The sequence below is a fragment of the Epilithonimonas pallida genome, from assembly GCF_900182975.1.
Classification (GTDB): domain Bacteria; phylum Bacteroidota; class Bacteroidia; order Flavobacteriales; family Weeksellaceae; genus Epilithonimonas; species Epilithonimonas pallida.
The window spans coordinates 57,672-244,306 of record NZ_FXUO01000006.1 but is presented as its reverse complement, the minus strand read 5'-3'; the positions used below and the strand labels follow the sequence as shown (position 1 = coordinate 244,306).

Below are 186,635 nucleotides of genomic sequence, written 5' to 3'. Positions count from 1 at the left end.
GCTTTAGAGTACTGTCCGTTTTTCCCGTTGAATCTTACCACTTCATCACGGAAAGGACGGATCATCTGTGAGTGACAAGCGTTACATCCTTCTCTGATATAGATGTCTCTACCTTCCAATTCCAATGGAGAATAAGGCTTAACCGCGGAAATCGTAGGAACGTTGTCTTTTACAAAGATCGTAGGAAATATTTCCAACGCTCCACCAATGGCTAATGCAATAAACGCGAATATTGAAAAATACAATGGTGTTCTTTCTAACCAGAGATGAAATGATTCTCCGTTTTTCCTTGTTTTATTGGTATTGGTCAATGCTGGAGCCTCAACGGAAACTTCTTTTTGGAATGAGCCATTTCGGGCGGTTGCTATGGTATTGATTACCATGAGAATCGATCCTGTGAAATAAAGTAGCCCACCAACAAATCTCATTTTGAAATAAGGAAGAATTGCCGTTACGGTATCCAGCCAGTTTTTATAAACCAAAGTCCCATCCGGATTGAACTGTTTCCACATCAACCCTTGTGTGAATCCTGAGATGTACATAGGAACGGCGTAGAAAATAATTCCCAATGTTCCCAACCAGAAATGCCAGTTAGCTAATTTCACAGACCAAAGTTTGGTTCTCCACATGATTGGAACGAGATAATAGATCATTCCAAATGCCATGAATCCGTTCCATCCAAGTGCACCGATATGTACGTGACCAATTACCCAATCGGTATAGTGTCCAACTTTGTTTAATGTCTTTGTAGCCAGAAGTGGTCCTTCGAAAGTTGCCATACCATAACAAGTTACAGCTACTACGAAGAATTTAAGAACCGGATTTTCTCTTACTTTATCCCAAGCTCCTCTCAGTGTAAGAAGTCCGTTCAGCATACCTCCCCAAGATGGTGCGATCAGCATAATAGAGAAACCTGTTCCTACTGCTTGTGCCCATGCCGGTAGTGCCGTGTATTGTAAATGGTGAGGTCCTGCCCAGATATAAACAAAGATTAATGACCAGAAGTGGATAATTGATAACTTGTATGAGAAAACTGGTCTGTCGGCTGCTTTTGGTACGAAGTAGTACATCATCCCAAGAACCGGGGTTGTTAAAAAGAATGCTACGGCATTGTGACCGTACCACCATTGCACTAAAGCATCTTTAACACCCGCATAGGCAGAATATGATTTCCATCCTGTGAAAGATAATGGAACTTCTAAGTTATTGAATATATGTAGCATTGCAACCGCAACCCAAGTTCCGATGTAGAACCAGATTGCCACATATAAGTGTCTTACTCTTCTTACGGCGATAGTCCCAAACATATTGATACCGAAAATGACCCACACTACAGTGATCAGGATATCAATCGGCCACTCATGCTCTGCGTATTCTTTGGAAGTATTAATACCTAAAAGAAAGGTAATAACAACAGATAGGATCATCAGCTGCCATCCCCAAAAATGAATCCAGGACAATGTATCACTCCACATCCTGGTTTTGAGAAGTCGTTGCAGAGAGTAGTAAATACCTGCAAAAATTGAATTGCCAACAAAGGCAAAGATTACAGCGCTGGTGTGGAGCATTCTGATTCTTCCAAATCCCAAGGCTCCTTGCGTGCTGATAAGACCTTGTATATTTCCACTGCTTAGACTCTGGATAGTTGTGTCATCTGTCCCAAATAAGAACTCTGGCAACTCCGGATAGAATAGCATCAGCGCAGCGGTAATTCCTAAAAGAAAGCCAATAAGCCCGAATATTACGGTAGCATACAGAAATGCTCTGACAATATTATTGTCGTAATAAAATTTTTGTGTTTCCATATTCATATTTTAAGGAGGGAATCCATTTTTTTTCAAAGCTTTTCTGCCCAAAAAATGAATATCATCCTCAGGATTATATGTTTTCACAAAGGTATTTTGTAGTTTTGTGTATGACTAGTAGGTTTACCTCTAAACTATACTAAAAACTACTAAAACAAAAAGCTATGAAATTGTGCGGTGAAAATATCAGAAAAATTAGAAGGGAAAAGGATTTGACACAGGAGTATATGGCATTTGAGATGGGAATTTCCCAAAAATCCTATTCGGATATCGAGAATTCTAAGGTCAGGATCAATTTTGAAATTTTACAAAAAATATCTGCAATTCTGGATATTAGACCTTCGGATGTTTGCAGCATTTCGGATCAATGTGGTAGAAATGATTATGAACAGAAATACAATGACCTGCTCCAGTTCTTAAAAAAAAATAATATATCTGTACCAAAAGAACTTTAATAGTGTATATTATTGCCAATCTTATTAAGACAAATGAGGGATTGTTAAAAAGATTTAAGTGTTTTAATCTAAAATTATTATGATTTAAAATAAAAAAGGAGCTTATTTGAGCTCCTTTATTTTATTCTTCGTCTTCGTCGTCGTATTTTGCAAGTTCTTCATCACACCATTTGAAAGCTTCTTCAACAACTTTCGTAGCTTCGTTAGCTACAGTTTCTTCATCGTCTCCTTCCAAGTCATCCAACCACTCAACATCCTCTTCTTCTACATTAAGGATAAAACGCGGATACTCTGTGTGTACTACAAAAAGATCTTCTGGAAATTCAGAATTGTCTGCTAATAAAAACTTAGGTAATTTCATAATATAAAATTTTAAAATAAATCAGAGTATTTGTGACTCTCACTCCATTTTTCAAAGATAGAAAAATTCCCGGAACAAATTATTGATAATTATTTTTTTTGATATTGATTTTCTTTTCCACTTTATATCTTGTCAGGACATCTTTTTTAAGAGTATCTGAAGCCTTGGCTGTGATATAAATCCTTGGATTAACCGTACTGATAAGTTCGGCAGTTTGCCCGTCATTATCAAATTGATCCTTTACATAGAATTTTAATTCTTTGTCTATGAGTTTTTCACTCGTCAGAAACTGTGTGATAGATTTTCTGTTGTCGAGATAATTGCCCTTTGATAACCATGTAAAAACAAATCCTGTCAGTAAGCTCAGAAAAGCAATACTGTAAGTTGCGTCATCAAAAAATAAAAATATTCTCCTCAAAAAAACAATCCAAATTCCTATAGAAAAAGGAGCCAGTAATCGGTAATCTATGGCGTTAACCGAATATACGTACTGAACAAAATAGGATAAAATAATTGTTACTGATGAAATAATCAGAATGAATTTCTCTGTCTCGGAAATTTTGGCTCTGATAAAAAGAAAAACCATAATCATTATTGTGATTGCGCCAATTCCGTAGATACCGTAATTGATAATTCCACCATTGGGATCTGCGATATGAATAAAAGGATTAAATGTTGTCGTTAATCCCTGGAATAGTTCCAATAACAATTGTGGAGTAGATTTTAAACCGATTTCCAAAAAGATATTGACATAATCTTTATTAAAATAATCGATAAAAATTATTTTGTAAAGTCCGTAAAATCCTATTCCCAAAAAACCGGAAATGGCGAAGGATTTCCAGTAATGTTTCCCGATTTTCATCACACCGAAAATCAAACTTCCTACACAAAAAAACAAGGCACTGTAACGGATATTAAGAAGTATGATCAGCAAGAGACTTAGATATAAAATACCTTTCACCTGGCTTATTCGGTTCTTAATGATTTGGCGTGCTGTGTAAAAAAAAAGGATCACAAAAGGTAATGTCAGGGCTTCGCTCATGGTGTAAGAATAGATGCTTACAAAACTGAACAAGGCAGAGGTAATCAATAATTCTTTAAAGAAAAATCTTTTTTTGTAAGCAAAGATCAGGATAAAAGTGTAAGCAAGAATCCCGATCAGTTTGCTGCTCCAGAATTCGTCCAATCCGAAAAAAGTAAAGAATTTTATGAATAAAGAATATCCTAACGGTGCAGTTGTATTATCTATGACAGGAAACATATCTGCTTGCCGCATGTATCTGATAGAATCCGGATTTACACGTCCTTTTTCGTTTAAAAGAAACCTCAGGATGATCATTACATAGGTTGTAATGATCAAAAAAACCTGAAGGATTTTTTCATATTTTGAATTGAGTTTTATCGAAATCATGGTTAAAAATAAAAAAACTTTGTCAAAAAACGATTTGACAAAGTTAAATATCGTAATTTAAATCTATGATTAAATGTTAATTAGATTGATTTCGAAAACATTTTCGAAACTTTTTCTGCTTTCTTACTTTCAGAATAATCGTAAAAACCTTCGCCGGATTTCACACCTTTTTTGCCTGCCATTACCATATTGACTAATAAAGGATTCGGGGCATATTTAGGGTTTTTAAAGCCGTCATACATGACATTTAAGATAGCTAAACAAACATCAAGACCAATAAAATCTGCTAATTGCAAAGGTCCCATTGGATGTGCCATCCCCAGTTTCATTACCGTATCTATTTCTTCAACACCGGCAACACCGTTGTAAAGCGTTTCAATGGCTTCGTTGATCATCGGCATCAGGATTCTGTTCGCAACAAATCCCGGATAATCATTCACTTCTACAGGAACTTTTTCCAGTTGTTTTGACATTTCGAAAATCGTATCAAAAGTTTCCTTAGAAGTAGAGTAACCTTTGATGATTTCTACCAGTTTCATAATCGGGACAGGATTCATAAAGTGCATGCCGATCACCTTTTCCGGACGTTTGGTTGCAGCTGCGATTTGCGTTATGGAAATGGATGAAGTATTAGTTGCCAGAATGCAATTTTCAGGAGCTAATTCATCAATCTGAGCAAAGATTTTCAATTTCAGATCAAGATTTTCTGTCGCTGCTTCTACAATAAGATCAGCATTGGGAGCAGCATCTTTAAGATCCGTGAATGTTGTAATGTTGCTCAGGGTTTGATTTTTTTGCTCCTCCGTTAGATTTCCTTTCGCAATAATGCGATCAAGATTGGTGGTAATTGTTTTCAGTGCTTTATCAAGATTCTCTTGCTTTACATCAACAAGATTAACGGTAAATCCGCTTTGAGCAAAAGTATGAGCGATGCCGTTCCCCATAGTTCCGGCGCCTATTACAACAATGTTTTTCATTATATGTTTCTAAGATTATTATTTAATTTAAATTTTTTGATCCGGCTGTAAATATATCATATTTTCAGAATCCTGAAATTAACCTTTCTGTATCAACCTCATAATCTCCAAAGCCACCTTCAAAGCTTCGGTTCCGTCTTCCAAAGAAACTTCTACTGGAACATCATTTTCAATGGCGTTCGCAAAGCTTTCCAATTCATCAAGAATCGCATTGTTGGGTTGAATATTTGGATATTCGAAAAGGATCTGGTTTTTCTCGCCTTCCGCATTTTCGATAATCATATCAAAGTCGGACGGATTTTCCGGCGCCGGTTTCATTCGGATAACTTCTGCTTTTTTCTCCAGAAAATCCACGGAAACATAAGCATCTTGCTGGAAAAATCTCGATTTTCGCATTGCTTTCATCGATATTCTGGACGTTGTGAGATTCGCTACACAACCATTTTCAAACTCGATTCTGGCGTTACAAATGTCAGGCGTTTTGCTCACAACAGAAACACCGCTGGCGTGGATTTGTTTCACTTTTGACTTAACCAAACTCAGTAAAATATCCAGGTCGTGAATCATCAAATCCAAAACCACAGAAACATCCGTTCCTCTAGGATTGAATTCCGCCAATCTGTGAATCTCAATAAACATTGGATTCTGAATGTAATCTTTCGCACCAATGAAAGCCGGATTATATCGTTCTACGTGACCAACCTGCGCTTTGATTCCAAACTCTCTGCATTTGTAAAGAATTTCTTCCGCTTGTTGAAGTGTTTGTGTTACAGGTTTTTCTATGAAAAAGTGGATGCCTTTTTCAATCGCTTTTACAGCATAATCGTAGTGATAAACTGTAGGCGTTACAATATCCAGCATCTCGATTTTGTTCAGCAAATCCTCGAAACTTTCAAAATATTTATAACCTAATTCGGCTTCCAGTTTTCTTCCGTTTTCTACATCCTTATCATGGAAACCAACCAGTTCATATTTCTCAGATTGATTCAGTAATCTCAAATGGATTTTCCCGAGATGTCCTGCGCCTACAAGTCCTGCTTTTATCATAGCTTATTTTTCTTAAGGAGGTAAATTTAAGAATTATCACAAATCCAAATAAAAAAAGACCCGGAATTTTTTACGATTCTGAGTCTTGTCATTTAATAATATTTATTTGGGCAGCTTAATCCGCCTTCCGCTCCCAATCTTTTTTGCAGAAATTTTCCACACTCAATAGGGCTTTTGCACAAGCAAAAAAGGATTTCCGCTCAAGTCGGGCTGCGGATTCTACTTAAAAACAAGATTTGTCACACACACAACGTTTGTCATTCTGAAAGAATCTATACAATTTTCACGGATGAAATACTACTTTAAATTCCACCACTTCATTATTTGATTCACAAAAATTTCTGAATCAAACTCATTGCTAAAAAGACCATAAGTAGAAATTAATTCTGATTGCAAAATTCTGTCAATTTTTTCGGCATCTGCGTTTTTATAAAGTTGGCTCAAAATTTTATTGTTAAGCGAATCAAATTCATCATCTGGACTTCCAGAAATCAAATTCCAAGAATTGATAATTTTTCTTAATTGCGAAAAATATTCATCGTAAATCCTTTTCAAATCTTTTTTATCCACGAAACAAAATTTATTTACAAAACAACAATTTCACCTTTCTCAGAACTTTCCTTCGCTGCTTCAATCACTTTCATCGTATGGAAAGCTTGTTTTGCAGTCACAGGAACTTTTTTGTCATTGACGATAGCATTATAAAGGTCATCATAAAAATCCAGATAGTTGCCTTGGAAAGTAGGGAAATTGACAACTCTGTCATTATAAACCAGAAGTCCTGTTTTGTCTTCAGGTTCTGTTCCCCAATTCTCACGATTCGGGACTTTGCCTAATTTCAGTTCATCTTCCTGGACATCTGCTCTGTGTTTCAGGAAGCTTCCTTTCTTACCGTGCAGAACAAATGCAGGCGTCATTTCTTTAACAAAAAAACTCGATTTCAACCTGACACGTTTATCAGAATAATAAAGAAGGATATCAAAGTAATCATCAATCTGTGTATTCTCTCGTATTTTTCTGATATCAGCAAAAACTTTCTCAGGATTTCCAAATAATGTCAAAGCCTGATCAATCACGTGCGAACCCAGATCCATCAAAATACTTGCGCCGGGATTACCGTTTTCTTTCCACGCTTTCGGGCTCAATTCGGGATTGTATCTTTCAAACCGGATTTCTGCTTCGACGATTTCTCCGAGATAATCCTCTTCCAAAACTTTTTTCACGGTTCGGAAATCGCTGTCATATCGGCGGTTTTGATAAACACAAAGTTTCAGATTCTTTTCTTTAGCCAATTTGTGTAATTCTTCCGCTTCTTGGGAAGTTGTCGTAAAAGCTTTTTCCACCAAAGCGTGTTTGCCGGCTTCCAAAACTTTCTTTGTGAATTCGAAATGTGTGTCAATTGGAGTATTGACAACAACTAATTCCACATCACTTTCTAAAACTTCTTCAAGAGAATTAAAGCTTTTAACATTGGGATAATCGGTTTGTATATTTTTTTTGCTTCGTTCGTAGGCTCCAATCAGTTCGAAACCATCATTAACCTCAAGAAACGGTGCATGGAACAACTTCCCCGAACCACCATAAGCCAACAAAGCTGTCTTTATCTGTCTCATAAATTTTTAAATAATTTTGATGATGCAATTTAACTAAATAAAAATTCAAGCCACAAAGCCTGCGACTTGAATCTATTTTAATTATTTCTGGAAATCTAAAATTTAGAATCTCTAATTTAAAATTATAATTGTTATCCCATAATATGAAATCCACCATCCACGTGACGGATTTCTCCAGTAATTCTGGTTTCTTTTCGGAAAAGATGAACAATCTCATGCGCCAAATCTTCCGGAGAGGCGTTGCCTAAAGGACTGATTCTGTTTGCTCTTTCTACATCTTCCACTTTTAGCGTTGCGTTTCCGGCCTTGCTTCCCATATAAGGTGAGAATCTAATCGCATTGGCACGGATTCCGTATTTTTTTCCCAATTCATAGGCCATTTCAATCGTCAATCTTTCAAGAGCTGCTTTTGCAATACTCATATTGATGTATGGAAAAAAAGAAACTTTCTCCGCCGCAATATAACTTAGCGAAACAATCGAAGCACCGTTTTGCAAAACACCATTAGATAATAACGAATGACAAAGTGTCACCAGCGAAAATGCCGACACATTCATCGTATCATTGAATTCCTCTGCAGTCACTTCCAGCATTGGTTTTACAGACTTATTTCTAATGGTTTTGTCCATTGCGATGGCGTGAAGAAAACCGTTCAGTTCGATATTTCTTGTTTTCAAATCATCAGCGAAATGACTTAAACTTTCTGGCAAAGTCACATCGAGTGGCGCGGTGTAAACATCATTTCCCAATACTTTTTTACAGGCATTTTCGAAATCTTCATAATTTTTATTGAGAAAGGATTCTGCTTTTTCGGATAGATTTTTGTGAAATGAGGTCACGCCTAATCCAGTACAAACAACTTTGCCGTTGTTCTTCAAGATTTTTTCGGCGGTTTTCATTGCAAGAGAATTTTCATCTGCAATTCCGGTAATTAAAAAAGTTTGATTATCTAACATTTTTGAGACTTAATAGATTATAGACGAATAGATTATAGATTATAATCTGATCTAGATTTATTTTACTAATCAATTATCAATTATCAATTATCAATTATCAATTATCAATTATCAATTATCAATTATCAATTATCAATTATACCTTGTAAAGTGCAGTTCCCCAAGTCCAGCCTGAGCCAACGGCTGCGAAAAGTAATATATTTCCGGTTTGGATTTTTCCGCTTTTGTAAGTTTCGTCAAGGACAATTGGAATTGTTCCACCGGAAGTGTTGGCGTATTTATCCATATTTGTCATCACTTTTTCGAATGGGATATTGGTTTTTCTCGCTGTTTCTTGTAAAATTCGGATACTCGGTTGATGCGGAATGACCCAATCGACGCTGTCAGAAGTAAGTCGGTTGGCTTCCAGGATTTCGTTGATTGTTTCCGGTAAAACTCTGGTTGCTGTTTCGAAAACTTCTTTTCCATTCATTTGAAAATAGTGAAGTCTTTGTTTCAACGTTTCTTCCGAAGCCGGCATTTCTGAACCGCCAGCCGGAATGTTAAAATGGTATTTCCCTGTGCCGTCTGCATGCAGTTTGAAATCGAAAAAGCCTTTATCTTCGGTTGTAGAGGATAACAAAATGGCACCAGCGCCATCACCAAAGAAAACCGAATCTTTTCTTTCCCAGTCGGTAATCGTTGAAAAAGTATCAGCACCAATCACCAACACATTTTTATACATTCCTGTTTCGATGAACTGGCAACCAATAGCAATGCCGTAAAGTCCACCTGAACAAACTGCCGAAATGTCAAAAGCAACGGCTTGTGGTGCTTTCATTTTTTCCTGTACAAAACATGCTGTTGAAGGTGCTTGTCTGTCCGGAGTTGAGGTTGCAACAATAATCAGGTCAATGTCTTTTGGAGTGACATCTGTGTTTTCCAAAGCTTTCAATCCGGCTTTGTATGCCAAATCACTGGTCACTTCGCCTTGGGCAATTCTGCGTTCCCGGATTCCAAGATTTTTAAAAATCCATTCGTCAGACGAACCTACTTTCTCGAAAAAATCATTCTTTAAAATTTTTGGCGGAACATACGAACCGGTTCCTTTGATATAAGCGCGGGTTTTCTGCATAACATCCATTCTTTCATTGGTTAATTGAAAATATATTTGAATTTTTAATAAAAAAACAATCAAAGCTATAAACTTTATTTTATATATGAGGTAATATTTTGATAATTTTTTAATTTTATGATTCCTGTTTGGAATTTTAAATTTTACTTCGGAAATTGCAGAAGATTTATTAAAGAACTAAAACTAATAATGAGAGATACTTACGTTCACAAAGGCAAAAGGAAACAATTAATAGATTATCTGCATCAGAAAATCGGGATTACGGATTCTTTTGTTCTTGCTGCGATGAACGAAGTACCGAGACATCTTTTCATAGAAAGTGTTTTTGAAGATTTTGCGTACGAAGACCGCGCCTTCCCGATTGCTGCGAAACAAACGATTTCTCATCCTTCAACTGTTGCCGAACAAACCGAATTATTGGAAGTGAATGAAGGTGAAAAAGTATTGGAAATTGGTACAGGCTGTGGTTATCAGACAGCGGTTTTGATTCAAATGAAGGCTTTGGTTTACACGGTTGAGCGTCAAAAGGATTTGTATAATTTTTCTACTAAGATTCTTAGAGAATTGAATCTAAGGCCAAAGTTCCAGAGTTTTGGAGATGGATTTGAGGGTTTGCCGACATTTGCACCTTTTGATAAAGTATTGGTAACGTGTGGTGCAGAAATTCTTCCAACGGAGTTATTAAAACAACTAAAAGTCGGAGGGAAAATGGTGATTCCATTAGGGAAAACGGACGAACAGATTCTTTACAGATTTACTAAAATTTCGGAGACTCAATTTGAAAAAGAAGAATTCGGGGTTTATAAATTTGTTCCGATGCTTCAAAATAAATCACACTAATGAAAGTTTATGCAAGCAAAAGAGATTGGATTTATGGTTCTTTATTTTTAGGAATCAGCCTGCTTGTTGTTTGGATTGTAATTACATCTTATTTTGATACGCCGTTTTCAGCATGGCTGGTGATGTTATTTTTTTTATTACTCATCAATTCGGTTTTATTAATTAGTTTTTTCTTTATTAAAATCAGGATTGACGGTGAAGAATTAGTTGTGAATGTCGTCTTCGATATTTTCAGAGTCAGTATATTTAAAATTACAAAAATCCGAATCGGGGAAACAATGTGGAGCGGCTTCAACAAATGTGGAACTTCTGTAGGCGGTTTGATTATCTTTTCAAAATATAAAAATGACCTTTACATTACGCCGGAAAATCAGGATGAATTTCTAAGGGAATTATTGGAAATCAATCGTCATATTGTGATAGAGGATTTAAAAAAAAATAATTAGTTCTATTAATAAATACTTTTAAACACAAAGGCTCAAAGTTTTCACAAGGTTCACTATGGTTGTATTCTTGTGAATGGTTGGTGACTTTGTGTTTTAATTCAAAATAATTATGAATACAAGACAGGAAAAAATGGAAGCTTTCGGAAGGCTTCTCGATATAATGGATGACTTGCGGGAAAAATGTCCTTGGGATCAGAAACAAACATTTGAAACGTTGCGCCATCTGACTCTAGAAGAGACCTACGAACTGTCTGATGCGCTTCTGAATGAGGATTTGCAGGAAATCAAAAAGGAGTTGGGCGATGTGTTGCTGCATTTGGTTTTTTATGCGAAAATCGGTTCTGAAAAGGAGAGTTTCGATATCGCTGATGTGATTAATTCTCTAAATGAAAAATTGATTTTCCGTCATCCACATATTTACGGTGATACAGTTGCAGACGATGAAGAAACAGTAAAACAAAACTGGGAAAAACTGAAGTTGAAAGAGGGGAATAAGTCAATTTTATCAGGTGTTCCGAAAGGTTTGCCACCGATTATCAAAGCTTACAGAATCCAGGATAAAGTAAAAGGCATTGGCTTCGAATTTGATTCTGCTGACGATGCCTGGGCAAAAGTGCGGGAGGAATTGCAGGAGTTTCATCAGGAAACTGACAAGGATAAAAAGGAAGTGGAGTTGGGCGATGTGTTTTTCTCGTTGATCAATTACGCAAGAATCTCTGGACTGAATGCCGATACGGCTTTGGAAAAAACGAATTCTAAATTCATTTCGAGATTCCAGAAAATGGAGGAGTTGGCTGTGTCCAAAAATCTTAACCTAGCTGAACTTAATCTAGTAGAAATGGATGAACTTTGGGAAGAGGCTAAGGTTTCTGAAAAATAAATCTTATCTGTTGAAATTTATAATCTCGCAGATTTGGCAAATTGACCAGATTTTTTATCTATATTAAATCTGCGAAATCAGCTTAATCTGCGAGATTTTTTAATCGATTATTCCGCGTCAATCAAAACTGCTAACTGAACACAATTTTCTGTAGAACGATTACTCCAAGCGTGATTGGTCCCGGTTTGTATAACAATGTCTCCAGCCTGTAAAAGTGTTTCGTCTGTATCGGTAATCAGATAAATTTCACCGGACAGAATAATGATATAATCCAGACTTTTAGTTTGATGCATCAGCGGGTGAGGTTGTCCAGCAGTTGTCTCGATTCCTAACTGTTCATCGGGCGGAATCTGAACATAACGAAAATAAGTTCCGTTTTTGATAACCGTCGGAATGGCTGAATTTTCTACCGGTTTTTCCTGTTCAAAACTGGCTGGCATTTTACTGGTCTGCCAAACATCGGAGATGATTAATCCTTGAAAATGCTTGGAAACATTGGTTATTATTTCGTCTTTCTCTATGTAAGATTTCCCGTCTTTGGTTCCGGTTATGATTCGTCTTGGGATTGCTTTGATTTTGCTCATTTATTCTTGGTTCAGCATTATTAATTTTTTGCCCTGCGTTTGATTGTTTTTCAGTGTTTGCTGAGCTTGTTCCGCTGTTTTTGCAGAAAGTCCACCAACGATTTTTACGGGTAATGATTGAAGAATCTTACCGTCGATGAGTTCTCTAATTTGATTAAGTGAGTTTCTGAAATAATCATATTGCTTCTCCCTTGCATAAATGAAATTTGAAATGTTAAGAATCGTTGCACCAATTCCGAAGAGTAAATCATTGGCTTTTGGTGTGATGAAATGTGTGATGTTGATGTAGATTCCATTAGCTTTCAGAACTTCGGCAGAGATTTCTGAGAATTGATGCCCAACAGCATCGATAACGATATCAAATTTTTGATTATTATTAATTTCTAAAATACTCTCAGCTAAATTCTCTTGCTTATAATTAATGATTTGATTTGCATTAATTCCAATCTCTATCAATTGCTGAATACTTTCTTCGTTTCCCGCAGTGACAATTATTTTTTTGTTGAATTTGCCCAATAAGATTCTAAGAATAAAATTTCCAACTCCGCCGGAAGCACCAGTTATCAAAATATTTTCTATTTGATTCCAATCAACTCGATTAAAAATCTGAAAAGCCGTGATTCCGATTGATGGTAAACTTGCGGCTTGTTCGAAGTTGGTTACATTTGGTTTTTTAGCAACAATTGCTTCGGGCAAAATGATTTGTTCAGCATATGTGCCGTTGCTGCCCATACTTCCGCAAACGAAGAATACTTCGTCTCCGGGTTTGAATTCAGTTACGTCTTCTCCTGTTTCGATAACAATTCCTGAGCCCTCTCTTCCTAAGATTGGGGAAAAAAGATATTGTCGCTCGTGTTCATTTTCACGCATTTGATAATCGATGGGATTAAATCCCGAAGCAATGATTTTGACTTTTACTTCATTATGGAGAATTGGTCTTAATTCAATCGATTTATCTTTGAGTACATTATTTTCATTAAGGATAATCGCTTTCATCTTCATTTAATTTCTACAAAACTATAAGGAAAATACTTTAAATTTGTTACTAGTTAACAATAGGTAACTACTTACTTTGATGAAACCGGAATGAAAATAATAGAGAACAATATTGAAAGAGAAACAACTTGTGCAGAAGAACTTCGGGCGATGCGAGATTCCTTGGAAATTCTTGGAGGAAAATGGAAACTGATGATTTTAAGATATCTTAATAACCGACAATATCAGGATATTCATTTCAAAAAAATGGAACGGGAAATCGACGGAATCTCTGCAAAAATGTTGAGCAAACAACTTAAAGAGCTGGAAACTAATCTTCTCATTACAAGAACCGTAAAAGATGAAAATCAGCTAATGGTTTTCTATGCAATTACTGATTATGGAAAAAGCGTAACGCCACTTACGGAAAATCTTGTGGAATGGGGGCTCAAACACAGAAAAAAAATCATCGAAGGCTGATTGGTTTTAGAAGTTAAAAATAAATTCTATCATTGTATTTAATTTGTATATTTGATTTAATTAAATTTTAAAACACATCAAACTATGAAAGGTAAAGGTTGTATTGTATTAATCGTCATAGTAGCGTTAATCGCTATTGTAGGTTTTTGGGCAGTCGGTGTCAGAAACGGATTTGTAGGTCAGGAACAAAACGTGAATGCCAAATGGTCCAACGTGGAAACGGTTTATCAGAAAAGAGCTAACCTGATTCCCAACCTGGAAAGAACCGTTAAATCTTATGCAAAATTTGAACAGGAAACTTTGACAAAGGTTGTTGAGGCAAGGTCAAAAGCGACTTCTATCAACATAGATCCGACTAATATGACGGAAGCAGATATGGCGAAATTCCAAGCTGCACAAGGCGAGTTGAGCGGTGCGCTTAGCAGATTGATGGCTGTTGTAGAAAGCTATCCAAACCTGAAAGCAGACCAGCAGTACATCAACTTCCAAAGAGAATATACAGCGATAGAAAACAGCATCCGTTCAGAAACTGTTTACTATAATGATGCTGCGAAGGAATACAACACCAATATCAAAACGTTTCCAAATAACGTGATTGCCAACTTCTCCAACTTCAAAGAAAAACCATATTTTAAAGCTGAAGCCGGCGCAGAAAAAGCACCAAGTGTATTTTCAGAATAATGAATCATTTTCTTACAGATACAGAGATGGCTTCCCTTGTAGAGGCCATCAAAATAGCTGAAGACCACTCTTCGGGTGAGATTCGTGTGCATATCGATTCTACGGCTGAAGATGATTTTGCCAAAAAAGCGTTTGCAATTTTCCGTTCGTTGGAGATGCATCTGACCAAGGAAAGAAACGGCGTTTTGTTTTATGTTAATTTTGAACAGCATTATCTCACAATTATTGGAGACGAAGGTATTCACAAAAAGGTAAAACAGCAGTTTTGGGATCAATTGCATGACGAAATAACTTCTGAATTTGCAAAAGAAAATTATTATAAAGGTCTGAAAGATGCGATTCTGAAAACAGGACTCGAACTGAAAAAATATTTCCCGATTTCGGGGGAAAATATCAATGAATTACCGAATGATATCAGCTTCTCTTAAACGATATATTTTAGCATTATTTCTGATTTTTGGAGTATTTTCCAAAGCTCAGCTGGTGCCGGAAAAACCAAAGGTTCTGTATCCGGTTTATGATAAAGCCGGATTGTTGTCGGAATCTGAAAAGGATGCGCTGAACCAAAAACTCATCAAATTCTCCGATTCTACTTCCACAGAAATCGAGGTTATTATTCTTCCGACAACCAGTGGCGAAGATGTGAATTATCTCGCAACAATGTATGGTGAAAAATGGGGAATCGGACAAAAAGGCGTTGATAATGGTGTGGTTTTTCTGATTGCGACAGAAGACAGAACTATGTCGATCCAGCAAGGTCGAGCTGTTGAACAATATTTGACGGCATCGGTAGCAGGACAGATTCTGGATTACCTCGTAACGCCTGCTTTCAAAAAAGGAGAGTTCTATAATGGGATTGACCGTGGAACTTCTGCAATTATGGAAGCGGTTCAGGGGAAGTTCAAACCTATTGTCAAGAAACATCAGAATGAAAACGGAATCAGTCTTGGCTCAATTATCATTATTATTGTGGTGATAATTATTTTATTCAGTATTATTAATGGCAATAACGGAAAAGGAGGAAACTATGATGACGATGATGTGATTCTGTCAAGACGCGGAAGCCGAAGATACCGAGGTGGATTTTTTCCGTTTCCGGGCAGCTTTGGCGGTGGCGGATTTGGAGGCGGAAGTAGTGGCGGCGGATTTGGCGGCTTCGGCGGCGGTGGAAGTTTTGGCGGTGGCGGTGCTTCTGGCGGATGGTAATTGAGAAATTAATATATATAATAAAACCCGGATCTTTTTCGGGTTTTTTCTTTGTTTTGATTCTATTTCTAATAAAAAATAATTTGGGCAGTTAATTATTCTCCATTTCGTAATGGACTAGATCTTGATATAAAAGCAAAAAATCACTATATTTACGAAAATCGAGATTTCTTTGAAAAAAACATTGGTTCTATTTGCGCATCCTTACTTTGAACATTCTACCACTAATGTTAGATTGTTAGAGTGTTATGAAGGTATGGATAATGTGACGTTCAGAGACTTGTACGAAGATTATCCCGATTTTCACATTCAGCCTTTCCGGGAGCGCAAACGGATTGTTGATTATGAAAGGATCATTTTTCATTTTCCTATCATCTGGTTTGGTTTGCCGCCATTATTAAAACTTTGGATAGATGAGGTTTTTGATATGCGCTGGATTTCCGAGAATGAAACCAATATACTTGCCGGAAAAGATGCGATCATTATTACAAGTGTTGGTGGAAGAGAAAATAATTATACGCAAGAAGGAAAATATGGAACGGAAGTGGAAGAGCTGCTTTCCGGGCTCAAAGTATCCTTACATGTCAATAATATCGATCTCAAAAAAATACAGATCATTTATAACGCTGATAATCTTGACGACACGGAACTGGATCTGTTATGTGAAGAATTATCCGAAATACTAAAAATAGAATAGATGCAAGGTTCCATTGCAATGACAATCCTGATTTTTCTTGGAGCGGCCATTATTATGGTTCCGTTAGGGAAAAAGCTGGGCTTGAGTTCTGTCATTGGATACATTCTTGGTGGTATTTTGATTGGTCCGTTCTGTCTGCAACTGACAGGAAGAGATGCGGAAGATATTATGCACGCATCGGAATTGGGTGTGATCATGCTGCTGTTTTTAGTAGGTCTGGAATTGGAACCTCAGAAACTCTGGCAAATCCGAAAAAGAATTCTGGGATTGGGTCTCAGCCAGATGCTGTTAAGTATCGCAGGTATCTTCATTGTGTTTTACATTGCAGGATTCGGGTTGAAAAAAGCACTCATTATTTCGCTCTGTTTTGCGATGTCGTCCACTGCTATTGTTTTGCAGACTTTGAAAGAGAAAAACCTTTTCCGCACCGTCAGCGGAGAATCTTCCTTTTCTATTTTATTATTTCAGGATATTGCCGTTATTCCGATTCTTGCATTATTACCTTTCTTGTCCAAGTCTCAGAAAGCTTTGTCTCAAGCTGAACATGAAAAAATACTGTTGCAATATTTACCCGAATGGTTACAGCCTTTTACAGTTATTTTAGGTGTTTTGGCATTAATACTTTTAGGAAAGTATATTTTTACTCCGTTCCTGAGATTTGTATCAAAGTCAGGATTGAATGAATTACTGACAGCAGCTTCCTTATTTTTAGTGATCGGCGTTTCAGAACTGATGATTTCTGTTGGATTAAGTCCTGCTTTAGGTGCTTTCATTGCAGGTGTAATGTTAGCTAACAGTGAGTTTCGCCACGAGCTGGAAAGCGACATTGACCCTTTCAAAGGATTATTGTTGGCCGTATTTTTCGTAAGCGTTGGTGCCACCATTAATTTCGATATTATTGCTTCGAAGCCATTTTTTATTTTTTCTGCGGCATTCATTGTTTTGGCTATCAAAGCTGTTGTTCTTTTTGGGATTGGGAAATATTATAAGATGAATAACGAGCAGAGTTTCTTCCTGGCGTTTGCACTGTCACAAGTCGGGGAATTTGCTTTTGTTCTGGTCAATTTTGCAGCAAGTTTATATCTTATAGACTATCAGGCGAATTCGGAATTGATGGCGATTGTTGCGATAACGATGTGTATATCGCCGTTACTTTTGATTTTCAAAGAGAAAGTTCTGGACAAACATTTCATACAACAGAAAAATGAAGAAAACGTTGAGCTGGGGATTATCAAACAACGTAAAATCATTATTGTAGGATTCGGATTTTTTGGAAGTACGGTAGGTCGTCTTCTGAAAGCCAATGGCATCCGTTCTACGGTTTTGGATAACGATCCGGACAGAGTAGCATTATTGAGGTCAAACGGCTTCAATGTATATTATGGTGATGCAACAAAACCTGCATTGTTGCGGGCTGCCGGAATCGAAGATGCTGAACTTCTGGTAATTTGTCTGGATGATCCGGAGAAAAATAAGTTTTTGGTAGATTATGCCAAGGAAAATTTTCCTGAACTCAAAATTTTTGTAAGAGCCAAAAACCGTTTGGATGCCTACGATTTCATTAATAAGAATGTCAATTATATTTATCGTGAAACACTTGGAACGGCTGTCGATATGGCAGTTGATATCCTTCAGGAAAATGGAATGAGGAAATATACGGCCAGAAGAATGGGTAAGCGTTTTATGTTGATAGACAAAGCAATGACAAGACGTTTAGCGAAAGAAAAGGACAAAGATATGATTACCTTCACCCTCCGCGAATCCCTTGAACGTGAAGCTGAATTATTGGCTTTAGACAGTATTTCCTTCGAAGAAAATCATTGGAGTGGCGATGACGATGATGAGGATAAATAAATTTGGTCCGCTTTATCTATGCTCTGTTTCTAATGTCGGTCCGTTGCTCCCAAAGAGTCGATTCAAGTTGGCTGTAAGCAATTCTATTTTAAAAATTATAAGGTAAAAGACTCTTGTTCTCTTAGTTTTCATTACTTTTATTCCCCGAAATATTTTATTAATGAAGAAAATAACAACGACTTTATTCATCACATTTATTGTATTGGGAGCAGGAAATATGATGATCAATGCTCAGAAGAAAAAAACTTCTGCAACTACAGAACAATCTATGAAAAATAATCCTTTTCTTTCAAAAAGTCCGTTGCAATATCAGGCGCCGGAATTCGATAAAATAAAAGATTCCCATTTCAAACCTGCTTTTGATTTTGGACTGAAGCAACATTCTGCAGAAATTGATAAAATTGCTAATAATCCTGAAAAACCGACATTTGAAAATACAATCGTGGCAATGGAAAAAAGCGGCGAAGTTCTGAACAGGGCGACCATCGTTTTTTATAATCTGACAAGTTCCAATACCAATCCGACTTTGCAAAAACTGGAAGAGGAATACGCACCAATTTTTGCTTCGCACAGTGATAAAATATATCTGAATGACAAGCTTTACCAAAGAGTAAAATCGATTTCCGATGCCGGGCTGGATGCAGAATCCAAAAGATTACTTCAGTACTACAAACAAAATTTTGAGATTGCAGGAGCTGCACTTTCTGCGCAGCAAAAAGAACAGTTGAAGCAAGTCAATCAACAATTAGCAAAACTTGAAACCTTATTTTCTAACAAATTGTTAGATGCGAGAAAACAAGGAGGGTTACTGATATCTGATATTAATGAATTAGACGGACTTTCGCCGGACGAAATTGCTGCGGCTGCGGCTGATGCAAAACTTGCAGGACAGGAAGGTAAATATCTTTTGGCGCTTCAGAATACAACACAACAGCCGTTGCTCCAGAATCTTAAAAACAGAACAACCAGAGAAAAACTATTCAAAGCTTCCTGGTTGAGAGCGGAAAAAGGTGATAAAAATGATACCAGAGAGACCATCCAGGAATTGGTAAAATTACGTTTGAAAAAAGCCCAGATTCTTGGTAAAAAAAGCTTTGCCGAATGGAGATTACAGGACCAAATGGCAAAAAAGCCGGAAGCTGCAATGAATCTGATGAAACAGATTGCTCAGCCAGCGGTAGAAACAGCGAAGAGAGAAGAATCTGAAATCCAGGAATTGATTAAGTTTCAAGGAGGTAATTTCAATGTAGAACCTTGGGATTGGAATTTCTATTCGGAGCAGGTTAGAAAAGCGAAATATGATCTTGATGAGAATCAGATCAAGCCTTATTTCGAAGTGACTACTGTTCTGGAAAAAGGTGTTTTCTTTGCTGCTGAAAAATTCTACGGCATTACTTTCAAAAAGAGAACAGATCTTCCGGTTTATCATCCGGATGTGGTTGCTTATGAAGTTTTTGACAAAGACGGAAAATCTTTGGCAATCTATTATCTGGATTTCTTTACACGCGATTCCAAAAGTGGAGGAGCATGGATGAACAACTTTGTGAACCAGTCTTATCTTTTAGGAACCAAACCGGTCATTGTGAATGTTTACAATTTCCAGAAGCCGGCCGCGGGAAAACCTTCATTGATTTCTTTCGATGACGTAACAACTGTTTTTCATGAGTTTGGACACTCTATTCATGGGATTTTCGCAAGCCAGAAATATCCTTCGATTTCAGGAACGGCAACACCAAGGGATTTTGTAGAATTTCCTTCGCAGATCAACGAGCATTTTGCTTTGGAACCGGAAGTTCTGAAAAATTATGCTGTTCATTACGAAACCAAACAGCCGATTCCACAAGAGTTGGTAGAAAAAATTAAAAAAGCATCGAAATTCAACCAAGGTTACGCAACTACGGAACTTGTTTCTGCCGCTATGAATGATATGATGTGGCATTCTGTTACAGATGACAAGCAAGTGATTCCTGTTTTGGATTTTGAGAAAAAAGCGTTAGCAGACAACGGATTTACAGTTGCTGCAGTTCCGCCGAGATATCATGCGCCTTACTTTGCGCACATCTGGGGAGGTGGCTATTCATCGGGTTATTATGCTTATTTGTGGTCCGAGACTTTGGATAACGACGCTTGGGAATGGATCAAGTCTAATGGCGGAATGACGAGAGAGAATGGTGATCGTTTCAGAAAATATATTCTTTCTGTGGGTAATTCTGTGGATCTTAATCAGGCTTTCCGGGATTTTGCAGGTCACGATCCGGATATCAAACCGCTTCTTAGAAACAGAGGTTTTATCAAATAACTTGTAAAAACGCCTTCAATCTGAAGGCGTTTGTTTGTTAAAAAAATACCTTCTGCAATTACGATGAACAGGACGATTGCAGATTTCATAAAAACGTCAAGACCTTTTACCTAAAACCTCCTGTCGTTCTGTCCAAAACCTCCCGTCGTTTTCATCAAAAGGTCTCGACGTTTTTGGTAAGACATCGAGACCTTTTTGGTTAAAATTCACCAATTTCCAGTTTTGTACTTAATGCGATTCTGTTCCAGGAATTGATAATTACAATGGCCATGATGATCTCGGCAATTTGTTTTTCCGAAAAGACAGATTTTGCTTTTTGGTAAGTATCGTCACTAAGACCGTTTTGACTGATCAATGTGATTTCTTCGGTCATTTTAAGCGCCACTTTTTCCTCTTCTGTGAAGAATTTGTCTGCTTCGTGCCAGGCGCTTACTAGGAATATTCTTTCAGCCGTTTCGCCATATTTGATAGCGTCTTTGGTGTGCATATCCAGACAGTAGGCACATCCGTTGATTTGTGAAGCGCGGATCTTAATGAGTTCTTTGATTGTTTTTGAAATCTCTGACTGGGCCAGATAACTTTCCAGTCCCAGCATTGCTTTGTAAGCCTGAGGGGCTGTTTTGCTGATGTTGATACGTTTTTCCATTGTTTTGATTGTTTTAATTTGTTGATACAAAGTTGGGGAATCGATAATGGGAAAAACTTAAACTGGTTTAAGAAAATATTTTCTCACAGATTTTATAGATTGAGCGGATTTTATTAATCTGCAAAATATGTTTAATCTGTGAGAGATCAATTTTACGAAATAGTCTTTTTTCTAATCTCACTCAGATATTCCGGAGTGAAACCGAGGAAAGAAGCAATCAGATATTGTGGAACACGTTGTACAAAAGCCGGATATTGTTTAATTAATGAGAAATAGAAATCTTCTTTGGAGTAAGTGAAAATATATTTCACTCTCCTTTGATTGGCTGCGAAAGCTCTTTGGTAAATAATCCTGAAATACTTTTCCATTATCGGGAAATCATTAAGAAGCTTTTCCTGAGACTCGCTGGAGATGGTCAGAACTTCAGATTTCTCAACCGTTTGAATGCTAAAATCAGCTGGTGTTTTGCGTTCAAAAGAAAAGTTATCTGTCATCCACCAGGTTTCCAGTGCGAAATCTGTGGTTTGTTCCGTCCCTTTTTCATTGATGAAAAACTTTCTGAGAAGACCTTTGAGGACAAAATAATTGGATTTGCAGATTTGTCCTTCCTCTAATAGAATTTCTTTTTTAGCAAACGATTTGATTTCAAAATAATCCATGATCAACGCAAAATCCTCATCCGTGATCTGGACGAATTTATCAAGATGAGATTTGAAGATTTGGCACATTGATTATTGATTTGACTGTAAATTTAAACAAAAAAGCAAAATGCCAATTGACATTTTGCTTTGTATATCCGGAAGGTTCTACATCCTTTCTAATATTTCTTTTTTCTTGGTCTCGTAATCTTCTAAAGATATTAAATCATTGTCCAGAAAAGCCTTTAGTTTCATCAATGTTTCCATTGGGTCTTCTGCTGTTACTTCTGGTTTTACCTCTTGTGGCTTTTGTGGTTCTTCAGGTTTTTCGTTTTGTGTATTGACCGTAATTCCTCCGGCTGTGGCTCTTTTCTCCTCCAGTTCTTTTTGTCGGCGGTATTCTATCATTTCTTCCTCTTTGCCTTGAGCGTATTGATACAGCTTTCTGGCCTGAGATTTAGGAATATAATCTATTGTTTCTATGAATCCTGTGATAGCAGTCATTGTAAAAGTGGAACCCAAGATAGCCTCACTGATATGACTCTCAGCAACATCTTTCCAAAGGTAATCTTTGAAATCAGTCACCAGACCGAACGACTTGGAGCGGAAAAATAGGATTCTTTTATTGGTAAGAACGATAGAATCCGGAGATATATTAATGGCTGGCTTGTTTTGAACTGCAATATATTCCACCGATTCACCATTGGTAAGCAGGTCATTGACTTTTTCTGATATTTTCTCGACGGCTTTCGGATCTTGGTCTTCGTTCAGGAATTTCTTTATATCGTTGATCATTGTTCAGTTTTTTAACTAATGTGAAATTACAAAAAACAAAATGAAAATAGATCAAACTTATTAATTAATGAAAATAAAAAAGCAAAACCCATCCAGGTCTTGCTTTATAAATTAATGTTGTGAAATTTATTTCTGCTTCAATTGTTTCAAGATTTCTTCACCCACACTTTTTGCAGATTGTGGATTTTGGCCCGTAATTAATCTTTCGTCTGCAACAACGTGATTTTGCCAAAGCCCAGACTTTTCGAAGATTGCTCCGCGTTCTTTCAGCTTATCTTCCAAAAGAAAAGGAACTACATTTTCCAGTTTCACGGCAGTTTCCTCTTCATTGGTGAAAGCATTTACTTTTTTACCTTCAACCAGATATTTTCCATTTGATAATTTGAGGTTTACAAGAGCGGAAGGTCCGTGGCAAACTGCACTTACAATGCCGTTGTTTTCATAGATTTTTCTTGCAATATTCTGTAATTCTGTATTGTCCGGAAAATCCCACATTGTTCCGTGTCCGCCGGCGTAGAAGATTGCAGCATATTTTGACGGGTCAATGTCGGAAGGCTTCATTGTGTTTTCAATTTTTGTACGGTACTCTTTGTTCCCCCAGAATTCTTTATTGACAGCATCTTCCAGATTAAGTCCGTCTACCGGTGCTTTTCCTCCTTTTGGGCTTACAAAATCGATATCATAGCCGGCTGAATGCAAAACTTCCCAAGGATGGGAAACTTCTCCAAGATAATAACCGGTTGGTTCGTTTGTACTGCCTTTTTTGTTGTGACTGGTTACCACGAATAAGATTTTTTTGCTCATAACTTTGTTAGATTTTTTGTTCTGTGCATTTGCAATATTCAACATCGAAACAAATGCAAATAGAACAGAAAAGATTAAAACTTTGCTTTTCATTATCACAATTTTAAAATTTGATACTGCAAAATTCTACAAAATCGAGACCGAAAGAAAGGATGTAAATCAAGGTTTTTCTGTGATATAGGTCACATTTATTTTGACAATCTGCTGAGTGTCTCTCTGGATACGCCAAGGTAAGAAGCGATAAGAGACTTTGGAACACGTTGGAAAGAGAAGGGTAGTTGCTGAGCATCTGCTCATAACGTTCTTTTGCGCTGTGAGTCAAGAGTGAAAGGATTCTTTGCTGAAGCGCAATGTAACCAGAATTGGATTTCTTTCTGAAAAAATGTTCAATCTTATGAAGCTCGGCACAGATTTTTTCACGGTTTTCCAACGAAATAGAAAGTACTTCGACATCTTCTATACAATCAATATTCAAGGTTGAATTAGTTTGATTGAAATAAGCCTGGAAATCTGTGATCCACCAGTTTTCCCAAGCAAACTGAAGAATGTGTTCTTTGCCATCATCAGGATTGGCGTGATAAGCTTTCAATAAACCGGAAACTACAAAGTGGTCGTTCCTGACAATGTCGCCTTGCTGAACCAGAAACTGATGTTTCTTAAATTTTTTGACAGAAAAATGAGACAGCAAATAATCGAATTCTTTATCCGTAATCGGTGTGATTTCTTCGATATGTTTTCTTAGTTTGTCGCTCATTTTTTAATTTCTTTGTCGAAGATAAGAATTAAAAACAGGTTTATAAAAAATCCATTCATTTCGAATGGATTAAATATTTTAAAATTAATTCTCTAATTGACTCCCAAGATATTCCCATTCCTGCAAAGTCAGATCTAGTTCTTCTTTTATTTTATTGTAATTTTCCAAAACTTCTTCCGAAGGATTTTCTTTAGCAAAAGATGCTTCGAATTCTTCGATTTTCAGTTCCAGTTCAGAGATTTTTTCTTCTACTTTTTTAATTTTATTCTGGATGTTTTTTTGCTCTTTGCTGACAATGGTTGTGGATTGATTGTCAGTTGCTGGTTTTGATTCTTGAACCTTAGCTTTTGGAGCTTCAACCTCTTCTTTATGGAGTTTTGACCGTTCCGCAGAGATTTCCCTTATGCTTTCTTTTTGTCTGTATTCCAGATATTCATCAATGTTTCCAAGGAATTCTTTCATCTTTCCATCACGGAATTCAAAGATTTTATCAGACAAACCTTGCAGAAATTCACGGTCGTGAGAAATCACGATTAATGTTCCTTCATATTTCTGAAGTGCTAATTTGATAATCTCCTTTGACTGGATATCCAAGTGGTTCGTAGGCTCATCCATAATCAATGTGTTGAACGGACGAAGCAACAATTTACAAAGCGCCAGACGGTTTCTCTCACCTCCGGAAAGAACTTTGGTTTTCTTAGTCACATCTTCACCTTGAAACAAGAAAGAACCTAAAAGGTCACGCACACGTGGTCTGGTTTCTTCCGTCGCAGAATCTTCTGCTTCCTGCAAAACGGTTTTCTCAGGCGTCAAAACTTCTTCCTGATTCTGTGCAAAATAACCGATGCTCACATTGTGACCAAGATTCCATTCTCCGGTATAATCTTTAATATCGCCGGCAAGAATCTTTGCCAACGTGGTTTTTCCCTGCCCATTTTGTCCCAAAAGAGAGATTCTGTCGCCACGTTCTATAAAGAAATCAACATTGTCAAAAATTTGCTTATCACCATAAGCTTTTCCCAGATTTTTAGCTTCGAAAATTACTTTCCCTGGTGTTACAGACGGTTGAAAACGGATATTGAATTTAGAAACATCTTCATTATCAATCTCGATTCTCTCTATTTTATCCAGTTTTTTGATTAATGATTGGGCAAAAGAAGCCTTGGTTGCACTCGCACGGAACTTGTTGATGTTGTCTTCCATCTGTTTGATTTCCGCATCCTGGTTTTTCTTGGCTTGTGCCAGCTTTTCTCGGCGTTCTTTTCTCAGTTCCAGATATTTGGAGTAGTTGGCTTTGTAGTCATCGATTTTTTTATTATTAACATCAAAAGTTCTGTTGCATATCGAAGTCATAAACTGTTTATCGTGACTTACCAAGACAATCGAACCTGGATAATCTTTCAGGAAATTCTCCAACCAAATGATAGATTCCATATCTAGATGGTTGGTTGGCTCATCCAGAAGCATGAGGTCGTTTTTCTGAAGAAGTAGTTTTGCCAGCTCAATTCTCATTCTCCAACCTCCGGAAAACTCATCAGTGATTTTTTGAAAATCGTCTGCTTTGAAACCCAAACCAAACAGCACTTTCTCCACATCGCCTTCAAGATTGTAGGCATCGTGATTCATTAATAGGTCATTCAGTTCCGTCATTCTGACAATCAGATCAGAATAAGCGTCACTTTCGTAATCGGTTCTGATAGCTAACTGGTGATTGACATCTTCCAGCTCATTTTTCATCGCATTGATCTGTTCATAAGCCTGCATTGTCTCATCCCAAACAGTTCTTCCTTTTACAAAATCAAGATCTTGCTTTAAGAAACCAATCGTGATATTGCCTTCTGGAACTACCGTGCCTTCATAAAAATTGATTTCTCCGGAAAGGATTTTAAGAAGTGTGGATTTTCCGGCTCCATTCTTACCAACCAACCCAATCTTGTCATCTTTTTTGATGGTAAAATTGACGTCCCGGAAAAGATAATTTCCTGCGTGATGTAATCCTAATCCTTGTGCCGATATCATTGTAGTATATGTTTAAATTTCAATTGGCAAAAGTAGGGTTTAATTGAAGATGAATCAAGAGAAAAGAATAAAGTGAGAAGACTCTGAAAATTGAGACTAAAAGTCTTTTGAAGTACTAAGTTTCTCGCAGCCCGACTTATCTCTGATTCTTTATTTATTTTTATTTGAATCGATGAACCGCTTCGCTAGGTTTGAGCGGAAATCCTTTTGACGCAACGCAGTGGAGTAAAAAGATTGGAAGTCCTTCGACAGGCTCAGGATAAACTACAAGCGGATAAAGCTGTCAAATAAGTATTAATGTAAGATTTCGAGAGCCTCAATCTGACAAAGAAATGTTAATTATTGTCATTAAAGAAGCAAAAACTTATCTTTGCAAAAATTTTTATAAAATGAGTAAGCCGATTTCGGAATTTATAGAAAAGTACTATTTGCACTTCAATGCAGCTGCGTTGGTAGATGCTTCCAAAGGTTATGTTGCTCACCTGAAAGATGGCGGCAAAATGATGGTAACATTGGCTGGAGCGATGTCAACTGCTGAACTTGGGAAAATTTTTGCCGAGATGATTCGTCAGGATAAAGTAGATTTTATTTCTTGTACAGGAGCCAACCTGGAAGAAGACCTTATGAATCTTGTTGCACATTCGCATTATGAAAGAGTTCCTCATTACCGAGACCTGACGCCGCAGGAAGAATGGGCGCTTCTAGAAAGAGGACTGAACAGGGTTACTGATACTTGTATCCCGGAAGAAGAGGCTTTCAGAAGATTGCAGAAACACATCTATGAAATCTGGAAAGATGCTGATAATAAAGGCCAAAGATATTTCCCACACGAGTATATGTACAAAATGATTCTTTCTGGTGTTCTTGAGCAGTATTATGAGATCCCGAGAGAAAACTCATGGATGATTGCTGCGGCTGAGAAGAATTTGCCAATCGTAGTTCCGGGATGGGAAGACTCTACAATGGGTAATATTTTTGCATCCTATTGTATCAAGGGCGATTTGAAATTCTCTACAATGAAATCTGGAATTGAGTATATGGCTTATCTTGCTGACTGGTACACAAAAAATTCAGATGGAAAAGGGGTTGGGTTCTTTCAAATTGGGGGAGGAATTGCCGGAGATTTTCCAATCTGTGTGGTGCCGATGCTTTATCAGGATATGGAAATGCACGATATTCCTTTCTGGAGTTATTTCTGTCAGATTTCTGATTCTACAACTTCTTATGGATCATATTCCGGTGCAGTTCCGAATGAAAAAATCACTTGGGGGAAACTGGATATCACAACACCAAAATTCATTGTTGAAAGTGATGCTACCATCTGTGCACCTTTGATGTTCAGCTATATTCTGGAGAATTCTTAATTATAAGTCATAAAAAATAAAAAAAGCGTTCAATTCTGAACGCTTTTTTTAAATTCGAATATTAATCAAGAGAGTTAAGCAATACAATATACCTGTAAGCAAAAATCGCTTTCTGGATTTTTGTCAGTTTCGTAGGATCTTTTTTGCTGTATTTTGGTAAAATACGTTTGTTGACACCATTTAGAAATCTGAAAAATGCTTTTTTCATATTACTTATTTTATTTGAATAAGTTACAATTTCTGCGCCGTAATTTGAAGTTGATAATTTATCACAGCATCATTACATTTTCTATTGCCGCTACCTTTTTATAGATGCTGATAACCTGGTCAGCATCCAATACAAAGCAATTGATGGATACAGAAGTATATTTTCCATTGGAACTTTCTCTGTTGGCCAAAGTATATTTGAGATTGTCAAAAACTCTTAGAATTTCTGTGATTTTTTCCGAATCACTTGTAATTATGAATTTGAAAAGATATTCTTCTGGGAAATTATGCTGTTGTTCTAACTTTTCTTTAAGAGACTTATAAAAATCTTCTGGATTTGCATGGTTGCTTTCTATAATATTTGCCATTATTCTATTTTATAATAAATTAAAATCTCCGAAAAAAATTCGGAGATCAAAGTTACTATATTTATTTATCTTTTATGATGGATTTTCAGCGGTTGCTGTCTGAGGAAGAGAAACTTCGTCTGGAGCAGCTTCTAACGCTTTGTCCAAAGTGAATAATGATTCATCAGTTGCTTGGTCACCGCCTGCAATTTTAAGCTTATCAATCAGTTCTAAAGCTAATTTTTCTTCTTCAATCTGTTCTTTTACAAACCATTGCATAAAATTCCATGTTGCCCAATCTTTTTCCTGGAAAGCGAGATCCACAATATTATAAATTGCTGTGGTATTATCAACCTCGTGCTGAAAAACCTTATTAAAGCAGTCGGTTAAATTTTGTGGATTTTCCGGGGGAGCAGGAATGGCTTCGACTTTTGCTTCACCGCCTCTGTCCAATATGTATCTCATAAATTTGATCATATGATTTCTTTCTTCCTGAGAATGTCTGTATAGGAAATTGGCAATTCCGCCGTAACCTTTGACGTCAGCCCAGCACCCATAAGAAAGAAAGATTTGTGAAGCATGCGCTTCTTTGGTCATTTGTTTAATTAATGCAGTTTGCATCTGATTAGATAGTCTGTTGGTATTCATAAAACTTTGTATTAGTTATTATTATGTTAAATGTAAGCAATGATTAATTACTCATTTCGAAGCAATAAGAATTGATATTTCTAAAAAAATCAAATATTGAGCCAAAAAAAGGGGATATTTTTTGTGGTGTTTAAATAGATATAATTCCTTTATTTAATTTTATTTATCTGATTTTCAGAAATTTATATGTATTTTAGTAAATATTAACATTGTGTTAATAAAAATATTTATATTCGGAGAATAAGAAAATAATACATAAGAATATTATGAGAAAAAATTATGTTAAATTACCATTGTTGATCGCTGCTTTGTACTTTGGCGGTGATTTGCATGCACAATCCACACAGGATACTACTGCTAAAGAAAACAAAATTGAGGAAGTAGTTGTGATTGGATATGGGACACAGAAAAAAGTTGATTTAACCAGTGCAATTACAACAGTTAAAGCTGCTGATATTGTCAAGACACCTTCTGGTCAGGCAACCCAGTCTCTTCAAGGAAAAGTAGCGGGTGTACAGATTGTCGTAAATGGGTCACCTGGAGAAGCTCCAAAGATGAATATTAGGGGTATACATTCTTTGCAAGGTGATAATCAACCTTTATATGTAGTAGACGGACTTTTTGTAAACAACATTGAATTTTTAAACCCTAATGACATACAGGATTTTACAATTCTTAAAGATGCCTCTGCTTCAGCTATTTATGGAGTTTTAGCGGCAAATGGTGTTGTTGTCATTACTACAAAAGGAGGTAGCTACAACAGAAAGCCAAAATTAACTTATGATACGTATTACGGTGCTCAATACGCTAATAATGTTACAAAGATGGCTAATACTGAGCAGTTTACCAATTTTGCTTTAGAGTCTGGGTCTCAATTTGAAATTGATGCTATAGCTAACTCAATAGCAAGATATGGTAGAAGCAGAACAAATCCAAATCTTCCTAACGTTAATACGGACTGGTATAAAGAAGCTCTGAGAATTGCCCCAATAATGAGCCATAGTCTCTCGGTAGATGGAGGATCTGAAAAAGTAGCTTATTCATTGGGAGGGAATTATTTTTCTCAGGATGGTATTCTTGATATGAAGAATAGCTATCAGAGGTTTAATATCAGAGCAAAAATTGATGCCAAGGCGACAAACTGGCTAAATGTTGGTGCTGTTATTAATTACACTCGTGGAGAAAAGTATGATGATGAAGCATCTGCCTGGTCACAAATTTATTATGCAGTTCCTGTAATGCCTGTTTACGATCCTTTATTTACAAGCGCAACTGTAAAACCATATGCAGATGCTCAGATTTTAGGTTACAGAGGTCATGATAATCCGTTTGCATTGATGGATAATGTAAATAAGAAAGGGACTCAAAAATCAACCAATTTTAATGCTTACGCAGAAGTTAGTTTGCTCCCAAAAGAATTGGTTTTTAAAACAACACTTTCTTACAATAACAGATCAATAGATGAGCGGTTAATGGAATTGCCATATTTTGTAAATAGTGAGAAAGGTTTCCAAAGAACATTAGCAAATTCTACTATTACTCGTAATAATGCAAGTTATGAAGATTACATCTTAGATAATACACTTACTTGGACAAAATCTTTTGGGGAACACGATATTACTGCTATGGCAGGAACTTCTTTTGCTGACCAGTCATATAGATATCTAACAATGAAAGGTAATTTCTTTGAAGGAAGTTTATTTTCTAGAGATAATGAAAGTACTTGGTATATTAATAATACTGCTGATGCTGGAAGGATTACTTCAGAAGGAGCACCTTACCGCTTCTACAGAACATCCTATTTTGGTAGATTATCTTACAAGTTTAAAGATCGATATATTGTTTATGGAACACTTAGAAACGAAGGTTCTAATAAATTTCCTAACCAAAAAACGATCAACCTTCCTGCTGTTGGTTTAGGCTGGGTTGTTTCAGAAGAATCTTTTTTGAAGAATGCAAGTTGGCTTAACATGTTGAAGTTACGTGCAGGTTGGGGTAGATTAGCTAATGATGCTATAAATAATAATAGACCAAGTACTGCATTTGCTGTCAATTCTGTTTTTGCAGATACTTTTGTACCTGCATTCCAATTTACAACTTACCAGGATGATGTTAGAAGAGAATATACTGAGGAAACAAATGTAGGTTTATCTTCTGAATTTTTAAATAGACGTCTTACTTTAGAAGCTGATTATTTTATAAAAGATACTAAAAGTCTAGTTATCCCTGTGCAGCCTAAGATAGGTAGTGAAGTAAGCTATAAAAATGTCGGAACTATGAGAAATAAAGGGTATGAAATATCTGCTGGCTGGAGAGATAAAATTGGCGAGGATTGGGGATACAGTATCAATGGGAATTTCAGCCAAGTGAAAAATGAGATTACTGATTTATATAATCAAGCGTTTATTGCACGTGGGTCAGGTGATTTTCCTCAACGATTAGTTGTAGGTCAGCCAATTGATGTTTTTTATGGATATATATTGGATGGTGTTTATCAGAATCAAGCTGAAGTCAACGCAGATCCGACGGCTGTTTATGCTAATACAAATCAAGGAGCCGGAACTGTTAAACCAGGCTACTTTAAATATAAAGATTTGAATGGTGATGGTAAAATAGATGACAGTGACAGAACATATTTAGGAGCACCTGTGCCAACTTATTATTATGGTGGATCAGTTGCGGTAAATTATAAAAATTGGGATCTTTCTGTTGCATTCTATGGACAAGGAGGTAATGTGATTCTTAATAGAGCACGTACAGAAGTTATTAGAACTACAGGTAGAAATATTGATGCGGATTTTGCTATCAACCGTTGGCATGGCGAAGGAACTACCAATGAATATGTTTCTTCAGAAGGTTATCGTGCAAGCTGGAATAACCAAAAGCTATCCAGCTTCTGGCTACAAAAAGGAGATTTTTTCAGAGTTCAAAATATCCAGTTAGGATATACTTTAAAAGCTAATGATATCCCTGAAATGAGATTTACGATTACAGCTGACAGACCTTTTATGTGGACTAGAAGTAAAAATCTAATGAATCCTGAAGTTAATAATGACGGTGTTAACTTGGATATTTATCCAACACCGTCTGTAGTGTCTGTAGGTTACAGCATAAAATTTTAACAAATAAAATTTAACAAAATGAAAAAATTAATATATATAAAAGCAATTATGCTTGTTAGTATTGTAGGTTTGACAAGTTGTGATAATAAGTTAGATGAACCTATGGAACTGGACGCTGGTAATAGCTATGATTATACTAGTGCTGAAGGTGCTAAAGGAGCTGTTATGGGAGCTTATGCAACTTTATCGGGTAAAAAAGCATCTGATAATAGCGATACAGGATTGGGATGGGAGCAGATTCCATTGATTTCTGTTCGGGGAGATGATGTTAATGCGGGTGGAAAAGGTGATCAGGCTCCATTTACAGATACAGATAACTATTCCTACGATCGTAGCTATTGGATGTATAATTCGTTATGGGAAATCTGGTATCAGAGAATAGTACAGGTTACAGCACAAATGAATGAGTTAGAAAAATTCAGAGCAGGTGGTGTAAATTCTCAATTAATTGATCAGTATTTGTCAGAATGTAAGACATTAAGAGCTTTCTATACTCTGGAAATTTCGAGAGTGTGGGGTAAAGTGATAGTTATGGAAGAACTTGATCAAAGTAAATTGACTTTAAGATCTAAAGATGATGTTATGTCATGGGTTTCTTCTCAAATGGATCAGTCAATTCCAAATCTTCCTGATATGAGACCTAATCAACGAACTGATATCCGAGGTGGTGTTACAAAATATACTGCTTTGGCTGTTAAAGCTATGGCAAATCTGGAATTAAAAAATTATCAGGGCGTGGCGGATGCTGCGGGACAAATTATTAATTCCGGTAAATTTACGCTTGTTGACGACTATTATAATTTATTCAAAATTCCTGGAAAATTGGCTGATGAGAATTTACTAGAAATTCAATATTCAGATTTTGGAGTAGCAACCGGAAATAATGTAAAACATCTCTGGGATTTTTATGGACCTACAAGTTGGACGCCTGCAGTGACCGGAGCGAATGCTGGTTGGGGATTCTACGAGCCAAGTTTGAAGTATATTAAATTTATGCTTAGCCGTAATGAACAAAAAAGATTAGTTACATCTGTTTTATTTACACCAGATGGTATTGCAAAAATCAAAGAAGATCCGGCTTTTTCAACATTACCTTCTTGGGTATCTAATGTTACACCAGATAATGATGTGATAAACAATTCTGCAAGAGCTTTATTCTTTAGTGGTAAACATTACTTACCTTCAAAACAATTAATCCCGGGTAGAAATGATTATGGGTCTAATAAAAATTATATCATTACACGTTATTCCGAGGTACTATTAATGTATGCAGAAGCTGTAGCAAGAGGCGCTAATCCAACAGCGGGTTCTGCTGTTGCAGCGGTTAATACTGTAAGAAGAAGAGCTGGGCTAGGTGAATTAGCTTCAGTTACAGCTGATCAGGTAATGGATGAAAAGTATGCAGAGCTTGGTATGGAATGGGGGATCCGTTACTTTGATATGGTAAGATTAGGTAATACTGCAGCTTTAAGTTACGACGGCAGAACCTTCACTATGGACAAACAATTTTTACCTTATCCATTAGCTCAGATAGAAAAAATTCAATCTTTAGAGTAATTTTTAATTAATAGAATAACGAAATGAAAAATATAATAAAATTAACTTTTGCTGCTTTTGCATTGTTAACAATATCAACAGCTTGTTCGGATGGATATATTGATGATATTACTGAAGTTGCTCCTGGAGAAGATAAAACAGCTCCTACATCAAGTATTGTAAGTCCTTCAAGTGATTTAGCCTTCCCTGCAACATCTACTTCAAATGATTTTACTTTTAACTTTAAAGTAACAGATGATATAGAAATTGGCAAAGTAGTAATTTCATTGGATGGAAATGTAGTTAATACTTATACAAATTTTCTTGATTATCGCATTTTTAATGGTTCTTATTTTTATAAAGGTTTAAGTTTAGGAACACATATTTTTAAAGTTGATGCGACCGATTTAACTGGTAAGACAGCAACAAGTTCATTTACCTTTAATGTAACAAAATATAGTCCTGTCTTAACTAGTGAAACAGTATATGTTCCATTTAATTCGGGGAATGATTTTAAAGATCTTATAAATCTCACACAAGCAACTGTTACAGGAGCACCGACTACTACCCCAGGTAAAAAAGGGACTGCTTATAAAGGTGTTGCGGATGCATATATATCTTATCCTATTTCAGGATTATTTGGCTCTAATAACAAAGAATTAAGCCTGTCATTTTGGTATAAAACAGATGCTTCACAGGAAAGAGCTGGAATGGTAGTGGTAGGCAATCCAACTGCTTATGCTACAGGTTTTGATAATAGTAGAAAGTATGGATTTAGATTATTTAAAGAACAAAATACAGGACTTAAAATAAATGTGGGTATAGGAAATGGAGAATTTTGGGGGGATTTAGTAAAATTACCTACTGGTGGCGATTGGGTTTTTGTAACTGTAACAATTGATTCTACGACAGTGAAATTTTATTATAATGGAACAGTTGTATATACAGGCACATTACCTAGTCCAATAGATTTTAGTGGTTGTAGTATGATGGATGTTGCATCTGGAGGAGCTACATTTGGAGATTGGGAACACAAGTCTGATACAGGCTTATATGACGAGTTCAAAGTTTATAATAAAGCTTTGACAACGGATGAAGTTATTAAAGAAATGCAGTAGACAATACTTTCATTATTAACGTAAGTAATAAAAGAACACTTTATGACTCGTTCATAAAGTGTTTTTCATAAAAAATAAAATCAATGTTTAAAAAGGATTTTTTTAAAATTACAGTTTTATCTTCTGTTCTTTTTTTATCATACAATTGTTCCAACTCCAGTGATTGGGATCCGAATGATACATTAGTTAATAACCCGCAAGAACCAGCAACTGTTTACACAGATGACCAAATTATAGAAATGACCCAAAAAGGTGCTTTGAAGTATTTTTGGGATTTTGCGCAAACCAATTCTAAGCTTGCCAGAGAAAGATATCATACAGATGATCCTAATAACGATGCCAATACGGTTACAACTGGAGGTTCAGGCTTTGGGTTGATGACAATTTTAGTAGGGATCAAGAATGGTTATGTCTCGCAGGCTGATGCCGTTTCGAGATTAACAACCGCTCTTGATTTCCTCAAAACTGCAAATCGCTTTCACGGAGCTTGGCCACATTGGATCAATGGTAATTCAGGTAATGTAATTCCTTTTGGTGAAAAAGATAATGGAGGTGATCTTGTAGAGACAGCTTTTTTAGCTCAGGGATTAATTTGTGTAAGAGAATATTTTAAGAATTCTACAAATTCTGCTGAATTGGCATTGGCACAGAAAGCAGATGAACTATGGAAAGGAATCGAATGGAATTGGTACACCAAAGGTGAAAATGCATTATACTGGCATTGGTCTCCAAATTATGATTTCCAAATAAATATGAAATTGCAAGGTTTTGACGAAACGCTGATTACATATGTTTTGGCAGCGGCTTCCCCCAATTATTCTATTAATAAATCTGTTTATCAAAATGGCTGGGCAAGGAATGGTGCTATCAAAACTTCGGGTTCACAGTTTGGAATTCCTTTGATTGTAAATCATAACGGAGCATCGGGAACGGTTGGACCGATGTTTTGGTCACATTATTCATTTTTGGGATTAGATCCAAGAGGACTAACAGACGACTACGTCAATTATGGTGATGCAACATCCAATCATGCGAAGATTATGTATCAATATTGTTTGGCAAACCCAAAAGGTTATCAGGGTTATAATGCTAAAAGCTGGGGTCTTACTGCAAGTTATTCCCGAAATGCAGATGGGACAACAGGTTATTCGGCACATCAGCCTAATAATGATTTAGGAATTATTTCTCCGACTGCAGCTATTTCTGATATGCCATATACACCTACAGAAAGTATGAATTTCCTAAGATTCCTCTACAATGAAAACTATTCAAAATACATAGGAGTTGCAGGCCCTTATGATGCTTACTCGGTTCAGTATAATTGGGTGACACCTAGGTATTTAGCGATTGATCAGGGAACTATTGCTCCTATGATTGAGAATCACAAAAACCAATTCTTATGGAATCTTTTTATGAATGCGCCGGATGTAAGGCAAGGCTTAATTAAACTGGGATTCCACTCATCATTCCATGGATTTTAAATTACAAAAAAATTATAATGAAAAATAAAATATCATTATCAATCCTGTCATTAGCGGTACTGCTATCATGTAAAAACTCTCAGTTAACAAATACTACTGCCGATACAAAATCAGTTTCAGTAAAATTAACTGATAATCAGTTAATGGACAAAGTTCAAAGTGATGCGCTCAAATATTTTTGGGACTTTGCTGAACCCAATTCACTCTTAGGAAGAGAACGTTACCACGAAGACAACATCTATCCGGACAATGACAAACATGTAGTTACAACAGGCGGATCCGGATTTGGGTTAATGACGATTCTGGTTGGTGTTGACAGGAAATACATTCCACGCAGGGAAGCCGTTAAGAGGTTGACTCACATTGCAGATTTTCTGGAAAAAGCAGACCGTTTTCATGGCGCCTGGTCGCATTGGATCAATGGTGAAACCGGGAAAGTTGTCCCTTTCGGAAAAAAGGATAACGGCGGAGATCTTGTTGAAACGGCATTTTTGGTTCAGGGAATGATTTGCGTCCGCGAATATTTCAAAAACGGAAACGAGGAGGAAAAAGCTTTAGCGGCAAAAATGGACAAATTGTGGAAAGGTGTAGAATGGAATTGGTATACAAAAGGCGGTCAAAAAGTATTGTATTGGCACTGGTCGCCCAGCTATGGTTGGGAAATGAACTTTCCTTTAGAGGGTTATAACGAATGTCTGATTACCTACGTTTTAGCTGCATCTTCACCCGATTATTCGATTGATTATGATACCTACAACAAAGGCTGGACTCGCAACGGGACTTACACAACCGATCGTACAAAATATGGGCTTCCCTTGTATGTAAAGCACAATTATGCAGAAGAATTCGGCGGACCATTATTCTGGTCTCAATATTCTTATTTAGGCCTTGATCCAAGAGGTCTTTCGGATAAATATGTGAAAAGCTATTGGGATCTCAACCGTAATCATGTCTTGATAGATTATAAATATTGCCTGGAGAACCCTTACAAATACAAAGGCTATTCAGAAAAATATTGGGGACTTACCGCAAGTTATACAAGAAACAAAGACGGTTCGGTTGGATATGCTGCGCATCAGCCGATGAAAGAAGATTTTGGAGTGATCACGCCGACTGCTGCTCTTAGCTCAATGCCTTACACACCAAAAGAATCTATGGCATTTTTGAAGTTCTTGTACGAGGAGAAACCAAATTTCATTGGACAAGCCGGACCTTACGATGCCACTTCAGTTAATTTTAATGACTGGACGACGCCGCGTTACCTCGCAATTGATCAGGGAACAATTGCGCCAATGATTGAGAATTATCGTTCCGGATTATTATGGAATCTGTTTATGAATGCGCCGGAAATCAGAAACGGACTCAAAAAAATAGGATTTAAATCTACGGAGCATAAAATTCAATAGATTTAATTTATTATCTTTGGATCAGAACTCATTGTTTCATTTTGACTCAATGGGTTTTTAAAGGAGCTTATACCTGCTTTCCACTATATCTTTTTTGTTTTATCACAAATTGTAGTTTTTAACAACAAACAACAAAAACAAAAAAGGATGCCGTTGCAATCAGGGCTAGGGCGTTGGTCGGGATAACAAGATTTTGTAAAATATGAACATTAGGTATATTTGAAGAAAGGTATATCAATACAAAAGAAATCAAATGGCTTTAAAACTTAAATATCTCCCAATTCTTTTATTAGTAATTAATCCATTAGTAAAAGCGCAGGAAATCAAATCGGAGTTTAATAGTGAGGTTAAAATCCAGAAGAAACTATCATACATTCTGGACTTACCTCAAAATATAAAAACAAAAATTCCATTAGTAGTATTTCTTCATGGTTCAGGAGAAAGAGGAAATAACCTGGAAATAGTAAAAGCACACAGCCCATTTACTTATAAAAATCTTATAAAGGAACCAGTTGCTATTCTGGCACCTCAATGTCCGGAAAATACATGGTGGGATACGGATGCGGTTTATTTCCTTATCAGAGAGATTTCGGAAAAATACAAAATCGATAAAGAAAGAATTTATCTCACAGGATTATCAATGGGTGGTTGGGGAACTCTGAAGTTGGCAGGTGAGCACCCTGAAATGTTTGCAGCAGTTGCAGCAGTTTGCGCACCAACAGACAGAGTAATGCTTGCTAATATTCATCAATACAAAGATCTGAATATCAAATTGTATCATGGCGGAATGGATGATGTAGTTCTTCCTGAGAATGCATTTAATTTCTATCAGAAATTACACCCAATCAATCCAAAAGCAGAGTTGATTATTTTCCCAAATGATAATCATAACTCCTGGGATTCTACCTATTCTGATCCTAAACTTTGGGATTGGATGTTATCATTAAAAAAATAAACGTTAAAGAAAATAAATATATATAAATGAAAAAGTTTATAATCCTAGCTGCGTTGGCATTATCGCCCTATTTTTTAGCGCAGGACATTGTAACCAAGCCCGCTCAGTCTTTCCAGTCGGCACAATATCAGTCTAAGAAAAAAGCATTCATAGACAATTTGATTGCCAAGATGACTTTGGACGAAAAAATCGGACAGTTGAATTTACCTTCATCCGGAGATTTTACAACAGGACAAGCTCAGAGTTCTGATATAGGAAAGAAAATAGAACAAGGTTTAGTTGGCGGATTATTTAACATCAAAGGTGTTGATAAGATTCGTGATGTACAAAAAGTAGCTGTAGAAAAAAGCCGTTTGAAAATTCCAATGATTTTCGGGATGGATGTGATCCATGGTTACGAGACTACTTTTCCGATTCCATTAGGATTGGCAGCGTCTTGGGATATGAATCTTATACAGAGATCAGCTCAGATCGCGGCTCAGGAAGCTACAGCAGATGGGATCAACTGGACATTTTCGCCGATGGTAGATATTTCAAGAGAGCCAAGATGGGGAAGAGTTGCGGAAGGTTCCGGTGAAGATCCTTACCTGGGAAGTGAAATTGCAAAAGCAATGGTTTACGGGTATCAAGGGAATGACTTATCAAAAAATAATACGATGCTGGCTTGCGTGAAGCATTTCGCACTTTACGGCGCTCCGGAAGGCGGACGTGATTATAATACAGTTGATATGAGCCACGTTCAAATGTATAACACCTATTTCCCACCATATAAAGCGGCTGTGGATGCGGGAGCAGGTTCTGTAATGGCGTCTTTCAATGAGGTTGACGGGATTCCTGCAACAGGTAACAAATGGCTGATGACGGATGTTCTTAGAAAACAGTGGAATTTCAAGGGCTTTGTCGTGACTGATTATACAGGTATCAACGAAATGACAGATCACGGCATGGGAGATCTTCAACAGGTTTCAGCATTAGCAATGAATGCCGGAATTGATATGGATATGGTTGGCGAAGGATTCTTGAAAACACTTAAACAATCCATCTCGGAAGGAAAAGTGTCTGAGCAAACGGTGACAGATGCTGCAAGAAGAATCCTTGAAGCCAAATATGATCTTGGACTTTTCGATGATCCTTATAAATATACAGATTCTAAAAGAGCTCAGAAAGAAGTTTTCAGCCCAAAACATTTAGAAGCAGCAAAAACGATTGCATCTAATTCTATGGTTTTGATGAAAAATGACAAACAGGTTCTTCCACTTAAAAAATCAGGAACAGTGGCCGTTATCGGACCATTGGCAGATAACGCGATGAATATGACAGGAACCTGGAGTGTTGCTGCAAAACATGCCAATTCTATTTCATTATTGCGAGGTTTGAAGGAAACAGTTGGCAAAGATGTGAATTTTATTTTTGCAAAAGGAAGTAACGTTTACGAATCCGAAATGATGGAACAGCGTGCCGCTATGTTTAATAAAACAACAGACAGGGATAATCGTCCTGCTGATCAAATCAGAAAAGAAGCTGTAGATGTTGCAAGCAAAGCAGATGTGATTGTTTTAGCGATAGGTGAAAGTGCCGAGATGAGCGGTGAGTCAAGTTCAAGAACAGATATTACAATTCCGGAAACTCAAAGAGAATTATTGAGAGAACTTAAGAAAACTGGTAAGCCAATTGTTTTGGTTCTGTTTACAGGTCGTCCTTTGGTTCTGACGGAAGAATCTCAATTGGCTGATGCAATCCTGAACGTATGGTTCCCGGGAAGTATGGCTGGCTATGCAGTTTCTGATGTTCTTTACGGAAAAGTTAATCCTTCCGGAAAATTACCGATGACTTTCCCAAGAAGTGTAGGTCAGGTTCCAATATATTATAACGCGAAGAATACAGGTCGCCCTTTAAGTACAGAAAATACTGACAAATGTAATTTCGAAAAATTCCGTTCCAATTATCTGGATGAGTGCAACACACCGCTTTATCCTTTTGGGTATGGATTAAGTTATACTAATTTCGGTTATTCTGATGTTTCTGTAACTAACGCTAAACCTTCTGGCAATACTAGCATCGAAGCTAATGTGACTTTAACAAATAACGGGAAATATGATGGAGCAGAAGTAGTTCAGCTTTATGTCAGGGATTTGGTTGGAAGCAATACAAGACCCGTTAAGGAATTAAAAGGTTTCCAAAAAGTCTATCTGAAAGCTGGCGAAAGTAAAAAAGTAACATTCAAAATTTCTCCAGAAGATTTGAAGTTTTATAATAATCAATTGAAATACGATTGGGAAGCTGGAGATTTCGATATCATGATCGGAACCGACTCTCACAATGTTAAAACAACGAGAATCAATTGGTCTAAATAATTAAAAACCGCTTCGAAAAGAGGCGGTTTTTATTTTTATTATTCTTTGATGAATTTCTTGGAAATCCACTTTTGATTATCTTTTTTCAGATTCAGCAGATAGGTTCCTTGCTGCAATTTAGAAACATCAATGCTGTTATCAGTATCAGACATTTGAACCTGATGAACAATTCGTCCTGTTAAATCCAGAATTTCTGCAGAGATATTTTTTTCATTCACATTTTGAAGATAGATTTTCTCTTTTGCAGGATTAGGCGTGATTAAAATATTAGCTTGATTAATATCAGAAACGGCAAGATTATTAGTTTTGATTTTATAAATGGTATTGCCTGCTGCTACGTAAAGTTGTTTCTGATTGTCCTCACCGAAAGTTGTAAAATTCGCTGAAAAACTCGGACTCCAAACCATCGTATTCGAAGTATCCAAAACACCTATTTGAGCTGAACAGTAATCTGCAAAAACATATTTTCCTACGAGATCTGTATAAAGGTTACCTCTGTAGAGATAACCGCCCGTGATAGAGCATTTTCCTCCGGAATGATCGTATTGAGCAACCGGAAAAGTCATTGTAGAAGCGTTGGCACATCCTGTGGTATTATAAGGGGTGTTTCCTTCGTAGCATCTCCAGCCGTAGTTGATTCCTGGTGTTGCTGCAGATACTTTATTGATTTCTTCGATGTCACCTTGTCCGACATCAGCAATCCAAACCTGATTGGTAGTTCTGTCAAAAGAGAATTTCCATGCATTCCTAAGGCCGTAAGCCCAAATTTCGTCAGCGCCGTCAATTCCCACGAAGGGATTATCTGACGGAATATTATAAGCATTATCCGAGTTGACATCAATTCTCAGCATTTTCCCTAAAAGCGAATTTTTATTTTGAGCATTATTATTCGGATCGCCACCGCTTCCGCCATCGCCGGTAGATATCCACAAGTAACCATCTGCTCCAAAATGAATACTACCGCCATTATGATTAGTAAAAGGCTTAGGGATCGTTAAAAGAATTTTTTCCGATGAAACATCTGCTGTATTAGGATTTGACGAGTTTGCTGTGAATCTGGAAACTCTGATTGATCCTTGCAAATTATTATAATAAACAAAAAAATATCGATTGGTTAAAAACTGAGGATGAAATGCCAGTCCCAGTAATCCTCTTTCACCTCCAAAAGTGATGAGGTTGGAAATATTCAGAAAGTTATCCGGAGCAATAGTTCCGTTTTCATTCACAATCTTGATAGTGCCGGATTGCTGGACAACAAATAATCTATTGTCAGATGTTGGCGATGCAACAATCTCTACAGGATTAGAAATCCCGGAAACAAAGTTCTCCAGGCTAATGGTCTGAGCCGATAAACAGGCTGCTAAGAATAAGCCGATCCAAAGTAAAAGTTTTCCCATAACTTATTATTTTATAATTAATTATAGCCTTACCAAATTATATGCCTGTTGAGTGATTCTATTATTAATTTTCATAAAAAAATCTGATTTTCTTTCATTTTTCGAATAGATAAAGCCGATTTGTTATTTTAAAAATTTAGTAAATACATATTTCTCATTTTCAAATTCCTATTTCCGTTATAAATCATTATATTTGCCGACTAAAATTATATATATCGTAAGAAAATGCAAGGAAAAGGACTCGTTACACTAGTTGCCATCGTTCTTGGACTGATTTGTCTCAATGAGCTTTTGCCTTCTTTCTATGCCAATAAAATAGAAAAGGAAGCTAGAGCTATTGCAGGTGATAATCAGGTAAAATACCAAGCCGAACTCGACAGACTTTCGAAAGACACGCTTAATCTTGGTTTTACAAAACTGAATTATACGTCTGCAAAGCAAAAAGAAATGAAGTTGGGGTTGGACCTAAAAGGTGGTATCAACGTATTATTGGAGATCAACCAGAGAGATTTGGTAAATGATCTTAGTAATTATTCTACAAACGCTACTTTGATAGAAGCGCTTAACAGAACAGATCAGGCTCAGAAAAACTCGAGTAAGCAATATATCGAAGATTTTTTTACCCAGTTCGAAGCTGTTAACAAAGAGAAAGGTACGAATCTAAAGCTTGCTGATCCGGAAATTTTTGGAAACACCAATCTTTCTGAGATTAAATTCAATACACCTGACGATCAGGTAAAAAACATTGTAAGAAGAAAAATCGATGCGTCTGTAGGAACGGCTTATGAAGTTCTTAGAACCCGTATCGACAAAATGGGTGTTACTCAGCCAAACGTTCAGAGAGTTCCTGGAACCGGAAGAATCCTGGTAGAGATGCCAGGTATCAAAGATATCGACAGGGTTAAAAAAATGTTGGCGACTTCTGCTAAACTTCAGTTTTGGGAAGTACAGATGGGGCAGGAAGTTTTACCATATTTCTCAGAACTTAACCAATTGGTAAAAGTTAAAGGAGATTCAATAGGTGTTGCTAAAACAACAAATTTGACAAATCTTATCCAGTTAAACTCAACGCCTGGTAATGCTGTTGCTAATGTAAAATTATCGGATACAGCAGTTGTTAATAAAATCCTTAATAGTGCAATTGCTACAAAAGCTCGCCCGGTAAACTTAAAGTATACTCAGTTTATGTGGGGATACAAGCCAGAGAATAATACTTCTAACAGTCTTGTATTATACGCTATCCGTGGGAATATCAATCAAAAGGCTCCGGTTGACGGTGCTGTAGAATCTGCAAATATCAACTATGACCAGCTGGGACGTATTGTTGTAGATATGCAAATGGATTCTCAGGGTGCTCGTGATTGGAAAGCAATGACGGAGAAAAACAAAGGAAAAGTTGTGGCTGTAACGCTGGATAACAGAGTTTATACTGCACCAATGGTAAATGAGGTCATTCCTAATGGAAGAACGCAGATTTCCGGAAATTTTACTCAGGAAGAAGCTAAAGATTTGGTTGATGTTTTAGGCGCAGGTAAATTGCCTGCAGGTGCTAAAATTGTTCAGGCTGATGTTGTAGGACCTTCATTGGGAGCTGAATCTATCAATGACGGGATAATGTCATTCCTTATTGCATTTGCGGTAATTATTGTTTACATCATTTTCTATTATGGTGGAGCAGGGGTTTACGCAGTTATTGCAATGATTGTTAATTTATTCTACATCTTCGGGATCATGGATTCTGTAGATGCAACATTGACGCTTCCGGGTATTGCAGGTATTGTATTGTCTATGGCAATGGCAGTAGATGCAAACGTAATTATATATGAAAGAACAAAAGAAGAATTATTCCGAGGGAAAAGTATTCTTGAAGCATATAAAGATGGTTTCAAACATGCGATTTCTGCGATTATTGACGGTCACGTTACGACTTTTATTACAGCATTAATTCTTTACATCTTCGGAACAGGTCCAATCAAAGGATTTGCGGTAACATTGATGATCGGTCTTGTTATGACATTATTCACATCTGTATTATTGTCAAGAGTGATGATTTTCAATAGATTGAATAAAGGTAAATCATTATCTGTTTGGACTGCTCCAACCAAAAATCTTTTCAGAAATACCTGGATCGATTTCATTGGAAAAAGAAAATGGTCTTATATTGTATCTGCAATTTTAATGGTGATTTCAATTGCTTCAATTGCAATCAACGGCTTCAAATACGGAATCGATTTTACAGGTGGGCGTAACTATGTTGTAAGATTTGAAAAACCGGTTGACGCTAGTAAAATTGAAGAAAATATTGCTAAGCTGATGAAAACTGCAGACGGTAAAAACGAATCTGTGGAAGCCAAAACTTTTGGTAATTCTTCTCAATTAAAAATAACGACAGATTATCTGATTGATGACGAATCTCTTGCGGCTGACCAAACTGTTGAGCAAAAAATCTATGAAGGTCTTAAACAAGATTTGCCGGCAGGTATGAGTTTGGCAGATTTCAAAGCAGCAGATAAAGGCCATGCAGGAATAGTATCTTCTACAAAAGTAGGACCTACAGTTGCGGACGATATCACAACACACGGTATCTTGGCAGTTATCGCTTCATTGATTGGTATTTTCATCTATATCTTGGTAAGATTTGATAAGTGGCAGTTCTCTCTTGGAGCGGTTGCCGGTCTATTCCACGATACAGTGGTGATCTTGGGTGTTTACTCATTATTTTACAAAGTAATGCCTTTCAATATGGAGATTAACCAGGATTTTATCGCAGCAATTCTTACGGTGATTGGTTATTCGATTAACGATACGGTAATCATCTTTGACAGGATCAGAGAATACCTGCGTGAGAAAAAAGCATTGACACTGGCTGGATTATTTGATGACTCTATTTCCAGTACAATTGGTAGAACATTCAACACATCATTCACAACGATTTTGGTAATCCTGGCGATTTTCATCTTCGGTGGAGATAACCTTAGAGGATTTATGTTCTGCTTATTGTTAGGTATTGGATTCGGTACATACTCATCTATTTTTATTGCATCAGCTACGGCTTATGACTTCCTGAGAGGAAGGAAAAAAGAAGATAAGGTTACAGGAAAATCTTCTACCGATGTAGAATTAGTGAAGTAATTCCTTACGATACTTAATAAAAAAGCTCTCAAGTAATTGGGAGCTTTTTTATTTGAAACATTTTCTAAATTTGGGCACCTTTTCCACGCTCCGCTCCCGCTTTTTTGCTAGTCATACTTCCTCACAAAAAGAGCTCCACTCAGCTCGGGTGCGCTTTGCAGGTCATAACATTGGTTGCCAAATTTAAATATTTGTCAATAAAAAAATCAATTTTTCAAATCTTCAAAGTAGCAAATCAAAAAAATATTATCTTCGCAACTTATGAAACAGAATCAAAAATCAGCAGCAATAGGTTTTATATTTATCACACTTTTGATAGATATCACAGGTTGGGGCATCATCATTCCCGTGGTACCGAAACTGATAGAAGAACTGATCCACGCAGATATCAGCGAAGCAGCTAAATATGGTGGCTGGCTGAGTTTTGCTTATGCTTTCATACAGTTTATATTCTCACCATTGGTCGGAAATCTAAGTGACAGATTCGGAAGAAGGCCAATTATCTTATTATCGCTTTTCGGATTTTCCATAGATTATATTTTTTTAGCATTATCGCCTACTATCTGGTGGCTTTTTGTTGGGAGAATCATTGCCGGAATTACAGGAGCCAGTGTTACTACAGCCAGTGCTTATATTGCGGATATCTCTACGGATAAAGATCGTGCAAAAAATTTCGGATTAATAGGAGCCGCTTTTGGGCTGGGATTTATTATTGGTCCTGTCTTAGGTGGTGTGTTGGGGCATTATGGTTCCAGAGTTCCGTTTTATGCGGCGGCAGCTTTATGTATGCTCAACTTTCTTTATGGTTATTTTATTTTACCGGAAAGTTTGTCTAAAGAAAATCGCAGAGAGTTTGACTGGAAACGTGCCAATCCTATTGGGTCATTAAAGCTGCTTAGAAAACATCCGGAGATTTCGGGATTAGTGATTTCCTTGATTTTGATTTACATTGGTGGACATGCTGTACAAAGTAACTGGAGTTTCTATACCATGTACAGATTCAACTGGGATGAAAGAATGGTAGGTATCTCTTTGGGCGTTGTAGGACTAATGGTTGGGTTGGTTCAGGGATTGTTGATAAGGTGGATTAATCCGAAAATCGGTGACCGTAAGAGCATCTACTATGGCCTGTTATTATACTCATTCGGAATGCTCCTATATGCATTTGCGACGCAAGGTTGGATGATGTTACTGTTCACTATCCCATACTGTTTAGGTGGAATCTGTGGACCAGCATTACAATCCATTATTACCAAAAATATCCCGTCCAATGAGCAGGGTGAATTGCAAGGCGCTTTGACGAGTCTTATGAGTGCAACGTCTATAATCGGTCCTCCAATGATGACCAATTTATTTTATTATTTCACTCACAAAGAGGCACCTTTCTTATTTCCCGGAGCACCTTTTTTTCTTGCCTTTTTATTATTTATGGTAAGCATCTTTTTTGTTTATATCAACTTCAACAGAAAGAAAAAATAAATTTATTTAGGGAAATTATTAAGGATAGTTTTACTTTTTATATTCTAAAATCAAAAGAAATAATAATTTCTAAGCTATTTTTAAGTAAAAATTAATAAAATTCTCTCTATCAATTCTATAAATGTTTCTTAATTTTGTCAAATGGAATTGAGTATTGGAGAAATGCTGATGATTGCTCTGGCAATTGTCGTTCTGTTCGGACCGGATAAATTACCCGAGATCGCAAGAGGTCTTGGCGAAGGAGTTCGTAAAATGCGTGGGGCAGTGGATGATATCAAAACCGAAATAATGAAGGAAGCGGACAATCCTGTTTCCGAAATCAAAAAAGAGATCGAAAAGGTGAAACAATCTGCGCAGGAATTCAATCCCTTGGCAGACAAAAAAACGGAGGCTTTTCTTAAAGAAGAGACACCCAAAATCGACCTTTCGGAGGACGATTCTCACGAAGGTCCTGTAAGCAGATAATATGAACTGGCTCATTGAAAAGGATCAGGAATTATTATTATTCCTGAATAGACTAGGAGACTCTGCTTTCGATCCTTTTTGGCTTCTGATGACAAGCAAATGGTTCTGGATACCGTTTTATGCTATATTGCTTTATCTTCTTTACAAAAGTTTTCCGTTAAAAAAATTAATTTTTGTCATTATACTCATCGCAATTGGAATTACAATTTCCGATCAGCTGGCTGGTATTTTCAAATACGGTGTTGGCAGGCTAAGACCCTGTCATAATGATCTGTTAATGGCAAAGATGCGGTTGGTAACCTGCGGAGGACAATTCGGATTCTACTCCTCACATTCTTCAAATTCTTTTTTTCTGGTCAGTTTTTTATCGATTCTGATTGGTGAAAAATATAGAATACTTCCTTATATCTTACTTTTCTGGGCACTTTTGGTTTCATATAGCAGGATCTATTTAGGAGTTCATTTTCCTTTAGATGTTGTATATGGAGCGGCTGTTGGATTTTTTTTAGGGGGTGTTTTTGCCAATCTTGCAAAAAAAATTATCGCAAAAAAGTGAATTATTTTTTTAGGAGCTTAATCCCGCTATCCACTATATCTTTTTATTTTTTTTTGCTAAAAAAATAAAAAGGATGCCGTTACTATCGGGGCTAGTTAGCAATTCGGAAGCCCTTTGAAAGTTTAAACCTAACAACAATCAACAACTGTTATAAGATAAAAACTCAATTTTAATCATTATGATAAGGTTTTCCCTGCAAAATAGTTGCAGCCCGATAAATCTGTTCCACGAAAAACAGCCGAATCATCTGATGTGTAAAAGTCATTTTTGACAGAGATACTTTTTCATTAGCACGCTGATAGATCTCCTCAGAAAAACCATAAGCTCCGCCAATAAGTATGTTTACCTTTTTTACTGAATTTCCAAGCCAGAAATCAATTTTTCCGGCAAACTCACGGCTGGTAAATTGTTTTCCTTTTTCATCCAGCAGAATGACCAGATCAGAAGAGTCTATTTGGTTCTGAAACAGCTTGGCTTCTTCTTTTTTCAGTTGATCAGGATTCAGGTTTCTGGCGTTTTTCACATCCGGAATTTCCAGAAGTTCAAAGTTCCAGTGTTTTGGAATTCTTGGCAGGTAATAGCTGATAAGAGAAACAATTTCTTTATCATCCGTTTTCCCGATGCAGATCAAATTAATACGCATTTAGTATATTTGTGAGGCAAAGATAAATGAATGGCAAAAAAAATACGACGTTTTTTCCTCAAAATCCAAAACTTTTTCGACGGAATTCATATTCCGGTTTTAGGAATTTCTCTGTGGAAAATGTTCGGGATTTATAGCAATGCGATTTTCAAAAATCCATTAGGACGGCAGGCTGCTAGTATTTCATGGAATTTTTTTCTCAGCCTTTTTCCGATGATTCTGTTTCTCTTGTCGGTTTTGCCTTATATGCCGCATTATGATAAACTTCAGTTTTATATTTTCGAAGTTCTTATGCCAAGAATTTTCCCTTCGCATATGCAAAGTGATGTGACAAACTATATCCAGGGTAATATTATTCCTAACATGAAGTCGATAAGTAATTTAACAATCTTATTGTCTTTTGTATTTGCTACTAACGGTTGTTTTACGCTGATTAACGGATTCAACAGGAATACAGAGTTACAGAGAGGCTTTGTGAAAGAATATGCTTTGGCAATGCTTGTAACAATCAGCTTTCTGACATTGGTTTTTCTTTCTATTTTCGGGATCTATTACAGCGAAGTTGTTCTGAAGCTTTTTACACCAACATATGATATCAGCTGGTTTACTAAAAACATGACCAAAATTATCGGTTTCATATCGTTTCCATTGTTTTATTTTATTTTGCTGACACTTTTTTACTGGGTGGGCTGTCTCAAAATTACAAGACTAAGAGAAGCTTATCCGGGCGCTGTTCTTACAACGGTTTTATTTGTTCTACTGACCTACTTTTTCGCTATTTATGTGGCTAATATTGCAAGATACAATGTCCTGTACGGTTCCATTGGTTCCATTATTTTGGTAATGGTTTGGGTCAATGTAAACGTGTTTCTGGTATTGATGGGTAATGAACTGAACCTGGCGATCAAAAAAGTTAAATTGGAGAAATTGGTTCGTGAAGAAATGAATTCTACAGAAATGATTGAATACTAATTTTTCTTCATTTTTAAAATCAAATAACCGGTAAGCCCGGACAAAACAGACGCAAATAGAATACTGATTTTAGAGAGATTCTGGATTGCGGTCTCATTTGGGAAAGCTAAAAGTGATACAAAAATCGACATTGTGAAACCGATTCCGGCCAGGAATCCAACGCCGATCATTTCTTTCCAGGCAGATAAAGCAGGCATTTTTCCCCATTTCAATTTTATAGCTAAAAAGGAAAACAAATTGATGCCTAAAACTTTTCCTGCAAATAATCCGAAGATAATTCCCAAACTCAATGGGCTGATAAAATGACTGAATATTCCGGACTGAAAAGTAATATTAGTATTTGCCAAAGCGAATACTGGCATGATTAAAAAGCTGACAGGAATGTGAAGTTTTTGTTCTAATTTTTCTAATGGCGAAATCTCGGTTGTAGAAACATTGGTAGGAATTGTAAAAGCTAGGATAACGCCCGCAATTGTTGCATGAATTCCGGAATGATGCATAAAATACCATAGAAATAATCCCGGAATAATATAAAAGAGGATCTTTGTAATCCCAATTCTATTGAGAATAATTAATAAAGCAGTTATTCCGCCGCAAATTCCCAAAGAAATCCAATCTATCGAGTCCGTATAGAACAATGCAATAACGATAATTGCCCCCAGATCATCAACAATTGCCAGAGCACTCAGGAAGATTTTCAAAGAATTAGGAACACTCTTTCCAAGCAGAGAAATAATAGCAAGCGAAAACGCGATATCAGTCGCCATTGGAATTGCCCAGCCATTTTTATAACCGGTATTATGATTGAATGCTACATAAATCAAAGCCGGAATCAGCATCCCTCCAACAGCTGCGAAAATCGGAAGGCTTGCTTTTCTGATATCAGACAATTCGCCTTCGAGTAATTCCCGTTTGATTTCCAGACCAACCAAAAGGAAGAAAATGGCCATTAGTCCGTCATTGATCCAAACGGAAACCGAATAATCCAAATGAAATACTTCTGTTCCTATTTTTGAATCCAGAAGATTTTGAAATGCTTCTGCTGGTGACGTGTTAGCAATAATTAATGATACTATCACACAGACGATCAATAATACACCGGAACTTTTGCTGCTATGGAAAAATTGCTGAAAATACTTTGATAAAACCATTACATTCTCTTCACTTTAGAAACGCCATTAATTGCCTTCAGCTGCTTGAATGTTTCCTCAAGCTGACTTCTGTTTTTAACTTCAAGATTGATGTTTCCTGTAAAAATGCCGTCGTTGGAAGCAATGCTCATACTCTTCATGTCCATATTCATATTGTTACTGATAACTGCCGTGATGTCGTTGATCATTCCCATTCTGTCAAGACCTTCGATCTCGATTTTGATTCTGTTTTTGAAACTTTCAGCATTGACCCATTTGGCCTGCAGAACACGATAATCATAATTAGCTCTCAGGTTGATTGCGTTGGGGCAGTTGTCGTTATGAACTTTGATGCCGTCAGAAATCGTAATAAATCCGAAAATCTTATCACCAGGAATTACGGTGCAGCATTTAGCAAAACTATAATTCAGTTTTTCTTCATCTTTTCCGAAAACAATCATATCCAAATTGGAGTCGACTTTTTCGACATATTCCTCTTTGTTGGATGATTTTCGGAAACGGTTGAAAATATTGCTGAGAATACTTTTTTTGTCAGAATATCTTTTGATATCACCAATATCAAATGTTCCGTTCTGAAATCCTAGAAATAGATCCTGGGAAGTTTTCAGATTCAGGAATTTTTGCAAACCATTGATTTCGTCATCATTGAAATTCAATTTGGCGTGGCGCATTTTTCTTTGCAGAATTTCCTTCCCTTCTGCTGTATGCTGATTTTTTTCCGAATTAAGGATATTCTTAATTTTAGATTTGGCTTTGGAAGTGACTACAAACTCCAGCCAGTCAGCTTTTGGTTTTTGGTTCTGTGACGAAAGAATATCAATCTGATCACCATTCTGAAGCACATAACTGATCGGAACCAATTTTCCATTGATTTTCGCACCCAAACATTTCATTCCAAGATCTGTATGCACAGAGAATGCAAAATCCAATGCAGTTGCGCCGGTTGGTAATATTTTGATTTCACCTTTTGGCGTGAAGACAAAAACTTCTTTGGAGTAGAGATTCAGTTTGATATTATCAAGAAGTTCTGATGTAGAGAGGTTTTGCTGTTGTTCCAAAACTTCCCGTATCTCTGTAACCCAGTTTTCAAATCGCTGATCGTCACTGTTTTTGCGGTAACCTTCTTTGTATTTATAATGGGCAGCAACACCTTTTTCTGCGATGTCATCCATCCTTTCCGACCGAATCTGAACTTCGATCCATTTTTTATCAGGACCCATTACAGTAAGGTGCAAACTTTCGTAGCCAGTAGATCTCGGTTGAGAAATCCAGTCGCGCATTCGGGAAGGATTACTTTGATAAAGGTCGGTGACGATAGAATAGATTTTCCAGGCAAGGAATTTCTCGTTTCTCGGATCAGATTTATAAATGATTCTGATGGCGTAATTATCAAAAACTTCCTCAAAGGTCACATTCTGTTTCTGCATTTTACGATAAATGGAACTGATGGCTTTCGCACGGCCTTTTATGGTAAAATTGAGTCCTTCTTCTTTCAGTTGTTCAGAAACTTCTTTGGTAAATTCCTCAACATATTTTTCGCGGCCTTCTTTGGCGATTTCCAATTTACCAACAATCTCATTATAGATATCAGGATTGTTATATTTCAATGAGAGGTCTTCCAGCTCAGATTTGATATTATAAAGTCCAAATCTGTGAGCCAAAGGAGCATAGATGTAAGCGGTTTCTGCAGCAATTTTTTTCTGCTTCACAGGATGCATACTTTCCAGCGTTCTCATGTTATGCAGGCGGTCTGCGATCTTGATGAGAATTACCCGGAAATCTTCAGAAAGTGTCAGCAATAATTTTCTGTAATTTTCAGACTGAACCGATATGTTCTGCTGGTTCATCACAGAGATTTTTGTCAAACCGTTAACGATATCCGCAATATTTTTCCCGAAGATTTTTTTAAGATCTTCATACGTGTATTCGGAATCTTCTATCACGTCGTGGAGTAGTGCGCAGGCAATGCTGGTTGCGCCTAAACCAATCTCGTTGGCCACAATTTTTGCAACCTCTATCGGATGGTAGATGTATGGTTCTCCAGTTTTTCTGCGTTGATCTTTGTGAGCATCCAGAGCAATATCAAAAGCCTTTCTGATAAGCTTGTTCTGCTCCTCATCCAAAGTACGGTATGTGTTGGAAATAAGGTCTTTATATCTCGCAAGGATTTCCTTGTTTTCTTTCTCTAAATCGTAAATCATATAAAATGTAAACTCACAAACGAATATAAGAAATTTAATACAGATTATCAAGCTATCTTTGTGCCAGATTTTTCTAATAAGCTGATATTTGAAAATGGAAAATTACTGGCTTTTATTCCGGAAAGTTTGCAGCGTTTTGATGCCGCTTTACATTCTTTTTTTGCTTTATCTGATGTTTTTCGGATTTGGCAGAAGCCAGTATGATATTAATATTGTAAGGATGATTCCTATGTTTTCAACAGCTGGTTTTGTTGAGCAGACGATTCTTTGGAAAACAATTATCATTAATATCTTCGGTAATATCCTGATGTTTGTTCCGTTTGGGTTTTTAGGAATTATATTTCCGAAACTTAATGATTTCAAAAACCTGATTATTCATTTTCTTTCAGCAATTACCATTGTGGAAAGCCTTCAGTATTTCACAAGACTGGGCATTTTCGATATTGATGATATTATTCTGAATACAATTGGTATGGCAACAGGATTCTGGATATATCAATGGTTGAACAGAAGGTTTATTGGTAAGGATTCTTAGTATGAACTTCCATCCATCTTGCCGGATCTTTGATATTATTCCAACCAAATTTTTTATAAAGTTCGTGCGCATCAGCAGTTAAAAGAATCCACCTTCTCAAACCTTGTAATTCCGGATGATTCATAATGTTTTCCAATAATAATTTTGACAGACCAAGTCCACGATAGTCATTCAAAATAAAAACATCGCCCAAATAAGCAATTGTCGTAAAATCTGTAATCACTTTTGCAAATCCAACCTGCTTGTCTTTGTAAAACACACCGAAACAGAAAGCATTGGCAACCGATTTTTCGACAATATCTCTCGGAATTCCTTTTGCCCAATAAGATTCTTCTGACAGATATTGATGAATTATATCAATATCCATTTTGGATTTGTCGGTAGAGATATAAAAGACTTGTTGGTTATACATTGTTATGAATTTAATTCTTTGGCTCTGTTTTCTGCGGCTAAAATTCCGTTTTTGAGAATAGATTTCAATTGATTTTCTTCGAAAGTTTTAAGGGCGGCTTCTGTTGTTCCGCCTTTTGAAGCGACATCTTTTATGAGTTCTTCCAAAGATTTATCAGAATTATTAATAAGATGATAAGCGCCCAGCATTGTCTGCTTGACGAATAATTTCGAAAGGTTTTCATCGATTCCCATTTCCGTTCCGGCTTTTATCATTGCATCGATGATGTAATAGAAATAAGCTGGCCCGCTTCCGGAAAGAGCTGTTACGCCATTCAGAAGACTTTCGTCTTCCAGATAAACAGAACGTCCTGTGGAGTTTAATAATCGTTCAACGTTCATCAATTCGGAGAAAGAAATGCCTTCTGCAGCAGTATAACCTGTGATTCCCATTCCGAGAAGAGTGGGCGAATTGGGCATTGCTCTTACAACGGATTGATGGTTGAGCAGTTTCTGGATTTTTTCAATCGAGATCCCTGCCAATATTGATAAAACCATTGATTTTTCGGGTATATTGAAAGATAAATTTTCTGCGACATAACTAAAATCCTGAGGTTTCACAGCAATAATAATCAAGTCTGCTTCTAGATTTTCAACTTCATCAAAAGACGAAATTTCAGAATTCGGAAAAATCGATTTTATTTTCTCCTTTTTATTTTGATTTCTTGTAATCAGATGCAGGTTCTGAGGTTTTATCAGTTCATATTTCAAAAATGATCTGGAAAATGATAAACCCATATTTCCTGCTCCTAAGACTGCAATTTTCATTGGTGTTTTTTAGGTTTTAAATTTTAACAATTCCCGTCGATTTCGCAAGAATCGCCTTCGTTGATGATATTGATTTTTGAATTATTTTCAGAAAACTCTGTCCAGCTTTTTTCCAGGACTTCCGAAAACAAATCCGTTGGTTGTGCTCCGGAAACACCATATTTTTCATTGAAAACAAAAAACGGAACACCTCTTATTCCCATAGAATTGGCTACGGAAATATCTTGATTAACCAGGTTTGCTAAATGGGGAGATTCAACAGCTTTTTGGATTTCCTCTTCAGTGAAGCCTAGTTTTTCTCCAATTTCACAAAGAACAGCAACATCGTCAATATCTTTTCCTGAAATGAAATAAGCTTCGAAAAGCAATTCTTCCATTTCATTTGCTTTTCCTTTTTCTTTGGCAAATTGAACCAGCATTTGACTTTTGAAAGAGTTGGAAACTTTCACTTCATCAAAATTAAAATCAATGCCGGCATTTTTTCCTGTTTGGATCAGATTCTCGTGCATCTGCATTATTTGAGGCATCGGAAAACCTTTGATTTCGGAAAGATATTCGTAATGATTTTTGGACAGATCCGTTTTCATATTCGGATCCAGTTGAAACGAATGCCAATTGACTTCAACCTGATCATTCTGAACAAACTTCCGAAGGGCTTTTTCAAAATTCTTTTTTCCAATAAAACAAAACGGACAACGCGTATCGCTCCAGATATCTACTTTCATTTTTTCTTATTTTAAATATTTTTCAGAATCATAAATACCATCAATTATCAACCAGAAACCTTCAACTAAATAATATTGACTTCCCGTTCCAATTCAATTCCAAATTTCTCTTTTACTGAATCAATAATCATCGTGGAAAAATCAAAAATCTCTTGTCCGGTTGCATTTCCTGTTGCATTGATAATAACCAAAGCCTGTAGTTGGTTGGAAGCTACATTTCCGATTTTTTTGCCTTTCCAACCGGCTTGTTCTATTAGCCAGCCTGCAGGGACTTTCACAAAATCACCATTCGGATAGCCAGGGATATTTTCGAATTTTTGTTTTAAATTTTCGAATTGTGAAGCAGAAATTGTTGGGTTTTTAAAGAAACTTCCTGCATTTCCAATGACTTTTGGGTCAGGTAATTTGCTTTGTCTGATATTAATTACAGCTTTGGAAACATCCTGAATCGTTGGGTTACTGATTCCCATTTTTGTAAGTTCCGACTGGATTGCACCATATTCCACATCAATTTTGTGGTCTTTTCTGGTCAATCGGAAAGTTACTTCCAAAATGACGTATTTCCCTTTTCCTTCCTGTTTGAAAATCGAATCTCTGTAACCGAATTGACATTGTCCAGAGTTTAAGGTTTCTAATTCCAAAGTTTCAAGATTCAAGACTTTACAACTTTCAAAAACATCTTTGATTTCGGTTCCGTAAGCGCCAATATTCTGCATCGGCGATGTTCCCACATTTCCTGGAATTAAGGACAGATTTTCCAGCCCGCCATAATTCTTATCTAAACAATACATCACGAACTGATGCCAGTTTTCCCCAGCTTTTGCAGTCACCAAAACCTGATTGTCATCAATGATTTTTTCAGTAATGCCTTTCAGATTAAGCCTGATGACTAGTCCGTCAAAGTCCTTTGTGAGAAGAATGTTGCTTCCACCGCCTAAGAAAAGATTCGAGAGTTTTTTAGCTTTTGAGAATTTGATTATTTCAATTAATTCCTCGGCAGAATTAACTTCTGAAAAATATCGGGCTGAAACCTCAACTCCGAATGTGTTGTATGGTTTTAAAGAAACGTTTTCTTGGATTGACATTAATATTTTTTAAGAAGATTTTCGAGATTATTTTTAAGGGTTTCGATTTGTTTATAACCTTCGGAACCTTCTGAGACGTTGATTAATTCATACTCTTTATCAGTTGTTGTGATTCGGAAAATGTCATCCGGACCATCATAATGGCCGCGTGCTTTTCCGCTTTTAGTTTTTTCCAAAAGAGAAATGTTGATGTCTGCAACGATTTTGTCCCAATCTTTTTGATTGATTTTCTTTTTGAAGACAGGGTAATCTTCAAATCTTCCACCGGTTTTATTCGATTCCAGGGAATCTTTGGTTGCATTGATGAAAGAGCGGCCGCCTCTTCCGGCTGTGTGCGTGTACGAAACTGATGTTATATTTGTTTTCTGTGCAGAAGTTTTGCAATTGATCAGAAGCATTGCAAGGACAGAAAGTATAAACCCGATTTTTAATATTTTCATCATGATTAATTTTAAGATTGATGTAAATTTAATGATAAAACCACATAGAAATTTTAATTTTTAAGAGATTTTAAAACTATTTTTTCTATGTGGCTTTGACGAAGAATTTGGAATTGAAATTAATTCAAACCAAACTCAGCTCTGTATTTTTCAATTGCATCTTTCAGAAGCTCAACACTTCTTTTAAGGTCTTCCTGCTTCAGGACATAAGCGATTCTTACCTGCTTTTTACCCAATTCCGGATTGCTGTAAAATCCTCCCATTGGCGCAACCATAACGGTCTCGTTGTTGTTGGAATAGCTTTCCAGAAGCCACTGAGCGAATTTGTCAGAATCATCAACCGGTAATTCTACACCACAATAGAAAGCACCTTTTGGTTTTGGACAAATCACGCCGGGAATTTCATTCAACAGTTCTACCAAAAGATTTCTTCGGCTGGTGTATTCTTCCCTTACTTTGGCAATATATTCCGCATCATTTTTGTGAGCAGCAGTGGCTGCAATCTGGCCTAAAAGAACAGGGCTCAATCTGGCCTGTGCAAAAAGAATGGCAGCATCGTGGATTTTCTTGGAACGGGTGATCATACAACCGATTCTCGCTCCACACATCGAATATCTTTTTGATTCGGAATCAATAACGATGACGTTTTCCGCAACTTCCGGGAATTCTAACATCGAGATCTGTTTTTCGCCGTCGTAAACATATTCCCTGTAAACCTCGTCCGAAATAATCACGATGTCGTGTTTCTTTGCAATCTCGGCCAGCTTTTGAAGTTCATCTCTTGAATAGAGGTAACCAGTCGGATTTCCGGGGTTACAAACGACAATGGCTCTGGTCTTATCCGTGATTTTTTTCTCAAATTCTTCAATTGAAGGCAAAGCAAATCCTGTATCAATAGTAGAAGGAACTGCTACAACGTTAATATTGAAAGTTCCGGCGAATCCATTATAATTCGCATAATAAGGTTCTGGAATAATGATCTCGTCTCCGTCATCGCAAAGCGTGGAAATTGCAAAATTCAAAGCTTCCGAACCACCGTTGGTTACAATAAAGTTATCAGGTGTTAGATCTGTAAATCCTAAAGAATGATAATAGTCGGTCAAAGCTTTTCTGTACTCGATATTACCTTCTGATAAGGCATATTCCAAAACTTTGAGGTCGATATTCTTTATAGCATTCAAAGCAGTTTCCGGTGTTTCGATATCCGGCTGACCAATGTTAAGATGATAAACTTTGATTCCTTTCTGTTTAGCTGCAGTGGCAAAAGGGACTAATTTTCTAACGGGAGATGCAGGCATATGCTGCGCTCTTTGCGATATTTTCGGCATTGTTTCTTGACTTTGGAGTACAAAAATAAGCTTTAATTTTTCAACAAAAAAAATTAGTACTTTTGATTTGAAATTAATTCTCCGATGCAGATTTTTGTTGATACCATAGAAGAATATATTTCTCAGATTCCTGAGGAAAGACGAAATGCTTTTAGAAAGTTGTTGGAAACTGTTGGCAGTAATCTTCCAAAGGGTTTTCAGCAGACGATGCAGTACGGAATGGCCACCTGGTGTGTTCCTTTGGAAACTTATCCTGCAGGTTATCATTGTGCGAAAAATACACCGCTTCCTTTCATCAGTGTGGCTTCTCAAAAGAATTTTGTAGCGTTTTATCATATGGGCATTTATGCGGATCCAAAACTTTTGGATTGGTTTGGAGGGGAGTTTCCAAAACATTCCAAAAAGAAATTGGATATGGGCAAATCCTGTATCCGTTTCAAAAAGATGGAAGATATTCCATTCGAATTAATGGGCGAGTTGTGTTCGAAAATCACTGTGGATCAATGGATTGAATCTTATGAGAAAAATTTCAAAAAGTAATTTACTTTGCTGTATTTTTGCGCTGTTCTTTTTAACAAGCTGCAAAACTTACAATACTTCGATTTTGGAAAACGGTGATTTACTTTTTGTTCCTGCTGCGGATTCCGGGTTATCCGGAGCGATTAACAATGTTACTCAGACAGAAAAGAAAACATCGTATGATCACATCGGGATTGTGAAAAAAGAAGAACATCATCTGTATGTGCTTCACGCAGCGCCAAAAGGTGGTTCACAAAAACAAAGGCTCAGTCATTTCATAAAAGAACAAACCAAATCCGGACAAGCTATCGACGTGTATCGCTTGAAATCGGCATTCAAATCATCCATTCCGGCTTCAATTTCCAAAGCGGAATCTTTGGTTGGAAAGCCCTATAATTTCAATTATATTTTGGACGATAACTCTTTTTATTGCTCAGATTTTGTAGAAAGAGCATTCCGGGATAATCAGATCTTCCAATTGGAACCAATGACCTTCGTTGACCCTAAAACAGGAAAGACCAATGCTTTCTGGGAAAAGTTTTATCACGACAAGAACCTAAAAGTTCCTGAAGGTGAACCTGGATGTAATCCCAATGGTCTTGCTGCATCCAACAAAGTTTACAAAGTAGGAGAGTTGAAATAATTTTTTAAATTTAATTCATACTTATTTGGTGGGAATTAAATAATTTCTATATTTGCAATAGATTTAGAATTAAATGATAAGCATATTCTCTCATATCATGATGTGCAATCCCAAATAGACATTTGGTAGGAGAGAATGTGTGAAAGCTCTGCCTTACCGGTAGAGCTTTATTATTTAAAATTTGAAATTATATGGATAAGACCAACAAATATTATACGGATGAGAACGTGGTGAGATTAACTGCGTTTCTGGTGATCGTGATCATCGCTGTATCCTTATTTTTCAAATGGTCTTTTCTGGTTTTGCTTTTAGTTTTTGATTTTGTATTGAGAGCTTTAGGATTATCGATTTCTCCTTTAGCTCTTTTTTCAAAATTTATTTTAAAAATACTGAATATCAAGCGTAAACCGATTTTTGCAGCACCAAAGAGATTTGCAGCAACATTAGGAACGGTTTTCACATTGCTGATTTTCCTATTGACAATTAACGGTTTTTATGACGCAGCTCTCGCATTAGGAGTTGTACTGATGATATTGGCCGGCCTGGAGAGCTTTTTCAAGATCTGTGTCGGCTGTTACATCTATCAGGTTGTCGTTGTTCCGATCCAAAATAAAATTAAATAATCCACCAAAAATATTACTATGATTTACAAACAAGAAACTACAAATAACGCTTTTTTCGCAACGCCGAAAAAAGAGATCATTCTGGAAATAGAGCTGAATGGGAAGATAAGATTTGATATTCTACTTTATACAATTTACAACCATTATAACATCAGTTACAAAATTGTGAATGCACACATCGAATATCTGAATGGGAATAATTTCGGGAATGTTAAACTCTTGTTGAAAATCACTCAGGAAGAAATAATTAAGATTGAAAACTATCTGGCGCAATACAAATTGTTGAGCAGCAAGATCGATGTTCTGCAAAAAAAGGAAGCTTCATAAAAGCTTCCTTTTTTATTTTTATAATAATTAATTGAATTATTATTAATCAATTCTTCTGATATCAGCACCAATTGCTCTTAGTCTTTCGTCGATGTTTTCATAACCACGATCGATTTGTTCGATGTTTTGGATGACCGATTTTCCTTCAGCAGAAAGTGCAGCGATCAATAGCGCATTTCCGGCTCTGATATCCGGCGAAACCATTGTTGTTCCTCTCAAAGGCGTTTCTTGATTCATTCCAATTACAGTTGCCCTGTGCGGATCACAAAGGATAATTTGAGCACCCATATCGATCAGTTTATCAACGAAGAACAACCTGCTTTCGAACATTTTCTGATGAATCAAAACAGAACCTTTTGCCTGCGTTGCAACGACCAGAATAATAGATAGCAAATCCGGAGTGAATCCCGGCCAAGGCGCGTCGGAAACAGTTAAGATAGACCCATCGATAAATTTTTGAACTTTATAATTTTCCTGAGAAGGGATGTAGATATCATCACCTCTTTGTTCCAATTCGATTCCTAATTTTCTGAATGTATTTGGAATAACGCCAAGCTGATTCCAATTAACATTTTTAATGGTGATCTCGGATTTTGTCATTGCTGCCAATCCAATCCAGGAACCGATTTCCACCATATCCGGCAGCATTGTATGTTCAGTTCCGTGTAGCTTATCCACACCTTCAATAGTTAAAAGATTGGAACCGATGCCGGTAATATTAGCACCCATTCTGTTCAGCATTTTACATAATTGCTGTAAGTAAGGTTCGCAGGCAGCATTGTAGATTCTGGTTTTTCCTTTTGCTAAAACAGCAGCCATTACAATATTCGCAGTTCCTGTAACAGAGGCTTCTTCTAGTAGAATGAATTTTCCGTTAAGTTCTTTAGCAGTTAAAGAGTAGAAAGCTTCTTCCTCATCATAAGAAAACTCTGCGCCCAATTCCACAAAACCTTGGAAATGCGTATCCAGACGTCTTCTTCCGATTTTATCTCCACCAGGTGTTGGCAAATAGGCTTCACCAAATCTCGCCAACATTGGACCAAGGATCATCACAGAACCTCTCAGTTTTGCGCCGTCTTTTTTGAATTCTTTAGATTTGATATAATCAAAATTAACTTCGTCAGCTTTGAAAGTATAATCGCCTTTTCCATTTTTGGTTACTTTCACGTTGAAATCCTGAAGAATCTCGATCAGTTTATTAACATCTTTGATGTCAGGAATATTGGTGATTCTCACTTCGTCCTCAGTCAAGAGAACAGCACAAAGAATTTGCAAAGCTTCATTCTTCGCACCTTGAGGCGTAATTTCTCCGCTCAATCTTTTTCCACCTCTTATTTCGAAAGCTCCGCTCATTATCTTCTTTTATTTTTATGGTTTTGGAAGTTATTTTTCCTTTTATTATTGTTATTATTTTGGTTTCTGTTATTTTGATTTCTGTTGTTGTTTCTGTTAGTGGCGTAATAGATTTTGCTCTTGTCCAGCGTATCCAGCCCTGTAAGATCCAGTCTGTTCTCTGATAACTCTTTCAAATGACGGAAAATGACATCATCCTGCACATGCTCTTTGTTATAGACATTATAGGATTTTTTCATATTGTTGGCAATCACCTGGATCAGAGCGTCTTTTTCATCGCCTTCTTCCAGGGCAATCGCTTTTTCAATCAATTGTAAAATGCTTTTTCCGTAAAATTTATAATCGTTATCCAAAGAAGGATAATCCATTTTTCTTGGTTTGGTGATCAGATCTTCAGCCGATACAATCGGATATGGTGAATCTACATCCAGGTCGTGGTTAGCAAGAATGAATAAGTGATCCCAAAGTTTGTGTTTGTAATTTTCTTCATCACGCAAATGAGGATTTCTTTGTCCCATAAACTCAACAATTGCAAGCGCCATTTCATTTCTTTCTTCTTTGGTCTGTAGCGTTTTACAATGTTCTACGAGCTGTTGTATATTGCGCCCATACTCGGGCATTAGTAACTGTGTTCTGTCGGTATTATATTCCATAATATTGCAAATATAAAAATATAAAATCAGAAAAGATTTTATTTTCAGATTTTACCAAAAACAAAAAAAGATTTGGGCGTATCCCTTTGTTTTTCCTGCACCAATTCCGAAGCTAAAAAACAAGCGGGTCGTGCTTTCCACTATATCTTTTTCTGCCAAGCTTTTCCCAAATTTAGAAAAAGGATGTCGTTGCAATCACTTACGCGTTTTCAATTCAGGAATTTTTTTTGTTGTTCAGCACTTGGTAAAAAACACTGATTAGCTGCCAGCTTTTTCCGGTTTCGGGAAATCAAACTGTAAAACTGATTGCCTATAAAGTCCGGGATTATTTTTCCAATCGTAGACAAAGAGTAGATTCCACCAATCTCAGTTGCGATTTTTAAAATGGCCTTATATTTTGTAAGATAAAAACTCTGCGGTTTCCAAAGATAAAGTGTGTCGAAAATCTGGTTCGGAAGATTTCTTTCGTTTAAAAATTTTTGTCCAAACTCAGATTGAAGAGAAGCAAATAGAAATTTATCATTTTTATCCTTTTCCAGAATCCATTGTACCCAATGATTGCAAAATCCGCATTCTCCGTCATAGAAAACAATATATTTATCTTTAAAACTGGCTGAGACTTCTGTTGTCATAACGGGTTGGTTTCTGTTTCTTTCTGTATTTTCCTAAAGTATTGCGCCAATTCTTTTCTTTGTGCATCGGTCAATTTTGCATTAGAATGCCCCAGCAGATAACTTTCCAGAGGCATTTTGCTTTGTTCCACATTTTCGGCAGCCTCTTCCAGTTTGTGCGCTTGTCTTTTCGGTTCATACGTTGCAAAAGTTGAAAAATTAAGCTCTTTTCTGCCTTCATCGATATGATTTTTCAGTAGCCATGCAACAGGCTGGATGTTACTGTAAAATGGATATTTAGTTTCATTGGAATGACAGTCGTAACAAGAGTTTCGAATCATTTTTGCAATCGGTTCGGGTGTGTTTTTGATTTTCAAAAAGTCCATTCCTTCATTGGTTGCAGGATTGGTTTTATCAATCGGAAAAAACTGAATCATAATAAAAGCTGCTAAAAGGACAATTAATATTTTTTTCATAGTTTGATTTTCAATAAAATTACAAAAAGCTTTCCAAAATACTTTGTAGTTTGAGAAATCATTATTCATTTAAATTCAGGACTTTGCAACTTCAAGCTCTAACCTTGTTTCTAAATTCGTATCTTTGCAAAAATTTTGGGCTCTTAAAGTAAGAGTAACCCATTAATAATCTTATTATTAAACAAATTTATGTCAAACATTGTCGCTATCGTTGGGCGCCCTAACGTAGGAAAATCCACATTATTTAACCGATTATTAGAAAGAAGAGAAGCTATTGTTGATTCTACAGCCGGCGTTACTCGTGACCGTCATTACGGAAAATCCGATTGGAATGGTGTGGACTTCACAGTAATCGACACAGGCGGTTATGATGTCGGAACAGACGATATCTTCGAGCAGGAGATTCGTAAACAGGTACAGTTGGCGGTGGACGAAGCAACTTCTATCATTTTTATGGTGAATGTGGAAGAAGGTCTTACCGATACAGATCAGGAAATCTTCGAATTATTAAGAAAATCCAACAAGCCGGTTTATTTGGTGGTAAACAAAGTAGATTCTTCCAAAGAAGAATTGCCGGCCACCGAGTTTTACCAGTTAGGTGTTGAAAAATATTTTACATTGTCTTCTGCAACGGGTTCCGGAACCGGAGAATTACTAGATCAGGTTGTCAGCGATTTCCCGACGACAGATTACAAGGATCCGTTCGAAGGATTGCCAAAAATCACGATCGCAGGTCGTCCGAATGTTGGAAAATCGACATTGACAAACGCTTTGTTGGATGTTGAGAGAAACATCGTTACCGATATTGCCGGGACAACAAGAGACAGTATTCAGACTTTATATAACAAATTCGGGCACGAGTTTGTGTTGGTGGATACAGCCGGAATGAGAAGAAAATCTAAGGTAAACGAAGATTTGGAATTTTATTCCGTGATGCGTTCCATTCGTTCTATCGAATATTCCGATGTTGTGATCATTATGGTAGATGCAACTTTGGGTTGGGAATCTCAGGATATGAACATTTTCGGATTGGCTCAAAAGAACAGAAAAGGTATCGTTATTTTGGTGAACAAATGGGATTTGGTTGAAAAAGAAACTAACACAATGCGTGATTTCGAAGCGGCTATCAAACATAAAATCGGTCAGTTCAATGATGTTCCAATTTTATTCGTTTCTGCTTTGACAAAACAAAGAATTCTGAAAGCAGTTGAGGTTGCAATGCAGGTTTATGAAGACCGTAAGAAAAAAATCAAAACTTCTAAATTGAACGAAGTGATGCTTCCTATTTTTGAAGGAACACCGCCACCGGCAATCAAAGGGAAATATATCAAAATCAAATATTGTGTGCAGCTACCAACACCATCGCCACAATTCGTATTTTTCTGTAATCTTCCGCAATATGTGAAAGAGCCATACAAACGTTTTACCGAAAATCAGCTTAGGAAAGAGTTTGGTTTTACCGGTGTTCCAATCGAAGTTTATTTCAGACAAAAATAATTTTCAACCCTTTCAGAGCTTAGGTTCTGAAAGGGTTTTTTTATTAATTTTAAATATTTATTAAAAATCGCAATAACTAATGCTTACAATATTATCAGATCAATTTTCACTTGTTAATTCCTGGATCAACGACCTTAGAAATATCGAAGTTCAAAATGACCGAATGAAATTCCGTAGAAATATGGAAAGAATCGGAGAAATTGCAGCTTTCGAAATCAGTAAAACACTCGATCAGAAAGAAATCGAAATCACAACGCCTCTTGATACAATCAGAGTTAAAGAAATCCAAACACAACCTGTTATCACAACTATTCTTAGAGCCGGAGTTCCTTTGTTTCAAGGGATTTTGAATTATTTTGATAAAGCGGATTGCGGATTTGTTGCAGCTTACAGGAAACATGATGCTAACGATTATTTCTCTATCAAACAAGATTATCTGACTTGTCCGAAATTAGACGGTCGTCCGCTTATTGTAGCAGATCCGATGCTTGCAACCGGCGCATCTCTGATTGAAGCGATTAAAGATTTGTTGACCAACGGAAAACCGACTTCCATTCATATTGTTGCAGCCATCGCAAGCAGACAAGGAGTTGAGACGATTCAGAATGCTTATCCGGATGCGAAAGTTTGGGTTGGCGCTTTGGATGAAAGTCTGACTTCAAAAGGTTATATTACACCAGGTTTAGGTGATGCAGGCGATTTGTCTTACGGCGGAAAACTTCAAAGATAATTATGAGTTACTAGTTATGAATTATGAATGATTTGAAAAACTCATAACTTATAATTCATAACTAATCATACGTCCATCGCCATTACCAAAATACTGATTTTTACATTCTTGGAATTATTGAGAATTTCCCACGCGATATTCGATATTGTGTTTCCTGTGGTGTAAACATCATCGATCAAAAGAATATGCTTATCATTGATATTTTCAGTCAATTGGTAAGCATTTTTTGTTTTCAGTCTTTCGGTTTGATTTTTCTTAGCTTGTGCACGGGAATGTTTTGTCCTTTTTAATAAAGTATGATTGACAGGAATCTGATAATGCTTCGACAATTCGTTTCCGAATAGATGAAGCTGATTATAACCACGTTGTTTCAGTTTTTTATAATGAAGCGGAACTGTTACGAGCAAATCTGGTTTGTTATCCCTAAAATTAATTCTTTCAGTGATCCATTTGGCCAAGACTTTTCCGATTTTTTCCCGATGATTATATTTAAGCTGATGAATGATTCTTTGTGCCAGACTTTCTTTTTCATAAAATAGAAGCGAGTAGGCGTTTTCTACGGGGATTTGTAATGATGCTTTGTCCATCAGGGAATTATTTCCGAAATAATTATGATTTGAAAAGTTGATTTTGTCCAAGCATAATTCGCAAACCACATCCTGCTTATCAATCAACTGATTGCAGTCCAGGCAACGATTCGGGAAAAAAAAATCAAAAATCACTGTTCTAAATTAATGATTTTCTGATTTTCTCAATCGATTTTTTCATATCAAGGTTGAATTGTTCCTTTTCCAGTCTTACAGGCTGCGCTTGTCTTACTTCGCAATTCAAAATACTGCAGCTTTCGCAGGTCACACCAACTTCAATGGTTTTCAAAGATGCGGATTTGGCGAAATTGATTTTTTTGAATGTTTGATTATTGAGCAATATTCCCAGGCAATAACTTCTGTTGCTTCCGTCAGAAAAAGGATTTTTTTGTGAAGTGGAAATTACAAGATAACTCACGCCCTGATCTTTATAGTGTGAAATCTGCGCGTCAGTCATTGTTTCGTTTTCCTTGAGATGATGCAGGTTTTTCACAGCAATCCATCGTCTGCAGTAATGTTCGTTGGTTGCATTGGAATGTGGTGCCTGCTGATGATTGAGATGGAGTTCTTTCAAAATCTGGATTTTGTCAGAATCATCTTTTTTTACAAAACATAAGTAAAACAAATCTTTGATTCCAAATTCTGAGGTCAGAACATTGGTTAATCTGTAATAAAATGTTTCCGGCGAATCTGTAAAATGGTTGATTAATGCTTCGAAATGCTGGGATTTCCATTGTTTTTCGTCAAAGAAATCGGAGGTTTTTTCAATCAGTTCTTTTTTCGAAATTAAAAAACATCCTGCAAAATAAGAAGCGTAAAAATTATTGAGAATTTCTTCAAAACTTCCAAAGTCCAGCCAAGAATAAGTATTGGGTCTTGGATTCAGTTTCAAAACATTGAAGCCAATTTCTTTTGCAAGGATAAAGATTTTTTGATTAAAGTCCAATCGATCATTCAAAAGCAATAATTTTTTTTCCGGAATATAAAGTGAACGAAGTTGATTCAAAGCATAATCGTCCGAAAAATCCTTTGACTGGATGTTGTAACCGAATTTCTCTTTCAGAAGGCTTTCAAGAATTTCGATTTTGAGGTTTTTATTGAGCTCCAGTTGATTTTCATTTGCAAACTGAATCGCTTTTTCCTCAACTTCGGGAAAATAGTTATCATATAATTCCTGAAAAGAACGCATCACGGCAAAATAAAACCGCTCTTTTCCTAAGTTGTAATTCTGAGAAATCTCGATTAATGCATTAATAAATGCCGTTACTTTTTTCGGTGCATCGCTGATGATACTGATGAGGTTATTCTTGTTGATTCCGAATAAATCCAATGGGATTTCCTTGAAAAAATCAGATTGCAGAACATCATTGATTGGTGTCAGACTTTTGTCCAGCTTGGTGGAAACCAAATCATCAAAAGTACAATTCAGAGCTTCCGAAAGCTGAATGATTTTGTCATGCTTCGGATACTTTTTCCCATTTTCTATTTCATTGAGATAGGATTTGGAAAGACCTGTTTTGGTTGCAAGGTCTTGTAGGGACCAGTTTTTTTTCTGTCTTTGTTGTTTCAGTTTTAGTCCGAAAACCACGCGTATATAGTCACTCTCTGCAATCATAGAATCAAAGATAAATATTAAAGCGATTATCCGCATAATAATTTTTATTAAAAATTAGCGAACGTTCGCTAATTGTGAAAATCTTTTTATATATTTGTTCAACCAAATCACAAAATATTTTAATTATGGAAACGATGAGCCAACTAAAAATTTTTCCGGATTCCAGATTCCAAGAGGTTTTTACTGATGAATTAATGGATTTTTTAATTAAACTTCATAAGAATTTTAATCACACAAGAATTGAACTCTTGGAAGAAAGAAAAAAAACACAATTGAAATTTGATTCGGGTGAGTTGTCATCTTTTCCATCAGAAACAATCCATATCCGAAACGGAGAATGGACGTGCTCAGAGATTCCTGAAGATCTTTTAGACAGGAGAGTGGAAATCACAGGTCCGGTTGACAGGAAAATGATTGTCAATGCACTTAATTCCGGAGCTAATGCTTTTATGGCAGATTTTGAAGACAGCAATTCTCCGACTTGGGAAAACTGTATCCAGGGACAGATTAATCTGACAGATGCCATCAATAGAAATATCGATTTTACTAATGAGCAAGGCAAATCTTACCAACTGAATAATGAGATTGCAACATTGATTGTACGTCCGCGAGGTTTGCATCTATCAGAAAAAAATATTGAAATTGAGGGCGAAAACACATCGGGTTCTTTGATAGATTTTGGGATTTATTTTTTTAGAAATGCTAGAGCTTTAATTGAAAAAGGAACAGCGCCTTATTTTTATCTTCCAAAATTAGAACATTACAAAGAAGCTCGTTGGTGGAATGATGTTTTCATTTTTGCTCAGAATTACCTGGAAATTCCGCAGGGGACAATCAAAGCAACTGTTCTGATTGAAACAATCACCGCTTCTTTCCAGCTGGACGAGATTCTTTTCGAGCTGAAGAACCACAGTTCCGGGCTTAACTGCGGACGCTGGGATTATATATTTTCTTATATCAAGAAATTCAGGAATCAAGCTCAGTTTTTAGTTCCGGATAGAGACCAAGTTACGATGACTTCACCTTTTATGAGTGCTTATTCCAAAAGAGTGATTGAGGTTTGCCACAAAAGGAATGTCCACGCAATGGGCGGAATGGCAGCGCAGATTCCTGTAAAAAATGATGATGAAGCTAATGAATTGGCTTTCGAGAAAGTAAGAAATGATAAAGAACGGGAAGTCCGGAATGGTCACGACGGAACCTGGGTTGCGCATCCGGCTTTGGTTTCTGTGGCGAAGGAGATTTTTGACCAATATATGCCGAGAAAAAATCAGATTGATAAAAAGTTTGACCACAAAATAAAAGAATCCGAATTGCTCGAAGTTCCTGCCGGAACAATTACTGAAAATGGCGTTAGAAAAAATATCAACATCGGAATTCTTTATATCGAATCCTGGTTGATGGGGGTTGGTGCAGCAGCTCTTTATGATCTAATGGAAGATGCCGCAACCGCGGAGATTTCCAGAACTCAGATCTGGCAATGGCTGCATCATAATGCTGTTCTTGAAGATGAAAGAACATTGACCAGGGAACTGGTTCTCCAATGGGAAATAGAAGAACTCTCCAGAATTAAGAAATACGTTGGAGAAGACCGGTATGCTAAAGGTAGATTTAATCTTGCGAAGGAGCTTTTCAATGAATTGATATTCTGCGGTAAGTTTGAAGAATTCCTCACTGTGAAGGCGTATCCATTTATTTAAAGAAACAAGAATAAAGAACAAAGACTTATGGGTTCAAGGATTAAAATCTTGAGTCGGTAATCTTTATTTCTGAAATTTAGAAATCATATCACACCAAATCACCAAATATTATTATGAAAACAAAACAAGAACAGATCCAGGCATTGGAAAAAGACTGGCTGACAAATCCGAGATGGATTGGCGTTACGAGACCTTACACAGCGGAAGATGTGCTGAAACTAAGGGGTTCTTACAAACTGGATTACACGATTGCGACAGAAATGTCCCAAAAGCTTTGGGATAAACTTAATAACCAGGATTGGGTTGCCGGACTTGGCGCTTTGACGGGAAATCAAGCTGTGCAGGAAGTGGATGCCGGATTGGAAGCTATTTATCTTTCGGGGTGGCAAGTTGCAGCAGATGCTAATCTTTCCGGAGAGATGTATCCGGACCAGTCACTTTATCCGGCAAATTCGGTTCCGTCTGTAGTTAAGAAGATCAATAATGCATTGTTGAGAGCGGATCAGATCCAATCGGTTAACGGAGGTGGAGAGAAGGAGTATCTTGTTCCGATTGTTGCTGATGCGGAAGCTGGTTTTGGCGGCAACCTGAATGCTTTTGAATTGATGAAACAAATGATAGAAGCTGGTGCGGCTGGCGTTCATTTCGAAGACCAATTATCATCTGCTAAAAAATGCGGACATCTGGGTGGAAAGGTTTTGGTTCCTACTCAGGAAGCGATTAATAAACTGATTGCGGCGAGATTAGCTGCAGATGTTTGTGGTGTTCCGTCTGTGATTGTTGCAAGAACTGATGCTGATGCGGCGGATTTGCTAACTTCTGATATTGATGACAGAGATAAAAAATTTGTGACGGGAGAAAGAACATCGGAAGGTTTTTATGTTGTGAATAACGGTGTGGAACAAGGGATTGACAGAGGTTTGTCTTATGCGCCTTACGCCGATCTGATCTGGATGGAAACTTCAAATCCGGATTTGGAATATGCAAGACGATTTGCAGAAGGGATTCACGCTAAGTTTCCAAACAAAATGCTGGCCTATAACTGTTCACCTTCTTTTAACTGGGCTGCAAAACTGACAGTTGAGGAGATGGAAAACTTCCGTGAAGAGTTGGCAAAAATGGGATACAAATTCCAGTTTATAACATTGGCAGGTTTTCACGCTTTGAACACAGCTATGTTTGAGCTGGCTTATGCTTACAAAGAAAGAGGAATGGCCGGTTACTCCGAATTGCAGGAAAGAGAATTTGCGCTTCAGTCAAAAGGTTTCCGCGCTGTGAAACACCAATCTTTTGTTGGGACAGGTTATTTTGACGAGATCCAAACAATTGTTACCAGCGGAAAATCTGCAACTGTTGCAATGAAAGACTCTACAGAAACGGCACAGTTTCATTAAGGCTCATAATCTATATTATAATTGTTGAATTTTCGAAATAGGTCAACAAAAAAACCCTGATTTCATTGAAATCAGGGTTTTGAATTTTGTGTAGATAATGATCAGTACATCAATTTGTAATATTCATCTGCCATTCTGTCGCTGTTGAATTGATATTTAACATCATCCATCGCGGTTTGTACAATCTTTCTCCATTGATTCGGGTTCTCATAATACGTTGGGATGATTTGGTTTTCCAGAACATCATAAAGATTATTCAGGTCAAATTGATCCTGTTCGATTTGTGGCCAGTTGTGATAATCTGCCTTTGGAACGACGAAAGAATTTTCGCCATGTTTTGCAAATTCCGGAATCCAACCGTCATCAGTCGAGAGATTCACAGAACCGTTCATAGAAGCGGTCATTCCACTGGTTCCGGAAGCTTCTCTTGGAACTCTCGGATTGTTGAGCCAGATGTCAGAGCCTTGTTTCAGGGATTTACTCAAAGATAATTCATAACCTGTAAGAACTGCCATGTTTTTATGATTCTTACTTTCCTCAACCAGATTGTTGAAAGTAGAGATTGCACCGTAATCCATCGGGTAAGGTTTTCCTGCCCAGATGATCTGAACCGGATATTTGCTGTTTTCCAGCATTTTCCTGAAGCGTTCTTTATCAGCTAAAAGAAGATCTGCTCTTTTGTAACCGGCGAAACGTCTTGCCCAAACAATGGTCAATACGTTTGGATCAAACAATTTTCCTGTTTGGTCTGCGACGATTTTAAACATTCTTTTTTTAAGATGTTTCTTGCGGTAATCGAAAAGGGTGTCATCACTTTCATCCTTGGCATCGTATAAGGGCTTGTCTGCCCAATATTTGAATTCCTGAGCATTAGTAATGGATTTGATCTCACAGATTCCCGGGTATTTGCTCCACATATCTCTGGAAACCACACCATGGAGCTGTGAAACGCCATTGGAAATTCTTGACATTCTCAATGCGCAAAGCGAGTGATTGAAACGGTCGTCGTTTACACCTTCTATATTTTTAACCTCATCAATGCTTAATCCGCAGAAATAAGACATGTCGTGACAAAGGTGGATATTATGTTTTTCGTTCCCTGCTTCTTCAGGAGTGTGTGTAGTGAAAACTAATTTTTCTTTCACTTTAGCAAGGTCTCCACCATATTTTCTTAATAAGTAAAATGCTGCTGGTAAACCATGAGCTTCGTTCAGGTGGTAAACATCTCTTTCGAAGTTCATCTCATCCAAAAGCTTTGCGCCTCCTTTACCAAGAAGAATGTACTGAGCCAGTTTTGTAGATTCGTTAGCATCGTATAATTTATGAGAAATTGTTTTTGATAAATGATCGTTTTCCGGTACATCTGTACTCAGAAAGAACATTGGGCAGGTTTTGAAAGTTTCAGGATTCAGATACCAGACTTTTACCCAAACTGGTGCATTATGAATTTCAATCTGAAATTTGATGCCTGTATCTTCCAAAAAGCTGTACATTTTTTTTGTCCAGATCGGGTTCAGGGTTTGATCTGCATTTCGGCTTTGGTCATAGTAGCCATATTTCCACAAAATCCCGATTCCCACGAAATCTTGTTTTAAGTTATAAGCACTTCTCATATGAGATCCTGCCAGGAAACCAAGCCCGCCACTGTAGATCTTGAGCGCCTGGTCTATGGCAAATTCCATAGAGAAATAGGCGGTTCTTTTGGAGTAGCTTGGATTGATGCTGTAAGGCATCTTGAAGTTTTTGAAATCCATAGTTCGTATATATATTTTAAGGTCGTCTATAAGCTTGCAAATATAATAATTAGTTTTTGGATGAGCTGCAGTTTGCTAGATTCGTGCAACAAGGCTGGGTTCAAGTGTTTTGGTTGTCATATTACAAAATGAAAATTGCATTGCAAAAAAAATGAACTTTGTTCCCTGAAAACCTCTTACAGGTATCTTACACTTTGTAACATTAATTTTAATTAATATAATTATTTTGTAATCAATAATTTACTAACTTAGAACAGGTTTAATTTCTAAAAGAAATGTTATGATCTTTTGCGAGGACCTTAATAAAAATCTGGAGATCTGTGTGGCTTCTAAGAATAAGAAGACTGATGATCTGGTGAAATGGTATGATTCTATCGGTAACGCCAACCTGCACGAGCGCGAAGAATACCAGAAAAAAACCGAATTGCTGCTGCTCAATACATTGTTCCAGCATTATCCAGAAATGGAAATCGAAAACCTGACAGGAGAAAGCCCTGATTTTATCATTAATTATAAAGGAAAGCGGATCGGGATAGAAGTTTCGGAGATTATCAACCACTTCGAGCTCAAAAAAAAAGAAAGTTATATTAATCATATTTTTCGTACTGTGGAAAATCTTTTGTCAGATTACAAAAGTCTCTATGGTATTTATCATCTTAATATCGATTATTTTCAGGATGATTTTTATTTGCAGCCGGAACAGTTAATCAAAGAGATCTCATCTGCAATTACTAATAATAAGAGAACCAAATTTGTTAAATCTATAAGAAGAACGCCTAATCAGAAAGGCGTTCTTTTGTTTTTGGAATATAACCTGTCCTTGTTTGATGAGCTTCATTCTGATAAGATCCTTGAAATCATTGAAAAGAAAAATTCCAAATATCCGCTCTATAACCACAAGACTAAAGAATGTTGGCTTATTCTGGTTTCCAATATGTATAATATCGCTTCACGGTACAGCTATATCAATGGGAAAGAAGCACTCAAAACAGTGAAAAGCCCTTTTACAAAAATCCTTCATCTTGAGAATCTCTATAGTGAGATGATGGTGATTAAATAGTTTTCGGCAAACAATAGATTTGTTTTTTAATTAAGAATATAAGTTGTTTTAAACTAAAGGTTAAATGTTTGTAAAATTTAAGAAAATGGAATTTTAACAAATACACTTTATCCACAAAATTAATGGGATTTTGGTGGTGTTTTTACATTTGTATTAACATTTTAAAACTCAGGCTTTTGCTTTTATTATACGGTTATATTTGCTTGCTTAATGAAAACAAATGCTATGGAACAAAGTTTATTCTCTGCGAGAAAACATTTTCTTTTAAAGTCCGTTAAGGCTTTTTTCTTTTTTTTGTTGATTGGTGTAAAAACGGTTGCTCAATATTCGGGCACAGGTACATTCACCAAAGTTTCTGCAGCGGCTGATTTAACAGATGGGTATTATGTGATTGCTTATGGGACTACTTTTGCGATGAACAATACTTATACCAGTAGTACCTATTTTGCTAATACGTCGATTTCACCTGCTTCTGGTACAACGTTAACAAATCCCTCGAAGTCTATAGTCTGGAAAATCGAAACTAATGGATCTGGAAAAACAATATATAATGAGGAAACGGCTGTATATGCCTCTTATACCGGATCGAGCAATAATGTACAAGCTGTAACCTCAGTAAGTGGTAATAACCAGAGATGGAATATTACCTATGTTAGTGGTAGTTTATTTGGAGTTCAGAATTTAGGTGTTACATCAAGGTATTTGCAATATAATACTTCTTCGCCCAGGTTCGCCTGCTATACAGGAACTCAACAGGATATTACTTTTTACAAAATGGCTTCTGCAAGCTATACCGTTACATTCAATGGCAACGGCAGTACTGGAGGTTCAATGGTTTCACAGTTGGCTGGTTCTTCAACAGCTTTGACGGCTAATGCTTTTACTAAAACCGGATATAGTTTTGGAGGATGGGCATCATCTGTTGCTAATGCTGCATCTGGAACGGTGGCTTATGCCAATCAGGCTACATATCCTTTCACAAGTAGCGCAACATTATATGCAATATGGAATTTTGCAATTAATTATAATAGTAACGGAGGTACAGGTACTATTGCATCACAAACGGGTTATTATAATGGAAGTGCCGGTACAGGTACGCTTACATTAAATAATGGTTCTGGTTTTACGAGAGCAGGTTATACCTTTGGTGGATGGAAAACTTCAGCAGCCGGGACAACTGCCAATTATGCAGGCGCAGGCAGCTATACGCATTCCGGATCTGGTGCATCAGTAACGCTATATGCACATTGGGTGCCTGCGACATATACCCTTACTTATGACGGTAATGATAATACCAGTGCGGTAAGTACAGTTCCTGCAAGTGATACCTTTACTGCAGGACAAAATCCTGGGATTATATTGGCAAATCCGGCAACGCTTACTAAAACCGGTTATGTGCTTGCCAGTTGGTATAGTATTCCTAATGGTGTTTCAGGAGGAGTAGTTAACACGCCTGGATCTAATTATGGTCCGGCGCCTATGCCTAATAATAATGTCACAATATATGCCAGATGGCGATTCTCTGTTTCTTATGATAGTAATGGTGGTTCGGGAACAATTTCTAGCCAGGATGGGTATTATAACGGAACTATAGGTGTTAAATCGGGTACGATTACATTGAACAATGGTGCGGGCCTAACAAGGTCAGGTTATACCTTTGGTGGATGGAAAACGAATGCCGCCGGCACTACTGCGGATTATAACGGAGGAGATGTTTATGTCCATTCGGGGGTTAATACATCAATAACGCTCTATGCACATTGGATACTGAATGAATCTACACTTACTGTAACACCGGATTTGCTGTCGGGCTTCAATTATGTAGAAAGTCATGGTCCTTCTGGGGCTCAGGTATTTACATTAGACGGAATTCATTTGGATGGATCAGCGGTCAATCTTTTGCCTGGAGATGATTATGAAATCTCTTTAGATAACGGAAATGTCTGGTTGAGTTATGCTGACGCACCAGTGCCGGTTTCTTATGCTGGATCTACACTTTCAAAATCGGTATTGGTTCGTTTGAAAGCCGGATTGCCTGCGGGAACATACAGTAATCCTAGTAATAATATCATTGCTGTAGAAGGCGGCGGAGATGGTTCCGGTCCTATTGTGAAATTACAGGGAACAGTATCACCTTGCCTTGCACCCACAATACAATCATCGGTGGTGTCATTTTCTTCCGTAACATCATCGGGAATGACGGTTAATTTAACTGCAGGAGATGGGATTGGTAGAGTAGTGGTTGTCAATACAGCTAATAGTTTTACAAATCCTGTTAGTTCTAATGTTCTTCCAACGGCTAATAATATTTATTCAGGTGGAGAGCAAGTTATCTATGCAGGAGTAGGAAATAGTGTTTCTGTTACGGGTCTGGCATCTTCTACAACTTATTATTTCAGAGTTTTTGAATATAATATCTGTTCGAACAATTATATATATAATGTAGCAGCTGCTACAAATAATCCAAGAAGTCAGGCTACAGTTTGTGATATACCGCTTAATCCAAATGGTGAGATTACACCTTCAGCAACCCCGAATTGTGGTAGCGCGGTTTTGATCTACGAGCACGGTACGGCTCAACCCCAATCAGGAGTTATCTATTATTGGCAGGCTACAGCTTCCGGAACATCTTTGGCAAACCCGGTTGTTTTCGTCAATGGTTCGGTAGTTTCCGAACCCTTCGAAGTGACATCTTCGGGGTATTATTACGTTCGTGCATACAATGGTAATTGCTGGAGTACGGGTTCATACGCTATGCAATCACAGGTTGTTATCAGTACTTCTGCTAATATCAGTATACAGCCAGCTGATCAAAGTGTAGTGTCAGGTGGCAATGTAAGTTTTACGGTAACCGCATCAGGAACTGCACCTTATACTTATCAATGGCAGGAAAGTGCAACTGGTATGGTCGGCTCCTGGACAACAGTTGGCACGAACGCAACATATACTCTTATAAATACACCAATAAGTAAAAACGGATACAAATATCGAGTTATCATAAGTAATGCCTGCGCAAGTAAAACATCTAATGTTGTAACACTTACGGTTACACAGGGGCCTTGTTTAACGGAAAGTTTTACTAATATCCCTACAGCCAGTTCAACTTCTTACCAAAACCGTAGCTGGACAGGAGATAATGGTGGGACTTGGACAGCGACAGATGCAAGAACGGATCAGACTATAACAGGTAAAGCAATCACTATACGCAGTGGTATATTGACTTCTCCATCTGTTAATAATGGTATTGGTAGTATTACAATGACAACCAAACTTCCTTACACTGACAGTTCTGGAAATCTGGTTGTTAGAGTTAATGGAAATATAGTGGGTAATATTCCTTACTCTTCTAGTGTTCAGACTACTACTTTATCTGGTATCAATATTTCCGGATCGGTAGTAGTGACTGTTACGAGTTCCGGATCGCGTGTTGCAATAGATGATTTGAGTTGGACATGCTATACCGAAGCTTGTACGCCGTCACCAATTACAGCTTTCCCTGCAAATGGCCCTACAAATACCATTATTACAATTACAGGAGCTAACTTTAATTCTTCATCAACAGTTAAATTCGGGACAGCAAATGCAGTAGTAGAATTCATAAGCGCAACACAACTAAAGGCCACTGTTCCTGCAAATGCTGATGGTAATATCATTGTAGATACAGCTTTGGATTGTGATTCTGAAACAGCTTTTACATTAATTAATAATGATAGTTCAGGGTGCGAATCTATAGCTGGCGGGTCCGGAAGTTCTAATGCATCCGATATTATTATTTATGAGGTTTATGATGAAAATGGTGGCAACGGAGGGGTGGTTACGCTGTATAATAGAACAGGAGCAACAGTGGATCTTTCGGGTTACTCGATTCAGAGAGCATCGACTTATGGAGGAACTTACACAACTTATGCTAACCTTACCGGAACTATTGCTTCCCAAGGTATTGCTGTGATAGATGTCAGCTCTTCAAGGTGTGGTTATGCGCCAACAGGTAACGGAAGTTTTGGAGCAACTGGTTTTAATGCTGATGATGGTTTACGATTAATGAAAAATTCAGTTATTATTGATGATTTCAAGGCGCCTAGCTATATAGGATATTATCTCAAAAGAAAGAATAATTTCCTATCGCCAAGAACAACTTTTGCAGATAACGAATGGACGACTGAAGATATTGATCAGGATGAATGTCTCACAGGAGTTGTTGCACAGCCTCCTGTTGTTAAAACTCCGCCTGTAATTACAGCACAGCCTTCATATGCTGTTAACTGTGATGTTGTTAATGCGTCTTTGGCTCTTACTGCTACGGAAGGTCTTGCCGGAGGTAATGCTTTAACTTACCAATGGTATGTTTTGGGAATTACTGGTAGCTGGACTGCTATTGTTGATGGTGGTGTGTATTCCGGAGCAACTACTCAGACTTTAATGATAGATGATGTTAATGGTCTTAATAATTATCAATATTACTGCCAGGTAAGAGAAAATACGCAGACATGTTACACGGCAACCCGTGCAACTCAGATTAAAGAAGCTACTAATACCTGGGTAAGCAATGTCTGGACGAATGGGACGCCTGTTTTGGGAAGTAAAGTTGTTATTGCCGGAAGTTATAATACCCAGACCAATGGCGCTTTGGATGTTTGTGATCTGACCGTCAATGCGGGTGGAGCTTTAAGAGTGAAACCAAATTTCCCGGTGACTGTCAAAAAGAAAATTACGAATAATGGCTCTGCAGTTAACTTTATTATAGAAAGTGATGCGAATCTGATCCAGACTGATAATGTAATCAATGAAGGAAATGTTCAGGTTCAAAGATATGTAACAGATATGAATAATATCTCGACACACATGGATTATGTGTATTGGAGTTCGCCGGTTAGCGGGCAGGTTATCAAAGGAGCAACAGGTTTTTCGCCAAATACTCCTGTCAATGGTTACTTACAGTATAATGAGTCTAATGATAAATTTACGGTAACTAATGACGCGACTTTTATTGCCGGTAAAGGTTATGCGATCCGTGCAGAAACAGGAACCAATGGCTATACGAAAACATATAACTTTAATGGTGTTCCGAATAACGGTAATATTCAATATCAAAATTTGAAGTGGACAGATGCAAATCATGGATTTAATTTGGTTGGTAATCCTTATCCTTCTAATATCGATTTTGATTTGTTGTACACACTTAACCCAACTAAAATATTTTCTACAGTTTGGTTCTGGACTAATAATAGTTATACGGCAGAGCAGGTTGGTTCTGGTTATAATGGGAATAATTATGCCGTTTACAACGGAACAGGCGGGTCACCGGCAACTTATAATCCTGATAATCCTTATAATGGTTCCGTTATTCCGAATGGGAAAATCCAAATAGGTCAGGCTTTCATTATCCAGGCAAAAGCTGGCGGCAAAGATCAGCCTTTGGATTTCAGCAATAATATCAGGATAACTGATAATGGTAACTTTTATCAGAAAACAACTAAGAATAGGTTTTGGTTAACGATGACTTCGCCTTCTAATTTGGTCAATACCATTCTTATAGGTTATATTAATGGAGCAACTGATAATTATGAAACTGATTTTGATGGAGAGCTGTTTACAGTAGGTTCTGATTCTTTCTATTCTGTATTAGGTGCAAAAAAATTGGCGATCCAAGGTAAATCTAGTAACTTTTCAACAGAGGATGTTATCACTTTAGGAAACGTTTTTGCGGTTGATGGAACCTATAAGATCAGGCTTCAAACCGCAGAAGGGTTGTTTGATAATAATCAGAAAATCTATTTGAAAGATAAGCTTCTTAATAAATATATTGATCTCAGTAACAATGAAAGCTATGATTTTACAGCAACAAAAGGAGCAAACAATACCCGTTTTGAGATTGTATATAAAGCAGAAACGCTAGGAAATAATGGAACCGGTAAATCTGATTTCCAGGTTTACAGGAATGGACAAACTTTTGTGGTTGAATCTTCTCAACAACTTGATAAAGTAGAATTATTTGATGCCGGCGGAAGGCTAATCCGGCAACTTTTTTCCAAAGAGAAAAAACTTGTTATTGATGCTAATAATTTACCTTACGGCGTTTATATTCTCAATGCTGAAAACTCCGGTGATGTAAGAACCAAAAAATTAATTAAGTAACAAATCTGATCAATATCAATAAAAGCCATCTCAGCGAGATGACTTTTTTGCATGATTTTATTTAATCGGATGTTTGATTTTTTTTCATTAAAAATAATACTGATATCATTTATAAATTCTTATATAATCTATTATTTATTTGTTTTTTAGAAAAAAAATGAATTAAAATTATCAGTATGAAATTTTTTTATCTGTCATTGTCGTATAATTATGTAATATTTGTTTTTTCAACAAAAATCACAATATTTATTATTATAATACATTTTTTTTAAAATAAATATTTTTTTTATGTAAAAAATTCAAAATAATTTATACATTCGCTTCATCATAATAATCAACGCAAATGGAATTTGTATTAAAAAAATTATACATCTAAAATATATATGATGAAAAAATTTACATTATTGAAGACCGGTTCCGGTTTTCCGGCTTTCTGGCAAGCCTTATTTTTGTTGTTTTCTTTGTCCGTATGGATGACAAAAGCGCAGACAATGCCTTATACTTTTTCACAGAGTAGCGGCACATACACTGCGATAACAGGAGGTACTGTTTTTCAGTCAGGAGCTACTATTTCTACTGATGCTGTCTCAAGTGCAATTACGTTACCTTTTACTTTTACTTTTAATGGAACCGCTTGTGACAGGGTATACATAAGTAATAATGGTTTTATTACGTTGGCTAACTCTACTACAACGACAGCTCCTACGGCAACTACGTATAATCCGATCTCTGCTGCAACAGGCTATGTTGGAGCCATTGCCGGTTATGGTTATGATATGAGACAATCTACAGCAAGTGGTGCGTCTTCAGAAATTAGATACCAAACTTTGAACTCAACACCCAATCAGGTATTTGTAGTTCAGTTTACTGATATTGCCCGATCGACTAACCCGAGTTCTGAAAAATTGACTTTTCAAATCAGATTAAGTGAAACAACTAATAAAGTAGATATTGTATATAATACGCCAACTGTTGCTGCAACTTCTACAACGGCGAGTAATTTTGGACAAGTAGGATTAAGGGGATCTAGTAATACTTCTTTTTCCAACAGAATGGTCTATGCTACATCTCCGTATAACACTTGGTCAGCTTCAGGTGCTGCAGGAGATAATGGTAATACAGCAAGAATTACATCAGGAACTGGTGTAGGTGGGCCTAATGTGATGATTTTTACTACCGCCTATTTTCCTACTGCCGGATTAACCTACTCATGGACACCTGTGTCATCATCGTTTTATCAATCATTGCCTTACACACAAAATTTTGAAAATGCATGGCAAAATATGACTTCAGTTGGGGATGTGCCGGCGGCTAACGGTGTTCTTACGATGCCGGGAACTGGTAATGGCTCTGTTAGAGCTAGTGATGTGACCACTGCTAACTCCGTTTGGTCTGGCACATCAGGAAGCTCTACGTTGGGAGCAGCTCAAGGTAGTAGAAGTGCAAGATTTCATACGTTTAATCATGATAATGCAGTTACTACAAACGGTTTATCAGGTAAAGGGTATTTGGATTTTTATTTAAATTTTTCTACTGTTGGCACAAAGCAGCTATCATTTGATTACATTAATCCCACAGGAACAGATGTATTAAATATCTATCTGTCAACGGATGGTGGTAAAACATTTGGAAGTTCATTAGGATCTTATGGGGTGTCAGCAGCGTGGTCAACTAAATCAATTGCTTCAGTTTCATCTTCTACATCATCTACCTGTGTTATTAGATTTGAATTCACATCTGACTATGGTAATGATGATATATATGTTGATAATGTTTCGGTTACAAGTCTTAGTACGTGTACAACGCCGTCTGCTCAGCCATCTTCTTTATCTTTTGGAACCACATCTTCTACTTCCATAGCAGGCTCATTTACTGCTCCTGCAACTGCTCCCAGTGGATATCTTATCCTAAGAAGTACGAGTTCCACAGCTCCAACACCAGTAAATGGAACGACTTATACTACGGCCAACACTGTTACTTTAGGAGGTATTTCTTATTATGTCATTCAGGGAAGTGCAACAACGGCTAATGCGACTACATTTACTGATTCGGGTTTGACAAGTAATACAAAATATTATTATTATGTATTTTCCTATAATAATGCTTGTAGTGGTGCACCATATTATTTAGCAACCTCGCCTTTATCCGGAAATAAAGTAACTTGTGCGGCTGCACCAACAGCGGCCACTACTCCTGTTACAGGTATTACAAGCAGTTCTGCAACGATCAATTGGGTTGCATCGGTAGCTGGTGGTTCTGCAGGGACAATAAACTATACCGTTGAGGTTTATACAGATTCGGGTTATACAACTCCAATTCCGGGATCTCCATATAATGCAGGTACTTCAACTTCTCAAGCAATTACCTTTACCAATGCGGCAACCACATATTATTACAGAATAAAAGCAAATAATGGTAGCTGTGATAGTGCTTATCTTACAGGAAGCTTTGTTCCTTCATGTGCTGTTCCAACAGGTTTGGCAGCAACAGCAAGTGCTACGACTACAGGAATTAGCTCAATATCAGGAAACTTCACAGCTACTGGCAGTTCATCCGTACCGACCGGTTATGTAGTTGTAAGATCTACATCATCCTCACTTCCTGTTTTGTCTTCAGGAGTTACATATACAGTAGGCGCTAATACTTCTGTTGCGACTAATGGATATATAGAATACGTTGGAACAACTGCAGGTAGTTGGACATCATCTTCATTAATGGGAGGAACAACATATTATTATTTTGTCTTTTCTTATAATAATACAGGTTGTTCAGGAGGACCGATATATTCTGCTTCGGCAACACAGGCCAATGCGACTACAACTGGTTGTCCGGCTTTTAGCTCCGTCATTTCTGTAGGTGGAAGCGTTACGACTTCTGGAAGTGTTTATCCTACATTAACGGCAGCAATTGCGGATTTATCTGTTTGTAGTATTAGTCAGCCAACAACACTTTCTATAAATAGTAGTTACAATTCGTCGTCGGAAACATTCCCTATAGTAATACCAAGTATTTCTGGTTCAAGCTCGACTAATACAGTTACTATAAAACCTGCAGCCGGAACATCGCCTGTTATAAGTGGTGCGGCAGCATCTAATCCATTAATTAAAATCAATGGTGGCAGTAATGTTGTCATCGATGGAAGTAATTCGGTCGGGGGAACAACTAGAGATTTGATATTGACAAACACTTCTGCTACGAGTCCAAATGTTGTTGTAATTGGCTCTCCGGATAGTACTCCCGTAACGAATGTTATCCTAAAAAATACAGTTTTGACAAATGGGGCAAATACCTCTTCTGCTGTGGTGGTGTCTTCTTCTGCAACTATAGGAAATGCAGGCTATTTTAATAATATTACTATTCAGAACAATTCTGTCAATAAGGCTTATGTAGGTATATATGTAATTGGGAATACTGCTACTAATAATGGCAATGGATTATTGATTGATGGTAATACTTTAAATTCTTCTGGTGCAAATTCTATACGATTGATAGGTATTTATGTACAAGGAGTAGATGGGAATTCAGTCATTTCTAATAATACTGTTGGCAACATTTCAAACTCAAATAGTGAGAGTGTGACGGGTATTTGGTTAGCAACAGCAGCTAATAAGGCTGCCGTTTATGGAAATAATATATCCGGTGTAGCATCCACTGTTAGTGGAAGTTATACAGCGGGAGGTATATATGTAAGTTCCGGAAGTACGGTTTCAGCTATTAATATCTACAATAATAATATCTCTAATATTTCCTCATTGGGAAGTTATGTAGATGGTAGTACAGGTATTGAAATTGGCGGTGCAACTGCAAATGTCAACATTTATTCCAATAAAATTTCTAATATTAAAAATACCAACACAAGTGGCTACGGTGCAGCTGGAATATTTCTAGGTTCTTCTGCAACAGTTGCCAATACTGCTTCGTATAATAATATGATATGGGATGTTGCAGGCTATGGTTCAGCGACTCTTACCAGAAATGGACACGGAATATATCTGTATTCTGGTGGTGGCTATAAACTTTATTACAATTCAGTTAATTTAACGACAAATCAAACTACAGGTATTAGTGCAGCGTTATATATCTATAGCAGTGTTTCTACTGCGAGTTCTGTGGATATGAGAAATAATATTTTTGCCAACAGTCAAACATCTAATACGCGTTATGCTATATATTCTACGTCTGCCAAAACAATATTCAGTAATATAGATTATAATGATTATTATTCTGCAGGTACATTAGGGTATTTAGTATCTGCTCAGTCAACTTTAGCAGCATGGCAGACGGCAACTGGTTCGGATGTTAATTCACTGAATGTATTGCCGCCGTTTGTATCAGCTACGGACTTGCATTTGTCAGGCAGCTCTTGTACGCCTATAGAAAGTGCTGGAACACCGATATCCGGAATCAGTACTGATATTGATAATGATTCAAGATCGTCATCTAATCCGGATTTAGGAGCCGATGAATTTAATGGAAATGCGCTTCCGAAAATTACTTCTGTAACAGGAGGTAGTAATTGCGGTACAGGAACAGTACAATTAACGGCTAACGGCAGTACTCTGGGCTCCGCAATCACAGAATACAGATGGTATTCAGCAGTTACAGGGGGAACTCTGGTTGGCACGTCGTCCACTAATAACTGGACTACGCCTTCCATTAGTACTACAACAAATTACTATGTTGCAGCATATAATGGTTGTGAATCAAATGTCAGGACTTTAGTTACTGCTACCATCAATCCTGTACCTACAGATATAAATATTGCATCTACTGTATCTCCTGGTGGTGCTGATGCTTGTACAACAGATTATGTAAAATTGGAAGCTACAGGTGGAGTTGTATCTACGCCTAATTCAAATGCTGTTAATTTAACCTTTGAAAATGGACTTACAGATTCGGTATCCGGTTCGTGGACTACTTCAAACACTTCTACAGCAGGAACACCTGCAAATGCAGCCTGGACAGTACAGAATAATGGATACGTTTATTCATCAACAACATTTAATTCCAATGATGCGAGTAAATTCATTATATCAAATAGTGATGCTCAGGGATCGGGTTCTACAACTAACACAGAATTGCGTTCGCCTGTATTCTCGTTGAAAAATTATACTTCAGCATCCTTGACATTTTATCATTATTACAGATATAATTCCGGAGATTCTGGAACAGTTCAGATTTCTACAGATGGAGGTTCCAATTGGGTATCTACTAATTTAGCAAGTTATAATGCTAATCAAGGAAGTTCTAACGCCTTTTCTCTTGTTACAATTGATTTGGCAAGTTATGTCGGACAGGAAAATCTGATGATTAGATTCTTATATTCCGCTTCTTATGATTGGTATTGGGCACTTGATAATATTAAAGTGTCAGGAAGTAAATCTGAACAACAGATAGTGTGGACTCCTGTAACTGGATTGTACACGAACTCTACATTAACAACAGCGTATACTGCGGGATCTTATGCTGCAACACTATATGCAGCTCCGGATGGAACACAATCTTATACTGCAAAATCGACTCAGGGAACTTGTGATAAAACATCTGTTGTCAGTGTGACAAAAAATAAAAATGAATTCACTGGAGCGGTTGACACTAACTGGAATACAGCAGGAAATTGGAGCATAAACCAGGTGCCTAACAATACCAAGTGTGTTATAATACCGGCTGACAAAACAGTTGTCATTAATATTAATAATGCTGAAGTCAAATCACTGACTATTGCAAGCACAGGTAAAACAACTATTACTGCTAGTAACTCGCTTAAAGTTGTTGATGGTATTACAATTGCCAATAATTCTAATAATGATAACCTGACGCTGGAAAGTGACGCTGTGTTATTACAAGAAAATGGTAGTGCGGTAAATACTGGAAAAATATTAGCACATCGTGATGTTAAAATGCGCAAAATGGATTACATCTACTGGAGCACACCAGTGTCTGGACAAAAGCTTTTGAATGATACAACACTCAATGATGGTTTCTCAGTCGGTACACCAAATAACAGGATTTTATATTATTATGAGCCCAATGATACATTCAAAGCAGTTCCTTCTACAGAAACTACATTTGTGACTGCAAAAGGCTATGCAATAAGAGGTAAAGATAGTTATGATGCATCGGTTTTAACTTCTGATAATACCTTAAAGTTTGTTGGTACGCCAAATAACGGATCTTATACTGTCAATATTCAGAAATCCGCCAATACAGGAACAGGAGGCACGGTTGAGCATGGTTATAATCTCATAGGTAATCCATATCCTTCTAATATTGATTTTGTTAAGTTTTTTAATTTAAGTAATAACAAAAATATTATTTACGGAAAGGCCTGGTTCTGGAGTAATATTACACCTACAACAACCCAACAAGGTTCTAGTTATTCGGGTAATAATTATGCTACAATCACTTTAGCAGGAGGAACACCGCCAACCTATAGTGATACAACGGTAACGCCGTCTCCTTCATCGGGAGCTTATACGCCAACCAAAAATATAAAGGTTGGACAAGGCTTTATTGTGCAAGCTAAAAACATAGGAACCGGACAAGCTCTTAGTTTTGATAATACAATCAGAAATAATGAAGCAGGAGTTTTCTATAATAACAAATCTTCCGAAGATGTCAATCGATATTGGTTAAAATTAATAACGCCACAGAATATTATTAATACGATATTGGTTGCGTACATGGATGGTGCAACGAATGCTTATGACGGAGATTACGATGCTGATCTTATAGCTGTAGGAGATGATTCTTTTTATTCAAAATTGTCTACTCATAAATTCCAAATTCAGGCTAGAGCAAGTTTCGCCGACAATGATGTTGTATCTTTGGGAACCAAATATTCTGCAAATGGAACTTATAAAATCAGTTTGGAAAATAATCAAGGGGTATTTGGTGAAAATCAGAATGTTTACCTAAAGGATAAATTGCTAAATAGTCTAACAAATCTGAGAGAAAAAGACTACAGCTTTTCAGCAATCAAAGGGACAGATGAAACCCGCTTTGAAATTGTGTATAAAGAGGATGCTGTTTTAGCATCTGATGACGCAACAAAGTCAGAATTTGAGGTTTACAGAACCAATGGTGATTATATTATAAAATCATCTAAACAATTAGGTAAGATCGAGGTTTATGATTCTTCCGGCAGACTGATGATGACTGCAAATACAAAAGAGAAAATTTTAAAACTCGATACTTCTGTACTTGTCAATGGAGTTTATATAATAAAAGCTGAGAATTCCGGAGATATTAGAACTAAGAAAATTATTAAGTAAGTTTCAAAAAATCTAATAAAGAGAGATGCTTTAAGTGCCTCTCTTTTTTTTGTTTAAAATATTAAACACTTATTTGAATGTAATTGTAAAAAATCTATTGGTAAATGGTTAATTGAAAATGTTTTAAGTTTTTTTATATGGTAAATAAAAAATAATTAATTTAGTAAGCTATTTCTAATTAACACATACACAAATTATAATGAAAACAAATTTATTCTCTGTTATTAATAGAATACATTTGGTATTTCTATTTTCATTGCTTTCTATTTTAGGATGGGGACAGGCTTCAATCACAACTTTAGGTGTTGCAGTTGTTGAAAATTTTAATTCATATTCAGGAACATCAACATTACCGGCAAACTGGACGACGAGCGGAACAGGTACTAATGGTAATGCTTTTCAGGGCACTACACAGACCACAGGTACTGCCGGAGGCTGGTATGGGAATACCAACATGTCTTATCTTGGTTCCGGAACAGCAAGCAATGGTAATGCAACCTGGAGATTACAGAATAATACAGGATCTACAATTACCAGTCTTAATTTTTCATTAGTTGCCAGGATGTGGAAATCTGGTTCTAATTCCCCAACAGTTTCATTAACTTATTCAACTAACTCAACAGGTATTATTCCCGCAGCAGGTGCACTAACTTCTGTTTTAACATTTAATGATGCTACCGCAAATATTTCTACAGGAACGACACTTTCACAGACAGTAGGTTCTCTTTCTATACCTAATGGTGATTATATTTATATAAGATTTATTCATGCCGGAGGGAGCAGTTCGGATAATTTAGGCTGGGATGATGTTTCTGTGACAGCATCAGGTGTAGCTTCTTCTTACTCCGGTGTGTCTCCAGGAGCAGGAGCAGAACCGTCAACTTTATCGTCTTTAATTAACACACAGGCATCATCAGTTCTTAATTTTGATTTTACTGTCACGGATGATAACAATACTACATCAGGCAATGATGCTTTGCCAACATTGATTAACCAGATTATCGTTCCGCAAGGAACAGGAAATGATGTTTCCGATTGGACTCAGGCCATTGCAGGGGCTGTTCTGACTGACGGCACCAATACCATTACCGGAACAGTTAATGCTGCTAATATTACTTTTTCCGGTATTCCGACAACAACCTCAGCATTAGGTTATGTTGGGGATGGAGCCAGTAAAACCTATACTTTGAAAATTTGGCTTAATACAACATTGGGAGGGACATTGCCAACAACAATTGATGGATTGAATCTGGCATTCAAAGTTGACAGAACTAATTTTACAACTGCAAGTTCTGCAACATCGACTCAATTTGAGTCAGGCGCTGGAACTGCAGTGGAGTCGGGGTCGAATAATAATGCTGTCACTGTAGTTGCTACAAAACTGGCATTTGTTCAGCAACCTTCCAATACTGCAATAAATGTTAATATGTCTCCTTCCGTAACAGTTTCAGCAAATGATGCTAACGGGAACAGAGATTTGGATTATGTAACATCTGTAGCTGTAACATCTACAGGGTCTTTGTCAGGAAGCCCGGTCAATGTAACTCCTGTCTCGGGATTGGCGACCTATTCTGCCTTACAGCATACGGCAACTGGTACAGGGCTTAAATTAACTGCCGGTTCATCTTCTTTTACAAGTGTCGACTCTAATACATTTAATATTAATTTAGTAAGTTCTGCTACGGATTATTTCCGTTCCAAGCAAACAGGATCACCCGGTAACTGGGGAACTGCTGCAAGCTGGGAATCTTCATCAGATAATATAAACTGGATAGACGCAACTTTGGTGCCTACATCCTCTGCAACGGCAATTACTGTAAGAAGTGGGCATACTATTACTGTTGCAGCCGCTGCCACCGGAAAAGCTATTACTGTAGAATCCGGAGGTTTTTTAACATTGACTTCTACTCTTACCGTATCTGATGGAACAGGAACTGATCTGCAGATCAATGGGACATTGAATATGAGTTCAGGAGGAACTTTAACTAATAATGGTACAGCAGCATTTAGTTCAACAGGAGTATATAATCATTCCCGAAGCGGTGGAGCTATACCTATTGCAACCTGGGATATGGCCAGTTTGTGTAATGTTTCAGGAGCAACTAGTGCGTTTCCTGCTAATTATGCACAAACCTATGGTAATTTTACCTGGAATGGAACATCACAATCAGGGAACCTTACCATAAATAATAATGCATTTCGAGTCAATGGATTATTCAGATTATTATCGACTAATGGAGGTAATACGTTTACAATGGGAGGGACTACACCAGGAACTTATGCTAATACATTAAACTCCGTTTCAATAGAAGGAGGTGTATTTGCAATTGCTTATACAAGTGGTGTGACTTCTACAACAACTGTTACCAATGATATGTCTATATCCGGCACCGGTGAAGTGAGAATCAATGGAAGCGCAGGTATTGGTACATTGAATATCGGAAGAGATTTGCTAATGAGCGGGTCAGGATATTTAATTTTATTATATGCATCAACAAGTCCAACCACGACAGTAACGGTAGCTCGTGATTTTATTTTATCAGGAAATTCTATTGTTGATCTGGAATATACAAACTCCTCTTCCGGATCCGGAATAATAAGTGTCGGTAGAAATCTTACTTCTACAAGTTCTGGTGATTCTGCCAATGGTGTAGTTTTGGATTTTGGCGGATCAACTATCACCGGAGCTGTTTCGGGTAACGCTATCAATATTGCGGGTAACTTTAGTTTTACAGGAACGGGGCTGATTCAGACATTTTCAGAAAATTCTCCTACAGGATTTGTATTTAATGGTTCGGGAATACAAACATTGACCTATACCACCAATTCGGGATTGCTTAACTGGGCTCCGATAACAATCAATAACGGCAGCGAGTTACAATTACTAAACAATATTACAATAGGGTCTTCAGCAACTAATCCCGCTGTTGTTGTTAATGTAAATGGTATTCTTGATTTTCAAAACTACACAATATCTGCAGGAACATCTACTGTCCCGAGAATTAATACTAATGCAGGAGCTACGTTAATCACTTCTAATTCTGGAGGAATTGGTGGAACAGGTACAACAGGAAGCTTACAAAATTTTAATAGCGTATCTCCAACATCAGCAGCAGGAAGGGTACAGTTGATAGCAGGCTTGAATTATACTTTTAACGGTGCAACAACAACACCATTCAATGTTAATATGGGAAACCCGGCTATAGTTAACATTAATGCTAACGTTACTAATAATATGAGCGGTATCACAACTACTATTACCAATGCATTAAATATTGCCGGAGGGACTACATTTACATTAAACAGTGCTGCAAATAGTAATCTGAGTCTAAGCAATACAAGTGCTGTATTAAACATTGCCAGTGGTGGTACATTTGACAATAACGGCGAGAATTACATCACTTCAACTGGTGGCGCTCCTGCAATTAATATTGATGGAACATTTATTACAAGAGATGCGCAGGGTTTTACAGGAATTAACACAAGTATACCAAGTATAATTCCAACACTTGGAAATAATTCTATTATAGAATATGGGTTGAATGGAAATCAGGCTGTAACGGATTTTGCTTATAAGAATCTAACATTTAGCGGCGGTGGAACAAAAACAACAACAACGATAAGTTCTATTACGGGAACTGTCACCATAAATTCGGGAGTAGTTGTGGATGCTGATACAAAAACATTTGGTGGAAGTGGTACCAATCTGACAATGCTCGGCACCAGCAAATTTATTACAGGTGGAAGCGGAACAAAACCAGATGCACAAGGAACTTATTCTTTAGCGGGTGCTTCTACAATAGAATTCACGGGAGCTTCAGCAACACAGATCAGATTATCACCACAATATGCAAATATTATTGTTTCGGGTACAAATGTGGTGGCAGGAACAACAACAAATGGTGGATTGACATTTCAAAACGGAGGTCATTTTACAGTAAGAAACGGAGCGAGATTTAAAGTTAATAATGATAATGGCTTCAGTGGAGCAGCTACAACAGCTATAAAAAATACCAACAATCCAACTATAACTTTAGATACAGGATCTACAATAGATTATACAGGAGCCGACCAAATAGTTACCAATAACTTATCATATGAAAACCTGGCGGTCTCAACAGCAGGAACTAAAACGGCGGCTACAGGTAATTTGACAGTTAATAATCTGACGACAGTTAGTGCAGGGACATTAAAAATTTCTGAAACAGCTGATAACACAACTTCGAATGTTCTATATGCTCATAAGGGTATTGCTAATACTGGCGGAACCGTTAGCTTTGGATCTAATGCACAATTGATGCAGGATGATGATGCTGTTAACACAGGAAATATCAAATCTTCGCGAAAGGCTAAACTGCCGAAAATGGGCTACACGTATTGGAGCTCACCTGTAACTTCGCAGAATCTATATGCTTTCTCGAATGGAGGTCAAACCGGAGGTACACCAAAAAGCAGATTTTTTGTCTATGATGAAGCGACTGATACTTTTAAAAACACAGGAGCTTTCTTGTTAAATGATTCATCAGTATTTGAAACAGGAAAGGGTTATGCAATAAGAGGTATGGATAACTTTACTACGACAATGCCAACAACTTCTTATGAGTTTACTTTTGCAGGCGTTCCTCATAATGCAGGTTTATCTTTTTCTCCTTTGAAGTGGACCAGTGTATCCAAAGGTTATAATCTGATAGGTAATCCATATCCTTCTAATATAAATTTTGATGATTTGTATGCATCCAATTCCACAAAGATGTATGCGACAGCCTACTTTTGGACCAATAATGATATGACAGTGACACAACAGCAAGGTTCCGGTTATTCAGGGAACAATTATGCGATATATAATCTTACCGGTGGAACGCCTGCAGTACATATAGACGGTGCTCCGGATCAGCCTTCTCTAGCAAGCATAACTCCAAATAACATTATCAAAGTTGGCCAGGGATTCATTATCAAAACCAAGCAAGCAGGAGGTGGACAATCTCTCGGTTTTTCCAATTCTGTAAGATTAACGGATAACGGAACTTTTTTTAATAATAAAAATAATACTGAGAAGGACAGATTTTGGCTAAGGCTGGTTTCTCCTTCTAATATTTCCAATGTAATTTTGATAGGTTATATTCCAGGCGCAACAAACGGTTATGAGATTGATTTTGACGGAGAATTATTCATTATCGGATCAGATTCTTTCTATTCATTATTAGACAGTAAAAAGTTGGCAATACAAGGTAAAGCTAGTTTTGATATTGATGATAAAGTCGGTTTGGGAAATGTTTATTCTCAGAATGGAAATTACAAAATCTCCATTGCCAATAAAGAGGGGATATTTGGAAGTTCGCAGAACATTTATTTAAAAGATAAACTGTTGAATAAAATTATTAATCTAAGTAATGAGGATTATATTTTCCAGGCTACAAAAGGGACCGATATTACACGTTTCGAAATTGTTTATAAGGATGAAGCGGTTCTAAACACAGGATCTAATTCCAAATCTGATTTTATAGTTTATAAAGATGGTAATAACCAGGTCATCAAATCATCTAAAAAACTGGGAGAAATTAAAGTATTTGATGTTTCCGGAAAATTGATTAAATCCTTAAACACCAACGACCTAGAAGTAAGAATTGATATGTCTACATTTTTAAATGGTGTTTATATATTAAAAGTTGAGAATTCCGGAGATATAAAAACTAAAAAAATAATTAAATAAACTTTAAAATATCTAATATTAGAGGCACTTTTAAGTGTCTTTTTTTATTTTGTATATGTCAAAAAATTCAAACGCTTATTTGATTATCATTATGAAAATCCTTTAAATAATAAGTAATCAAAAATAATTTAACTTTTTTTATGCGAGTATGTAAAAATTAATTAATTTAGCGCCCTTATTTCTAGTTTTTTAAAAATAGACTTTATATACCGATGAAGAAAAATTTATTTAATCAACAAAACACAAAAAAAATTTATAAGCAAGTTGTATTGCTTTTAATTCTATTTTTTTCTGGTAGTGTTTCGGGGCAAAACATTTTTACCTATAGTAATACTACTGCAACTATTCCAACTGGATTTGTTTTAACAAACAATGTTACTGCAAATGCTGTTGACCAAAGCACATATCTTCTTGTTGAAGCAGGAACAACAAGTGATTATATTGTTACTCCCAGCTATGATCTTTCGGCATATACAACAGCTACAATTAATGTAAATGTTGCAACATATGGTTCGGGAGCAAATAATTCTTTAAAAATTGAGTTTTCTACTAATGGAGGAACTTCTTGGAATACTACAACTTATACTACAGCTACACCGACATCTACAACTTATGTAACGGGGGGGCCTATTGTTATTACACAAACTTTTACATCTACAACAAAATTTCGATTTTCTAATTCGGCAACTAGCGGGAGAGGCGTTAGAATTCAGTCATTAAAGCTTGATGCATCGGGTTCTACAGCTATTACTTCTGCACAATCAGGGAATTGGTCCAGTACAAGCACATGGGTAGGCGGAGTTGTACCAACATCTTCTACTAATGCAATAATTGCTTCTGGGCATACTGTTACAATGGATAATGCTACATATTCTACTCGTAACAGCGGTACAAGTACTACAGTTAATGGAACATTAGCAACCAATGTAACATATACCAACAATGGAACAACGACTATCAACGGGACTTTCCAGCTTAATAACGGAGGCTATGCTAGCGGAACAGCATTATCTTATGCAGCAACGGGAAGCTCATTAGTTTTTAATAATGGAAGTTTGTATGGTGTTGGGTCTGGCAACGGTTTTTGGCCAACAAGCAATCCTCCTTATAATGTGACAATTAATTCCGGATCAAGTACACAGCTTAATACTACTGTTGGAGCTGTTGCCGGAATACTAACCTTAAATGGACAGCTTGATGCAGTTAATGCAATTACAGTTAATGGTACCTTGCAGTTAAACTCTGGAGGTTATATTTCTTCTAATGCACCGGTGTATGGATCTGCATCTACATTATTATATAACACGACTTATGGAGTAGGTACGGAATGGACAACTACAGGAACAACCGCAGGTAGTGGAGTTCCTAATAACGTAACGATTCAGAACAATGCTGCCGTTAGTTATTCTTCCGGTGCAGCAAGAGGAATGGCTGGTAATCTCAGTATTACTTCCGGATCTTTAACTTCCGGAGATGTATTGAATGTTAAAGGGAATATTGCCAATTCAGGGACTTTAACAGCCAATTCGACACTCAATGTTACTGGAACTACTACCAACTCCGGAACATTGGCAACCAATTCAACGGCTAATTTTACAGGAACGGTTACTAATTCAGGTACTTTCAATTCTAACGGAATATCTAATCTGACAGGTAACTTTAGTAACTCAGGTGCTACTTCGGCACTTAATTTAAATGGTGATTTTTATTTGGCTGGTAACTGGGCAAACGCAGGGACTTTCACCCCGAATAATAAAGCAGTATTTTTTAATGCGGCTACAGGAACGCAAACTATTACAAATACAAATGCGACCAATAGCAATACGGAAACATTTGCTTATCTGATTAATAACAAGGCTGCGGGAACACTGCAATTAAGCAGTAATGTTATTGTTAATGGTACATCAGGTGATGTATTACAATTACTAGGTGCAGCTAATCTCGATCTGAATGCAAAAACTTTGACACTATCCGGGGATAATGGAAATATATTGGCTTCAGGTGGAGTTAGAAATATTATTTCTGGTGTTGCTGGTGGTGTATTGGCAATATCAGGTAACAAAGTTGTAACATCAGCCAGTAGCGGATCATTAGTATTAGGAACTACAGCTAATCCTAGTTATTTAACAACAGCTTTGAATAAAGGATTAAATTTCGGTACAGGTAATTTGACAACAGTAAACAGTGTTTTACAAATCAATACTAATGGATATGCAAACGTCAATGCGCCAAAATATGCCAATACTTCAACATTGATTTATAATGCTGTTAATCCTTATACAGTCAATATAGAATGGATTGGTAATTCCAATACGGCAGGAATCGGTATTCCTCAAAATGTTACTTTGAACAGTTCTAATATTACTATGCCAACCGGAGCAAGAGGTTTGGCGGGGACATTAACAATCAATTCAGGCAGTACCATTAACTTAGAGGGAAGTATTGGTTCTGATCTTAGTATTGGTGGTAATTTGGTTAATAATGGAACGTTTAATACTAACAATAGAACTATAATTTTTAATGGTACTTCGGCACAAACAATAACAGGAGCGACTACATTCGATTATCTTACTATCAATAACTCTACAGGACTTACTCTGAGTGGAACATCAAGTTCAGTTACAGTAAATCAGACATTAGCTTTAACGTCAGGAAAAATAACTTTAGGGGCCAACAATTTAACAATAGGAGCGTCTGGCAGTATTACTGGCAATAGTTCGTCTAATTACATTGTTACAGCTGGTACAGGCCAATTGAAAAGAACAGTGGGATCTGGTGCAGTGGTTTTCCCTGTCGGATCGGCAAGTGCTTACAATCCAATAACATTTACCAATGCGGGAACGTCTGATGTTTATGGTGTAATTTTGACTTCCGGAACTGTTCCAAATGTTCAGGATGCAACATATACGGTTAATGACAGATGGCTTGTTTCTGAAGCTACATCTGGTGGAAGTAATCTTACTGTTGTTCCTCAGTGGAATACAACTGATCAGGGAACTAATTTTGCCTCGGGAACTCAGGCTTACATAGGATTTTATGATGGAACATCATGGACACAGAATACAGCGACTGTTTCAGGTAGCAATCCTTACACAGCAAATGCTGCTTCTGCTTTTACACCATCAACTTTGTCGGGAACTCAATATTTTGCTGTAGGGAAAGATAATGGGTTCAAATGTGCAGCTACACCTATTACTTACTCACAAGGATTTAATGCTTCAACAACACCAGCTTGTTGGGCTACTTCATTGGTGTCAACATCTACGCAAACCGCAACCAAAATTTCTTATGTAACATCAGGAACTAATCCCACAACCAGTCCACAAGAAGGAAGCTATTTTGTACGATATAATTCATATTCTAATTCAGGCGGGGGAATCGGTTCTGAAGAGAGATTAATTACAGCTCCATTATCATCTGTTGGCATACAAAGTGTGGACTTAGAGTTTTATTGGAGAAACGAAAATAATACATCATATAATTCCGGTAGCTATCTTAATGAAGGGGTTCAAATACAGTATTCCTTGGATGGTGCTAACTGGACTGATGTTTCCGGAGGTTTTTTCGCAAGAACTGATTCTGGTTTAGCGTCAGGTTCTGCTGCTTGGAATCTTAAAAAATTAACTTTGCCAACAGCTTGTGCGAACGCTTCTACATTTTATGTCGCTTTCAAATTCCATTCAGAATACGGAGATAATATGTATTTGGATAATGTTGTGGTAAAACAAAGTCCTCCAACATTATTGGTAAATGGAACCTCTTCAGCCTCATTAAGTTTTGGAAGCAATGATATAGGTTCAACAGTTACTCCTCAAACATTCAGTTTGTCCGGAACTAACCTGACTGGTGCTCCATCAAATATTACTTTGACAGCTCCGACTGATTTTCAAATTTCTTCTGATGGAGGAACAACTTGGGGTAGCTCAACATCAGTTGCTTATACAACATCAACATTATCAGCTCTTAATATTTCAGTAAAATATGTTCCTTCCACTTGCGGAAGTATTTCATCCGGAACGGTAACATTCAGTGGAGGAGGAGTTTCTACATATCCTACGCTTTCTGTTTCCGGAACAGCAACGCTGGCTAAACCGGTTACAAATACAACAGATATTACAGCTACTACTTTCACCGCAAATTGGGGAGCAGTAAGTGGCGCAAGCGGTTATGAACTGGATGTTTATACAATGTCTACAGGGACGGCAACACTTACAAATGGTTTTGATAATGGAACTACTGCACCTACAGACTGGATATATACAGGGATCAGCAGCACTTATACTACTTCCGGAAATTATGGACAATCTTCACCTTCTGTAAGTTTTGATACCACAGCAGATAAGATTTTGACTCCGGTTCTTTCAGGAAGTGCTACAGAATTGAAATTCTGGATCAAAGGTCAAGGTACAGCTGCATCAAGTGAGTTCAGGGTTAGAGGCTGGGATTCTGTAAACTCTCAATGGGTAGTAATCCAAAACATAACTAACTCTATCCCAACAACGGGAACAACTATTACTTATAATGCATCTACTACTCCCGCATTACCAGCAAATATTACTCAGTTCGAGTTTTATTATAATCTAAAAACTTCTGGTAATGTTGCCTTAGATGATATTAGTATTAAATATAATTCTGTTGTAGAATCATTAATCAGCGGATACAATCCGAAAGTTATTACCGGAGGATCTGTTACATCTCAACTTGTTACAGGCCTAACTCCTAATACGACATATTATTACAGGGTCAGGGCAAAAAGCGGATCTTGCCAATCGGTGAATTCTGATGCTCAAACAGTTTTAACAAATAATACCGTTGTTTGGAATAATAATGCATGGACCAATACAACGGGACCGGACACAACTTTAGATGCCGTTATTAGAACTCCTTACTATGTAGGAAACTCTGGTCAGCCTGATTTTACAGTTAAAAATTTGACCATAGAAAGTAGTACAGGATTATTAAAAATCAAATCTGGTCATAGTATTACAATTAGCGGTGACATAACAACGCCGGATAACAAAATTATTATTGAAAGTGATGCCAGTCTTACACAGACAAAACTTACAGATGGAAATAGTAGCAACAAAGCTATTGCGAAGAGAAATGTAAAAATGAAAACCCTTGATTATACTTACTGGAGTTCTCCTGTAAAAGATCAAGTGTTGCTTAATACAACTAATGTCAATGCTAATAACAGTAGTGGTGGTTTTTCTCCCGGAACTCCTAATAACAGGACTTATGAGTATAATGAGGTAAATGACAGTTTCAAAGCTACCACAAATGCAACATTTATCCCTGCAAAAGGTTATGCTATAAGGGGTAAGTCTACGTACGGAACAAGCTTTGCGGTCGATTCTTTATCGTTTAATGGAAATCTTAATAATGGAGATTATTCAATCCAGATTCAGAAATCTAAAAATACTATAATCAATGGAGTTACTTATGAGCATGGTTATAATTTGATAGGAAATCCATATCCTTCAAACATAAACTTTATTAAGTTTTATAATTTGGATCAGGGTAATGGTGTTAAAAACAGTGATGTTATTTTTGGAAAGGCTTGGTTTTGGACCAATTTCTCTGCAAGTGCTACACAAGCAGGATCTTCTTATTCCGGTAATAATTATGCTACAATTACTCTTGCTGGAGGAGCTTCGCCGACAAGTGTAGACTCTGCAACAGGAACTCCGACTCCAAACGAATTTATAAAAGTAGCACAAGGATTTATTGTTCAGATGAGAGCAACACCTCCAACCGGAAGTACGCCAGTTACAGGAACTGTTAAGTTTGATAATTCCATAAGAACTAATGATAATACAGGACACTTTTATAATGATAATAAGAACTCTGCGAGTGATGAGATTAATCGTTATTGGCTAAAAATGGTATCGCCATATAATATTTCCAATACGATTCTAATAGCACACATGGATGGAGCGACTAATCAATATGATGCGGATTACGATGCGGAACTTTTATCTGTTGGGGATGATTCTTTCTACTCGAAGATTAATACACAAAAGCTACATATCCAGGCTAGAAGTAATCCTATTAGCGATGAAGATTTTGTGGCTCTAGGTGCAAAGTATTCTATGAATGGTACTTATAAAATAAGCTTGGGCAATAGAGAAGGAATATTTGTTTCCGATCAGAAAATATATTTGAGAGATAAACTGACCGTTACTTATACAGATCTTACTTCTCAGGATTATACTTTCAGTACTAGCAAAGGTACGGATGAAAACAGATTTGAGATCGTATATAAGAACAAAGAAGTTTTAGGAACAAACAATCTTAGCAAATCAGATTTTATCGTATATAGAGATGGAAATTATTTTGTAATAAAATCTTCTGCAAATTTGGGTAAAATAGAACTTTATGATGTAAGTGGGAAATTGATCCAGTCTAAATATTCTTCGGAAAAATCTATTAGAATGGATGTTAGCACACTTTCGTCAGGCGTTTATATTATAAAAGCTGAAAATTCTGGAAATGTCAGAACAAAAAAAATAATTAAATAAACATACATAAAAGATTGATAAAAGAATTGTTAATTTTATTTAATGTTAATAATTTATATATTTTTATTAAAATTTTATATCTTTACAACCTGAAAAATATGTCTAGTTTCAAACTTCAGATGAGAAAATATTTGTCCATTATATGTATCACCTTGAGTGTTATATGTTTAGCGCAGTTTAGAGCTGAGAATGAGTTTGATAATAATAATCAAATTCAATCTAATGAACAGCAATCCAACCATAATGTTGATCCAAATGATCCAACACAGGTTCAAAGTGCTCCAAATAATACATTTAACGAAAATGAGGAACAAAATTCTAATTTAGTCCCTAATGGAGGTGAACATCCGGAAGGTCCTGGTAATCCGGGTGAACCTGTACCTATTAATAGTCTTATCCCGGTATTACTACTAAGCGGTATGTCTTTGATGATTTATTATCAGAGAAAAAATAAGAAAACTAATATTTAAAAATATTTAAATCCGGAATTTTAAAATTTCGGATTTGTTTTGTTAAGATGTACAAAAGCTTTTTAAAACCATCATTTGATTTTATATTTTCATTTATACTGTTATTGATATTATCTCCTGTATTATTGATAGTTATCACTCTGTTATATTTTTTTAATCAGAAAAATGTATTTTTTCTTCAGAGCCGCCCGGGTAAGAATGAAAAAGTTTTCAAAATCATTAAGTTTAAAACTATGACAGACCAGAAAGATGAGTTCGGAAATCTTTTGCCGGATGAATTCAGATTGACAAAAATGGGGAAATTCGTAAGAAAAACTTCTTTAGACGAACTTCCTCAGCTAATCAATGTTTTGAAAGGGGATATGAGTTTTATAGGGCCTCGTCCACTTTTGGTAAGCTATCTTTCTTTATATAATGAAGAACAGAAGAAAAGACATTTGATTAAGCCGGGAATAACAGGGTGGGCTCAGGTTAATGGTAGAAACACAATCACGTGGGCTCAAAAGTTTATTTATGATGTGTACTATGTCAATAATATCAGTTTTTTACTGGACGCTAAAATATTTTTATTAACTATTAAAAAAGTGCTTAAAAGAGAAGGTATTAATACTGTTGGACAAGCAACTACAGAAAGTTTTAATGGAAAGAACTAAAAAATGAAGACAAATATTTTAATTACATCTGCAGGACAAAGGGTTTCTTTGGTTAATGCTTTTATGAAAGAACTTAAAAAAAAATTTCCTGATTCCAGGGTAATTACAGTTGATCTTCAACCAGAATTATCACCGGCTTGTCAAATTTCGGATTTTTATTACAAAGTTTGTAAAGTAACAGATGAAAATTACATCCCAGAAATTTTAAATATTTGTGAAAAAGAAAATATAGGAATGGTAATTCCTACCATTGATACCGAATTGAGAGTTTTTTCAGATAGTATTGGCTTTTTTAAACTTAATAATATTTATTTGATTATTTCAGATAAGCAATTAATTAAAAGTTGTAGAGACAAGAGAGAATTAAATAATTTTTTTTCAAAGCATGATATAAAATTTCCTAAACCTATTGATAAAAAAAATCCAACTTTTCCACTTTTCATCAAGCCATATGATGGTAGCCTGAGTCAGGATATCTATATAATTAAAAAAGAAGATGAAATTACAGATTATCATTTGGGTCATCCTAAGTTTATGTTTATGGAATATATAGATTCTTCTCTATATAAAGAATATACTGTAGATTGCTATTATAACAAAAATAATGAGTTATCATGTGCAGTTCCAAGACAGAGAATTGCTATAAGAAGTGGAGAAATCCATAAAGGTGTTACTACTAAAAATGAAATTATAAATTACTTACTAGAAAAACTCCATATAATATCCGGTGCAATAGGATGCATTACAATTCAATTGTTCTACAACAAAAACAATAACGATATTATAGCAATCGAGATTAACCCAAGATTCGGAGGGGGATATCCGCTTTCTTATGAAGCAGGAGCTAATTATCCAAAAATGTTAATCGAAGAATATTTTGAAAATAAATGCATTAATTATACTGATGATTGGGAAGACAAATTATTAATGCTAAGATATGATGCAGAAGTTCTTGTAAGAAATTATGAATAAATATATTGTTTTCGATCTGGATGATACACTCTTTTATGAGGTGGATTTTCTAAAATCTGCTTATAAAGAAATTGCAAAAAAACTTGTCCCAGACGATAATTATATTTCTCTTTATAATGAGATGCTTGAGCTTTACTATAAGCAACAAGACGTTTTTGGAATTTTAGCTTCGAAATTTCATTCTTCAAAAGAAGTGCTCCTCACATTATATCGTGAGCATTTTCCCGATATCAATTTAAGAGATGGAGTAAAAGATATTTTGAATAAATTAAAAGACGAAAATATAAAAATGGGGCTGCTTACAGATGGTAGATCCGTTACTCAGAGAAACAAGATTAAGGCATTGGATATTGAAAATTATTTTGATAAAATCATAATTTCAGAAGAGTTTGGGTCAGAAAAGCCGGATAAAAAGAATTATAATGTTTTCCTAGAGCCTGGATATGAGTTTTTCTATATTGCGGATAATCCCAAAAAGGATTTTATCACGCCCAATCTACTAGGTTGGAAAACAATTATGATAGAAGATAATGAGGGCAAGAAGATTCATGCAATCCCCAATATTTTACAAGAAAAATATAATGCAGAAAAAACAGTATCATGGCAATATTTTTATGCTTTAATTGAGTAACTTTGTGAAAATATCAATCTAATATTTTAATTGTAATTTATAAAAGTAAATAGCAATCAAATTATAAGTTTGAATAAAATTTAAACTAACGTATTTTAAAATAAATGAAGTCTAAAATCTGGCTATCGTCTCCACATATGGGCGGTGGGGAAATGAAATATGTTCAAGAAGCGTTTGATCAAAATTGGGTTGCGCCTTTGGGCAAAAATGTAGATGAATTTGAGGTTGCCATAGAAAAATTTCTTATTAAAGATAAATTTGTTGCGGCACTTAGTTCCGGAACAGCAGCATTACATCTGGCATTGATACAATTAGGCATCGGTTATGGTGATGAGGTAATATGCCAATCATTTACATTTTCTGCTTCTGCAAATCCGATAAAATATTTAGGTGCCAATCCTGTTTTTGTAGATTCCGATGAAGTCAATTGGAATATGTCACCAGCATATCTGGAAAAAGCAATACAAGATAGAATCAGTAAAAATAAAAAGCCAAAAGCAGTAATTGTAGTTCACCTTTATGGTATGCCTGCTTTGATGAATGAGATTTTGGCAATTTGTGAAAAATATGAAATTCCATTGGTAGAAGATAGTGCAGAGGCTTTAGGATCAAGTTATAAAGGAAGACAATGTGGAACATTCGGGGAATTTGCCATATTATCTTTTAATGGTAATAAAATTATTACGACTTCTGGTGGTGGAGCATTAGTAACAACAACAAAAGAACAAAAACAGAAGACAATTTTCTTATCAACACAAGCAAGAGATCATGCACCTCATTATCAACACTCGGAGGTTGGATATAACTATAGGTTGAGTAATATCTGTGCAGGAATTGGTAGAGGACAAATGGAAGTTTTAGATGAAAGGGTTCGCCTGAGAAGAGATAATCACAGCTTTTATAAAGAACTATTTTCTAATACTGAAGCGGTTGATGTTTTCTCTGAAGCAAACTCTGATTTTTTTTCAAATCACTGGCTCACATGTATTACTCTTAATAAGGATTTGACAAAAAAAACAACTCATGACCTAATGACTGCATTTGCAGAGGAAAATATAGAAACCCGTCCATTATGGAAACCTATGCATCTTCAGCCTGTTTTTAAAGATTGTCCGTATTATGGAGAAACAGTTGCTGAAGATTTGTTTAACGCAGGATTGTGTCTACCTTCTGGTTCCAATATTACAAATGATGATAAAAATAGAATTAATGAAGTCATAAACAATTACCAATTTTAACAATAACTAACCAAAAAATGGACAAGGTTAAAAATCTTAAAAGATTTTCACTGAATGATAATGTATTGGATCTTGCCGATCTTAAATTTTTACCAAGATGGGTCATCTTAGTTATTGATATATTAATTGTAATTTTATCTCTTTCTGTATCTCATTTACTTATAATAGGGCTGGAGGTTAAGCATTATAATGTATTCCCATTATTATATGTTTTTATCTTTATCATTGCCATTAATGTGTTGTATATGTATATATTCAAAACATATTTAGGCGTGATTAGGCATTCTACTTTTGTTGACTTATTCAAAATTTTTCTTGCAAATCTATGCAGTGTATTAACAATCATAATTATTAATTACACATACTATTTCAGTTCTAATAAAAAAATAATTCTTATTCCTTTTTTGGGGCTTTACTTTGCAATTTCTTGTCTCTGTTTATTTGTATTTAGACTTTGTGTTAAAGGTATTTTCAATATTATAAAAGAAAATAAAAGGAGTTCCAGCAGGAAAAAAATATACATATTAGGTGATGATGATACTTCTGTTGCTATTGCTCAGGTTATTATTTCTAATCCCAGTTTGCCTTTTGATATTCAGGGTTTTATATCTTATAGTAATAAAAGAGTTAGCATTAAGTTATTAGATAAAAAGATTATTACAAAACAGAATTTTATTAATAATTTAAAAAATGGCAGAAGTGACGTAAATGGTGTTTTGGTGATTAAAGAAACCTTGCAGAAGGAAGAATTAGAATTTTGGGTTAATTTGTTTTTGGAGCATAACCTTAAAATTTATAAAGCGCCGGCAATGCAAAAGCTGCGCACCAATGATATTATCAATAATATAAAAACCATTCAGATTGAAGATTTGTTAAATAGAAAACAAATTAAACTTGATAATCTGGAGGTGAAAAAAAGACATTTTCAGAAAACTATTCTGGTTACAGGAGGTGCCGGTTCTATCGGTGGAGAAATCGTAAGACAAGTTGCACTTTTGGAACCCTTACAGATTATTATTCTGGATCAATCAGAAACACCGCTTTATGATACTGAGCTGGAAATGAGGGAGCTATACCCTCATATTAATTTTAAGTTTATTCTCGCTGACATTTCCAACTATAGTCGGTTGGAGCCTTTGTTTGCAAAATATAACTTCTCAATGGTATATCATGCGGCTGCATACAAACATGTGCCGCTGGTAGAAGATAATCCACACGAAGCGGTTCTTGTTAATATTTTGGGAACTAAGAATCTAGCGTTACTTTCCAGCAAATATAATGTCAATCGTTTTGTAATGGTTTCAACCGATAAAGCCGTGAATCCTACCAATGTTATGGGCGCTTCAAAACGTGTTGCAGAATTATTTGTACAATCTTTACAGAATGTTGAGGGTAACACGACGAAATTCATTACAACAAGATTTGGAAATGTTCTAGGCTCTAATGGATCTGTAATTCCACATTTTAGGAGACAAATCGAAAAAGGAGGACCTGTTACAATTACACATCCGGAAATTGTTAGGTACTTTATGACTATTGCTGAAGCTTGTGAATTGGTTTTGCATGCCGGAACAATGGGGGCTGGAGGAGAGATTTATGTATTTGATATGGGAGAACCGGTAAAGATACTTGAATTAGCAAAACGAATGATAAAGCTCTCAGGTTTCGAGCCTGATATTGACATTAAGATTATTTATACAGGTTTAAGACCAGGGGAAAAGTTATACGAGGAACTCTTGAGTGACAATACCAGAACATTACCAACCTCTCATGAAAAAATAATGATCTCAAAAGATCCGTCTATGTATTTTGCAGAAATAGATGAATTAACTGATCTTGTCATTGATTTTTCTAAAAAAGAAGAGAAGCAGGAGATAGTAAGAATATTAAAATCTATAGTAAAAGAATTTAAAAGCAATAATTCTATATATGAATCGTTAGATAAATAAGAATTCCTATATTTGCAAACCTTCAGTTAAGAATTATATTTATGAGAAGAGCTTTATCCATAGTTTTTATGGCGTTTTTAGTATATACTGTATTTTCGTGTAAAGCAAGAGAAGATATACAATATGTTAAAAATATTGAAGATGTAGCAATAAAAGAATCTATTAAGGCTAATACATCTACAATACAGCCAGGAGACCAATTGGCTATCACAGTTTTGGCGAAAGATAATGAGGTGGCAAAACCTTTTAACCAGAACTATTATTCTACAGACATGTCTCAATTTTCTTCTGTTCCTTCGCGTAACGCATCAATAGAACCTGTTTATAATGTTGACAGCAAAGGTAATATCGATTTTCCGATATTAGGGACTATAAACACTACAAACAAAAATCTTGACCAGTTTAAAGAGGATCTTAAGGAAAGACTTACAAAATATATAAAAAATCCGGGTGTTAATATAAGAACCGTAAATTTTCGGGTTACTGTTTTGGGAGAAGTTAACAGAACAGGGACTTTCAATATTGACGGTGGGCAGCCTACAACGATTCTTAATGTTATAGGTATGGCCGGTGATCTTACGATATATGGGCAAAGAAAAAATGTTCTAGTTATCAGAAATGTTGATGGTGCTACCACGAAACAATACATAGATCTTACAAACGCAGAACTTTTTAATTCTCCTTATTATTATGTAAAGCAGAATGACGTTATTTATGTATCTCCAAATAGTGCAAGAAAAAGTGCCTCATCTTATGGGCCTCAGATAGGTATTGTTATCTCTGTAGCATCAGTTTTAGTAGGAGTTTTAGCTCTTCTTTTCAGGTAAAAGAGAAATTGTGCAGAATTATTCATTCAAAAAATTATTAATTAATATTAATCTATAGCCTGCTATAGATAAAAAACTAGTTAAATGGACTTGACGAAAAAGGAAGAAGAAATTAATTTGAGAGAAATCATAAAACCATATACAAAAAAATGGTATTGGTTTTTAGTGTCTATTTTTCTTACAACTATTTTAGCAATTTATTATATATTATTCACAATACCTGTTTATAAAACACAATCATCTGTTCTAATTAAAGATGCTAAAAAAATGTCCAGTGCTTCAGGAGACTTTGGAGTATTAGCGGGACTAGGTGGTTTTGCAGGAATGGGTACCAATAGTATTGAAAATGAATTAGAAATTTTCAAATCAAAGAGAATTGTAGAAGATATTACTAAAAATCTAGGACTTCAAGTTTCAATTTATTCAAGAGAAAAGTTTTATGATGTTGAATTGTATAAAGATACAAGTCCCATTGTTATTCATATTATCAATGAAAAACAATTTGAGGATCTTCCGAAAAAACCTTTAAACATTAAAATTGAAAGAGATAAAATAATACTTTCTTCGGAGGAATTGAAAAAAGAAATCGTTACAAGCTTTAATAAAACGATTAGTTTGCCCTATGCTAATTTTATAATTACAAACAATCCCAAATTCAATAGAAAAGCTGTAAGAAAGTTACAGCTAAATGACATTTATTTTACTTATTCTGATTTTCCAAGTACTGTAGACAATTATCAACAAGCATTAGAAGTTGATCTCATGGATAAAGATGCTACTGTTATTGGATTATCAATGGCAAATGCTAATAAAGAAAAGTCAAAAGATATTCTTAATAATCTTGTAGATGTCTACAACGAATATGCCATTAAGGATAAAAACACTGAATCAAAAAGAACAAAAGATTTTATTGATGATAGAATTGTTTTAATATCAAAAGAATTAGGCGAAGTAGAAAGCGACAAAGAAAGATTTAAGATTGACAACGATATTGTAGATATACCTGCTGAAGCAAAAATTAATTTACAAATATCAAATGAAACTAGACAAAAGAGTCTTGAACTCGATACCCAAATAGAAATTAGCCGTATGCTCCTTGGGTATATTGATAGTCAAACAAATAATTATCAGGTATTACCAACAAATATAGGTCTGGATAATCCTACAACAACATCCAATATTACTGCTTATAATAAACTAGTAATGGACAGAAGTAGATTGTTGGAAAACGCGACTACGGAAAATCCTTTAGTAAAAGAAGTTACAAAAGATTTAGTAGGATTAAAGAATGCAATGCGCGAAAGTTTACAACGGTATCAGATTAATCTAAAAACGACTAAGGGGCAAATAGATAGGGAAAATAATTACAGTGATGCTCAAATAAGAAAAGTTCCAAACCAAGAAAAATTGTTTAGAAATATTGAAAGACAGCAACAAATAAAAGAGAACTTATATCTGTTATTATTACAAAAAAGAGAAGAGGCGGCCATATCAATGGCTATAACGGATAATAAAGCAAGAGTTGTAGATCATGCATATGTTTTGCAAAAACCTGTTGCGCCTAAAAAAATGATCTCTATTTTAGGAGCTTGGTTTTTAGGTTTCTTAATTCCTTTTGCTATTATTTATGTTAAAGAATTATTAAATAACAAACTCATAACAAAACATGATTTGGAAAAGCTTACAACGATTCCTATTCTTTCGGAAATTCCTAGATTGTACAAAAAAGATATAGAGATTATTGTGAAAAATGATGTTTCACCATTAGCGGAATCTTTTAGAATTTTGGTTACAAATCTTAATTTTATGTTACCAAAGGTTGATGATGCTAAAATAATTTTTGTGACATCAACAATAAAAGGAGAAGGCAAAACATTTGTTTCTGTGAATTTAGCTTTGGCCTTGGCTTCGCCGGTTAAAAAAATATTAGTTATAGGTTCTGATATTAGAAACCCTCAGTTGCAGAGATACAACCCTGCAATGAAAAATGCAAAAGGTCTTTCGGAATATTTATATGAAGAAATTGAAAATCCCCAGGATATTATTCACCCAAGCGGACTTCATCCAAATTGTGACTTCATATATTCTGGAATTATTCCTCCAAATCCGACAGATCTTTTACAAAATGGACGTTATGAAAAATTATTAGAATTTGTTAAAAAAAGTTATGATTATATTATTCTAGATACCGCTCCGTTGATGCTTGTTACGGATTCTTTCCTTATTTCTGATGTTGCAGATGCTACAGTTTATGTGACTAGATCAGAAATTACGGAAAAAGCATTTATTGATTTTGCCAACAAAAATATTGAAACAAAAAAAATCAAAAATGTTGGTTTTGTTCTAAATGATATTCATAAAACAAATTTTGGATATGGCAATAAATATGGTTACGGTTACCAAGCTGAAGAAAAAAAATGGTGGAAGATTTAATTTTACTACATGGTTAATTCTCAGTTAGGTAAAGGTATTATTTGGAGTGCTATAGATAGATTTTCGGTCGTAGGAATTCAGGTTGTTTTTGAAATTCTGATGGCGAGAATTTTGTCTCCACAAGAATATGGTCTAATGGGATTGTTGCTTGTAGTTATATCTTTTACCCAGATTTTTGTTGACAGTGGATTTGGAAATGCATTGATATTTAAAAAGGGTAGAACGGAAACTGATTTTTCCACAGCATTTTATACCTCTGTAATTACAGGTCTGGTTATCTATATTTTGCTTTTTCTTTTTGCACCTTATTTAAGTAATTTTTTTAATAAGGAAATAACTCTATATATTAGAGTCATAGGTATTGGTATTCTCTTGAATAGTCTAGCTGTTATTTATAAAACAAGACTTACTATAATAATAGACTTTAAATCACAAGCTAAATTCTCTTTTTTTGCAGTTTTAATATCTGGTATTATTGGAATTATTATTGCGTATTTAGGATATGGAATTTGGGCTTTGATCTGTCAAAATGTAGCATTAGCATTTTTTAATTTATTTTTTTTGTATATAAATTTGAAATGGCTACCAAAATTAGAATTTTCAAAAAGGTCTTTTTTTGATTTGTTTAATTATGGCTCCAAATTGTTATATGCGGCAATTATAAATGCTATATATATCAATATGAACTCTGTATTGCTAGGTAAATTTTATTCAACAAAAGCTTTGGGTATATATACCAAAAGTTATCAATTTACAATCTACCCCATATCAATGTTGACAGGAATAATCCAAAGGGTTTTTTTTCCTTACTTAATGAAATTTCAAGAAGATTATAATCAACTTTATTCTCATAATAATAAATACAACAAATTAATTTTTATAATTTTATTACCAATAGTCACACTTGTCACATTGTTATCACATTTTCTAATAAAATTAATTTTATCAGATCAATGGGTTAATATGACTGTGCCTTTTAATATATTGTTGGTTTCTACATTGTTTTACCCATTAATTATAATGAATATGAATATATTTCAGGTTATTGGTAAAACGTCTAGATTTTTATTTGTGGAAATTTTGACCAAAATTATAGGATTAACAATCATAATAATATTTTATAATTATGGTCTGATAGGAATTTGCATAGGAATATTGATACAGTTTATATTACAATACATAGTCACATCTTTTTTTGTTGCAAACTCCCTCCAAAAGAATTTTTATAAAACACTAAACATTTTAATTTATTTTTTAATAGCTATTATTATTTACTTGATTGGGGATTTTATATCTCGTTTAATAGAAAATGTTTTTCTTAAAATTCTCTTTGCTGTAACATTTATACTACTTACTTATACAGGAATATTTTATAAGCTTTATAGGCTTCCTATTACAAATCTATATGTTAAACTGATAGAAAAAAAATAGATTATGATTTATGATATAATAAAATCAGTTTTTAAAGTTTTCTACAATCCCGTAAAGTATGAGATTTTCAAAGTTAGGTGGAAAAAAGCCAATCGACATAATTACACATATCCTGTAAAAACAATATTTCCTTTGAACAAAGTCAGTGTTGGTAATTATACCTATGGCCCCTTAGAAATATATAGTTGGAATAATGAAAATGAAAAAATTGAAATTGGAAGTTTTTGTTCAATAGCATCAGATGTCAAATTTTTGATGGGAGGTAATCATGATTTATATAATATTTCCACATTCCCGTTCAGATTTTATTTTCAAAATAAAGATGAAGCAACTACGAAAGGCCCTATAATAATAGAAGATGATGTGTGGATAGGTATGAATTCTATAATATTATCTGGTATAAGATTGTCGCAAGGATGTGTTGTTGCAGCTGGTTCTGTTATTGCAAAATCATTTCCACCTTATTCTATAATCGGTGGTAACCCGGCTAAAATTTTAAAAAAAAGATTTGATGATAACACAATTCAAGAGCTTTTAAAAATTGATTTTAATAAACTAAATAAAGAAATTATAACTCAAAATGTTGATAAAATCTATGATCCAAATAATTTTTACGATGTTTTGAAACAAATACAGAAATAAATTAAAAAACAATTGGAATATTTAATATTAATATTTACTATACATTTTATTATTGGGCTAATTCTTGAAAATATACCTTCAAAACCAATAGCCTATTTCTTTAATGCTATTTTAATTTTAATAGTGTTTGTTTTTATGCTAGGTATTAGATATACTGCGGATTGGGATATGTATTATCTTTTCTTCAAACAACAAAATGAAAAAACAGATTTTATTTTTTATACACTAAGTAAGTTATTTGCAAAATATCACTATAATTATAATGATCTCTATTCATTTCATATTGTTATGATTGTGATTATTTACTATATATTAATAACAAGATTTTCCAGACATTTTTTTTATATTTTTCTCGCATACATAACCTTAGACTATGTACACTTCACGAATCAGATTAGATACTATTTGGGGTTTCCTATATTAATGATTGGATTTTATTATCTATTTTATAAAAAGAAATATATATTTTCTATATTATTAATCATATTAAGCATTCTCTGTCACTCTGCATTGTCGATTTTATTGATTTTTATACCAATATATTTTATACCTAAGAAAAAATATTTTACCTATATATTACGAATTTCCCTATTTGTATTTGTAATAGTCTATTATATTTTTAATACGGGTTTAGGAAAAGTGTTACAACATTTTGGCGCGTATCTGGAAAAAGATAATGTAAGCAGTTTTGTTGGAGGACTCTTCAACGCTTTGCCATATATTTTTTACTTATTATTTTTAATATTAATATCTAGAAAATTATTAAAGAAATATGATAGAGCAGATAATCCAACATTCGAATTTGTTTTCAAAATAACTTTTTTTTCCTTCATATTTCTTCCCGGAGCATTGATTTTACAAATTGTAGGACATAGATATCTATTTCCATTTGCGATATTTTGGATAATCTATTTTTTATATCTTATTCAGCCACTGCCAAACAAAGAAAAATTTAAATATTTTTTTATGTTTTTTTTACTTAATGTACTTTGTGGATTTACGATATATATACTTCCTGATGTGCTGAACATCGATAATCTCTTCATGAAAGAATTAAAACATACAATGAAATCTATTAATTATTTACGAGGATACTTCTATTGATATGAAAGATATTTCTATAATAATCGTAACTTATAATTCACAAGATTTAATCCTAGATTGTGTAAAAAGCATTTATCAGTATCTGGATATTCCGGAGTCTAATCTGGAGGTAATTATAGTCGATAATAGCAACTTTGATAACAATAAGAAATTACGAGATACATTAGAACCTTATTCTGATAAAGTAATCATATATGATAATCCGAAAAATGGAGGTTATGGGCAAGGGAATAACATAGGTATCAATAATGCAAAAGGTAAAATCTGCTGTGTCATGAATCCTGATGTACGTTTTTCTATGCCGTTGATCAAAAATTCTATAGATTTTTTTTCTAGGAACAATACCTTGGCCCTTTTGTCATATAAACAAAGAAGTAGTTCAGATATTTCTTTTTACATAAAACCAGAATCTAGACCAAGCATTGGAAACGCCGTATGGACAAAGATCATTAATAAGCTTAATTTGTTTTCAATAAAACATAATTATTTATCAGGGGCTTTTTTCTTTACAGATAAAGCAAAATTTCAAGAGATTGGTATGTTTGACGAGGCAATATTTTTATACCATGAAGAACCGGATATTAGTAATCGTATAATAAAGAAAAATTATAATATTATTTTTGACCCTTCAAAAGAATATATACACCTTACAGAAAATAGGGGACTAAATGAAAAAGCCTTTTATGAAGAATTAAAGTCTCTTGATTATTATATTAAGAAATATCATCTGGATAGGAAAAATATTTTTTCAAAATATTTTAGTGATTATAAATTTAACCTGTTTTTATTCAAAATATTGAATAGGAAAGAAAGAATTCTTAAAACAGAGCAAGAAATTAAAATCATAAATAATTTTAAAAATAAACAAAATAATTAGATCATTATAATAATATAATTATTATAACTATTTTTATTGTGAAATTATTGAGAAGCGTAAAATATGCTGCTTTTTTGTTTATAGTTTTCTGTATTAATGTGTAATGTGTATGAAAATTTTAATTGATTGTTCGAATTTACGTGCTGGAGGAGGAATACAAGTTGCTATTTCCTTTATTAATGATTTGAATAAATTAAATTTAGATTATCATTTTCTAGTTGTACTCAGCCCTCAGATGGAAAATTTTTTTACAGGAAAATTTGGTGAGAATTTTAGTTTTCAAAATTTGAATTCTAATAATCATGACAATATATTTAAACGTAGTAAAGAACTTAAAAAAATAGAAGAAAAATTTTCCCCGGATATAATATTTACAGTTTTTGGGCCGTCATACCATAAAAGTAACTTTCCAAAGATTGTTGGTTTTGCAATTCCACATCTAATCTATTATAATTCGCCATATATAAAAAATCTTAGTATTACAGGTAAGATTAAAAATAAAATCTTAATGACATTCAAAAAGAAATTTTTTATTAAAAACTCTGATGCCTTAATTTTCGAAACAGAAGATGCAAGAACTACTTTCATAAATAAGTTTGCTAATAACAAAAAAAGCTATGTAGTTGGAAATACATTAAATGAAATTTTCACTAGAAAGGAGGACTGGAAATTTAAAAATTTTAATTTCAAATCAGATATTAATATTTTGTATTTAACAGCTAATTATCCTCACAAAAACATAAGCATAATACCAAAAATCATAGACGTTTTATTAAATGATTATAAATTGGAGAATTTTAAATTCATTTTATCAATAAAAAAAGAAGATTTAGGTTTTTCAGATAAATATGACAATTATATTGAATACATTGGAAAAGTAAATATAGAAAATGTTCCATCTTTATATGATCAAGTAGATATTTTGTTTATGCCAACATTGTTAGAAGTCTTTTCAACATCATATCTAGAAGGGATGTATATGAGTAAACCCATAATAACATCGGACATGAGTTTTGCAAGAGATGTGTGTCAGGATGGTGCCATTTATTGTGATGCGCTGGATGCAGGATCCTACGCTAACGCAATAATAACTGTAATAAGTAATGAAGATATTAAAAACAAATTGATTGAGAATGGGTTAAAAAATTTTAAAAGATTTGGTTCAAGTATGGATCGGACAAAAAATTATCTTAGAATTTTAATTGACAACACAAATAAAAATGGAAATACAAAATAAAACTCTTCTCATCACAGGCGGAACAGGCTCATTTGGAACTGCTGTCTTAAGAAAGTTCATACATACAGATCATTTTAAAGAAATCCGCATTTTCTCCCGCGACGAAAAAAAGCAAGACGACATGAGAAATCAGTTTAAAAATGATAAGCTGAAGTTTTATATCGGCGATGTAAGAGATTACAAAAGCATTGAGCATGCAATGAGAGGAGTAGATTATGTTTTCCATGCTGCAGCATTAAAGCAGGTGCCTTCTTGTGAGTTTTTTCCGATGCAGGCTGTAAAAACCAATGTTGAAGGGACACAGAATGTAATAGATGCTGCTGCGAAAAATAATGTTAAAAAGGTAATCTGTCTAAGTACAGATAAAGCTGCATATCCTATCAATGCAATGGGAATTTCTAAAGCAATGATGGAAAAAGTAGCTGTGGCGGCTTCCCGAAATTTAAACGAAACTGTAGTTTGTCTTACGAGATACGGAAATGTAATGGCTTCCAGAGGCTCCGTAATTCCATTGTTTATTAAACAAATTAAAAATAACGAACCTATTACAATTACAGATCCGAATATGACAAGATTTTTGATGTCATTGGAAGAAGCTGTTGATCTTGTTTTATTTGCTTTTGAACACGGAAATTCAGGAGATCTTTTCGTGAATAAAGCCCCTGCAGGAACGATCGGAGATTTAGCTCAGGCTTTAAAAGAAATGTTCAGGGCAGAAAATCCTATAAAAGTGATCGGAACCAGACATGGCGAGAAGCTATACGAAACATTGTGTACACGCGAAGAAATGTTGAAGGCGGAAGATATGGGAGAATTTTACAGAATTCCTGCGGATAACAGAGATCTTAATTATGCCCAGTATTTTTCTGAAGGTGAAGAAGATATCTCAAAAATAGAAGATTATCATTCTCATAATACAGAGCAGCAGGATGTTGAAGGTATGAAAAAGCTTTTAATGAAACTTCCCCTGATAAGAAAAGAAGTGTTAGGAGAAGATGTAATGCAATATCCAGATTAATAAGCTGTATGGATTTGCCACAAATTATTGAAGGCGGAAGATATTCTGATGAAAGAGGAAATCTCTTTTTCAATAATAATTTTGATGCCTCAGTTATCAGAAGAATATATATCATTGAAAATAATGATCCGGATTTTGTAAGAGGATGGACGGGGCATAAAATCGAGCAACGCTGGTTCTCAGCAATTAATGGAAGTTTTGTCATTAAATTGATTAAACCTGACGATTGGGAAAATCCATCGTATAATCTGGAAATAATGGAATTTGAAATAGCTTCCGATAGATTGGATATTCTTCATATGCCTCAAGGTTTTGCAAGTGCCATTCAGGCTAAGGAAAAAGATTCAAAGCTTTTAGTAATGGTAGATCATGCTTTGGGAGAAGTGAATGATGAACATCGTTTTCCGGCAGATTATTTTGAAAAAATATAAAGAATGAAAAGAATTGGAATTACAGGGCAAAACGGTTTTGTTGGCTCGCATCTATATAACACTTTGGGTTTGCAGCCTGAAAAATATGAGAGAATTTCTTTCGAGAGAGATTTTTTCGAATCAGCAGAAAAACTTGATGACTTTGTTAAACAATGTGATGTAATAGTGCACCTTGCTGCAATGAACCGCCATCCTGATCAGGAAGTTATTTTCAATAATAATGTTGAGCTTGTAAAAAAACTGACAGATTCTTTGCAAAGGACCGGATCAAAAGCGCATGTTCTTTTTTCTTCATCTTCTCAGGAAGAACGGGATAATTTGTATGGCAAATCTAAAAAAGAAGGAAGGGAATTATTTGCAGACTGGGCAAAAAAGAGCGGAGGAAAATTTACAGGAATGGTTATTCCGAATGTTTTTGGACCATTTGGGAGACCTAATTACAATTCCTTCGTCGCAACGTTCTGCCACAAGCTTACTCATGGTGAAAATCCCGTTATAGATAATGATGGAGACGTGAAGCTTATTTATGTAGGAGAACTCGTGCAGGAAATAATTCATCAGATTGAAATTGCAGAAACCAAAGAATTATATGAAGTTCAGCACACCTCTGTAAATAAAGTTTCAGAGGTTTTAGCTAAGCTTGAAAATTATAAAAAACTATATTTTGATAATGGCGAGATTCCTGTTTTGGAAAGTAAGTTTGATCTGAACCTTTTCAATACATTCCGTTGTTATTTTGATATAAAAAATCATTATCCCGTAAAATTTACGCAACATACAGATTCGCGGGGGGCATTCGTTGAAGTGGTCCGTTTAGGAATTGGCGGTCAATGCTCTTTTTCGACTACAGTTGCGGGAGTTACACGCGGAAATCATTTTCATACAAGAAAAATTGAGAGATTCGCTGTCATTAAAGGTAAAGCCTTAATACAGTTAAGAAAAATAGATACAGATGAAGTGCTGGATTTCTACTTGGATGGTAACGAACCCGCTTATGTAGATATGCCGATATGGTATACTCACAATATTAAAAATATCGGAGAAGAAGAATTATATACTATTTTCTGGATCAATGAACCTTTCAATCCGGAAGATGCAGATACATATTTCGTGGAAGTTTAACAATTTTTAATTTCAAACTTTACCGCGATTTCCAATTAACAGATACTAAATTTTATCTTTGCAAAGGCAAGAAAATACAATGAAAAAATTAAAAGTAATGACGGTTGTAGGTACACGACCGGAGATCATTAGACTATCAAGAGTATTATCGGCTTTAGATGCTTCTGAAGCTATTGAGCATATTATCGTCCATACAGGACAGAATTATGATTATGAGCTTAATCAGATATTTTTTGAAGATTTGGGACTTCGCAAACCAGACTATTTTCTTGAAGCAGCAGGAAAAACCGCAACAGAAACCGTTGGAAATATTTTAATTAAGATAGATCCTCTTCTGGAAGAATTACAGCCCGAAGCTTTTTTAGTGTTAGGAGACACCAATTCTTGTCTTTGCGCAATTCCTGCAAAGAAAAGACAGATTCCTATTTTCCACATGGAGGCAGGAAACAGATGTTTCGATCAGAGAGTTCCGGAAGAAACCAACAGAAAAATTGTAGATCATACATCAGATGTCAATTTAACATATTCTGATATTGCAAGAGAATATTTATTAAGAGAGGGGCTTCCTGCAGACAGAATCATTAAAACAGGTTCTCCGATGTTTGAAGTACTGAATCATTATCTTCCCGAGATCGGAAGCTCAGATGTTTTAAGCCGTCTGGATTTGGAAGAAGGAAAATATTTTGTTGTATCATCTCACAGAGAAGAAAATATTAATTCTGAGAAAAATTTCAACGGATTGATAGAAAGCTTAAATGCAATTGCAGAAAAGTTTGGTTATCCGATAATTGTTTCTACTCATCCTAGAACACGAAATATGATCGACAAAAAGAATGTATCTGTAAGACCGGAAATTCAGTTCTTGAAACCGCTTGGTTTTCATGATTATAATGCTTTGCAGATGAGAAGTTATGCTGTTTTGTCAGATTCCGGTACTATTTCAGAAGAGTCATCAATATTAAATTTCAGAGCGCTGAATATAAGAGATGCCCACGAAAGACCTGAAGCAATGGAAGAAGCTTCTGTAATGATGGTGGGTTTATCTCCTGAAAGAATTTTACAGGGATTAGCCCAGCTTCAGCAGCAGAAAACGGGAAAAGAAAGGAACTACAGACCGGTTTCGGATTATTCGATGCCGAATGTCTCTGAGAAAGTAGTAAGAATAATTTTAAGTTATACAGACTATGTAAACAGGGTGGTCTGGAGCAAATAACAATGAACAATATTAAAAAAGATAAACTCTGGGTTTATTCAGAATTTTTTTTTCCTGATGAAACTGCGACATCCTATATTATGACCACAGTTTGTAATAAGCTAACTGAAAAATATGATGTTGAAGTAATTTGTGGAGAATCAGTACTTCAAAAACCAAATGAGCAAGAATTATATTTAAAATTGAATCCCGCTGTAAAACTTCGCAGAATCAAAACATTTCAAGTAGATAAAAATAAAAATTGGTCTAGAATTATTAATTTTTTAGCCTTATCATTTACTTTTTTTTGTCATTTGTTATTTAAAACAAAAAAAGGGGATAAGGTCTTTACTGTAACAAATCCGGCTACATTTGTTGTGCTTGCTTCTTTTGCTACTGTTATCAAAAAATCAAAAATTACAATACTTGTTCATGATGTATTTCCGGAAAATACAGTCGCTGGAGGGTATATAAAAGATAAAAGTAATTTTAAGTACAGATTTATTGAATACATATTCAATAAAGCGTACTCAAAATTTGAAAAGATTATTGTTCTTGGAAGAGATATGAAAAACGTTTTTGAGAAAAAACTTTTTAACTACAACCAAAAGCCAAATATTCAAATAATTGAAAATTGGGCTGATACAGAAAATATAACTCCTTCAAATAAAATTAATCTTGATAATAGAATAATAATTCAATATGCAGGAAATATAGGTTCAGTACAAGGTTTGGATTATTTATTTAAAGTGATAAAAGATGTAAAAAATGATGAAATTTTTTTTGATTTTATAGGCAATGGTAAATTGAAGTCCAGTTTAGTGAAATATTCTAAAAAAAACGGTATGAAAAATGTATCTTTTAAAGAATCTTTTTCTAGAGATCTTCAAAATGATATGCTTAATAATTGCAATTTGGCCATTGTTTCATTATCCAAAGGAATGTATGGATTAGGTGTGCCATCGAAAACTTATAATATTCTTGCTGCGGGTAAACCAATATTATATATTGGTGATAAAAATTCTGAGATTGCTTTGCTAATTGAAGAATATAATATTGGATATTATTTTCAGCACGAAAATAAAGCAGATCTTTTGTCATTTCTAAATGATTTGAAGGTAAATAAATATGAATCGGAATTATTATTGAAAGGGAAAAATGCGAGGGAATTAGCAGAAACTCTGTTTGCTGAAAATATTATATTAGATAAATTTAAATCAATTGTTTAATAAATTTTACAATACGTAATTATTCCTATATAAATGGATTTGTTTTTGAGATTCACAAAAATCGATAAGGATGTAGATATTATTCTACTAGTTGTTTTAACAAAATTTTAATATATTTGCATTGAACTAGTGGCTAATTAATTATGATGAAAAAAATAACTCCTATTAGGATTAAGGGATATAGGAATGTTTTATGAAAATAAATCCATATTTAAATGTATCTAATCCCGTTGAAAGATGTCTTTTTATTAATATAAGTGATATATCACTAAAGTTGTTTCGAGGTTCGAAGCTAAAGAAATCTTTTAAAGTGATTATTTATAATTCTGAAAGAAACAATAAAAGTATTTTAGAATACGTAAACAGATTGAATATAAAAACTATTGTCATTGAAACTTCAAATCTTAATCATTTGCCAGAAAATTTAACCAATGATATTATTGATGCCAGACTGAATGGTGTCAAAGTATATGAAGCTCATGAATTCTATGAACTAGTCAATAAAAGAATTCCTTTAGTAAAACTTAATACAAATGAGTATTTAGCTGACGATATTTTTTCTATTGGACTAAAGCATCATTCCGGTCTTTCTTCAAAAAGAATTGTGGATGTCATAGTTACTTTATTATTATTACCTATAGCTATTCCATTAATCATATTTGGCTGCTTACTTACATTAGTTACATCTCCAGGTAAATTATTTTTTATTCAAGAGCGTGTTGGAAGAAATTCCCAAATTTTTAAAATTTATAAGCTTAGAACTATGAAATCGAAACATAGTGGAGGCTATACAACTACAAACGATGATAGAATAACTTTTGCAGGTAGGTTTCTTAGGTTATCAAAAATTGATGAACTTCCTCAAATTTATAATATTTTAAAAGGCGATATGAGTCTAATTGGTCCAAGACCGGAAAGACCAGAGTTTGTTAAAATATATAATGAAGAAAATGCTTATTTTGATCTGAGACATATTGTGAAGCCAGGGGTTACTGGTTGGGCTCAAGTACATTTGCCAAAAGCTACACCCGAAGATAATCTTAAAAAACTAGAATATGATCTATATTATATCAAAAATTATTCGTGGCTTATGGATATAGAGATTATTCTTAGAACTATAAAAGTAGTCGTAACATTAAATAGTAATTAATCAATTTTGAATCCATCATGAAAACTGAAAAAATAGGAATAACATTCTCAGCTTTTGACTTGTTACATGCCGGACACATAAAAATGTTGGAAGAAGCTAAAACGGTTTGTGATTATTTGATTGTAGGTCTTCAAATAGATCCTACTATTGACAGACCTAATAAGAATAAACCCACACAATCTGTTGTTGAAAGATATATTCAGTTAAAAGCTTGTAGATCTGTTGATGAAATTATTCCATATAATACTGAAAATGATTTAATGGATATTTTGAAATCATTTGTCATTGATGTAAGGATTATAGGAGATGATTACAGAGATGTTAACTTTACAGGAAAAGATTATTGCGAAATGAAAGGGATTCAAATTTATTATAACAAACGTGATCATAGATTTTCTAGTTCGGCATTAAAAAAAGCTGTTTTTGAGCAAGAATTAGATAAATTAAATAAACATTGATATTATTGATGTTACCCTTAATATGAAAGTAAAAGAAACTCCATTAAATGATTGTTATATCATTGAACCAACTATTTTTAAGGATGACCGAGGTTACTTCTTTGAAAAATTTAATGAAAAAAAATTTGAAGAGTTAACTGGTATGAACGGGCATTTTGTTCAGGATAATATTTCCAAATCTTCTTATGGTGTTTTGAGAGGACTTCATTTACAGAAAGGAGAATATGCTCAAGCAAAATTAGTTTCATGTTTGGAAGGAAGAGTTTGGGATGTTGCTGTCGATCTTCGAAAAGACTCATCAACTTTCGGCAAATGGTTTGGAATAGAACTTACAGACTCAAATAACTTACAACTTTATGTTCCAAGAGGTTTTGCACATGGATTTTCTGTACTGAGTGAGACTGCTATCTTTTCCTATAAATGTGATAATTATTATAATAGAGATTCTGAAGGCTCAGTATACTGGAATGACGCAGATTTAAAAATTGATTGGAAGCTTGCTATTGAAGATATTATTTTGTCCGAGAAAGATAAACTATCATCCACTTTTAAAGATGAAAACTTTTAGAATATTAATTTTATTTTTTATTTCTATTTTATTTAAGGCACAAGAAATGCCAATTATGGCATACCATTCTTTTACTCCGCAAACAACCAATTTATATAACTTCAAAAAATTTAAAGAAGCAGGATTTAATATCAATTATACTGTTTTTAAAACTAACGAACAATTACAATTGGCTCTAGATCTTGCTCAAAAAGCAAATATAAAAATACTTGCCTACTCTGATGAATTGATAACAAATACTGAAAATACAGTTCTCAGATTTCGTAATCATCCTGCTTTATATGGCTATTTTATAGCAGATGAACCTAGTTCAAAAGATTTTAATAGGGTTAAGAATTTAATTGAGTTAATTAAAAAATTAGATTCTAAGCATATTGTCTATACTAACTTGTTTCCTAATTATGCTACTAAATCTTTGCTGGGTGATTTAGATTATGAAGATTATGTCAGCTTATTTTTGAAACAAGTAAATGCTGATTTGTTATCATTTGATTTTTATCCCATTGTCAATAATCAAATTAGAAAGTCTTGGTATCAAAATTTAGAAATAATTAAAAATATTTCACAAGAATTTAATAAACCATTTTGGGCTTATGCTTGTTCAACAATACATTATGACTATAAAAAGCCAACATTAGGAGGACTTAAGCTACAACAGTTCAGTAATCTTTTATACGGTGCTAAAGGACTAGAGTATTTTACATATATCACAATGGATGATGAATATTGGAAAAAACATAATTATAGCTATTCTATTGTTTACAATAATGGAAAACCAACTCCTACTTACAGCTTAGTAAAAGCTGTTAACGAACAAGTGAAAAGGTTAAGCTGGGTTTTTCTGCAATCAAAGGTTGATTCTGTATTTCACATTGGCGATTCAATTCCAATTGGAACAAAAAGAATGAATTTTCTACCTAAAAAATTCAAAAAATTTAAAACTTTTGAAAAAAGGGCATTGGTCTCTTTTATGTCAGGTAAGAATGGGAGATTTGTGATTATTCAAAATAAAGATATGTTTAGATCGATGCCATTTAATTACCAGGTAACGACAGGTGTGTCCATAATTGATAATAATACGGGGAAGATTAATAAAACAACTTCAAAAGAAATTATTAATAATATCCCTCCGGGAGACATTTTAATTTTTAACTATCAATAAAAGTGAGTCAATTTTTGATTCCTTTTTTTATTCCTAAATTTGCAGTCTTAAAATTGTAAATAATGCGTACCAAATCTGTAGGTAAAAAGAAAATTAATATCGTAACTCTTGGCTGTTCCAAAAATATCTATGATTCAGAAGTTTTAATGGGTCAGCTGGAAGCTAATGGAAAGCAAGTCGTGCATGAAGAAAAAGGTGATGTAGTGGTTATTAATACCTGTGGATTCATAGATAACGCAAAAGAAGAAAGCATTAATACGATTTTAGAATATGTGGATCTGAAAAATCAGGGTGTTGTAGAAAAGGTCTTCGTAACAGGTTGTCTTTCCGAAAGGTATAAACCTGACTTGATTCGTGAGATTCCCGATGTTGATCAGTATTTTGGGACGCGCGATTTGCCAATTTTATTGAAGCATCTTGGTGCGGACTACAAACACGAATTGGTAGGAGAGCGGTTAACAACAACTCCCAAGCATTACGCCTATCTAAAAATTTCTGAAGGCTGTGACAGGCCTTGCTCGTTCTGTGCAATCCCTTTGATGAGAGGTGGGCATATTTCCACACCTATTGAAAAATTGGTTATCGAGGCGCAAAAGCTTGCAAAAAAAGGAGTTAAGGAATTAATTCTTATCGCTCAGGATTTGACTTTTTACGGGTTGGATATTTATAAAAAAAGAGCTCTCGGTGAACTTTTACAGGAACTCATCAAAGTGGACGGTATTGAATGGATTCGTCTTCATTATGCCTTCCCAACAGGATTTCCAGAAGATGTTCTGGATATTATCAGAACAGAGCCAAAGATTTGTAATTATATCGATATACCGCTTCAGCACATCAACACAGAATTGTTGAAAGCAATGAAACGAGGAACGACGTTCGAGAAGACCAATGCTCTTCTGGACAAATTCCGTGAGAAAGTGCCGGATATGGCGATCAGAACAACCTTGATTGTTGGTTTTCCTGGAGAAACAGAAGAAAGATTCGAGGAATTAAAACAATGGGTGCGAGACCAGCGATTTGACCGATTAGGTTGCTTTACATATTCTCACGAGGAAAATACGACGGCTTATGTTTTGGAAGATAACATTTCGGACGAGGTGAAACAGAAAAGAGTAGAGGAGATTATGGAAATTCAACAGCAAATTTCTTGGGAGAAAAATCAGGCGAAAGTTGGTAAAATTTTCAAATGTATATTTGACAGAAAGGAAGGTGATTATTTCGTAGGAAGAACGGAATATGATTCTCCCGACGTTGATAATACGGTTTTAGTTTCTGCAAAAGACGTTTATATCTCTATTGGAGAGTTTGCTAACGTCAAAATTACTTCAGCTGAGGATTACGATTTGATTGGAGAATTAGTATAACTCAACATTTTTATAATAAAAACACCATCTTATTTTTAAGTTGGTGTTTTTTTGTTTTTGTTAAAAAAAACAATGAATTTGTATAAGTTGTTGTTTTTCAATTGTTTGTCATTTCTTTTAGGTCTTTAAATAGCTTAAATTTTAATATTTTAAATTATTGATAATTAAATTTACTATTTTTCATCGAATCGATATATTATTTTGCTTTATAGTATTTATATTTAGCTAACATTGATTTAATATTGTTTTATATTGATAATGTCAAATTGGTGTTTAAAATTTAAAATATTGATTTTCAGTGTTTTTGTTATTTTTGGTAGGTTATTATAATGTGGAATTTTTAAGAATGTTATAAAATAATTAACATTTTTTAACAAATTATGTGATCACCTTACTATAGCTACATTGCGGCTATCAAAATTTTGTTTTTGTCGTGTTCGCAGCATCTGAAACCCAAAAGCGATGTTTCAGACATCATTCCGAATATCTTTGCAGAGTCAAAACCAATAAATATGTTCAAAATGATGAAAAGAGTTATTCTCGTAATCATAATGATGATTTCAACACTTGGTATTTATTCCTTCAAGAGTAATGCCACAGATGCCAAAACAAGTTTTGCATCGTTCTACCACGATAAATTTAATGGTAGAAAAACAGCAAGCGGAGAGATTTTCAATAATAAAGAGTTAACCGCTGCTAACAGAACCCTTCCTTTTGGAACAGAAGTAAAGATTACTAATTTGATTTCTGGGAAGAGTGTTGTAGTGAAAGTGAATGACAGAGGTCCTTACCATTCTTCAAGAGCCTTTGATCTATCCAAAGCTGCATTTAGTTCAATCGCAGATACCAGAAAAGGTACTATCGCCATTGAATATGAAATTATCGACTAAGATTATCTTACATTAAAAAGAAAAACCATCTCAAAACGAGATGGTTTTTTGTTTTTAGTATATGATGGTTTTTAATTCCAGATTTCATTCATTACTGTTAGGGTAATTGGTTTTCCGTCTGTAATGACAAGTGTGTGTTAGTGTTGTGTCATAAAACCGCCTTTGTTCCCAATCATTGTCCAATCTTTCCTCCGAAATCGTCTTATTCCCGGTTTTGCAAAATCTATCATTGCTTTCAAAGTATAGGCAACCGTTTTGCCGGCTTTCTGCATTCCTTTCAATTCAGATTCGTTGTTAATTGGCGTTGTTATTTTAACTACAAATATAAATTAATCAGTCTAATAAGTAATCTAAGAAATTAAGTTCATTAATCCTGTTTACAAAACTTTGCCTTATAAAGTTCTCTAAATAATAAATTCTTTTGATTGCTTAAATTTTCATACATATATCGCATGCTTATAAATATGTCTGATAATTCTTTTAGAGTCTCCTCAAATGAAATGATTTTTATATGATTATGCGTAATGAAATTTTCATAAATCTTAATAAAACTTTCTTTATTTGTATTAAAGAAGTTTATAATAGAATTCTTTGAGTTTGGGCTTAAGGAATTGTATAGCTTAAAAATATCGTGACCATTTTTAGGTTTGCCATTTTCGTGGAAGTATATCGCTTTTAAGTATAATTCTAATGATAGTCCGCATAAAGTTAATGCAGGCTCAATTTCGTGAGTAAAACTTTGCTTATTTAGTATTAAAGTTTTTTCTTTAATAAGATTGTTATTTTTTTTAATATGATTTTGCTCTAAAATAAGACTTGCGTTTTCAAATTTTTATGCTTGATAGACGATATCTGTAGCTTTATAATTCATATTATAAAAATACAAAAAAACCGCTCAGAAAATCTGAACGGTTTAATTTATATTGCTTCGGCTGCTGACCGTTACATCATTCCTGGCATTCCGCCACCCATTGGCATTGCAGGTTCATCTTTTTTAACTTCTGTGATAACACATTCCGTTGTCAAAAGCATTCCGGCGACAGAAGCAGCATTTTCCAAAGCAACTCTTGTTACTTTTGTAGGGTCAATGATTCCTGCTTCCAGCATATTCACGTATTCGTCAGACTTAGCATTGTACCCGAAGTCTCCTTGTCCTTCAGCTACTTTAGCTACAATAACAGAACCTTCACCACCGGCATTAGCCACGATTTGTCTTAATGGCTCTTCAATCGCTCTTTTTACAATTTTGATACCGGTTGTTTCGTCAGCATTATCACCTTCGAAGTTAAGCGCGGCAACGGCTCTTACCAATGCAACACCTCCACCTGCAACAATACCTTCTTCAACAGCTGCTCTTGTAGCATGAAGGGCATCGTCCACTCTGTCTTTTTTCTCTTTCATTTCTACTTCAGAAGCAGCACCTACGTAAAGTACAGCAACACCGCCAGCTAGTTTAGCCAATCTCTCCTGAAGTTTTTCTCTGTCATAGTCAGAAGTTGTAGTTTCCATCTGAGCTTTGATCTGAGCTACTCTTCCTTTGATTTGAGCCTCATCACCGCCGCCGTTCACGATAGTTGTATTATCTTTGTCAATTACTACTTTCTCGGCAGTTCCCAAAATTTCAATAGAAGCATTTTCCATTGTGAAACCTCTTTCTTCAGAGATAACCTGTCCACCAGTTAAGATAGCGATATCTTCCAGCATTGCTTTTCTTCTATCTCCGAATCCTGGAGCTTTAACTGCGGCAATTTTAAGAGAACCTCTCAATTTGTTTACTACCAGAGTTGCCAAAGCTTCACCTTCAACTTCTTCAGAAATAATCAATAAAGATTTTCCACCTTGTGCTACAGGCTCAAGAACTGGTAATAATTCTTTCATTGAAGAGATTTTTTTCTCAACTAAAAGAATATAAGGATTGTCCAACTCTGCAACCATTTTTTCAGGATTGGTCACGAAATATGGAGACTGGTAACCTCTGTCAAACTGCATACCTTCTACAACATCTACAGTTGTGTCAATACCTTTTGCTTCTTCTACAGTGATCACACCTTCTTTACCAACTTTTCCAAACGCCTCAGCGATTAGGGAACCAATTGTCTCATCGTTGTTCGCAGAAACAGAAGCAACTTGTTTGATTTTATCATTATTGTCACCAACAGTCTGAGATTGGGATTTCAGGTTTTCAACAACTGCAGAAACCGCTTTGTCAATTCCTCTTTTCAGGTCCATTGGGTTAGCGCCGGCTGCTACGTTTTTAAGACCTTCTCTTACAATAGCCTGTGCCAGAACGGTAGCTGTAGTTGTACCGTCACCAGCGATGTCATTGGTTTTAGAAGCTACTTCTTTCACCATTTGCGCTCCCATGTTTTCTACTCTGTCTTCAAGTTCGATTTCTTTTGCTACAGAAACACCGTCTTTTGTAACGTGAGGGGCACCGAAAGATTTTTCAATGACAACATTTCTACCTTTTGGTCCCAGAGTTACCTTTACTGCATTAGCTAATGCATCAACACCTCTTTTAAGAGCGTCTCTTGATTCGATATCGAATTTTATTTCTTTTGCCATAATTTTTTGATTTAGTCGAAAATTTTAATTTCAGATGAATTTTTAATATTAACCGATGATTCCTAGTAAATCTCCTTCTTTTACAATCAGGTAGTCTTTACCTTCAAACTTCAATTCAGTTCCGGAATATTTTCCATAAAGAACTTTGTCGCCAACTTTTACAGTGGTAGGTTCATCTTTTTTTCCTGGTCCTACCGCAACAACAGTTCCTTCTTGTGGTTTTTCTTTTGCTGTGTCCGGGATAATGATTCCTGATGCTGTTTTTGTTTCAGCTGGAGTTGGTTCTACCAAAACTCTGTCTGCTAATGGTTTAAAATTTACTGACATAATTATATATAATTTTTTAATATTTATTCTGACTGGTTAGTCTCCAACAATGTGCCAATTATTTTTGATGTCTTAATTCATTACCAAAACGTAATATTTGGCAGAATTTTTTTAAATGATGTGAAAAATTGTCAGTATTTATCATAGTTGTTTATTGTTGAATTTTTCGTAAAAAATTAAGATTATATAAGAGTTATTTGGCAAACAATTTGGATAATGATTATTAATAAATAAAAAATTTTAAGTCATGATTAAAAAACTATTTCTTGGATTATGCCTTATTTTGGCAAGTTTTGTATGTAATGCTCAAACCATTTCTTTAACTGGGCAACAGTTTAATAACTGGAATAATGACATAGATTTAGCACCTTCCATAAGTGGGGTTCTTTATACTGCAACTAATGTAACGCTTGTGCCCGGAGAAGTCAAATTTCGGGAAAATCACAGTTGGACAAATAGTTGGGGTTCAGGAAGTTTTCCTGTTGGAGTAGGAATTCTTTCGGGTGCTAATATTAATGTTACAACAGGTGGGATTTATAATATTACTTTTAACAAATTAACAGGAGTTTATGCGTTTGTTTTGACTGCTTTTCCAAGGGTTTCAATTTGTGGACAAAATATAGGAACAGCATGGACTACAGATATTTTTCTAAATACTGTTGACGGGATTACCTATAATTTGAACAATTGTAGTATGCCTGTTGGAGAATTCAAATTCCGATTGGAAGCCGGCTGGCTCGTGAGTTGGGGAAATAGTGGAACAAGTTTGTTTCCGAATGGTATAGCTGTACTTGCCGGAGGTAATATTAATGCTACGGTTGCCGGAAATTTCAACGTGAGCTTTAATGTTGTAACAGGCGCATACATCTTTACTCAAACATTAGCGATTTCTGACACGACAAAAAAACAGATCGTGCTTAACACCCTTGTTAAAAATGATCTTAAATTTTCAGATCAGGTAAGAAATGTTCAGGTTTATTCAATGGATGGAAGAGTGATTAACAGCTACGAAAATGTATCAACAATTAATCTTTCAACATTATCGAATGGCGAATATATCTTGAAAATCAAAACAAAAGATAACGAGATGTTTAGTCAGAAAATTATTAAAAATTAATTCTTATACCAAAGATTTTCGCCTTTTAAAAATAAAGGTGTTTCAAAATTATTGGTAAACAGACTTCCGGTGCCCAAACCTTGTGGCATCGGATTTTTTTTGATGTAAGTATATTGAGCAATAGCATTGAGGCCGATGTTGCTTTCCAGAGCAGAAGTGATCCACCAACCGATGTTATTTTGCTCAGCTAATTCTATCCATTCATCAGATCCGGAAAATCCTCCAATCAAACTTGGTTTTAAAATAATATATTGAGGTTTGATAATTTTCAATAGATCTTTTTTGGATTCATAATTAAGAATGCCAATCAGTTCTTCGTCTAAAGCAATTGGTGTCGGCGTATTTTTACAAAGTTCCGCCATTGCTTCCCAATCTCCGGCTTTGATCGGTTGTTCTATTGAATGAATATCGAGAGCTGCTAATTCCTGTAAAACAATTTTAGCCTGTTCCGGAGAAAAAGCGCCGTTGGCATCCACACGAAGTTCGATTTTATCTTTCGGGAATTTTTGTCTTAAAGATTTTAATATTTTTTTTTCAGAATCCCAATCGGTTCCAACTTTTAGTTTAATGCAAGTAAAATTATTCTTTATTTTTTCCTCAATTTGAGACTGCATATAATCTGAATCACCCATCCAAATTAAACCATTAATCTTAATCGAATCTTTTCCTTCTGTAAATTCACTTGGAAAATAAAGATCTCCCTGATGCTCAAGATTAAGAAGCGCCTGCTCGATTCCGAAAATAATAGAAGGATGATTGACCAATTCTTCCTGCAGTTCTTCCAGTTTCAAATTAATATTTCGGCAAGCCCATTCCAAAGCATTTTCATAGTCATCATCATCATCAAAACTTAATCCCCGGAAAAGAGAACATTCTCCGATTCCCTTTTTATCACCTTCAAAGATTTCTATAAAATAAGTTTCTTTGGTATTCAGAACACCGCGCGAAGTTCCGCTTGGTACTTTAAAATTCAGAATATATTGATGAAATTTTGCCGTCTTCATACTACAAAAATAAGAAAAGACCGACGAACCGGTCTTTTATATGATTTAAAATTTTAATATTATTTTTTGTTGACAGCTTTTGCCATAAATTCTTCGGCTTTGGTGACCATTGCAGCGCTGCCGCAGAAAAAAGGAACGCGCTGATGTAGTTCTGTTGGTTCGATTTCCATAATTCTTTTGAATCCGTCACTGCATTTTCCGCCAGCTTGTTCGGCTAAAAATGCCATTGGATTGCATTCATAAAGCAGTCTCAGTTTTCCATTAGGAGATTGTGAAGTGGAAGGGTAGATGTAGATGCCTCCTTTTAACATATTTCTGTGAAAATCAGATACTAATGATCCGATGTAACGGGAGGTGTAAGGTCTGTCACCTTCTTCTTCCTGGCAATATTTGATATAATCTTTCACACCTTGGGGAAACTTGATGTAATTACCTTCATTAATAGAATAGATTTTCCCGGAAGTTGGGAATTTGATGTTTTTATGGGAGAGGTAATAAGTTCCGATGGAAGGATCGAGTGTGAATCCATTCACTCCGTTCCCGGTAGTATAAACAATCATTGTAGAAGAACCGTAAACAATATAGCCTGCGGCAACCTGGTTAACGCCTTTTTGTAAAAAATCTTTAAGCTCAACAGGAGTTCCGGGATTTGTAACTCTTCTGTAAATGGAAAAAATTGTACCTACAGAAACATTGACATCAATATTAGAAGATCCGTCCAAAGGATCGATCAATACAACATATTTGCTGAGGTGAGCATTTTCGGTGCATTTGATTTCTATAAAATCATCACTTTCTTCGGAAGCAATTCCACAGACAACTTCTCTTTGAGATAAAGCTGCGATGAAAATATCATTGGCTAAAACATCTAATTTTTGCTGATCTTCGCCTTGGATATTTTGATTACCTACATTTCCAATGATGTCAGCAATTCCGGCTTTGTTCACTTCTCGGTTGACAACTTTTGATGCAATCCTGATGGAACTGATGAGACGGGAAAGTTCCCCTGTAGAATACTTGAAATCATCCTGTTTTTCAATGATAAATTCTCCTAAAGTCTGTAAACCCTGATGCGACATAAATTGGTTGATTTGATTTCCTACAAAACTAAATTTTTTTTTAATCAAATAAAACTAAATTCATCAAGAATTGATAATAATCATTATAATATAGATTAATATGGTTTTATTATTTCATTTCGAAGCATTGGAAATTAAGTGTCAATTTTCATATTTCGTTCATTATTAATATTTTTGAAGGTTAATAATCAATTAACCATTTTTTGATTGACAAATAAATTCTAACAGTTAAAAATCTAATGAAAGTTTACAAATTTGGTGGAGCATCTGTAAAAGATGCCGAAGGTGTGAAAAATGTGGCCTTGGTTCTTGAAACACAGGGTTTTGAAAAATGTCTGCTGGTGGTTTCAGCAATGGGAAAAACAACCAATGCGCTAGAGAAAGTGGTCGAGTTTTATTTCAAGAAACAGGATTATCAGGCAGAAATTGAATTAATCAAAAAAAATCACATCGATATTGCTAAAGGTTTATTTTCAGAAAATCATCCGGTTTTTGGAGAGATTTCTTTGTTTTTTGATGATATCGATTCATTTTTAAGAAGAAATAAATCACCAAATTATAATTTCGTTTATGACCAAGTAGTGAGTTGCGGAGAGATGATTTCATCTAAAATTTTAAGCGAATATTTGAATGATATTCAGTTTTTCAACCATTGGCTGGATGCGAGAGACTATATCAAAACGGACAGTAATTACCGAGAAGGAATTGTGAACTGGCAGGAAACTGAACAGAATATTTCTAAACTGGATAAGATCAACTGTTATGTGACACAGGGTTTTATTGGTTCGGAAAGTAATAATTTTACAGTGACATTAGGTAGAGAAGGTTCAGATTATACGGCGGCGATTTTCGCTTATTGTCTTAATGCTGACGAAATGACAATCTGGAAAGATGTTCCAGGTGTGATGACTGGTGATCCGAGAAAATTTGAAAATGTAGAATTGCTATCTCATATTTCTTACGAAGAAGCGATCGAAATGGCTTATTACGGAGCATCGGTAATTCACCCAAAAACGCTTCAGCCGCTTAAGCAGAAGAATATTCCGTTTTTTGTAAAATCTTTTGTAGAGCCTAAAAAACCGGGAACCAAAGTAGGAAATTCCGAGGAAAATGAATTGATCGAAAGTTACATCCTGAAAGAAAATCAAACGTTGCTGAATGTGGAAACAAGGGATTTTTCCTTTATTGCTGAGGATCATATGAGTTTGATCTTTACACTTCTGGCAAAATATAAAATTAAAGTTTCTTTGATGCAGAATTCAGCAATTTCATTAGCTTTATGTTTGGAAGATAAATTTGGAAATGCCAACCAGCTTAATGAAGAATTGCAGCAGAGTTTCATCACTCAGATGACTAAGAATGTATCATTGTTCACGGTTAGAAATGCTGAGCTGGAAAAACTGGATCAATTCTACAAAGACAAAAAAGTCCTGTTGGAACAGATCTCCAAAAAAACCTTCCAAATGGTAACCGCATAAAAAAACTATGAGCTTAATTTCCAAAGAAGACTTGATAAAAGCATCCGGACTGGATAAAATTGGTTTCCTCAAGAAACCTGTGGCTTCAGCTATAATGAATCTTGCTAAGATCAATGATGTTAATAATCTATACAACAAACTCAAACATACAAAAGGTGTAGAGTTTTTTGATGAATTTATCAGAGAGCAGGACCTTAGTTATATTGTATTTGAAGAAGATCTTGCCAAAGTTCCGAAAACGGGCCCGTTCATTATAGTTTCCAATCATCCGCTTGGTGCATTGGACGGTATATTGATGTGTAAAATCTTGTTACGTGTTCGCCCGGATTTCAAAGTAATGGGAAATTTCCTGTTATCGAAAATAGAACCAATGGCTCCTTTCGTTATTTCCGTTAATCCTTTCGAAAGCAGAAAAGAAGCTTACAGCAGTTCTTCCGGAATGAGAGAAACTTTCAAACATTTGGAAGAGGGTGGATGTTTGGGGATTTTTCCTGCCGGTGAAGTTTCTAATAAAAATAACGAATATGGCGAAGTTCTCGACAGGCCGTGGGGAAAAACGGCGCTGAAAATTATCAAAAAAGCAAAAGTCCCTGTTGTTCCAATGTATTTTCACGCGACCAACAGCCAAATGTTTTATAATGTAGCCAAGCTGCACCCTGATTTGCAAACGATGATGCTGCCAGCAGAAATGATGAAGAAAAGAGATAAGCCGATCAGAATCCGGATCGGAAAGCCAATCTCTGTGAAACAAATGGAAGAGGAGGAAACGATTGAAGAGCTGGGCGATTATCTCTATAATAAGGTTTATATGCTGAAGTCTTATTATGAACGGAGAAAAAGTATTACTGAGAAACTGAAGCTGCCTAATATGGCGCTTAAATTACCACTTCAGAAACAGAATAATATAGTCCAGAATATCATTGATGAGACACCTGTAGAAGACATCATTAATGAAATCAATACACTGAAAAATACCGAAAACAAAAGGCTTTTTTCTCACGGCGATTATGACGTTTTCTTTACCAAGTCAGAAGAGATTCCTTCCATAATGAGAGAAATCGGAAGGCAAAGAGAACTGACCTTTCGGGCCATTGGTGAAGGTACTAATTTGCCTTTTGACCTGGATGAGTACGATAATCATTATCATCATCTTTTTCTTTGGGATAATGCAGATAAAAAGCTGGTTGGAGCTTACAGAATGGCGCTGGGTTCCGAAGTGATGAAAAAATACGGCATCAATGGATTTTATACCAGCTCACTTTTCGAATATGATCCTGAATTACAACCGTTTTTCCGAAAGGTAATCGAAATGGGACGCGCCTATATTTCTGTTGAATATCAGCAAAAACCTTTTCCATTATTCCTGCTTTGGAGAGGAATTGTTCACGTTTGTCTAAGAAATCCGGAACACAAATTCCTGATGGGCGGTGTGAGTATCAGTAACAAGTTTTCAGAGTTTTCAAAATCTTTGATGATAGAGTTTATGCGCTCTCATTATTATGATTCTGCAGTGGCTCAATACATTCACCCAAAAAATGAATTCAAGGTGGTGATGAAGGAGCGTGATAAAGCCTTATTCTTTGAAGATATGGATGCTGATCTCAATAAGCTGGATAAGATCATTGATGATCTTGAACCTGAATTAAGATTGCCTGTTTTGATTAAGAAATATATTAAACAAAATGCAAAAATGATTGCTTTTAATGTCGATCCTAATTTCAATGATGCGATTGACGGATTGATGTATATCAGGATTAGTGATCTTCCGGAAGATACAATCAAGCCAGTTTTGGAAGAATTGAGTGATTTTTTCAAAGCGCAGACCGAAAAAAAATCTTCTGATAATCAATGATTTTTATAGAAATATGCGAAGAAATTCTAATATAATTTGCATTATAAGAATAAAGAATATACTTTTGCACCACTCAAAACAACAATAGAGTATGGTTTCTTAGCTCAGTTGGTAGAGCAACGGACTGAAAATCCGTGTGTCCCTGGTTCGATCCCTGGAGAAACCACAATAAAACAAAAATGGGTAGTAGATAAGCGATAAACGTTTATATACGCCCATTTTTTTTGTTTTTTATAGTTGAGAATTTAGAACAAAACCAGAACAGAAAAATAAATTGTTCTGATTTTGGAAGAAAATGGCTCTAAAATTCGACATACTTGTTCCGGTTTTCAAAAACCAGAACAAAAAACAAAAATTGTTCTGGTTTTTTTGCTTGCGCTAAATCATGTGATTATGCAAGAGACTCTTAGATTATTTGAAATCAGCTATAAAACAGCTTATTCAAAGGTGAAAACATCATTCATATTACATTCTCATGTAAATAAGAAAAACGAACAGCAGATATTATTCAACGTTCATATCTCCGGAACTCAAAAGAAAATTCCCACAGGTTTTTATATAGAAAAAGCAAAGTGGGATATTAAAAAACAGCGATGCAAAGACAATCCGGACATTAATCTAATCCTTGATAATATGATTTCAAAAACGACCGAGATCAGGACCTTTTTCCGCTTGAGCAAGAAACAGGATCAGGAAATGTCTATGGATAACTTTCTTCTGGAATTTTTCAAGAAAACGCCGTCTTACGACTTTCTTTCTTTTTTTGAATCCCAGATGAATAAAAAGGTTACGAATGCCAACACACTCAAAAAACACAAATCGGTTTTAAAGAAGCTCCGGGAATATTGCGGGAAACTACCTTTCACCAATATTGACCTGCAGTTTTTTACCGATTATCGGCATCACCTATACACACTAGGCAATAATAAGACTACCAGAAACTCAAATATTAAAATTATTAAATATTATCTGCTTGATGCCCAAAAAACAGGAATCATACTGAATCTTAATCTATCGGATCTCGTTGTCGGTTCCTGCGCCGGCAACCGCACAAGCCTCTCGGTTGAAGACACACAAAAACTATATAAAGTATTCTTCTTAAATGTTCTTACGCCTTCTGAACAAACATCGTTAGCTTGTTTTCTGATATCTTGCATGACTTCACTTAGAATAAGCGATTTAAAAGAACGCAAACGACAAGACTTTTTAATTGGCGAGCTTAATTTTACAGCAAAAAAAACGCTTGGATTTCATCAATTGAAAATTAATAAAGCAGCTCTTAATATTATCCTTCATATCCCTGAACTTTTTACAAAAAAAATATGTGAACAGGTTGTCAATAGAGATTTAAAAGCAATTGCTAATCGATTTAAAATAGCAAAAAAAATAACAATGCACGTTGGCCGTCATACTTTTGCGACTAACTTTTTAAAAGCTGGAGGAACCGTGCAGGACCTCCAGATAATTCTAGATCATTCAAGTCTTGAAACGACGATGATTTATGTACATATGGACAAAGAAGAATCTATTTCAAAGGTCAACATATTGGATAGTTTTTTTATACAATAGTCTCAGTAGTAATTGAAATTTTGTAAACATTTTCAGATACCATTTCTTTTCCCCAAGAAGATATCTGGTGGATATTATTATGCCAGTATATATAATCTTTTATTGTATATTGGCTGATATCTTCAATATATGCCAAAAAGCTGTCTTCATACTTGCTACCATATATTCTCTGACGAAGGAATTTATACCAATTTTTATCCCACAATTCAGGAAACTCGCAACCTGAGGGATTTTTAGCATTGTTCTGATTTCCTATAAGACCGTCATAATATACCAGTGCAAGGGTAGTGGTGGAATCTTTCCTAACAATTGCAGTGGTATAGCCTCCGGGTTTAGGGAGAAGAACAGGCATACAGTATCCATCAATTTCAATAATGGAAGTGTCTGACTTAGGTTCTCCATTTAATTTGATGCCGGAAGAATCGTAATACATTGAATTTAAATTTATAGGAAGATTCAGTTTTTCAGGTGATTCATCAAGTTCAGTAAATTTGATTTGATATGATCTTTGACTCATCAAAGTTCTTTTTGGTTCACTTACTTCATATTGTTGAAATGATTTGATATTATCTGGATCCTTATTTAGTTTGGTCATGAAAATCTCATTTCCACGAATATCAATTTCATAATTAAACCAATTTTTAATTCGGTTTACAAAATCTCCAAATGTCATATCTGGTACAGCTCTGGCTAAATCAACTTCATTTGGATTTGTAACTACTCCGGTTTCTTCATTTCCACCATCGTCTAAGGCAGTACCTATCAAGTCGGCAGAAATTACTGTTGCGAAACCGTTACGATCAGACACTCTCCATAAAAAGAAAATTAAACTTGTATTATCTTCAGGAACATTAACACTAAAGTCAAAATAGTAATTGGTTTCATCATATGAGCCGGAGTTAAAGGACCAAAGTTTATTTGAACCCATCATAATATATCCAGTATTTGAACCTTTAACTTTCCTACTGTTAAAATATCCTCGCAGCTTATATTCACCTTTCTTCTGAACTTTTAATTCTTTAATATAAAACATTCCTGAAAAGTTGGAAAACTGATCATATTCGTTTTCGTCAACTGTCAATGTATCTCTTCTTTGTGAAAATCTATTAAAGTATTCGGTTCCGGAAAAAACGCATCTCTGTACAAGATCTGGATCAGTCAAGATATCACCCTTAAGCTCTAAACCTTTGTCTCCAAATCCTGTTTTTAACAGATATAAAATGTATGGTAAAGGATGAATTATATTAACATTAAAAATATTCAATTCTTCATCAAGATAATTTCGACGCATTTCTGAACCATCTGGCTTCAAATCATTATAATACCCATCAAATGCATCCCATAGCTCGTCTTCGGGCGAATATTTTGTCGTATATAACCTCGGATAATTAAAATTAACTTCCGGATATTTTTTTGTGCATATTTCTTTCGCATAAATATGAATATCATCTACGGCAAATTTGGCCAACGGCAATTCAGAAAGTTTTTTATCATAATTCGGAATGTCTTCAAGACCATAATCAATCTGGCCGATTAGCTTATTTCCTTGGATAGTTATAATTGTCAGCTTAGCTTCAGAGATTTTATTTTCGTGATGAAACCATCCATTTAATATATTTGGCAAACCGGTATTTTCCTTACTTGCATAATCACCAATGTAATGCACAAATTGATCTTCTACATTAACTTCAAAAGGAAATGTGAATTTTGTAAACGACTTATCATTGAACCTGGAATTATTCTCCTGAAGATTCATTTTTTGTTTGGATAAGTCCAAAACGAAAGTATCACTGTAAAATTTAGTTTCCATAAATTTTAAATTCGAGATCAAACTCTTTTAATTGTTTCTTTTTATCCCACGTTACCAGCTTGGAACCGGATGGAGCACCTGTAATGTATTTTCCGCCAATTTCTAAAACACAAAATTTTGACGACATTAATTCTTCGATAAGATCTTCTTCAGCTGCTAAGATAAAGCCGGTATTAATGCTCATCGTTTTCGTCTTTGTCGTATCAAACTTTTCAACTTCACCGGTGAAAATATTATCCTGGAATAAATGAGAGAAATCAATAGGCTTATTATTATCACCACTAAAAGTGATAGATTCAGGTGATAAATTTTGATTTTCCCATTGTACGTTTATAAGATCTTCATCATCAGGAATATTGAAATATGTAATTGTTTTTCCTGCAGCCATTATTTCCTTTATATCTGAAAACGATATTTTGTTTTCATTCTGCTCAACTTTTACCCTAGCTATACATCCTGGTTCTAAGCCATTTTCAGACACGGGTATATCAAAGAGTTGTTTTGCTGTTACCAATCCGGATATAAAAGAAAATATGTGTTTAGAACCGTAAGCACGGCTTCTGAAAGCATAATTTGTTAGAAAAGGAAACATCAAAGGTTTCTTTCCTGGATAGAATTTTAGGTTTGATATGGTTTCCTCATACATTGGATTAAAATTGATATCCAATTCTTCAATTTTTAGTGAAAATTCACATGGATAGATATGTACCTTATTATCAAAGTTATATTGTGAAGTTCCTTCTTCGAATATTGATGTATGATTTTTTATGAAATACCGGTGGATATTTTTCCCGATATCGAGTTTAACAGAATCCTGGTAATATGGAATTGTATAAGGAACAGTCAAGACCTTCTCTTCATAAGCTGTACGAAACTTCATATTAGCAGTTATCCTTACAAATCTTGCATCAGAATTATTCCGGAAAACCGTAATTATTTTTTTATCTAAACAGAAATTATATTCCTCCTGGAAATTATGTGTATAAAATGAAAATACATCGAGTACAACAGGAATTTGAATGATTTTGGATTCATAAAGAACATCAATATTTCCTTCATATCTTCCGGCAGTAAGGTTAACTGGCTCAACATTGGAAACCTGTATAATAACGCTTGAATTAGCTGTATTTTGCGATATAGTAAGCCAATCAGGCTTAGTAATGGTTAGATTTTTTCCAAAGAAATTAACAATATTGAGATCTGAAGTTTTAACTTCATTCATGTTTTTCTTAACCCAAAACGATAGACTTTGGGGAGACACGACCACCGCTGCATCGATAACGATAATTTTAATCTGGAAAGCCCATAATCTTTTATAATTCCCTGAAATATATCGACCAATGAAAGCATTAATATTATACTCTCCAGATGATGGAAACCTACTGGGAGAACTATAAACGAGATCAAAAAAGTTGGTAAATGAAGGAACAGAAACAAAGGTTTCTGAATCGCCTTCAAATAACAGATCGTAATTGTTTGTATTATTTAAAATATTAATATGGGTTTCTCCGGTAAGTAAATCAGCACTCTTATCATAATACATTGTGTAAAGCTGCTTTTCTGTTTTAATCGGCTCACCATTAACAGCGTTGAGTACGACGTTTACGAACCTGCCTTCAACTTCAGTCCATGTATTATTCAGAGAACCTTCTAAAATAAAATTAATTTCAGCCTCATATTTATCAGTGCCTAATTGTTCAAGATTCTGAAAATTGATATATAAAGCTCTAACAAATGAGGTGATATTGATAATTCCATCTACCAGACCGGTTCCTGTTATAGTCAACCAATTAATTTGAGAGTTGTAATAATTGACCACAATTCTCACACGAAAACTGTCATATTGTGGATATTCAAAAAAAGCAAGATTTAATCTTACTATTTTTGATATCTGCGCTGGGTATGTTGCACCGCTAGCCCATGAAACCTCATGTCTATATGGTGATGATACTGAAAATTCAAAACTATCTGCAGGCATATTCTTAGTGTTTACTGTTATTATATAAGTTTTGGTAATCTTTTGTCATTTTATCTAGTTTCTTACCGTTATCAAAAGAGTCTGCAATCCTGGCATCAAAGCCCTCATCCTTAATTACTCGCATAGTCTCATTAAACGAATCAATCGAATTGATAAGCTTTATCATCATTTCATCTGAAGAAGATGAAGAATTGGATCCGGAAGTATTTTTTACATTTTTGTAATAGCCTTCTTCGAAACCTTCAATTCTCGCAATTTCACGCATATAAGCATTGCTGATATCTGGATCTATTTGTCTTGCGGTTTTACTTGTTACTACAAGTTCAGGATATCCCGCGCCTTGCTCACCTACCAGCATTGTTGGTTCCGAATAAACCCCAGTTCGTTGTTCTCTTCTTCTTGCCCGGAACAATCTGTTATCCTGTTTTCTGAGAACAGGGTAAAACCCATCTTCAGCTCCAGGTACTTCGGGTAATGGTTGGCTCATGATAGTTGCTAATTGGAACGCACCTACTGCACCAACTAGAACTGCGGCTACTGTTCCTGCAATTGGTCCTAATTGCGAATATGCCTGCATAATCCCCATAGCAGTATTTGCAATTGTGTTAGCAATCTGCATAGTTCTCTCGCGTTTTGCTCTTTTATACTCCAATTCAGCTTTTTTACGCTCGAGATCCTTTTCATTTTTTAATGTGGCTTTTTTATATTGCTCTTGGTTGATCATTCCCGCTTTAAGCTCCTTATCAAGTCTTGTTTGCTTACGCTGACTGGAGGTTTCGTATTGTTGTAGAAGCCGTGCTTCATTAGCAGATGTATAATCTGAATACATCTGCATCATATTTTTCATTACAACAATCGCTGCGCTTACTTTTTGTAGATTCTCAACGAGATTTCCGGTTTTGGTAAACATTGCATCCCACTGATCAGTTGTTAAACCTAAAAGATCACTTTGTCCGCCTAAACCTTTAAGTTTTCCTCCCAATTTTTCATCAGCAGCATTACCGCCGGATTTCAATGCGGTAATTTCCTTTACGAGCTCAGCTATTTTATTTCGATATTCCTCAATAGTTTTTAGTTGTTCCGGATCAAGAGGAATAGTGAAATCCCGGTTAATAAGCATTGCATCGAACTCACCAACTTTCTTATTGAGATAATCTAGTTGCTGTTGTAATGATTTTTCCTGATAATATTTTTCAATTTCAGCCTGAGCTTCAGAAAAACTTTTAATTTTATCCAGGTTTTCGGTATATCCAACATCTATTAGGAATTGGCGCGCAGACTTAAGAGTTCGATATTTCGAAATTGATATATTTTTGTCTCTATCGATTGTTTTTAAACTGGCCTGAAAAGCTTCTTCCTCTTTTTGCTTAGTTATCGCAAGGTATTTTTCGGTTAAAGCTAAAAGCTTTAACTCTGCCACTTGCTTTTCCTGTAACTGAAGAGTTGTAAGGGCGTCATTTTCCTGCTTCCAGGTATGCCGGATTGCCTCAAGTCTTTTTTTGATTCCGCCGGTCTCTTTGGCTATCATTGCATCTATTTTCGCCATATCATCATCAGAAACCTTTTTATTTTCTAAATCTGAAATCTTGTCATTCTGGTTAAGGAGGATAAGGGCTTTTTCTTTCTCATAACCATCCTTCATCATACTGATACGGTTCCTTTCCGCATCTTCGCGCATTTCCTGTAATTTTTGAAGATATGAAGCTTCACCTTCAAGGATTTTATCACGATTTCGTTCGTATTCCCGTAGTGCTTTTTCAGCTGCTTTCTCCTCATCCGTTTTCGGCTTCTTTTTCTCTTTTTCCGGAAGTGGCTTGTAGTTTGATTTTGCCGGATCTGACTGTTCTGACATTCCTAAAAGAGCATATAGTTCTTGCTCATATAATTTCTTTTGAGCACCTTCGGCAGTTTTGATTAATTCCTGGAGCTGTTTTATTCTTTTTTTATCAGCTTCGTTATATTGGTTTATTAAGGCGGAGTTTTTTTGGATCTGGTTTAAAATCTCAATTCCTCTATTATGTTCTTCAAAGCTTCCAAACATGTTTACTGCAGAATTCGCCCTTTCTGAAGAATAATTGTATTGTTTTCGAAGTTTATTCCTTTCTTCTTGTTCTTTTTCTCGAGCAAGAGCTCCCTTCATGTACTCAAGCTCCAATTTTGCGTTTTCATCATAAACGCTTTGTTTTGCAGCCGATCTGGCCCTCATTCTAGCGGTTAAGTCGATTTGTTTTGCAAGCTCCTCGTAAACTTGAGCTAACTTCTTGGTTTCACGATATTCTTTGTCAACTGTACCCATAAACTCCGGATGAAGTTTGATCAATTCTTCATACGCCTTTTTTCGCATTTCCTGGGTAGCGTTTTCGTCTCTTATAACAGCAATAAGATTGGCAATACCGTTTTTATATTCCTGGACATCTTGTTTTCCTTTTTGCATAATTTCAAGCTGCTGGGTTTGATATTTGTGAGCCTCTTCAAATTGCTTCTTTTCAGCCGCCCTAACTTCATCAATATGTGATTTCCATGCTACATAAGCAGCAATTACTAAAGTTAAGACGGTAAGCAATGCCATTAATGGATTGGCAGCAGTCGTTGCATTGAGCCTTTTTTGGGCAATTTCTTGCGCATTGGTGGCTATTGTTTGCAATCCGATAGCTGAAGCTATTCTAGCTGTTAATGAAGCACCCGCAGCTAGAGATAGATTATAAAGCGCCTGAAAGGAAGCCATCATCTTTAATCGCAGTTCTCTACCTTTTTCGATCGCTTCTAGTGCAATGTTCTTTATAACACTTTCTTTAATTAGTGTATTGTATAAAGCCATTGCGACGCTGACAGAAGTAAAACCAAGGACAACTAATCCAATGGTTCTTATCAAAAACAACAAAGCATTATTAAATCCTCCGGTTTTTTCTTCTCCTTCAACTGTTACTCCTATCAATTTCCCAAAGGTTTCAATTAACCAGTTAAGAGTTTTTGCAACTGTTTCACTGGTGAACATTGAAGCAAACTTCTTTTGTACTTTTTCATAGATAGCAGCTGAGTTATTATTTACCTTATCAAACTCTGTCTGTAATGAAGTCGCCTCTGTAAGAGCCTGATTTGATAACTCAATTGATCTTCTAAATCTATCTGTATTTTCTGAAGCAGCACCAATTGTAGCAATTGTTTCAGCATCATTAAGCTTTAAACCGTCAAGAATCTCTGAAAGCTTGGTTGCCTCCAATCCTCTTGCGCCTTGGGCAAATTTCAAGAAGAACTGCAATGGATCCTGATTAATTAGTTTTTTAACTTCTTTCTCGGTTAACCCCATAACCTGAGCAAATCCGGCAGCTTCAACTGCTGCAACCCTAACAAACTTGCTATATCCGGATGAAGCTCTTTCTGCTGTGATTCCACTTTCTTCAAATGCACCACCTAAGGCAATAGTCTCTGCTATTGTAGGCTTTAAAGCTTCAGGTAATTGTCCTATCCTTAGAGCAAAATCACTCATGTTTTCTTCAGATGCAGCACCGGCAGCTCCCAGTTCATTAAGAGCAGAACCAATCTCATTAACTGCATCAGCTATTGATTCGTCCCGCGTTTCCTTAAATAGTCCCTTTATTTTACCTAACTTCTCAGCGACAGCTTCTACACCGCCTGAGAACGCATCTCCTAACGCAACATAAGCCTTATCTATCTCACGTGTAAAATCTTTAATTTCTTCTTTAGGCACACCTAACCGTCCACCTATCTCGGCTATTTTAAGAAGATCTATTTTACTGGTACGTGTATCGAACTCAGAGAATGCACGAGTCAATTCCTTCACCTGTTCTATTGCTAGACCTGTTGTCTTGACAACTGCAGTCTGAGCATCGGCCATTTTATTGTTAGCATCTATTACATTCTGTATGGAGAATGCAACACCAGCCAGTGCTGCAATTGCTGCCGTTGCTATACCAGAGTATTGGTTAAATTTATCTGATAGTTTTTGAAGAGTTGAAGAAGCTGATGAAGTACCTGTACGCAATACCTTCATTCTTGAATTAAGCGCATCCATTTCTTCTTTTGCTTGTCTATAAGCAGTAGAATTAGGATTCATATGCTCCATAGTGAATGCCAGATCTTTTATTCTTTTTTTCAACTGATCTGAAGTCAAGCTGAGAATGTTCATTGCTTTGACTTCTTCATCAATCTTTCGATTGTTCTCAGCCATAGCATTGGTTAGTGTACTGATCTCCTTCTTGATCTTAGCAATCTGTTCTGGATCCTTTGACCTTTGTCTAGATAGTTCTTTCTCTTTATTCTTTAGATCGTTTATCCTGTTTGCCAAAGTATTGTTAGCGCGTTCCAAATCCAGAACTCGCTTCTGCGCTTCGTCACCATTAATGATAATCTTGAGTTTGAGAATCTCGTCACTTATTACCTTAGCCATTTTGCTTTTTTATGCAAGTTGCCTAAGCACCAAGACCTAATGTGTTACACGAAAAGCAAACGATAATGGTGTTGCCATTGAAATTGGCAACGTTGCTAAAGTGGTGGATTTTTGCCCTCTCTGTCATATTTCCCGAAAATCAAGCACCTTCGGCAACTGCAAACACGATTCTCGGCGGCGTCGGGCTCAGATTAACACATAAAACCCTAAAATTTATAGTTTTAGGGTTTATTTGTTGATAATCAATTTGTTAATGTTCTGTATTTTCTTTTTTACAGCATTTTTTTCACAAAATATTTATGGAAATCAACTATTTTGAATAGTTATAAATAACAGTTTGCTTGAAATAAAAATACAACAATTGTTGTATTTTTTGTGTTTTTTTTGTATCTTTATAAAAGATAAATAATTCAAAATGAACAATTTAAAGACAAAGGAGAATGATGTGAAGGCAGTAGCATCTTCCACAGAAACGGCAACAGTTGTAAAAAATGGAAATTCAACGGAAGCTAAAAATCAGCAGTTGCAAGGCAAAAAAGAACAAATTACCAAACTTTTGACACCAACAACCGCAGAACAACGAATCAAAAACCATAGTTTATTTTCTAAAATGGTAGAAAAACATGGTTTTTTAACCGAGAAAGCGGATAGTCTTAATGCCTATACAGTAGGTAGAGACGGAATGAAAGAAAAATTAGTTATTAAAAGTGATAGCGGAATGAGTTTCGAAATATCAAACTCTAATATTATTGAAGAAATTTTGATTTTATGCGCTTCGAAACTTGATGAAAAACTAAAAGAAAGTAACAACCAAATTTTAGCATTTGAAATTTAAAAAATTAGCGCTCCAACTGTGACGGGCGGGAGCGCTTTTATTCAAACTATTAAAATAACAGTATGAACGCAGATACAAAAATACAGAAATTATCCGATTTGGTCTATCATGAATTAAAATCAATGGGATATTGTAAACTTTTCAATTGGGAAGATTATGATTATTTTAAAAAACAGACTTTTAATAAATTCAACCAGGTAGAGGCAATTGTCAATCTTTTTCTCTTTTACGCTAATGATGAATCAGACTTTTCGGATTATGAATTTTAATATAAGAACTTACAACGGCAAGACGACTGAATTGAGAAAGAATGAAACTGTTTTTTATGTTCAATCTCACGGATTAAGAGCAGGAAGACCGATTAAAGAACCTATTCCAAACTGTTGGGAAGTTCGTACAGATCGAAGTATAGATTTTGAGATCCTGTATATCATCTTTGAAAGCAGAATTTTAGAACCATTTATCAGGGGTTCGGTCATACCTTTCATTTCCTTGGTTGAATATCGGAAAATTATCACTCCAATTCTTAAAAATGCAATTCATGAAAACAGAATTATCAACGAACATTATTTACAAATACGGAAAATTGAAGCCCAGCAAGGTCATCAAAACAAGGTCAGAGAATTACTGCAGACAATGAAAATTGCAATTTCGAAAGAATGCTATAACAAGATAAAAACCGTCAAATAATGGCGGTTTTTTTATGTGCAAAAAAAAAATTTCGGCTTCGCCACTATGTGTCTCGCCGGCCTAGGAATTTCTTGTTTCGGTTTTGCTTCCCTGACAATCCCGTTTTCCTGCGAAAACTGTTTTTACAGATCCATCATTTTGTCTTTCCAATGACAACATTCCTTCCAGACTTTTCAAAGGAATTGACATTGCGTCGATAATTCTTTTATCAGCTTCCGATTTGAATCTAACCATTTCATTCCAACCAGGATTAATAATTGGGACGATTTTAAATATTCCGGAACTATCTAAGATGCTTTCTGAATTCTTTTCATTTCTTATACCACCACTAGGATATGACTTTGCTTTTTGAGCAACCACGATTGCAAGTTGAGCTTTGAGAAAAGCTTTTTCAATAATTAATGCAGCTATTGTCGCAGAAGCTCTACGAAACTTAGCTTCATAAGGCTTTGATATCTCCTTTCGAATTCTTTTCTTATTACTCATTTTTGCAAAAATTTATTAATGATTTTAGTAATGAAAGTTAATTGGATCGGCCAATTTTCCGATTAAATTCCAAACTTCATTTTGAGCTTTTTCAAATGCTTCCTGTGTGGTCATGATTTTTAGAAAAAGCCCCTACCTTACTCAGGGGCATTATCAATTTAAAATTTACATCAAACAATGTTACGATGTAATCTTTTCAACAAAAATAGTATTATTTTCAATATGTACAATTTCTGTTTTTACTTGTTTTTCACCTACTTGTATCATTATTTCATCAAATTTAGAAGGGTAATTTTCAAAATTTCTCTCATCCCTTTCTACACGGATTATTCCGGTAGGTCCTTGTATAATTTGTATTATTAAATATTCCATCGTTTTTCTTTTGACAAAGGTATTGCTGAAAAAAAATATATCCTTACGGATTTCCGTAAGGATATTAATTTTATTCTTCTATAATATCCGGTGGATTCCAAACATCTTTCTTTTCATTTCTTAAAATAGCAATCCATTGCGGTCGACAAACTAGATATTTGAAAGCATCAGATAGGTTTGTTGAATTCATAGGGCGTTTTGATAAAGGCAGTTTTTCTGAAGATTTGTCTTTGTGTATTTGCCGAATTCCTTTTGCATTTGGTTTTACAACTTGTTTTGCTACTGACATAGATGAGATAGTATGGCGCATCTGATATTTATCCAATGCTATCTGAGGCAATCCTGGTATTTCCCCCTGCATCATTGCTTTTACTAATAAGAATTCTAATTGCTGACTAATATTCCCAAAACCTCTTGTTTTAACATCAACTTTCCATTTTGTTTCAGATCCGTCAGGATAATACTCCAGACATCTTACCAAATCTGAAACCCAGTCTCTATTAGTAGCCTGGTTTGCATTTCCAGATCTATCACCCCATAATTCAATTCTTTTCAATTTATGAAACTTAAAAAATTCCAAAAATTGATCTGCCAATTCCCTTGGTCCCTGTGGAGCAAGTGTATGAAAATCCTTTAATCCTCTCACTAAGTTATCTTTAGTTTGGCCAACATCTATGGAGCACATATCACCAAAGTCAACACCTATTTCCAAAGGCCTGGAAGAATCACAATATCGCAAAGCTGTAGAATATGTTTCCGCAGAATCTCCAGTATTATACCTGTTATACCATTCTTCATAGATTCCGTCATCATATATATGTTTGTCCGGATCTAAGGCGACATAAAATTTTTGTCCGGCTTCCACCTCTGGTTTTAAAGACAATACTGAAGTGTTAAATTCTTCTTCTCCAAGTGCAGCCAAAGTTGTTTTAAAAAAATCTAAAGTGAGGATGTCCAGATTAACAAAACTGGAAGCAATGTAGAAAAAAGTAGAATCAAATCTGGCACGTGTATGAAGAACAGCAAGCTCGGCTACTTTCTTCTCAAGCTTTTTAATTAGCGGATGATTGCGTTTTCTTTGGGCATTGAGAAGATCGGCTCTTTTTTCATTCAATTCCAAAGAAATATAGAGTAGTGCATTCATCTGGTCCCTGTTCATCTCTTTTTCTTTACTAAGGATCCAGTCGTGTTCGCCAGGCATCAAAAGATTTGGATAATCCGTAGTTACCGTTAATCCCCTAAAAAATGGAGAATGCCCAAAAAGGGTAGCATCTCCACGCAATGCCGGGAACATTTTATCAACCCTCTTTTTCTCGATGTATTTCCCTTCGTCGATGTATCCATGCTGATATGAGTTACCGGCTCCGGAACTGGGAGTATCCATTGAGATGTAATTGAAAAAATTTCCATATAAAGTGGAAATTGTATGCTTGTATGTCTGAGGTGCTTTGTAAGGTAATTTAAAATGTGATGGAGGAGGTTCATCTACAACATAATGCAAGCCTTCTCTCCAGCCTTTTCTATTCCATCCTTCGATCAAAGCCGGAGCAATATTCTTCAGGATATTTGTATAAGTGTCTCCAATAAGAGCCTGGTAAGAGTGGGGCATATCATAACAAGCATCCATGCTTCTTTCAGCAATGAAATCTGTCGTTTTTCCGGTTCCTCTGCCTAGAATCAAAAATGCATTTTTAGGCTGCATCAGGTCAAGAATTGTTTTCAGCCAACTAGCATAACGCAACTCTATATCATCAAAATCAGTCTTTACGTGGATCTTCTGCTTCATCTAAGAAAAGTTTGATTTTACTAGCACCCATTTCCTGTTTTATTCTGTCAATCGCTTTTACAGAAAGTTTCTTCCCATTTTCCTCTATCCATGCTACAGCTGCATTCCTATCTTCTGAACCAATCTCAAATTGATTCATATCCATTGTATAAATTTTGTAAGGACGATTGAAAAGATTTTCAGGAATTTTCTCCGGCTCATCTTTATCAAGACCTCTAATCTTGGCCGCCTTTTCTTTGATCCTGGAAGCTTTCTCAACATCGTTGGTATTCGTGGCCAGTGCAATTGCCAGATCGTAAGCTTTATCTAGTTCTTCAGCATATAGATTTTTCCAGGCGCGCTGAGAGATGTTTTCGTCAGAATAAAAGTATTCGATACTTTCAGAGTATAACAAATTGGCCTTATAACGATTGTCTTTAAGAGAAGGCTCAAAGGACATCAGATGTTTGATAATTGCATCCTTACTTCCGTAGATATCTTTTCGCAATCGCATTGCCCGGATTTTATCTAGGATATTCACATATTCGAATAATTCTTCCGGAGCGTTCTGGGATCTGCCCATTTCAATCCATTCGTAAAGATCAGATAAAGTATAATCAAGGAGTTTCTTGGCCATAAATGATTCGTTTTTTTTCTCGCTCAACAAACTGAGCCATTCTGATTTTTTCAAGCTGCTGATGAGCAGTAATGTTACCACCGGCTGCATTGGCTGCTAATGCTAAACCGGCAGCTGCATCTACCATCAACAGACCGCGTTTGTAATGATAGTTAACAAAGCTGTCGAGATCATAGAATTCTGCAATAAAATCGTTTTTGGGAACATCCAGATACATTGCAATTTGTTCCAGGGAATAACCTGCTCCTGCAAGATTCTCCAGTTGCTCCAATTCTTCCTGAGATAAACGTATTTTGATCGCGTGCATACTTTACTTTAAGGTTAATGTTTCAGATGTGATTTTATATCCTGGCTTTTTATCCGTGAAAAAACACTTTGTTTCTTTAAAATGATGCTTGTGAATTATTGGAAAGCCGAGAATGTCAACTCCAATGAGAAAAACAATTGTTTTCATAATTGATCAAATTCTTTAGCTAGTTTTTCAATATTTTTTTCAATTTTTTTCTTAGAGTTCTCTAAAGCTTTAATCAGTTCAGTAGAGAATATCTGAACGGGAAAACCATTAGAAACACATTGTGGTCTCAATAGTTCTATTGAGACAATGGTTTTATCACCATTTTTTATTTCAGCGATTTTATCATCAATTTCAATAATTTGATTATAAAATTCCTTTCTAAGTTCAATATTAGCAACAGCCTTATGATAAGTGTCTATATTCATATTTCAAAAATTGTTTTTCGGAAATTGTAGATATCCGGATGATTGTATAAAACATATTGCTCAAGCTGAGCGTTTTCGCTCCAGTTTCCGGAGCCTTCTAAACCTAGATGAAAATCGCCTGCTTTTATAAGGCACACTTTGCTGTGATTCCAGTAATATTTTACTTTGAAATTGGCATTATGTTTTGCCACACCTTCCAGCACATCTATGGTCAAAGGATTTCTTTTGATCATTGAGTCCGAGATAAGTAGGGTAACTTCACCCAGTTGTCCGGCATTTTGCATCTGCTGCAATGCTTCTATTACCCGGCGAGAAATAGAGTAGGTGCTGGCAAATAATTCTTCAATAAAAAAACGTTTCGCTACAAATGGAATAAAAGTAAAAGCATTGAAAGCTTTCTCAGTGTGCAGGAATTGTATTTCCCCTTCCGATGGCAGCCGTACAATATCTTCCACTTTAGCAATCTTGTCCAGGTGATGATTGAGAAACGATGAAAACATCCCGTTTTTCGGGACGTTTTCGTTTTTCTTACTGATCTCCGATAAGTCGAAGAATTTATTGTTTGGCTTTGAGTCTGGCATCCAAATCGGCTTTCTGTTCTTCCAAATTTTTTATTTCTAAAGACAATTCTTCTTTTTGCTCTGCAGTCAGTTTTTTGTTTTCTGCGAGCTTTTTGTTTTTCTTCGAAATATTAGATTTTAAGTTGCCAATTTTTCTGGATAGTTCCTGAGCGGTCAGCGCATCCAGCTCTCTCTCTCTTTTGATTTTTTCCAAATCCGGATGTTCAGCCAGGATCGTTTTTGTTTTGGCGTAATGCTCCAGTTCTGTATGAATCTCTCTGTTAATTTCGAAATCTTCCAACAGCTTAAATGCGATATCGTAGATCTCTTCATTAGTGAGCTGAGTATTTTCCGGCATTACAACTTTTTCAAAAAGTTCCGTGTGCGCATCTTTGAATGCATGGAATGCTGAAACAGAATCCCAGGCCAATGCCTTAAGTTCTGCAGGACAATCTTCTTCCTTCAGAAATGGATACTGATCTACAAGTTTGAAACCTTGTTTCTCTGTATCGTTCATATCTTTCAGGATATTTGTGAATAGATCCTGATTGGCTACGATAAATAATTTTTCGTCATAACCTTTGCCAACAATAATTGGATTTTCTTCGGGAATTTCAATTTCGTGATTGTGGATGTCGAGATCTGAAATCTCGTGAGCTTTCTGGAGATCGTATCGGATATTTTCCAAAGACTGTGGAGTATAACCTTGATTGTTGTAGTTTCTCAGTGTGCCTTGCTGGACACCTGGTGTTTTTTGCAAAAGAGCAAATCCCGTATTGAAATCTTCAGAAGGATTTTCTGATCTTTTCTTTAAGAAGTCTAAAACTGCTGTTTTCATTATTTTGGATTTAATTATTTTAAAATCCAAAGAAACAAATTGGCAATTGCCGGATGTGTTACACGAAAACATAAAAAAAACCGCTCGATGTGAGCGGCTAAAAATTAAAGTTGCCTAAGCGTGTTAACTTTCAGTTCTGCTTTAACTAATAACTCCTTTATTTTTTCAAAATCTAAAAAAGAATGAAATTCAAAATCAAGAAACTGTCGATCTTTATTTGACCAAGAGGCATTCCAAGATGTCAAATCTTGTTTAATTATCATTCCGAATTTCATAATATCTGGCAAATGGTCAAGTTTTATGAAGTATTTTTTTAAAGCAAATTCAAAAACTTCAACGCTATGTTTGACTGTGATATGTTGATCTTCATCAACCAGAGTCAGTATAAAAGTTTCTTCATCCAATATCCAAAGGCTTCCGGCATCTATTTCCACTCCCTGATCTGCTGTTATATCTGTTTTATTTCTGTAGTACATTGGTTCAAAATTTTAAGAGTTAATTTTTTGTTTTTGTTCACTGTCCGGAACATCTGACGGAGAGAGTCGTGTAAAAGCTTTCTCTTTTCTTTCTCTTCGTAAATAAGATCCGAATAGAGGTTAGCTTCTTCAAAAACTTCGAAAAGGCAATCCTCCAGTTCTCCGGGTTCATAGCAAGAGAAAAGAAGTTGAGCTGATCTTGATAGTTGTTCCAGGTAGTTTTTTTTTGATTTTTTCATATGATTCTCATTTTTTCAGTTAAAACGAGGATCCCGCACAAGCTTGATGTAGGCCATAGAAAAATTTCTTTCCTTGGAATGGATATTTTTTCCATCATGTGTGCAAACCGATAGAATGACGTTTCCATCTTTTGCAAATCGGTAACGATAATGCTTTAGTAGATTTTTGCGAAGGAACTCGCATGGAGTAGGCAGCTTTTCTTTTTTCTTTGGCATGAAAGCTTCTGCAAATTGATAAATGTTGAATGATCCGTAATCATTTACCTGTGTTGTTTGGTCTGTTTTGTTTCGCATAATATATAAATTTTTAAGTGTGTTCTTAAAAATCATCCACTACGGAAAAAGTAAAGCCCTGACTTTCGTGGATGTCGCGAAACAAAACAGACCCGAAGGATAAGTTAACCACTACTTGCCAAGGCAAATTGTATAATCGATAAAATGATTGGATAATATTAGAGACTTATCCTGTAGTCTATTTTGTTTCGCTGTAGCAAATCTACACAAAAAAAATCAACCTCCAAATATTGGAGGTTGATTTTCTATTTTTTTAATTTATCGAACAACTCTAAAAGTTCTTTAAATTTTGTTTTTGTTCCAGAGTCAATGATCGTGTCGTAATATTTTTGTCCGGATAGTCTAACCGATATTTTGTCTTTGCTATTAACAATTGCTTTTAAAATTTCAATTTGCTTTTCATCAGCAATGTAATCACTTGATTCCTTAACTTTCCCTCCTGATAAGACATTTCTTTCTGTATTTGGAATTTCATAAAAATAATCTTTACCATCAATTATCAGCTGAACTCTATCCATAAAAATCCAGCTAAATCCATTATATTGAGTTTTGACTCTTAAAAAAGCATTCCCGTCATTAATAGCAATATAAGGTTGAATTACTGGAATACTAAAGCCCCATCTATTTGTAATAAAAATAGTATGCTTGAACTTATCTTCATCAATTTTAAATCCTTTCAATTCTGACTTTGACAATTCTGACAAATCTTTTGATCTAACACCTAACTTCTTGGTATTAATAAGCTGTTCAGAAACGTTGATAAATGTATTAGCAAGACCTTTGTCAAAATCTCCTAGATTATCTCGAACTTTTTTCATTTCAGAAATAATGGAATCTTGTTGATATATTGATCCAGATTTTTTAAGATCGTCAGCAAGGGAATAAATTTGTTTTAAGGAAGCTTTTTCTTGAGCAAAAGAAAAAACACTTAAGCCGATGGCTCCCATCAGTAAGATTTTTTTCATAGGTATAATTTTTCCTAAAAGTAGGAAAAATTATTTTTTCAGAAAGTTGCTTAAAGTACCAAACTGATGAGCGGCGTTAAAAATTTCTGTAGCTGTAAAACGAAAATTTTCAGCTTTTTCAAAAATTTCGTTTGTAATTTTTAGTGTTTCTTCAGGTAAAAAACCTGCTGCTAAACACCGAATATAAATATCACGTTTGTGCGTCTTTAAATTATGGAAATGATTTATTGCCAAATTTCTATTTTTCGAACAGGTCAAAACTTTTACAGTTTCAAGTTGCTCTTCTTGTAATTTTAATGCTTGAATTGCAATAGTTGAATGCAAAAGCAAAGGAAAAATTTTATATTTCATAGTATTATTTTTTCAAAGCCAGGGTAAATTGTTCATAAGCCTTCCCAACTGCGCCCATGATTTTGTTATAGGTTTTTTCAGTCACAACCTTATCCGGATTTTCTATGTAATTTTTGAAATTAGATCGGTCGATACCCGCAAGCTTTGCAAGCTCGGTTCGGCTGATGGCAGCCGGAAGCTTTGCAAATAATTCCTGAAGTTCTTTTTTATAATCCATGTTCAAATATACAACAATTGTTGTATATTTGAAAAAAGTATATTAATGAAAACGCATAATGTATTAACTATAGAATCCCAAATATCTACACCTATTCAAGATGACGGCTTAATTGAGTATGAAATGCAGTTAAATTCTTTTCTGAGGATTTTTAACCAGCATGAATTAATTGGAACTCTTTTCATAACAACATATTATTATTCACAAGATGAAGTAAAAGGTTTAGAGGGTCTGGTTTCAAACTTCTTGAAAGGAAATTCTGAATTCTATTTTGAATACAGTAAACCGACCGGCTATTTAAGCAATCAATATTTTGATTCTAAAAATATTGCCCATATTGAAATATTATTTCAAGAACCTTTCAAAACTACATTTCTTAATTGCTTGAAAGTAGAACAATGGTCTAATGAAACTCTTAAATCTATAACTTCAAATTTTTTTAAGACTTAATTAATCCTTCTTTCTCAGCAAGCTTTCGGAAGTTCGCTTTTACTTCATCCGTAAAACCAAAACTCAAAGTCCGGATAATAAATTTTTTGTGTCTAAAGATCGGTTTGTTGTGAACAGGAAAATTCTTTTTTTTCTTTTTTCCTCCTGGAATTTTTCTAGTTCCGCGTTGATAACCCTTTGAAGATCTTGTCTTCATATCGACAAAACGAGTCGCTGAAATTGTATCGTATGTCATAGTATTATCAGAAACAACCATTTTGTTTTTATTCCATTTTGCGGATTTGAAACCTTTCATTCCGCGTTTAGAATCCTTCAAAATCTCATCAGCCTGGTCATTCAGAACGTGCGTGATAAACCGGCCTTCTATCACACCCATATCTCCGTTCCTGTTATCGATCAATCCCATTATTCAAATTCTATATCCATAGACCATCCGCAGCATTCAGCCTTTCCCCAGACCGGATCGATATTAAGAGAATTGACATCGATATTAATAAGGTAATTTGGACAATCTTCGGACACCTTTTGGACAATTGTTTCCTTGATTTCAGTAATCGCAAGAAATGTTCTTTGGAACATTTCCCACTCCTGATCTTCTGTCATTCCGGAATAATCACACTTTTCTAAAACCATCAGCTGAGTGATCGGAACTGTCCTAACGTTGTCCACATTCTGTCCATTACTCCCATAACTTGGAAGAACGCCAACCAGGATCATATTTTGTTCCGGAGAAATAGAACCGACTTTTTTTGCGAGTACAGAATCATTAACCGCTGATATCGTTTTATTGATACCGTTTGTTTCCGATTTTAATTCTGCTAAAAATTCCCTTAATTCGAACGGACTCATATATTTTGATTTTTAGAATTTTCTTCTTCTCGTTTTTTATCGTCAAAGGCTCGTTTTTTAAGATCATATAATCTTAAAACCACCGGCCATAGTTCTGTATTACGGACACTTTCAAACGCTCCGAAAACACCGCTTTCTGCCAAATCCTGAGCTGTTGTAATCCAGCCAAGACCAGGAATAGATGATTTTGATTTTTCCGGTTCAACGTCTTTGAAGATGATCTCCAGATCAATAGTCTGCCCCATAACCGTTATTTCGCCTGACATCATGTAGTTTTGGAAAGAGCTGAAAAAAACAAACATACCGTAGAGATGCCTGATATCCACAAAACGAAACATCCTTTTTGCTCTCTGCAGGGATTTTCTTTTGTTGTAGATCTCGCCCTTTGGCAAATAGAAAATTGCAAACAAATTTCTTAAACTCTGGATCTCTCCGGTATCGCGAAAATCTATCAATTCCTCCAGGCCATCCAAATACTGTCCGAATTTAACATTGGTAAAACCTTCTTCCGGACCATAGTATTTTCGGAATAACCTGTAAACCGGATTATGGTTATGAATAAAGTCTTGTCTGACCGTATAATCCTTATTACCCTGTTCATCTACCTTACAATCAAAGAAAGAATCTAATAGCTCCGAAATACGGAATACATTTTCCCATTTTGGAAGATCCTCTGAAGGTATAAAACCTTCAGTTTTAATATTTTCTTTTTTAAATTTCAATCCTAGAAGTGCATAAACAGCCATATCTTTGAACCGTTCATAAGATATAACACCAAAGTTCAGCCAATATAAGAGTTTACATATTCTCAAATATTGATCACCATCGCATTCCGCCATACTTTCCGGAACATAGAAATAATGTTTTGCTTCAGGAACTTCAACAGTTATCATAGACTAATAAATTTGTCATTTTCATCAAATTCCAGATCCGGAAGCTTGAACGGTTCATTATCATTCTGGAGAATTTCCGGAGGATTCTGGAGAATTGAAATAGTTTTCTCCAGTTCGAGCAAATCTCTATTCAGATCATTTTCAAACGTAATCGCCAATCCTTGTTTTTGAACAGGATCCGCAGTCTTTTTGGAATAACCTTCGGAACCCTTGCTTTCATTCTGAAGAACACCTTTCGGAAATAGCTGCAAATTCAATCTATTGATGCCCCAAACCATTGCAGAGCTCACAATACATTTCTGCGCTAGAAATGCCAAATCCGAATCGGGATCCGATTTGATGATATCATGATAATCTTTTCCGGTTCTAGGAATGATCTGAAGCTTTTCCGCTTCTTTTATTCCCGGTAACAATTTTAAATAGAGCAGACGGCTGCCATTGATGTCAAAATGTGTTTCAAAAATATCAATGGAGTTTACGATCAGATTTTTGTGATCATATTTTTTCTGATTGATTTTTAGATTATTATCAAACATAAACCGGAGTAATCTGTCCAGATGCCGATAATATAATTGCTCAAGCGATTCATCATGCTTATCGATCTGCCATTGGAACGCGGCAACAGTATGATCATCACGTCTCATTATTCTTCCGTTGTTGCTTACGGAGAGGTCACCGGTAGGAAGATACAAGATACAAGTCTTTAGAAAGATCGCATATTTCAATAAAGAAATAAAATCATTCTGTTTTTTTTCTGTTAATTCATTGAACTGAGAAAAGCCCGCCGGAACTTCTGATTCTTCATTTTGACTATCGGAAGTTTCGTTTCCTGAATCGTCTGGTTCCTGCGGTTCTTGATTCTCGTTTTCTTCTGGAAACAATTTTTGTATCACCAGGTCATAAGTTTCCTGGGAAATAATATCTGTAATTTCATCAGTAGCAATTTCCAAAGTCGGTTTAAGCCTCTGGAAAGACATATCACTATCAACAAAACCGATAATAGTTTTAAAATCTGCTGAAAAACCAGGTTCCTTTACAATAAGCTCCATAAGTAGTTTTTAATTTTTATAATGAATGGCCATAATATTACACCCCAACCATAGCACATCACCAAAAAGTTGACAATGACAAACAGCATTGTGAAAAAAGCGCATCCTTTAGGTATTTTTTGTTGTTCCATAATTATCCTTTTGCTTTATATCCTCGGTCCTGTGGTGACATATCCTGTTGCATCTTTGGCTGTTCACGATAGAAACCCATTTTGATTTTTTTCTTTTCAGGGAAATTGATTTTAATAGCCGCGTTCATTGCTTCAAAAATGACCATCTCCGGAAGATCAATACCTATCTGATAAAAGTTGTTAACGGCGTAATATTTTTCAGAACCGGATCCGGAACGACCTTGTTCGGTAACACCTCCAATAGCGGAATCGATTCCCATTCCAACAGCTACCGATTTATCCGCTTTTGTGGCAATATTGATTTGAGCAGAAACCGTTTCAGCCATATTTTGCTCAATCTTTGTAATCTTCCAACCCTGTTCAACCATTGAGCCTCCAATTTCCTGAAGAACTTGCTCCGAATGCCAAAACTTTCCGGCATTTTCATAGCTTGAAAGAACTTTCTGAATCTGAGTCAAAAGCTTTTTTTTATATGCCGTCAACATCGATTTTTTATAAGTCTTATTTTGGTCGATGCAATCATTTTTCAGTTTATCTTCTACAGATGTCCAAAAAGCCATTGGAGAAGTAATGTGATATTTGATATTAACAGAGTTTTTTGATAGAGCTTCGAAGAACTTAGGAACATTACTACTCTGAATAATCCAGGGAACTGATCCTAAGATCTGAGGAATCGAAAAGAAGTCTGAGCAAAACGTGTAAAGATTAGCATAATGAATACTTATGCCGGATTTGAAAGGCTGGAATTTATCAAATAATTCATATACATCATAAATCTCAGGATAATCCGGACGATGCATAATGATATGAGTCGGAGTCTGTAGCTTTCCTACAACCAGCGGTTTATTCGGCGCTACATGTTCTAGGTAGGATATCTGGAGATTAGAGCCGATCCTCCAGCCTTTCTTATTAACAAATTTCGTGTAGCATGATTCAATTACTGAAAAATCAGCTGTACATTTCTGAAGGTATTTTTCCCAGTCCCAGGTTTCCAGCCAGGCTTCTATTTCAGGATCTTCTATATTTTCCCTTACAATGGTATTATCAACGATTGATTCTCGATATAATTTCGGCCCTTGCCCCCAGAATAATCCATTTTTTTGAAAAAGCTGTCCAGGAACAATCGAATTAGAATAGATAACATTTCTTAGCATGTTAGGCAGCTGATTCATTTCACCATAAGGAAAAACATTCCAGTCGCCATAACGCGAAACCATTGGTCTTTGAGAAAAAATATCTACCGGACTCCAGGGATTTGTAGAATTACTTTTTTCCCGGGGGTTCTGGTCCAGAACTTCAAATGTGAAAGCTAAATTCTGATCGCCTACGATGGCATCATTTTCTAATTCTATCATGGGAGATTTTAAAATCGTTTACCGTCATTAATAATGGCAGCCAAAAATGCTTTCTCTTACCGGTTTCCATGTCTTCGTAAGCAATAAGATTTCTGGCATACTTGCTTTTTTTTGAAGGAAGACCAACAGTTAGAATTCCCTTTTCCACAATCTTATATCCGGAGGAAGTTCCTTTGGAGCGATCGCATGAGATGTATGAGAATTTTACTGGAAAATTTTGCTTTGATAATTTCCTCATAAGCATCAGAGCATCATATATATTGATTTCCTTCATACAGCAAAAATCCCATACTGCAGAAAAAAAATGTGTTACACGAAAACACAAAACATGTCTCCGACATCAGTGTCGGAGACATAAAAAAACCGACTGTATAAAACAGACGGTTTTCAAAAATAAAAGTATATGAAAAATTATGATCTTGATGCTTCGACAAGATAGGTCTTATCTGCCTTAACAACTTTCAGATTTATCCTGGATCCGGAAAGACCTGTCCATGCTGAACCATTTTTGGTTAAATAACCAACTGCGCCGGCTGTAGAATTTGATAACACCAGAGGATCCGTTCCGCCACCACCGATCAAAGTGATAATTGTATCAGCATCAAGGTCTGAAGATGTTACGGCAATACTATCGCCGTCTGCATTAGCAGCTAACTGATAGACCTGACCGTTTTCTTTTGTTGCTGCAAAAGAGCTTCCGGTAACTGCATAAGGAGCAGTTGTTGGAAGATTTCCATAGTAATACATCACATAGTCATCATTAAGCTGCTCCTGCTCAAAAGTCAAGGTTGTGATATTGCCGTCTTTATCGTCCTTGATCGAAGGAGATAATTTGACCGGATCACATTGCGAACCAATCACTTTGTATTCTGTGGAACCACATCCCCCGATAAATAATATAAATCCTTCGTTTGCGTACTTTTTGATAAATGCCATAGCTTCTCTTGAAGTACCAGGATGTTCCCCAACAAATTTATTTTTAGAGCCCATACCATCCGGATTTCCGCCAGGTTCTCCTGTCAAAGCCTGAGTGGAAGCCGTCAGATATATCTCTCCCAAATCATCGCTTTCATAGAATTCAAAATTTCCCTCATAGGTTGTTCCATCTGCTGAGATAGGTGGCCATGTTTTGATGTCCCTATTCAGGACCGCACGCACATTACCTCTTTTTTTACTAGGAAGGCCGGCGTTGCTTGATTTTTTTTGTAGTTGAAATTTCATTTTATTAATAGTTTAAATAAAGCCCTGGAATCAGGGCTTTATATTTGGTTAATATTATCCTCTTGCAGTTTCTACCCAAAGACCACCAACTTTCACCAAATCAATGAATTTAGTCGATGTATTTAGAGTTGCAGTAGAATTAGTTTTGATTTTGCCGGCTACGGTATCAACAGTCAGTGTATTAGTAGCCTGGCCATAAATTCTGATAGTGTTTCCTTCAACACCGTTTAGGATATCAGCTAAAGTCGCAGATGAAGTTCCTTTGTAAATAAACTGATTACCATTAGCATAATCGATTGCTGTACCTGTAAAGTCTTTAAGGCTTGAAACAACTTCCGGAGCTGTTGTTCTGCTTACCTCCCTGTATTTACCATCAGCATTTTTAACCAAGGTTAAAGTTCCTCCGGATTTCAGGTTAAAATCAGCAGTCAAAACAATATCAGAATTGTTTTTGATATTAACAGCTGAAGGAAGAGTAATATCACCTCTGATAATTACAATTGGTCCTACATTACTGTTAATTTTTACGATGTCTGTAGCAAAACCTTTAGCTGGCTGTGCTCTGTTGTGAGCCAGTTCGATAATTCCTGTTCCTTCATCGTAGAACGGAACAAAGAAATCTGACTTGAACAATGGTACATTATTCGTCCATACAACTTGTTTTAAGAACTTCTGAGGATCATTAGCGTCTGTCTGCAAACCAATATGGTTAATACCGATTCCTAATCTATAATCTGCAAAGGCGGAAACATTTCTAAGAGATTTTTCAAAAGTCAGCATTGATTTTTCCTGTGGTTTATATTCAAGAGGCTTTACATTGCCAGGCGTTGTAATAAACATAATGTCAGTTCCTTCCCATTGCTGAACAGGCAAAAACGTAATATTAGGAAAATCTCGGGGTGTCTGAGGATAGCCGTCGTAATTATTATTCTGACCTCTGAGTTGTTCGTCACGTTTTTTATAGGCTCTAATCCAGGATGGAGCCAAAGCCAATTCCAATGGTGTATTACGGACATCGTCAGGAAGTGATAGGATAAGCCTATCAATATAATCTACAATGTTTGATTCTGTAGGAACACCGATGTCGAAAGCTCGGTATTTATTGGCTTCTTTTGCATCAAACAAAATTTTCAGCACACCATCGTTTCTTAATAGGTAAGAAACCGGGTAATCGTAACCTTCCGGAGTTCCAACAAAAACACCTCTTACTAAAACATCAGCGTCTTCAGATCTAGCCTGCATCATATAGAATGTGATAAGATATTCTATAAAGGTCATTTTGTAGGCCTGAGTACCTTCTCTGTTGAAACCGTTTAGCCAGTTAGTTTCGATTTGAACAAGTTTATTGTAATCAAATTGAAGATCTATCTGAACTGGACGGATCCTCATTTCTTCCGGCTTAATGCTGGCAGAACCTTTTGGCATCCACTTTGTTTTTCGTGGCTGCGTAACCTCTGTTACTGTGATAGTAGCAGAAGTAATTCTGTCAGCTACACCATAAACGGTATTAGCTATCCACTGCGGTGGAAGATTAAAATATTTTGAGAAAATGTTGTCAATTTTTGAAGGATTTTCTCGAATGAAATCATCTAAATCTCCGTTCAGTCTGTCGATAACAACATCTTTAGTGAAGTCGGTAGCTACAAAAGAAGCTCCCTGTAATGCTCTGTTGTTCCAAGGTCTGTCAACAGACCATAATTTGCCGGTTTCACCCATCAACTGGTTTCCTACAGCTTGAACCTGACCGCCCCAAAGTGCAGAAGTTCCCAAAGTTGTAGCCAAAACAACTCCGGCAGCAGCTACAGCACGACCCATAATAGAACCCGCACCGCCAGTTCCTACAACATTAGCGATAGGCTGAGCTGTTGGATTATCTTCAGGTTGTTCAGATAATGCCGAAACTTGTGATGTAAGTGTAGAATTCTGAGTCGTTAGCTCTGTAATTCTCTGGGTTAAGGCTTCAAGTTGAGTAGCTTGCAAAGCTTCATTGGCTCTGGCTTCCGCCAATTGTGTTGCAATTTCAGCAACTTCAGATAATTCCCCTGTAACCTGAGCAATCAAACTGGCCATATCTTCAGCGCCTAACTGCTCCTGTAAAGAATTTTGTTGTTCCTGGGATAGATCTAGCTTCCCATCTTTCAAAGCCGGCGCACTTGTTAAACCTAAGAGTTTAGCCAGCATTGTTGTCCATTTCTTCATTGTTATAAAAATTTAGTTATGATTATTTTTTCGTATTTCTAAGAGCAGCCTTTGTCAAAACAAGATTATAGGCCTTCTGCATATCACCAATTGAATCTGCAAGGCCTAATGAAATTGCTTCTTTTGCGTAGTAGGTTTTTCCGTGAAGCGTATCTTCCTTCACATTTGGTCGGTTAGTTTTTACCCCATTTTGAAATGCAATTGCCAGCGGTTCTAGCTTTGCTTCCAAAAGCTCAGGCTTTCCATTTATAGCATCCAGGAAATCCTGATTTTTATCCTGAGATTGTTTCGGTCGAATGACAATGATCTCGTTTGTTGGTTTTTCAAACATGATCTGTGCACCAATACTTCCAACTTCTGCAGTAAGGTCATTGGCCATCATGATATGATCGGATAATTCGCAGGCGGTCCAATAATGGAGAGAGCATGCGCGCTCTACCAATGCGACAACAGGTTTTGTGAGTTGAGATTTAAGGGCAAGAAATAAAGGCATTGCATCAGCGTTACCGCCAGGACCATCAAAGAAAGCGATATGACCTTTGATCTCTGCATTTGCATCAGCTTTACGGAACTCCTGGCAGATATAGTCAGCGCCATAATTGCACATCCCGGAACGCTTAGTCATTTCACCGATCATTGATATCACAGAAACCTGATCTTCAGTTTTTATTCCGCCTTTTCCATCAGACGTCTGCCTTCCCAAAACAGTGTAACATTCAGCCTTTTCCTGGTTCATTGAACCGCCGGACAAAATATTATCAGCAATCTTTTTGTAAGCTTGAGGATCCGGAGATTCTAATAGCCAGGTCCCATGTAAAATTTCATAGAGAATATTCATAGGACAAAAATCCTATGTGAGTGAAAAAAAATGTGTTACACGAAAAAAAATGAAAGTGTAAACTAAACCTTGGAATTATTTTTGTGAGTGAACTGAAAAAAAAATATGAAATTTTTAGTTGATCCAGAATCTATGGAAAAGTATATCTTTTATTCGGAAGGGGCACTTTGTTTGTGCCGAATAGATTCATTTAAACCTCTAATTTTTAAAGAAATATTCTATAATGGCAGTATTTATGACTATAATGAAAAGCCAAGGGTATTTAAGGAAATGGAAGAGTTTGCGTTGAAGAAAGCTGAAGAATTTGAGAATAGATTTTAAAAAAAATGGTAACGACATCTTTGCCGTTACCACTAATACTCTGAATTAAAATTATAAACTATTTTACCGATCTTTCAAAAGTTAAATAATACTCTTCTCCTGGAGAAAAATAATCTGCAGCTTGCGTTTCGTTGTCAATTCTAATCACTAATCGTCCAGAAGGAGTATATTTTGAAAACTGTTTATTTTCTTCACTTCCATTTATAACTGGAGAAAGAGTTGCTTCTTTAGATGTTTCAAAATTAGTAACTGCTTCACACTTGAATTTTGCTTTTACTTGTTTCATTGTTTTAAAATTTATAGTTAATTAAAATTATTTTTTAAATTTCTTATAAGCGACAGCCATTCGCTTATCATATTCGTTTATATGAAAATTCTTACCATTATAGATCCTGGCGAAATCAGACCAACGTTTATCTCTAAGTTCGTCATCTAGCTTGTTTGCTTTAATGAATTGTACAAATGCTTTTAATTGATCCGCTTCGCTGCGATACATCGCATTAATGAAATCCTGAAGAGTAGAAAAACCGACCATTGCAAAGTTGAATCCCATTATCTGGAATCTTCCCCAACTTGCAGATTTAAGCGCTGCAGTTCTATCAAGCTTCGCAGCTTTTTCTAATCTTAAATGTTCGTTTTTTGTATAACCTCCTGGTCTTTCGTTGGAGATATCCGGATATTCTTTAGAATATTTCTCCTTGGTAAACTCGTTAAATTTATGCCTTTCAAATAAGATTTTTGGCTTTCCGTCCGATTGAAAACCTCCATCTAAGCTTTCAACTTCTGCAACCGCTTTTATGGCCGCTACCTCACAATTCAACTCTTTAGCCGCATTGACGTAATCTTGTTCTGTAAGTGGTGTTTTCATTTTTTTATAGATAATTTGATTAAGGGTATTGTGATCATTCCGGCAAAGTATAGCAAAACATATAACCACCATGAATCTCTTTTGCTTTCGGTTTCTTTGTGTTTGAAGTAGGTTTTATTCCTTACCACATCGTAATTGTGATAAACATTCCAATTGCGATAGATATCCCAATACCTGTAAACAGTTTTCACAATGGTTTTTTCTTCTTTGTTGTTTATTTTTACATCAGCTTCTCCGGTAAACACGATACCGTTATATGATAAACTAAAAGGTGTTCCTTTAGATGTGATTTCGAGATCTGTGTTTTTTAGGAATTGAGATAAATCGGTTGAAGATTCTCCACCATTCTCAGATGATGTTTTTGAATTACCTGATGACTCATTTTTTTTAAATTCATCAGATTTGTTAGTTTCAGTATTGGTTTTACGTAAACCACCACAGGATAGCAGAAAGACACTAATTAGCAGGTAAATTATTTTTTTCATCTTGTTTTTCTTTTTCAGTTTTCATAAATTCTAAAATCTTTACAAAGCCGTCTTCCTTTTTTTCCAATACTTCAAGGATATCTCGAAAAGTAGCATCTGTACGTCTTCTTAATTTATCTTCAGCTTTTTCACGGACAGACTTCCATTCTGTGAAAATCAAAGCCAAAGCACACAGTAAAGTAATAACCGGCATAACGGCTAAGGGAAAAGGTAAATAGAAAGACAAAGGATTTAGCGCATCGAACATTAATGCAAAAAATAGCATAGCGAAGTAGTATACAAATTTGTGAATACTTCTGCGATATCCTTCTGAAGATCTTTGTTCTCCAAGTTGTTTTGCTTTTTTAATTCCAAATCCCAAGTCTATAACCATCGCTAAAAGTACGGCTGCCCAGGCTCCGCAGACAATGAACAATTTTATCCATATTGCTGCGTAATCGTGTTTAATAAGTTCTACTATCATAATTATTGTTTGTTCATTTAATTATATTCGTCGAGCATTGATGTGTCTTCAATTCCAATTGCTGCAGTCATTAGAATTAAATCTGATTTTGTGCCGGTTAAAAAGTCAGATTCTCCAATCGAAAGTGTTGTTTCAGTTTTTTCCATAACTGAGATAATCTGACCGTTGTAGATAACTACGATGTACTTTTGCATGATAATATATTAAGGGATTAATGTTTGAGTGGTTGTTCCGCCTGCTGTTCCTGTAATCGTTATAGACCACTTATAATTTTTCGCAATAACATATAACTTTTCTAATGGGGATGCCGGCGTACCGTTCGCTGAATTCAACACAAAATCTGTTGGAGCTTGGAAGGTTCCGGACGGTCTTGGCGTGTATTTAGTATAAGCCCCGCCGAAATTCCTTAACGATAATGTGATACCTCGCAATGGAACTGTTGTTATTGTTCCCGGTGTCTGATTGGTTGTAATCTGGTTATACAGATTATCAATAAAAGTATCGACTTCGCTCACTGTACCAAAAACAGAACCTAAGTAAAGGTTTTTCAGTTTTGCGTTTAATTCTAAGCCTATAACTTGAGTTGTAGGAAACGTTGTACTGCCAATTATGCCTTCCGAATATAGATTTACCAGATTAGACATCTCTCCGATACCATAACCCCAGGATGTCATATTGCAACCGCCGTTTGAACCACCTGTTACCAACGCAACCTGTTTTCCTAATGATAAGGACGTAATTTGAGCACATTTTCCTATATTATCAGGAATGGTTGTGGATCCTGTAACGTCTAAATTCCTCAACATTGAACAATCTTTCAGGTTTGAAGGAAAAGTTGTTGTACTTTTTGTTGCTCCATTGATTGAAAAACTGACCAATCCCTGAATATTGATTAAATTTTCAAGTTTATTAGTTGTTCCATTTGAGAAGTTAAATGTTGAACCTCCTAACAATAATGTATTGATTCTTGATCTTGATATCGAATCAGGTAAAGCCGTAATTGTATTACCGGTTGCTTGTAGTTTAAAGTTAGTGTAGATACCGCCTTTAAAAGAGTTTAAAGTCGCAAAATTCATTTGACCAAGATCTAATGTGTCAAGTTTATAAAGCCCGATATTACCGATAAAATCACCATAAAAGTACATGTAGTCCGACACAATAGATGTAATTTTCCAAGGATATTCAAACCATATTTTTACGATTTTTGAGTTACTATTCGGATAAGTTTTTAATGGTCCGTTTGACGTTACCCATGACCAATTACCGGTGAAGCTTTGAGTAAAAACACTGCTGCCATCGCCAAAGTCAATATAGATAATGTTGTTTCCAGAATTTGTGAAAATTAAGGTCCCATAATACTGATCTGTAGGCGCTCTCTTTGATGGTGGAAAAGCGGTAAACCTGACATCAAACTCCAAAGCCGGCAATGTGTACAATCCCAACGGAACCTTATTTGTATCAGTAATAATGTCGTTATTAAGTCTAATCATTACGCATCAGTTAAGGTTATATATTTCCAATAATTTCCAACGCGGTAATATATTCTGCTTGGTACTAGATTTGGGAAATCAACACGATCAACTGTATATGCTGCCAAATCAGTTAATGTTGGATTAACAGCTAAATCACTGACTGCTTTATATGGAGTTGTTGGATATTCAGTCAGACCACCACTGGCGTCTTTTCCCACGACTTTTGCAGGTACATTGCTTGCAACGGAAGCCGCAGACAAACTACCATCTGGATTGATCTGTGCTAAGCGGTAACCACTGCCAGGCAATTTATCGACTTTATTACCCAAAGCGTTTGTGGTTGCGTAATTTGCGCTTAGATAGGTTGCCAAATCCAAACGTCTGGTTACACCTGATGCATCAGTAATTATAACATACTTATAAGTTGCATCCGGAGCGGTGATATTTGTCGTTGTGATCTGATATCTATTTGCCAATCCGGCTGTAAGATCTACATTGGTTGCATAACTCATTGATGTCACCCAGCTTTGAACCGCTGACATTGTGGTTTTCCCAGCAATCTCAGCATTTTTAGCTGCAGATAATCTTAGTTGACTATTAAAACCATTCCCTTCTAAAGTTGGATCTGTTGTCACACCTTCAAATGGAGTGCTATTCCCGATATCAAGTATATCGATCAGATCAGTGTCCGGATTGTATTGAACCCAAACTGCTTTTTTAGATTTTAATGTATAAGGTGTACCATTATATGAAAACCCTTTTTTCAGACCGTCTGTTGACGAAGCTTCTATCAAGATATTAGTACCTGTGATATTATAGATTAGGAATTTAATAGCACGGGAACCGGCGGATTCAAACATGATTCCACCAATTTTTGTAGTGCCTGATCCTACACCTGTGACAAGGCCTTTATAAATGAGAAAACTTTGGCTTTTTCCTGAGTATTGAAGATTGAATGTGGATCCAACAGTAAAGATACTTCTGGTCCAGTTATCTTCATCTTTCTCTTTAAAGCCTTCCAAAGTTGCAGGATCTATTGCCGGACCTTCATCTGTTACGATAATTCTTCTGATAAAAAGAGATCCTTCCGGAAGTATTGGCTCTACAGCTTCATCACCTTCAACACCCTGAGCTAAATAAAACAACTCAGTTGTAGGAAGCGCATAAACATTTAACACTTTTATTTTCCCTGTACTTACAGGTATGAAAGGCAATGGCGTTGCCTGAGTTGTACTTTTTTCTACACCGTTAAAAATAACAGTGTTTGTTCCCGAGCTGTGCAAGCCGACTATTACTGAATTAGAAGAAGCTGTGATATCTCCGATGGTTTTAACCCTTGTAGAATCATCAACAAAAAATCCATCCGGAGTCACCAGAACCCGATACAAAAATGCATAATCCGGATAATTCAGAATATTCGGTTCAATGGCGAATTTACCAGCCGCACCAGGAAGAATGAAAATACCTCCGGCACTATTTCCAAAAATGTAATCGATACGGAATTTTCCATTTTCAACAGGATCCACAAAAATGTTCTCAGGATTTGTCGATGTGATATCACTTCCGTTTATTCTCCAATGATTGAAACCTGAAGGATGTATATCAATGCTGATTTGATCATCATTTTGAGTGATGTCTCCGATCTTTATAAAACCGGTAGATATCTTACTTGTTTCCTCAACATACTTATTGCCGTCTTTATCATAGATTATGGAATAAAATTTTCCATCTTTACAAACATCAAACTGAACAGGCTTCGCAAATTGTGCAAGCTGTTCAGATGTTGGTTCTTTATCAACCAGATAGATATGTCCGCTTTTGTACATATTAGATTCCGATAATATCAATTAATGGTACACAATCACAATTACCGGCATTACTTCCAGGATCTTGCGCTCCGATGTCTTCGGGATTATAAAAAATAAAAGGCCTTTTGGATTTTTTAGCAGCGATCAGATTCACCTCACAAAGACTGGAATCTTTATCTTCAGATATTTTCCCGGTCAAAAACAAAGGATTGCTTTTGGTTCCGATGATTTTATAATTATCACCACAATTTTTTTGAATGGCTATAAATGCTGAATTGATGTTGTTATGCATCCATTCTGATATCTGCAGTCTGGTTCCGGGGAAACTTCCGTTGACCGTAGGTTTCCAACCTTTAACTCCGATATCGCCTTCGATGTCTGAAGATAACTTTTGAGTTGATGGAGTTAGATAAAGGCTGTAAAATTCAGCACCATTCATCAACTGGATCTCATTGATTGCTAAAACACCACGCTCATTGGTTTCGGGAAGTGATACAATATCATCAGCATAAACCAGTACCAGGTCTTTTTTTGCAACCGGTAATGATCTGTCTTTTGACGTTTTTGAAACACTAAATCTCAAGGCTTTTTATTTGACACAAAAATGCTGGTGCTTTGAAAAAAAATGTGTTACACGAAAACGAAAAACCATACTGACCGAAAACAGTATGGTTATTAAAACTACATTTAAATATAGATGAGCATTTTTTTCGGTTTTATTATTTGAACTGATTCCAGGAAGAAATAGAACCAGGAAAATTTTTCATTGCAACTGAAATAATTTTATTTGATTTGATTGATTGTATTACCCGGAGATAAGATATATTGAGGCTGTAAGGAATTTGTACTTCAAGAAATCTAATTCTGTCTTGGAGTGTAATTCCTAGTTTCTTCAATCTCCTCTTGGAATAAAATGGCTTTTTCATATTATTAATCCTTCCCGGTAAGTATTTCATATAAGCGACATATGAAAATTGCAACTATAACTGCTCCAAAGTAAACAGTAAAAAAGTTATCCTCTTGTTTTATAAATTCTAAAAATTCACTCATTATCCTAATGTTTTTTTGTTAAGTTGAATTGATTTATGAAGATTGGCAAAGCAGCCTTTTTTCAGATTGTTATAGTAAAGCATCCGCATCTGATTTTCGGAGAATCCATATTCCAGCATATCATACTCATCCAAAAGAGATCTGATCGCCGTTCTTACTCCCTGATGTTTTTTTTTAGTATCGCTCCTGGCATTTCTGATTTTATACGAATGAACAAAACCTTTGACATATGACTGGAAGAATAACATAAAGCCGTGACTCAGGAATTTGTAAAATTCCTCTAGCTCTTCAAAAGTCAGATCAATTTGGAATTCTCCCTTCAGCTGATGCTCCATAATGTTAACAGAGTAAGCTCTCTTAACTCCAATTTTTTTTGAGTAGATCAGGATCTGATAATCCTTTGTTTTGTATTCAGGTTTTATTCTTCTTCTCAGGAACATTCCCAATACGCTATTGGGTTCCACCTTGATATTGGTATAATCTCCTGAAGCTTCAATTACAGAAATACCGTCCATTTCTTTTATAATGAACGGAACAAGATAGCCCGGAACCGATACAGGTAGGATCTGGATCATAGAACAAACAAACTGGATATTGAAAAGTTGACTTCAGTAATTTCATTATTTGATTTAACAGATGACACCAAAGGGGCATTGCTAAATATATCGTTCTGATACATCACTAATGTTCGTAAGTCTGTATAAATTACAACAGCTCCGGTTTTTTTGATAAACTGCTTATCAAATTCCGTAACATAAGATGTAGATGTAAATTGAAATTCGTGGGACCAAAATTCTCCGGCTGCTACTGTCTTTTTTTCAGAAATAAATTTAGCCGTTCCTATTGTATGTTCAAAAGGAGAAAAGGATTCTGCAAGGTCCAAAATCTGATTCCTGGTGATACCTTTCGGTAAATGTTCAGAAGGAATCAATTTGAATGATTGGACATCTAACCATTCTGAGTTCAAATGACTTAAGTTTTTTACAAATATAGTAAATTAATAATTTACAAAGTAAATTAGTAATTTACTTCCAATATATAAAAAAAGCTTCCAAATCAGGAAGCTTTTTTGTTGAATAAAGAAAATCTATTTCTCCATAGAGAAAATCTCGTAAATAAAATTTTCCATTGTAGGAGCAACAAATTTGAATAGCTGCTTTTTATCTTCTGGAATTTGATCTTCAGATATCGTAAGGAAATGAATGATTCCTGCCGGAATATCTAAAACTTCGGCTATTTTTTCCAATGTTTCCGGATTAGGTTGGTAAACACCCTTAATAATCTGCGAAACTGCAGTAGTGCTTTTTCCTATTTTTCCGGCAAGTTCTTTCTGCGAAATATTCTTTCTGTCTAATAGATCTTTTATTACTTCTCCGATTGTCATATTGACTCAATTTTTTGGTGTTGTGAAATATATTATTGCCAAATCTTTTATAATAGTAATCCACTGTAGGATAATATCATAATATTCTTTCTTGGTTAGCCCACCTTTGAGACTATCTCTAAGGTCTTCAAGCTGTGATCTTAATTCACTGTCAAGTTCATGCTTGGAAAGTATTTCATTAAGTTTATTTTTAAATTCTTCCATGATGGTGTAATAATTAAAGAGTTGTAAAATTGTTTTCGTTCAACTTTTAACTCATTATTTTCTTCATCATCGAAGTGGCGGAAGTTATGTTTTAACCTTTGAATCATTTTTCTTTTATCAAAATCAGCTATTAATGATTTTACTCGAGAAAACGATTCAATAATTATTTTAAGGTTTTTTATTTTATTAAATAATTCAGATGTGTAAGCAAATAGACTTTGGATTATTTCAAAAATAATATTCGGTTCTGCTTCTGGCGTATGAATTTCAAAATCATCATATAGATATGATGAGATTTTGTTATGACATTGGTTTGCTTTCAAATATTTGATGCAATGTATCCATTTATCCGTAGATAAATCTGTCTTAGTTTCGATGAAAAAACTATAGAAATTAGAACTACTCCATAGCTCTTTGTTAAGTTCTATATATTTATTTAAAGCTAACTTATGCTCTAATATAGACATGGATTTCGTACTTTTTCTTTTCATAATTTATTTTTTGATAAAGCAAATTTAAGTAAAACTTAAATTAACGTCCAAATATTTTATTATAATTTAATTATTTATTTTTATATACGCTGTAGAACATTAGGTTCCTGCAGAACATAAGCGTACTGTGTAACATCAAATTTATAGTACCATACTCCGGAAGTATTCTTGACATACTCATAAATCTGATCCCACGTCGGTGGAAAATATTTTTCTTTTATCCTTGCCAGATCAGCATCAGAAAATTTATCCCCAAAGTAAACGTGGCCAATCAAAATGCCGGAGAAATAGATTGCAAAAAAATACTCCTTACTTTCTTCGCCATATATCTGCAGAACATCCATGCCTTGGAAGAACTCACAGAAAAGAAGAGGCGATAAACCTATTCTTTTCTGATATAGTTCTTTGAACAGAGGATTGTCTCTATTTTGTTTCATAGCTACAAGTAACCAAAAGCAGCAGCTGCTATTTCTCCAATCTCACATAAGTCTCCTTCAGAATCTTCATCTTCATAAAATTTAGAAATCTTTTCATCTAAAGCTTCCCATTTTTCTACTCTTGACTGAATATACTCTTTCTTTTTTCGATGTACTCTAAATTCTTCGAGTGATAAACCAACATCACCATTTAACATTAGTTCTCTTCTAATTTTCCAAAGAGATTTCATTGCTGCTTCACCTACAGCCTCAAATTCATTTTTTTGTTCTACACTAGAATATTTTCCAAAAACAACAAAGTGAGCGTGGAGTCTAATAATATTCTCAATGTCTTTAAATTCTATTTCCATTTTTTTTTAATTTAAAAATTATACCTATGTTTTTCTATTATTTTTAGTTACCTCCAACCGAAATCATACTTTCTGTACCAGCCATAACACCAGATAATTCAAACCAAGGTTCAGATTCCTCTTCGTCATGATAATTTTCAGCGGTAGCTCTAAAACCCTCGAAATTGTTTCTGACAGTTTCATCAATACTTTCTTCTAATTGGTCCACAGTCATATCTTCAGGAACATAAGCTGAATAGCTTACTACAACAATAATGTGTTTCATGATTTTTTTTATTTTAAAATTATACCTATGTTTTTTGTAAATACATTTCCAACAATGTAAATTATTGATTTACAGAGTTGTAATATTTTGTTTTGTTGGAAGTTGTTGGATTTAAAAATTGATTTCCAACAACTTCCAACGTTTTCCAACAACTTTCCAACAGACTTATTTTATTATTTTATTGATTTTTAATATTTTAGAGTTGTTGGAAGTGTTGGATTTTAAAAATCGCTTTCACACATGTCCAACATAAAAAAAAATAAAAAAGCGGTCTCAAGTTCTTCGCCATACTATCTCGTTAAATACTAATATTATCGGGGGTTGCAGGGGGTGGACTATTAGGAAACAGGCTGGCCATACCTTTTAATTTACTTTCAAGTTCTTCTTTGTTCATATTGAATGAGAATAGAAGATCCTGTTTTGTTTCTGCAGGGAATTTATTTAGATCCAAAACATATCCGGATGTATTGATATCCCTGCCGTTTTCATCTTTACCAAAACGAGTCCCTGACTTTTCCTCTACAAAATATTTCTGCTGTTTGATTAGATTCTGAAGCGTTGCTTTGTTAGGGCACGATTCAGTAAATCGAGGAAACCATTCCGTCTGGATCCTGTTGAAAACTGCAGTAAAACGCAAAATCAATAGATCGCCATCGACCTTGAAATCCGTATTGATATTTAATCGATTCTGCTCGCTTCCACGAAGACACCAGATGAACACATCCCAGAACTTGGTAAATAAAGAAGCTGATTCCAATTTAGCTCTCAGGATCTTCACGAACTCGTCAAATATATCTAGCAGTTCCTTCGAAGTAAAAGGAAAAACAAAGTCATTTGTCTCCTTCAGAATCTCGTGAGTTGCACCGAGAACGGCGTAATTCGTAATAATTCTATCTTCAGCTCCTTTAAATGATTCTCGGCCACTCAGCATTCTTTTGAACATATAGAACTTATCAGAAAAATTTTTCTCGAAAATAGGCCTGTGCCAGATTACTTTGTTCATATATGACGTGATTCCTTCGGTAGTCATTTCCTCCAGCTTCTCAAACTCTTTGCGTTCCTCGAGAGTAAATTTGTTTTTTACCATTTCTCCATAGATAAGCCTGGTCAACAAAGCTTCATCGGTCGGAGCCTGGTTTCCGGCAATTATAGCAGCGCTCAGGATCGGTAAAGATTCTGTAGAAACATTACTATCCAGTGTAGCCTTGGAATATGATCCACGATCCCATAATCCTTTCATCATACCATCGGTTTCCTTGTCGCCATTCATATACTCTGAAAGATGGACCAGGCAATTAGAATATTCTGCGAATAACCTAAGTCTTGCTTTTCCGGTAGATTGGCGATTCTCAAGGTTGATGAAGTTCTTTTTATCGATTCCGAAGAATCCTTTCATTATTCCGAAAAGCTCATCCTTTCCGGTGGAAGGAGGTCCATAAAGAAAGTATTCCGGAAAACCTTTCGAAGTCTCTATGATCAGATCCTGGTGTGCTGCCGCAAAAGCGAACAACATTCCTAAAACTCCGAATTTACCATGCACCTTTTTCATCTGATGTAAATATTCCTCTATCGGATATGGAGTCGATTTCAGAACGCAGCGCTTTTGCTTTTTGTATTTGTAATTATTCTTCCGGTAGATCTCGTTGGCCGATGGAACATAGTAAGTATGTCCATCATAATGGAACATTCCGTTTTTATCAATCGCAATATTTTCTTTTCCCGGAACAGTGACCGTATTGTTCCAAACGTGAAATCCTTCGACATCCCAACCCATTACATCAATCTTTCCTCCAACGCCCATTTTATCATAAAGATAATCCGTAAGCTTATCGAGATCCTTCACATCGCCTTTGAACTTATAATTTCCCTGGCGTGCGCATAGCTTCTTAAAATCCAAAGGAGCCGTCATTGCATCTGCAGGAGCATCAAATATTCTTTCCTCACCTAAGACATTGCATATCTTGATTAATTTGGCTGCAAATTTTTCATCATGCATATGCTGCAATATTTCTATAGAGAAGTTGCTTATACTTTTGAACTGATAAGGTTCTGAAGTATTTGTCTGCATCCAAATCTGATTATCCGATATGAACATTTCATATTTATCAATAATGGGAGCCAGGACATCTACCGGAGTGGTAACACCTCTGGGGATTTCGTATCTTTCATTTTCAGAGTTCAAAACCCTGATCTGATCTGATTCAAACCCTTTAATTAATGAACGGATATGGGCGGGTTTTTGCCGGGATTCTTTTGTAAGCCGGTCAATATACAATTGCTGCAGTGTGAAGTCCGGAATCTTGGATATCGTCTTTGCAATTTCTTTAATTCCGTTGGACATATCAATCTCGTCTCCCTGAAGCTTTTCGAGTAATAACACTTGAAAACCATTGATGATGAAGGGTTGCAGGGAAACAGCCAGACCTTTTAGATTGATGTCATCTGCGTGTTGTCTGGAGTAATCATCCGGATCAACTTTTGGAAGTTGGCAAACATCAACGGAAAAACCGTTTTCCAATAATAATGGCAAATACTTGATAACCGCTTTTTTTCCAGCCCCATCCGGATCAAAACAAATGGTAACTTTCTGGGTAAGCTTTTTGATGATCTTAATGTGACTCATCATAAGAGAAGTACCGCAAGGCGCAATCGTGTTTTCTAACCCGTTCTTTTGCCATGCAATCACATCATTGTAACCTTCTACCAACCAAACACGATTATTCCTCAGTATTGCATTTTTAGCCGAATTAAGTCCATAAAGAACCTGGTCCTTCTTGTAAAGATCATTATCTTTAGGATTCATCCATTTTACAGAATCCTCGGTTCCGGAAAGATCCCTGGAAGCAAATCCGACTATCTGATCCCGGTCATCATAGATTGGATAGACCAGTCTATTCCAGATAGAATCGTTATCCTTATCGTTGACAAGTCCTAACTTTTTTGCAGCATCAACATTGCCAAATGAGGTAAAGTATTCGTAAATGAATTTATTGCCGGGAGCGTATCCTATTTCCCATTCTTTGACATCATTATCACTATACTTTCTTTTTTCGATCTCCAACCAAGCTGGATGAGTTTTTGGAAGTTTCTGCAGCTGATCCTGGAATAATATTTTGAGCGAAAAAAGAAGCTTCCGGAACTCTGCCTGGATCGTTCTTTTTTCTTGGTATATTTTTGTTTCTGTTTCGCTTTCATACTGGATGGTCAGACCTTGGAACCTCGCCAGTTCCTCCACAGCTTCGGCATAATTCAATGCTTTGTAGTCCATTACAAAAGTAATGACGTTCCCGTTCTTTCCGGTGGAATAACAGTTGAAGCGCTGAGTATTTTGCTTAAGCTGACAGCTGGGCGATTTTTCTTCCTTGAATGGTGAGAGACACCAAAAATACGCTCCTTTCTTTTTTACCTCGATGCCATAATGCTGAAACAGGTTGACGATATCAACCTCGCTCAGTAATTTATCTATAAACTCTTTTGAGATGTAACCCATAACCCTCTAATCTTCGTCGTTTTCAATAGCGCATCTTAATTCAAAGCAATCATTTTCGTTGTCCCACATTATTTCATCCTCGGCAGTGAAATATTTTAAATGAATATCTTGCAATGCGCAAAGTCCAATTTCCGTTGATTCATCCGATGCGAAGTTTTCATTATTATATTTCTTGTATTCATCAAAATCTGATATTAATAGACTTAGAATCTCTCTGCTTTTTTCATTATCATAAACTTCAAAAAAAAGAAATTCACCACTTGAATACATATCTCTATCTGCTACCAGATTATCTTTACTTTCAATAAGTTTATTAAGGACCGCTACCGCCTGGTATGAAAAACGATAAAATTCTTCTGTTAAAAAGGAATGTTTCATATTTAAGTTGTTTTATTTTTAGTATATTCTTTAAATGTTTCTTCAAAAATTGATTCTGATTTTTCAAGAATTTTTTCTACAAGCTCACCAATGCTGTCAGCATATAACCATTCAATTCTGCAAATTCCTCCACTCACAGACCATGCTGTTGGTGTATCACTACCTTCCGGAACATAAAAATTACTACACTCAGGAAAATAACATTCAGCTAAAAAACCAGTTTGCTTGTTGTTCAAAATTGAAGAAGCCAATGATGAGTCTTCGATATTTTCTTTTATTATTTCAAAAACATCTTTTTCTTTGCGCCAGTTTAGAGTTTCACAAATTTTTTCACAATCTAGTTCTTGAAAATCCTGGAATGAATGAGATGGTCTATCACGAATTACTTCAGATGGAATAAAAATTAAATTCTCGATATAAGCACTGTGAGCTTGTTCTAATTTTCTAAATAAATATTTGTTCATGACTTATAAGTTTAAAAATGGCAATGGTTTTACGGCAAAACCATATTCTTTGGTTAGTATTTTTATTTCTTTAATGTTTTCAATATCCGGATCTCCCAGTTCGCAAAAGATATTTTTTGATTTCTTTGGGAAAGCAGATTCACCAATTTTGTTCCGTAGCCGGTAGCTGGCATTATACATTCGCTTATTTTTCTTTCTGACTTTTTCCGGAACCGGCGGTTTCTTAGGTTTTAGTTTTACTTCTTTCTGAACTGCCGGGATGTTGAAAAGAGTCTGATGGTAAGTTCTTATTGTGGCCATACTTCAGGTTTTTCGATTTTTTTATACTGATATACCCAAACCCAGGGATTTGCTTTCCAGGAATCTGCGCCGTTAATAACTCGCCATAAAGAAGCAAATGAAGAAATAGGGCTGATGAAATCATAATACTTCTCATAATTTTTGTAAGCATATCCCGGATTTCTGCAAACTGTATAGGAGCTTTCAACACCTTCCGCAATTGCATCTTCTTCGGAAATATCCTGCAAGCGCTCACATCTTACATTGGTAACTTCTAAAAATATTCTTGCAGCTTCTTTTGGCATATGGATAGAAGGTTTCCACGGCCAACAACCGACAAAACTATTATCAGCTTTATAATGAAACCTGATTCCTTCAAAAAATTCAGCCTGGTCACCAACATCAATAAATGTTTCTCTAACCCAAAGTATATCGCCTGGTTGATATTTTGGTTCAATCCAAATTCCTTTTTCATTTTCCTTTAAATAAAAATTGAATACACCATTGATTTGGACATTTCCCAAGCCATATAAGTCAGGATTTTTATTTAATGAACTTAGTCCTTGTGTTCTTCTAGTTTGAGTTTTTCTAACAGCCAGAATAGCCTGTACCATTTCAGTAGAAAAAAGGATTGGTTTGTATTTATTTTCCATAACTACAAGATTTCAGCGATTAAAATATTCTCGTTTTCAAGTGTTTTGCTGCCTTCAGTCAAACAGTACAGGATTCGGTCTTCTGGAGTATTGCCTTGAAAAACAATTTTTTGGACGATGCCAATAACTCCCTTCACTTTTTTTACACCTTCGTACTTGTAATCTCTTTTATTGATCTTCACCGGTTGTCCGGGTTTTAACTCCAGTATTTTCATTGTTTATAATTTTTACGGTTACTTTTTGTGTTTCGCCATTCATTGATATATGGCAGTTGGAAAGGTCAAAGCTTCGGCTAACGTTTTTCCAATCTTCGAAATTGACTTTGAAAGTTTTTTTCATTTCACTAATCCAATAATTTGAAAGAATTTTCCTGATATCCTTTTTCCAAAATTTTAAATTTCAATTGGGAAGCATCAAGAACCGTTTTAGAAACATCAATAATTTGTTTTGCGACTGATTCCATAGCTTCTGCCTTCTTAAGCTCTAATTCCATTTGTTCAGGTGTAAGAGTTTCATCATTCAATCTTTCTATTTGAGCAAATAGATGATCATTAAGATCTCCAAGTTTATTTTTTGCCATATTTTATTTTTTTTATTGTTCTTTTTAATTTGATTTTATTTGCGTAAATCAACACTAAATCTGGATTTTCTAGTAGGTCAGAATTTTTGAATTTAAACTTCTGAACCATTAAATCCCTAACATATGAACTTGATAAGTTTTCCCGACGCCTTCTTTTTGACTCAATTCTTTGTTGATGGTTTTTTTCAATATTCTCTGGCCGCAAAGCATATTCCTTAGCATATTTAATTCTCTCTTTCTTATGTGTCTGGTAATATTCTTTTGATCTCCTTGCTTTTTCTTCCTTTGAACAAAGTTTGCAATAACTTTGAGGTCTATACTTTTGCCGTTTTTTTGAGAAGTATTTGTCAAACTCTTCAATATTTTTGAGGTTTCTGCAAAGTGGACATCTTTTCTCTGTTATGGTGAATTCTGACTTTATTATATCCATATCTTAAGTAGTATGCTTATCTAAAATCTCAAAATATTTTATCCCAAACTTTTTGATGAAAAAACTCTTCATCGAAATCTCTTTATAATCTTCAAATCTTGACTTTAATTTTTTATCAAAAAGCACAATGTCAATAATTCGCTTTCCAAAAAGAACTGAGAGAAAGCCGTCTAAAGGAACTTTAAATCCTACTTTTTCAGATAGTTTATTGATTTCATCCATCAGCCTCTAACTCTTTTTGATTTACACCTGAGTTGACCTCGTAATCTATATTCATTTGATAGATAAGTATCGCCACTGATATAATCATAAACTTCATCATAAGAAACACTTTCAACCATTCTATTATGAATTTCAGGAATTGTCATATCGTTTAGAATAAAGCTTTCCATCTTATCCCTGTCGATTTTTGGGTGTTCTGATTTTGTGAAGTTGTCTCGTTCATATTCTTTTGATGTAGCACGATAATTTGGTTCAATATGTTTTATTCCAATAAAAGACATGTCTTTTCCTTCCTGATAAGCATCACTGATATGCTTGTAATAGAGACCATAATCCGTTGCATTTCTTTTGGTGAGATTTATTTTTGTGCCGTTAAAATATTCGATATTGTAGCCATCCAAAACACCTTTAAACGTCTTTGATTTGGCCAAATAATAGCCGACTGTAATCCTGTGAAAATTCATTTTTCTAGCGATAGAAGATATTGACATTCCATTTTCTGCAAGTTTTACCATTTCTGCCATTAAATCATCCGAAACTCTTGATATTTTTTGGACATTTCTCGGTGCTCCAAGCAATACTCCTTCTCTTTTTCTGACAGCTAGCGCTTCTTTTGTCCGCATTGCAATCATATCTCTTTCAATTTGAGCCGCTAAGGAAAAAGCAAATGCTAAAACAGTAGATTGAATGTTATCACCTAGAACGTAGTTATCTTTTACAGTATAAATCATTATCTCATTCTTCATACAGTATTCAAGAATTGACATAACCATCAACATTTTCCGTCCTAACCTAGATAACTCAGAACAAACTATGATGTCACCTTTTTGACATTTTTTCATTAAAACTCCTAGTTGACGTTTTTCTGGATCTTTTGTCCCGGAAACACCATCATCAGAAATCCAATCTTCTATTTCCCATTCTTTTGATTTTGCGAAATCAAGAACTCCACTCTTTTGATTGTTTACATCTTGTTCATCAGAAGAAACTCGTAAGTAGCCGTAAATCATAATTTAATTTTTGCAGATTTCGTTATACGGAAAAAACCTTTTGTTGATATCAAAGTTTTTATCTCTGTAGATAGTATCGATCCGTTGATTGGATCTTTCTTCTAGAATTAATAGATGTTCAGAAGAAACCATATGGTATTTAAACATCATTTTATATTTTGCTGCTAAGCGTATTAGATCTTCATCGCTTTTTGATTGAGATATTTTATCTATCAATAATTGAATGTCAACCGATATCAGAGCACCAAATTTTATCAACGGAACGTTATTAATAAGACCATTACTTTTTAAAGTCAGAAGAGAAAAAACAACATTCAGTTTTTGAGATTTTGGCAAATTCAAAAATTTAGCTGCTTCGTGGTGGATGTCAATATTTAAATAAATTTGTTTCATAATATAAAGCCCCGTTGCCGGGGCAGGGTAGTAGATAAGCAAATCCCGCCGCTTAGCAGATGCCAAGTAAAACGCCTATGCTGGCAAGCTCTTGCTTACAGTTAATATTTCCTAATTTTTGATACAGCCGGGTTCTGAAAACATTAAAGCTTCCTTCTGGCATACCGAGCTCCTGACAGACAACAGAATTCTTCATATCTGTTGACATAAGGCGAACCGCCTTTACTTCCAATGAATTCAATTCATTACCCTTGTAAACAATAGGTTTACAGATAATGTTTTCTCCAACACAATTACCGCGTTGTGAACAATCACGATGATCATGATTGGCAACAGTTCCACATTCTGATACATCCGGAATATGGTTAAGACCACCAAACCTGCATTTTGCTACTTGTTTGATCTGTGCTTGAATATTGCCTGGCCACCAATGCTCCAGAACAATTCTTAATTTTTGTTCTGAATCAATAATTTCTCTAATAAAAGAAGTTTCAGAAGAATCGAGCTCATCAAATTCTTTTACCTGTCCATCTTTTATTGCCATTATTCGGTCCTCTTCCTCGAGGACGAAGAGTTCCAGACTGCCGTCACGCATACCTGGAAAAAGTCGCTTTGCGTTCATACTTTAAAATTTATGGGTTTAGTAATTTTTTGGTTTCAACCGCGACATCATACATCGCTCTTATTATCGCTATCTTACCCTTACGGTTTCTCTTTACCATCCTTACATTACTAGGCTTAACCAGAGGAATTTTTCTTATTACCTCTTGAGTATAATTTGCAGGTAAATATTCATCTATAACTTCCCACATTTTTTCGATATCCGAATCAATATTTCGGGTTGTCTTGATTTTGTTTACATTTGTCATAAATAAACGTCAATAATTATTTTCAAATGTAAATAAATAATTTACATTGTAAATAAATAATTTACAAAATTCTTTGGAAAAAAATGTAACTGTATGAATATCAGGGATAAAATTTTATTGTTCCTAAAAGAAAATGATATCGAGCCAAAAGTTTTTTACGAATCTGTTGGATTAAGTCGGCAGCATTGGTCTAACATAGTTAATGGGAAAGGCAATTTTACTTTAGAGATTGTTAGAAAGATAAAAACTGTTTATCCGATGATTGATCTTAATAAACTTCTAGATGAAAAAACTGAGGATTATTTATCAGTTGCAGAAGATGCCGCTAAATATGGTGAGGAAAACGGAATTGCTCTCTTAAAAAAGGATATGGAAAAAGCAATTAAATTACTTCAAAGACACTTGAAATAGAACAACTACAGAACAAAACAATATTAACTATGCTGATAATCAATAATAATAGGAGTTCTGGAGAAACCACTTAAAGCCGCCTGGTTCAGGTGGCTTTTTTATTGGAAAATATTAAATTAGTGTTAATCTAATTTGGATTATAAAAGGAAAGAGTGTATTTTTGCACCACTCAAAACAATGGAGTATGGTTTCTTAGCTCAGTTGGTAGAGCAACGGACTGAAAATCCGTGTGTCCCTGGTTCGATCCCTGGAGAAACCACTTAAAAACCGCCTGATTTAGGCGGTTTTTGTTTTTTGCTAATTTATTGTCTGATTTTTCATATTAAAATTGAGTTTTGAAAGTTAATTTTATATTTTAATAATAAAAGTTGCTTATTTTCAAAAAAGAAATATTTTTGCAAAAAAACTAATTTTCAAAACTTCATGATGAGAAAACTCTATTTTTTATTATTACTTACTATATATTCTCAATTATTTTCACAAATAAAAAGTGATACAATCAATTATCTTTCAAATGGTATTGTAGAAGACTCGCATGGGAAAATAATAACAAATCATGTTTTAAGAGAAAAGTTTCTAAAAGAGAGAGCGATGAAAGTTCTTTCAGAAAAGAAAAAAATGCTAAAGGCAACCCCAACTCTTGTGGAATTGTGTTCTAATGGCGGCTTTGAACAATTTGAAAGTGTTGGGGGAAAAAGCTATCTTAAGAATTTTTTATTTTCTATAGGAGATCCGCCCGGACCAACGCAGTGTAGGTCTATTTCTAATAAAGCAGACTCTTATATTAATCAATACGATCCTACTGACGGAGATCTGATGGCAACAACTGTTCCTGCCAATCTTATCGATTCTTATATGGGAGACATAAAAGCATTTGATCAGTATGCCCTTAAAATTAATTATCCTAATTCAAGTACTTATGGATCAATAGTACAGGGGAAAAGATTCAAAACCAATAATGAGAATTTTGTAAAATTTAATTATAAGGCCATCCTTCAAAGTGTTTATGATAATAGCCATACTGATAATCAAGCTTTTTTTAAAGCAAGAATACTTAATAAGTCAAATGTTGTAGTAAGTGAATTTTGTCTTGTTGGCGATGAAAAGAACTGCATATTTACAAAAGTTCCGGACGGCAGCTATGGCTATGTGACATTATATACAGCCAACTGGCAATCAGGATTGCTCGATATCTCTTCTATTCCTAATAATGAGGAATTTACGGTGGAGTTTATGGCGTCGCGTTGTGGATTAGGGGGACATTTTGGATATGCGTATGTAGATGATATTTGTCTATTACATTCGAATGAGAGTTTTGTCGGAAGCATTGATCTTAGCCCTTTGAATGCTGTTTGTCCAACATTACCCATTAATGTTTCAGGTGTGTTTACGGTTCCAAATTCCGGCGGAGTAACCGCATCTGTCAAAAATATCACTTTGAAATTATTTAATGAAAGCGGTGCTACTGTTTATACAACACAATCAGCTACAATAGATAATGTTAATAAGAAATTTAATTTTGTTCTTAATAATTCGGATTTTCCCAATACAAACCAAGCAAATTATAATGTAGGTGTATATGTAGATTATGATATACAAGGCAGTTCGTGCGGTGGTAATAATTTTTTTACAAATGCTTCGGATACAGATGCTAATGAAGGTTGGGATATCAGTTTTCTTAATTGTTCATCGTCTTGTAATATCCCTGTAAACACGGCAAAATTATCAAAATGTGATACTGATGGGAATGGAGTAGAGGATTTTAATCTCACCGATTTTGATAGCAAAGTAGTAACATCTACAGCAGGTCTTAGTTTTACCTATTTTAAAAATTATAACGATGCACTTAGTAATTCTAATAGTATTAGCAATTTTACTAAGTATCCATCTGGTACTGGAAATGTATATGTAAGAATATCCCGAGATGCCGGCTGTTACAAAATAGTTTCAGTATCCTTAGAGGTTAGGAATCCAACTGCAAATATTACAGGTATCCTGAATGTCTGTTCGGGCAGTACGAACTTGACTGCATCAACAGGTAGTAGTTATCTTTGGAGTCCGGGTGGTGAAACAACGCAAACTATTTCCGTGAGCAATACGGGAGTTTACTCCGTTACGGTTACAGATAGCTATAGCTGTAGTAGCACTGCGAGTGTGAGTATAGAACCAAGCTTAACTGCTGTCACACCAACTTTACAAGTTACGCAACCTTCCTGTTTTGTGTCTTCGGGAACAATAAAGGTAATATCCCCCGCATCGGAATATAGTTTTGATAACGGTGTTACCTGGACTACTAATGCTATAAAATCTAATTTATATCCAGGAAAATATTTTGTAAAAGTCAAAACTGTCAAAGGCTGCATATCTTACTCTCAAGAAGTTGATATTGTACAATCTTTGTTGCCATATCCCAATTGCAACTCGACGCAGCCAAGATTTTGTGGAGATACGGGTTCCATCACTGTTACCAATTCTGCAGCTTATTACAGTTTTGATAATGGTGTAACCTGGGTTAATAATCCAGTAGCAGATAAACTACAGCCAGGCAAGTATACTGTCCGAACAAAGGATGCTGCAGGATGTATATCTAATCCGCAAGTTGTTGCTATAGAAAGTCAAACTTTGGGCGATCCGGAATATACATTGGTTAGTCCTGCTTGTTCGGTTGCTGGCAGTATTACTATTAATACACCTGCAGATTTTTATACCTTTGATGGTGGTACTACCTGGGTAACATCGAATGTTCTAAGTAACGTCAATTCAGGTAATTTTTCTGTAGGTGTCAAAAACTACTTGGGCTGCATATCTTATTTTAAAACTATCTATGTATATAAATTTGAGAATCAGTCACCACAATATGAAGTGATCCAACCAGAGTGTGGAACCAATGGGGCTATCTATATAAAAACAGAGGCAGCTCAATATAGCTTTGATAACGGTGCAACTTGGACTACGAGCAATTTGGCAGAATTGCCGGCAGGAAATTATACAATAAAAATTAAAAACAGTGCCAACTGTATTTCTCAGGCTACTACTGTAACTCTTAATCCGCCTTACCTTCCTAATCCTATATATACGGTCGAGCAGCCTGGTTGTGGAGTTAATGGAAAAATCACTATTAACAGCGTATATGACTTTTATAGTTTTGATAATGGTGTAACTTGGGTTACGACCAATTCCAAAGTATTACCTGCGGGATCCTATCAGATTATGGTGAAGAATAACATTGGCTGCAAATCTTATGCTCAATATGTATATTTGTACGAACAAAAACTACCGCAGCCTTCTTTCAAAGTTGTGCAGCCAACTTGTACAACAAAAGGAACTATAACCATCAATACTGTAGCTGATTTTTATAGTATCAACGGAGGCTCTACTTGGAGTACTAATCCTGTGTTTAGCAATTTGACAGGATCTAGTTTTACTATTGTTATTAAAAATAACCTGAACTGTATCTCAGAGTCTGCTTATACGTATTTTAATCAGCCATATTTGGAGTCACCAACATATACTGCAGTTAATCCAAGCTGTGGTAATACAATTGGCAGTATAAAATTTACATCAGCAGCAGATCAATATAGTATAAATGGAGGAAGTTCATGGTCAACAAATCCAGATTTTAACAACCTTAACAAAGGTTATTATAGCCTGGTAGTGAAAAAAGCAGGATGTATTTCTAATAGTATTAGTTTTTACATGGACGACAACTCATTAGCTGCTCCATCGGTCACAGTTGTACAGCCTACTTGTGGAAGTAAAGGAAGTATCACTGTTAATGCGGTTGCGGATTCATATAGTATTGATGGTTATACATGGGTAACTACCCCTGTTTTTAATAATTTAAATCCAGGGTATTATAGTGTTTATATCAAGAATAATTCTGGTTGTAAATCATCAGGAGTTTCAGTTAATTTACAAAATTTCTATTTAGATGATCCGGATTATACTTACACATTACCATCGTGTGGTGTTGGAGGTACAATTACAATTACAACGCCAGCTGCTTCTTACAGTATCAACGGAGGGAGCACATGGAACACAAGTCCTGTTTTTACTAATCTACAGCCCGGTAGTTATTCTATAGCTATCAAGAATAGTCAAAATTGCACATCCAACCTTTCCGGAAGATATCTTAATTTTAATAGATTTTATCTGCCCAAGCCAGATGTAGAAGTCACTCAGCCTGTATGCGGGCAAAATGGTAGTATAAAAATTATAACTTCAGCGTCACAATATAGTTTTGATGGCGGAAATACCTGGACAACCAATCCTGTTCTTAATAACCTGACTAGTGGTTATTACTATATAATGATTAAAAATGCTCAGAATTGCACATCAGATCCTTATGGCTTCAGTGTATCCATTAACGCTTATTATCTTCCCCGACCAATGGTTAACGTTGTTCAACCAACTTGTAGCAACAACGGAAGTATAACAGTTGTCTCCAATGCAGCATCTTACTCTTTTGACAATGGTGTTACTTGGACTACAAGTTCTTCATTGCTGAATCCAGCCCCGGGATACTATAGTATTAAGATTAAAAATTCAATCGGATGTGTTTCTACTGCTGCTAATGTAAATGTTCAGAAGTATTATTTGAATGCTCCGCAAGTGACAACAATACAGCCAACCTGCTCATCTCCTTCAGGTACAATTATAGTAAATACTATTGCTGATCTTTACAGTTTTGATAATGGAACAACTTGGGTTACCAATCCAATTAAAAATTCTGTTCCCTCCGGATATTACAATATTTTGATAAAAAATAGTTTTGGTTGCATATCTCAGGCTGCCTACGTTTATATTAATTCAAGTCCCAATGTCCCAGCTGCTCCTGCGGTTACTGTAGTACAGCCGACAGCTTGTGATAGTACAGACGGCAGTATCAAAATTAATACGACAGGTGTCAGCTATTCTTTCAATGACGGAGCCTCTTGGACTACTAATCCAATGAAAACAAATCTTGGTTCGGGAACATATATTATTAAAATTAAAACTAATTCATATAGCTGCGAATCAAAAACAACAGTCGTAAATTTGGATTCCGGAGTTGCAATTGCAGCGCCTGATGTATCTGTAACACAACCGACTTGTAGTGTTTCTACAGGTACTATAACCGTTACAAGTCCAGCTTCTACTTATAGTTTTGATAATGGGTTAACATTCACTTATTCAAACTCTAAAAGTGACTTGCTGCCGGGAACTTATAATGTTAAAGTTAAAAATACAACAGGATGTATTTCTAATGTTGCAACTGTGGTGATTTCTAAGCCGGCTCCATTGCCAGCTCCAGCTTATGCTGTAAAACAACCGGATTGTAATAATGCATTCGGAGAAATCAAAGTTACAAGCCCGGCTTCGGAATATAGTTTTGATAATGGTCTTACATTTGGTGCTGCAGACACTAAGACAAATTTAACTCCCGGAACTTATAATATCGTAATTAAAGATGCAGCCGGTTGTATCTCTTTTGCCGCAATGGTTACGGTTAATACGAGACCTTTAACACCCGAGCTTCCTCAGGTTTCAATTACCCAACCAGTAGGTTGTACAGCTAATACGGGAAATATTGCAGTAATATCTCCCGCAGCATATTATAGCTTTGATGATGGACTTACATGGATTACAAGCTCTAATGCGACATTGCCGCCTGGAACCTATCTGGTAAGACAAAAACTTTCCAATTCAGGATGTCCATCGCCAGCATTGTCAGTAACGATAGATATGCCGCCTAATGCACCTGTTTTACCTACTTACAGCATTAATCAACCAGCGTCATGTGTTAATCCATTTGGGGATATTAATATTA

The 186,635-nt window shown here is 35.5% G+C and carries 169 protein-coding genes and 2 tRNA genes (1 of these 171 only partly in view); 75 read left to right on the top strand and 96 right to left on the bottom strand.

What is annotated here, in order from left to right:
- On the bottom strand, positions 1 to 1,805 hold a 1,805-nt coding region (gene ccoN / locus QOL71_RS13380; RefSeq protein ID WP_283417407.1), incomplete at its 3' end, for a cytochrome-c oxidase, cbb3-type subunit I.
- A 164-nt stretch (positions 1,806 to 1,969) separates the two neighbouring features.
- On the opposite strand from ccoN, the gene QOL71_RS13375 reads away from it, so the two are divergent.
- Positions 1,970 to 2,260 (top strand): helix-turn-helix domain-containing protein, encoded by a 291-nt coding sequence (locus QOL71_RS13375; protein WP_283417406.1) that lies wholly within the window; start codon positions 1,970 to 1,972, stop codon positions 2,258 to 2,260.
- 121 nt (positions 2,261 to 2,381) lie between these two features.
- Here QOL71_RS13375 and QOL71_RS13370 read toward each other — a convergent pair whose 3' ends face one another.
- The 8 genes from QOL71_RS13370 to QOL71_RS13335 all read right to left on the bottom strand — a co-directional run bounded on the left by QOL71_RS13370 (position 2,382) and on the right by QOL71_RS13335 (position 9,739).
- On the bottom strand, positions 2,382 to 2,621 hold the full coding sequence (locus QOL71_RS13370; protein WP_120213461.1) for a hypothetical protein: 240 nt from the start codon (positions 2,619 to 2,621) through the stop codon (positions 2,382 to 2,384).
- Between the two features lie 79 nt (positions 2,622 to 2,700).
- Complete coding sequence (locus QOL71_RS13365) at positions 2,701 to 4,032, bottom strand: hypothetical protein (protein ID WP_283417405.1); 1,332 nt, start codon at positions 4,030 to 4,032, stop codon at positions 2,701 to 2,703.
- 80 nt (positions 4,033 to 4,112) lie between these two features.
- Positions 4,113 to 5,009, bottom strand: coding sequence for a 3-hydroxyacyl-CoA dehydrogenase family protein (locus QOL71_RS13360; protein ID WP_283417404.1), 897 nt, complete (start codon positions 5,007 to 5,009; stop codon positions 4,113 to 4,115).
- Between the two features lie 78 nt (positions 5,010 to 5,087).
- Positions 5,088 to 6,056, bottom strand: coding sequence for a Gfo/Idh/MocA family protein (locus QOL71_RS13355; protein ID WP_283417403.1), 969 nt, complete (start codon positions 6,054 to 6,056; stop codon positions 5,088 to 5,090).
- A 297-nt stretch (positions 6,057 to 6,353) separates the two neighbouring features.
- On the bottom strand, positions 6,354 to 6,626 hold the full coding sequence (locus tag QOL71_RS13350) for a hypothetical protein (protein WP_283417402.1): 273 nt from the start codon (positions 6,624 to 6,626) through the stop codon (positions 6,354 to 6,356).
- 14 nt (positions 6,627 to 6,640) lie between these two features.
- Positions 6,641 to 7,669 carry a Gfo/Idh/MocA family oxidoreductase gene (locus tag QOL71_RS13345; protein ID WP_283417401.1) on the bottom strand — a complete coding sequence of 343 codons (1,029 nt, stop codon included), beginning with the start codon at positions 7,667 to 7,669 and terminating at the stop codon, positions 6,641 to 6,643.
- Positions 7,670 to 7,800: 131 nt separating this feature from the next.
- On the bottom strand, positions 7,801 to 8,625 hold the full coding sequence (locus QOL71_RS13340; protein WP_283417400.1) for an SDR family oxidoreductase: 825 nt from the start codon (positions 8,623 to 8,625) through the stop codon (positions 7,801 to 7,803).
- 136 nt (positions 8,626 to 8,761) lie between these two features.
- The gene (locus tag QOL71_RS13335; protein WP_283417399.1) at positions 8,762 to 9,739 is read right to left on the bottom strand and encodes a 3-oxoacyl-ACP synthase III family protein; all 978 of its coding nucleotides are present in this window, start codon (positions 9,737 to 9,739) and stop codon (positions 8,762 to 8,764) included.
- 189 nt (positions 9,740 to 9,928) lie between these two features.
- Here QOL71_RS13335 and QOL71_RS13330 point away from each other — a divergent pair, with 189 nt between their 5' ends.
- The 3 genes from QOL71_RS13330 (at position 9,929) to mazG (ending at position 11,905) form a co-directional block, all read left to right on the top strand.
- Positions 9,929 to 10,579, top strand: a complete 651-nt coding sequence (locus QOL71_RS13330; RefSeq protein WP_283417398.1) for a protein-L-isoaspartate(D-aspartate) O-methyltransferase — start codon at positions 9,929 to 9,931, stop codon at positions 10,577 to 10,579.
- Positions 10,579 to 11,025 carry a PH domain-containing protein gene (locus tag QOL71_RS13325; protein WP_283417397.1) on the top strand — a complete coding sequence of 149 codons (447 nt, stop codon included), beginning with the start codon at positions 10,579 to 10,581 and terminating at the stop codon, positions 11,023 to 11,025. Before QOL71_RS13330 ends, QOL71_RS13325 begins: the two co-directional genes overlap by 1 nt.
- Before the next feature lie 109 nt (positions 11,026 to 11,134).
- Positions 11,135 to 11,905, top strand: coding sequence for a nucleoside triphosphate pyrophosphohydrolase (gene mazG / locus QOL71_RS13320; RefSeq protein ID WP_283417396.1), 771 nt, complete (start codon positions 11,135 to 11,137; stop codon positions 11,903 to 11,905).
- A 107-nt stretch (positions 11,906 to 12,012) separates the two neighbouring features.
- On the opposite strand, the gene QOL71_RS13315 is transcribed toward mazG, so the two are convergent.
- Together QOL71_RS13315 and QOL71_RS13310 are read right to left on the bottom strand one after the other, a co-directional pair.
- Complete coding sequence (locus QOL71_RS13315) at positions 12,013 to 12,489, bottom strand: cupin domain-containing protein (protein ID WP_283417395.1); 477 nt, start codon at positions 12,487 to 12,489, stop codon at positions 12,013 to 12,015.
- Positions 12,490 to 13,485 (bottom strand): quinone oxidoreductase family protein, encoded by a 996-nt coding sequence (locus QOL71_RS13310; protein ID WP_283417394.1) that lies wholly within the window; start codon positions 13,483 to 13,485, stop codon positions 12,490 to 12,492.
- Between the two features lie 90 nt (positions 13,486 to 13,575).
- Here QOL71_RS13310 and QOL71_RS13305 point away from each other — a divergent pair, with 90 nt between their 5' ends.
- The 7 genes from QOL71_RS13305 to QOL71_RS13275 all read left to right on the top strand — a co-directional run bounded on the left by QOL71_RS13305 (position 13,576) and on the right by QOL71_RS13275 (position 20,681).
- Positions 13,576 to 13,944, top strand: a complete 369-nt coding sequence (locus tag QOL71_RS13305; RefSeq protein ID WP_283417393.1) for a winged helix-turn-helix transcriptional regulator — start codon at positions 13,576 to 13,578, stop codon at positions 13,942 to 13,944.
- Between the two features lie 84 nt (positions 13,945 to 14,028).
- Entirely contained in the window at positions 14,029 to 14,625 is a 597-nt protein-coding gene (locus QOL71_RS13300; protein WP_283417392.1) for a LemA family protein, read from the top strand.
- Positions 14,625 to 15,053, top strand: a complete 429-nt coding sequence (locus QOL71_RS13295) for a TPM domain-containing protein (protein WP_379954188.1) — start codon at positions 14,625 to 14,627, stop codon at positions 15,051 to 15,053. Before QOL71_RS13300 ends, QOL71_RS13295 begins: the two co-directional genes overlap by 1 nt.
- Positions 15,034 to 15,831, top strand: coding sequence for a TPM domain-containing protein (locus QOL71_RS13290; RefSeq protein WP_283417391.1), 798 nt, complete (start codon positions 15,034 to 15,036; stop codon positions 15,829 to 15,831). The genes QOL71_RS13295 and QOL71_RS13290 overlap by 20 nt, the downstream gene beginning before the upstream one ends.
- A gap of 172 nt (positions 15,832 to 16,003) precedes the next feature.
- Complete coding sequence (locus QOL71_RS13285) at positions 16,004 to 16,528, top strand: NAD(P)H-dependent oxidoreductase (protein ID WP_283417390.1); 525 nt, start codon at positions 16,004 to 16,006, stop codon at positions 16,526 to 16,528.
- Positions 16,529 to 18,382 (top strand): monovalent cation:proton antiporter-2 (CPA2) family protein, encoded by a 1,854-nt coding sequence (locus QOL71_RS13280; RefSeq protein ID WP_283417389.1) that lies wholly within the window; start codon positions 16,529 to 16,531, stop codon positions 18,380 to 18,382.
- A gap of 160 nt (positions 18,383 to 18,542) precedes the next feature.
- Positions 18,543 to 20,681, top strand: a complete 2,139-nt coding sequence (locus QOL71_RS13275; RefSeq protein ID WP_379954185.1) for a M3 family metallopeptidase — start codon at positions 18,543 to 18,545, stop codon at positions 20,679 to 20,681.
- A gap of 199 nt (positions 20,682 to 20,880) precedes the next feature.
- On the opposite strand, the gene QOL71_RS13270 is transcribed toward QOL71_RS13275, so the two are convergent.
- From QOL71_RS13270 to QOL71_RS13245, 6 genes are all read right to left on the bottom strand, one after another.
- Entirely contained in the window at positions 20,881 to 21,327 is a 447-nt protein-coding gene (locus tag QOL71_RS13270; RefSeq protein ID WP_283417388.1) for a carboxymuconolactone decarboxylase family protein, read from the bottom strand.
- A gap of 152 nt (positions 21,328 to 21,479) precedes the next feature.
- On the bottom strand, positions 21,480 to 22,055 hold the full coding sequence (locus tag QOL71_RS13265; protein ID WP_283417387.1) for a Crp/Fnr family transcriptional regulator: 576 nt from the start codon (positions 22,053 to 22,055) through the stop codon (positions 21,480 to 21,482).
- A gap of 78 nt (positions 22,056 to 22,133) precedes the next feature.
- A complete protein-coding gene (locus QOL71_RS13260; RefSeq protein ID WP_283417386.1) occupies positions 22,134 to 22,760 on the bottom strand; it encodes a PH domain-containing protein in 627 nt (208 codons plus the stop codon).
- A 126-nt stretch (positions 22,761 to 22,886) separates the two neighbouring features.
- The gene (locus QOL71_RS13255; RefSeq protein ID WP_283417385.1) at positions 22,887 to 23,657 is read right to left on the bottom strand and encodes a type 1 glutamine amidotransferase domain-containing protein; all 771 of its coding nucleotides are present in this window, start codon (positions 23,655 to 23,657) and stop codon (positions 22,887 to 22,889) included.
- A gap of 10 nt (positions 23,658 to 23,667) precedes the next feature.
- Complete coding sequence (locus QOL71_RS13250; RefSeq protein ID WP_346772101.1) at positions 23,668 to 24,318, bottom strand: Crp/Fnr family transcriptional regulator; 651 nt, start codon at positions 24,316 to 24,318, stop codon at positions 23,668 to 23,670.
- An 84-nt stretch (positions 24,319 to 24,402) separates the two neighbouring features.
- Positions 24,403 to 26,337 carry an ABC-F family ATP-binding cassette domain-containing protein gene (locus QOL71_RS13245; protein WP_283417384.1) on the bottom strand — a complete coding sequence of 645 codons (1,935 nt, stop codon included), beginning with the start codon at positions 26,335 to 26,337 and terminating at the stop codon, positions 24,403 to 24,405.
- A gap of 389 nt (positions 26,338 to 26,726) precedes the next feature.
- Here QOL71_RS13245 and QOL71_RS13240 point away from each other — a divergent pair, with 389 nt between their 5' ends.
- Complete coding sequence (locus QOL71_RS13240; RefSeq protein WP_283417383.1) at positions 26,727 to 27,701, top strand: deoxyhypusine synthase family protein; 975 nt, start codon at positions 26,727 to 26,729, stop codon at positions 27,699 to 27,701.
- Positions 27,702 to 27,762: 61 nt separating this feature from the next.
- On the opposite strand, the gene QOL71_RS13235 is transcribed toward QOL71_RS13240, so the two are convergent.
- The 3 genes from QOL71_RS13235 to QOL71_RS13225 all read right to left on the bottom strand — a co-directional run bounded on the left by QOL71_RS13235 (position 27,763) and on the right by QOL71_RS13225 (position 28,903).
- Entirely contained in the window at positions 27,763 to 27,909 is a 147-nt protein-coding gene (locus QOL71_RS13235; protein WP_283417382.1) for a hypothetical protein, read from the bottom strand.
- 61 nt (positions 27,910 to 27,970) lie between these two features.
- Positions 27,971 to 28,276, bottom strand: a complete 306-nt coding sequence (locus tag QOL71_RS13230; RefSeq protein ID WP_283417381.1) for a DUF493 domain-containing protein — start codon at positions 28,274 to 28,276, stop codon at positions 27,971 to 27,973.
- Positions 28,277 to 28,348: 72 nt separating this feature from the next.
- Positions 28,349 to 28,903: a ferritin gene (locus QOL71_RS13225; protein ID WP_283417380.1), complete on the bottom strand. Its 555-nt coding sequence runs from the start codon at positions 28,901 to 28,903 to the stop codon at positions 28,349 to 28,351.
- A 266-nt stretch (positions 28,904 to 29,169) separates the two neighbouring features.
- On the opposite strand from QOL71_RS13225, the gene QOL71_RS13220 reads away from it, so the two are divergent.
- The 7 genes from QOL71_RS13220 (at position 29,170) to bglX (ending at position 40,875) form a co-directional block, all read left to right on the top strand.
- Positions 29,170 to 32,025 (top strand): SusC/RagA family TonB-linked outer membrane protein, encoded by a 2,856-nt coding sequence (locus tag QOL71_RS13220; protein ID WP_283417379.1) that lies wholly within the window; start codon positions 29,170 to 29,172, stop codon positions 32,023 to 32,025.
- 102 nt (positions 32,026 to 32,127) lie between these two features.
- Positions 32,128 to 33,582: a RagB/SusD family nutrient uptake outer membrane protein gene (locus tag QOL71_RS13215; RefSeq protein WP_283417378.1), complete on the top strand. Its 1,455-nt coding sequence runs from the start codon at positions 32,128 to 32,130 to the stop codon at positions 33,580 to 33,582.
- Positions 33,583 to 33,605: 23 nt separating this feature from the next.
- The gene (locus QOL71_RS13210) at positions 33,606 to 34,679 is read left to right on the top strand and encodes a LamG domain-containing protein (protein ID WP_283417377.1); all 1,074 of its coding nucleotides are present in this window, start codon (positions 33,606 to 33,608) and stop codon (positions 34,677 to 34,679) included.
- A gap of 83 nt (positions 34,680 to 34,762) precedes the next feature.
- Positions 34,763 to 36,160: a glucoamylase family protein gene (locus tag QOL71_RS13205; RefSeq protein ID WP_283417376.1), complete on the top strand. Its 1,398-nt coding sequence runs from the start codon at positions 34,763 to 34,765 to the stop codon at positions 36,158 to 36,160.
- A 17-nt stretch (positions 36,161 to 36,177) separates the two neighbouring features.
- The gene (locus QOL71_RS13200) at positions 36,178 to 37,566 is read left to right on the top strand and encodes a glucoamylase family protein (RefSeq protein ID WP_283417375.1); all 1,389 of its coding nucleotides are present in this window, start codon (positions 36,178 to 36,180) and stop codon (positions 37,564 to 37,566) included.
- Positions 37,567 to 37,819: 253 nt separating this feature from the next.
- Positions 37,820 to 38,521 carry a carboxylesterase family protein gene (locus tag QOL71_RS13195; protein WP_283417374.1) on the top strand — a complete coding sequence of 234 codons (702 nt, stop codon included), beginning with the start codon at positions 37,820 to 37,822 and terminating at the stop codon, positions 38,519 to 38,521.
- A gap of 26 nt (positions 38,522 to 38,547) precedes the next feature.
- Entirely contained in the window at positions 38,548 to 40,875 is a 2,328-nt protein-coding gene (gene bglX / locus QOL71_RS13190) for a beta-glucosidase BglX (protein ID WP_283417373.1), read from the top strand.
- A 38-nt stretch (positions 40,876 to 40,913) separates the two neighbouring features.
- On the opposite strand, the gene QOL71_RS13185 is transcribed toward bglX, so the two are convergent.
- A complete protein-coding gene (locus QOL71_RS13185) occupies positions 40,914 to 42,272 on the bottom strand; it encodes a PQQ-dependent sugar dehydrogenase (protein ID WP_283417372.1) in 1,359 nt (452 codons plus the stop codon).
- Between the two features lie 225 nt (positions 42,273 to 42,497).
- On the opposite strand from QOL71_RS13185, the gene secD reads away from it, so the two are divergent.
- From secD to QOL71_RS13165, 4 genes are all read left to right on the top strand, one after another.
- Positions 42,498 to 45,404 (top strand): protein translocase subunit SecD, encoded by a 2,907-nt coding sequence (gene secD, locus QOL71_RS13180; RefSeq protein ID WP_283417371.1) that lies wholly within the window; start codon positions 42,498 to 42,500, stop codon positions 45,402 to 45,404.
- A 261-nt stretch (positions 45,405 to 45,665) separates the two neighbouring features.
- The gene (locus QOL71_RS13175) at positions 45,666 to 46,883 is read left to right on the top strand and encodes a TCR/Tet family MFS transporter (RefSeq protein ID WP_283417370.1); all 1,218 of its coding nucleotides are present in this window, start codon (positions 45,666 to 45,668) and stop codon (positions 46,881 to 46,883) included.
- Between the two features lie 141 nt (positions 46,884 to 47,024).
- Entirely contained in the window at positions 47,025 to 47,348 is a 324-nt protein-coding gene (locus QOL71_RS13170; protein WP_283417369.1) for a Sec-independent protein translocase subunit TatA/TatB, read from the top strand.
- Position 47,349: 1 nt separating this feature from the next.
- The gene (locus QOL71_RS13165; RefSeq protein WP_283417368.1) at positions 47,350 to 47,904 is read left to right on the top strand and encodes a phosphatase PAP2 family protein; all 555 of its coding nucleotides are present in this window, start codon (positions 47,350 to 47,352) and stop codon (positions 47,902 to 47,904) included.
- A gap of 169 nt (positions 47,905 to 48,073) precedes the next feature.
- On the opposite strand, the gene QOL71_RS13160 is transcribed toward QOL71_RS13165, so the two are convergent.
- Complete coding sequence (locus QOL71_RS13160) at positions 48,074 to 48,547, bottom strand: 23S rRNA (pseudouridine(1915)-N(3))-methyltransferase RlmH (RefSeq protein WP_283417367.1); 474 nt, start codon at positions 48,545 to 48,547, stop codon at positions 48,074 to 48,076.
- Between the two features lie 30 nt (positions 48,548 to 48,577).
- Here QOL71_RS13160 and QOL71_RS13155 point away from each other — a divergent pair, with 30 nt between their 5' ends.
- Positions 48,578 to 49,519 carry a YihY/virulence factor BrkB family protein gene (locus QOL71_RS13155; protein WP_283417366.1) on the top strand — a complete coding sequence of 314 codons (942 nt, stop codon included), beginning with the start codon at positions 48,578 to 48,580 and terminating at the stop codon, positions 49,517 to 49,519.
- On the opposite strand, the gene nhaA is transcribed toward QOL71_RS13155, so the two are convergent.
- Both nhaA and QOL71_RS13145 read right to left on the bottom strand, forming a co-directional pair.
- A complete protein-coding gene (gene nhaA / locus QOL71_RS13150; RefSeq protein WP_283417365.1) occupies positions 49,516 to 50,670 on the bottom strand; it encodes a Na+/H+ antiporter NhaA in 1,155 nt (384 codons plus the stop codon). The two genes, QOL71_RS13155 and nhaA, sit on opposite strands and share 4 nt — an antisense overlap.
- Positions 50,670 to 52,871, bottom strand: coding sequence for a RelA/SpoT family protein (locus tag QOL71_RS13145; RefSeq protein ID WP_283417364.1), 2,202 nt, complete (start codon positions 52,869 to 52,871; stop codon positions 50,670 to 50,672). The genes nhaA and QOL71_RS13145 overlap by 1 nt, the downstream gene beginning before the upstream one ends.
- Positions 52,872 to 52,965: 94 nt before the next feature.
- Between QOL71_RS13145 and QOL71_RS13140 the strand changes: the two genes are divergently transcribed.
- Positions 52,966 to 53,406: a VanZ family protein gene (locus QOL71_RS13140; RefSeq protein ID WP_283417363.1), complete on the top strand. Its 441-nt coding sequence runs from the start codon at positions 52,966 to 52,968 to the stop codon at positions 53,404 to 53,406.
- Here the strand turns inward: QOL71_RS13140 and QOL71_RS13135 are convergent.
- From QOL71_RS13135 to QOL71_RS13110, 6 genes are all read right to left on the bottom strand, one after another.
- Complete coding sequence (locus QOL71_RS13135) at positions 53,387 to 53,818, bottom strand: GNAT family N-acetyltransferase (RefSeq protein WP_283417362.1); 432 nt, start codon at positions 53,816 to 53,818, stop codon at positions 53,387 to 53,389. The two genes, QOL71_RS13140 and QOL71_RS13135, sit on opposite strands and share 20 nt — an antisense overlap.
- A gap of 2 nt (positions 53,819 to 53,820) precedes the next feature.
- Entirely contained in the window at positions 53,821 to 54,624 is an 804-nt protein-coding gene (proC, locus tag QOL71_RS13130; RefSeq protein ID WP_283417361.1) for a pyrroline-5-carboxylate reductase, read from the bottom strand.
- A gap of 23 nt (positions 54,625 to 54,647) precedes the next feature.
- Positions 54,648 to 55,349 carry a DsbA family oxidoreductase gene (locus QOL71_RS13125; RefSeq protein ID WP_283417360.1) on the bottom strand — a complete coding sequence of 234 codons (702 nt, stop codon included), beginning with the start codon at positions 55,347 to 55,349 and terminating at the stop codon, positions 54,648 to 54,650.
- A 65-nt stretch (positions 55,350 to 55,414) separates the two neighbouring features.
- Positions 55,415 to 56,434 (bottom strand): UDP-N-acetylmuramate dehydrogenase, encoded by a 1,020-nt coding sequence (gene murB / locus QOL71_RS13120; RefSeq protein WP_283417359.1) that lies wholly within the window; start codon positions 56,432 to 56,434, stop codon positions 55,415 to 55,417.
- A complete protein-coding gene (locus tag QOL71_RS13115; protein WP_283417358.1) occupies positions 56,434 to 56,877 on the bottom strand; it encodes a hypothetical protein in 444 nt (147 codons plus the stop codon). Before QOL71_RS13115 ends, murB begins: the two co-directional genes overlap by 1 nt.
- A gap of 116 nt (positions 56,878 to 56,993) precedes the next feature.
- Entirely contained in the window at positions 56,994 to 58,202 is a 1,209-nt protein-coding gene (locus tag QOL71_RS13110; protein WP_283417357.1) for a pyridoxal phosphate-dependent aminotransferase, read from the bottom strand.
- 84 nt (positions 58,203 to 58,286) lie between these two features.
- Here QOL71_RS13110 and QOL71_RS13105 point away from each other — a divergent pair, with 84 nt between their 5' ends.
- The 4 genes from QOL71_RS13105 to QOL71_RS13090 all read left to right on the top strand — a co-directional run bounded on the left by QOL71_RS13105 (position 58,287) and on the right by QOL71_RS13090 (position 60,314).
- Complete coding sequence (locus QOL71_RS13105) at positions 58,287 to 58,742, top strand: DUF1801 domain-containing protein (protein WP_283417356.1); 456 nt, start codon at positions 58,287 to 58,289, stop codon at positions 58,740 to 58,742.
- Complete coding sequence (locus QOL71_RS13100; RefSeq protein ID WP_283417355.1) at positions 58,720 to 59,364, top strand: YiiX/YebB-like N1pC/P60 family cysteine hydrolase; 645 nt, start codon at positions 58,720 to 58,722, stop codon at positions 59,362 to 59,364. Before QOL71_RS13105 ends, QOL71_RS13100 begins: the two co-directional genes overlap by 23 nt.
- Before the next feature lie 191 nt (positions 59,365 to 59,555).
- Positions 59,556 to 59,987 (top strand): DUF4395 domain-containing protein, encoded by a 432-nt coding sequence (locus QOL71_RS13095; RefSeq protein ID WP_283417354.1) that lies wholly within the window; start codon positions 59,556 to 59,558, stop codon positions 59,985 to 59,987.
- 18 nt (positions 59,988 to 60,005) lie between these two features.
- Positions 60,006 to 60,314, top strand: a complete 309-nt coding sequence (locus QOL71_RS13090; RefSeq protein ID WP_283417353.1) for an NIL domain-containing protein — start codon at positions 60,006 to 60,008, stop codon at positions 60,312 to 60,314.
- 42 nt (positions 60,315 to 60,356) lie between these two features.
- Here the strand turns inward: QOL71_RS13090 and murA are convergent, their stop codons facing one another.
- The 4 genes from murA to QOL71_RS13070 form a co-directional block, all read right to left on the bottom strand.
- Positions 60,357 to 61,667, bottom strand: a complete 1,311-nt coding sequence (murA, locus tag QOL71_RS13085; RefSeq protein WP_283417352.1) for a UDP-N-acetylglucosamine 1-carboxyvinyltransferase — start codon at positions 61,665 to 61,667, stop codon at positions 60,357 to 60,359.
- On the bottom strand, positions 61,667 to 62,320 hold the full coding sequence (locus tag QOL71_RS13080; protein WP_283417351.1) for a DUF4290 domain-containing protein: 654 nt from the start codon (positions 62,318 to 62,320) through the stop codon (positions 61,667 to 61,669). The genes murA and QOL71_RS13080 overlap by 1 nt, the downstream gene beginning before the upstream one ends.
- 209 nt (positions 62,321 to 62,529) lie before the next feature.
- Positions 62,530 to 62,952, bottom strand: a complete 423-nt coding sequence (locus tag QOL71_RS13075; RefSeq protein WP_283417350.1) for a thiol-disulfide oxidoreductase DCC family protein — start codon at positions 62,950 to 62,952, stop codon at positions 62,530 to 62,532.
- Positions 62,949 to 63,407 carry a heme-binding domain-containing protein gene (locus QOL71_RS13070; RefSeq protein ID WP_283417349.1) on the bottom strand — a complete coding sequence of 153 codons (459 nt, stop codon included), beginning with the start codon at positions 63,405 to 63,407 and terminating at the stop codon, positions 62,949 to 62,951. Before QOL71_RS13070 ends, QOL71_RS13075 begins: the two co-directional genes overlap by 4 nt.
- A gap of 189 nt (positions 63,408 to 63,596) precedes the next feature.
- Between QOL71_RS13070 and der the strand changes: the two genes are divergently transcribed.
- On the top strand, positions 63,597 to 64,904 hold the full coding sequence (gene der, locus QOL71_RS13065) for a ribosome biogenesis GTPase Der (protein WP_120212797.1): 1,308 nt from the start codon (positions 63,597 to 63,599) through the stop codon (positions 64,902 to 64,904).
- A 79-nt stretch (positions 64,905 to 64,983) separates the two neighbouring features.
- The gene (gene upp, locus QOL71_RS13060) at positions 64,984 to 65,634 is read left to right on the top strand and encodes a uracil phosphoribosyltransferase (protein WP_283417348.1); all 651 of its coding nucleotides are present in this window, start codon (positions 64,984 to 64,986) and stop codon (positions 65,632 to 65,634) included.
- A gap of 65 nt (positions 65,635 to 65,699) precedes the next feature.
- Here upp and QOL71_RS13055 read toward each other — a convergent pair whose 3' ends face one another.
- Positions 65,700 to 66,356: a ComF family protein gene (locus QOL71_RS13055; RefSeq protein ID WP_283417347.1), complete on the bottom strand. Its 657-nt coding sequence runs from the start codon at positions 66,354 to 66,356 to the stop codon at positions 65,700 to 65,702.
- 4 nt (positions 66,357 to 66,360) lie between these two features.
- The gene (locus QOL71_RS13050) at positions 66,361 to 67,836 is read right to left on the bottom strand and encodes a helix-turn-helix domain-containing protein (protein WP_283417346.1); all 1,476 of its coding nucleotides are present in this window, start codon (positions 67,834 to 67,836) and stop codon (positions 66,361 to 66,363) included.
- 125 nt (positions 67,837 to 67,961) lie between these two features.
- Here QOL71_RS13050 and aceB point away from each other — a divergent pair, with 125 nt between their 5' ends.
- Complete coding sequence (aceB, locus tag QOL71_RS13045; RefSeq protein WP_283417345.1) at positions 67,962 to 69,536, top strand: malate synthase A; 1,575 nt, start codon at positions 67,962 to 67,964, stop codon at positions 69,534 to 69,536.
- Positions 69,537 to 69,649: 113 nt separating this feature from the next.
- Complete coding sequence (aceA, locus tag QOL71_RS13040; protein WP_283417344.1) at positions 69,650 to 70,930, top strand: isocitrate lyase; 1,281 nt, start codon at positions 69,650 to 69,652, stop codon at positions 70,928 to 70,930.
- 101 nt (positions 70,931 to 71,031) lie between these two features.
- On the opposite strand, the gene glgP is transcribed toward aceA, so the two are convergent.
- Positions 71,032 to 72,684: an alpha-glucan family phosphorylase gene (glgP, locus tag QOL71_RS13035; protein WP_283417343.1), complete on the bottom strand. Its 1,653-nt coding sequence runs from the start codon at positions 72,682 to 72,684 to the stop codon at positions 71,032 to 71,034.
- Positions 72,685 to 72,964: 280 nt separating this feature from the next.
- Between glgP and QOL71_RS13030 the strand changes: the two genes are divergently transcribed.
- From QOL71_RS13030 to QOL71_RS12895, 29 genes are all read left to right on the top strand, one after another.
- A complete protein-coding gene (locus tag QOL71_RS13030; RefSeq protein ID WP_283417342.1) occupies positions 72,965 to 73,744 on the top strand; it encodes a hypothetical protein in 780 nt (259 codons plus the stop codon).
- Between the two features lie 225 nt (positions 73,745 to 73,969).
- Entirely contained in the window at positions 73,970 to 79,879 is a 5,910-nt protein-coding gene (locus QOL71_RS13025; protein WP_283417341.1) for an InlB B-repeat-containing protein, read from the top strand.
- Positions 79,880 to 80,262: 383 nt separating this feature from the next.
- The gene (locus tag QOL71_RS13020) at positions 80,263 to 87,153 is read left to right on the top strand and encodes an Ig-like domain-containing protein (protein WP_283417340.1); all 6,891 of its coding nucleotides are present in this window, start codon (positions 80,263 to 80,265) and stop codon (positions 87,151 to 87,153) included.
- A 199-nt stretch (positions 87,154 to 87,352) separates the two neighbouring features.
- Positions 87,353 to 92,863, top strand: a complete 5,511-nt coding sequence (locus QOL71_RS13015; protein WP_283417339.1) for a T9SS type A sorting domain-containing protein — start codon at positions 87,353 to 87,355, stop codon at positions 92,861 to 92,863.
- 269 nt (positions 92,864 to 93,132) lie between these two features.
- Positions 93,133 to 99,384 carry a T9SS type A sorting domain-containing protein gene (locus QOL71_RS13010; protein ID WP_283417338.1) on the top strand — a complete coding sequence of 2,084 codons (6,252 nt, stop codon included), beginning with the start codon at positions 93,133 to 93,135 and terminating at the stop codon, positions 99,382 to 99,384.
- A 14-nt stretch (positions 99,385 to 99,398) separates the two neighbouring features.
- Positions 99,399 to 99,854, top strand: a complete 456-nt coding sequence (locus tag QOL71_RS13005) for a hypothetical protein (RefSeq protein WP_283417337.1) — start codon at positions 99,399 to 99,401, stop codon at positions 99,852 to 99,854.
- 47 nt (positions 99,855 to 99,901) lie between these two features.
- On the top strand, positions 99,902 to 100,507 hold the full coding sequence (locus tag QOL71_RS13000) for a sugar transferase (protein WP_283417336.1): 606 nt from the start codon (positions 99,902 to 99,904) through the stop codon (positions 100,505 to 100,507).
- 3 nt (positions 100,508 to 100,510) lie between these two features.
- Positions 100,511 to 101,479 carry an ATP-grasp domain-containing protein gene (locus tag QOL71_RS12995; protein WP_283417335.1) on the top strand — a complete coding sequence of 323 codons (969 nt, stop codon included), beginning with the start codon at positions 100,511 to 100,513 and terminating at the stop codon, positions 101,477 to 101,479.
- Positions 101,472 to 102,110: an HAD family hydrolase gene (locus QOL71_RS12990; RefSeq protein ID WP_283417334.1), complete on the top strand. Its 639-nt coding sequence runs from the start codon at positions 101,472 to 101,474 to the stop codon at positions 102,108 to 102,110. Before QOL71_RS12995 ends, QOL71_RS12990 begins: the two co-directional genes overlap by 8 nt.
- Positions 102,111 to 102,214: 104 nt before the next feature.
- Entirely contained in the window at positions 102,215 to 103,348 is a 1,134-nt protein-coding gene (locus QOL71_RS12985; protein WP_283417333.1) for an aminotransferase class I/II-fold pyridoxal phosphate-dependent enzyme, read from the top strand.
- Between the two features lie 17 nt (positions 103,349 to 103,365).
- Positions 103,366 to 105,297: a polysaccharide biosynthesis protein gene (locus QOL71_RS12980; RefSeq protein WP_283417332.1), complete on the top strand. Its 1,932-nt coding sequence runs from the start codon at positions 103,366 to 103,368 to the stop codon at positions 105,295 to 105,297.
- Between the two features lie 41 nt (positions 105,298 to 105,338).
- Complete coding sequence (locus QOL71_RS12975) at positions 105,339 to 106,124, top strand: polysaccharide biosynthesis/export family protein (RefSeq protein WP_283417331.1); 786 nt, start codon at positions 105,339 to 105,341, stop codon at positions 106,122 to 106,124.
- A gap of 84 nt (positions 106,125 to 106,208) precedes the next feature.
- Positions 106,209 to 108,557, top strand: a complete 2,349-nt coding sequence (locus tag QOL71_RS12970; RefSeq protein WP_283417330.1) for a GumC family protein — start codon at positions 106,209 to 106,211, stop codon at positions 108,555 to 108,557.
- Positions 108,558 to 108,566: 9 nt separating this feature from the next.
- Positions 108,567 to 109,988: a lipopolysaccharide biosynthesis protein gene (locus tag QOL71_RS12965; protein WP_283417329.1), complete on the top strand. Its 1,422-nt coding sequence runs from the start codon at positions 108,567 to 108,569 to the stop codon at positions 109,986 to 109,988.
- 3 nt (positions 109,989 to 109,991) lie between these two features.
- Positions 109,992 to 110,630 carry a CatB-related O-acetyltransferase gene (locus QOL71_RS12960; RefSeq protein ID WP_283417328.1) on the top strand — a complete coding sequence of 213 codons (639 nt, stop codon included), beginning with the start codon at positions 109,992 to 109,994 and terminating at the stop codon, positions 110,628 to 110,630.
- Between the two features lie 12 nt (positions 110,631 to 110,642).
- Positions 110,643 to 111,734, top strand: coding sequence for an EpsG family protein (locus tag QOL71_RS17735; RefSeq protein WP_379954163.1), 1,092 nt, complete (start codon positions 110,643 to 110,645; stop codon positions 111,732 to 111,734).
- Position 111,735: 1 nt separating this feature from the next.
- Positions 111,736 to 112,611 (top strand): glycosyltransferase, encoded by an 876-nt coding sequence (locus QOL71_RS12955; RefSeq protein WP_283417327.1) that lies wholly within the window; start codon positions 111,736 to 111,738, stop codon positions 112,609 to 112,611.
- 109 nt (positions 112,612 to 112,720) lie between these two features.
- Positions 112,721 to 113,848, top strand: a complete 1,128-nt coding sequence (locus tag QOL71_RS12950) for a glycosyltransferase (RefSeq protein ID WP_283417326.1) — start codon at positions 112,721 to 112,723, stop codon at positions 113,846 to 113,848.
- The gene (locus QOL71_RS12945) at positions 113,832 to 114,866 is read left to right on the top strand and encodes a polysaccharide biosynthesis protein (protein ID WP_283417325.1); all 1,035 of its coding nucleotides are present in this window, start codon (positions 113,832 to 113,834) and stop codon (positions 114,864 to 114,866) included. Before QOL71_RS12950 ends, QOL71_RS12945 begins: the two co-directional genes overlap by 17 nt.
- Before the next feature lie 8 nt (positions 114,867 to 114,874).
- Positions 114,875 to 115,297 carry a cupin domain-containing protein gene (locus tag QOL71_RS12940; RefSeq protein WP_283417324.1) on the top strand — a complete coding sequence of 141 codons (423 nt, stop codon included), beginning with the start codon at positions 114,875 to 114,877 and terminating at the stop codon, positions 115,295 to 115,297.
- Positions 115,298 to 115,300: 3 nt separating this feature from the next.
- Positions 115,301 to 116,419, top strand: coding sequence for a polysaccharide biosynthesis C-terminal domain-containing protein (locus tag QOL71_RS12935; RefSeq protein WP_283417323.1), 1,119 nt, complete (start codon positions 115,301 to 115,303; stop codon positions 116,417 to 116,419).
- Between the two features lie 79 nt (positions 116,420 to 116,498).
- On the top strand, positions 116,499 to 117,632 hold the full coding sequence (wecB, locus tag QOL71_RS12930) for a non-hydrolyzing UDP-N-acetylglucosamine 2-epimerase (protein ID WP_283417322.1): 1,134 nt from the start codon (positions 116,499 to 116,501) through the stop codon (positions 117,630 to 117,632).
- Positions 117,633 to 117,634: 2 nt separating this feature from the next.
- A complete protein-coding gene (locus QOL71_RS12925) occupies positions 117,635 to 118,840 on the top strand; it encodes a glycosyltransferase family 4 protein (protein WP_283417321.1) in 1,206 nt (401 codons plus the stop codon).
- 193 nt (positions 118,841 to 119,033) lie between these two features.
- Positions 119,034 to 119,990, top strand: a complete 957-nt coding sequence (locus QOL71_RS12920) for a sugar transferase (protein WP_283417320.1) — start codon at positions 119,034 to 119,036, stop codon at positions 119,988 to 119,990.
- 17 nt (positions 119,991 to 120,007) lie between these two features.
- A complete protein-coding gene (locus QOL71_RS12915; protein WP_283417319.1) occupies positions 120,008 to 120,448 on the top strand; it encodes an adenylyltransferase/cytidyltransferase family protein in 441 nt (146 codons plus the stop codon).
- Between the two features lie 22 nt (positions 120,449 to 120,470).
- The gene (gene rfbC, locus QOL71_RS12910; protein ID WP_283417318.1) at positions 120,471 to 121,016 is read left to right on the top strand and encodes a dTDP-4-dehydrorhamnose 3,5-epimerase; all 546 of its coding nucleotides are present in this window, start codon (positions 120,471 to 120,473) and stop codon (positions 121,014 to 121,016) included.
- Positions 121,003 to 122,178 carry a hypothetical protein gene (locus QOL71_RS12905; protein WP_283417317.1) on the top strand — a complete coding sequence of 392 codons (1,176 nt, stop codon included), beginning with the start codon at positions 121,003 to 121,005 and terminating at the stop codon, positions 122,176 to 122,178. The genes rfbC and QOL71_RS12905 overlap by 14 nt, the downstream gene beginning before the upstream one ends.
- Before the next feature lie 62 nt (positions 122,179 to 122,240).
- Positions 122,241 to 123,542: a 30S ribosomal protein S12 methylthiotransferase RimO gene (gene rimO / locus QOL71_RS12900; RefSeq protein ID WP_283417316.1), complete on the top strand. Its 1,302-nt coding sequence runs from the start codon at positions 122,241 to 122,243 to the stop codon at positions 123,540 to 123,542.
- A gap of 521 nt (positions 123,543 to 124,063) precedes the next feature.
- Positions 124,064 to 124,432 (top strand): septal ring lytic transglycosylase RlpA family protein, encoded by a 369-nt coding sequence (locus QOL71_RS12895; protein ID WP_120212887.1) that lies wholly within the window; start codon positions 124,064 to 124,066, stop codon positions 124,430 to 124,432.
- Between the two features lie 137 nt (positions 124,433 to 124,569).
- Here the strand turns inward: QOL71_RS12895 and QOL71_RS12890 are convergent, their stop codons facing one another.
- The 4 genes from QOL71_RS12890 to QOL71_RS12880 form a co-directional block, all read right to left on the bottom strand.
- Positions 124,570 to 124,704, bottom strand: a complete 135-nt coding sequence (locus tag QOL71_RS12890) for a hypothetical protein (protein ID WP_283417315.1) — start codon at positions 124,702 to 124,704, stop codon at positions 124,570 to 124,572.
- A gap of 95 nt (positions 124,705 to 124,799) precedes the next feature.
- Entirely contained in the window at positions 124,800 to 125,156 is a 357-nt protein-coding gene (locus tag QOL71_RS17730) for a HEPN domain-containing protein (protein WP_379954200.1), read from the bottom strand.
- A 218-nt stretch (positions 125,157 to 125,374) separates the two neighbouring features.
- Entirely contained in the window at positions 125,375 to 126,997 is a 1,623-nt protein-coding gene (groL, locus tag QOL71_RS12885; protein WP_283417314.1) for a chaperonin GroEL, read from the bottom strand.
- Between the two features lie 48 nt (positions 126,998 to 127,045).
- The gene (locus QOL71_RS12880; protein ID WP_072998155.1) at positions 127,046 to 127,324 is read right to left on the bottom strand and encodes a co-chaperone GroES; all 279 of its coding nucleotides are present in this window, start codon (positions 127,322 to 127,324) and stop codon (positions 127,046 to 127,048) included.
- Between the two features lie 247 nt (positions 127,325 to 127,571).
- On the opposite strand from QOL71_RS12880, the gene QOL71_RS12875 reads away from it, so the two are divergent.
- Positions 127,572 to 128,441 (top strand): T9SS type A sorting domain-containing protein, encoded by an 870-nt coding sequence (locus tag QOL71_RS12875; RefSeq protein WP_283417313.1) that lies wholly within the window; start codon positions 127,572 to 127,574, stop codon positions 128,439 to 128,441.
- Here the strand turns inward: QOL71_RS12875 and QOL71_RS12870 are convergent.
- A complete protein-coding gene (locus QOL71_RS12870; RefSeq protein WP_283417312.1) occupies positions 128,438 to 129,445 on the bottom strand; it encodes an o-succinylbenzoate synthase in 1,008 nt (335 codons plus the stop codon). The genes QOL71_RS12875 and QOL71_RS12870 overlap by 4 nt on opposite strands.
- A gap of 59 nt (positions 129,446 to 129,504) precedes the next feature.
- Entirely contained in the window at positions 129,505 to 130,524 is a 1,020-nt protein-coding gene (gene fbp, locus QOL71_RS12865) for a class 1 fructose-bisphosphatase (protein ID WP_283417311.1), read from the bottom strand.
- A 239-nt stretch (positions 130,525 to 130,763) separates the two neighbouring features.
- On the opposite strand from fbp, the gene QOL71_RS12860 reads away from it, so the two are divergent.
- The 4 genes from QOL71_RS12860 to QOL71_RS12845 all read left to right on the top strand — a co-directional run bounded on the left by QOL71_RS12860 (position 130,764) and on the right by QOL71_RS12845 (position 135,423).
- On the top strand, positions 130,764 to 132,002 hold the full coding sequence (locus QOL71_RS12860; protein WP_283417310.1) for an aspartate kinase: 1,239 nt from the start codon (positions 130,764 to 130,766) through the stop codon (positions 132,000 to 132,002).
- 7 nt (positions 132,003 to 132,009) lie between these two features.
- Positions 132,010 to 133,854 carry a bifunctional lysophospholipid acyltransferase family protein/GNAT family N-acetyltransferase gene (locus QOL71_RS12855; protein WP_283417309.1) on the top strand — a complete coding sequence of 615 codons (1,845 nt, stop codon included), beginning with the start codon at positions 132,010 to 132,012 and terminating at the stop codon, positions 133,852 to 133,854.
- A gap of 93 nt (positions 133,855 to 133,947) precedes the next feature.
- Positions 133,948 to 134,020, top strand: a tRNA-Phe gene (locus QOL71_RS12850).
- Positions 134,021 to 134,247: 227 nt separating this feature from the next.
- Positions 134,248 to 135,423, top strand: coding sequence for a tyrosine-type recombinase/integrase (locus tag QOL71_RS12845; protein WP_283417308.1), 1,176 nt, complete (start codon positions 134,248 to 134,250; stop codon positions 135,421 to 135,423).
- Here QOL71_RS12845 and QOL71_RS12840 read toward each other — a convergent pair.
- The 3 genes from QOL71_RS12840 to QOL71_RS12830 are packed head-to-tail and all read right to left on the bottom strand — an operon-like array spanning position 135,413 to position 143,619.
- The gene (locus QOL71_RS12840; protein WP_283417307.1) at positions 135,413 to 137,233 is read right to left on the bottom strand and encodes a hypothetical protein; all 1,821 of its coding nucleotides are present in this window, start codon (positions 137,231 to 137,233) and stop codon (positions 135,413 to 135,415) included. The genes QOL71_RS12845 and QOL71_RS12840 overlap by 11 nt on opposite strands.
- On the bottom strand, positions 137,223 to 139,211 hold the full coding sequence (locus QOL71_RS12835) for a hypothetical protein (RefSeq protein WP_283417306.1): 1,989 nt from the start codon (positions 139,209 to 139,211) through the stop codon (positions 137,223 to 137,225). The genes QOL71_RS12840 and QOL71_RS12835 overlap by 11 nt, the downstream gene beginning before the upstream one ends.
- Before the next feature lie 4 nt (positions 139,212 to 139,215).
- A complete protein-coding gene (locus QOL71_RS12830; RefSeq protein WP_283417305.1) occupies positions 139,216 to 143,619 on the bottom strand; it encodes a phage tail tape measure protein in 4,404 nt (1,467 codons plus the stop codon).
- Between the two features lie 415 nt (positions 143,620 to 144,034).
- Here QOL71_RS12830 and QOL71_RS12825 point away from each other — a divergent pair, with 415 nt between their 5' ends.
- From QOL71_RS12825 to QOL71_RS12815, 3 genes are all read left to right on the top strand, one after another.
- Positions 144,035 to 144,454 carry a hypothetical protein gene (locus tag QOL71_RS12825; RefSeq protein WP_283417304.1) on the top strand — a complete coding sequence of 140 codons (420 nt, stop codon included), beginning with the start codon at positions 144,035 to 144,037 and terminating at the stop codon, positions 144,452 to 144,454.
- A 62-nt stretch (positions 144,455 to 144,516) separates the two neighbouring features.
- Complete coding sequence (locus tag QOL71_RS12820; protein WP_283417303.1) at positions 144,517 to 144,723, top strand: hypothetical protein; 207 nt, start codon at positions 144,517 to 144,519, stop codon at positions 144,721 to 144,723.
- A complete protein-coding gene (locus QOL71_RS12815) occupies positions 144,713 to 145,144 on the top strand; it encodes a DUF6943 family protein (protein WP_283417302.1) in 432 nt (143 codons plus the stop codon). The genes QOL71_RS12820 and QOL71_RS12815 overlap by 11 nt, the downstream gene beginning before the upstream one ends.
- Positions 145,145 to 145,204: 60 nt before the next feature.
- Here QOL71_RS12815 and QOL71_RS12810 read toward each other — a convergent pair whose 3' ends face one another.
- The 14 genes from QOL71_RS12810 to QOL71_RS12745 all read right to left on the bottom strand — a co-directional run bounded on the left by QOL71_RS12810 (position 145,205) and on the right by QOL71_RS12745 (position 153,064).
- On the bottom strand, positions 145,205 to 145,630 hold the full coding sequence (locus QOL71_RS12810) for a hypothetical protein (protein ID WP_283417301.1): 426 nt from the start codon (positions 145,628 to 145,630) through the stop codon (positions 145,205 to 145,207).
- 180 nt (positions 145,631 to 145,810) lie between these two features.
- Positions 145,811 to 146,002 (bottom strand): hypothetical protein, encoded by a 192-nt coding sequence (locus tag QOL71_RS12805; protein ID WP_283417300.1) that lies wholly within the window; start codon positions 146,000 to 146,002, stop codon positions 145,811 to 145,813.
- A 70-nt stretch (positions 146,003 to 146,072) separates the two neighbouring features.
- Complete coding sequence (locus QOL71_RS12800; RefSeq protein ID WP_283417299.1) at positions 146,073 to 147,788, bottom strand: hypothetical protein; 1,716 nt, start codon at positions 147,786 to 147,788, stop codon at positions 146,073 to 146,075.
- On the bottom strand, positions 147,760 to 148,404 hold the full coding sequence (locus QOL71_RS12795; RefSeq protein WP_283417298.1) for a hypothetical protein: 645 nt from the start codon (positions 148,402 to 148,404) through the stop codon (positions 147,760 to 147,762). The genes QOL71_RS12800 and QOL71_RS12795 overlap by 29 nt, the downstream gene beginning before the upstream one ends.
- Positions 148,385 to 148,711, bottom strand: coding sequence for a hypothetical protein (locus QOL71_RS12790; protein WP_283417297.1), 327 nt, complete (start codon positions 148,709 to 148,711; stop codon positions 148,385 to 148,387). The genes QOL71_RS12795 and QOL71_RS12790 overlap by 20 nt, the downstream gene beginning before the upstream one ends.
- Positions 148,712 to 148,854: 143 nt before the next feature.
- Complete coding sequence (locus QOL71_RS12785) at positions 148,855 to 149,124, bottom strand: hypothetical protein (RefSeq protein ID WP_283417296.1); 270 nt, start codon at positions 149,122 to 149,124, stop codon at positions 148,855 to 148,857.
- Positions 149,121 to 149,705, bottom strand: a complete 585-nt coding sequence (locus QOL71_RS12780) for a hypothetical protein (RefSeq protein WP_283417295.1) — start codon at positions 149,703 to 149,705, stop codon at positions 149,121 to 149,123. Before QOL71_RS12780 ends, QOL71_RS12785 begins: the two co-directional genes overlap by 4 nt.
- Positions 149,680 to 150,522: a hypothetical protein gene (locus QOL71_RS12775; protein ID WP_283417294.1), complete on the bottom strand. Its 843-nt coding sequence runs from the start codon at positions 150,520 to 150,522 to the stop codon at positions 149,680 to 149,682. Before QOL71_RS12775 ends, QOL71_RS12780 begins: the two co-directional genes overlap by 26 nt.
- A 104-nt stretch (positions 150,523 to 150,626) precedes the next feature.
- Positions 150,627 to 150,998: a hypothetical protein gene (locus tag QOL71_RS12770; RefSeq protein WP_283417293.1), complete on the bottom strand. Its 372-nt coding sequence runs from the start codon at positions 150,996 to 150,998 to the stop codon at positions 150,627 to 150,629.
- Positions 150,971 to 151,237: a hypothetical protein gene (locus QOL71_RS12765; protein ID WP_283417292.1), complete on the bottom strand. Its 267-nt coding sequence runs from the start codon at positions 151,235 to 151,237 to the stop codon at positions 150,971 to 150,973. The genes QOL71_RS12770 and QOL71_RS12765 overlap by 28 nt, the downstream gene beginning before the upstream one ends.
- Positions 151,238 to 151,252: 15 nt before the next feature.
- Positions 151,253 to 151,531 carry a hypothetical protein gene (locus tag QOL71_RS12760; RefSeq protein ID WP_283417291.1) on the bottom strand — a complete coding sequence of 93 codons (279 nt, stop codon included), beginning with the start codon at positions 151,529 to 151,531 and terminating at the stop codon, positions 151,253 to 151,255.
- A 245-nt stretch (positions 151,532 to 151,776) separates the two neighbouring features.
- Entirely contained in the window at positions 151,777 to 152,496 is a 720-nt protein-coding gene (locus QOL71_RS12755; protein ID WP_283417290.1) for a hypothetical protein, read from the bottom strand.
- A gap of 30 nt (positions 152,497 to 152,526) precedes the next feature.
- On the bottom strand, positions 152,527 to 152,847 hold the full coding sequence (locus QOL71_RS12750) for a hypothetical protein (RefSeq protein WP_283417289.1): 321 nt from the start codon (positions 152,845 to 152,847) through the stop codon (positions 152,527 to 152,529).
- Positions 152,848 to 152,851: 4 nt separating this feature from the next.
- Positions 152,852 to 153,064 (bottom strand): hypothetical protein, encoded by a 213-nt coding sequence (locus QOL71_RS12745; RefSeq protein ID WP_283417288.1) that lies wholly within the window; start codon positions 153,062 to 153,064, stop codon positions 152,852 to 152,854.
- A 45-nt stretch (positions 153,065 to 153,109) separates the two neighbouring features.
- On the opposite strand from QOL71_RS12745, the gene QOL71_RS12740 reads away from it, so the two are divergent.
- Positions 153,110 to 153,514 carry a hypothetical protein gene (locus QOL71_RS12740; RefSeq protein ID WP_283417287.1) on the top strand — a complete coding sequence of 135 codons (405 nt, stop codon included), beginning with the start codon at positions 153,110 to 153,112 and terminating at the stop codon, positions 153,512 to 153,514.
- On the opposite strand, the gene QOL71_RS12735 is transcribed toward QOL71_RS12740, so the two are convergent.
- The 9 genes from QOL71_RS12735 to QOL71_RS12695 form a co-directional block, all read right to left on the bottom strand.
- Positions 153,504 to 153,920, bottom strand: a complete 417-nt coding sequence (locus QOL71_RS12735) for a hypothetical protein (RefSeq protein WP_283417286.1) — start codon at positions 153,918 to 153,920, stop codon at positions 153,504 to 153,506. The genes QOL71_RS12740 and QOL71_RS12735 overlap by 11 nt on opposite strands.
- The gene (locus QOL71_RS12730; RefSeq protein ID WP_283417285.1) at positions 153,920 to 154,363 is read right to left on the bottom strand and encodes a hypothetical protein; all 444 of its coding nucleotides are present in this window, start codon (positions 154,361 to 154,363) and stop codon (positions 153,920 to 153,922) included. The genes QOL71_RS12735 and QOL71_RS12730 overlap by 1 nt, the downstream gene beginning before the upstream one ends.
- Positions 154,360 to 155,256 (bottom strand): hypothetical protein, encoded by an 897-nt coding sequence (locus tag QOL71_RS12725; protein WP_283417284.1) that lies wholly within the window; start codon positions 155,254 to 155,256, stop codon positions 154,360 to 154,362. Before QOL71_RS12725 ends, QOL71_RS12730 begins: the two co-directional genes overlap by 4 nt.
- The gene (locus QOL71_RS12720) at positions 155,253 to 156,305 is read right to left on the bottom strand and encodes a DUF6712 family protein (protein ID WP_283417283.1); all 1,053 of its coding nucleotides are present in this window, start codon (positions 156,303 to 156,305) and stop codon (positions 155,253 to 155,255) included. The genes QOL71_RS12725 and QOL71_RS12720 overlap by 4 nt, the downstream gene beginning before the upstream one ends.
- Before the next feature lie 133 nt (positions 156,306 to 156,438).
- Complete coding sequence (locus tag QOL71_RS12715) at positions 156,439 to 157,791, bottom strand: hypothetical protein (RefSeq protein ID WP_283417282.1); 1,353 nt, start codon at positions 157,789 to 157,791, stop codon at positions 156,439 to 156,441.
- Entirely contained in the window at positions 157,772 to 158,065 is a 294-nt protein-coding gene (locus tag QOL71_RS12710) for a hypothetical protein (RefSeq protein ID WP_283417281.1), read from the bottom strand. Before QOL71_RS12710 ends, QOL71_RS12715 begins: the two co-directional genes overlap by 20 nt.
- Before the next feature lie 137 nt (positions 158,066 to 158,202).
- Entirely contained in the window at positions 158,203 to 159,012 is an 810-nt protein-coding gene (locus QOL71_RS12705; RefSeq protein ID WP_283417280.1) for a hypothetical protein, read from the bottom strand.
- Positions 159,013 to 159,066: 54 nt separating this feature from the next.
- A complete protein-coding gene (locus QOL71_RS12700) occupies positions 159,067 to 161,211 on the bottom strand; it encodes a hypothetical protein (RefSeq protein ID WP_283417279.1) in 2,145 nt (714 codons plus the stop codon).
- Between the two features lie 22 nt (positions 161,212 to 161,233).
- Positions 161,234 to 162,049 (bottom strand): Clp protease/crotonase-like domain-containing protein, encoded by an 816-nt coding sequence (locus QOL71_RS12695; protein ID WP_283417278.1) that lies wholly within the window; start codon positions 162,047 to 162,049, stop codon positions 161,234 to 161,236.
- A 105-nt stretch (positions 162,050 to 162,154) separates the two neighbouring features.
- Here QOL71_RS12695 and QOL71_RS12690 point away from each other — a divergent pair, with 105 nt between their 5' ends.
- A complete protein-coding gene (locus tag QOL71_RS12690; protein ID WP_283417277.1) occupies positions 162,155 to 162,370 on the top strand; it encodes a hypothetical protein in 216 nt (71 codons plus the stop codon).
- A gap of 58 nt (positions 162,371 to 162,428) precedes the next feature.
- On the opposite strand, the gene QOL71_RS12685 is transcribed toward QOL71_RS12690, so the two are convergent.
- From QOL71_RS12685 to QOL71_RS12555, 27 genes are all read right to left on the bottom strand, one after another.
- Positions 162,429 to 162,656: a hypothetical protein gene (locus QOL71_RS12685; RefSeq protein WP_283417276.1), complete on the bottom strand. Its 228-nt coding sequence runs from the start codon at positions 162,654 to 162,656 to the stop codon at positions 162,429 to 162,431.
- Positions 162,657 to 162,683: 27 nt separating this feature from the next.
- Complete coding sequence (locus QOL71_RS12680) at positions 162,684 to 163,238, bottom strand: N-acetylmuramidase family protein (protein ID WP_283417275.1); 555 nt, start codon at positions 163,236 to 163,238, stop codon at positions 162,684 to 162,686.
- The gene (locus tag QOL71_RS12675) at positions 163,235 to 163,723 is read right to left on the bottom strand and encodes a hypothetical protein (RefSeq protein ID WP_283417274.1); all 489 of its coding nucleotides are present in this window, start codon (positions 163,721 to 163,723) and stop codon (positions 163,235 to 163,237) included. Before QOL71_RS12675 ends, QOL71_RS12680 begins: the two co-directional genes overlap by 4 nt.
- Positions 163,695 to 164,186 carry a phage holin family protein gene (locus tag QOL71_RS12670; RefSeq protein WP_283417273.1) on the bottom strand — a complete coding sequence of 164 codons (492 nt, stop codon included), beginning with the start codon at positions 164,184 to 164,186 and terminating at the stop codon, positions 163,695 to 163,697. Before QOL71_RS12670 ends, QOL71_RS12675 begins: the two co-directional genes overlap by 29 nt.
- 17 nt (positions 164,187 to 164,203) lie before the next feature.
- Positions 164,204 to 164,380 (bottom strand): hypothetical protein, encoded by a 177-nt coding sequence (locus QOL71_RS12665; protein ID WP_283417272.1) that lies wholly within the window; start codon positions 164,378 to 164,380, stop codon positions 164,204 to 164,206.
- 9 nt (positions 164,381 to 164,389) lie between these two features.
- The gene (locus tag QOL71_RS12660) at positions 164,390 to 165,676 is read right to left on the bottom strand and encodes a hypothetical protein (RefSeq protein WP_283417271.1); all 1,287 of its coding nucleotides are present in this window, start codon (positions 165,674 to 165,676) and stop codon (positions 164,390 to 164,392) included.
- The gene (locus tag QOL71_RS12655) at positions 165,676 to 167,484 is read right to left on the bottom strand and encodes a hypothetical protein (RefSeq protein ID WP_283417270.1); all 1,809 of its coding nucleotides are present in this window, start codon (positions 167,482 to 167,484) and stop codon (positions 165,676 to 165,678) included. Before QOL71_RS12655 ends, QOL71_RS12660 begins: the two co-directional genes overlap by 1 nt.
- A 1-nt stretch (position 167,485) precedes the next feature.
- Positions 167,486 to 168,049, bottom strand: a complete 564-nt coding sequence (locus tag QOL71_RS12650; RefSeq protein ID WP_283417269.1) for a hypothetical protein — start codon at positions 168,047 to 168,049, stop codon at positions 167,486 to 167,488.
- Between the two features lie 466 nt (positions 168,050 to 168,515).
- A complete protein-coding gene (locus QOL71_RS12645; protein ID WP_283417268.1) occupies positions 168,516 to 169,091 on the bottom strand; it encodes a hypothetical protein in 576 nt (191 codons plus the stop codon).
- Entirely contained in the window at positions 169,088 to 169,483 is a 396-nt protein-coding gene (locus QOL71_RS12640; RefSeq protein WP_283417267.1) for a hypothetical protein, read from the bottom strand. Before QOL71_RS12640 ends, QOL71_RS12645 begins: the two co-directional genes overlap by 4 nt.
- Before the next feature lie 120 nt (positions 169,484 to 169,603).
- The gene (locus tag QOL71_RS12635) at positions 169,604 to 169,900 is read right to left on the bottom strand and encodes a helix-turn-helix domain-containing protein (protein WP_283417266.1); all 297 of its coding nucleotides are present in this window, start codon (positions 169,898 to 169,900) and stop codon (positions 169,604 to 169,606) included.
- 140 nt (positions 169,901 to 170,040) lie between these two features.
- Entirely contained in the window at positions 170,041 to 170,595 is a 555-nt protein-coding gene (locus tag QOL71_RS12630; RefSeq protein WP_283417265.1) for a hypothetical protein, read from the bottom strand.
- Between the two features lie 80 nt (positions 170,596 to 170,675).
- Positions 170,676 to 171,032 carry a hypothetical protein gene (locus tag QOL71_RS12625; protein ID WP_283417264.1) on the bottom strand — a complete coding sequence of 119 codons (357 nt, stop codon included), beginning with the start codon at positions 171,030 to 171,032 and terminating at the stop codon, positions 170,676 to 170,678.
- A gap of 2 nt (positions 171,033 to 171,034) precedes the next feature.
- Entirely contained in the window at positions 171,035 to 171,382 is a 348-nt protein-coding gene (locus tag QOL71_RS12620) for a hypothetical protein (protein WP_283417263.1), read from the bottom strand.
- Between the two features lie 43 nt (positions 171,383 to 171,425).
- Entirely contained in the window at positions 171,426 to 171,647 is a 222-nt protein-coding gene (locus QOL71_RS12615) for a hypothetical protein (RefSeq protein WP_283417262.1), read from the bottom strand.
- A gap of 298 nt (positions 171,648 to 171,945) precedes the next feature.
- The gene (gene dnaG / locus QOL71_RS12610; protein WP_283417261.1) at positions 171,946 to 175,137 is read right to left on the bottom strand and encodes a DNA primase; all 3,192 of its coding nucleotides are present in this window, start codon (positions 175,135 to 175,137) and stop codon (positions 171,946 to 171,948) included.
- A gap of 6 nt (positions 175,138 to 175,143) precedes the next feature.
- On the bottom strand, positions 175,144 to 175,515 hold the full coding sequence (locus tag QOL71_RS12605; RefSeq protein WP_283417260.1) for a hypothetical protein: 372 nt from the start codon (positions 175,513 to 175,515) through the stop codon (positions 175,144 to 175,146).
- Positions 175,516 to 175,517: 2 nt separating this feature from the next.
- Positions 175,518 to 175,979 (bottom strand): hypothetical protein, encoded by a 462-nt coding sequence (locus QOL71_RS12600; protein WP_283417259.1) that lies wholly within the window; start codon positions 175,977 to 175,979, stop codon positions 175,518 to 175,520.
- Between the two features lie 3 nt (positions 175,980 to 175,982).
- On the bottom strand, positions 175,983 to 176,279 hold the full coding sequence (locus tag QOL71_RS12595; protein ID WP_283417258.1) for a hypothetical protein: 297 nt from the start codon (positions 176,277 to 176,279) through the stop codon (positions 175,983 to 175,985).
- A complete protein-coding gene (locus QOL71_RS12590; RefSeq protein WP_283417257.1) occupies positions 176,267 to 176,911 on the bottom strand; it encodes a hypothetical protein in 645 nt (214 codons plus the stop codon). Before QOL71_RS12590 ends, QOL71_RS12595 begins: the two co-directional genes overlap by 13 nt.
- Before the next feature lie 2 nt (positions 176,912 to 176,913).
- Positions 176,914 to 177,126, bottom strand: coding sequence for a hypothetical protein (locus QOL71_RS12585; protein ID WP_283417256.1), 213 nt, complete (start codon positions 177,124 to 177,126; stop codon positions 176,914 to 176,916).
- Positions 177,127 to 177,254: 128 nt separating this feature from the next.
- Positions 177,255 to 177,491, bottom strand: a complete 237-nt coding sequence (locus QOL71_RS12580; RefSeq protein WP_283417255.1) for a hypothetical protein — start codon at positions 177,489 to 177,491, stop codon at positions 177,255 to 177,257.
- Positions 177,478 to 177,921 carry a hypothetical protein gene (locus QOL71_RS12575; protein ID WP_283417254.1) on the bottom strand — a complete coding sequence of 148 codons (444 nt, stop codon included), beginning with the start codon at positions 177,919 to 177,921 and terminating at the stop codon, positions 177,478 to 177,480. The genes QOL71_RS12580 and QOL71_RS12575 overlap by 14 nt, the downstream gene beginning before the upstream one ends.
- Before the next feature lie 3 nt (positions 177,922 to 177,924).
- Entirely contained in the window at positions 177,925 to 178,143 is a 219-nt protein-coding gene (locus QOL71_RS12570; protein WP_283417253.1) for a hypothetical protein, read from the bottom strand.
- Positions 178,143 to 179,153, bottom strand: a complete 1,011-nt coding sequence (locus tag QOL71_RS12565) for a recombinase family protein (RefSeq protein ID WP_283417252.1) — start codon at positions 179,151 to 179,153, stop codon at positions 178,143 to 178,145. The genes QOL71_RS12570 and QOL71_RS12565 overlap by 1 nt, the downstream gene beginning before the upstream one ends.
- Before the next feature lie 3 nt (positions 179,154 to 179,156).
- A complete protein-coding gene (locus QOL71_RS12560; RefSeq protein WP_283417251.1) occupies positions 179,157 to 179,546 on the bottom strand; it encodes a hypothetical protein in 390 nt (129 codons plus the stop codon).
- Between the two features lie 52 nt (positions 179,547 to 179,598).
- Complete coding sequence (locus QOL71_RS12555; RefSeq protein WP_283417250.1) at positions 179,599 to 180,168, bottom strand: LuxR family transcriptional regulator; 570 nt, start codon at positions 180,166 to 180,168, stop codon at positions 179,599 to 179,601.
- 340 nt (positions 180,169 to 180,508) lie between these two features.
- Between QOL71_RS12555 and QOL71_RS12550 the strand changes: the two genes are divergently transcribed.
- The 3 genes from QOL71_RS12550 to QOL71_RS12540 all read left to right on the top strand — a co-directional run.
- Positions 180,509 to 180,826, top strand: a complete 318-nt coding sequence (locus QOL71_RS12550; RefSeq protein WP_283417249.1) for a hypothetical protein — start codon at positions 180,509 to 180,511, stop codon at positions 180,824 to 180,826.
- A gap of 186 nt (positions 180,827 to 181,012) precedes the next feature.
- A tRNA-Phe gene (locus QOL71_RS12545) sits at positions 181,013 to 181,085 on the top strand.
- A gap of 332 nt (positions 181,086 to 181,417) precedes the next feature.
- Positions 181,418 to 186,635, top strand: the 5' portion of a protein-coding gene (locus QOL71_RS12540; protein ID WP_283417248.1) for a T9SS type B sorting domain-containing protein. It continues 1,343 nt past the right edge of the window; only the first 5,218 of its 6,561 coding nucleotides appear in the window; the start codon lies at positions 181,418 to 181,420; its stop codon lies beyond the right edge, outside the window.

What these genes read in the sequence shown, in the direction of transcription:
- QOL71_RS13310 (WP_283417394.1), bottom strand. Translation starts at nt 13,485, where the DNA reads ATGAAAGCGATTATCCTTAATGAAAATAATGTACTCAAAGATAAATCG.
- QOL71_RS12825 (WP_283417304.1), top strand. Translation starts at nt 144,035, where the DNA reads ATGAACAATTTAAAGACAAAGGAGAATGATGTGAAGGCAGTAGCATCT.
- QOL71_RS12600 (WP_283417259.1), bottom strand. Translation starts at nt 175,979, where the DNA reads ATGAACAAATATTTATTTAGAAAATTAGAACAAGCTCACAGTGCTTAT.
- upp (WP_283417348.1), top strand. Translation starts at nt 64,984, where the DNA reads ATGCTTACAATATTATCAGATCAATTTTCACTTGTTAATTCCTGGATC.
- QOL71_RS12940 (WP_283417324.1), top strand. Translation starts at nt 114,875, where the DNA reads ATGGATTTGCCACAAATTATTGAAGGCGGAAGATATTCTGATGAAAGA.
- QOL71_RS12950 (WP_283417326.1), top strand. Translation starts at nt 112,721, where the DNA reads ATGAAAATTTTAATTGATTGTTCGAATTTACGTGCTGGAGGAGGAATA.
- QOL71_RS12550 (WP_283417249.1), top strand. Translation starts at nt 180,509, where the DNA reads ATGAATATCAGGGATAAAATTTTATTGTTCCTAAAAGAAAATGATATC.
- QOL71_RS12705 (WP_283417280.1), bottom strand. Translation starts at nt 159,012, where the DNA reads ATGAAATTTCAACTACAAAAAAAATCAAGCAACGCCGGCCTTCCTAGT.
- QOL71_RS12595 (WP_283417258.1), bottom strand. Translation starts at nt 176,279, where the DNA reads ATGGCCACAATAAGAACTTACCATCAGACTCTTTTCAACATCCCGGCA.
- QOL71_RS13200 (WP_283417375.1), top strand. Translation starts at nt 36,178, where the DNA reads ATGAAAAATAAAATATCATTATCAATCCTGTCATTAGCGGTACTGCTA.
- QOL71_RS12565 (WP_283417252.1), bottom strand. Translation starts at nt 179,153, where the DNA reads ATGATTTACGGCTACTTACGAGTTTCTTCTGATGAACAAGATGTAAAC.
- QOL71_RS13335 (WP_283417399.1), bottom strand. Translation starts at nt 9,739, where the DNA reads ATGCAGAAAACCCGCGCTTATATCAAAGGAACCGGTTCGTATGTTCCG.
- QOL71_RS13245 (WP_283417384.1), bottom strand. Translation starts at nt 26,337, where the DNA reads ATGATATCGGCACAAGGATTAGGATTACATCACGCAGGAAATTATCTT.
- QOL71_RS13080 (WP_283417351.1), bottom strand. Translation starts at nt 62,320, where the DNA reads ATGGAATATAATACCGACAGAACACAGTTACTAATGCCCGAGTATGGG.
- QOL71_RS12555 (WP_283417250.1), bottom strand. Translation starts at nt 180,168, where the DNA reads ATGAACGCAAAGCGACTTTTTCCAGGTATGCGTGACGGCAGTCTGGAA.
- QOL71_RS12725 (WP_283417284.1), bottom strand. Translation starts at nt 155,256, where the DNA reads ATGATAACTGTTGAAGTTCCTGAAGCAAAACATTATTTCTATGTTCCG.
- QOL71_RS13050 (WP_283417346.1), bottom strand. Translation starts at nt 67,836, where the DNA reads ATGATTGCAGAGAGTGACTATATACGCGTGGTTTTCGGACTAAAACTG.
- QOL71_RS12720 (WP_283417283.1), bottom strand. Translation starts at nt 156,305, where the DNA reads ATGGAGCTTATTGTAAAGGAACCTGGTTTTTCAGCAGATTTTAAAACT.
- QOL71_RS12570 (WP_283417253.1), bottom strand. Translation starts at nt 178,143, where the DNA reads ATGGATGAAATCAATAAACTATCTGAAAAAGTAGGATTTAAAGTTCCT.
- QOL71_RS12875 (WP_283417313.1), top strand. Translation starts at nt 127,572, where the DNA reads ATGATTAAAAAACTATTTCTTGGATTATGCCTTATTTTGGCAAGTTTT.
- QOL71_RS12560 (WP_283417251.1), bottom strand. Translation starts at nt 179,546, where the DNA reads ATGAAACAAATTTATTTAAATATTGACATCCACCACGAAGCAGCTAAA.
- QOL71_RS13160 (WP_283417367.1), bottom strand. Translation starts at nt 48,547, where the DNA reads ATGCGTATTAATTTGATCTGCATCGGGAAAACGGATGATAAAGAAATT.
- QOL71_RS13170 (WP_283417369.1), top strand. Translation starts at nt 47,025, where the DNA reads ATGGAATTGAGTATTGGAGAAATGCTGATGATTGCTCTGGCAATTGTC.
- QOL71_RS12585 (WP_283417256.1), bottom strand. Translation starts at nt 177,126, where the DNA reads ATGAAAATACTGGAGTTAAAACCCGGACAACCGGTGAAGATCAATAAA.
- QOL71_RS13220 (WP_283417379.1), top strand. Translation starts at nt 29,170, where the DNA reads ATGAGAAAAAATTATGTTAAATTACCATTGTTGATCGCTGCTTTGTAC.
- QOL71_RS12685 (WP_283417276.1), bottom strand. Translation starts at nt 162,656, where the DNA reads ATGAAACAAGTAAAAGCAAAATTCAAGTGTGAAGCAGTTACTAATTTT.
- QOL71_RS12615 (WP_283417262.1), bottom strand. Translation starts at nt 171,647, where the DNA reads ATGAAACACATTATTGTTGTAGTAAGCTATTCAGCTTATGTTCCTGAA.
- QOL71_RS12915 (WP_283417319.1), top strand. Translation starts at nt 120,008, where the DNA reads ATGAAAACTGAAAAAATAGGAATAACATTCTCAGCTTTTGACTTGTTA.
- QOL71_RS12990 (WP_283417334.1), top strand. Translation starts at nt 101,472, where the DNA reads ATGAATAAATATATTGTTTTCGATCTGGATGATACACTCTTTTATGAG.
- QOL71_RS13145 (WP_283417364.1), bottom strand. Translation starts at nt 52,871, where the DNA reads ATGATTTACGATTTAGAGAAAGAAAACAAGGAAATCCTTGCGAGATAT.
- QOL71_RS13280 (WP_283417389.1), top strand. Translation starts at nt 16,529, where the DNA reads ATGCAAGGTTCCATTGCAATGACAATCCTGATTTTTCTTGGAGCGGCC.
- QOL71_RS12695 (WP_283417278.1), bottom strand. Translation starts at nt 162,049, where the DNA reads ATGAATATTCTCTATGAAATTTTACATGGGACCTGGCTATTAGAATCT.
- QOL71_RS12970 (WP_283417330.1), top strand. Translation starts at nt 106,209, where the DNA reads ATGGACTTGACGAAAAAGGAAGAAGAAATTAATTTGAGAGAAATCATA.
- QOL71_RS12760 (WP_283417291.1), bottom strand. Translation starts at nt 151,531, where the DNA reads ATGCGAAACAAAACAGACCAAACAACACAGGTAAATGATTACGGATCA.
- QOL71_RS13225 (WP_283417380.1), bottom strand. Translation starts at nt 28,903, where the DNA reads ATGAATACCAACAGACTATCTAATCAGATGCAAACTGCATTAATTAAA.
- QOL71_RS13090 (WP_283417353.1), top strand. Translation starts at nt 60,006, where the DNA reads ATGATTTACAAACAAGAAACTACAAATAACGCTTTTTTCGCAACGCCG.
- mazG (WP_283417396.1), top strand. Translation starts at nt 11,135, where the DNA reads ATGAATACAAGACAGGAAAAAATGGAAGCTTTCGGAAGGCTTCTCGAT.
- QOL71_RS13370 (WP_120213461.1), bottom strand. Translation starts at nt 2,621, where the DNA reads ATGAAATTACCTAAGTTTTTATTAGCAGACAATTCTGAATTTCCAGAA.
- QOL71_RS12730 (WP_283417285.1), bottom strand. Translation starts at nt 154,363, where the DNA reads ATGAGTCCGTTCGAATTAAGGGAATTTTTAGCAGAATTAAAATCGGAA.
- QOL71_RS12945 (WP_283417325.1), top strand. Translation starts at nt 113,832, where the DNA reads ATGGAAATACAAAATAAAACTCTTCTCATCACAGGCGGAACAGGCTCA.
- fbp (WP_283417311.1), bottom strand. Translation starts at nt 130,524, where the DNA reads ATGTCGCATCAGGGTTTACAGACTTTAGGAGAATTTATCATTGAAAAA.
- QOL71_RS12855 (WP_283417309.1), top strand. Translation starts at nt 132,010, where the DNA reads ATGAGCTTAATTTCCAAAGAAGACTTGATAAAAGCATCCGGACTGGAT.
- QOL71_RS13305 (WP_283417393.1), top strand. Translation starts at nt 13,576, where the DNA reads ATGAAAATAATAGAGAACAATATTGAAAGAGAAACAACTTGTGCAGAA.
- QOL71_RS12580 (WP_283417255.1), bottom strand. Translation starts at nt 177,491, where the DNA reads ATGGCAAAAAATAAACTTGGAGATCTTAATGATCATCTATTTGCTCAA.
- QOL71_RS13345 (WP_283417401.1), bottom strand. Translation starts at nt 7,669, where the DNA reads ATGAGACAGATAAAGACAGCTTTGTTGGCTTATGGTGGTTCGGGGAAG.
- QOL71_RS13230 (WP_283417381.1), bottom strand. Translation starts at nt 28,276, where the DNA reads ATGGCAAATATTATAGAAAGCAACCATGCAAATCCAGAAGATTTTTAT.
- der (WP_120212797.1), top strand. Translation starts at nt 63,597, where the DNA reads ATGTCAAACATTGTCGCTATCGTTGGGCGCCCTAACGTAGGAAAATCC.
- QOL71_RS12710 (WP_283417281.1), bottom strand. Translation starts at nt 158,065, where the DNA reads ATGAAGGAAATCAATATATATGATGCTCTGATGCTTATGAGGAAATTA.
- QOL71_RS13205 (WP_283417376.1), top strand. Translation starts at nt 34,763, where the DNA reads ATGTTTAAAAAGGATTTTTTTAAAATTACAGTTTTATCTTCTGTTCTT.
- aceB (WP_283417345.1), top strand. Translation starts at nt 67,962, where the DNA reads ATGGAAACGATGAGCCAACTAAAAATTTTTCCGGATTCCAGATTCCAA.
- QOL71_RS12870 (WP_283417312.1), bottom strand. Translation starts at nt 129,445, where the DNA reads ATGAAGACGGCAAAATTTCATCAATATATTCTGAATTTTAAAGTACCA.
- QOL71_RS12975 (WP_283417331.1), top strand. Translation starts at nt 105,339, where the DNA reads ATGAGAAGAGCTTTATCCATAGTTTTTATGGCGTTTTTAGTATATACT.
- QOL71_RS13000 (WP_283417336.1), top strand. Translation starts at nt 99,902, where the DNA reads ATGTACAAAAGCTTTTTAAAACCATCATTTGATTTTATATTTTCATTT.
- QOL71_RS13075 (WP_283417350.1), bottom strand. Translation starts at nt 62,952, where the DNA reads ATGACAACAGAAGTCTCAGCCAGTTTTAAAGATAAATATATTGTTTTC.
- QOL71_RS12785 (WP_283417296.1), bottom strand. Translation starts at nt 149,124, where the DNA reads ATGAATATAGACACTTATCATAAGGCTGTTGCTAATATTGAACTTAGA.
- QOL71_RS12655 (WP_283417270.1), bottom strand. Translation starts at nt 167,484, where the DNA reads ATGTACAAAAGCGGACATATCTATCTGGTTGATAAAGAACCAACATCT.
- QOL71_RS12755 (WP_283417290.1), bottom strand. Translation starts at nt 152,496, where the DNA reads ATGAAAAAAATCTTACTGATGGGAGCCATCGGCTTAAGTGTTTTTTCT.
- QOL71_RS12675 (WP_283417274.1), bottom strand. Translation starts at nt 163,723, where the DNA reads ATGAAAAAAATAATTTACCTGCTAATTAGTGTCTTTCTGCTATCCTGT.
- QOL71_RS13235 (WP_283417382.1), bottom strand. Translation starts at nt 27,909, where the DNA reads ATGAAAAAAGCATTTTTCAGATTTCTAAATGGTGTCAACAAACGTATT.
- QOL71_RS13240 (WP_283417383.1), top strand. Translation starts at nt 26,727, where the DNA reads ATGAGTAAGCCGATTTCGGAATTTATAGAAAAGTACTATTTGCACTTC.
- QOL71_RS13270 (WP_283417388.1), bottom strand. Translation starts at nt 21,327, where the DNA reads ATGGAAAAACGTATCAACATCAGCAAAACAGCCCCTCAGGCTTACAAA.
- QOL71_RS13070 (WP_283417349.1), bottom strand. Translation starts at nt 63,407, where the DNA reads ATGAAAAAAATATTAATTGTCCTTTTAGCAGCTTTTATTATGATTCAG.
- QOL71_RS13195 (WP_283417374.1), top strand. Translation starts at nt 37,820, where the DNA reads ATGGCTTTAAAACTTAAATATCTCCCAATTCTTTTATTAGTAATTAAT.
- QOL71_RS12715 (WP_283417282.1), bottom strand. Translation starts at nt 157,791, where the DNA reads ATGATAGAATTAGAAAATGATGCCATCGTAGGCGATCAGAATTTAGCT.
- QOL71_RS12835 (WP_283417306.1), bottom strand. Translation starts at nt 139,211, where the DNA reads ATGCCTGCAGATAGTTTTGAATTTTCAGTATCATCACCATATAGACAT.
- QOL71_RS12895 (WP_120212887.1), top strand. Translation starts at nt 124,064, where the DNA reads ATGATGAAAAGAGTTATTCTCGTAATCATAATGATGATTTCAACACTT.
- QOL71_RS12960 (WP_283417328.1), top strand. Translation starts at nt 109,992, where the DNA reads ATGATTTATGATATAATAAAATCAGTTTTTAAAGTTTTCTACAATCCC.
- QOL71_RS12920 (WP_283417320.1), top strand. Translation starts at nt 119,034, where the DNA reads ATGAAAATAAATCCATATTTAAATGTATCTAATCCCGTTGAAAGATGT.
- QOL71_RS13375 (WP_283417406.1), top strand. Translation starts at nt 1,970, where the DNA reads ATGAAATTGTGCGGTGAAAATATCAGAAAAATTAGAAGGGAAAAGGAT.
- QOL71_RS12925 (WP_283417321.1), top strand. Translation starts at nt 117,635, where the DNA reads ATGAACAATATTAAAAAAGATAAACTCTGGGTTTATTCAGAATTTTTT.
- QOL71_RS12790 (WP_283417297.1), bottom strand. Translation starts at nt 148,711, where the DNA reads ATGCACGCGATCAAAATACGTTTATCTCAGGAAGAATTGGAGCAACTG.
- QOL71_RS12660 (WP_283417271.1), bottom strand. Translation starts at nt 165,676, where the DNA reads ATGATTAGACTTAATAACGACATTATTACTGATACAAATAAGGTTCCG.
- QOL71_RS13030 (WP_283417342.1), top strand. Translation starts at nt 72,965, where the DNA reads ATGATCTTTTGCGAGGACCTTAATAAAAATCTGGAGATCTGTGTGGCT.
- rimO (WP_283417316.1), top strand. Translation starts at nt 122,241, where the DNA reads ATGCGTACCAAATCTGTAGGTAAAAAGAAAATTAATATCGTAACTCTT.
- QOL71_RS13260 (WP_283417386.1), bottom strand. Translation starts at nt 22,760, where the DNA reads ATGATCAACGATATAAAGAAATTCCTGAACGAAGACCAAGATCCGAAA.
- QOL71_RS12575 (WP_283417254.1), bottom strand. Translation starts at nt 177,921, where the DNA reads ATGGATATAATAAAGTCAGAATTCACCATAACAGAGAAAAGATGTCCA.
- QOL71_RS12690 (WP_283417277.1), top strand. Translation starts at nt 162,155, where the DNA reads ATGAAATTTTTAGTTGATCCAGAATCTATGGAAAAGTATATCTTTTAT.
- bglX (WP_283417373.1), top strand. Translation starts at nt 38,548, where the DNA reads ATGAAAAAGTTTATAATCCTAGCTGCGTTGGCATTATCGCCCTATTTT.
- QOL71_RS13340 (WP_283417400.1), bottom strand. Translation starts at nt 8,625, where the DNA reads ATGTTAGATAATCAAACTTTTTTAATTACCGGAATTGCAGATGAAAAT.
- secD (WP_283417371.1), top strand. Translation starts at nt 42,498, where the DNA reads ATGCAAGGAAAAGGACTCGTTACACTAGTTGCCATCGTTCTTGGACTG.
- QOL71_RS13155 (WP_283417366.1), top strand. Translation starts at nt 48,578, where the DNA reads ATGGCAAAAAAAATACGACGTTTTTTCCTCAAAATCCAAAACTTTTTC.
- QOL71_RS13360 (WP_283417404.1), bottom strand. Translation starts at nt 5,009, where the DNA reads ATGAAAAACATTGTTGTAATAGGCGCCGGAACTATGGGGAACGGCATC.
- QOL71_RS12810 (WP_283417301.1), bottom strand. Translation starts at nt 145,630, where the DNA reads ATGAGTAATAAGAAAAGAATTCGAAAGGAGATATCAAAGCCTTATGAA.
- QOL71_RS12770 (WP_283417293.1), bottom strand. Translation starts at nt 150,998, where the DNA reads ATGTACTACAGAAATAAAACAGATATAACAGCAGATCAGGGAGTGGAA.
- QOL71_RS13250 (WP_346772101.1), bottom strand. Translation starts at nt 24,318, where the DNA reads ATGAGCGACAAACTAAGAAAACATATCGAAGAAATCACACCGATTACG.
- QOL71_RS12880 (WP_072998155.1), bottom strand. Translation starts at nt 127,324, where the DNA reads ATGTCAGTAAATTTTAAACCATTAGCAGACAGAGTTTTGGTAGAACCA.
- QOL71_RS12840 (WP_283417307.1), bottom strand. Translation starts at nt 137,233, where the DNA reads ATGGAAACTAAATTTTACAGTGATACTTTCGTTTTGGACTTATCCAAA.
- rfbC (WP_283417318.1), top strand. Translation starts at nt 120,471, where the DNA reads ATGAAAGTAAAAGAAACTCCATTAAATGATTGTTATATCATTGAACCA.
- QOL71_RS12805 (WP_283417300.1), bottom strand. Translation starts at nt 146,002, where the DNA reads ATGGAATATTTAATAATACAAATTATACAAGGACCTACCGGAATAATC.
- QOL71_RS13115 (WP_283417358.1), bottom strand. Translation starts at nt 56,877, where the DNA reads ATGATGAAAATATTAAAAATCGGGTTTATACTTTCTGTCCTTGCAATG.
- QOL71_RS12820 (WP_283417303.1), top strand. Translation starts at nt 144,517, where the DNA reads ATGAACGCAGATACAAAAATACAGAAATTATCCGATTTGGTCTATCAT.
- QOL71_RS13165 (WP_283417368.1), top strand. Translation starts at nt 47,350, where the DNA reads ATGAACTGGCTCATTGAAAAGGATCAGGAATTATTATTATTCCTGAAT.
- QOL71_RS12965 (WP_283417329.1), top strand. Translation starts at nt 108,567, where the DNA reads ATGGTTAATTCTCAGTTAGGTAAAGGTATTATTTGGAGTGCTATAGAT.
- QOL71_RS12625 (WP_283417264.1), bottom strand. Translation starts at nt 171,032, where the DNA reads ATGAAACAAAATAGAGACAATCCTCTGTTCAAAGAACTATATCAGAAA.
- QOL71_RS13210 (WP_283417377.1), top strand. Translation starts at nt 33,606, where the DNA reads ATGAAAAATATAATAAAATTAACTTTTGCTGCTTTTGCATTGTTAACA.
- proC (WP_283417361.1), bottom strand. Translation starts at nt 54,624, where the DNA reads ATGAAAATTGCAGTCTTAGGAGCAGGAAATATGGGTTTATCATTTTCC.
- QOL71_RS12935 (WP_283417323.1), top strand. Translation starts at nt 115,301, where the DNA reads ATGAAAAGAATTGGAATTACAGGGCAAAACGGTTTTGTTGGCTCGCAT.
- QOL71_RS13100 (WP_283417355.1), top strand. Translation starts at nt 58,720, where the DNA reads ATGAGAAAAATTTCAAAAAGTAATTTACTTTGCTGTATTTTTGCGCTG.
- QOL71_RS13325 (WP_283417397.1), top strand. Translation starts at nt 10,579, where the DNA reads ATGAAAGTTTATGCAAGCAAAAGAGATTGGATTTATGGTTCTTTATTT.
- dnaG (WP_283417261.1), bottom strand. Translation starts at nt 175,137, where the DNA reads ATGGGTTACATCTCAAAAGAGTTTATAGATAAATTACTGAGCGAGGTT.
- QOL71_RS13185 (WP_283417372.1), bottom strand. Translation starts at nt 42,272, where the DNA reads ATGGGAAAACTTTTACTTTGGATCGGCTTATTCTTAGCAGCCTGTTTA.
- QOL71_RS12620 (WP_283417263.1), bottom strand. Translation starts at nt 171,382, where the DNA reads ATGGAAATAGAATTTAAAGACATTGAGAATATTATTAGACTCCACGCT.
- wecB (WP_283417322.1), top strand. Translation starts at nt 116,499, where the DNA reads ATGAAAAAATTAAAAGTAATGACGGTTGTAGGTACACGACCGGAGATC.
- QOL71_RS12890 (WP_283417315.1), bottom strand. Translation starts at nt 124,704, where the DNA reads ATGCAGAAAGCCGGCAAAACGGTTGCCTATACTTTGAAAGCAATGATA.
- QOL71_RS12995 (WP_283417335.1), top strand. Translation starts at nt 100,511, where the DNA reads ATGAAGACAAATATTTTAATTACATCTGCAGGACAAAGGGTTTCTTTG.
- QOL71_RS12765 (WP_283417292.1), bottom strand. Translation starts at nt 151,237, where the DNA reads ATGAAAAAATCAAAAAAAAACTACCTGGAACAACTATCAAGATCAGCT.
- QOL71_RS13275 (WP_379954185.1), top strand. Translation starts at nt 18,543, where the DNA reads ATGAAGAAAATAACAACGACTTTATTCATCACATTTATTGTATTGGGA.
- QOL71_RS12735 (WP_283417286.1), bottom strand. Translation starts at nt 153,920, where the DNA reads ATGGGATTGATCGATAACAGGAACGGAGATATGGGTGTGATAGAAGGC.
- QOL71_RS13020 (WP_283417340.1), top strand. Translation starts at nt 80,263, where the DNA reads ATGATGAAAAAATTTACATTATTGAAGACCGGTTCCGGTTTTCCGGCT.
- QOL71_RS12740 (WP_283417287.1), top strand. Translation starts at nt 153,110, where the DNA reads ATGAAAACGCATAATGTATTAACTATAGAATCCCAAATATCTACACCT.
- QOL71_RS12745 (WP_283417288.1), bottom strand. Translation starts at nt 153,064, where the DNA reads ATGGATTATAAAAAAGAACTTCAGGAATTATTTGCAAAGCTTCCGGCT.
- QOL71_RS12605 (WP_283417260.1), bottom strand. Translation starts at nt 175,515, where the DNA reads ATGAAACATTCCTTTTTAACAGAAGAATTTTATCGTTTTTCATACCAG.
- QOL71_RS13095 (WP_283417354.1), top strand. Translation starts at nt 59,556, where the DNA reads ATGGATAAGACCAACAAATATTATACGGATGAGAACGTGGTGAGATTA.
- QOL71_RS12630 (WP_283417265.1), bottom strand. Translation starts at nt 170,595, where the DNA reads ATGAAAAGAAAAAGTACGAAATCCATGTCTATATTAGAGCATAAGTTA.
- murB (WP_283417359.1), bottom strand. Translation starts at nt 56,434, where the DNA reads ATGTCAATCCAAGAAAACGTTTCTTTAAAACCATACAACACATTCGGA.
- QOL71_RS12700 (WP_283417279.1), bottom strand. Translation starts at nt 161,211, where the DNA reads ATGAAGAAATGGACAACAATGCTGGCTAAACTCTTAGGTTTAACAAGT.
- QOL71_RS12775 (WP_283417294.1), bottom strand. Translation starts at nt 150,522, where the DNA reads ATGAAAACAGCAGTTTTAGACTTCTTAAAGAAAAGATCAGAAAATCCT.
- QOL71_RS13315 (WP_283417395.1), bottom strand. Translation starts at nt 12,489, where the DNA reads ATGAGCAAAATCAAAGCAATCCCAAGACGAATCATAACCGGAACCAAA.
- QOL71_RS12800 (WP_283417299.1), bottom strand. Translation starts at nt 147,788, where the DNA reads ATGAAGCAGAAGATCCACGTAAAGACTGATTTTGATGATATAGAGTTG.
- aceA (WP_283417344.1), top strand. Translation starts at nt 69,650, where the DNA reads ATGAAAACAAAACAAGAACAGATCCAGGCATTGGAAAAAGACTGGCTG.
- QOL71_RS12955 (WP_283417327.1), top strand. Translation starts at nt 111,736, where the DNA reads ATGAAAGATATTTCTATAATAATCGTAACTTATAATTCACAAGATTTA.
- QOL71_RS12635 (WP_283417266.1), bottom strand. Translation starts at nt 169,900, where the DNA reads ATGACAATCGGAGAAGTAATAAAAGATCTATTAGACAGAAAGAATATT.
- QOL71_RS13135 (WP_283417362.1), bottom strand. Translation starts at nt 53,818, where the DNA reads ATGTATAACCAACAAGTCTTTTATATCTCTACCGACAAATCCAAAATG.
- QOL71_RS12905 (WP_283417317.1), top strand. Translation starts at nt 121,003, where the DNA reads ATGAAAACTTTTAGAATATTAATTTTATTTTTTATTTCTATTTTATTT.
- QOL71_RS13365 (WP_283417405.1), bottom strand. Translation starts at nt 4,032, where the DNA reads ATGATTTCGATAAAACTCAATTCAAAATATGAAAAAATCCTTCAGGTT.
- QOL71_RS13025 (WP_283417341.1), top strand. Translation starts at nt 73,970, where the DNA reads ATGGAACAAAGTTTATTCTCTGCGAGAAAACATTTTCTTTTAAAGTCC.
- QOL71_RS13255 (WP_283417385.1), bottom strand. Translation starts at nt 23,657, where the DNA reads ATGAAAAGCAAAGTTTTAATCTTTTCTGTTCTATTTGCATTTGTTTCG.
- QOL71_RS13290 (WP_283417391.1), top strand. Translation starts at nt 15,034, where the DNA reads ATGATATCAGCTTCTCTTAAACGATATATTTTAGCATTATTTCTGATT.
- QOL71_RS12665 (WP_283417272.1), bottom strand. Translation starts at nt 164,380, where the DNA reads ATGCAAAAGTACATCGTAGTTATCTACAACGGTCAGATTATCTCAGTT.
- QOL71_RS13300 (WP_283417392.1), top strand. Translation starts at nt 14,029, where the DNA reads ATGAAAGGTAAAGGTTGTATTGTATTAATCGTCATAGTAGCGTTAATC.
- QOL71_RS12830 (WP_283417305.1), bottom strand. Translation starts at nt 143,619, where the DNA reads ATGGCTAAGGTAATAAGTGACGAGATTCTCAAACTCAAGATTATCATT.
- QOL71_RS12750 (WP_283417289.1), bottom strand. Translation starts at nt 152,847, where the DNA reads ATGAAATATAAAATTTTTCCTTTGCTTTTGCATTCAACTATTGCAATT.
- QOL71_RS13015 (WP_283417339.1), top strand. Translation starts at nt 87,353, where the DNA reads ATGAAAACAAATTTATTCTCTGTTATTAATAGAATACATTTGGTATTT.
- murA (WP_283417352.1), bottom strand. Translation starts at nt 61,667, where the DNA reads ATGAGCGGAGCTTTCGAAATAAGAGGTGGAAAAAGATTGAGCGGAGAA.
- QOL71_RS13265 (WP_283417387.1), bottom strand. Translation starts at nt 22,055, where the DNA reads ATGTGCCAAATCTTCAAATCTCATCTTGATAAATTCGTCCAGATCACG.
- QOL71_RS13105 (WP_283417356.1), top strand. Translation starts at nt 58,287, where the DNA reads ATGCAGATTTTTGTTGATACCATAGAAGAATATATTTCTCAGATTCCT.
- QOL71_RS13330 (WP_283417398.1), top strand. Translation starts at nt 9,929, where the DNA reads ATGAGAGATACTTACGTTCACAAAGGCAAAAGGAAACAATTAATAGAT.
- QOL71_RS12985 (WP_283417333.1), top strand. Translation starts at nt 102,215, where the DNA reads ATGAAGTCTAAAATCTGGCTATCGTCTCCACATATGGGCGGTGGGGAA.
- QOL71_RS12795 (WP_283417298.1), bottom strand. Translation starts at nt 148,404, where the DNA reads ATGGCCAAGAAACTCCTTGATTATACTTTATCTGATCTTTACGAATGG.
- QOL71_RS13355 (WP_283417403.1), bottom strand. Translation starts at nt 6,056, where the DNA reads ATGATAAAAGCAGGACTTGTAGGCGCAGGACATCTCGGGAAAATCCAT.
- QOL71_RS13125 (WP_283417360.1), bottom strand. Translation starts at nt 55,349, where the DNA reads ATGAAAGTAGATATCTGGAGCGATACGCGTTGTCCGTTTTGTTTTATT.
- QOL71_RS12980 (WP_283417332.1), top strand. Translation starts at nt 103,366, where the DNA reads ATGGACAAGGTTAAAAATCTTAAAAGATTTTCACTGAATGATAATGTA.
- QOL71_RS13175 (WP_283417370.1), top strand. Translation starts at nt 45,666, where the DNA reads ATGAAACAGAATCAAAAATCAGCAGCAATAGGTTTTATATTTATCACA.
- QOL71_RS13295 (WP_379954188.1), top strand. Translation starts at nt 14,625, where the DNA reads ATGAATCATTTTCTTACAGATACAGAGATGGCTTCCCTTGTAGAGGCC.
- groL (WP_283417314.1), bottom strand. Translation starts at nt 126,997, where the DNA reads ATGGCAAAAGAAATAAAATTCGATATCGAATCAAGAGACGCTCTTAAA.
- QOL71_RS12670 (WP_283417273.1), bottom strand. Translation starts at nt 164,186, where the DNA reads ATGATAGTAGAACTTATTAAACACGATTACGCAGCAATATGGATAAAA.
- QOL71_RS13110 (WP_283417357.1), bottom strand. Translation starts at nt 58,202, where the DNA reads ATGCCGAAAATATCGCAAAGAGCGCAGCATATGCCTGCATCTCCCGTT.
- nhaA (WP_283417365.1), bottom strand. Translation starts at nt 50,670, where the DNA reads ATGGTTTTATCAAAGTATTTTCAGCAATTTTTCCATAGCAGCAAAAGT.
- QOL71_RS12780 (WP_283417295.1), bottom strand. Translation starts at nt 149,705, where the DNA reads ATGCCAGACTCAAAGCCAAACAATAAATTCTTCGACTTATCGGAGATC.
- QOL71_RS12815 (WP_283417302.1), top strand. Translation starts at nt 144,713, where the DNA reads ATGAATTTTAATATAAGAACTTACAACGGCAAGACGACTGAATTGAGA.
- glgP (WP_283417343.1), bottom strand. Translation starts at nt 72,684, where the DNA reads ATGGATTTCAAAAACTTCAAGATGCCTTACAGCATCAATCCAAGCTAC.
- QOL71_RS12645 (WP_283417268.1), bottom strand. Translation starts at nt 169,091, where the DNA reads ATGATCCAGATCCTACCTGTATCGGTTCCGGGCTATCTTGTTCCGTTC.
- QOL71_RS12860 (WP_283417310.1), top strand. Translation starts at nt 130,764, where the DNA reads ATGAAAGTTTACAAATTTGGTGGAGCATCTGTAAAAGATGCCGAAGGT.
- QOL71_RS12845 (WP_283417308.1), top strand. Translation starts at nt 134,248, where the DNA reads ATGCAAGAGACTCTTAGATTATTTGAAATCAGCTATAAAACAGCTTAT.
- QOL71_RS12590 (WP_283417257.1), bottom strand. Translation starts at nt 176,911, where the DNA reads ATGGAAAATAAATACAAACCAATCCTTTTTTCTACTGAAATGGTACAG.
- QOL71_RS12680 (WP_283417275.1), bottom strand. Translation starts at nt 163,238, where the DNA reads ATGAAAACACCACTTACAGAACAAGATTACGTCAATGCGGCTAAAGAG.
- QOL71_RS13140 (WP_283417363.1), top strand. Translation starts at nt 52,966, where the DNA reads ATGGAAAATTACTGGCTTTTATTCCGGAAAGTTTGCAGCGTTTTGATG.
- QOL71_RS13215 (WP_283417378.1), top strand. Translation starts at nt 32,128, where the DNA reads ATGGAACTGGACGCTGGTAATAGCTATGATTATACTAGTGCTGAAGGT.